Here is a 230,686-nt window from a genome sequence, read left to right as displayed (position 1 = left end):
GAAGTAGGGATTTCCTTTAGTGAATATATTCAGCAACAAAGGATTGAAGAGGCAAAAAAGCTATTAACCTATACAAGCTACCCCATTTTAGACATTGGTTCATTACTTAATTTCACAGATCAAAGCTATTTTATAAAAGTTTTCAAGAAATTTACAGGTATCACCCCTAAGCAATATAGAAATAAGGATGTCCATCAATAATAAAGAAAGTAAAAGAATGTTCGTGACCAGCTTTTACTTTCTTTTTACATAGTAAAAGTCATACTTGCAGTACCACTTGCATATTTTAAAACGTAATCATTACACTTTAAGGAGGTACATGTGGAACGTCTCCATCTTTCAAGGTATGTATTGAATTTTTGGTTCATCTTCATGCTATTAGTAAGCTTGCTACCATTCCTGTTATTCAATATCTCAGCATTAAGTGATTTAAGTTCCTCTTTACTCAGTCTGCATACTATTTTTTTAAGTATTTTAATTGAGGCATTACCGTTTGTGTTAATTGGTATCATCATTGCGGGCTTTATTCAGATTTTTATCACAGAGGAACATATTCAAAGGTGGATTCCTCAAAATGCGGTAATGGCCGTTGTCATGAGCTGTCTTGTAGGCGCATTATTTCCAGCCTGCGAATGTGGAATCGTGCCTATTGTGAGAAGATTGATTGCCAAAGGTGTACCGATACATGCAGCTATAGGCTTTATGTTAACTGGCCCACTCATTAATCCAATCGTTATTCTCTCTACCTATATGGCATTTGGAAATGATTTGAAAATAGCCAGCTTACGAATGCTGCTAGGTTTTGTTATCGCTATTGTCGTAGCATTACTCATTAGCTTGTTTTTTAAAGGTTCACAATTTAAAAGCTCCTTACAACCTCATTCATTGGCAACAGCTAACCAACCAACATCCTTTGTCACAAAACTATTCAATATGTTCAAACATGCCATTGATGAATTTTTTGATATGGGCAAATACTTAATTATTGGGGCATTTTTAGCTGCTTTTGTCCAAACCTATGTATCTACCAAAACACTCGTAGAAATTGGAGATGGCGTATCCTCCTCTATTTTGGTCATGATGGGCTTAGCCTTTATTCTTTCACTTTGCTCGGAGGCAGATGCCTTTATTGGGGCATCCTTTAGTGCTACTTTCTCAACCCCATCCATTCTTGCATTTCTTGTTTTTGGTCCCATGATTGACTTGAAAAATACCATTATGTTAATGAGCGTATTTCGCTTCAAATTTGTCTTCTGGTTAGCCGCCTTAGTGGCTATCATTGTCTATATTAGTATATGGATTCTTTCACCGTATCTCTAAGGGGGAAAACCATGAAATTTCACGTTCAGCAAGCGCTAAGAGCCCTTATTCTACTTGCTTTCTCAGCTATGATTGCGAGCCTGCATTGGACCGGGGAACTAACAAAATTCATTAACCCCAAATATGAAAGCCTTAGCCAAACAGCTGCCATTTTATTTTTTATACTGTTTCTTGTTCAGCTAACAGGAGTCATATCATTTACCCAGACGACCCATCATTGCGACGACAGTGGACATGCTTGCTGTTCACATCATGACCATGGTCATTCAGTCTTTACACGCAAAAAATGGCTAGCCTATCTTATTATTATGACACCGATTTTGACGGGCTTCTTCGTGCCTGCCAAAATTTTAGATGCTGCAATCGCTGATAAAAAGGGTGGGGCCTTCTTTCTCACTCAGCAAAGTCAACCATCCAAAATTGAGGATTACCTCACTTCAAATGAAACGATTGATGAAAATATCTATGACGAGCATGATCCTGACCCTAAACTAATGGAGGAAAAGCAGGAAATGACAAAAAAGCAATATGAACAATTAAAGCAACAGCTATTTCAACAAACTATGCTGAAAATGACAGATGAGGATTATACGATTTATTACGAGGACATGCATCAACATCTAGCAAACTATTTAGGGAAGCAAATCCAGTTAAAAGGCTTTGTTTTGAAAGAAGATAGCTTTACAGAAAAGCAACTAGTGGTTTCCAGATTCCTTATTACCCATTGTGTTGCTGATGCAAGTATCGTAGGCTTTTTGACAGAATTTCCTGAGGTTCCAACTATCAAAGAGGATACATGGATTGAGGTAATCGGTACAATCGGTCAAACAACTTATGAGGGTGCAAGCCTACCCGTTATTCATATTGATGATTGGGTAACAATTGAACAGCCTGAATCACCATATCTTTACCCCATAAATATTCGAATGAGTTTCTAGCAACATGAAAGGGCAAAGTTTATATCTTTGCCCTTTCATAGTGTTGAAAAACAAAACGATCCATAGAATTTTTGTGAAAGGTGAAAAAGGATTTCCGTTGCAGGCTACTTGCTTTCCTGTGGGCGAGCGCCGAGCCGCTCCGTTTAGAGGCTCGCCTGTCTTGCTATCCTACGGGAGTCAAGTAGCCTTCCACTCTATAAAAATATTTCTTGTTAGCAAAGTTTTTCAAATAAAGTGAAGGTATTCACTACTGGTGTTGTCACTCATCACTTCTCCACATCGAAAATAAGAGTCTATCCTTTTACCACATGGTGGATTGGAGCAGCGGCTTATCGGACGCCCCTGGAAAGGACGCTGGCGGAACAGAAATCAACCCCTCGCCTTTCAAAATGACTGTTTCTGCCGTTGACATCACCTTTTTCATCTATTAATTGGGTAATAGTACATCTAGACCTAAATGGGAACGTAATGTGCTCCCTTCATATTCAGCACGGAATAGCCCCCGCTCTACTAGCATAGGGATCACATCACTAAAGAATAAATCTAAAGATTTCGGAGGTCCACCTGGTACAGCAATAAAGCCATCCAATGCACCCTCCTCATAAAAAGTAATGATTTGATTGACAATGTCCTGTGGTGTGCCGATTGCCACAAGGTGAGCTGAGCCAATTACTTCTGGACGTGCAAGCAATACCTCAACAGTTGGTTCATTGTCGATAATATAACGACGCACCAAATCGGCATGTGTTTTACTACGTACTTTTTGATCTTTTGGCGGCAGCATATCAGCCGTTATCTGATCTTGCAGTGCCAAATGACGAATATCCATGCCTATCACTGATTCTAGAGCACTATAGCGACGCTCAAGTGTTAAATGTGCATGTGCTTGACGGTACATTTCGAGTGCTTCCTCATATGTATCGCCTATAAAGAAATAGAGCCCTGGTAATAACCGAATATCATCGGCTGAACGACCAACCTCAACCGCGCGTTTACGCAAGTCATTACGCATTTCAACACCCACCTCCATAGCAGGTGTCGCTGCAAAAATCGCATTGGAAACAGTAGCCGCAAATTGACGACCTACATCCGATGCACCTGCTTGGAAGAATGGTATATCTCCTGCTGGATGCATAGGTAGATTTAAAGGGCCATTAATATGGAAAAACTCACCCTCATGCTCAATCGGCTTGACAAGCTCATTTATTTTCTCTAAATCACCATTTGTTTCCAATACTTCATAGGGATGACTATGCCATAGCTGTTTCACGACCTCTATACATTCTGAGGCTTTAGCATACCTCTCCTCTGATGAAGCCATAGGTTCATTACTGAAATTATTGGCCCCATCAATGGAAGTGACGATATTCCAGCCTACTCGTCCCTCACTAATCCAATTCAACGATTGCAATTGACGTGCAATCAAATATGGTGGTATAAAGGATGTCGAGATGGTAGTCACTAAACCAATCTGCTTAGTTTCTCGTGCCACCGTTGCCATTAAAAAGCTAGGATCTAAGCCAACCGTTCCTTTTGTTTTAGCCATTAATTCTGGATGTGCTACTAAATAATCAGCCTTAAATAAAAAATCTAATTTAGCTTCCTCAGCACGCTGTGCAAATGCAATATGTTCATCAAGTAATGCACCCTTCTTACCATGATTACCATGTACAGCTATATGCATGCCAATAATAAGATGTCTTCTCATTGTTATATTCTCCTCTCTTTAATTGAAAATGATTATCATTTTCATAATAGGCTTACTTTTTAAATATTGCAACCAAATCCTTTACATACAAAAAAAGACAGGTACCTAATGAATAAGGACCTGTTATTTTGATTGCTATTTATTACTTTTCGTTTACTATGCCCCATGGAAAATCATGAGTCTCTCATTTGAGTTGCGACGACTTTTTACATGATAGTTAGATAGGATTTGCGAAAATTTGTTTTTCTGTCGGTTCCCATAGAACAATTCCCACATCCTTCTTCTGATCAATGATCCGAACGGTAATAGGGATATACTCAAATAAAATCGTATTTAATTTTGTACTAATCAGTTGTAACAAGCCTACTAATTCCGTATCATTGATTAGCGGCGCGTGTACTTCCATTTTAATATCTGTTAATTTACCCTCTTCATAGCGAAGTCTCCCTATAATTTTAGGGTTTAAATGCTTAAACCCTGCTTGAATATCTTCTTTAAAAATTAATAATTTATTATACATATTTTGATCTAAGCTATATAATGCCTCTGATGGAAATGAGTAATACTTTTTATCAATCTCAGACCACTTTGTTATAGTATTTTCTCCTTTTGCAATAAAGGTTTCAGCTAAAAATAAGCCAGGAATAATATCATTTATGTTGGATTCCTGATATAAAGTTAAATAAATAGGGACTTCCGGTATCTTTTTATTGTTTCTTATATCCTGAATGATCTTGCCAGCTATTTTTTTGCCGTAATTTTTCACATCATTGCTATCATCATCATTTTGATCTACTTTCACTTGTCCTGTGTAAATTAACCCTTTGTCATCCGATACACGTATATCATAAAATTCATTTAACGATATCGCAATCGACATTCCCTCTAGCTTGTTACTTTCCTTATGAATAAAATTATGTTCTACTACATGAGAGAGAATTAGCGGATACTTTTTCTCATCCTCTAAAACATCACCAGTTCTAGTTTCAATGGCTGGGTTCAAGCCAATACCTTCCTCTGTTTTTCTCCCTAACCATTGCTTAATCATTTGCTCATCCAAATATTGACCTTCCTGCAAATAATACTTTTCAGTTGCAAAATGATTCACAGATAAATCCATGAGTCCCCTCTCTATTTCATTTATATTTAACGCATTATTCATATTGTTAACCATTAAGCCTCGCGCAATATTACTTTTTGCAGGCTGTTGAATTTCATAGGCTTCCTTTTTTTGAATAGATGAAATATACATTTTTTCATTCGTCGTATCAGGCTCAACCTCACCACTACTACAAGATGCTAATAACCCTATGGATGCGATTAAACTAAATAAACACTTTCTCTTTTTCATCACAAATACTCCTTGATCATATGTAGAAATTTAATATTTCCATAATTTAACCATACCAAATTTTACAAAACAAAACATCATATATTTATAAATATCACCATTCTATAGTGAGATCAAAAAAACCTATGTTCAAGAAAAAATGAACATAGGTCTTTACTATTGTAGATGGTTGTGAGAAAAGTTTATTTTTGATCAGGTGCAGTCTTCTAGCTTTGGAGTGGTTTCTTCATGTTTATAAGGAGGTCGCTCTTCCAATGAGCCGAGACCAATCTTTTCTAAGCAACTTCCTCACTTTCCCAGCGCAACCTCCAACTGAAGCGGCTTCCCCATTTTTGAGCATTACCCCTCAACTATGGAGCGAATGCTACTTTGCATTTTTATCAGGTTGGTGAATGCCAAAAATATTGCCTTCTGTATCGATATAATAGCCTTGCCATGCCATCCCAGGTAAAGCATGTTTCGAGATAGCTACTTTGCCACCATTTTCAAGAATTTTGGCTTCTGTTCCATCGTAACTTTCGACACCCATGGTACAAGCAAAGCCATTCAACGCTTGATTGACTTCTGGTGGTGGGCCTTGGCGTTGCATTAACGCACCATTAATACCAAGTTCATCTTCCTCACCTGTCACTGCTCCAAAGTACGGCATGCCTGCATAGTCACTCCAGTCTTGAAATGACCAGCCAAATACTTTCCCGTAAAAATGCTTTGCCCGCTCCATATCATTTACGTGGATTTCAAAATGAACTAATCTTCCCATAGTACCCTCTCCTTCAAGGTGAATATATTCACTATATAGCATTTTCAAAAAGATTGAAAATTAAAACATATAGAAAATAGTCACCAGTTTTACAATTGACTATACACAGAAAATGCATCCGTAATGTTATATTGCTCCGTCCGAGGACCTCCTTCAGCTCCTACTGTCACTAACACATATTCTTGTCCATTAACAGTTGCTAAACTTGCTAAACATAATCCTGCATCCTCTGTATAACCCGTCTTGCCACCTAGGATTTTCCCTCCTGGCAATACACTTGATGTCATATGTTGAAACATTCGATTAGTAAATGTAATACCCTCCGGATGAAGGTTCGTTGACTTAATAGAATATCTTTCTGCTGTATAAACATTTCGAAACTCATCATTTGTTAAGGCATATTGTAAGAGTAGTGACATATCTTTCACAGTTGTATAATGATCTGGATGATGCAGTCCTGTTGTATTCATAAAATGAGTATTTTTCATTCCCAGTTGCTGCGCCTTATCATTCATAAGCTTTACAAATTTCCGTTCTGAACCAGCAGCATATTCAGCTAAACCAATGGATGCCTCTGCACCTGATGGCAGCATGGAACCATACAATAAATCCTCTATCGTCAACCTCTCATTCGGAAGAAAACCTGCCACTGAAGCATTTTCCTCGTATAAATCATTAAAGATGTTTTTAGGTAAAACGATTTCATCTTGTAAGCTTGGAATTTGCTCAATCGCGACTAAAACAGTCATCATTTTCGTCAAAGATGCAGGATAAATGACTTCCTCACTATTTTTATCTAATAGTACTTGATTTTCATCTAAATTCACTAAAATGGCATTAGAACTATATAAATCGATATTGAGCATATCGCTACTCATCGTCGATATTACTTTTGGTGAATCAACCATCTCCTGACGTAATGTTACAGGTGTTTCTTTCAATATCAAATAAACAAATACGATCATGAACAGGAACAATATACTTACAATACCTTTTCTTGTGAACATAAAAACAACTCCTTCTCTTTATGCTTTTATTGAACCATAAAAAAAGGAGCTTATTTTTAATTAACTATTAGTGAATTCTTAAGGTTTCTTAAGAATTGGCTGGAATCATAACTATGAACACGGTTTGATTGTGATGAGAAGTAGCTGTAATCGTCCCTCCATGGGCTTGCACAATTTCATTTGAAATGGCTAAACCAAGTCCAGCACCACCCGTTTGTGTAGACCTTGCACTATCTAAACGGTAAAACTTTTCGAATATCATCTTTAATTTTTCAGGCGGTATGGTCTTCCCTGTATTCTTAAATGAAATAAACGTTTGATTGTTTTCATTTTGTGCACTAATTTCGATTGTACTGTTGGGTTCACTATAGGCAATTGCATTTTTTAAAATATTATTAAATACCCTTGCTAATTTATTTCTGTCTGCATAGATAGTCATCTCTCCATCTATATTGACGATGGCTTTTTGACCCTTTGGTGCTAACAATGGGTAAAACTCATCGGCTACTTGCATTAACATATAGTTAAGAGGAATAAGGTCTTTCTCTAAAACGATGGATTGTAAATTAAATCTTGTGATTTCAAAAAACTCATTGATTAATTGTTCTAGTCTATAGGATTTCTCTAATGTAATCGTTACATATTTTTCTTTTTGCTCAACAGGCATATCCCTTGCCTCATCTAAAAGGCTTAAGTAACCAATGATAGATGTTAAGGGTGTTTTTATATCATGGGCTAAATAAACAACCAGATCATTTTTACGTTGTTCTGCTTCTTGTGCATCCCTCGCACGCTTTTCTAATTTATATTTCACATCATTTAATTTCTTCTCTAAAAAATCGAGCTCTGTCGGAAGATGAATTTCCTTCTCTGACTCATCTGCAAGCGTAATGATACTGTTACTAATTTGATGAAAATAACGAGTAAAACGAGAGAGGGCAATATAAAAAATGATCAACAATAATAGGATAAATCCTATAGTAAGCCAAAGAGGTTTATTTTGTTGAAATAACACATTGTAGGCATTTTGTGCAGCAAAGTAATCGAGCTGCAAGACATTTTCGCAAAAGGCTATAAAAGCATCTGCAAAGGGAGCTTGTAAAACACCATCAATGAATGCAAAGTTGATTATAAAACCTATTATGATTGCTATAATAAGAATAAAAACGATTTGTAAAATCATCTTCCTCTTCAATCCGCCAAACTCATTTTTCAATGGTATACCCCACTCCCCAAACAGTTTTAATAAATTTTGGGTTTTCCGCAGAATCTTTCATTTTTTCCCTTAAATGTCGTATATGAACCATTACGGTATTATTGCTGTTAAAATACTTGTCCCCCCAAATTTCTTGAAATAATTGCTCTGAACTAATGACCTTCCCTCGATTTGTACACAAATACCATAGAATTGCGAATTCCGTAGGGGTTAGGGATACCTGTCTTTCATTTAAAAAGACCTGCCGTGTGTTCTGATTGATCATCAAACCAGCGAAATCAATGATATCTTCTGTTTGCTTCGAACCTTGGTTGTACAATGTAAATCTTCTTATTTGTGCCTTGACACGAGCAACCAATTCCAATGGACGAAATGGCTTTGTTATATAATCATCTGCTCCTAAAGAAAATCCATTTATTTTATCAATCTCTTCTTCCTTTGCCGTAAGCATAATCACTGGAAAATTAAATGTTTCTCGGATTTTTTGTAAAATGGTAAAGCCATCTATCTCTGGCATCATAATATCGAGAACAGCTAAATCCACATTTTCCCGTATAATACACGCCAGAGCCTCTTGAGCTGTATAGTACTTAAATACATGGTAGTTTTCATTTTTTAAATATAACTCAATTAAATCTGCAATTTCTTTTTCATCGTCAACAACTAAAATATTCAAATGAATTGTCCTCTCCTTCTACTTACACAATTTCCAATGATTTTTCACAGGCATTATAGCACTTACGAATAGCTATATCTATTAATAAGAATAGGTTATTTAAAGCGCTATAAAAAAGTAGAGATGGAAAAAACCTCTTTCCAACTCTACTTTCCATATTGAATCCCAAGCCTTATCGTTATTCGATATTTAATTTGTTCAATTGGTCGCCACAGTAGTAGATTTCCGATTCAAATCCTGTGTTACCACTCTGCCTGAATAATAGTGCATTTGTTCATTTAATTTATGCTCTTTTACGGTTAAATTGGTTGGCCTTACTTTCAGAACAAGCGTCTTACTCCCGAGTGATGATTGATACTTTTCGATATGTGTTTTCGACAAAGGGGCGTGATAATAACCTGGGACATATTTATCAAGCATTGCCTGCATTGCCACAGTAGCCTCATCTAAATCTGTGACAATTTCCACCAAACCATTTGCGATGACACTCATATAAGCTGTATCCGTGTTAGCAGGAATGGGATCTACCATTGTTCCATAATTCTCGCATATAGAAATACATGCATTTGGGTTGGCTGTTAGGATGTCTATTTTCCTGCCTTCATTGGCACCGTGGAAATAAAAACTCCCATCTTTGAAGACATAATTTAGTGGCAGAACATATGGTGTATGTTGATCCACTAAACCAAGAAAAGCGGTTTGTGCGTCTTTTAAAAATGGTTGAATTTGTTTTTCATCTGTACAAGCTCTTTGCAACATTCGAATGTCTGTTTTCATCTTTTTATCCCCCTATCCTCTACTAAAGAGGAGTCTACAGCAGGATTGCCCTCTAAAAAAGGGACAGTTTTATGAAAAGGGATGGGTACAACTTTCAAATATTGAAATGAAAGTTAGTTATGCACTTTATTTATTCACCTGCATCTCGATAAAATAATTTAAGCTGTGCAACAATCAGAATGCTAATGACTACAAGTAAAAACCAAGAGCTTATTTTGCCAAAATGCACAATCGACCATGCTACCTCTTGATTAGGATATGACCATGCCCCAAAGAAAGTAGCGATATTTTCAGCAATCCAAATGAAAAAGCCAATCAAAAAGAAAGACGCAACGATGGGCATTTGATAGATTTTATTTCGCACCTTAAATTTGACCATTGTTCGATAAAACACCACAAAAAGTAATGCCATTAACAGCCATCTAAAATCATAAATAAAATGATGGGTGAAGAAATTGAAGTAAATCATGGCTCCTAGTGGAATGGCTACATAACTTTTTGGCCAACTCACGATTTTCAAATCGAATCTACGCCAGGCTTGGCAAATATAACTCGCCACACTAGCATACATAAATCCACTATATAATGGCACACCTCCCACTTTTGACCACGCCTCTTCAGGATAAGACCAAGAATTAAAATTTACTTTATACAGTTCTAGCACAAGTCCAATAATATGAAACAGACAGATGACTTTTATTTCATCCTTTGTTTCTAATCCAAATCTATACATCAAGTATTGCGTCAATAGACAGATGACTAGAATGAAATCGTATCTTGCTACACCTGGTATTGGAACAGCTCTAGAAAATGCAAGTGTAATAAATATTACAACAGGAAAAATACAGGATAACGATTGTTGATACGTAAAGATTCCTAAATCTTTAACAAAATTTTTTAACATGAATCCACCTCAGATTAGCTCAAAACTAAATTTATTCTTGTATGAAGAATAAACGATAAATTATCCTATTTCAATATTTTTTTATCGAAAAACGATAAATTTTTTCGTTTTATTTTGGAACTATTCTTTGGTAGTTTCGTCTTTGTTGTTCTTTATTAATAAAGAAAAGAGTAGCCACATAATACAGCTACTCTTATTACTTAAAGATACATTTTTTGATCTAATTTTAACTGGACTTCTTGTTGGTTTATTACTAAATTTGTAACTTTTTTCACTTTTAAATAATAAACAATATAACAGCCAATGAAGAAAGCTCCACCACAGTAAAGGGCTAATCGTTGAGCGGGATCAAAAGCCAAGCTTGCCATAACGATGCAGTTTGCCAATAATCCTAAAATAGGAATAACCGGATAGAATGGTGCTTTGAATTTTAAATCCTCCACTTTTCCTCCTTGGCGTAAATAGGAGCGTCTAAATGCAATTTGAGAAGCAGTAATTGCAATCCACCCAATTTGTGCACCTAAACCTGCTAGGGATAAAAGCCACACAAATACGGTATTAGCGGCAAATACGCTTGACAATAATGACAAACCAGCAACAGCAAGGGTAATCAATAATGCATTCATTGGAATTCCTCTTCTATTCACCTTCCCTAACAATGGACTTGCCATCTTTTCAACGGAAAGAGAAAACAGCATACGTGTTGCAGCATATAAACCCGAGTTAGCGACCGATAATAAAGCTGTTAGAATAACAAAATTCATAATATCTGCTGCATACGGAATCCCTATACTATCTAATACAACAACAAATGGACTTTCAACAACACCCGCTTTATCCATAGGAATCATAGCTGCCAATACAAAGACAGATAACACAAAGAAGAACAGCGTACGCCACACGGTTTGTTTAATAGATTTAGGGATTGTTTTTTCGGGATTTTCACTCTCTCCAGCAGCAATACCGATTAATTCTGTACCTTGAAATGAAAAATTCACGGTAATCATGGTAATGAGCAGTGCTGTTAAACCATTTGGAAAAAGACCACCCTCATAAAAATGAGTAAGAAATGGGGCATCTGTTCCATTTTTCATATCGATCAGCCCAAACATAGCTGCTCCCCCAACCGCAAGGAACATCAGGATGGCCAAAATTTTAATGCTTGAGAAGACAAATTCTGCTTCGCCAAAGGCTTTTGCAGATAAACCATTCAAGACAAAGAGCAGTGCAGCAAATATTAGGCACCACATCCATACTGGAGAATCAGGAAACCACCTTTGCATAAGTTGTCCAGCACCTAAAAATTCGAGTGCAACAGTTACTGCCCAGCCTAGCCAGTACAGCCAGCCAACAGCAAAACCAGTGGCAGGACCGATAAACTTCGTCGTATATGTTTGGAATGAACCAGATACTGGCATAGCAACAGATAATTCACCCAAGCATAGCATTGTTAAATACATTACTGCTCCGCCTACTAAATAAGCTAGAATGGCACCGGTTGGCCCCGCTTGATTAATGGTGTACCCTGAGCCAAGAAAAAAACCAGTTCCAATACATCCTCCGAGAGAAATCATAAATAAGTGTCTAGCTTTCATACTTCTTTTCAATTCATATTGTTCTGCTGCCATAAAAAACTCCTTACACTAATTATCTTGTAAGCACTTTCTTTTTTTCGTGCACGACAGATAACTATTTGAAATTTAAATAATTGATAGATGTTCAAGTTAATATATTTTATAAACTGTCAATTTTCTGACAAAATAAAGGCTATTGATGTGCTAGAGCATTTGCTTTTTCTATAGTAAACTTTATTTAGGGAGAGCTACTTTCTTATATTTGGTTGTGGCGACCTTATAGTCTAAGAAAAGTTCTTCCTTTACGAGAGAAATGATGTCACTATCCTTTGTTTACAGTAATGTATCACCGAATAGAGAGCTGATTAAAGCTACAGCAGCAATTGCCGTTTTATTATATTGATCTAATACTGGATTTGTCTCAACAAACTCTGCAGAAGTAATGATATTTGCTTCTGATAGCATTTCCATCGCTAAATGGCTCTCACGGTAACTAATACCACCTGCAACTGGGGTTCCTACACCTGGCGCATCGTTTGGATCAAGTCCATCTAAATCCAAAGATAAATGAACACCGTCGGTACGCTCCTTTAAATAATCAATTGTTTGTGACATTACAGTTGTCATCCCTAAACGATCGATTTCATGCATCGTATACACTTTAATACCAATTTCTTTAATAAGCTTTTTTTCACCTGGATCTAAATCACGAGCACCAATAATCACAACATTTTCAGGCTTAACTTTTGGCGCATAGCCTCCGATATTCGTTAGTGCAGGATGGCCAAGACCTAAACTTACAGCTAAAGACATACCGTGAATATTTCCTGAAGGAGATGTCTCACCTGTGTTTAGATCACCGTGTGCATCATACCAAATGACACCTAAATTCTCATAATTCTTTGAGACACCTGCTAATGTGCCAATCGCAATACTATGATCTCCACCTAAAACTAAAGGAAAACGTTTTAAGGAAATTTCATGATCTACTTTCTGACCTAGTTTTTCATTACTTTCTGTGACCGTTTTTAAATTTTTTAAGTTTGTCTTTCCTTCTATTTCTTTATCTTCCTGTTCGATGTCAATGGTTAAATCCCCTTCGTCATGTATGGAATAACCAAGGCCCTCAAGTCGTTCCGTTACCCCTGCATATCTAATAGCACTTGGTCCCATGTCTACCCCTCTTCTAGTTTGGCCTAAATCCATGGGTACCCCAATAATTGTCACTTCTTTATTCATGATCATTTCTCCTCTCCAATAATTACTTTCACAGTATAAAGAAAATGATATACTGACTCAACTCGACATTATTTTAAATTTTTATACAGTTTAAATTATTGAAAACATAGATATTTGCTTGTATAAACGATTGCATAAACGCTATTTCAGTGAATATTAAAACAATTTTTTCCTATTTTAAGCTATCGTTTTACATAAATTACCAAAATGAATATTAAAAATATTCTATTTCCATTGTTTTTTTTGAAAATTAAGATGGTAATTTTAGCAAAAAAGATAATATATTGATAAATAATTTCTAATTTATTCAAATTAACCCCTTTTTTTCTACATAAAAAAAGCCTTACTACAATAGTAATTAGGCTTTATTATCCCTATTTTAATAATTTCACAATACTATTCAAACAGGTTTCTTTATAAAATTTATGTTGTTCTTCTAAATCACAAGTTAACCATTGTATTAACGAACCATCAATCATTGCTCTCATCATTTTTGCAGAGGCTAAGGAATCAATGTTTGGGCTAAACACACCTTCCCTTTTTCCTAATTCAATAATTTCTTGACCAATTCCCCAGCAATTCTCATAAAATTTTAAGTTGATTCTTTTATAATCCTCATTGCCGTTTGCCTTGGCTAAAAAATCTAAATAGACTCTGTAAAACTTTTTATTATCTTGGGGTGACACAAAAACAGCGTTTAAGTAGGCTTGAAGCTTTTCTATAGCTGTTTGATATTTGCCTATTTCTTGTATTTCAACACTATAGATTTTGCTCGTAGTGGATTCCAGTAATGCCAATAATATATTTTGTTTACTTGTAAAGTAGTAGTGAACTACCCCTTTTGAAACATTGGCATGATCGGCTATGTCTTGTAGTGTAACTTTATCATAACCTAACTTTGAAACAGCATTAAAGGCTGCTTTCATAATTTGTTTTTTACGTTCTTCCTCTTTCTTTTTCATAGATGCCTCCGGTGATTTAATCAATTACGCCTCAGTGTAATTGCCGCTGACGCTTCGCTTGTACGCGAAGAAACAATGCATCCAGATTTTTTTGATTTTGCTCGAAAGCTCATTTCAAAAAACTGAGACATCCGCTGGCGGCTTTATGAGGATTCAACGGCTATCTCCCATTATAAATGAGAGGGATTTCTGTACATAACAATACAAAAACATATACTGAATCAAGTTAAAGCTATTATACAGGAAGAATAGGTAAACTCCAATTTTATATTGACCGGTCAGAATAATTTTGTTACTGTTTATTGGAATTAAATGATAAGGGGATGTTTACTATGACAATAGGAAGTTTTAAAGCGTTAGTTGTCAATCAAGAGGAAGAATTTACAGTTAAAGTAAACGAATTGACATTAGCAGACCTACCACAAGGTGAGGTATTAATTAAGATTCATTATTCAAGCATTAATTATAAAGATAGTCTTGCTTCTATTCCTGATGGTAAAATCGTTACTTCCTATCCTTTTGTTCCTGGTATTGATTTAGCTGGAGTCGTTGTTTCCTCTGAAGACCCTCGCTTTAACGAAGGTGATGAGGTCATTGCGACTAGCTATGAAATAGGGGTCTCTCATTTTGGTGGTTTTAGTGAATATGCTCGTATCCCTGCTAAATGGATTGTGCCTCTTCCAAAAGGGCTTTCGCTCAAGGAAGCAATGGTAATTGGTACTGCAGGATTTACGGCTGCATTGTCTATCAAAAAATTAGAGGACAATGGCATTAACCCTGAAAAAGGAAAAATTCTTGTTACTGGCGCAACAGGTGGTGTCGGTAGTTTTGCGGTCTCTATTCTTTCAACACTTGGTTATCAAGTAGAAGCAAGCACAGGAAAAAAAGCTGAACAGGACTTTTTAAATAATCTTGGGGCTACTTCAATCGTTACTCGGGAAGAAGTTTATGATGGGAAGATTAGAGCATTAGGTAAACAAAAATGGGCGGCTGCTGTTGATTCTGTTGGCGGAGAGCCACTCGCCTCTTTATTAAGTCAAATTCAATACGGAGGTGCTGTTGCGATTAGTGGTTTAACTGCAGGCACACAGCTTCCTACAAGTGTCTTCCCCTTCATTTTAAGAGGGGTAAATTTACTTGGAATTGATTCTGTTTATTGTCCAATGGATATTCGCTTAAACATCTGGCAGCGCCTTGCGACAGATTTTAAACCAGTAAACCTTGGCAATTTCATTCAGCAAGAGGTCACACTACAGCAACTTCCAAATGTTTTACCTCTTTTACTGAGAGGCCAAGCAAGAGGAAGAATTCTTGTTACTTTATAAGCTATTCGATTTAAATTTAAAAAGGTTTGATATACTATCTCATTCCCCTTTTTATTTCCCAGAAAATATTGATAGTCATCATCAATGATACAAAGGCTACTACGCATATAAAGCGTGGTAGCTTTTTTTTGGCTGACATCTCCCTGACATAATGGCCATTTATAGTAATTCATGAACGACCCACTTGCTCACTTTAAACAAATTCAGACGATAATGTTTGTCTAATTTAACATTAACAAGCATACCCATAGAGTATGTAGGCAGCATTTTGGGAACTGAAAACTATAATCAACTTTTGGAGATGATCATATGAAGCGAGCACATATCAATGAATTAAATATTACACGTGCATTAGCCATTCTTGCTGTACTCCTCATCCATTCTACTAGTACACCAGTTACAGCATTATCTAATGAATCAAAATTTTATCCACTATATGTATTTCTCAATATTTTTCCCAAATTCGCTGTTCCTGTTTTTATTTTCTTAAGCGGATTCGTTTTATTTTACAACTATATACAAAAAGAACTAACGAAAGAGCTTATCATTCGTTTCTATAAAAAAAGAGTGACACAAATTCTCATCCCTTATCTCTTTTTTTCTATTTTTTATTATACAGCCATGCAATTTTATGTGACACATGATTTAGTATCCACATGGCATGCTTTATTTAGTGTTGAATTTCTCAAAAAACTATTAATAGGAAAAGCGTACACCCATTTATATTATATTTTTATCATTGTACAGTTCTATCTTATATTCCCTTTATTCTTATATGTTTTAAAGAAAAAGCCAGCCCTATCTCCTCATCTAATTTGGATTGGCTTCGTTCTTCAATGGGCCTTTATTCTATTAAATGCAGAGTTTTGGCAGTATCCCTATAGAGGGAGTATTTCTTTCTCTTATATTTGCTATTTTTTAGCTGGTGCATTTTTAGGTATTTATTTTGAAAAATATAAAGGATGGCTTCAATTAAAAAAAGGAAATTTTCCTATCCCCCTCCTTTTTATATGGTGTGTAGGGCTATTATCTACTATCTATAATGTTTATTTATATTACTATGTTTTTTCGTCACAAACCTATTTAGTGAACAGCACCATATTTGAACTAGTTTTTCAGCTCCAATCTTTAACAGCCTGTATCGTCTTATTACAGCTTTCTTATTGGATCTATAATAAATGGAACCATGCATGGGTCAACGGTTTCATAAACTTAGGAGTAGTATCATTTGGCGTCTATCTATTGCATCCATTTTTCCTTTTCCTTTACAGACAAATTAGTACTGGCGGCAATAGTGTCCTCTATCACCTATGGAGTGCTGGCGGCTTTATCTTTGCTCTATTTATTACATGGATGATTGTGCTGTTAATGGGCAGATTTTTCAAATACCATTGGATTGCTTTTGGGCCTATTCCGCAAAAGTTCCCTTATAAATAAAATTCATAGATTATCATAAAACTAAAAACCCTGTAGAGATATCTCTACAGGGCTTCTTATAATTGACAGGTTGAATTATTTTGAAATAGAACCGTCTTTTACTTTATTGTTATTCACATCAGCTAAGTTAGTTGATTTGAATTCTACTACAATGCTATCTGTTAAAGCATATTGATCTTTAGTTGTCACTTTAAGTTTACCGTTTTCTACAACAGCAGCAGTAATTTTCACAGTAGAGCCAGCAATTTTCACTGTTAAACCTGTTGGTGTAGCTTCATTTACAATACTTTCAGAGAAGTCTACGATAAATGTTTTATTATCTACTACTGTTACTTGAGAAGCTACAGGGACAATATTTTCTTTCAGTGTTACTTGAGTTGTAGCTTTCCCATTTTTAAGTGTATTTCCTTTTGTATCAACTACATTTTTAGCTTCAAGTACATAATTACCATTAGCAGTAATAGAACCTTCAGGTAAAGTGAATCGGACTTTTTTAGTACCATCTACAAATTGAAGTTGAGTTCCAGCAGGTAGCTCTTTTCCGCCAAGTGTGTAGTTAGCAGCATTTGTTGCTGTAGCAGTCACATCTGTAGCATATTCAACAGTGAATACATTGTTATTTGTTACAACAACTGGTGTAGCTCCAAATACTAATGAATCTGTAGGCGTTTCAGGTGTAGCTTCGAACGTTCCAGTTGTAACATTAAATGTAATCGTCTCTGCAGTCACGTTTTTAGATAAATCTTTCACTGCTCCAGCAGATAATTCAAATGTGTATGTTGAATTGCTATCTAAATCAATGTCAACTTTAACTGTGTTTTTCTCTGCACCCTCAATTTTGCCATTACCATCTACATCGTAACCAGTACCTTTAACGTCTTTTACCGCTATTTCTTTTCCAGCAGTGTAAGCAATACCGTTCTGAGTTTTAATTGTTAAAATACCATCTACTTTGACAGGCTCACTAAAAGTAAGGTATAAAGCATCTACATCTGTAGTTACCTTCACATCATCAGCTACTAACATTTTTGTAGAAGCAGAGACAAGTGTAGCAGGCGTTGTATCTTTAGTTAGAATAGCATTGAACTCAAATGCGTCTCCAGCATTTCCAGCTACATCTTTTTGTCCTTCTACTTTAATATTTGTATTAATAAATGTTGATGAACCTAACACTGCTTTCGCATCAATCGTGAATACAGTTTTATCAGCTACATCTTTCAAATCAGCATCTTTTAAGTAGAAAACAGTTGATCCTACAGTTACTTTCGCATACCCTTCAACTGAAGCATCAGCATCTACAACAAATTTTTGTTTCATTAATTCTTCTGAGAAATCAAACGTAATTTCTGTACCGTTTACAGCTGTTGAAACAGTTGGTTTTGAATTATCTACATCTGCTTTAGCAACTGTGAAGTTCACAGCGATAGGATTCGCGATATTATTCGCGAAATCAGTGGCACCAACAATATCTACTTTATAAGTTTGCTCAGCTGTCAATCCAGTAATTGTTAATTTTTTACCAGATAAAGTATAGCGATCTTTTGACAGTTCAGTACCATTTAAGCTTACTGTTCCTTCATTTTGTACAAGCTCATCGAAAGTGATCACTGCTGTAGTACCTTTTGCTTCTACAGTATTCACACTAACAGGTGTTGTATCTGCAAAAGTTAATAAATTGTTAAATTCTTCAGTTAAAACTTTAGCATCTGCTTTTGTTTTGACTGGTTTTACAGTCACTTTTCCGTTAGTTAATTTTAACTCCTTATCAGTCGTTAAAGTAACAGACATGCCGTCTTCAGCCACTACTGCACTTGTGATAGCTACGCCTTCAATAGCATACTTCGTTGTGATTGCCGCATCTTTTGCATCAACAGCTGTGTTGAATTTTACTTCAAGCTCTTTTGCATTTAACCCTTTTACAGATGCTACAGCTGGTGTTACCTCTTTCACAGTTGCATCAATTGTACGTTTTACCATAGTAGCGAATTCTTCACGGCTGATTTTATCTTGTGGTGCTAATAATGAACCTTTACCATTGATTACGCCGTTGTCAACAGCCGTTTCTAAGTAAGATACAGCCCATTTAGAAGCTTTCGAAGCATCTGCGAATTGGCTAAGGTCTGCTTTACCTGTTAATTGGTAGCCTTGTACGATAACTTTCGCAGCTTGTTCTCTTGTTAATTGAGCTTTAGGTTCAAATCTGCCATTACCCATACCATCAAATAATTCTGGTGAAGTTGCAAGTACTGCATTATAGAACCAGTCATTTTCATCAACATCTGAAAAATCTTCTGTTCCTGTAGCTTTTAAATCTAAAGCTTTTGATAAAATTTCAGCAGCTTCTGCACGAGTAAGCGTACCAGCTGGGTTGAAGTTCCCTTTTTCATCACCTTGGATGTAGCCTTTGTCAGTTAAAAATTGTACAGCTTCTTTTGCCCAAGATGAAATGCTATCTGCATCATTAAATTCGGCAGCCGATGCTACTGGTACGATTGCTGATGCTACAAGTGCTGCTGTTGCAGTAGTTGCGAAAAATTTACGACCTTTGTTTTGTTTCTTCATAGTATATTCCTCCAGAATTCTAATAAATTATATTATTCTGTGAGAACAATATTATCGCGCTATTCAATTGTTAAAATATGTATAAATTGTTCTCGCAAATAATAATTACAACCAATTATAGGGAAAGCAAACTTCTAAATTTACCAAGATTAAATATCCCAATCAAACTGTAATTTGCTTTACAAGACAATAATATAACTAGATTACCAATAAATAAACGCTAAAAATAAGGTAATTTTACTACTAGATTGGTTATATAGGTAATCTTTTCATAGAAAATTTCTATAATATAGAAAAATAGATAGAATAGGCATAAAGTTCACCTACTTAAAGGGATTATATGTAATCAGTTCTTTTTCATTTACATTTGTTTTATTACTTTCTTAATATAATAGCTGAACAAAATTAAAGCTCTATCAGTGTTAAATTCTAGGTTAATAATTAGTTGATTGCTAAAATTATTTTGTCTAAATCGATTAAATGAATATTAGCCCCAGTCCCCTAAACTTTATTCACAAAAATATTTAAAAGCTATTTTCTATCATCAACTAACTATCTCGCATTTTTTAGCAATATTATTTAAAAACGGAGCAAGGAACAGTAATAGAAGTGTGCTTAAACTGTATCCGCTGCTTTTCTAATTTTAAAACAATAAAGCCATCTGACACCAATTCAATATCGGTATCAGATGGCTATATCTTCTTATTTATAATGACAGGGCGAACGACTATTACACAATGTTCATCCTTTAAAGCAGTTTGACGACCAGCAATTTTGCTCCAGTGAGTAACTTCATCTTCACTAATATTTTGCTGCTTCAGACGGTGGATTTAAAGCGTCTTTTAGTTGTTCGTCAGTTACATCATAGTCATAAAATTTGGCGTTATAATACAAGAAACTCCATTAAACTAAGGTATGTTGTCGCCTTGGCTAAACCACTACATCCGTGGGAGCGCTTCGGTGTTGTAAATAATTGAGCCTTTATTATTGTGCCGCTGGAATAAATGATTCAACAATGGTAGCTAATGCTTGAATGGTATCGTAGCTGTCACCTGGAAATTCCGCTTGGGCAAAATCAACTTGAAGTTCTTCACAAATTTTTTGACATTCACTTCCGATTTCAAAATAGGATTCAATATCCGCAGAAAGTGAAAGGAGTTCACATGTGACAAAACCTTGAGCACCTTCTGCATGTAATGTTTTAATCTTTTCCTTTACATCTGGAGCAAGCCAGTCACCTTTGCCATGACTACTTCGATAGGTAATATGCCAGTTATCAATTTGAGCAGCTTTTGAGATGGCCTCTGCTAATTCGGAGAATTGGCGTACATACAGTTCATTTCGTTCAGGATTAATCGGCTGACTATGCACGGTATATAAAACATGAGTGTGCACTCGTTTTTCAGTGGGAATCCATTCATAGGCACGATGAACACGATCTTTATAAACAGCAAGTAATTCTGTATTTAAATGCCAATTTTGACCACTTATAATAGTAACATCATGAGAAGCTAGCAATGCACTTACTTCATCATGAAACGCAGCAGCACCTGAAGACATAATCGGATTTACAGGTAGCGTAATAAAAGTTGAGATACCATCTTCAAGCATCGTGTTAACAACATCTGGAATGTAAGGTTCTGTATGTTTGTAAGCATTATATACTTTTACAGGCTGGGCTAAGCGTTGCTGTAAAGCATGTTCCAACCCTTTAGCAATACGGCTCGTATTGGCTGCTAACGGATCAACACCACCTAATTTTTTAAATTGCGCTGTAATATTTTCAATCACATGAGGTGGTGGCGTTTTACCATTCATAATATGTGAAAAATAAGGTGTAACATCGTCTAAAGATTTTGGTGCGCCATAAGCGTAATAAATTATACCAATCATTTTTATAAACTCCTTTACTTCAATGGAATAAGTTAATTTTATATGTGCTACAGATGCTTCATAAATTTCAAATTACTATTTCTAACAGAAGCATCTTGTGACCATAGAAAAAATACGTTCATTTACAAGAACTTGAACACAATTTTACTGGGGTAAAGACAGGATTTCCATGCTGCATATAAATTTCAGCATCAATTTCAAAAATGGATTGAAACATTTCTTTACATATTACACAATGGGGTGAATCATCATAATGAATTTTCCCATTTTTTAATACAATTAGACGTTGGCTATTTTGTGCGGCTTGGTTAATATCATGCAACACCATGATAACGGTCATATTGTATTTATGATTTAACTCTTTTACAAGCTCCATCACTTCTAATTGATGAGCAATATCTAGATATGTTGTTGGTTCATCTAATAGCAAAACTTTGGGATGCTGTGCTACAGTCATTGCAATCCAAGCACGTTGGCGTTCTCCTCCAGACATCGAAGGTAGTACCCGATTTTGCATGTGATTCAATCCAGTTACATCAATTGCCCAATCGACAATTTTTATATCCTCTTTTGACAGCGACGTTTTCCCTCCACTATGCGGATGACGCCCAAATTCAACTAACTCACGCACCGTTAAATCTAATTGATGATTATTCATTTGTGGGAGCATCGTTAATGTTTTAGCCACTTCTTTAGACTTCATTTCATGAATATTCCGCTCATCTAAATATACTGCCCCACTATTCGGCTTTAAAAGACGTGAAATTACACGTAATAAAGTTGATTTTCCCGAGCCATTTGGTCCTATTAAACTAACAACTTCTCCTTCATTGATTGTCAAGGAAATATCATCTAACTGGAAGTTGGTGAACTCATGTTGGTAATTGATATGCTCAGTTCGTAGCAATGGAATTCCCCTTTCTATGAATTAAATACAGGAAATATGGCCCTCCGATAAATGCTAGTAAAATGCCAACAGGAAATTCAATAGGATCAAATACAGTTCTCGCAATTGTATCTGCGAAAACAACAAGTAAGCCACCAGCCAATGCTGAAGTAGGTATTAAATACTTATGATCTCCACCGATAATTAATCGTAAAATATGTGGTACTACCAAACCTACAAAACCAATTAAACCAGCAACACTTACTGCAATTCCTGCTAGTAACGTACTTAATACAATTAAAAAGAATCGACTGCGTTCAACATTGTGTCCTAAAAGACTTGCCATTTCATCGCCTAGACGCATTATACGAATATGTTTAATCGCATAAATTGATAATATAATAGCTACAAGGACATAGTAGACAATCATCTCTAATTGCATCCAACCAACACCCGTTAAACCGCCTGACAACCACGGCAATACAGATTGTACACGATCGCTATAAAGAATCATTAATGCATTTGTTCCTGCACCACAAAGTGCATTGATGGCTACCCCAACTAAAATAATTCGCATTGGGGATGTGCCACCTTTTTTCACCGATAATGAATACACAATCATTGCCGCTACAAAAGCACCTAAAAAAGCTGCTATAGGTAAGTAAATAATATAGCCAGGAAATACAACCATAACCGCTACAGCCATCATTCCAGCGCCAGAAGTAATTCCAATAACTCCTGGATCGGCTAATGGATTTTGCATGACTCCTTGTAAAATCGAACCCGCAATAGCCAAGCAAACACCAATAATCATACCCGTTAGTATACGGGGCATTCGGATTTCCCAAACAATTCGTCGTGCCATAGTATCTTCTGAACTAAAAATTCCATTAAACACTTCACTTACTGAAAACGAAACTTGTCCTATCATAAGGCTGCCAATACTCACAATGATTAATAGTATAGGTAACACAATTAGCGCTATTTTTCGTTTTTTAGCAAGTGGGTGTGCATATTTTTCCGCTTCTGCTATCATCGTTATTTCCCCACAATAAAATTATTTAACTGCTTCTTCAGCTGTCTTTAAAAGCCCGCGCATATAGTCAATAGCTTCTACAACTTGTGTACCAGGATTATCAAACAATTCTGCTGGTAAAATAATAATCTGTTTATTCTTTACTGCATCTAAGTTTTTCCACGCTGTATTTTCTTTCAATTGTTTTTCAAAACCTTCTTTTACTGTTGCTGGATTGGCGTGCGTAATTAGCATAATTATTTTTGGGTTACGTTCAACAATTTTCTCAACACTTAATGTTGCGTATGTTGGAAACTTATCTGTCGCTGGTAAATCAGCTGCTATATTTTTACCACCTGCCTTATTTAAAATATCTCCGTATAGTGAATTATCAAGCGCGGCTAAATATGTACCTGGTGCACCGTAAACAATGAGAGCATCTAACGTTGATTTTGTTGAGCCTTTTGCAATTTCCTCATCAATTTGTCCAACTAACTTCTCCGCTTTTGCTGTGTTATTAAATAATGCTCCATATTTTGTAATCGTCTTTTTTATATCATCTACTGAATTCATATTTGAGTACACAATTTTCGTACCTGTAGCTTCTACCGTTTTAGCGAACTGCTGGAAGCTAAGTGGCACAATAAGTATTTCCGCATTCAATGCAGCAATTTGCTCAAATGATGGTTCATGTGGGTTACCTATCTCTTGAATAGCTTTTACTTCTGCCTTCATATCGGATGTAATCGTTGGTCGACCAGTAACGTTTGCACCTAATGCAAGCAAAATATTCATCATTCCTGGATTTAATGTAGCAACTGAACTCGGTATTGCTTCAAATTCATGCTTATTTCCAAGGTCATCTATTAATGTTACCGCCCCCCCTGTTTCAACTTGTTGTTCCATTTCTATTTTATCTGTTGAAGCACCCACATCTGCTGGTTTACTTTCCTCTCCACATGCTGTTAATACTAATGCTAACGCACCTACTAATAGAAATTTAAACTTCTTCATGGTAACTACCAACCCTTTCTTTTTTTAAAAATCAAATTGAAATTGATAATCATTCTCATACAGTTGTTTATGATTCTATTTGAAATAAAAATAATTGTCAACAAACGTTTTTAATGTTATTTTTTAAAATTTTTTATTGCATAGCCAATTAATGTATGTTTTAATTGATAATGAAAATCAATATCAATTAAAAATGTCATAAAGGGGTCAATATAATAGATGATTACAGTAACTAACCGTTTTTTAGTAAAAAAAGGTTTTGCTCATAAAATGGCACCATTATTTATATCTGATAAAAATTTATTGAACTGGGAAGGGTTTAATAAAGTTGAAGTGAACGTTTGCTCTGAACCAGAAGATCACGATGAAATGAACGTTATGATGTTCTGGGATACAGTCGAGCAATTCAAAGCATGGCGCGAATCAGATGACTTTAAAAATTTACACCGTCGTGAAGAGATTGGTAACAAAGAAAACAATGAGTCTTCCCCAATAATGGGTAACCGGGTTGTTATTTCAGAAATTGCTGCAACTTTAGTAAAGTAGCAGCAATTTCTGTACAAGGATTTCTTAAAAGGATAAAGATGTGCCAGCTCCCTCTTCCATCTGTAAGATTAACATTACACATATCAGTAAAAATACAAGAATAATAACTATACGTTCTTAGACGTTTTTCATCGAGTTTACAGCCTGGCATTTCAAACTCGCATCGTTTAAGAACGTTTTTTAAATTATTTTATAAAACCTCCACAATAATTTATTGTGGATCCCTCTTCTAAGACAACAGTTTTTATGAACTATTTTCAAAATAAATCACCGTATTTCTACTTTTGCAGTTAATATTGGCCAAATTTTATGTTTAGAACGCTTCCCTTAACATTCGCATGTCTTCACTATAAGATTAGCCTAGAAAAGTAAACGCTTGTTTTAGGCAAACTAAAAAAATCGGATGTATAAATGTTTAAAAAATGCAATTCAATTTCTACTTGAATTGCATTTTTTTATTGGATGAGGCGACCCCCTTCGGCAATAGCTCAAGCTGAAAACCTCATAGAAGCACATGATATAGTCACCTCATCCAACTGTTAGAGGAGTTTATGGGATAGTAATAGTATCTTGCTTTAATTATTAATCAATTAAATTGACTAAATCTAGTGATCGTTTTAAAACCTTCGCCATTTGAGCACGTGTTAAATTACTTTCTGGATTTAAATAGCCATTAGACCCTGTCATAATGTCTAGTGCCTGTAATTCCGATACGGCTTGCTTTGAGTAGTCAACTACTTGATTAGCATCTTTGTAGGATAAGGCATTTTTATCAACCGTTACTTTATAGCCTTTATATTCAAGCATGCGTAAAATCATTGCCGCTGCTTGCTGACGTGTAATATTTGCTGTTGGGTTAAATGTTGTGGCATTTACACCTGTTACAATACCTACCTCTGCAAGTGCTTGTACTTCATTTTCAAACCACTGACCTTTAACATCTTTAAACGCGGTTGCTTTAGCAGATTGAATATTTAAAGCTCGAGCGACCATTACTGCAAATTGTGCACGAGTTATATTTTTATTTGGACTAAATGTTGTAGCTGTTGTACCTGTTGAAATTCCAGCAGCGTATAAAGCTAAAATTTCATCTTTGCTGAATATATTACCAATATCTGTAAAAGGATTTTTAATATTATCCGTTTTCTCTGTATTATTAGAGTTTGTTGTTTCTTCCTCTAAAGCTGGCACATCAAACGTAAAGAATAATGTGTACGCCCCATAACCTAAACTACCTGAATCTACAAATATTTTCGTTACGCCATTGCGATCTTGAATTAATGGTAAACGTACAACACGTACTTGATCCATTTTTTCGCCTGTAGAACTTATCACTTCGATTTTTTGTTGCTTACCATTTTCATCAATATAAGCAAGTGTTTCAAAACCATAAGCTTTACCAATTAGTGTCATTTCAATATAACGTTTACCGTCAAGTGTTACTAATTCAGCTTTCGTGAAGTATGGTGCTAAATAGTTTGTAATAAAATCAGCCATATTACCGTTTGGATCAGCCACCATTTTATACGTAATGGACTGACGAGTATTCTTTTCATTTGTCTTTGTTGTCGTTGCTGATACATTTGTGGAAATCGTCTTATCCGCCGTTATTGCTTCAAAAACAAGATTATCTAGTGTAGCAATTTCAAATGAAAGTGTTGTTGTTTTTGCAGTTGCAATCGGTACTAATGAAGCTACTTTATTCGACCATTTTGCAATTTCTTTACCGTTTTGTTTGACAATAAAATTTTGTAAGTTATTTTCAATATTTAATGAAAGCATAACTTTATATTTGTTATTTTCAAATACTGTTTTTGCTTTTTGTAGGAAGACAGCTATCTCTTTTGTATTGTTTGCAAATTCAAATTTAACTACTCCCTCTTGACTAAAGTTCCCTGTAGTACTTGTATTTGTTCCGCTATTAGTTGAACTACCATTTGTTGAACCACTATTAGTTGAACCACCTGTACTTGGGAATGTTGTACTATCATTAATCTTTGAAAGTGACGCTTCTTCAAATTTTAATAGAATATTATAGTCATGATGATAGTTAAGATCCGCAATATCGACTTTTACCCACGCATTTTGAAGAGTAGCTAAATTCGATACTGTAAATTGCACTACTCGTACATCATTTGTATCGCTAATTGTACTAGGTGTTGCACCATTCACTGTAAATCCAGTAATCCATGAACTATTTTTTAGTGTTAATTGAACTTGATAGGAAGAGCCATTTTTCACTACATATGCTTGATTATCAACATATGTGTTCATAATAGAGCTACCCGTACCTGATTCATTTAAGAACGTAAAGTTCACTGTATACAGCCCATTAGTTGATTGTTCATTGTTTTCAGTGTTAGAATTGTTATTGCCACCGGTATTTGAATTATTATTGTTCTCCCCAGAACCTGATTCACTGCCGTTGGTATTTCCTTCCGAACTATTCTCCTCTTGCTTAGCAATCTCACCCGTTAATAGTACTTTTTCAACTGTCGTACTCATTGTGGATGCATTCCCATTTCGCTCAGTTGTTGACGTGAATGCTAAATTTTCTAATGAATCTACTGTAAATTTAATGACATTTTTCGTGTCCCCTGCTGTCCATTCTGCAATCATTTTATTTCCTTGTTTTACAGAAAAGCCCTTCGTTGTACCATTTACAACTAAATTAATTGTTACAGCAATTTTATTGTCTGCTGTTTTTGTAGCATATGCTTGTCCTAAAAGGGATGCGATTATTGTATGAGCAGGTGCACCAGAGCTAACAGGTGTCAGTCCAAACTCAATTACTTGATTGTTCGAGTTGAAATGCTCAGGTAAATATACAATTTGTTCTTTTACCGGTGCAAAATCAAACGTAAACGGTGTTGCTGGATACTTGTCACCTGACATAATCACTGTAGCCTTTAAATCAGCATCTAATTTTACCTTTATAACACGTACTAATGAATTGCCTTCTCCTTCAGAGCTTACGATTTTTACGTCTTCTCCGTTTTCACTGCCTACTTTTAGTGTCGTAAATGCATATGTGTGACCTGTTAGTTTAATATAGGCATATTTTTCTTCACCAATTGTCGCTAAATCAGCATAATTAATATAACTTTTAAAATACGTATCATATGTTTTATTATTTGTTAAAAATGTAAAAGGAACGTTTTTTGTAATAATTTCATCTTTGTTATCTTCTGGTTGTTCTGTTGCTTCATCACATACACGATTAACTTCCGTAACATCAGCAATTTTTAAATACACTATATAGTCATGATCATACGATAGCATTGGAATATAAACATCAACCCATGCCTTTATTGTTTGCTCATATTGATCGACTACGAATGTGTAAATATCGTTACCATTAGTGTCTGTTGTTTTTTCAATAGCTTTTTTTAATTCTCCGCCAGATTCTACTTTAAAATCCTGGTACCACGCTGTATATGCTTGTGGCACAGTAATGTCTACTGTAAATTGACCATCTTTTTGTTGAACAGTAGCTTCTTTTTGAACATAGCTATTCATCATTGAATCTGCTGTTTGCTGTTCGTTGAGCATTTTGATATTTGCCGAATAGTCAACTACGCAGCTAGATCCGGTATTCTCTTCCGCCTTTACTTCCATTCCCAAGCCAGGTAATACTGCACCTAACATCAACACTATCATTGCTACATATTGTAAAAATTTCTTCAATACTCTAACCTCCTGAGTTTTTTAATTATTTCAACCTATCCTAAGCGTTATTACCTCCTTTTGTATAAACAATTTAACTAGTACTACCACAAACCCAAATGATTCCCATTCTCAATTAAAATTAAAAGAAAAACATCTATTAATTACATGGATGTTAGTGAGTAAATCTACCTTTTTAATTGATTATGATTCTCATTCTCACCAATTATAACTCACAAACTATTATTGTCAAGAAAGTTAAAATATGTTTTGTTATTTTATTTTGTGTAAATAATGCTAAATAACATACTGTCATTGAAATATTTACTGTAAATTTAAAAGGATTAAAAATTTACCTTCATTAACTCTAAGAAGCTGCTAATCTGTCTCATATAATTTTCCTAAATGCTTAATGGAATCATATATGTACCAACACTTTCATGCGTTTGAATAATCACTTCTACACCATACACTTCTTTCATCCGTTCTGCTGTTACGGTTTCTATAGGTGCACCTTCGCATAATATTTTACCGTCTTTCATCAAAATAATATGATCGCTATATTTTATTGCTTGATTAATATCATGCAACACCATCACAATTGTTAGAGCATGTTCTTTGTTCAATTTCTTCACTAACTCCATTAATTCTATTTGATAAAAAATATCTAAATATGTTGTTGGCTCATCTAAACAAAGAATGGATGATTTTTGAGCAAGTGCCATGGCAATCCAAACACGTTGACGTTCACCACCCGATAATGCATCCAATTTACATGTACGTTTCTGTGTTAAATTTGTTGCTGCCAGTGCCCAATTGACTGCCGCCTCATCTTCTTCAACATTTCTTTTCATTAATTGTTGATGGGGTACCCGTCCATAAGCAACTAGTTTTTCAATCGTGATATCTTGCGGCACTGAATTTTGCTGATAAACAATGGCTAGTTTTTTCGCAAATTCCTTGGCCTTGTATGTCATTATATCCTTCTGTTCTAACGTTACTGATCCTTGTTGCGGCATATTATTACGTGAAATAACACTTAATAATGTTGTTTTTCCACAACCATTCGGGCCAATAATCGTCGTGATTTTTCCCTTTTCAATAGTTGTCGTAACCCCATCTAAATGATTTTGCTTCTGATCATAAGATAGTTTAATTTGAGAAACGTTCAATACACTCACCTCTCTTTACTTATCTTTTCGAATTAAGAAGATTAAAAATGGTCCACCGATTATCGCCATGATTGTGGATGCTGGTATTTCCAGTGGCGCAACTAATATTCTACCTAATGTATCGGCAGTTAAAATTAGCAGGGCACCAGCTAATGCCGAGAATGGTATTAACCATTTATGATCTGATCCTACTAACCTTCTTGAAATATGCGGTACTAATAAACCGACAAATGCAATAACACCAGCTGTAGCAGTTGAAATAGCCGCTAGTAATACCGCTATCGCTGCAATAAATAGTCGTGCACGTGTTACATTAAAGCCTAGACTCTTGGCCGTTTTATCTTGTAAAGCCAATAAATTGCACCAAGAGGCTATTAGAAGAGCAGCTAGTAAACCAATCAAACCGTAAAATGAAATTAAACGTACATCACTCCAAGTTCGCATCGATAAATTAGAGCCACCTACACCGCCAACCATCACATTCATATAGCTACATAGCGTAACAAAGGCTTCTGTTAGACCCGTAAACATCGCATTAATCGCAATACCCACTAAAATTATTTTCAAAGGATTTAATCCTGATTTCCAGGACAACATAAATACTAAAAAGCAAGCAAAGGCTCCTCCAAAAAAAGCTAATAATGGCGTAAAGAAAAACATCATTGGAAATAATGTAATGATTAATAATTGTACAAATGATGCTCCTGCTGAGATGCCAATTACACCTGCATCGGCTAATGGATTACGCATAACTGCCTGCAATAATACGCCGGAAATGGATAAAGATGCTCCTGCAAATAAAGCAACAATAATCCGTGGAAATCGTAAATCTTTAATGACTGTGTAATTTGAGTTTTCTTCCCCAAAAAGAGCCCTAATAAACTCCATCGTATCCATTTTAATAGAGCCAGTAATGGCTGAATATATAATAACGACTAAAAGTAATAGACTTACAACTAAAAAACTACTTATTTTTTTATTCATCTCAGTCCTCTACATTTCTCATTATGGATACATAATGTTAATTAATTCTTCTAGCGCTTGAGGTACTGCAAGCGTTGCTGTTGTACCAAATAACGGTTCATCTAAATCATAAACACGTCCATTTTTTACTGCGTCAAAATGCTTCCAAATATCATTCGTAGTAAATTCCTCATTAAACATTTCCACAACTTGTTCAGGCAGACCATGTGCCAGACGAATAATAATATCTGGATTGCTTTGTTGTAAAAATTCCGTATTAGACGGTAAATATTCCGGTTCTTGCCCGCTCATCACATTTTGACCTCCAGCCAATCTCACTAAGTCTCCAATATATGAATTTTCTGTTGCCACCAAATAGCTACCTGGAATGCCTAATAAAATCAGCACCTTTGGTGATTCATTTAATTCCGCCTTCATTGAAATGGCTGTAATCTTTCCTTCTAGCTCCGTCACTAGCTTCATGGCCTCTTCTGTCCGTTTATATTTTTCTCCAATTTCTAAAATAGCAGCTTTCATACTATCAATACTCTGTAAATTCACATATGAAGCATTAATACCAACTTCATCAAATGTCTTTTTCAAATCTGCCTCCAACGTAGTCACTGAGAAAACCTCTGTTGGATTCAAGGATTTTACAATTTCCATATCAGGTGACATCGGACTACCAACCTCGGGTAAACCCTCATATCGTTTAGGTAAATCATATATCGTCGTAGGAATAGCGACGGCATCTAAATTTAGTGCATCTAGAATATGAGCAACTGCAACTGTCGTTGGAATAATTCGATTTTCATCTTGAACAGTTGTCTTATTTTCATCCTTTTTTTCTTTTACCTTATTTTCATTTTCCTTAATTGAATTAGTACATGCTGAAAGAACGACAAAAATAATACATAGCACCACCATATGTAACTTTCTACTATTTACTTTTGTTTCTTTTATCATGTCCATTCACTCCTTTTAAAAAGCACCCTACTCCTACCTGAGTGAAGTAGATGAGGGTGCTTCCGAAATATTTCAATGGATTTCTTCCTTCATGCGTTTTTTAAAATTAAATAGGATAAATCCACTGACACAGAACAATAAAAGTATACCTATTGGAAAAGCATCACTTGTTTGTGGATTTACTTCTTTTTCTTTAACTGACGAAATATCTGTTTTACCAGTATTATCTGTTTTTTTAGTCATGTTAGTGTTATTTTGTACTGTTGTAGCTGCTACTGCACTACCATCTTCATTTTTCAATGATGCCGCATCCCATACAAAATCTACTGTATATTCATGATGATAATTTAAGTCATCAATGTCCACCTTCATCGTAACAGCAGTTTTTGATGTATAAGCAGGTAATGCAAATTGGACGATACGTGTATCCTCTGCCTTATTTTCGCTGACGACTTTATTACCGCCTGTACTTGATTCAAATTTCGTTATCCACGCACTTTTTTTCATCTTCAGTTGTACAACCGAAGTACCATTCTGAACGATAATTGTTGCAGGCTTCAAAAAGTAATCATTTGCCATCGAAGCAGATGAAGAATCTGGTTTATTCACTTGGTAATTGATTGTATATTTCCCATCTGCAAGCGCAGCAGAAGCATTTAAATTAGGTGTAACGAAAATTGTTAAAAATGCGACTAACATTACTGAAATTAACCTTTTGATAGTAAAACCCCCTTTCAATTGATAATCATTATCAACACTATGCATATAAAAAGGGATATTAGAAAATATCCCTTTTTATTATTCTGCGTGTTCGACATATTAATCATGATAATGATAATCATTATCACTAATTGAATGATATTATGTATACATTAATTTGTCAATACTAATACAAAATAGATTATTTTTCCTAAACAATTTTAAAAGTTAAGTAAGAATCAAAAAGTCTATGAAGCAATGAAAACAGATTGATAAGAAAAAAATCTCTATTTTTATGAAAAAAGTGGTGTCTCAAAATAAAACTTCCATTGACATATTTTAAAATTGATTATCTCTTGTTTTTTCGGGTCATCTCCTGCTGTAGCTCGATTAAGGAATGTGCTTTTAATTCGTGCAGTGTTACTAGAATTAGATGAATCGAATATGGAGTCTTTTATCAGTTATAAAAAATCAATAATAAAGAAACGGATTTGGAAGTTATGCAATTCCAAATCCGTTAAAAAGTTCATTATGTTTTTATTTCATTGTAGCTGCTTGAATTTCAAAAAAGGCCCAATGTTCTTTTGGTATATCCTTGAAGATTGGTTCTGAATCTAAAGTTGGTATTGGACGATTAAAAATTCGATTTAATACCTTTACTGCTTGGGCACGTGTTAGCTTTTCATCTGGGCTAAATTGTCCATTTCCAGAACCTACCATGATCTCCATCTCACTAATAGCCTCTATTGCCTGGGCAGCCCAATGCGTAGAAGCTACATCATGGTATTTCTTATCACCTATCTTTAGATTGCAATAAGGAGTAGCAGTCGTCTCCTCTGAGCATTGCTTATTAAGCCAACGCATAGCAATAACTGCCATTTGAGCTCTTGTTATTTCATCATTGGGGCCAAAAGAATGATCTTGTCGTCCCTCCATGATTCCTTGTGTACGGATATACTCAATATCATGTTTAGCCCATGAATGAGCTGTATCTCTATAAAAAGTTCCAGTTACTTCCGGTACATTATTATTACTCAAACTTCTTGCCAACATTGCGGCCATTTGTGAACGTGTAACACTTTCATTCGGACGGAAAGTACCATCTTCATAGCCTTGGATGTAAGGGACGGATGTTCTCTCTAGCTCTTTTTGTTCTAAATGTACTAAAGAAAAAGTAGAGAAATGCTGTACATCAAAAATGATACCTGTCTGCCCTTTATTGAATTCTACCAATCTTCCAGACAATAATTCCGATGTACCATTACTATGTTCTACATAAACCCTTATATTTCTTTCTTGCACGGATGTCAGGTTCTTTGGCAGTGGTAGTAGCAATGACACTTGACGATTTTGCAAGTTCGTTTCAATTGTTAATGGTTGGCTGATAACTTTCACTTTCGTACCTTTTGTTAATCCCAATGCCCTTTCACGCTCTTCAATATCTTCCTGTGAGATTGTACTCTTAATCGGTACAATTCGGAAATAAATATCCTCGTTGAAATCTGACATTGAATTATATGGAATTTCGATTTTAACATTCCTCATATCTATCCCAAAGCTAGATTTTCCTTCTACTAATAGTTTAGCTGCCTCTTTAGCAAGTATCACCTTTGTTTCACTTGCAGATGGTTCCATATTTGGTATGACAATTCGAGATTGTTTTTCTTCCAGCTTCACTAATTTCCGAAGAAACTCTTGTGCATTGGCAATTGAAAACGCTACCGTATCTTGTATCTCACCGTTGATATATAGACGTGTTAACACTGTTTGAAGAAGAACCTCGTTTGGCTTATTCGGATCTACAACATTCACCTTTACTTGATTACTTGGCAGACCTGGTTCAGGTGCTGGACTTGGAGTGGACGATCCTCCATCTCCCGGTACAATGTTTTTTGTCCATACAGCATACAACATCAAATTCACTTTCCCCATTTGAATGGTTTGCCCCTCTTTGTAAGTAACACCTTTTCCATCAGACCTTGTATTCCATCCTATTAATGTATAGCCGACTTTCATTAAATTACCTGTATTGCCTATAACTTTAATTAATTCGTGAGCAATATACTGCTTCGAATCAATTGGCACTTTACCTCCTTCAGCTCCGTTACCGTCATACGTAACTGTATATGTTGGCAGTGCGCCCGTTGTAAAATTCCAGGTAGTATTATCAGTAATACCTTCATACACATTACCCGCTAAATCAGTAAAGGCACCTGCATCAATTTGAATACTGTAAGCTGTATTTTGGGTTAATTCTAATGTAGGATTAATTGTCACGGATTCATTAATAATAGAGACGTTTGCTTGCGTAACTTCAATTGTTTCAACAACTTGATTGTCTGAACTATTACGAATGACAATATTTCTATTCGTTACAGGTAAAACCTTTTCATTAAATGTTAATACGAGATTTTCTGTAAACTGTACATCCATTGCTTGATGTATTGGGAAATAAGCTGTTACTTCTGGAGATTTTTTATCAAATATCACAATTGATCCTGAAGAAACCTCCGTTACTTGTATGCCTTCATGCCCCATTAAATCCCGATAATCAATTGCAAAGCTAATTGGTCCCTCTGTGTCCCCAGATTTCAGTGTATAGCTTGCTTGCCAAGTTTTAGCATCTCCATCACCTTTATCGGTTATGATGGCTGTTTGTCCGAGAATCGTTACATTGGGTGATTGAATATCCTCACTTGTCACAAAATCTATTGTGATAATATCATCTACCTTCGCGACTAATGGATTGGCATTATTAGATGCCATTGTCACCTGCTGAACAGTTGGCTTCCTACTATCAACTATGACATAGCTTCCATCAGTTACATCAGTGACCTCTGTTGCTGGAGTGCCTAGTAAATCTTTGAAATTTATGGTAAAGGGTGTTGTCCCCTCCATATCTCCATTTGTTACCATATATGTTGCTTGCCAGTTTGTTGCAGCTCCATTGACAGTTGCGGCTTTTCCTGCAATCTTAACTGTAGGTGCTTGAATACTTTTATCTGTCTTAATTGTTAATGTAATAGTATCCCCTATCTTGGCCTTTGTCGGATCATGATTATTCGACTTAATCGTCACCTCTACAGCTTGTGGCATCGTTTTATCAATCACAAATGAAACTGTTGTTGTATTACCTGCGTTATCTGTTGCTACCAAAGTATAATTTCCAGATGTACTTACAATGCTTCCACTTGTAAAGAGAGCACCATTTAATGTCGCTGTTCCTTCACTGAAACTAATTGTTACGTCTGTATTATAAACACCGTTATTTGTCACTCCTGTTATGGTAGGAGGGGTCGTATCTAACACAATTGTATTTGATAATGTATTCGATATATTGCCAGCAGTATCCCTTAGTTGCATATAAACGGTTTTACTACCTTCACCAGGTGACAATGTCCAATTTCTTGGAGATAAACGCGGCTCCCAACCGGACCAAGTAGTACCATCATTTGACAAGCGCATTTCTATCGCTTCTCCTTCTAAATCACTTGCAGTCATTGTTAAAGTAACATTAGTAGTATTTGTATAGCCTGCTCCACCATTAATCATAATAGTGCCTGTTGGGGCATGATTTTTAGTAATGTGAATTGTAAATTCCTTATCAAACGTATTACCAGCAGCATCTGTTACTCTTATCGTAATCTTATAACTATTTTTCGTATCATAGGCAAACGGGGCATTTGTCTTTAATACATTTCCATCAATTGTAAAGAAGCTTATATCCCCAGATTGCAGTGAATACGTAAAAGTTTGTGCACTTCCTGAGTCTGTTGCCGTCATTGTTCCAACAGTTGTACCAATGGGCTTCTTTTCTTCTATAGTAGTATTACTGAGTTCAATATTCGTAGGTGGTGTACTATCATAGATTATTTGATATTCCGCAGATGCTTTATTCAATGCGCCACTGCTATTAGCAACTACATTTTCAGGAATTTTAATTTTCACTGCTCCATCCACATTTGGTGATATTTGGGCAGTATATGTGGCACCACTTCCTGTGATAGATAGAATAGTTCCATTTGTAACAGTTATATCTCCAGCCGCTAAACCAGTCACTGGCTCACTGAAAACAATCGTTATAGAAATTGGATTGCTATTTGTTGGGCTAGATATAGTTGTTGGAATGGTCACGGAAGGACGTGCATTAACGACTAGATTCATTGTATAGACAGTGCTATAGTCAATACCGTCACTTACCTTAAATGTAAAAGATGCAGAAGAGCCATTTTCCGTCATATATTTTAATTTACCCACATCTAAGTCAGCTTTACTTATTGTCTCACCATTTGCAATAGCTTCCCCTGCCTCAAATTGCTGATTATTATTGTTATCGAGAAAGAGTTGTCCGCTATTAGGAATTGTAGAGATTTGAATCTGTTTCAAAGTATCTCCAGCATCTGCATCATTAAAAATGAAGGAAGTACTATCAAATGTATACATTTGCCCCTCGTTTACATTTACGATTCCATTACTAGATGTCGGTGGGTTATTGGGAGGATTATTATTTGGTATATCTATCGTAAATTCCGTAAACGTTAAATCCCACAACCCCGCCTGTACAGTATTGATAAATTGCACACTTGCAGTAATGATAAAAGAGTTAATACCCTCAATATTAATAGGTATATCATAAATAGGGTCATGCCTTGCAATTGTCTTAAAAACAACTGGATTCCCTTTTGGATTTCCTGCTTCATCATACCCTTGAATCGTCAGAGACAAGGCATCATTTTCGGCATGTGAATTGATAGTATTAATCTTTAACGTTTTTAAATCAAAGACACCACCTGAAAAACTTTCACCTGCAGAGATTCTAATCGATTTTGGTGTTGAATATTCATCTGCATTAAAATAATAGCCAGCTGGAAATTGTGCATCATTACTATACGTGAATAAATGAATACCATCATTCCCTGCAATGCCAGACACTTCAAATCCGTTCGTTGTATCACTTAGCCAATTTGCTTGTGTTAAATCTTGAACACAAGTTGGATAATTAGACGTTCCACAATTAGCCGCCTCTGCTTTTAAAGGGGCAACAAACAATATGACTGTCAATTGACTATAAACTACTAACATAAAACACAAGGTTATGGCTATTATCTTTTTCCCCATTCTCTACACTACTCCTTTATAATTGTTTCACATCCTTCATTTCATTCATTCTTAACTCCTTGGAGGCCATTCTCCAGCTAAGCAAATGATAAAGTTCAACCCAAGATATGGTTGCATATTATTATGTGGTTGATTCCCACCCACTACATCTATTGCCAATAAACTCATTTGTGTATTTACTTGTGTCGCATAGACAGGGACAGAGCCTCTTCCCTGTTGCTCTGTCCATATTGCTCCAGTTGGGTCATTATTTGAAGTTTGAACATTGTTACAAGCAGCTATATGATGATGACTAGGCATTTGAGTTGTTAATAGCGTAACAGTAGCTTCACCCCCTGATGCTCCAACACTCCTCGGTGTTAATCCAGCTCCTGTTCCTTGATGAAGCGCTGCCCTACCATTTAGATTCGGTAAAGCAAAGGTGGTCCTTCCATCTCCTCCATAATTTGCACCTAAAATGGCAAATAACGCTGTATTGGAAGTAATTGATAAGAGCTGACCATTACATAAAGCCCAATCTTTTGGTGCGAAATTACCGCCAAATATTCTGATTTCTCCAATATAGGCTTCTGACATTTTCCTGCATCTCCTTTTTTCTTAATTTCTTGATGGATAAATTCCAACTAGAGCCATACAATAATTTGCCACACTGTAAGGCTGCATATTTTGATGGGGCAGTGAACTTCCTGATGTTGACAATGCTTGTGTGTTCATATAAGTATTCAGTTGATTATCAGAATAGATATTATTAGTGGATGCCCCCCATACATTACCCGCAGCCGCTTTCACCGTAGCACTGTCCAAGCTACCGTTGACTGCATGTGTATGAGCTGGCATTTCGTTTATAGTTAATACATGTGTCTCTTCTCCCGCCTTTTGTCCTAGTGAGACACCGTTACCTACATGAACGGGAACTCTCCCCCTTAAATCAGGCAATGCAAATGTCGTTCTGCCATCGCCACCATAAGTTGTTCCCAATATGGAATATAGGGCTTGGTTTGTATTAATTGGCAAAACTCGACCATCGCATAATGCCCATCCTCTTGGGACCCTTCCAAAGCTAAATAATCTGATTTCACCTACATATGGCTCACTCATCTTTTCATTCCTCCTAATCAAAATGATGGGTATATACCGTAAAGAGCGATAATAAAACTAATTGTCAGAAACGGCATTACATTGTCATGAGGAGTATTTCCTCCAACACTTGAAACGACTGTTGCATTCATTGTGCTATTTGCTGGTTGTGTTGAATATTGTATATTTTTTGCCCAAACAGCTTTTTCAGGACTCAGTGTTGTACCTTCAAGTGAGAAAGCATTTACTTGATGCGTATGAGCTGGAAGCTGTGAAGTGTTTAAAGTGACAGTTTCCACCCCTCCTATTTGACCTATCACATAGTTCGTACCAGTTGCTTGATTCTGTCCTTGATGGACAACTACTCTACTTTGAAAATTTGGTAACGCGAATGTCGTTTGTCCATTCCCGCCATAAGTTGTACCAATTAAGGAATAAAGTACTTCATTTTCTGCAATGGATATGAGTTGCCCATTGCACAATGCCCAGCCATCTGGAGCATAATTACCTGCAAACATTCGAATTTCTCCAACATATGGATCCATTTAAAACACCTTCCTTTAATGATGTATCTCTTACACTAAATTAATGTAGAAAGGTTAAAATCAGGTTAAAAAAATGGCATTAAATGAAAATAATATATTTTACCTAGAATGAATTTCAATCTTTTCAATTTTAGCTACTCATTAAAATCAATAGAAAGAAATCAAATAAACAATCTCATTTTACTATTGCATATGCTGTAGCAAAGGTAGGTAATCAGAATCCAGAAGATAGACCACATGTAATGAAGTGAAGTATAAATATAAGAAAAACAAAAGGAGACCGTTTAATTAACACGAACGGTCTCCTTCATTGTATGTTGCCTCTTGTCCTACTTATTTATCTAGAGGTTAATTCTACGATTTGCGATACAGCAATTTAATCCATTTACTGCCCATTCAGTTAGCCGTGAACCATTTTCTCAAATATTGAATTCGGACTAATGACAAACATTAGATCCTCTGTAGCATTTGATGCCGTTTATTTAGACTCAATACCGCCAGTGTTTACAGCAACTTTAGGCTCAACCAACATAATATGGCATTCCTTTTCAGCGAAAGGCTTTTGCTCTGCTCCTCCCGGAACAATAAACATCTCTCCCTTAGAAATTTTTACCTGGCCATCACGAAAAGCAATGAACATTTCTCCTTCTAGCACAATAAATACCTTATCGGCACCTTGATGCTCGTGCCATATAAAATCTCCATCAATCTTAATTAGTTTGAATTGAAAGTCGTTTATTTCACCTACAACTTTCGGAGACCAGAGCTCATTTATTTGAGACAAATTTTCTTTTATATTTATAACTTGGTAGGGCATAACCATCTCTCCTTATCATCTATTGACCTTCTTAACACTGTTTGTTTCTCGAATTAAATTCTTCGTTTTATTGTTTTTGCAGGGCATTTGTTATATTTTGCAAAGCGTATTCAATAGCTAATGGACCACCAGTAATAGCGGAAGTATCCATTAAATGAATATTCCCTTTTTTTACGGCGTTCATATTATTCCATACATTACTTTGTTGTAATTCACTCATTAATGTTTCCTTTTTTGTAATGTCACCTATAAGGAAAATATGGTCTGCTTGAATTGTTGAAATTCCTTCGAATGCAGTAAACTGATTATTTTTTCCTTTAAATGTGATATCTGGTGTAAGCCCCAATCCCTTTTCTTTATCAAACGCAAGAATATATACAGGATTTTCTTCACCTAGAACATTAAAAGTTTTTCCATCCCAAGACAACACAAGTGCTACTGACTCTCCTTGAATCGACTTTAATGCTTCACGACCAATTGTAATTTCTTGCATCATTTTATCAATTACTTTTTCCGCTTCGTCTTCCTTTCCAATAATCTCGGCTACTGTACGAAGGCCATATTGCCAGTCATCATAGATGTCCTTAGATTTCAGCGTAATGACTGGCGCAACTTTTTCTAGTGACTCATATAATTTTTCATGATGTTCCGTTGCTAAAATATAATCAGGCTCAGTCGATAAAATTTTTTCAATACTAGGAGACAATTTATCTCCTAATTCTTCAGTTGAATCTAGCTTTCCATTTAAATAAGATAAAGAAGATAGATACTCTTTGTCAGTAGAAGCTGTAGGCGGCTCACCTAATGCAACTAGTATTTCAGGATAAAAATACCATAGGGAAACTATTTTTTCTGGTTTTTTCTCGATAACAATTTCTTTACCTAAAGCATCCTTAATGGTTCTTGGCCAATGAGTTGCATCTGCATTAACCGCAGAGGTAGAAGTGTCTTCTGTAGCTACGCCTTTCTTTTCAACTGATGTTTCATTGCAACCTGCTAGTATGCCTGCTAATAATAGCGTTGAGAATAATAGTCCTTTGATCTTGTGCATCCGAAATTCCTCCAACAAATTATCTTTGATACGCTATTAGTATAGTAAAGGAATTTTCGGATTTGAATGGATGCTTGTTGAAATTAGCATGGATTATTGATGAACTTCTCTCGATATTCAGTAGGAGAAAGACCAAATTGTTTCTTAAACACTCTACTAAAATAAAAGGGATCAGCAATTCCAACAGTTTGCGCAATATATTGTACAGGCGCATCACTTGTAAAAAGCATTTTTTGCGCCATGTTGATACGATATTTTAATAAATATTCTGCTGGTCCCATACCTGCATGTTTTCTAAATACATAAGAAAGTCGATTTCGATTCACGTTATATTGTTCTGCAAGCAAGGGGATTGTAAGGCTTTGATGATAGTATTCATGAATATAAGAAGATACCCGTTCGAATAAAGTATGTGATTCACAGCTATTTTGCCTATTAGCAACACATAATAAGGCTTCATTCAGTACATCGCGAAACAGCATTTCGGTCTGAAACATTGAAATACCTCCGCGCTGATTATACACATGCCAAAGACGCATAAGTAATTCAATAAGACGAGGAGATTGTCCAGTCGATAATTCAAAATGCTGATGAGAAAAACTGGACTCTTGTAGTTCTGAGTTACATATTCGGTATAAAACAAGAATATATTCCCAGTTCGCATTATCAAAATTTTTTTGATCTAGTTTCATTTTTGCACCACCATGCACAACTTTTCCTGGTGAAAAGATATAAGGCGTGCCATTAAATTGAAATTGTATTTTCCCTGTAAGTGGAAAAATAAATCCAGGAAAGGAATCTGTATAATCAGCGTACGGCACACCTAAATAACTCGTATATCGATATATTCCTTCTACTTGGAAAGGAATATGTGCTAAATGTTCTGCTAACTGATTCACATCGATTTTCAAATTGCATACCTCGTTTCAAAATTGTTTACTAGTAATGGCTTTTGACAACAAATAGCATGGACCCCTCAACAAGCTACTGCTCAAAGTAAGTTTCAGTGGCATCGAGAACTGATTTTAAGGATTCCATAATCAATCGGCGGGTTGAGTCATCTCAGCCAAATTACTGATCATGTTTAGCCCCTGAAATGCGAAAAGGTGGGCATGATGACTTTCGTCTATCCCCACCTTATCGATAATGATTATCATTGTCAATTTGAAATAGAACCACCCATCTACTAATTGGTGGCTTGCACTACGCATGAAAAACTCGGAAACTGAGCCATGTCTAAAGAATTTTGAAAGGTCCGCTAATTGCCCTTAGTTTTCGCACACCGCTATAGTGGCTTTTTTGTTAAACCTTATTGTAAACTTAATAGCTTTTTATCATTTTATATATTCTTCTTCTCCTTCTTTTGTTTTCTTACTCAAAATTAACTCCTTACAAATCATCTCTATTTCTTGTGAAAAAGATTTTATTTGAAAGGCATCAGAAAAGATTTTATGCTTAGATGAAGCCACAACTTGTTGTAGTTTTTCTTCATAGGTTTGTACAAAATAATCAAGCGTCGGGCTTTTCAATTTCAGGGCATGCGCAATCCCTTGAATGATTTTCATACGGAAATAGTCCTCTTTTGGCATTCTAGGAATATCCCATTCTCCATCAAGATTTTTATAAATACCTCTAAAAGGAACGGCAGAAAAATCAAAGTATCTTCCTTCTTTATTTGGTATAGAAAATGGATCAATTAATAAGGATGCATAACGAATATAGAGCAGATATTCTTGATGTATAGATTCGAGTTTATTAAAATTCTCTATTTCTTGTCCGTCTATACTTGCTGGCTGCAATGGATAATTATCGTCTACCATAAATTTTAATAGATTGAGAGGTTGAATATCGAAGTGTTTCACAATTTCCATCATTTCTTTCCAATAATTTAATAGATGCCGAATTATTGTATAAGTAATAGGACCCTCAGGATAAAGCTTATACACATACTTTGTTATACTATCCTCATCAAATATTGCCTTTAATGAAAAATCATTCATAAATAAGGGAGGATGTACGTATAAAGAAATATTTCTTGTTTCTGCCTCAAGGGGAGAAGCTAATTTTTTTAAATGAATCCCTAAATGATGAAATAATTCAGATAATTTATCTAGTCTATGTGATTTTGAGTAAGTTGAACCTACATAAACTGTTTTCTTCACTCCTGTTGTCAATACTTCATTTGATGGTATTCCATCTATCCATCTAGTATCCCCATAATATGTTGAAAAACTAATAATCTCTGCCTGAGGAGTTAGATTCTTTAGGAAATTTGCTATTAAATGACTAGAACCAAATGTAGGTGACATTAATATATAGCAGCTAGCCTGCTTCAACACTTTCGTATCAATTTGTGCTAATACTGAAAGATAAGAGTCTGTAGTAACACAAAGAACTACGGTATCCCAATTTCCAGATATTTTATGATAACCCTTAAAAAACGCATCAATCGTACATTTTCCCGCAACAGCCTGATGTTGTGTATTTTGAATAAATACTTTGAGTGCAAGTTGTTGCTGAACGATCGTGTCAAAGAAAATGTTGGAGCGTAAAGATTCTCGACCTGCAATAGCTACTTTACTATTACAATAATTTTTGAAATTCACAGCTAATTGAATTACTGTAGGCCCTGTTCCTAACAGTAATACTTTATTAAAATAAGACATAGTCTTCTCCTCACCTATTAAAATCATTGTACCTTTTGATATAAAACAACATCAAAGACATGTTGAGGGTGGATAATTTCTTCTATTGTATGCCATTTATTTTTGTTTACCTTCTGCATTGGATAATTAAAAAGAGACTTTAACCCATTTCCATAACGCATAGCAATCAGCACATCTTTATTTGTTACATCATATAATTGGTCTAATATGTCATATTTCCTGCTTACAGTTGAACTAAATATAATATGACTAATCTGTTCCATAACTGCGAGCTCTTCTACTGTCTTCTTGTCAATTTGAATGGATAAATGACTTCCTAATTTATTTACTACATGTTTCCCCAACTGAATCGCCTCATCATCAATATCAATTCCAAAAACGTCTGCTCCTGTTTGTTCCGCAACCATTAATAATGTTATAGGAAAAGACCCAGATCCTATTAAAAGCACCTTAGATTGACTAGTAACTTGAAAACCTCCGAATTCCTTGCCAATACAGTCTCCTATATTACGAAAGTAATCCGTCATCTCCTTTTCTTCATGACTTAATAATAAAGCCCAGTATTTTTCCATGATTTGGACACAAACAGAAGAGTTCTTTCGTAGATTTTGAACTAATGATACTATTTCAATTGACCGCCCTAAATTATTCCATTGTGTTTCATTGTCATGATTTATAATAAAAGAAGAATACTCATCAATTAACGCACACAACTCTAAATAATCAACTAGTAGATGATCCTTGTTTTGATAAATAAATAACTTAAATTTATTATCAAAGTAATGTAATTTCTTTAAAAACAACTCTATATCCTTCACTTGCCCCACTCCTATATTTGAGGATTAAAGTTCAATATATGCATACACTTTTAATACTATTTCAACACTTCCTTGGTTATGTAAATAATTTAACGTCCTCAATAATTAGTAAAAAATTGAGGGATTCATTGTATCCCCCAAATATAGAAAGCCGCGAAGTTGTAAATAGTAATAGCAATGGAAGGTTTACCCCATCTTAAATCCTTGTAGCAACTAATGGATTGATAGTCGATCAAATGCAAAATCATAACCGTATATATTAGAAGACACTTGTGCTAAAGCTGTTATATTTTTTGTAAGAGGTACGCTTGCATCTTCATATGCATATAAAATCTTAAACATATGGATTTATATCATTGATGAGGAATCTGTCTAATTCTTATGATTCCACATAAAAAAGACCAGAAACTCACTTGTTATATGAGTTCCTGGTCGAGCGTTAAATAGTTAAATGTAAATACATTTCGTGTGAAATACTATAGTAACATTTAATACTAATTTATTGGCTTATAGTTCATAATGTCTGTTTATCAAACCATTTTATCTTTGCCTAAGAATTTCAAATAAATCATACACGTCATACTTTGAACATATTTGTTTTATTTTGTAATTCTTCTGCCATTTTAGAAAGTGTAAAAGTAGATGCTGTAATTTCTTCCATTGAGGCTAGCTGTTCCTCTGTAGCTGCAGAAATATTTTGTGTTCCTTCTGCAGAACTTTGGGCGATTCCATTGATTTGCTTCATCGAATCAGTCATATTATTCATTTCTATAGCCATATGTTCTACCGAAGTAGAAATCCCCTGAACTTGAACAGATACTTGTTTGGTAGCATGTTGAATTTTTTTGAAGGCTTCTCCTGCGGTGTTTACACTATTCATACCTATAACCACTTCATTTGTTGTGAACTGCATTGATTCTACTGCTCTATTCGTTTCCGTTTGAATTCCATCAATTAACACAGAAATTCTCTGTGCGGATAAAGAGGATTCTTCAGCTAATTTTCGAACTTCTTCTGAAACAACAGCAAAACCTTTACCATTTTCCCCTGCTCTTGCCGCTTCAATCGCTGCATTTAATGCTAGTAAGTTAGTCTGTTCAGCAATACTTGTAATAACTTCTACGATTTGTCCAATCTCTGAAGAGCGATCACCTAAACCAAAGATCACATTATTTAGATTATCGATAGAAGTTTGGATTTTGTCCATTTGTTGAACAGCGTTTTTAATGATTTCATTCCCATCCACTGATATTTGTTCTGCGTGGATAGCTGCCTCTGATACGCTAGTTGAATTACTTTCAATTGTTTGGACATCTTGTACCATTTGTGTAACAATATCTTCTGTTTCTATTATCGTTCTAACTTGATGCTCTGATCCGCTTGCAATATCTAACGTAACAGTCGCAATATGCTCGCTAGCTGAATTTGTTTGTTCTGTACTTGCTGTGAGTTCAGTAGAAAATGCTACCATATGTTCAGACGATTGCTTTACCTGACCAATTAAATCTCGTAATTGAGCAATCATACGATTAAGTGAGGTAGATAATATCCCAAATTCATCCTTAGAATTATAATCTACACTAAAATTTAATTCTCCCGCTTCTGCTCGTTGAACAGCAGTTTTTATTTTTTCTATTGGAGCAGTTATATATTTTCGAACACCAATAAACCCAATTACAACATACAGTATGCTTAATACCACTGAAACGATCATTGTATTTCTGGTATTTTTATCTACTTGGTCTACACTATCTTTATATAAAGAGCTTGCATAATCTCTATTCAGTTCTGTTAACTTTAAACCTTTTGATAAAATGCTATTATACTCAGGCTCACCTATAGAATAATAGAGGTTTAACGCTTCCTCATTCTTATTAGCAAGACTCAGTTGGAATACTTGCTCCATAGTCTCTTTAAAAATTGGATATTGTTCCACCAGTTCACTTATAATTTCTGCTTCATCTGACTTCAAGTTGGTGTCATTAAGTAATTGAAGATTCATTTCATTATCTTCAAAAGCTTTGTTCACCTCATTATTGATTAATTCAATCGTTTTTTCATCAGTATAAAGGAAGGATCTATACATATCTGTTAAAATAATACGATTATTTAGCCTGTAATCAGTCAATATAATCCCTGGTTCTAAGCGGTCCTTAAATATATCCTCTATATTATTTTTTAAAGATTTCATCGTGTTATACCCAACCACTTGAATAATACCAACTGTAGATATGGATATTAACATTAAGATTAATAATTTTTTCATTGTGGAAAGATTGCGTAACATCATAATTATCCCCTCTGATTTGAAAATGTAGTAAACGAAAATTTGTTTGTTTTACTGGTTATTCATTTAATAACAATAGGTAATAAGTTTGTCTTACTTTATCATTGGTTCGTGTCTCTATTATCCAAACTATTTTATATAGCACGGTAGCATTCTAACCTCTGATGTATAGTCTGCTCTGTCTAACTTTTTATCATCTATGAGTCTAGTATCCTTTCCTTCAGTAATTTTCAAGAAAACATCAAACCCAACAAAAGTATGTATTTTAAAATCAATGATAATAGATTTATATCAATAATATTTTTCATCATGTATAACTTAGTTTTATATTCTCCTTCTATCATTTTTAAATTCAATATTCAAAATAATCCAATAATTTTTATCCCAGTATCCTTTTCTCAAGATCAATTAAATTCCCCCACTCTATACTTGACTTAATAATGTTTTTAAAAGTAGTTGGTCTGGCTGTTGTTCTTTAGTAAAATAAATTTTTTGAAGTCTTTTACCTAGTCTGAAAAAATCCTCCCTTTCAGGTATAGAATTCCACACAAAAATATCTTCTTTATCTTTAGCAATATTTAAGTATAGGCGATCAGTGATTATCAATTCGGCTTCTTCATCTTTTGTGCAATAATCAACATGCGAAAAAACGCGTTTGACCTTATCAAATAAATAAGGAACATCATTTATCACAGAGTATATTTTTACCTTTATTGTGCTTCTTTTAAGTACGTCGATTGATTGTTTTAGTAATCGATGATATCTACCAATTAAAAGCTCCCTACGTTCAAAAATCTTATAAAATGCTTCATTCTCTAAGAGATAATCATAAAATTGATTCATAATTTCAATTTGTATAGTGGCATGACTATCAAATCTCTTTTTATAAAGATCCTCTTTAAATAGAAATGCAGGACCAGAAAAATTCACCGTATAATAATGAAGGTTAAGTAAGTTTACAAACAATACGCCATATTCCTCTATATCTAAAGTAATAGAAAAAAACTCCCTGAATTTCTCCATCCAATACAAAGTAGCTTGCACAAATAATTCTTGATTATGGTATTGAGCAAAATTCATCATTAAACTTATTGTACTTTCATTTTTCTCATAACGATGTTGAGATTCTAGAAATGAAAATGAAAACTTTATCTCTTTTTCTATTGCTTCATCATTAAGGGCTGTGAATTTTTTAAATAAAGAACTAAATGTTTGTGAAAACTTTTCATATTGATAATGATGTTCTGTGTATCTTGTATATGCTGCGTCTTCTTCTATGACAAAACCCATTTTAGCTCGTATTAAGCAAATCGCCAGCAAATATAAAACAGATATTGGAAGTTCTCGATTATACCCCTTAATTACTTCTAATATTTCTTCTCTAGATATTCCTGTGAAAGGCCAAATTTCTCCCCAACATGAATTCCAATAGAATAAATAATAGAAATAGCGAAATTGTTTTTCAGATCCTTCAAGTGTAATAAAATCTTGAGATGTATATTTTAATTGAAATTCTTTTAATAAAGGTTTAATCTTATTTATTTGGCGATATATAGAAGCTTGACTTGTAAAATTCTCTATAATAAACATATTAAAATCGACTAATTTATTGTAGAAAATATCATTAAAGATTTTATATGCTAAAGAATTTTGTAAGTAATATCTTTCTATTGCTTTAATTGAAAAATAATCTTTACAATCTAATTTAAATTGCTTATGTTTAATTTCTTTTAAAAAAGTAGCTTCATCAAATTTTTGTAAATCACCTGAGAGTTCTGTTACTATTTTTAAGATGGTTCTTTCAGATAAATCCATTTTTTTAGCCAACTCCTGACTAGAAAAGAAACGTTTTTCATTATGGATATGATCTAATAATTGCACCTTTTGTAAAGTGAAACGATCTAAAAAATTGTACATACTCTCACCTCTATTTCTTACTAATTTGTCTATCAATACGCCGAAAATACGCATATATAGAACTGGTAACTACATTATGGTTTATTGCACTTTTTTTAAAACCTATCGAGCAAAGAATCCCTATTAAATTCATTTGAAATAATCAAAAATACCTATGTTAGGTACCTCTTTATCTCTAATTAACAAATACCATAACATCTATTCACATGTCTTCAAAATCAACATTTGTTTCAAATGAAGCATAATTTGATAATTAGATATAAGAAAAAAGAAGTATTTGTAATATAAGAAATTTCGTTATGGCAATTAACGATTTTGGTGTCGAAAGCTTTATGTAGATACAAATCAGTTAAAAGAAAATGAGCTAGCTGCTTAAAAGGGAGTATTCCCCAATAAAACAAAATTATCCGAATATAAATAATATTCGGATTTCTTCCATTATAGTAATGTACGTTTTTTATTATAATTTACATATAAATTAGATATAGCTAAATTATAAGGAATCCACCTGTTTTTAACTGCTTTATCTATTGCTTGAATACGAGTCTTCACTGATAATTTATTATAAATTTTATTAATATTTATATTAATCGATTTTTCCGAGATATTGAGTGTTTGACTAATCTCTTGTATATTTTTACCTTCTGCAAGCATGAGCAAAATGACATATTCACGCTTTGTAAAAAGATGGGATATAATTTCCTTCGAATCAAAAAGTTTTAAATAACTTTTTATAAAAATGGTCATTGTCGAACTATTAAAGTAGTATTCACCTTTGGAAATTAAATCTATTGCCTTTCTTAATTCTTTTGATTTTATATTATATAAAACATAACCTGAGACGCCAGCTAACAAAGCCTCATGAATCTCGTCCTCTAAAATAATTGAAGTAAGAATAACAACATATGTATTAGGATATTCGGATCGAATCCGTTTTACATGTTTTAGGTTATTTTTACTTAGATCATTAATGACAATAATATCTGGCTTGTAATGTTTCATTAAATCATAAAGATTTTTTGATAAGTCAATGTCTGAATAAATATTGTAATCACTTTCCAGTATTTTCACTAAACCCATTTTCAAATAAAGATTGTTTTCTAAAATGATCATATTCTTCTTAAGCAAATTGAAAAAGTCCCCTTTTCATTTAAATCATAAAAATATTCATTAAATTTTATAGTCTATGTAATTTTTTTTATAATTTATAAAACCTTTTCTCAGTTTCGCACTGTTAAAAAAGGCTTTAATTTAGTTAAATCTTAGCAGTTATATAAAATAAATCAAAATCTACTTTTGATAGTTTTTTAACTTGCTTTGATAATTAGTAGCATCATTGTTAGATTAATTATTTATGCAATGCCTCATTTTAACTTCCATGAAGAGAGCGAAATTTTGAGTTAGAGCTATAACGGGGTTCATGTGTGTTAATAATAAAAAGAAGTCCATTTAGATTAGATGACAACAAACATGGGGAGTATTGTTAGGAGGGGGTTTAAGATAAAATGAACAAAGTTTTACAACCAATACATGTATATTGTTTGTTATTCTTATCAGTTAGTTTTTTAGCACATTTCGTTTTAATTCCCACAATTTTCACAGTGGTCGAACGTGAAGCATGGATAAGTGCATTAGCTAGTGTAATCCCAATATTCTTTTTTGCCTTGTTTATTTCTAGAATTACAACAAATAATACTTCATTTCTTGAATTAACATCTGTCCAGACTAGCAGATCACTCTATTTATTCATCATTACTTCATATATAGTTTATTTTATTTCATCCACTTTCGTCTCACTCAAATTTACAATTATTTGGGCAGATGAAAGTTTTAACTCTGATTATCCATATTTTATAACAGTTATTTTATTTATATTATTATGCTTTTATGGTTCCTTAAAAGGGATCAAAACCATAGCTATCCAGTCCATAATTATTTGTTCACTCTACATTTTTTTGTTTATACTCCTCAACTTAGGGAACTCAATGAACAATGAATATGAACTATTATTACCAGTATATACAAGTAATACTCCGTCCATTTTATGGGGAATATTATACATATGTATTGGTATTTTAGAAATGGGTTTTATTTTAATTGTTTTAAATGGTTATGTAAAAGAGAGAATGAAAAGAAAAGGAATACTCGTTTTTTCTATTGTATTTGTCATTTTGGTTTTTATTTCCATTGCGACTGCTATATCTGAATTCGGCATTTATATAACCCAGAAAATGCTCTTTCCTCTAAACGAGCAATGGAGGGTTTTATCATTTGGTAAGTACTTTACAAGATTGGATTCTTTATCTGTTCTCCAAATATTATCAGTGGCTTTTATTCGCATATGCTTATTTATGTATATTGTATCTTCCTTTTTTAAAAACCGAAAATTAATATTATTCATTTGTTATCTATGTTTAACAATAGGATTATTAATTCCTTGGTCTGTTTCTGATTTTTTGTCATTTATAAAAAGCACTTATCTCCTTTCTATTTTTGTATTTTTATTCTTATTTATGACTGTTTTCTACGTATTAGAAAAAAAGCAAAAGGGAGTTCATAATCTTGACTGAAAATAGGGATTTTTTTTATAAAGAATTAAGTCACCAATCAGATATAACGGTAAGTAGTAAATTCTATATGTTTAATAACGAAAAACATGAAGTTATATTTATCTATTGCCATAGTTTAATTGATAGTGTACTTTTTTTGAATTCATTATTACCAAATATTAGATTTTTGGCTGAACAAGGCCATTTACACGATGTCGAAATTATAAATCGCTATTTAGAAGTACAGGAGAGAAAAGAGTTCAGAACGAAGACAGATGAAATAAATAGCAAAATTTTCTCAGGTTTTTTATATTTTTTTCATGTTCCATCAAACAGCTTATATTCAACCAATTTAGCTAAACTACCTGAACGATCCATTGAAGAATCAAATATGGAAGTCTCATTAAGAGGACCCAGAGACGGGTTTATTGAAAATATAGATACCAATTTTTCTTTAATAAGAATGAGATTAAAAAGTAAAAATTTATCAAGTGACCAGTTTACAATTGGTGATATAAGTAAAACAAAAGTTTTATTGCTCTACATTGAGAACAATATTGATCAGACCACTTTAAAGAATGTACAAAACAAACTAAATAAAATAAAAGTAGATAATATTGCAAGTAGTTATCATATTGAAGAATTACTTTATGATAAGTTGACCCTCTTCCCTCTCCTTGATTATTCAGGAAGACCCGATTTTGTAGTAAGTTCTCTCAATAAGGGCCGTTTTGTCATATTGGTAGATGGAAGTCCAAGCTGTTTAATTGGACCCGCAAATTTACTACTTATTTTGAAAGCCCCGGAAGATGATCAAACTAATTTTTTATTTGTGAGTTTTTCACGAATTTTAAGGATTACCTCTTTATTAACAAGTATATTTTTACCTGGGTTTTGGATTGCATTAACTGTCCATCAACTTAACCAGTTACCCTTTCCCTTACTAGTTTCAATATCTGCATCTAAAATTGGACTACCCGTCTCTTCTTCGTTCGAAATTCTTATTATGCTCGTTTTTTTTGACCTCTTTCGAGAAGCGGGCATACGTTTACCTAAAGCTGTAGGTCAAACTGTTGCAGTTTTAGGAGGCTTAATAGTTGGTGATGCTGCCATAAGAGCAGGATTTACATCACCATCAACATTAGTAATTGGAGCACTTACTGTTATATCTAGCTATACATTAATTAATCAAAATATACTAGGAAATGTATTTTTAATAAGAGTTGCTACATTAGTAATTGCCTCCTTTTTTGGAATGTATGGCTTTGTTTTAAGCGTCTTATTTTTCTTAACATATATCTCATCATTAGAAAGTTTCGGGCATCCTTACCTTTCTACATTTTACAAAGTAAGTATACCCAATCTTATTAAAGGTTTTTTAAAAATGCCATTTAGAATTAAAATAAAAGACTGACTGCTTTTTCAGCAGAAGGGAGATTATAATTGGCCCATTACTATACTTGCATATTCAAAATAACATTCATTTTTCCTTTATTATTTATGCTAGGCGGTTGTTTAGGCACGAAGGAAATACAAAGTGAAGTTTATATTACCGCTCTTGGTATAGATTATTCTAATGATGTGTATCATTTATATTTTCAAGCTTTCGGATTTACGAATGTTGCGGGCTCAGATCCTGGCATTTCATCTGAGCCTGCTCCAATTGTTGTTGGACATGGAGAAGGTGAAACAATACAGGGAGCAATCGATGATATAGAAAAGAATTCGGTTAACCCTTTGTATTATGGACATATACAAACTTTCTTTATTTCCAAAAATATATTGGATGGACATTTAGATGAATTTTTTGATTTTTTTAGTAGGGATTACTATTTACGTTACAATACTTTAGCCTATGGATTTGAAGATGATGATATTAAAGAGATAATGAATGTACATGGTCTCTTTTATAAACCACCTATCTTAACATTTCCTTATGATCCAAATGAACAATTATTCTTTAATTCGTTCATCTCCACCAGTACTGTACAAGACATGATTAAAAGATATTATGAACCAGTTGGATCAATAATGGTTCCTTCCATACAGATTAGTGAAGATTATTGGATGGAGGATAATACATCTAAAGATATATTAAAAATAAGTGGTGCCTATTTTCTTTCACATCAAAAATTCAATGGCTGGATAAAGGAAGAAGAACTATCAGGGTTAGATTGGTTTAATAAGGATTTTAAAAACATGAAATTATCAATAAAGGATAAGTCTGTTTCGATGTTTATTGATAATATAGATTATCATATAGAAATTGTGGATAATTCGATTCCTAAATATATACTTAATTTAGAAATAAAAGCTTCTATCAGAGAAAATCCAAAAAATATTGGAAAAGAAACAATTGAAAATGATATTAAAAATATTATTTTATCACAGTTTCAAAGTACATTTAATAAAGGGCTGGAAATAAACACTGATGTCTTCAATTTCTCAGAAAAAGCTTATCGTTTCAAGCCCCAATCATGGACTGTAGATGAATTAAACTCCATTACTGAAAATTCAATTAAAAAATTTAATATAAATGTTTTCATAAAGGATGAAGGAGCTAAAAAATAAAAAGATCACCTTCACCCTGTTGAGGACATGATATTATCCCCTTTCATTAGAACGTAAAAAAACTACAATACGTTGAAACTTAAAGGGGATTTTTGTATGTCAAAAAAATCGTATCTATTCGTATGAATTTAAAGGAAGTATGTAGGTGGTGAAAATAAAATATCTGTTTATTCCCCTCACTTTCCCGATGTTATCGAAGCGAATATTCAACTTAGTCACCCGCTATGAACAAAATGTTCAAAATGAACTTTTTACTCCTATTAATTTTATGTCACATAACTTTCTTTATATTGACCCTCCGCATTGAACATTCTATTATAATCCCTGTTAATGATTATCATTTTCATTTATATTACCAGAGAGGAATGATTAGACTAATGCAAGGATTTACTAAGTTAGGGAAATTGAGTGGTATAACGCTATTGCTCCTATTAACAGTCATGATGGTTTTAACTGGATGCAATGCTACTCAAAAAAATACAGAAACAGAGAAAAAGGAACAAACTTCTACTGAAGCAAAAGAATCTAATAGTAGAACAATTAAACACGAGATGGGAGAAACTATTATTACTAACACTCCTCAAAAGATAGTTACTCTAGAGCTATCTTTTGTTGATTCTTTAAATACTTTAGGAATCAAGCCTATAGGAATTGCGGATGATAATAAAAAGGATATGATTGCCAAGCTTGTTGGTCGTGACATAGATTATACATCTGTAGGGACTCGTGAACAGCCTAACTTAGAGGTTATTAGCTCTTTACAGCCAGATTTAATCATTGCAGATGCTGAGCGACACAGTGCTATTTACAAAGACTTGCAGCAAATAGCTCCTACAATTGTCTTAAAAAGTCGTGAATCGACATACCAGGATAATTTGGACTCTTTTAAAACAATTGCAGAAACATTAGATCAAAAGGAAGCTGCTGAAAAGAGATTAAATGAACATAAACAAATTATAAACGAAATTAATTCAAAGCTAAGCCATGATTCGAATCTAACTGTTTTACCTGCGGTTGTACGAGATACATCATTTCAAGCACATACTACTTCTTCTTATGATGGAGAATTGCTTGAACAATTAGGTCTGAAGGTGGCCATTCAGAACGAACAACCTTATGTTGAAATGAGTCTGGAACAACTTGTAGAAATCAATCCAGATGTACTACTTTTAGCTAATAATGAAGGCAAACTGCTTACTGATGAATGGAAGGAAAATCCACTTTGGAAAGACTTAAAAGCAGTAAAAAATGAACAGATTTATAGTGTTGATAGAGATTTATGGACAAGATTCCGAGGCATTATTTCAGCAGAAGCAATTGCTAAAGACACATTAACAAAGCTGAATGAAAAATAAAATAAATAAAAGAGGAGTAAGTAAGCTATTCTACTTACTTCTCTTTCTAGTAAGTCTTATCTTTTGTAAGAAAGTGTGTTGTAGTTAATGGAATCTATAGTTAAAGGTAAAGTAAAAATATATAGTACAGCAATAACTGCAATCGTTTTATTAATTTTAGGAATTATCATTAGTGTCTCTGTAGGGGTAGCAGATGTCGATCTATTAATGGTTTTGAAGTCCTTCTTCGAAACCAATCCATCAAAAGATCAATTAATTATTCAGACCCTTCGATTGCCCCGAGCTATCATCGGAGCATTAGTTGGTGCTAATTTAGCCGTAGCAGGTGCTCTTATGCAGGCGATTACTCGAAATTCATTAGCTTCCCCACAAGTATTTGGTGTGAATGCAGGTGCTTCATTGTTTATTGTCACTGCTTTCGCCCTCTTTCCTTCTCTCTCTTCCCCATCGCTTGTTTTCTCTGCTTTTATCGGGGCAGCAATAGGAGGAATAACAGTCTATTCCTTTGCTTCCGGAGGGGGAATGACTCATGTAAAACTGGCGTTAGCCGGAATGGCCGTACATTTTCTTTTGTCCTCTTTAACTCAAGGAATCATTATTTTTAGTGAGCAGGCAAAGGATGTTCTGTATTGGCTAGTGGGGTCAATTAATGGAAAATCATGGACACATATTATGATCATTCTTCCATGGTCTATTTCTGGGCTATTCATTGCCTTATTACTTTCTCGATCTATTTCTATACTTGTCCTAGGAGAAAGCACTGCCCAAGGTCTCGGACAACAAGTAAATCGCATCCGTATTCTAGCTGGCATACTGGTCATTATTTTGGCTGGCTCTTCTGTAGCTGTCGCAGGTCCAATAGGCTTTGTAGGATTAATTGTTCCTCATATTGTTAGGAGAGTGCTAGGAGGAGATTATCAAAGAATCATTCCATTCTCTGCACTTTTTGGGGCTATACTTTTAGTTTACGCAGATATTCTCGCTCGATTTATCGCTTACCCTTTTGAATCGCCAGTTGGAATAGTTACAGCAATCATTGGGGCACCATTCTTCCTTTATTTAGCAAGGAAAGGAAGGCATATTAAACAATGAATAATAGACAACAGTTTAGGCAAAAACAATATTTTCATCCTAAGCTTATTCTCCCTGTGCTTTTAATCATCATCTTCATTTTATCAATAGTAAGTCTAGGTTTAGGAGCTATTTACATTACACCATCAGAAATCATTCACAATTTAATTGGGGAAGGAACACAAAGTCAAAGATTTATACTAAACAATTATCGTATTCCCCGTATTATAATCGCTATCATCGTAGGAGCTGGACTAGCAACAGCTGGAGCAATTTTGCAAGGAATTCTCCGTAATCCATTAGCCTCTCCAGATGTAATCGGCGTTACGAAAGGGGCTGGTTTAGCAGCCGTTATCATCATTGTTCTATTCCCAACGTCACCTATTATTTTTCTTCCCCTTTCAGCTTTTATTGGAGCAGCTATCATTGCTGCCATTCTAATGCTGTTTGTTTATAAAAAAGGTGCTCAGCCAAATACGTTGGCTTTAGTGGGAATAGCTTTAGGAGCAATATGTCAAGCAGGGATAGAATATTTAATGATTAAGTTTCCAGATGATGTAAGCATGACTCTTTTATGGTTGACTGGAAGTCTTTGGGCAAGAGGATGGGACCAAGTGTATCTTTTGCTGCCATGCCTCATTCTTATCCCAATACTATTTGGATTAACTGCTAAATTAGATATTTTGAGCCTTGGTGATGATATAGCTACAGGTCTTGGAGAACGCTCAAAATTTTTGCGATATATTTTACTAAGCGTTTCCGTTATTTTAATTGGCGTATGTGTTGCCACAGTAGGTTCTATCGGATTTATTGGTTTAATCGCTCCTCATATTGCCAGAAGAATTGTAGGATCTAAATTTAACGTTTTACTTCCTGCTTCTGCGCTCTTCGGTGCTATCCTTCTCTTAGTCGCTGATAGCCTAGGTAGAGGTCTATTTCCTCCAATAGAAATACCTGCTGGTATCATTACAGCAGTGATTGGTGCACCATATTTTTTATATTTATTACGTGCTGAACGAAAAAAAGCATAAGAAAGGTGAACATTTATGACAACATTATCAGCCGAGCATCTTTCACTGTCCTATGGATCAACTCAAATCCTTGATGATATAAATTTAGTCATTCCTGAAGGTAAGATTAGTGTTATTATTGGGTCGAATGGTTGCGGCAAATCAACTATTTTGCGCTCCTTAGCTAGATTATTAACACCTCAAGAAGGAATAGTCTATTTAGATGGAAAAGCCATTCATCAGCAATCTTCTAAAGAAATTGCAAAGAAATTGGCTATTTTACCTCAAGGTCCAGAAGCTCCGGAAGATATAACTGTTAAAGATCTTTGTTATTATGGTAGACATCCACATAAAGGTTTATTGTCTAGACAAACGCTGGAAGATGATGCGATTGTAAACCGTGCGTTAATGGCCACCAAAATGACCGATTTTGTAGATCGTACATTGGATGAGCTATCTGGAGGGCAAAGGCAAAGGGCTTGGATTTCAATGGCTTTAGCACAAGACACAGATCTTTTATTATTAGATGAACCAACAACCTATTTAGATTTGGCTCATCAAATTGAAATACTAGAATTGTTACGCAATTTAAACGTAACTCATGGTCGAACAATTGTTATGGTTTTACATGATTTAAATCAGGCAGCACAATATGCTGACCACCTTATTAGCATTGTTAAAGGAAAAATTTTTCAAGAGGGGCCGCCTGAAAAAGTATTTACCAAAAGCATGATTAGAGAAGCATTTGGACTTGATTGCTGTATTATTGAAAATCCTGTTGATCAAACACCACTGTGTATTCCTATCGGCTTATCATTAAGCTAGTACTAAGTACAAGGGACCGCTACTTTTAAGATGTAGCGGCCCCTTTATTTACGAATCCATATGAATACCCATTAATTGTTCATACATCCTACTTTGATTTTCTAGAAAAATAATCGTTTCTCTTCTATTTTTATAAAAATCATTCCACATATACATTTGAAGCGTTTTCTTCCATTTCTCAGTCTTCACCATTTTTTCGATTGTTGCATCCCAAAATTCAATTTCAGCATTTGACATGTTCGGAGGCCCCATCACTCCACGCCAATGTTCAAAAACTAAATCAATTCCTTGCTCAGCCCATGTCGGAACCTCTGGTAACTCCTTTAATCTTTTTTCAGAAGAAATCACTAGTAATTTTATTTGATTTGATTCAGCATATTTTTTCGCCTCTGATAAAGACATCGTGGCAACATCGATTTGTTTTTTTAATAATGCCTCCACCACTTGTTCACTATTTTCATAAACATAAAAGTCGAGCTGTTCCGTTTTCAGCCCAACCTGTTGACTAGCTAATACAAAGGAAAGTTGATCATCATTTCCAAGCCTTGGGGAAACACCGATTTTATAAGCATGCGGATCTTTCTTGAGATCGTCCATTAACTGTTTAGCACTGGATATTTTCGAACCTTTTGAAACAATGGTAACTTCCCATTCAGTCGCTAAGGTGGCAATTGGTGTAAAGTCTTTATACGTTAATTTACTTTGACCCAATAAATAATTAGTGATAAGTAGACTTGAATTAATGGCTATTACTGAATCTGTTTGATCCTTTGTATATTTCCAGCCTAATTCCCCGCCAACACCGACTTTATTAATAACAGAAATATTCTGATTCATCAAATTTTCACTTATCAATATATCTTGCATAGCCCTAGCTGTTACATCCCATCCCCCACCAATTGAGCTAGGTGCAATAATCGTTACCTCTTTTGTGATTGGTTCCTCGATTTTAAATTCATTTGTAGAGCAAGTAAAGAGAATTATCATGAACAGTAGGAATAACATGAGTTGTTTCTTCTTCATTCGTTAGACCTTTATCATAAATTTACAGTGTTTTGTCATATTAGGTAATACTTCCTTTCAGGTCTTCCGACAATTCCATAATCATGTTTAGCTGTACAGACGTTGATTGAAACCAAATACTCTAGGTATCTTCTTGCCGTTGTTCTAGATGCCCCCATCTTTTCCCCCATTTCCTCAATTGAAACGCCACCTTTAAGCTCAAACATTATTTCTTTGACTTTTTGCAAGGTTAAACGATCCACCCCTGAAGGAAGGTCCTTTTGATTCATCACAGTTTGGACAGAAGTGCCAAAGAAACTATCAATAATTGACTGATCGATTTCATCCCTACTATTAAAGAGCTCTTTTTTCCTTTTATATTCCTCGATGATTTCAATAAACTTTTCCATTGTTACCGGCTTTAAAAGATAGTGGAAAACGCCAAAACGCATAGCCTTTTCTAGCATAGCTTTTTCAGTTGCTGCCGTAACCATAATAATATCTACATTTGGATAGTCTCCCCTTATTTTCTGAAGTAAATCAGTTCCAAGCTCATCGGGCATATAAATATCTAATAGAAGTAAATCAACTTCTTCTTGCTCAAGCAGGTTCAATGTTTCTTTAGCATTTAACGCCTTCCCAACCAAGCTTACATCAGATACTCTCTTCAAAAATCCCTCTTGTATTTGTGCAATTCGAAAGTCATCCTCTGCAATCACAACTTTTATCACTTTACTTCTCTCCTCATATGAAAGCCCTTTTTGGCAGGTATACTGTAAAAATGGCTCCTCCACTCTTATCATTATGCACTTCAATTGTGCCCCTTAATGACTCCACAATTCGTTTAACATTGAATAAGCCATACCCCCTATTCTCCCCTTTAGAAGAATAGCCCAAAGTGAATATGGTATCTATTTGTTCCTCAGACAGCCCTTTTCCGTTGTCTGTTACTTCTATTATGATGTCATTACCAAAGCCAGTAATTGAAAACAATACCTTCTTACTTTGTTGATTAGCGACCGCATCAAAGGCATTATCAATGAGATTTCCGATAATTGTAATAATATCTGTTACCTCAATATTGCTTGGCAAAGGATCGACATGACTATCAGGATCAATTTCTAATGTTATTTTCTTTTCAGAAGCTTTCCCTAGTTTCCCTAACAAAATTGCTTGCACATTAGCATCATGAATTTGATTAAATAATATTTGATTTCTATGTTGATAGGTGATTGACTCCTTTTGAATAAAATCAAAAGCATCCTTATATCGTTCTAATTGGAGCAAACCAGATATTAAATATAATTTATTGGTGTATTCGTGGGTTTGCGCTCGTAAGCCTTCTGAATAAGCCCTAACCTCTGATATAGTATTGATTAAATTCTTTAATTCAGTCTTATCACGGAAACTAGATACAGCCCCCATAATTTGATTGTTTTTTATAATAGGAATAACGTTAAAGATAAAAACGATATCATTCAAGAGAATCTCAACATTGTGCATCATTTTTCCTGTTTGCAAAACCTCTTCAATTTTTGAATTCTTTAGAACGTCATTGATATGCTGACCAATTAATCTTTCTTCATTAAGATTCATCATTTTCTTAGCCGAATGATTGATTAATGTTAACAATCCATTTTGATCAATCGCAAGAATTCCTTCTTTAATAGACAAAAGAATTGCGCTTCTTTCTAGGTATAGCGATGAAATCTCGTGTGGTTCTAAACCTAAGGTATCCTTTCTAATACTTTTTGTTAGAAAAATACCACCTATGATACCGAGCATTAGTATCACAATAGAGGCAATGACAATGGTCTTAATTCTACTAATAATATTTCGATAAATGTCTGTTTCCAAAAACTCTACCGAAACGACTCCAATTATGCGCTGGAAATCACCATAGTCGGCCATTATTGGCACTTTCCCAATAATAACGGAGCCACTGCTTCGCTCAACTTCAAAAATATTTGAGCCTCCAAATAGCAGTGCTAGATCATTGGTATCATCTAAACCACTTTCCTCAATATCATTTTCTACATGAGAATAAATGATCTTATCACGATTTTCAATGATAATATTTGCTGCGTTTACCTGATCTATCACTTGCTCAGCGATAGGACGAAATTGAGTTTCTAAGTCCTCTTGTTCAATTGCATCTCTTAATTCAGGCATAAGTGAAATCGATTTTGCCGCTTGTAATGCTAATTGTTCTACTTGATTTCTAGTATCTACTGCTTGTAAATAAGCAAAGACACTTGCAAGCAGCGTAATAATGAGAAGTATAAGGGAACTAATTAACCCTAGTATTTTCGTTTTTAATGTAATCCTTTTATTTTTAAACATCGTATTTAACCCTTCTAAATTAGAGAGACAGAATTATATTGAATGAAGAAAATAGTAGATAACTCACGTAATGAAATTTAGCTTATGAGTATCCCATCTTATTGTACTTTACAACCACTATTTTATACATCTTTTCAAGCACCCCTTAGGATATGGTGAATGCTCACATTTAAACAAAGATGATACAGTTAGTTCGCTCATTTCTGTCATCCATTCTTTCGAAATCGCTTACTGTATAAGCATTAAATAATCCCCACCGTTCATAATCAAATGGTGATTGAATTCTCTTTAGATTTCTACCAGTAGAAGAAGTTATTCATATAGTAATATGATTTACCCTGTTCATAAAATTAATGTTGTATTCCTTAGTTTCCCTCGTACGAAAGATAAAACAAACAGCATCTTCAACTACCATGCACTGTTCCTTGAGGTGCATTTCTTTACATTCAAAACATCTTCGTTTGCTATCTCCTTAATAGTCACATCATTTTACTTATGTTGGTGTTAAAGGATGTATTTTTTAGTCTGTTCTGCATTTTGAATTTTTTCAATTTTATTATTAAATCTACAGTGGATAAGATGATAAAGTAGATTTAGCAACAACCATATACCGCCAATTATAAACAAATTCGTTTGAAACGGTATATAATCACCCGTTTTTATCGAGAGGCTTTTTTGTATGAACTGACAAACTATAACACTTAATGAAACCATAATGATAAATGCCACATTTAAAAGAGGTTTATAAATACTGATTAACATTTTGTTAATGGACTTTGCAGAATACCCTAACATATTTAAAATAAGAATATTTCTTGTGCAATCTTGAAAATTTAGCAGTATGACAAGATAAAGAAGCAAACAGCCAATCATACATCCTAATAGTTGATTTATCACTGCACTTATTTTATTTGAAACATTATTTTTTTGTAAATAAGCTAAACGTTCCTTTTCTGTTATTATTGATTTATTCTCATACTGTTTAGGAACAGTGTTTGAAAGTATTCCGTTATAGCTTGACTCTTTTATGGATAACATACTTGCTAATTGCGGTTCTGAAAGATAAATAGTCTTATTCTCTGCATTTCCCACAATAGCAGCAACTTTTAGTTTATAGATTTTATGTTTAATATTTACTTCAATATAATCATTTTGTCGTATTCCATAGAGTTCAGATAAAGCTTCATTTATATACACCTCTTTTTCTTTAGGTAAGAAAAGCGCCTTGTGATCTAATGTATAAAATTGAAACAAATTTGGTTTTTTATGAAATCCTATTGCTTGTTGATTAATTTCATTTCCTTTCCATGAAATCTTCACATTACTTCTTAAATAGAAAGTACTATCTTCTTCTAGTGGATGATACGGCTGATAATTTTCAAACTGAATATCATATTTATAGGACCTACCAAGTGTCTGGGTTTCATAAATATATTGACTGCTGAAATGAAGTGACATGCTCATAATCCATAAAACTGTAAAACAGCCTACTGACAGGAATAGTAAAGACACTGCTAATGGCTTACGTAAAGCTATGCGAAATGAGCGCCGATATTTGATTGGAACTGCATTGGATAGTTTATTGCTAATGAAAACTATCCATTTATTTTGGTGTTCTTCAGGGAAATTACATAATAATGAGGAAATATCAAATTTTAAAAACTTATAGTATGGCACTATTGCCATGATTCCCGATAATACAACAATAAATAGGAAACCTATTGCTAAATTTGAAGGGAAAATTCCCTTTTGAAGTGATTCAATATCAAAAGATGAACGATATAATTGTAATAATACATCTGAGCAAATCCATCCCAATATAAAGCCTACTATAAAGGCAATAAAAGAAAGACTACTATTAATGAAAAACATAACTGCGATTATTTGTTTATTTGAACATCCGAAAGCCTTATAGCAACCAATTTCTTTCAGATGATTACGGTAATATTTTAAAAAAAACATATAAAATGCAAAGGCTGCAATTACAGAAAAAATGATTAAAAAAGTAGCTGCTAAAATTTGATTAGAATGCAATGCAATCAATAGCTCTTTTTGCGAGCTATTAATTAATATCCCATTTGCTTTATTGTAAGCCAAATGTTTTAGATTCCCATCTATAGATACTTGAACAAAAAAGTACATAAATGAGCCTAAACAGCTCAGAAAAAATAACACAGACATAGTCGCTTTTTCACATAGTAAACTCTTGAAAATTTGTTTAAACACACTACTCATTATAGAATCTCCGTGGAGAAGTATTTAAATAATCGTCCTCAATAAGACCGTCCTTCATGACAATAATACGGTCTGCAACTGTGGAAATTTTGAGGTTATGTGTAGAAAAAATAATGAGTGTACCATAGGTTTTATTTAATTCCTTTAAATAGTCCACAACTTGTTTGCTGTTATGCTCATCCAATGCTCCTGTTGCTTCATCACAAAACAAAATTTCAGGATTTTTAATCATTGCACGTGCGATAGAAACTCGTTGTTGCTGACCACCAGATAATTCATTGGGAAATCGATCTGCTAATGTTTCGATCCCTAGCCTTGCTATAAGTTCACGGAATTCTAAATCTTGAGCATTCCCTGTTTTCCCTAATTCAATATTCTCCCGTACCGTTAATTCCGACAATAGTAAATAGTCTTGGAAAATATTACTGAAATTATAGCGTCTGAATTGAATCATCTCTTTTTGTTCCGCATGAGAAATATCTAAATCTTTATAATAAACATTTCCTCTTGTTGGCTTCATTAGTCCTGACATGATATTGATGAGTGTTGATTTCCCACAACCACTTTGTCCGAGTATCACATTAAACGTATGGGCAAAAAATGAAAGGTTAATTTCTTGTAAAACTGTATCAAAATCATTAAATTTTTTGCTTATATTTTGTAATTTTAAAACAGCTTCCATTTACCAATCTCCTTTTTAGTTAGTAAAAAAGCCAATATTATCAGTTGTTCCTAAACCTTTATTGATCAATTCTTCATAGGCTGTTATTTTATATGGAATGGTTTCTGGATCCCAATGAAATAAATCTTTATCTAAATAAAAATTTGATAGTGTCAATAACATTTCAGCTATTTCTAAGGGATAATTTGTGTAAAAAATTTTTTCCTCCACTCCCTGTTCAATGATTTCTGCAAAATACGGAGCAAGATATTTAGTTAGACCTATCATCAGTTTTTGATGGAATACAGCATTTTCAGGTTGATTCATCATTCGATCTTGCTCTTTATTTTGATGAAAAAGAGAAATACTATTTTGAACTGCCATTTTAAGTCTTACATCTGCGGATAATGTCTTATTATCCATCGTCTTTATTTCCACTACCGCATTTTCAACAAACAATTTAACAGCTTCATCTACACATTCTTCTTTTGACTGAAAATAATGATAAAAGGCTCCTCTTGATATGCCCAATTCCTTTATGATTATCGGAAGTGTCATTTTTTCATAACCATATTGCAGAAGAACCTCCCAAATTCGAATTAAAATGTCGTTTTTTTTATGTTCATAGTTTTTATTTGTCCTTGCCATCATAAACCTCCTATAAATAAACCGACCAACGGTTTATTTATATATTTCCATATTTTTCTTATGAAGTCAAGGAAATTGGCATAAAAAATTTAGAAATATCAAGGAGACGAAATGAAGAACTTTAAACTTTACCTTTCCTCCATATTCTTTTGTTGAAGTAATTATTTTGTAATCAACACTTCGATGCTTATCGAAATCTTTATATTTTACAATGAGTTATGACAGCGAAAATATTTAGTAGGAGGAACTTAAAATGACAATAATAAAGCAAATACCAAATACAAAAATGATAAATCCTAAAATTTTATATTATGGATTTCCTGTAATTTTACTGAGTACATTAAATGAGGATGGAACAGTGAATATTAGCCCTTTGTCATCTTCTTGGGCATTAGGAGACTGTATTGTCTTAGGTATTGGCCTTGGTGGAAAAGCAATAGAAAATTTAGAACGACATCCTGAATGTGTCATTAATATTCCTGACCCCTCTCTATGGGAAAATGTGGAGCAGTTAGCTCCTTACACAGGAAAAAAAACAGTTCCAGATTTTAAGAAACAAATTGGTTTTACATATAGAAAAGAGAAATTTGATATTTGTGGATTCACACCTATTAATTCTACAACGGTCATTCCTACTCGGATTATGGAGTGTCCCATTCAAATCGAGGCAAAGGTAAAACATATTCGTATCCCAGATTATTCTCCTACTTTTGCAATTGTTGAGACACAAACGATACATGTACATGCTCATGAGGAAATTATTATTGAAGAAAATCATATTGATCCAAATAAATGGAGCCCACTTATTTATAATTTTCGGCATTATTTTGGTCTGGGAAGCAAGCTAGGTAACAACTTCCGTTCAGAGATCTAAACATAATCAAGTTGTACTAGATACAGTATAAAAGTAAACCCATACTCTATTAAGTAAGTAGTTGGTTAGCGCTATTTATGTCATTACAGAGCTGTTCCCCATGATTTTTGCCATGAGCCGCCTGATGATGGTTTCAGCGTTATCGTTACGCCTTTCAGAACCTTTTTGAACACTTCTAATACTGCATAAAAAAGGCCAGGTACTCATATGAGCGCCTGGTTATTCATTTCAAGAACTTTATTTAATTGGCTTCAAAATAGATACTGGCTGTTCATACGCACAAAATAATTAACTACAACAAATATATTACACTTGATCGGAGGCACTTAGTTGGCTCACCCTAATTTCCCCAATCGAGATAGGCGCTTACTGACCATTAATATAAGATAAAATAAAGGATCTTTCTCAGTACCTTCACTGTACTTCCTTCATAAATTCTCTGAAGCCTTCAACGATTTCTTTTGCTTTGGTACGATATAAATAATGATCCCCTTCAAATGTCATCACTTTCCCATTTATAGAATCTTCTATTTGTTTTTTATGCTCTGGTATCCATCTGTCAGTTACTGGATGATTTTCTTGTATAAAGAAAATCACAGGGAGATTTTTTGGGAAGGATCTATTTTCAGCTGCTTTAAAATTTTCATACATCATTTCAGCTTCATTTAACTGGCTTGGGTTATACATGTTTTTGTGTTTAAGAATTCTCAATTGTTCTTTTGTTTTATCATCATATGGTAGTACGGCGTATGGGTCATCCCCTAGCTTTACTTGCAATCTCGCTAAACCCGATTTTTTAAGTAGTTTTATAGTTCTTATTATAGAAGAATCAATCTTTTTCTCGCTTATCGTTGGAACACTGCTATCAAGCCCGACAAATGCACTCACCTCTTCTGGATATTTGTTCACATAATCCAATCCGTAAAGGCCTGAAATGGAGTGTCCCATCAGAATATAACGTTCAATATGAAGACGCTGTAAAGCTTCATGTATTTCACTAACAATATTCTCTGTGCTACGTTCTTTTTCAATTAGATCACTTAACCCATAACCAAAAGGCTCGATGACAACCACTTTGTAAAATGGAGATAATTCATCTACTAGAAATTTAAAATCAAGTGCTGGTGCCGCTGTTCCATAACCAGGTAAAAGCACAACGGTTTCTTCGCCTTCTCCTTGAATGAAGACATTCATCGTTTTCCCGTCCACTGCTACAGACTGCCCATAAGTTTCTATTTTTCCTTGCTCTATTTTAGAGCAGACAATATTCACTAGGAAAACAATCGCTAAAAAAAGTATGATGGCTACAGCAAAAACAGCTATTAATTTACTTAAAATGATGATCATTTTTTTCATTATGTTTGCACGATAGTATAGAACGGTAAGCGATCACCGTTTTCTCCATTGCTCTCGTGCCACACCTCCCTTTCGTTATCTCTATGTGGATTCCGGCTACTTTCATAAACCGTTAAGGATAGCTTATACAACGAAGGTGTACTGCTTATGACAACAATATGAACGGAGTATGAACAAAAAAATTTACAGCGTTGCATAAAAGGTGTAATTGAATCTACTAAGGAGGACGTTAAATTCGTATCAGAAAACCGAATTGTTATCACATTGCTTGATTGTCATGAAAAAAGGATCTTCAAATCGAAGACCCTTTCGCTACTTCTTTGCTGGATTTTTTGTACTTAGTTTTGACGCTACTTAACAATCCATCTTTATCTAGCAATGTTGGTAAGCTTATACCGACAACGATCGTGACGATACCTGCTATTTGCAAAATGGTAACCGTTTCGCTTAATAGGATAACAGATACCATCACGGCGATTGGCAATTCAACAGCACTCAATATAGAGGACATACCTAATCCAACTTTAGGAACTGCAATAGTGAATAAGAAAACGGGGATAATCATGCCAAATAACCCTAATGCCAATCCATAAATCCAAAGTCCCTCATTAAACAAAGTACCATTCCAAATAATTTCTGGAGACTGAAAAGCCGCCGTAATCATAAAAGCAAAGAAAGAAACCAATACTAAACGGTTAGAGGTTGTCATACTTGCAGTTGCCTTACCGTTCACATATAAAAATAAAGAGTAACAAAGAGCAGCTGCTAATCCCCATAACCATCCCTGCAAAGGTATTTGGGATAAATCAACATCAATTATTCCAGCAGCTGGTATGGTTCCAGCTACCAATATAATTAAAGAGATTAATTCAATTCTGCTTGGAAATTGCCGTTTTGTAATACAAGAGATCAACATACCGATCCATGTAAATTGAAACAGTAGTACTACTGCCAAGGAAGCTGGCAAAAAGTTCAAAGAATGACCATATAAAATATTTGTTAACCCAGTTAAGATACCTGCAAATAAAAGGATTTTAACACCTTTAAAGCTAAATTTTGACCTGTTTGTAACTAAGCAGATACATACTGCTATACAGAAGCCAACAAAAAATTGACTTGTCACTGCCTCTGATACCGAAAAGCCACTACGCATTGCCAGTTTTATGATAGTTGAAACGATTCCAAAACTACTAGCTGCAATAATGACTAATAGGGGATAAAGATACATTTTGCTAATTCACTTCCCTCTTAAAACTTGTATATAAATTAAATTTCGATTATGATTTTGAGATTTTGAAAAAAAATCATAATCTCCAATATAAATCACTGATTGTTATTTTACAATCTTTTTTTCGGCAATAATGGTTTACAAACCGAGTTTTTCAGTGAAAAAAGAAAAATTTTGGAAATATTAAAAAAGCCAAACCCAGATGTATCAAGGGTTTGGCTTCTATCCATGATATTTCATTAATACAGAAGGTTAAATTGGTGATGTTTTATTCTGTATTTGCTTAAGTATGTTACTTTACCATCTTTTTCAGTAGTAATCCTAGGCAAAAAAATCACCTTACCTATAAGAGTAAAGTGATTTTAATCAACATTTTCTTCTATCAGTCACATAGAAAAAGTCTATTTCTCTTTAGTAAAAATTGGCAATACATTTAGCGTGACTCTTTTGGCGGTTGGCATACATCACATTTTCGTTGATGTTTATTTTTAAATTTCGTAAATGTTTTTTCAAAGTTACTTCCACATGCACATTTAAATAATAACTTTTGAGAAAAACCATGATATTCAGTCGTTAGCAACTTACTTTCCGAATTATTCTCAACAAACTTTTGAATTTCACTAATCGTCCAACGCTTATTCATTCTCTTACACCTCCATATTTTTCATTTTGCGGAGGCTTTTCTTGGCATCCGTTATAAAAAGGTCTTAATCATCTTAAGCTCTTCATTATAACATGAGCTGGCTAACAATAAAACAGACTTCCATTTACACTTAGCAATAGTTCCTCAAAAAAAAGAGATCATTATTTGTAAAATTTTTGAATCTGCTCTTTAATATTTACGTTACATAATCCTCCATGGTAACAAACTACAGATTCAATGTCTAAGTCTAAATATTTCTTCAAAGATTGACGAGCGACCTTTATATCCAAAGTAGTTGGAACATGAATTCCTCCCAGTGTACCGTTTACACTATACATCGAATCTCCAGCAACAAGTGTTTTATTTTGCTTTAAATATAAGCTGATATGGCCAGGCGTGTGCCCTGGAGTATGGATCACTCGAATTCCGCCACAATACGGTAGTTCTTGACCGTCTTTCAAGGCCACATCCACTTTCCCCTTGGGTGGATTCGCTATGTGCGCGTCTTTCAAAAGTGGTAAATCCCCCTGGATATAAGGCTTATCTAGTTCGTGCGCATAGACTTTTATATTACTTCCACAATTTCGCACTATTTCCGGGAGGCTGCCTATATGATCTATATCCTGATGTGTCAAAATCACAACCTTTAGGTTATCGAACGACACGCCTACCTTATCCATTGCTACGCGCAAATCTTCCATTTGACCTGGGAATCCAGTGTCTATTAAAACAGCCATTTCCTGATCCCATAAAAGTGTTGGATGAATGATGTTCCCATTAAATTCAAGATCCAGAATCTCTACTCCCTTAGAAATTTTCATAGCTTCATTCTCCTTTTAAATTAGATTTAATCAATTTAGAATAATAGAATTTCTTACCTCTCTTATTCAAGCTATATTAATTTTTCACATCCTGAAGCATAGTCCTATTGCGCCAAAGTAACTCCCTCAATGTTTCAAAATTGACTAGAACCGTTCCAGCAATAATCGTCAGAGTACCTATGCCTGTTAGCCAAGAAATATATTCATGATAGAGGGTCACACCTAATGTAACGGCAATGACTGGTGAGATATACAGCCATGTAGAAGGAAAAACAGGATTCGTTCGGGAAACAAGCCAATAATAAATGCTATGGCCGATCATTGAACCAAAAATAATTAAATAAAGAAGAGAGCCAATTGAAGCTGGGCTTAAAAGATAATGAAGCTGAATGTTCTCAGTAAAAAGTGACAAAACGATTAATAAAATCCCACCATGCATCATTTGCGCTGCATTTAAAGCAATTGGAGATGTCGTTTCAAATTTTCGGATGACATGCTTCGTATAAATGGTTCCAGATGCATAAAAAACTTCCCCTAATATTATGGCAAAACAACCAACCATCCAGAAGGGACTAATCTCAATTGAAAAGCTAGGTAAGATCAAGAACGTAACACCAATGACTCCGACAACACAACCAATAAATGATTTTCGATTTCCTTTTTGCTTCAATAGGAATGTCTGTATAATAATGATCATCATTGGACCTGTAGCAGATAAGACAGCTGCAATCCCTGATGTCACATACTGTTCTGCCCAATATAATGTGGCAAACGTCCCAAAGGTTAAGCCCACTCCTGTAAAAAACATCTCTTTACGAAATAACACCCGTATTGTCGTTCTTTCTCTCCAAACCATAAAACTAAATAGCAATAAACCGGCAATAAAAAAACGGAGGCCAGCTGATAAAAACGGAGGCATTCCTGCATCAACACCAATTTTAATCGCTAAAAAGGTCGTTCCAAAAATCAAACACATGAAAAAATAATTAATAAGTACCATATAAACCTCCTCCTCTTTTTCTATCATAAAAGAAAGACAATAGAACAGATTAAAAGGGATAGAACAGATTAGATAGGTTCGTGGTACAATCGTTTTGAAAAGGAGGAATCAATATGGGCAAAGCAAATCAAAATGAAGATTATCTTTTTAACAAAGTTTACGATTATGTACTGCACCGTATAGAACGTAAAGAATGGAAAGAACATGACAAGATTCCCTCCGTCCGACAATTAGCATCTGAAATGAATGTTCATCGATTAACGGTATTAAAAGCTTATCAATTACTAAAACAGCATGACAAAGTTTATGTAAAAGATAAAGCAGGCTATTATGTCCAATCAACTGTAACGAAAAATCTTGAATATCTAGATCAGGACAATCCCATTGTTTCTGCATACGTAAAAAAAAATCATTTATCCGAAATCCATCAACCCTCTGTTTCCTATCATTTTTCTCAGGCGTTGATTGATCCAAATCTTTTGCCTAATCATTATTTTTCAGATTATGTGAAGGAAGTGTTTGATCTTTATCCTAAAGTACTTGCCACCTACTCAACTGTACAAGGTGATCTAGAGCTGCGTGAAACACTCACTCACTATTTTATCAACCAGTATAAAACTCATTTGAGTGCAGATAATCTGTTAATCACTTCTGGCTCACAGCAAGCGATTCACTTAATCGCTCAAGCTTTTATTAAACCAAGAGACGTCGTTTTATTTGAACGTCCAAGCTACAGTGCTGCGATTGATATTTTTAGAGCACAAGGAGCACAGATTGTAACGGTTGATATCCATCCAGAGGGCTACGATTTAGAACAGGTTGAATACTATATTAAACAATACAAGCCGCGCCTATTTTATCTCAACCCCACATTCCATAACCCGACTGGTTATACTGTTTCTGTCGAGCAGCGCAAAAAATTAGTAGAACTAGCTGAACAATATCGATTTCTATTAATTGAAGACGATGCCTATCACGACATCTATTTTGATCAAGCCCCACCACCACCCATTTACACGTACGATAGTGCTGGAACAGTCATTTATATCCGAAGCTTTTGCAAATATATCTCTCCTGGCTTGAGAATTGCGACTGTGATTTGTCAATCATCATTAATGAACTCACTCCTAATAGAAAAATCATTGGCTGATAATGGCTCACCACTTCTCAATCAAAAAATTTTTCTCCATTACTTTTCATCCCTAAGATTGCAACAGCATTTGGAGAAAATTAGGATCGCCCTACAGATTCGAAAGGAAATCATGGAAGAAGAGCTAGCTGTAACAGGTTGGCGATGGACTAGCCCAAAAGGTGGTCTGAATTTATGGGTGCAGCTCCCAGATAATGTTCCAACTGAATTATTACTATCTAAAAGTATTGAACAATCTATATCCTTTGTACCGGGTCAAATTTGTGATCCATTAAAACAACTATCATCCTGGATACGTTTAAGCTATTCTTATGCAAATGAAAAACAGCTAAGGGAAGGAGTAAAAAGGTTGGTTGCAGTGGCGCAATCTCTTTCTACGTGAGGGGTACTTTTTTGAAACCAGCTACTCACTTTCAAATGGGCCTAGGCTTTTAAATTTTCTTTAAAAGCCTTTTATTAGCATTTAAATACAATTGTTGCAACTGACCAATTTAATTTCAACCATAAGTCAGGTTTTACACAGCTTTATTTATGCCTTAGCTATTATCAACCATTTAAATTATTTCGTTCATTGTTCGTCAATAACAGTGGGCAAAGCAACAATAGGCAGCCACATCTACCTAACATATTCAGCTGTCTATTTGAATAAAATGAAAAAAAGTTATACACCTAGTTCTTATCGGTACAACAGATTCCTGCCCCTAAAAAGGAATTGCAACAAAGGACAGAAAAAATTGTCTCGGGGTAAAGCGCAAATTTACCAAGAAACAATAATCGTCCCTTTAAATTTGATGAAGCCACATTGACTATCTATAGTGCAGCAAAATAACGGTCAAGTATAAAGCCGCTTCCTTCAAAGGGGGTTGCTTTATTACTGAAAAGCCAGTTTTAGAGAAATTTCTGTTCTCATCACATCCCTGTAGAATAAGAATGTTTTGATACAGAGATAGAAGGAGGAGAAAGATATTGTCTAATCAAAATGAGACATCATTAGATAAGGGAAAACAGCCTGATCCGAAAATAAAAGTAGAAAGGAAAGAGGGAGAACCGACTGCTGCTTTCAAGGGTGCTTCCTGGGCAGCACTGTTCGTAGGTGTTACTGCTTATCTTATAGGCCTATTTAACGCAACGATGCAACTAAACGAAAAAGGATATTACTTAGCTGTTTTAGTATTCGGGCTCTATTCAGCAGTATCTTTACAAAAATCAGTAAGAGATAAAGATGAGGGAATACCAGTTACTACTATTTATTATGGTATTAGTTGGATTGCACTTATTGTATCTATTTTATTAATGGGTATTGGTTTATATAATGCTGGAAGTATTGTTTTAAGCGAAAAAGGATTCTATGGTATGTCATTTGTCCTTAGTTTATTTGCCTCCATAACAGTTCAAAAAAATATTAGAGACACACAGAGGGCAAGAGAAAGAAATTAAACTATATGACAAAAAGAATCGTGAAATTCATTCTCGATTCTTTTTGTCATTTTTCTTCTCTTATTATATTTCAAAAATATCGAGTATAAACGCTTTCTTAAGCTGCAACGCCCCTCTTCCCCTCAATGAAGTTCAGCAAATCCTTTGAAAAACAGTTTTGAATCATCAAACAGGCTATAAGAAAAGAGCATGACTATAATAAGCCATACTCCCTTTGTTAGGATAGATTTATTTTAATCTATCCATGTTATTAATTTTCTCCACTTATCGCGACTAAAATTTTAGATTGTGATTTGTCGTTTGTTAACGTTTTGAATCCTTTGTCAACAATGTCATCTAATTCAATTTGACTTGTGATGATACCCTGTGGATTTAATTGACCAGAGCTCATTGCATCAATTGTTCTTTGGAAAATTGACGGTGTATAAACAATTGATGACAGTACATTAACACCTGTGTTTGTAAGCTGCATTGGATTCCATTCGATTGGTCTTGCAAAAATCGAAACGATCATCATGTTACCGCGTGGTTTTGTAACATCAATTGCTTGTTTAAAGGTAGGAGCTACTCCCGCAACTTCAAAGGATACATCAACCCCACCTGCTACAATCGATCGAACGGCTTGTACAGGATTTTCTTTACCAGAGTTAATGGCATGGGTTGCACCTAATTCTTTTGCCTTTTCTAATCGATCATCGGATAAATCTAATACGATAACTTTACTTGCACCAGATGCTTTTGCAGCGATTACTGTTAACAATCCAATTGGTCCAGCCCCAAATACGGCTACAGAATCTCCTAATGTAACCCCAGCATCTTTGACAGCTTGTACAGCAACAGCCATTGGTTCTACTAGTGCACCATCTTTTAATGTTAAGTTATCTGCTAAACGGTGTACATTTGTTACAGGGACATTGACATATTCCGCAAATCCACCGTTTCCATGTAGTCCGATGAAGTTAAATCCATCATATCGATCGACATCTTCATGTTTGTTTCTATAAGTTAATGTAGGATTGATGACAACTCGGTCTCCTGCCTTTAAGTCCGTAACCTTAGAGCCAACTTCTTCGATAATCCCAGCAAATTCATGACCCATTGTAAGCGGGGCAACTTCACCTGTTAATTCAGCTTTTACATCAACTGGTACAAAAACTGGACCTTCTTCGTATTCATGCAAATCACTTCCACAAATACCAGCCCATGCTACTTTTACTTTCACTTCTTCTTCTCTTAAAGCTCGTAATTCAACCTCTTCGACTCTAATATCTTTCACATTATGCCAAACTGCAGCTTTCATTTATGTTACCCCCATAAAATTATTTAAATTGGTACCATAAAATAACATCTTTAATAGCCACTCGTGCATGATTAAAATCCGACACTTCTATACACCTGATAAACGTGTTGATGGACAGATGGTAGGATTCAACTAGATCCATTTTCCATTTTGTTTGTGCAGCTACATTTGTAACAAATATGGTTTCTTTAAAGAATCGTAGCATCGCAATATTTCCTGTAACATCAAAAAACAATTGTAACAAGTGCGCAAACGAAACAACATATTCATAAATATTTTCAGCAGACTTTCTTTGTTTCATCGCTTCAAAACGAAGTAATAGTTCATTTTGCAAATCGGCATTCCATTTAGGTTCACACTTTGTAAGTGCAGAATCCAATAGGTAATAAAGCGCTTCCAAATAATCCTTCAATTCCTGATCCGATATAGTCTTAACTCTTACACCTTTATGTTGTACTTTTTCGACTACACCATCTTTTTGTAAAAGATAAAGAGCCTCACGGACAGGTGCATGACTTACTTGTAACTCTTTTGCAATTTCCGCTTCGATTAAGCGCTGACCTTGTTCATAATAACCAGAAAATATGCGAAATAATAATCGTTCAGCTATTTGTTCAGAAATTGTTTTTTTTGAAATTGAACTTTCATCAAACCCCATCAAACCACTCCATTAAATTTATATCCTTTATTTTAACATAGTTTAGTGTATAGGGTGATTCGCTATAGGTGTTATATATTATGGATTATAGATTATCGATAATCTATAAAAGTATTTTAATATAAAAATTCATTTCTTTCAATTATCTTGTTTGAGGTGTAGTTTTCCGCCACTATTGTATAACATCAAGTATCTTTTAAGAGACCCTTTAATTTGCTAAGAAAGTGGTTGTTCAGTTGATTACTTGTTTATAATAAGAGGCGTTTGAGATAGTTTGCAAAGATGTAGATAACCACACTAGAAAATCCTATGGTTAAGATTGCTTAAAGTTCTCCTTACAATTTGAGCACTTCATTAATAACTTAATTTCCCATCATTATTAGTTAATTATTTCTATTATCAATTCACACAGCATTTCACCTAGGTCAAAATTTTTCAAAATCATCACCATCTTTTTTTCTCTTCATATTCTATAGAATCAGAATATTGAGGGGGAAACATATGGGGATTGAATTCACAGCTCTCCATTGGATTTATGTTGTTTTTATTGTACTCATCATCGGATTTATGGTTAAACGTCGCGATACCACCCTCATTTGTGTAGTAGGCATCTTTATGCTAGCGATTGTTGCGACTGGCGATTTCACTTCGTCCATAAGTGGTGTGTTTAACAGCTTTATTTATGCCATTACAGAGCTGCTATCAACGATTCTTATTATTTCGATTATTGTTGCCATGAGTCGAGTGATGATGACTTCTGGTATTAATGAGGTTATGGTTGCACCTTTCACGAAGATCATTAAAACACCAGCACTCGCCTATTGGACGATTGGTCTATTAATGATGTTTATCTCATGGTTTTTCTGGCCATCTCCTGCAGTGGCACTGTTAGGGGCGGTGCTATTACCTGTTGCGATTCGGGCTGGCCTCCCAGCACTTGGCGTTGCCATGGCGATGAACTTATTTGGGCATGGTATTGCGTTATCAAGTGATTTTGTCATACAAGGGGCTCCAAAACTAACAGCTGATGCTGCTGGAATTCCTGTTGGTGATGTCGTTTCAGCTAGTATTCCGCTCGTCATTACAATGGGGATTGTAACGACAATTGTTGCTTATTTTTTCTTACGACGAGATATGAAACGAGGAACCTTACTTTTGAATACTGTCGGTGAAGCTGGTGAAGATAGACATGAAATTGTGGAAAATTTACTGTCTGTCGGGCAAAGACGATTTTTTGCTGTACTCATTCCCATTGCTTTCGTCTTAGATGTCATTGCAATGGCTGTCTTTAAATTGCAAGGCGGCGATGCAACAGCTTTAATCGGAGGAACTTCTGTTTTCATCTTACTTTTGCTTAGTGTTGTTACTCACAAAGCTGAGGGGCTCGAAAAGACGACAAGCTATTTGATTCAAGGATTCCAATTCGGCTTTAAAGTGTTCGGACCTGTCATCCCTATTGCCGCCTTTTTCTATCTTGGAGATGCTGGCTTTACACAAATTCTCGGTGACCATTTACCCGCTACCTCACATGGAATTGTCAATGATCTTGGTGTTGGTCTTGCTGCGGTAGTACCTTTAACAAAGGAAATTGCCGTGGTCACTTTAGCAGTGGTTGGCGCTATTACAGGGTTAGATGGCTCAGGCTTTTCCGGAATTTCCCTAGCTGGCTCTGTCGGAAGTCTGTTCGGCAATGCTATTGGTGAAGGAACCGCAACATTAACTGCTTTAGGACAAATCACAGCTATTTGGGTTGGTGGCGGAACATTGATTCCTTGGGCATTAATTCCAGCCGCTGCCATTTGTAATGTGAGCCCATTTGAGCTAGCAAGACGAAACTTAATCCCTGTGGTCATTGGGCTTGTTGCGACGACGATAGTTGCGGTGTTTTTGATTTAAATAAGGCTCCTTGATGTCCCCAAAAGTTAGAGTCAAAAATCTAACTTTTGGGGTACAGGACTATATCGGTAGTCCTTTTTCCTCGAGTCAATTTATTGCATGTACTATTAAAAATTCAAACATGGCAAGTGTACACAGAAAAAACGAGCTCTATAGATTGCTCGTTTCAAAGTAATTTTATTAACATACAAATTAGCCATCTATCTAAAAAATTCCAGACAGATGGCCTTTAGTGATACGTATAATCTTAAACTTGGAAGTAATAATAATGAGCGTCTTTTGCTGCTCTATTCATTGATATTGCATAATTGTAAGCAGCACCAGTTACTCCAGCTGCAGCTAATCCGACTGCAATCCCTGCACCTCCATTTATAGCACCAACTATTAGCGCAGCTATAGCTAATATGCCAGCTCCAGATGCTGCACCAATATACTTCCATTCATAATCATTTAAATCGTTAACAGCATTTTTAAACTTTTCTAGGTTAGTTGCGTTACCAGTTGTTTTCTTTACATCTTTATACAACCAGTTTATTGGATTATCAGGATTTGGTCTGCGTAATTGCCATGATTCAGGTGAAGTAAATTCAATAGTATATTCATAGTTTGTGAAAGTATCTTGTTTCATCGAAGATGCGAAAGCGCTAATATCTCCAGATATCGATTCTTTCAATGACTCTTCTAAAGCTGCAAGTTCATTCAAATCTATTACTAATTTGGATGAATCATCACCCTTAATTTGAGTTGTTAAAACATTCGAATTTTTATCAAATATTGCGACCATTGGTTTGCCATTTTCAATTGACTCTACTATTCTAAAATTCTCATTATCTTCAATTACATTTATTTGAAGACTATCAAGGTATTCAATTGCTTCCTTATCAACCATACCTAATTCTGAATTAAAGTCCGAATTATCAATTAATTTTTTTGACGAAGATAGGAAGTTATTCTTTTCCATTTCGTTAGCGTTTGCTAGAATTGGAGCGAAATTTGAAAATATAAGAACAGCAGTAATCACAAAAATTAAACTTTTAATAATTTTTTTCATTTTTTATTCTCCATTCAAGTTATTTAGGGAATAGTTAAATTCCTCACATCTCCCTCACTCTCCTATCCTTTATTAATTTCCCCTATATTTCCATATTACTATATAATTGGTTATATATATAGTTTTAGGGAATGTTATTCTAATTATTAATCGAGCAAAAATAATAAATTTAATATTAATAGACATATCCCTACTAATAAAAAAATAAAAGCTAATATATTATTATGCACATTTTTTTCCTTTTTATTTTTAAGTAATAAGTATATACTGCAAGTTATAAATATTATAAAGAGTAAAAAAAATCCGACAATTGCTAACCATGACATTACAATATCACTCCATTCTTTTTATTATTAAAGTCTTGATTATAAAGAGCAAAAAGAGATAATTCTCAGATACTTTATTTTCCTACTCTCCATAACACTAATTTGTTAATTATATCCTTATTTTAAACATTATACCTTAATAATTTAAAAAACTTTCATGGACTTGACCTACTTAATATGTCTAAATTGGAAACAGCTCAGAGTAATAATAATGACGCGGTTTCAATTAGAATGTCCTAATATGTTTTATATCGGTGGCGGAACATTGATTCCTTGGGCATTAATTCCAGCCGCTGCCATTTGTAATGTGAGCCCATTTGAGCTGACAAGACGAAATTTAATATCTGTGGTCATTGGGCTTGTTGCGATAGTTGCTATGTTTTTAATCTACCATCTTAGTAGAGAGTGATACAATGAATTATTTCCTGTTCCTTCTATAAAAGAGGAAAATTCACTTGCCATATGACTGTACATCTTAAAAAAAATATATTATATTTGATAACGTTCTCATTTTGATAATATTACTTTCTTTCCTTAAAGCCATCTCATTTTTAGAAGGAGGAGAATTGATGCACAGCAAAGCAGATGTCTTAATACATCCTGTGAGAATGAAGATTTTACAAGCTCTGTTGCATATGAAAAAGGAAGGCTTAAGTACTTTAGAGATGATTACAATCATTAAGGATGTGCCACAAGCTACTTTATATCGCCACATTCAAATCCTTATGGACGAAAACATCATCAAAATTGTTAGAGAGCGAAAAATCCGTTCAGTTACAGAAAAATTTTATGCCTTAAATGAACATGCGGCAAAATTTAGCGAGGAGGATTGGCGAAAACTAACGAAGAAGCAAAAATTAACGTATATGTCCTATTATCAATTAACATTACTGTCTAAATATCAACATTATTTATCCTCACTTGAAGAAAAAGAAAGTGAAAGCGACTTAGCTACTTTTTCTTTACATGATTTAACCTTAACTACTGATCAATTTGTAAGCTTCGAACATGATCTTAACAATTTACTCACTAAATACTATAATATGGCCGACTCAAATAAAGGTTCTGAGACTAAAACAATTGCGATAAATATTATTCCAAAACCTTAAGTACTATTGACGTAAAGAAATGGAGAAGATTTATGAAAAAAGGAAAGTCACTAGAAAATATACGAAAATTAATTATGATTATTATTGGAGCAGTGATTGCCGCTTATGGACTAGAAGCTGTATTAATTCCAAATGCTGTCATTGACGGCGGTGTAACGGGTCTAAGTATTATGGGGGCTCACCTCTTCGGAATCCCGTTAGGCATACTGCTCTTTGTCTTAAATATTCCGTTCATTTATATCGGTTATAAGCAAGTTGGAAAAACCTTTGCATTAATGAGTAGTGCTGGTATCGCAGCATTATCCATTTCTACGGTGCTTTTACATGATGTTAAAACCATTTTAGGCCCAAATGATCCCTTACTGATTGTCTTATCTGGTGGTATGCTGCTCGGTGTGGGTATCGGGATTGTATTACGTAACGGTGGTGCTTTAGATGGTTCTGAAGTTTTAGCTGTACTATTATCACGTAAAATTCCATTTTCAGTCGGCGATATTATCTTATTTATCAACGCCTTTATTTTCTTAGGGGCAAGCTTTATCTTTGGCTTAGAGAGTGCTTTATACTCAGCTTTAACATATTATATTGCAAAAAATGTTATTGATATTATCCAAGTTGGTTTAGAGAAATCAAAAGAAGTTCGTGTGGTTAGTGCAAAATCTGAGGAAATTGGGGACGCGATCCAAGCTCGTCTAGGACGTGGTGTTACTTATACACATGGACGTGGTGGTTTCTCTAACGAACCAACGGAAATTTTAAACTGTGTCATTAACCGTATGGAAGAAAATAAATTAGTTTCAATTATAAAGGATATCGATGAAGGTGCTTTTGTTGTCATTTCTGATGTTTCAGAAGTTCGTGGTGGGAACTTTAAGAAACGAGATATCCATTAATGTAAAAGTAAGTAAGACACAGATAGGTCTTACTTACTTTTTTTATTCACTTATGGGAGCAGTCGTCCTATCATATTTTACTCCACCAATTAAACATAGAGCCCCAAGCACTACTACGGCTGCAGCGCCTATCAATGCATACTGATAGCTATTCGTCATATTCGCCATTGTCCCTGCTATGGATGGGCCAATCATTTGGCCAAATGCATAACCAGCAGTTAAATAGCCTATAATTTGATGACTGTTTATCGGTACAATATGTCTTGCTAATGTTGTGCCAACTGTTGTAATGCCCATAAAGGTTGCACCAAAAGTAAAGGCACTGGCATAAAGGGTAAGCGTATTCGTTGTAAATGCAGGTAACACGATACCAAATGCTTGCAATAGCATAGAGATCAGTAATGTTCTTACATAGCCATAATGCTGTGCTAGCTTCGACCATACAATACATGAAGGAATCGCCGCAACGCCCACTACAAACCATACAAAAGCTGCATCTCCATGAAAGCTTGTTGACTCCTGTGCAATCGACACAATAAAGGTACCTGTGACAATATAGCCAAGCCCCTCAAGGCTATAAGCTATGATTAACCATTTTAGCCACGTCTTCGGTGGAGCTTTCTGAGGCGCAATGGCTTGACTTACTAAGTGTTGTTCATACGGTGGGATCGGTTTGATGAATCTTATAATCAGCACAAACAATACGACACAAAACAGAGCTAAAGCAATCCAAGTTCCATTCCATTGAAAAATGGCATGTATTGGTGAAACAATGATGGCACTTAAAGCAATACCTGTCCCTACCCCACTATAGAAAAGTCCTGATAGATGCATGTTACGACTGCTAGCTAACTGATCAAGGACAAGGCTCGCAATGACGACAAAAATAAAGGCACTCATTACACCTGAGATAAACCGCAGTATGTACCATATAAGGATTGCATTCGTAATGCCCATGAAGGCAGTAGTTAAAATGCTAATAACGAGTGCTAGCTGTAAAAAAGGAATGCGTTTATTTGCTATAGGTAAACGCCCTGCCACCAATGCTCCTACTAAATAGCCTAAATAATTGCTTGTGGCTAAATATCCTGCTGTTGCACGGCTAAATTCAAATGTTTCTTGCATATACGGTAAAATAACTGTATAGGAGAAACGAGCGATGCCCATGGCGATTACCAATGTAAAAATCCCACCAATTACATATTGAATCGTTTGCTTGTGCATAGAATCACTCCTTCCAATTTACTATAACAAATATCCAGATATCACAAATAGACTCAATTCGTTATAATAGGTATCAAAAAAACTGATAGTTGGAGGATCTATGAATATTAATGATTTAACGATCTTTCGGACAGTCGTCCAAACAGGTAGTTTTTCTAAAGCTGCCACAGCACTTAATTACACGCAATCCAACATCTCTATGAAAATTCAAAGTCTTGAGACGCTGTATAGCACAACATTTTTTTATCGTGGACATCGTGGAATACAGCTTACACCGAAAGGAGAACAATTTTACGAGCTAGTCTTAAAAATGCTTCACCTCTATGAAAAATCCTTTGAGATTGTTCAGGATACAGGAGAACCAAAAGGTGTATTACGAATTGGATCAATGGAAACGACTGCAGCACTACACTTACCAGCGTTATTAACCATATTTCATCAAGCTCATGAACAGGTGGATATTACCATTTTGACAAGCCCTTCACAGGATAATATTGACCGGTTAGAAAATTATGAATTAGATGGTGCATTTGTCACTGGACCTGTTTATAAAGAAAATCTATTGGTAAAGGAGTTTGTCTACGAGGAGCTTGTTATTGTCACATCTAGCAAGCATAAACCAATTAAGCAGCTGCGAGATTTAGCGAGTAGCACTGTAATTACATTCCGTCATGGCTGTTCCTATCGGGCTATTTTAGATCATTGGTTACATGAGGATGGTGTACGCCCACAAAATCGAATGGAGTTTGGAACACTTGATGGAATCTTAGGCTGTGTTGCTGCGGGATTAGGTTTTACCTTACTTCCTCGTGCCATCGCGGAAAAATATAGTGCCACACAAGCATTGGCACTGCATGCGATCACGAACAAGCAAGCACAAATTCCTACGTGGTTTATTTATCGTAAGGATGATGTACAGTCTCCTATAATACAGTATTTTTTAGAATCTCTTGATGCTTACCAACGTTGCGAGAATACTAGCCAAAAGTTTTGAAATGCTTTCTATCACTTTGGTATTGCTATCCATCACTTTGATAACGCTATCCACCACTTTAGTAACGCTATCCTTTACTATCCACCTTCTACTAAAAAGCTGTTCAGCACATAATCCTTGGCTGAGCAGCTTATGTTTTCTTTTGACGACTGAATACATTTCCTTTAGGCTGTAATTACATACTGAAGGGAGCTTTTTATGGATATTTTTATCGCTAGTAATCGACAATTACCTATCCGCTACTATGTGCAGGAAGCGGTCTGGATTCGTCGTGGAGGGAGCACAAAACTGCCAGAGTTAACACTGCCGTTTTTCGTCGAGGTAGAGATTCAAAACCACTATAACTTACAAATCATTACAGACTATATTTTTGACTTTCAAAAACAATACAAGCAAACAGAAATTCAACTCTTCATCAAGGACACAGCTCTCCTAGCAACCATGCAGGAAATGCTAGGTCATCATAAACACAGACAACATGCTATTTACATTCTTCCACTGCAATTGAACTTATGAAGCTGCTAATGGCAATGTAATAATAAAGTACAATGTCTCGTTTTTATATTTAGCGTGAATCGTTCCTCCATGAAGCTCTACGATGCTTTTGGCAATCGCTAATCCAAGTCCCGAACCTTCTGTAACATTTGTTCTCGCTTGATCCTTTTTATAAAATCTCTCGAATAAACTATCAAGCTCCTCCGTTGTAAAGGCATCACTTTGATTTGCCACGCAGATACGCACATGATCGTCTTGCCCTTCAAGAGAAACCATAATTTTTCCATCATCAGCGCTATAATTAATAGCATTAATGAGTAAATTATCAAACACACGAACAATTTTTTCCGAATCAAGCGCCGCAAAAATTTTTTCTTCAGAAAAGTGTTTCATAAAAATACGTTGTTTTTCCTCTGCTAAGGGCACTAATTCCTCCATTAGTTGATCGAGTAGCTCATTCACACAAACCTGTTGTCGTACTATTGTATTTTTATCATTCGTTAGCTTGGTATACTCAAATAAATCATCAATTAAATTTTTCAATTGCTCAGATTTAGAAAAAGCTATTTTCAAATATTCGTCATACTGCTCTTTCGTCTCATACTTCTCTTCGCTTAATAAACGTAAATAACCCATAATAGACGTAAGAGGTGTTCTCAGGTCATGTGAAACATTTGTAATAAGCTCATTTTTTTGTTGCTCGATTTTTCGCTCCATTTCGATGCTTGTCATAATTTCTTCCGCCATTTGGTTAATATTATCGGTTAGTAATGCAATTTCATCTTGTCCTTTTTTCTCAATACGATAAGCTAAATTTCCTTTTGCGATGACCATAACCCCCTCTGCCAATGCCTCAATTTGATTCATTTTACGCTTGGTACTATAGAAAAAAGATACGATAAACAAAATAACCCCAATGAAAAAAGGTATGGGCCCTTCACTTGTACTAGTTATCGCTTCACCTTGTGGAAGCCCACTCACGAAGAAATAATAATTTTTATCTTGCAGGGTTAGCGGCACTAACGTGGTAAATGCCTCTCGTGATGTTTCTATCGCACCTGGATACGTATGGTTAAACGGTTGATTGATTGCAAAATCCATGACATTTCTTATTTCTTCATGCAGAGCAATTTCTTGCTCTTTGACCTGCTTGGTTTTATATAAAATCTTCCCGCCCTCATCTGTCACAATAATTTGTAAAGCATTCTGGTCACTGTCCACCTTGTCATTTTCTTGGTCAATCCATTGCTTTAACACATTAACACTATTTTCTTGGATCGCTAATTCTGCTGTATCTTGTGCCTTATAATACATCATCTGCATACTGGCACTATAATCCACCATCACGGTCTCATTGATATTCTCAAACAATGGGAGGACTGCACGTGACACCAAAAAGCTGCCCAGCGCACATAAGATAAACGTTGTAAATAGTTGAATTCGAATGCTACGCTGAATATTGTTTTTTATCTTCGTACCGATTTGTTTGAAGAGCCCTATGAGCTTACATAAAAACCTAAAGATCTTTTTCAACTTTATATCCTACTCCCCATACTGTTTTGATATATTGAGGATTTCTTGGATTTGTTTCAATTCGCTCTCGAATTTTACGTATATGGACCATCACTGTATTTTCTGATTGAAAAGCCTCCTCTTTCCAAACCCTTTCATAAATTTGCTCTGCACTCATCACGATGCCTGGATTACGGACAAGCAATTCTAAAATCGCAAACTCTCTTGGTGTTAACTTGACTTTTTCATTATTGACAAAAACCTCATGTGTTGCAGTATTAATACGTAAATCACCGATTTCCAGCTCTTCACTATTGCTGCTATTCATGCCATTCATTTTCAGATAGCGACGAAGCTGTGATTTAATGCGGGCAAGTAACTCTAACGGATTAAAGGGCTTTGTCACATAGTCATCAGCGCCTATTGTTAAGCCAACAATCTTGTCCATATCCTGAGATTTTGCTGTCAGCATAATAATAGGCATTTCCGCAATTTCTCTTACCTTCATACACATTTCAGTACCATCCACTTTAGGCATCATTAAATCCAATACAATTAAGTGCACCTGATGCTTCTTTAATAGCTGTAAGCCTTCATCCCCATCACAAGCCTCTAGCACATGATAGCCTTCATTTTTTAAATAAATAGCGATAAGATTTCTTATCTCTTTTTCATCATCTACAATTAAAATGGTTTCTTTACTCATCTAACCCCACCAATAATCAAATATTTGTCCATTATAACGTTTCCTCATTTTAACTATTTTTTTAATTTTCGTATATAAAAATAATAAAAACTGCTGATGATTACGCTGAAAATTCCAAAATAAATACCATATTTAATAGCCAGCATCGAAATAACTTCCATTTGACTGCCAAATAATAAACCAAGTGTAAAATACATCAATGTCCAAACAAAGCCTGTTGTATAGGAAAACAAGGCATACGTTTTAAAGGGCATATTATTCATCCCCACCAAGTACGGTAGGATATGTCGAACAATCGGAATAAAATAGCTCAGAACTAATGCAAAGCGACCATATTTATTTAGTAATTCCTTTGATTTTACAAGGTATTTTGCCTTGTTCTTTTTGATAAGTTTGTCGAGCACTCGATGTCCAAAGATTTTACCAAGGAAATACCCTAGTGAAAGCCCCGAAACAACACCTAAATAGGTCAGTAAAAAGGATTTCCATACAACCATTTTTTCTAACGAAGATAAAAAGCCACCACTCATCACAATCATCTCATCTGGTAGCGGCATCCCTATAATGCCTAACCATAAACTAAAAAACAAAGCAAAATAGCCATATTGTTCAATGAATCCTAAAAGATCCTGTAGCTCCATTAACTAGCCCTCGTATGACCAAGTTTACAGCTTAGTACATATGCTGGCGGCATATTCATCCATACTTTTTCATGAGAAATATCTTCAAAATATGTTTGAAAGAATGCTTTTTTCACAAGTGAATATTGGAATGTTATAAATTTTCCATTGTGTAAACAATCCTTCACATTGCTTAAAATACAACATGATACATCAGACTTTAAAGAGGTAAATGGCAGCCCAGAAATGACATAATCAATTTTTTCTATATGGAGTTCGTCCATAAACTGCCTTAAGTTTTCTGCTGAGCCATTGACTACCACAACATTGGCTTCATGTGCAAATTGATGACGTAGCTTTTCACAAAAAATCGCATTATGTTCAATGAGAATAAGCAATGTAGCTGGCTGCTTTCTTTTCACAAGCTCTGTAGTAAAGGAACCCATCCCTGGTCCAAGCTCGACAATGCATTGAGCCGTTTCAAAGCAAATGGGTTGTACCATTTTATGAGCCAACTTTTTGGAGCTAGGTGATATTGCTCCAATTGTTTTCGGATGTTTGATAAATTCAGTTAGGAAGGTAATGAGTTGCATGTCGTTTTCTCCTCGCTTTGCTTACATTGTTGATGGTTCTAACTATAAAGAGCATTTCTTAAAGATTTGCAAGGAGAATTCTTAACTTTTTCTTAAGTTTTTACAATATTTAGTTGATATCAATTCCATAATGGTTACATCTTTGTATGGAATATTTGTAGGTTAATAAAAAAAATCACTCATTCTTTGAGATGAGTAATTTTTGACAATTAGCTATATGGAGCGACTGCTGACAACACCTTCCATTATTGATATAATTTAATAGAATAACGAATTATGTAAGGAGACAACATTTATGAATAAACCTTTTTATAAAAAATGGTGGTTTATTTTCATCATCACATTTATTGTAATTGGTGCTATTGGAACTACAAGGATTGGTGACGATCAGAAAACTTCTGAAAAGGAATTAAAGGAGAAAAATGATACCATCGTTATTGATATGAAAGCTGCAAATGATACAAGTATCCCCCTAGAGGAACGTATTGCCAAGATAGCTGCTGATTTATTTGGAACTACTACAACTGATGGCCGCGATCGAGATATTAGGGTTGAAAGCATGGGAGATACCTATTATTTAAAGCTGATGATTGATGATTCCATAACAAAAAAGAAAAAGCTAAATGATGCTCAACAAAATACAGTTAAATTACTTAAAATTTTAAAGGATGTAGAGGATATGGGTAATATCCACATCAATTGGCAAGATCACTTCAAAGATGATTATGGTAACCCTACTACTGGGTCTGCAATGACCACGGTCATTAAAAGGACGGATATGGACAAGATTGATTTAGCTAATTTCCAAGCATCTGACTTGAAAAAGATAGCTTCATATTACTATAGTACATAGTGTTTTTAAGTAAAATCGGCTTTTCAAATATGAAGTATACAATGAAAAGTCCTTTTTTAATTTATTTTGGTGACTTACAAATAACTCCTTTAATTTTGAGGGAGATATAAAAAATAGTTTAATTAAAATTATGTACGATACTAGGATACGTATGATAAAAAAACAATTATCTTAGAAGGAAACAACACTCTATGATTACTACAAGAAATTCTACTATGAAATATCTAATAGTAAGAGGGTCGCACAAGTATAGCAGATATAAAAAATAGTTATATGGCCAAGAAAGCAATTAAGCTATCTTGGTCTTTTATACTTTAGTTACTACGTTGTGAAATAATGATTTTTATTCCTGCAAAATCACCGTCAGTCAATGTACCAGCATCAAATTTTTCTAGATGTGACTTTTCAATGAGCTTTTTATCTACTGCTTGTTTAATGTAGTCACGTACTGCGGCTTTAGTTGTCTCGTTTGTAAATCGCATTATATCATCCTCCTTTTGTTTTAGTGTATCCTCTACAATAAGCTGAACCTTTCCAGCGCTACTCGTTGGCACTACTACTTGTCCTTCTAAATTATAGCCATTAGGCATTTGCCATGTTGTAGGAATTTCAAAATGAGGTGCATCGTATTGCCCTGCTGGCCAAGAGCCTCCCCAAGTGATACCTAGCTTTTTAGCTATTGTTCCCACCTTCGATAGAGTAGAAATATCATATAGATTTCGTGGCGGTGCTACAGCGATATCCCATGCTCTACGTGATGTATGATTACTATTACGCGTCCAGGTAACTACTTGCCCTGGTCTTGTTCTTCCTTGTTCATATAGATAATTTTGTCGCGCTTGGCTGCGATATGTTTCTGTGACGAATATAAAATCAATACCTGCTTTACAACACTCCTGAAAGAGTAATCGACAGGCTGTTTGTGCTGCTGCTGTTAATTCCCTTAAATCACGACATGTTGTTACACTTGTACTCATTTTGTCTTCTCCTCCTTCGTATTGAAGATTTCTAAAGCTTTCTTAACTGGTGCAGGCATGTCCACCCCAAGCTTGGCTGAATTTTCTCCTAAGCTAACAAGCTCGTTCAAAATGAACAATAATACAACTGCATCAGGAATAATCTGTCCAATTGAAAACCCTTGATCTTGTAGCACTAAATAAATTAGATTGGCTACCACGATCCAAACCCACATCATGCCTTTTTTGATGATGCCTTGATAACCTCTCTTACTGTTAATCATTCCCCAATTTGCTGCCATGCCTGATAAAAAATCAATTACATTCAATATTAACAATACTGTCATCAATAAACCCCATCCACCTACGAACCACGATACTACTCCACCTACTGTGCTAAGTAAAAATTTAAATGATTGTTCCATTTATCTACGTCCTTTTCCCTTTTTTTAGTGTAAAAAAAGCCATGAGAAGCATCGAGGTTCAGTACAATGTACCGTTTGCCCATCTCGATTGCTCTCATAGCATAAAAAATAACGCTAGCTTATGCTGCGTTTACTTGTTTTCGTTATTGAGTAAGGCTTTTACAGCTTCACGCCACATTAATGGCACTTGGTCAACTGTTCGCAAATTCATTTTAATTAAATCCCAATATAGTTTAGCCATGATTATAAGACCCCCTTAGTTGTTAGTGTCTCTACTAATTCTGCGATAGCTAACTGATTCTGTATTTTATCTTGCTGTTGTGCCTCTGCTGATTCAGCTATTGCTAATTTCAATTCATTATTTTCTGCTTTTACGGCGTTTAGCTCTTTTTGCAAGTCTTTAATTAATTGCTCTGATGACGTAGGCGGTAACACTTCGTCAAAATACTTGTAAAACAGTTCCTGTGTATCTGTGTTATAAAATAACTCGGCACGTTTACCAGGGATAGTTTCAGCTTGCGGCACTTCGTCTACTAGAATACCTAGCTTTAGCTCCTCATCTGTTAGCAACTCTGGAACGTAGACGTATGACGCAATGCGCTTTTTGTTTGGTTCATTCGTGTTTTCTAAAAATAAAAATACATTGCCCATTCTTATAGTCTCCTTTATCTACCTTAAAATTTTTAACGTACGTGTCAATACAGGTGGTTCTAGTTGTGAGTTTCTAGTAGGTACTACAAATGCGTTTTCTGACACTCCCAGACTTTTTATAACATAACTTGTGTTGTAGTCATTTTGGTATGATGCTGCGGCTTCGGACGAAATACTTTTACCATCGGCAGCAAATTTGTATAACGATAGTGTCATAGCACTAACTACCCCTAACCAATCACCTTGTGTAGTTAGCCCTACAGCGTTGCTAGCTATTGATAACTGAGGACCTGCCACTAGCGAAGTTGTGTAGTTATACAAAATGCCGCTGGTGTGTAACATACATAGTCCTCCAGTGTTGTTAGGCGCGATTCCGCCTATAACGTACGATCCTGAAAATGCAGATGTTTTACCTGCATAACCCAAACCGACTGAACCAAACATATAGATGGTGTTATAACTAGCCACAAATGTTCGGGTGTCTACGCCTACTATATAGAACGGGTATTCGTCTAAGCCCACCCCTTTAAGGTCACCGCTAGACGCTAAAAACGTACCATCTAGATTATATCTACACAGGAAATAGTATGTCCCACTGCCCCAGCCGCACAATACTGTAATTTCTTTTGTTGGACCGTTAAACGTAACGGCTATGTTATATACAGCATTTGCAGCACTGACTAAAGGTACTGTTGCTTTTTCCATTTTTAAACGTTGTCCTGTTAATGCAATCATTGTTTCAAGTCCTACGCCGCCACCTGCTACATTATCATAGTCGTAGTAGCCAATGTATAGGCGATCACCAACCACCTGTATAGAAGTAGCCCAATCATAAGCAACCGAACGTCGCCACATTGTAAAACCTGTTCTTGTATTCCAACAGACCATTTGACTATCTCGTGTTGAGTTTCTTCGCGCAAAGGCATATTCTTCTCCGTTAATTGTTGCAACTGCTCCTGCGGCATACGCGTAGTAACCCACGTTTTGTACAGGCACGTTGGTTTGTATATAGGATCGGTTAATAACGTCCATCGCTCGTATAGTTTCTCCTACACCATATCCACCCCCTTCACCCTGTAAGATAAAAGCCCCTGCACGATAACGGGCAGTATATACTCCATTTGTTTTTAAATTGCTTACTGCAGTACCCTTTGAGTTTTTTATTGGTATTGCACCCAATCCATTAATATTTAAGGTTGTGGCTGCGGAACTATTAGCATTAGCTGCAAAAGATACACCTAGGCCATCACTATAACTTGTTATCGCTGCATGTGTAACAGTTAATGCATTCGTTGTCCCTGCAACAGTTCCAAGCCATTTAACTGAATCAGTCGGGGTTGGAATTGTATTCTCTATACGTTTCATTTCCGTATCGATCTTATCAAGATTGGCATTAACCACATTTACATTATAAAAATCATCTTCATTATCCTTTGTAAAACCATAATTAGCTGTGTCAGTAGACATTACGATAACACTTCCTCTCTCATTTGTTTATGTGTATAGGCAGCCAGTTGAGCGTGTGTAAAGCGCGCCAGTGCACTATGTTGGATGTATCTGATTTCCACATAGACCAACATGTTCTGAGGCGTTACTCGCTCAAGTAATACCTCGACAATTTCAAATTCACGAGACACCGTTAACTCTAGCTTTACACGTACCCACTTCTCAGATGTACTGCGAGTAAGCTCGTATTTTCCCTCTCCTAGCAAGCTATCAAGTAGCTGTTTCAGAACTGGAAAACTATAGGGCGCTTGTTCTTGATATCTTGATAAAATACGGAAACGACGTGTTTCGAGTGTTTCGGATTCGCCTGTAACTAAACCGAGCATTCTCTCATAACGATCGGCACCGCGTTCATCTAGGGTTAAGATAAATTGATTACCTAACAATGATTCAGTCAGTTCCCATATACGCTCTAGTGATGGATTTTCAAGTGATGCAATCTTTTGAAGTTCCTTGATTTCATGGAGGATAGGAGGGAGGTAGCTTAAAATATCTACTTTTCTAGCCACTTATAGTCCCCCTTTTCGGTATTGCTTCTCTATCAAGTTCAAGGTTGCTTGCCTTGCCATTTAATAAAGTGTTAGCTATATCAATGACTCCATTAATACCAAGAATACGTGTTTCAATTTGACTTATTCGGATAATCAACCCTGTTTCATCTTCTTGTTTAGTAACTGCCGATGCCCAAAATTCCGCAAGCTCCTCAAAGTATCCATCGATTACTTCTTGGATAGCATTCTCTACATCTTCAAAAGACCATCCCGATTGAAGCGTTAGTGTTGTAACTATATTCACTACCGTTTCATTGACAGCCGAAATAGTAACGATATGATCAATAGGAGCAAGCCCGACTCCATCACCTTGCGCATCTAACGGATCCATCAGCTGTTGTACTAACCCCACTAATTCATTGGATGGCTTCGAAAAAGTAGAATCGATGATTGTAACACCAACAGTGCCGCCTCCATACTTCGCTCGGTAGATGCGTGCACCTCCAACCCCAGGTATGTTTCCAACTCGCTCTTTGTAATCAGCGCGATTCCCACCAAACGAAATACTTTCAAAGCTATTGAAGTAACGTGCCCTAAAAGCCTCTGTATCTTCTTCGTTCTCTCCTGGAATCAACAAGTCCGTTAACTGTGCCGTCTCAAGACCTGCAATGTAATCAATCGGTATAAGCTGCCCTATCTCGAAATTTCCAACTTCACCCTCTGTTTCACACTCCATCTTAAAAACACCTTTTTCAATTTTTTCAAGGGCTACGTAGTTGTATTCTTCCTGTGAAAATCGTGCGCCTAACGGAACATCAATATTGAATACTCCTTTTCGAATAGCTTTCGTTGCAGGGGTTGGACTAAGCCCTCGTTCAGCTGCACGCCTTACTAAATTTTCCCGTGAGGCCGTATCTGCGAACATTTCGTTTTCGTAGTTCAGCAATGTAAAAAGTATTTGAGCTGTCTCAGCTGTATTGGCTGCTGTTGCCTGATAAATTAACGATGTCTCTCGTTTATCCTGTGTTGGTACATTGGATAGTTTCTGAACTAATAAATCCTCATAGGGAGTATTTAAATCAAAGGCTACTGCCATCAATAATCCACCTCTTTCTCTGCTGTGATTTCACCAAATATGGTATGTGCTGTGTATTGAATATGCACTTTATTTTTATTTGTTGTTACTTCAAAAGTATCCACTTCTGTAATGCGATCATCCTGTAGTAAAGCCTCTTGGATGCGTCGTTTTACTTCGCTAACAACATAGACAGTTGGTTGCCCAATTAAATCATTAGTTTCAAAGCCTGTGTTCCAGCTGTAAATTAAATGATTGTATCGTTCGATATTGAGCATTAAAAAAATCGCTTGTTTCAAGGCCTCTAGTTCATCAACGGTGCCATAACAGCGATCTAATTCGTTATTTATTTTAAAAGTATTAGAAGGTTCAATTTCTTCCTCAAAATCGAATGCCAGTCCATCATTTATGACCTGTGGAATCATCAAATCACCTCTTTATCTATAATTAAATATTGTTGACCACCATGCACGCGAATCATCGTCACTTTGTCACCTGTTATTAAGCCGTTAAAGACTTTAGCTTTCTGCTTTGCTCCACCATTCACACTCATCTCTACTTCATAATCCATAACAGCACGGGTGAGCTTCAATTGTTTTTCTTTTAAAGTCAATTTTTGATCGATTTGAACCTCTAAAGGACCTACACTTATTACATTGCCGTAAATAACCGTAGCAAGCTTCTGTGCATTGAGAACGCCCAGAACAAGTTTCTGAATTTCTTTTAAAATATCCTCCATACTACGCAATGAAATCACCGCCAATCAACGTTAAATCCATACGATGATTAGATTCCTTGAAGGTATGCTTAACACTTTCTACCATCATGAAATTGGCTACTGATACGTCACCAACATACAACAGCACTGCTACCTGACTTCCTCCACGCACAATTGGATTACCAAACACCTTATTGATGTGTAATTTTCGTGATTTACGGTTATAGAACTTGAGCATGCTTGCAGCTTTAGCTTTGCCGTTTTCACCTTCCTCGAACTTATCTGTTAACTGAAGTACACCCCACTCAGTTATCCTGCTATCGTCTTGGACAATGTAAGTATCACGTTCACCAGTCTCTTTATTCTCACGTTCTAACTTGATTTTATTGTACGTGTTTTCATCAATGGATGAGGTGTACTCAAATGATTCACCTGATTCTTCATCTATCAGTAAATCTGTTTGAAGTGTCTTAGCTTCACGTAAATTCAAAGCTCCAAAGTCATCATAGAGCACAAATAGCCTTTGAGTATTAAGAGTCGTTTCAGCCAAGGCATTATCCATGACAGTGAACAGTTCTTGATTATCCTCAACCATAGAAGGAATAACGTATTTTGTATTGTCTATAGTGCCTGTCTTTAATTTAAAGTCCTTTGCAATCATTTGAAGTACTTGAGCAGCTGTTTTATTCTCATACCTATACGTATCTTTATTTTTAAAGTAGCGGAGCTGATCGTAACAAGTAACCGTAATGATTCTGTTATTTGAACGTTTTTTGATAAAAACAAAACCATAGAAAACCTTGTGTCCGTCATATTCGAAACGGACTGCATCACCCTCGTGGAAGCTGAGCATATTATCCTTAATTACATTGAATGTCAACTTTCCTGGAGTACCTTTCCGATTTGTTTCCCACACTATACCTTCCTCTGCAACGCATTCGTATAGCTGCCCTTTACTCATGATATATAGTTTTGATTTAGCCAAGCTTTATCACCTGCCCTGCTTTAATCATGTTTGGATTACTAATATTATTGATTTTTGCTAACTCAGTGTATTTAGAGCCATCACCTAAGTACTTCTTAGCAATAGCCCATAATGTTTCACCTGATTTAACGGTATGTGTTTTTGGGGTTTCTTTGCCTGTAGTTGGCCGCTTCTGCTCTACTACAGCTTTCGATTCGGTTTTTGCTGTACTTCCTGCATTATTAGCTTTTGTAGCTGGCTTCAAGTTGATTTTTTTATTGCCGTACTCCCTGTATTGTTTTAACTGGATTCGTACAATAACATCAAAGCCATTATCGGCTGATTCCTTAATCTCATAATCCTCAAGTGATACTGTCATATTTGTGTCAAATAGTAAGTTCCCGTTCGGCATCATACGATTAACGATAAACTGAAAGGGTTTGTCAGAGATTTTTAATTTTTCTAGTTTATCAAGATAAAATGTAGCTGGTTGAAAACCATTCGGATAAACAGCAAACGGATAGTTGACGTTAGGGAGTAATACCTCAATATCTATATCCGTTAGCCCTGTTCTCTTTATTACATTTACTTCTCCTTCATTCATTAACACCATAGTTTCGTTTCTACCATTAATCTTTAGAGCTAGTTCAGAAGGCGCAATAGGAAACTGTAAACCATCTAGAAAAAAATTATACATCTTCGATTGAACCCCCTTCCGCTAGCATTCCTGAAACTTCTTCAACACGTTGACCAAATCTATCAATAATGCCATCAATATCTAATTCACTGTTGATACGGTTTTCATTTTTCATATCTACTTTGATTTCTGCCGTTGTATAACGATTAATCGCTTCACGTTCAGCTATATCACGGAGATACTTTAAATCCTCATTCATTATTTTAATACCCTCAGTTGCTTTTTCGGTATTGTCTGCTGTTTTCTTACCTAGCTCATTACCTTTATCGAGTTTGTCACCTAACGCTAGCGCATTATTAATGTCATTTTTCATCTTATCTTCTTTATTACTGTCGTTTTTTTCTTCACCCGATTTAAATAGATTGGCTCCCCAATTGTAGCCTTTATCCCAAGACTTACCAAGATCCTTAAATTCCATTTTCGGCGCTTCCCAATAATCATCAGGAGCTTCGCCAATCCAGTTATCCAAAACTCCTCTAAGACCTTTTAGATCACTTGTAATGGACTCTCGGTGACTATACTCTGTGCCCACTTTTAAACCTACAGAAGATGAAATATTCTCTGGTAATAGCTTCACAAACCAATTCCAAGCTCGTATCGCAAAGTTAACTGCGTCAACAATAGCATTAACAAAGCTTGTAGCAAATCCATCCCATCCACTAATCATTGAAATAATTAAATCTAACATATTGGTTGCTAGATTATAAAATAATTTCTTGACCGAATACATCGGATTTTTCCATACATTTACAAAGAATTCCACAAAAGAGGCCCACAAATTCCACATATAGGCTACTCTATTATAAATCCATGATCCTAACACCATGAAAGCCCCAGCTATTATTCCTGTAGCACTAACCGAGGTCCCAGCAAAATAATTGAAAGCGGCTACCGCTAAATAGAAAAGACCAATAAGAATTACAATGGCTATTACTAAAATAAATATTGGATTGGCTGCTATCGCTGCATTTAAGCCCCATGCTGCGGCCGTTGCGGCTGATGTTGCAGACACACTCGTCCATGTAGTTGCTGTTAATAGTCCAATTGCAAGCGTTCTTAAACCAGTCCAAATCGTACTCGCTATTTCGGCTGCTTTTACTAGTAGTAAAGCGGACTCGTATACCAACATTGCCGCTGCAACAGTACTTATTATAGGAACTATAAACGACCAACTATCCTTTAAACTTCCATCGGGTATAAAAAAATTCAATGTACTCGAGGCAATTGAAGATAATTTCTCCATAGCAATAGCTGCATTTTGCACGAGCTCCTTAAAAAGATCGCTTTTTACAATCCCATCAAATATTCCCTCAAAAGCCAAACCAAGTACAGCATTCCTTATCTTGGCCATAGAAATTTCACCACTACTTGCTATTTCTCGTAATTTCTCAATGAAAGCATTAAGGTAATTCGTAGTATTTTGGACACCATTTGACGTAGACTGAAATACGTTATTTAAATCCTGGCCTTGAAGGTTTCCACTTCCCATTGCTTGTGTTAAAGGTTGCTCGGTTGTTTGTAAACCATTGTTGATTACATTTAACCCAGATGTGGTGTTATGTTCATTGGACAAGAGTACTCTCCCAACTACTTGAAAATCTAAATATTTCCCTGCTATCTCCTTGATTTTAGTTAATAATCCACCAACTGCTGTAGTACCATCCCTAATGTTGTTGCTAAAACTTTGTTGAGCATGATCAGCATTACGAATTTCCTTTTCAACTCTATTAAATTGCTCAGCAGCTCTAGCTAATTCTTTCTGAGCTAGTTGAACACTAGAGGTATCTATCATTTGCCTAGAAGCAGCATGCATAGCTTCCAACTGATTGACCATCCTGGAAACCATTTTATGCATGACTTTAATTGGTTTACTTAAACGATCTTCAATTTGAATTGCCGTACGGATTGTAGCCATGAACTCTCACCTCTTTATTAAAAAAGCATCCTACTCAAAGGATGCTTTTTATGGCTATTGTTTAATAATTTGTACTTTAACTTTCTCTATTTCTTAGTAAATTTATATATTTTCTGTTGTTTCCAACTACATTATCCTGCATGGTTAAATTCACAAGACTCCAAAGTAACTTTCCACCCTTTTAATTGAAAACAGACAGAATTCAAATAAATAAATGTCCCTTTTTTATATCATATCTTTTAAAGAAACATATAAAACAGCTAGCTTAACGATAGCCATTTAGGTTAACAAGCTACTTCCTAACGCTTTCTACCTTTTCTAGACCCTCGTTTTGCCTCTCGTTCTTGCTTCTTATCTTCTTCGATTTTGATCCTTAGAGACGCTATAATACAAGCTTTATCTGCCAAGGATAGTGACACATATTCAGACGGAAGGCGACGCATTTTGTGCACCCACCAGTGCATTATATTAGCCTCACCATCACCGTCGTCTATTAGTTTTTTATTTCTTCAACCATATCCTCTAGCTCAGCTTGATACCCATTGACTTCCTGTGCTACCGCTGAGGCATCTGCAATCTCACCGATTGTCAGCATCTTTCCAAGTAAAGCATCTGCCCCCATTACACCATAAGAATCCTGTAGCTCTTTATCGTTTAAATTAGGATATACAATTGATTCTACAGTTAATAAACGTTGGTATTTAAAATGATCAAAATCAGTATTATACTGCCCCTTACGCTTTCCTTGCATGATCATAGAACGCTTAGTAGATTCAGATTTTAATTCCTCGTCCCGTTCTGGCGAAATTGGCGCGAACTCCCATTCAATTGGATCGCCATGTTCATCCACGAATTTCTTTGAAATAGCATGCTTAATGTTTTCATTTTGCTTTTTATTGTGTGCAAAAAATGCAGTTAAGTTTGACATAATTAATCACCATATCCTTTTTATTTATATTTAAAAGAGCCCATATATAATGAGCTCTCGTCTTATAGCATTTCTTGTAAAGTTGTAAATTCTTCTGGCATATCCCAATCCTCGAAAGTGAAATCTATAGAGTCTTCTAAGTACTCCGCATCTGCATCTAATGCAGCGATGATCCCTCCATCCATATTACAATCAATTAGAATGGTTGTTTGACGGCCTACCGACGCTGAGCCATCTTCGTTAGTCACTTGGATATCAAAATAAATATCCTCCCCAGTGTCTTTGTAACGCTTTAATAACTTACGGAATATTGAAGTATTAAAGTGGAATGTAGCGCTGCCTGTATACTCCGCGCCAGTAGCTTTGTTACCCTTAGCTACACGCCCCATAATAGGAACTTGCGTTTTAGTTTTATCCATACGGGCTTCTAAATTAATTAATTGAGCAAATAAGTAACGACTGCCTTCAACCGTCACGTATGCTCGGCCTTGAGCGCCATGAATGGCATTGCGAGCATGCATAGTAGCATCCGCAAAATACTGTAGATTCATTGGAATTAATGTTTTGTTTGATTTCATCTGTTTGCCCTCCCCTTATGCTACTGTTGTCGTGATGTAAAGTTGTGACATCGCAACCGTAGGAATCACGACTTCATTTACGACAACAGCTTTCTTTGAATTACCTTGTGCCACGGTTAGTTCATCTTTGTTGTAATTTTGAATAGCTCTAATACGTTGCATTTCCATTCGAAGACTACCAATGTCATTCCATAAAGAAATTCGACCATCTTGATCATTTGGCACCTGACCTAAATAATGAGTGTTAAACAATTGAGCTGTATCAATTGCAAGCTGATCAAGCACACGAATGACTTGATTCAAACTGAAGTCCTCGTTTTTCTCATCTGAAAACGATGTAAAGGTATTCACATCTTCAAGTACACGAATTTCATCCCCAACACGATGTAATAAATATTTGCCAGCCTTTAATAACGTTGTGAGTTGTGACTGTGTCTTTGTTTCAGACATATCAACTGTAAATTCACCTTCGTATTTTTTATTAGTATTTGACTTATTGACAGCTACTCCAGCCTGAGCACCAGATACCCAATATACTGCACCAAACACTTCTTCTTCTGGTCCATTAGTATCGTTTTGTACGTCAATAATCCCTTCATGGTTAGTACTGCCAAGTTTATGACCTACAAGTTGGAATTTACCACCGATTTGGTCACGAATACGCTTTGTATACTCAATATATAACGATTTAATTGAACTTTCTGAAGACAAGCAGCCAAGAGTATTGAAACCATATGCTTCTAAAGCATCTAGTGCCTCTTGATGTGCCCCACCAGTAATAGCTAAGCCATTGGAACCTCCAGCTAATGCGGTACCAGCTGTAACAGCTAAAGTTGCATTCGTTTTAAACACAACAAAATCATTAGCGATTAGTTCTGTAGCAGTAGCTACCGCCATTTGTTCGTCTACTAACACATTAGCTAGCAATGTTTTAACATCGAATTTCGATGGCTCATCGACATTTGCCTGAATGACAATCGTAATATCATTCCCTCGTGCACCTTTGTACTTAGCTGTTGCAAAATCATTTGTAGCCGCTTCTGCATCCACAGCAAGTTTGTAAAAATAAACCGTGATAGCATTTTTAAATACATCACGGATACCTTTCATTTTTGAGTCCATATATTCATAACCAAAAATTTTGCGAGAATTCTTTCGTAAATCCTCTTGTGTTACAGCAAATACTTCGCCATCTACGCCCCAGTCAAGTGCAATTGGCAAACCAACGTAACCGCGATTGCTTAGATTTACAAATGCACGAGTAGCGCTAATAAAATTGTGATATTTCCCTGGTAATACTTTGTTTTGTGATAAAAATACTCCTCCACCTAACGCCATATTAATTACCTCCCTTATCGAATTTCTTCAGTATTTCATCCACTTGAGCGAATGAATAAGTTTTTTCTTTTTCTAACAATGCATTGAGTGCATCACGGCGATCTTTATATTTTTGACTTTTTGAAAGTTGCTCTTTTGTAAATTTCGGTAAATTCGAACTAATTACCTTTTCAACGTTTTTGCTTTCCATCGACTCAACCTTCTTCTGAATTGCTTTCGCCAACTGAAACCACCTCTTCTTTGTTAATATTATGATCTAATGACCCCATAAAAGCTTTCTCTTCAATTTCTTGTAAGAAGAAATTAAAATGAATAAAATTATTACTAATGCCTTCAATAACTTCGCTAGTTGCTCCGGTACCAAGCAGTAGTGAACCATTTAACAATGTTATTTCTTTGATTGCTTGTTGAACCTTTAAAGTCATATTAGACGCCTCAGGTATGCCATTTTTAGGGAAATACTTCACGTTAAAATGTGCTGTTACTTTCCATCGACCACCTATTTGTCGGATATGCTCTAAGCTCAAAAATTGAATTAAAAAAGCAGGCGTATTAAACTCCTGCGGTAATTCATCAATATATTTTTTATATTCCGCTCCGAAAGCTTCGTGGAGCTTACTAGATAAAGCGTTTTGAATATCATAAATTTCCATCAAAAGCCTCCTTCAACAAGTTAGTTAGTAAACATATGAATATAGAATTAAATACATCGAATCACTCACTTTCAAACGTTTTGGTAGTTCATTAAGTAGTTTTTTCAGCTCATCAAATCGTTCTAACATTGAACCGTCAATCCTTTATTCATCTCCAACTAAAAAACGCCCTTCCTTATACCGAATAGGAAAGCGTCGTTTTAACTTTTACTTGAACGTTAGCCATTCCACATAGCCTCCTTTTCAAATGGTTGCTTGGAATACGTTTTGTGCTTCTTGGAGTGATGGGATTGCTATAGCTGCTACTCTTGCCCATTTAGTTCTATCCTACAAATTTTTCAACTGAAAACCACTCCTTTTTATGCCTCAAACAAGTTTATGGGACATTGATTGGTCGACGGTCTGTCGCCTTGGTCATTTATTGTTTTATAAATTCCAAAAGGTGAAATCCTTAACCCGTCGTCCTACTTCCAAGTTTACATTATCTATTACTTAAAATGATATGTTTGGAACGTTTGGAACATCTGTCACACTTGGAACATTTGGCAAGTAAAATGAAATATTATCAATCACTCTTAAATGAATACTAGAATAAAATAGTAGATACTATATTGTCGTCTAAATGAAAAAAGTATATAACAAAATAATAGCTCTTCATTTCTGTTAGCCCAATAAAACCCCTAGTAAAATATTTAAAGGTTCACAAAAAAGAAGTAACCCTTTGGTTACTTCAGCATCATATCTAAAACTCTTTCTCGCACACGTTGTACGCTAGTATGACTCATATTAAGATTTGCACCAATCCAGCGGAATGGCATGCCTTCTAGTAACCAGAAAAGTACTTCCTGTTCAAGGTCGCCAGTTACCTTGTCAGCTAAATTTTGAACTAATAGTAGCTCATCTTTAATCTTGTTCATGCGCTCCTCGCGTAAAGCTCTCATTTGAACATGAGCATGCACTGGGTCGCTTGTTCTTCCAATAGCTTTTGGCATTGCTGCCTCAAAGCCATACTTTGCTGTAGATGTTACAGCTGTTAATGAATCTAGTTCATCCTTCATTCTCATGTACTTGCACATATTGTCATTGTACTTTTTAATTGCCTTATCTAGTTGGTAACGATTTAGTTGTATTTTCTCTTTTATCATAGTTATGCCCTCCTATGTATCTTTTCAATTCTCTCTGCTCTAGCATTCCACCACTGGCCGTTATAACAAATGTTTTTTACATTGTGCTAAATAAATGTCAAACGCACACCCTCAATATACGTTTTGTTTTTTAAATGCTCTTTCATCCTTGAACACCAAAACATACGATCATGCAATCTCATTTTTAGTCATTGCTCATACACTCCTATTTACCAAGCATTTCTAAAACCTTTTGTCTTTCAGCTTCAAAATCTATCGTGTTGTTATTAGACTCAGCAGATGGAATTGATGACTCGTCTTTATCATTACGATTGGCGAACCACTCTGGCACTATCTCTGTACGACTGTTAGACTTTTGATAAGAATATCGGCTAGATTGCTGTCTATTTTTTTTCTCCCTTTCTTCCTTGGCCTTTAATTGCTCAACATTCTTAATAAAAGACTTTCTCCAGTTTGCTAAAATTTGTTCTGTATACTGCATTGGTATGTTTGGTTGATGTAGTGCCGTTATTTTCATGGCTTCATAAACAAGTGCTGGATTATTTTCACTTGCCATGCGTTCTATGCACTCGCAAATATAACTAGATGCTCTTTGAATGTTTTCATCATAGAATTTAGTTAAGAAAATTAATTGTTCCTCAGTGACTGTCGACTGACTGACTATTTCACTATCTGCTGTTTGTTTTTGTTTTTCTTTTTGTTTTTCTTTTTGTTTTTCTTCCCCACACACTTTAGAAGGTGTATCGATAGGGTATTGATACGGTATCGAACCATTGTCATTACTAGGATTAAGTTCTTTCTGCTCATCCTGTACTTCTAATAGTATTGATACGGTATCGAGACTGTATCCTAACTGTTCCAATGAGGTAACATAGCTCTTAACAAATGGGGTATGTTTTACTGCAAACAGCTCTTTTTCGATACATTTTTTAACTTTAGGCGAATTTATAAAGTTGTATTTTGCCCAGTTAATTAGCATGATTTCTTTCGTTAATTCGTTGTAAGTAATTTTTCCGTATTCAAAGAACCTTTGTAATAGTTTCTGTACTGTTTCACGGTTATAACCTGTATGCATTTCTATTACTCTGTAAGGTAATTCGTAAATACCACATTGTGTTGTATTATTGTTTGTCATCAAATACAGATAGAAATATTTCTCCTCTGGTGTAAGATCTAATACAAAGCCGTCATCCCAAAAAGTTGTGTGTACATGTCTGTATTTAGCCATTTTCTCTCCCCCTAATGTGTTCTTTTTACTATGTGGTTGACACTGATGTTGTCTAACTAGTGGATCGTTTAAAAAGTTATTTGAAATCAGGTTCGAAGGGGACAATTGTTTTTAATTGTGCTAAATCAACAAAACGTACTTTGGGATGAAGAGTGACTCTAGTAAAGTTATTTGAGTTGCCTTCTATTCTTTCTTTAGTCATGATGAAAAAATTTCGAATCACCATCGATTCGTTCACTATTGTACTAATCATATTGTCACTACCTTGCCCAAAAACTTATTAATAAAGTAAGCCTGTCCTTTACTAGTGATTTTAGATGTTTTACTAATACTGATTTCCCCACTGTTATGATGAATAGGTGTTTCTTTAATTTCGAACAAACCCAGTTGCATTGATTTTTGTGTTGGTGAATTGTAAGCTGATCCTTTACGCTTGATTAAATAGCCATTTTCTCTTAGCCATTTGAATAGACGCTTTTGTCCAACATCTATACCATTTTGCTTTAAGATTTTGGCGAACTCTCCAATAAGAATGCTTGTTTCACTAGCTTGTATTGCATCTGCAAATAACACTTTTGTTTTTTGTGAATCAATCAACAATCGCTGCTCAACCATATTTTTCTCGTTATTTTTGATTTTTTTACTGGCAATTAATAAAGCTTTAGCCATAATTGATGCATCATCATCGTTTTCGATAGTAGTGATATAGCCACCATCCTTTCTAACTGAGGGTAAAACTTCTGATTTAACCCATTTTTTAAATGCTCTTGCCGTTGGTTTACGACTTGCGAATATTAGTTCATAAAGTCCAGATTCATTGACAATGTTTGTTTCACCCTGACGCCCTAAGTTGAACTTCGACCGTTCATCATTTTCTAAACGGTTAATTGCTACAGTAGGATTAGTTAGTGCTAATACTCTACAAACATCCGCGGCTACAAACCAAGGCTCGTTATTTAATTCAACAATTCGAACGTTTTGATTATGAAAGTTAAAAGTTTGCAATCGATTCATATAAGAACCTCCAGATTAGTTTCTTACCAAACACAACAAAATGTTGTTTTATTTTTCAAAAAAATTTTTGATGGTGCCATTTCAAATAGGTCAGAAATTGCTAATGCTACATCTAAGGACGGTGTGCGTACTCCCTGTTCAATCATTCCATAATAGCTTTCACTAATAGTGATACCGAGTTCAATATCAAGTTTTTCCACTACATCTTTTTGCAACCAATTTTTTTGTTTTCTAGCATCAATAAGTATTAACCGACGATTTGTTGTTTCCAAAACCACACCCCCAACTTTTTATGGTTTTATATTACCCAACAAAAAGTTGTCTGTCAAACCAAAACTAGATTTTTTGTTGTTTTTTATTTTTATTTAACTACAAACCCAACAAATTGTTGTATAATTAGGTTACATATTTAAGTGAGGTGTAATCATGTCTAACGTACCGCAAAGGCTTAAAGAGTTAAGAAAAGAAGCTAAATTAACACAAGCAGATGTTGCCAAATTCTTAAATATTTCTGAAAGTGCATACGGGTATTATGAACAAGGCCGCAATGAAATTTCCATAGGAAGCCTTCAAAAGTTAGCAGAAAAATACGATGTAAGCGTAGCGTATATATTATGTGAAACAGATGAAAAACAACCTTTTGATAAAGATGAGGCTGCTTTCCAAGCATTTGCTAATGATCCAGAATTGCAGGTCTTTTATAAAGAACTTCCTAAGTCAGATGAAGAAACTGTTCGCCGTTTACGAGACATTTGGGAGATTATCAAACATGAAAAGAAATAATATTTTTTAGCCCTTCTTCCTAGAAGTGGGCTTTTATTATAAATCAAATAAGAACATACGTTTCATTACAAGGAATTTGGGGATGGTTTTATGTCATATACTACATACACCGAAGATTTTATAGAAAATCTTTATACTAAATTAGAAATTTTGTTACCACATCAACTAGATGTAAATGAAATAGCCTACAAGTTAGGCATTCTAGTATATTTCTGGGATAATCCCAGTCAAGTCCTATTTTTAGGTGATCAGGCTTATATTTTTTTAGATCAAAATCTGTCCCCTAAACAATTGTGGCAAGATTTTTGTCATGAACTGTGTCATGTTTTATTTCATAGTGGCAGTCAGGAAAAGATGCCCTACTCGTGGATTGAGTATCAAGAGTGGAAAGCTAATAATTTTATGGTACAAGCATGTGTACCAACATTTATGTTGAATAAAATTACCTTACCGGAAAGCGAGGATAAAGCCATTCAACTAATTCAAGAGCTATTCAATGTTGAATGGGATTTCGCTTATAAAAGATTAGAACAATATAAAAACAATAAATTTATGCATGAATTAGATGCAAAAGCAGCGAAAATGTACTAAAAGGAAATGCTGATGAAATTTTCCAATATTAGCAATTTCACTTAGATACCTGTTCATGAGATGCAAATGAACTTAAAGTTACCCATAGTAATAATCGGTGATTGCTTCCTAAATGGTGAAGAGGAATTTTTGTATCCATAATTTGCTTGGTCCTAACCTTAATGGCTTAGTAATTAAAACACTGTATTTTCTTTAGCAACTACATATCGAACATCATCACTTTTACTGAAATGATTTATTGGATTTCAGGGTACAAAACGTGGTACGTATTAAATGAGTATCCCCTCCCCCTCTATTTTAATGTATCTCCATTTATGACTAATATTTTCCTCAAGAGTCATAAAAGATTAAAAGGTACATTGTTCTAATGATTATTTCCTACATAAAATAGGCATACAATTGCTGCCAAACGAATAGAAACCTATATAGAGAACAATTAGTCATGGGGAAAAATAAAGTGGGGTGTGAAAGGATGCTTAAAGTAAATGATGCAAAAGAAATGGTACTTGGAATTGTGCAAGATGACCCATTGTTTGTTGCACTACAACATACGCCTTTAGAGGAGAATCTTTATCAGGATGCTTATTTAACAGATATCGATGAATCCAAACACTATACAATAGCAGAAGTCGCGGGCTGGTTTGATATTACAGACGCTATGCTTCGCTACTATTTAAAACCATTTGAACAATACATTTTTGACAATACATCGCCGAACGTGAATGGTAATATTCGTTTAAACCTACCTGCTATAGTAAGGCTAAGAATGATTTTATTATTGAAGGATGAGTATCGTGTGAGGGGGATAAAATTATTGCTAGGCATTGATGATAATGGTCAGTTGCTGAAACATCAAATTACCGCAACGACTATGGATTCTGATGATTTATCACATAAAATTGATGTGCTTGGAAACGTCCTACAGCAGATGATCCAAACTGGCCTCTTTCAAATTTTGCCAGATGAAGAGCAAGGAACATTACAAGTAAACATCAATCAGGATTTTCTTGCTCAAAATATTCAGCGATTATCCGCAGACTCCGCTCTTCAAGTAGAGGAAATTCAAAAAGAAACAGTAGAATTGAAACAAGAAAATGAACATCTCCAACAGCAAATTTCAGAGCTACAAGAAAACAGTGTGAAGGATATTGTGCAGAAGATTAGAGAGCGTCATATAGAAAATGAGATTGTATCTACTTTGCGAACGGAAGCATTACGGCTTTTTTCAGAGAAGCATAAAGTAAGTTTTTTCACTAAAATGTTCAAGTCAGCTCAAATTGAGATGGATAAGGAGCAATTTGTGCTAAGCTATATTTCTCAGCATTTAGAAGAACGCTTGGAAGTGGCATTGAACGATTATTATGACAAATAAATTTGAACAAAGGGTTATCAGCAGAACATGCGTGAGACTAGCTAAAAGGCTCATCGTCATGTTCTTTTTTATATGCGCATAATGCGCTAGCTATTTATACTCCTTACTATTACTACCTTGGTGACAATCTTCGAAATGTTGTTTTCTTATGAGCTAAACATAACAAGGCTATTGTTGCAAAATTTCGGTCTACTTTTGTTGTAGCAGTAAGGCTTTAAAACTTGCTATGCCTATCGTGCTGGAATTTTTAATATCTTTTATCACATTGAAGCACTTAATAATAGGGGGCAATCTATACATTGTTCGGTTCAAATAAAATTCAACTAGATTGCTCTTACCGGTGGATGCTTGGCAGTCATTTTCTAATTGGTGTACTTTGCGATAGTTTAGCTAGTCATTTTTTCGTTAAACGAGATTGACAATTATCATCCCCAACCGCTACAGTGCCGTTAACTATTGGCTACTACATTTCCTAAAAATCGTAATAATCGAAAATGGAGGGCGACCATTTCTTCTACCGTTAAATTTTCATTGCCTTTGTCAAGCCACTCCTGAATTACACCCAGAATGGCAGATGCGATAAAGGCTTGTAAGTATTGCTGAAATTCCGGATCCTTTACTTCCTCACGAATCACTGATAATCTGTCCAAAATATGATTGCCAAAGATAGTTTTCATCTTTTGTGTAAAAGCAGGACTTCCTTGCTCTCCTAATAACATACGAAAGGCTGTTGCATGCTCTTTTATACATGTTATCACTTTAATAAAGGGTTGATAGAATTGACCCATTTTTAATGTTTGGAATGCTTCCACTGGTTGAACATGTTTGACATAGCGTTCTAATTCCATTAATAGCTCCTGTTGCAAATCCTCCATTACGTCATATTTATCCGTATAATGTAAATAAAACGTTCCACGATTGATTTGGGCCGCTAACGCTAAATTTTTGACGGTCACACGTTCAAAGCCGACCTCCTCTACTTGCTGGATAAAAACCTTTTTAATGGCTTGCTTTGTTTCAAAATTCATCTTTTCATGTACAGACACAAACTTCCCTCCAGTTACTTAACACTTACAGGCAAACTGTTGATTGTATTTGTTCACATGCTACCGTAAAATTTTTATCAAATCAACATAGTGTTCAGTGAAGGAGTGAGATCCATATGGGAAACCATGCAATCTCTATTAAAACCCTTGAAAAAAGATTTCAACATAAGCAAGTTATTGCCCCCCTTACCTTAGATATTCCCAAGGGACAATTGATGGGCTTACTTGGTCCGTCAGGCTGTGGAAAAACAACGCTAATTAAAATGATTATGGGCATGCTAAAGCCTGATAATGGCACTATTGAAGTATTAGATTTAGCTGTTCCACATAAGCAATTATTGAATGATATCGGCTATATGGCACAGTCAGATGCACTTTATACGGATTTAACTGGTGAAGAAAATCTACATTTTTTTGCCAAGCTTTATTCATTATCGAAGGCGGAGCAAATGGAGCGTGTAGCCTATGCCGCAAGCCTTGTTCGTTTGACCGATGACTTACAGCTTAAAGTGATGAATTATTCTGGAGGTATGAAACGTCGGCTGTCCCTTGCCATTGCCCTTATTCAAAATCCTAAGGTATTGATTTTAGATGAGCCAACGGTTGGCATTGATCCTGTTTTAAAAAAGGAAATTTGGCAAGAACTTATTCGTTTAAAAGAACACGAACATAAAACGATTTTAGTGACGACACATGCGATGGATGAAGCGGAAAGATGCGATCAATTAGCTATGCTCAGAAGCGGGCATATTATTGCACAAGGGACACCACAGGCATTAAAAGCCTTTTATCAGGCAAAAGATTTTGATGAAGTGTTTTTAAAGGCTGGAGGTGACGTACAATGAGAATGGGTGCTATCGTCACAAGAATCATACAACAAATGAAACGAGATAAGCGGACACTTGCTTTATTATTTTTAGCCCCACTTCTTGTCTTGTCATTAATGTATTTTATTTTCAATAGTAACGAGGCTTCTGTCACACTTGTCGTCTCTAATGGTCCCACACCATTGATTGACAAATTGAAAGAGACAGATTTTACAATTATTGAAGACGATGATTTTTCGAAAAAACAGCTACAGGACAAAGAGTATGATGGATGGCTAGCAATAGAGCAAAACGAACTAAAGTTAACTTTATTAAATGATGATCCTTCCCAGTCAAAAGCTTTAACAATGCAGCTTGCTCAACTTTTACAGACTTCTCAAGACTCCATAGGTAGTTTAGAAACAGACTATGTTTATGGTGATAAGGATACGGCCATTTTTGATATATTTAGTCCCATGCTCATTGGCTTCTTCGTATTTTTCTTTGTCTTTTTAATTACAGGGATTGCCTTGTTAAAGGAACGAACATCTGGGACATTGGAACGTTTACTTGCAACACCTATCAAACGCTCAGAAATTGTAGCAGGCTATATGGTCGGTTATGGTTTATTTGCCTTCCTACAAACAATTATTATCGTACTGTTTGGCATCTATGTGCTTGATATTGTCCATGTAGGCTCCATTTGGCTTGTCTTACTCATTAATATGATGATTGCCCTTGTATCGTTATCCTTAGGTGCCCTGCTTTCAAGCTTTGCCGCTTCAGAATTCCAAATGATGCAATTTATTCCGCTTGTTATTGTTCCACAAGTATTCTTTTCAGGCATTTTTCCGCTTGATAGTATGGCGGAATGGCTTCAAAATATTGGACGTATCATGCCACTTTACTACGCAGCGGACGCATTAAATGGGGTTATGTATAAAGGTTATTCCTTCAATGATATTATAATTAATCTCAGTATTCTTGCTTGTTTCGCTGTAGTATTTATTACCTTAAATATCATTAGTTTAAAAAAATATCGGTCGCTGTAAAAAATACAGTAAGGTTCTGTTCATCATCAACAGCTCCTTACTGTTTTTCAATAAAAATGGTTTCTTTTGCCATACATACTACAAATCATTTACAATGAAATGAATGAATTTCAGTATAAGTAGGTGCAGATTGATGAACATATTGCTCGACGCACGAAACATCACTAAGCAATACAGAGGTACTTCCATTTTAGAAAATGTCTCCTTTACCATCTACGACAATCAAATAATTGCTATTGTTGGAAAAAACGGATCTGGCAAAAGCACGCTCTTAAAAATGATTGCTGGGCTTATTACGCCAGACAATGGTTCCTTTATGTCTTCTAAACAAGCTTTAAACATTGGCTATGTACCAGAGGTTGCCCCTTCCACTATTCTATTTACCCCCAAGGAATATCTTCAGCATATGGGGCGAATCCGTGGGATGGCTAAACAAAAACTTTTATCGAGAATAAATGATTTATTAATACTATTTCATCTGGAAGATGTACAGGATACTAGAATGACCCATTTTTCTAAAGGTATGAAACAAAAAATAATGATTATGCAGGCTATGCTCAACGAAACGGACTTGTTAATATTAGATGAACCTTTATCAGGGCTGGATTTGCAAACACAGAATGATTTGGAAGAAACACTGAAGACGCTCAAACAACAAGGGATGACGATTATCTTATCCTGTCACGAAACAAAGCTACTGGAGCATGTCGTTGATACGATTCTAATGATTCACCATAAAGAAGTGATGCAAACGGATTTATCTGTTACTCCTACAACCTACAATCAATTAATTTTTGAAATTTCGAATATTACATACATAAAAGATCTATTACATGTAACGGAAATACAGCAGCAATCACCATTAGCGAATGGTTTTTATGAAGTGATTGTCCATATCCAAGCACAGCGTACTGACCATCTTTTACAACAGCTACTTGATAAAAACGCTTCTATTAAACAACTCATACCGATCAATGATAAGGAGAAGTTCATACAACATGATTAGTTTAGGCCGATATCAGTTACAAAATTATTTGAGAACCTATCAGTATATTCCACCTTTTTCTATTTTTATTTTATGTCTTGTTGTTAACTACACATTCGTCCCAAACCCTATATTAGATAGCTTTTCATTTACCTCTATAATCCTCTTTTTCCTGATGGGCTGGTTTACCGTCACACTATTTCATTCAGAGGATGAAGGGCAAAAAATGATAACGATATTACATGCAAATGGTGCGACATCTTATCATTTCAGCCTGTTTATAATTGCCATTTTGATTGCTTTTAGCTTAAGTATGGTTTCTGTTATTTATCCCACAGCTATCCATGCTTTTGCCGAGGAACCAAGCTTTACACACCTATTTCTTGGATTTCTCTCTCATGTTAGCTTAGCGATTTTGGGGATTGCTCTCTCTGCTATCTTTACAAGAGAGCTTGTCAAAAATAAACAAAACACTTGGTGGGGAGTCATTAGCGTCTTATTATTAACCTTGGTAGTCGCAACGTTAAAAGATTCAATCCCGCAAATGAAAGGTCTTATTTTGGTTCTACCACCACTCCATCTTTCTTTAGAAATAATGACTGTTGGCGATCAAATAAAATCCATCCCTAGTAAGTTCTATTGGCAGTTCATCTGGATACTAGTTTATGCTAGCTTCGTTATCTATGTATTTTTCTTTTTATCCAAACTGAAAAGGAGGTAACGAACAAAAGGACTCCCACTTAAAGGAAGTCCTGTCATGCTCGTTATTATTTATTTTTGCCAATATGTTTTCAATAAACAAATGGTTAGCAAGCTACAGAAAAATGAATCAATCATACGGACCACCCATACACCATAATTGCTAACTGATACCCCATCTATAATAGACCAGCAACATACATAGAAGATTGCTAATCCAAGTACCTGTATCCAGAAAAATAATTTTTGTTTAGGATGAATAGTGAGCAATGAATTCGTTGATTGATGGGCTGCTCTAACATAGACATAACCGATAATCAACGTAATGCCTACTAAAGTACTGCCATGCTGTAAGTATTTATAAAGGGGGAATTGAAAACCGAAAATGGGCATTGTTTCTGATAAAATAGATAGATGCGAAACCATAAATCCATTTTTATGTGTAAAGGAATCCCAAATGACATGTGTGAGCATACCCAAAAACGCTGAATAACCAAAGACAATGACATTGAGTCGTTTACTCCTGGAAGTTGTTTGGTTAGCTGTATCCTGTAAACATACTGGTAAATGATGAACTACATGCTGCCGAACATACTTACAATAAATGATGTAAATCACAATAATAAGAGGTAAATTAAAAATGAAAAATCCCGTTAAGCTATGACCTATCTCACCTATTGGTCTACCTCTAAAAAAATACTCAAAATCAGGTGCCATACTTCCTAGTACAAGTGCTGAAAAATGGATGTACTTACTTCGTCTTGAAAAAGGTAAAATTGCGGCTGGATGTGCGAATGTTAATGGCATATAAGCCACCTCCCACCAGTTCAGACGTTTCTAACTGACAAAGGTTACTCTCTCGTTAAAACCGACCTTTCATAAAAATTGCTCTTCTAATAGAACCTCAATCCCATACCTTCGTAGTAATGCTGTAGTTACCCCTTCACCCAATAATTTAGTACCATTGAACGCCCCATTATAAATCATTGCACTACCACAAGATGGACTATACTCCTTTAAAACGACCAGAGAGGCGTCTACTTCAAGTGCTTTTTGTAAAGTCGCATAGGCTCCTTTTAAATACAGCTCTGTGACATCACGCCCAGTCCTTTCAATAACGGTTGCTTTGCCATCAAGTACATCCCCTCCATTGCCTCCCACAATTTCAGCAGGCTCCCGAGGGGTTGAAAAACCGCCCATCAGCTCTGGGCAAACAGTAATCGCTTTATTTTCTAACATAAGCCTTTGTATTTTTTCATCTAAACTGTTGGTGCCATTATAACGAACACTTAACCCTGCTAAACAAGCACTTATTAATATCACAGCGATTCTCACTCCTTCAACTATCTTTATTAACTATAACACGCATACAGGATGCAATTTTGACGTGATAGAATGATTTCTTTGATACAATATTTTTAGTAACGACTAAATAGAAAAGGAGAAACAATTTTGGCTGAATTTACAATTTGTTTTCTAAAGAAGGGTGAACAAATTCTTTTATTGAATAGAAATTACCCAGCATGGATGGGAGCCTGGAATGGTGTAGGTGGTAAAATTGAACAGGACGAAACGCCATTAGCAGGTGCTATACGAGAAATTAAAGAAGAAACAGGTATTACGGTTGAAGAAATTACTTATAAAGGAAAAATCACATGGACAGATGGTGTTGTTAACTATGGCTGTATGTATGCTTTTATAGCAGAACTACCTGAATCTTTTACATATATAACACCTATAAAAGTTGCAGAGGGTATTCTTGATTGGAAGGACCTTACTTGGATTTTCCACCCTGAAAATGTTGGCATTGCAGATTTAAAACATTATTTACCAACAATGCTCAATGAGGCAACTAATTATGATTACATCTTCACTTATCAAGACAAACAATTAGTTCATATTTCTTCCACACCAATCGAACAAACATCTACAGTCTAATAGACAAGGAAGCCTCGTCCATGCAATAAGTGTAGGACGGGGCTTGCTTTCTAAACGTCTCTTCTAGGAAAAATTCGTTACATATACCAATTTAGGGATGTGTAATTAAGGATAATAGTTTAAGAATTCTCAACCAAGAAGTGCGGGGCATTTCCGCTTTTTTCTAGCTCAGTTTTTATACCGAATATCGTATAATTGTGATAAAGCAAAAAAACATCAAAAATGCAAAAATATTTGTTGACTTTTACTGAAATTAGCGTAATATTTTTCTCTGAATGATAAGGATTATCATTATCATTTTTTAAAATAAAGTGAGGTAAAAAAAATGTCAAAAATTAAAAATTCTATGTTCATAGTAATGCTTTTATCATTAATGGTTTTAGCTTTAGCAGCATGTTCTGATTCATCTAATAAAGACACTGCTAAAAAAGAAGAACAAACAAAAGACAATACATCAGAAACTACTGATGAACAGCAATATCCGATTACAATTAAACACGCTTTTGGTGAAACTGTTATTGAGAAAAAGCCTGAGCGTGTAGCAACAATTGCTTGGTCTAACCATGACGTTGCACTATCACTTGGTGTAGTGCCAGTTGGTTTCTCTGCAGCTAACTATGGTGTACAAGATGGTAGTGGTATGCTTCCTTGGACTGCTGAAAAATTAAAAGAGCTTGGTGAAGAAAATCCGAATATTTATCAAGATACTGACGGTTTAGACTTCGAAGCCATTGCTGACTCTAACCCAGATGTCATTCTTGCTGCATACTCTGGTATTACGCAAGAAGAGTATGAGACATTAAGTCAAATCGCACCTGTTGTAGCCTATAAAGAAACTCCTTGGGTAACTTCTTGGCGTGACCAAGTTACATTAAACGCTCAAGGTATGGGTATGGAAGCACAAGGTCAACAATTAATCAAAGACACTGAAAAATTGATCCAAGATAAAGTGAATGAACATGCTGCTATTAAAGGTAAAAAAGCTGCATTCGCTATGTTTACTCCAACAGATTTATCAAAATTCTATGTTTATACACCTGCAGATCCACGCGGTGAATTCTTAATGGAATTAGGTATGGAATATCCTGAAAGCGTTACAAAACAAATTTCGGATGATAGCAGCTTCTATATTGAATTAAGCGCTGAAAATGCAGATGCTTTAGCTGATGTAGAAATCTTTATTGCTTACGGAGATGAAACAACTTTACCAGCTTTACAAGCTGACCCAATTTTAGGGAAAGTACCTGCTATTCAAAATGGGAATGTTGTTGTTATTGGTGATAATACGCCACTTGCAGCTGCTGGTACCCCTAGCCCACTATCAATTGCCTATACAATTGATGACTATTTATCATTAATCTCAGACGTAGCAAAAAATATAAAGTAATATGAATAAGATACAAGCTACCGAACAGAAGCAGTTATTTATCCCTAAAAATTTCGCTAAAGTTTTGCTTTTTCTTATCATTTTTCTTGCTTTATGTGTAATTGCTTCGCTACTATTCGGTTCTCGTACAATTGGCTGGACTGGACTAATGGATGGCTTGTTCCATCCTGATGTTCAGTCACATGAAGCCGTTGTTGTTCGAAAACGAATCGTCCGAACAATTTTTAGTTTACTGTGTGGTGCGGCATTAGGCGTTTCTGGGGCACTAATGCAAGCCGTTACACGTAATCCAATTGCAGATCCAAGTATTTTGGGGGTAAACACAGGGGCATCACTTTTTGTCGTTTGTGGTATCGCCTTTTTAAACATTAGTTCAGCCAATCAATATATATGGTTAGCAATAGCGGGTGCCATTATCACTGCTATTTTTGTATTTGGAATAGGCTCTATGGGTGCAAGTGGTGCTACACCATTAAAGCTTGTACTTGCAGGGGCTGCTACAAGTGCCATTTTATCTTCATTAGTCGTTGCGGTTATGATTCCGCGTACAAATGTAATGGATCAATTTCGATTTTGGCAAGTTGGTAGTGTAGGAGCTGGAAGCTGGGACGCTATTCAGCTATTTATTCCATTTTTAGTTGTAGGCCTATTGATTGCCCTCTTCACTGCTCCAGCACTAAATGCTTTAGCACTCGGGGATGAAGTGGCAACTGGTTTAGGTGTTCGTACTGGTACACTACGTATGTTTGCAGCACTAGGTGGAGTTCTTTTATGTGGGGCTGCTACCGCTCTAGCAGGACCTATTGGTTTTATCGGTTTATTAGCAACTCATGTTGTCCGCCTTATTATAGGACCTGATATACGCTTTATCCTTCCTATGTCTGCCTTAACAGGAGCAATTATTTTAACGTTTTCAGATGTTTGTGGTCGACTTCTCGGCAGTCCTGGTGAGCTAGAGGTGGGTATTTTAACAGCCTTTATTGGTGCCCCTATCTTGATTTTAATTACGATGAAAGCGAAAATGCGTGCGTTATGATGAATGAAACATTGATATCCATAATGAAAGGCAGACAACGAAGAAAAAGACGCTTTGTCATAATAACTTCTGTACTGACTGTTATTTCCATAATACTGTGTTGCACAATGCTAATGCTTGGTAACACGATTTATCCTGTTGAAGATGTTATCCGTGTTCTCCTTGGCCAACATGTACAAGGTGCCTCTTTCGCTGTAGGCACAATTCGATTACCACGCATGTTAGCTGGTACATTTGCTGGCTTTGCATTTGGTGTTGGAGGTTATATTTTCCAAACTATGTTGCGCAATCCTTTAGCAAATCCAAATGTTATTGGTATTACAGCTGGTTCAAGTGCTGCTGCTGTATTTTGTATTATTGTCCTGCAAGCAAGTAATATCGTTGTATCCATCGCTTCAATTATTGGCGGTTTAGCTACTGTCCTAATTATTTATGCTTTATCAAGAGGCTCTTCTTTTTCAATTGGCAAATTAATATTAATCGGGATTGGTATTCAAGCAATGCTAAATGCATTCATCTCTTATTTAATGCTAATTGGCAATACACATGATATTCCAAGTGCCATGAGATGGTTGAGTGGGAGCTTAAATGGTGCGAAAATGGAGTCACTCTATCCATTAATGATAATCGTCATTGTATTTACACCTGTACTGTTATTTTTCGGGAAGCATTTAGAAATGCTTGAGCTTGGTGAACAAACATCCACCTCTCTAGGTGTAGACACAAACAAAACAAGAATCATTTTAATGCTTTGTTCTGTATTAATCATTGCACTTGCTACAGCAACTACAGGACCGATTGCCTTTGTTGCATTCCTTGCTGGACCAATTGCCAAAAAATTAGTTGGTGTCGGGTTTTCAAATATACTTCCAGCTGGTCTAATTGGTGTTATTTTAGTATTGGCTGCTGATTTAATTGGTCAATTCGCATTTACAGCTAGATATCCAGTAGGTGTTATTACAGGAATCATTGGTGCACCTTACTTAATTTACTTGTTAATTCGAATCAATCGAAAGGGAGATATATGATGAAACCAACACATACGCTTCAGGCTGAACATATAACATCTGGTTACGAGCAAAAGACGATTTTAGAAAATGTCAGCATTGCTATTCCAAGTAATAAAATTAGCATTATTATTGGTGCGAATGGTTGCGGAAAATCTACATTATTAAAAACAATGGCACGCCTGATTAAGCCAACTGGTGGTCATGCCATGCTAGATGGCAAATCCATTCATCAAATGCCACCAAAACAATTAGCTCGTGTGTTAGGACTTTTACCTCAGTCCCCTATCGTTCCTGAAGGAATTACTGTTGCTGATTTAGTTGGCCGTGGTCGATTTCCTCATCAAACATTATTTAAAGGTTGGTCCAAACAAGATTATGAGGCAGTTGCAGAAGCTCTTGAAATGATGAACATTACAGAGTTTGCTGACCGCAATATCGATGAACTTTCAGGTGGTCAGCGTCAACGTGTGTGGATTGCTATGGCATTAGCGCAACAAACTGATATTTTATTTTTAGATGAGCCAACAACATTTTTAGATATTACATATCAAGTTGAAATTTTAGATTTACTAACAGATTTAAATAAAAAATATGGTACAACCATTGTCATGGTATTACATGACATTAATCTTTCTGCCCGTTATGCGGACTACTTATTCGCATTAAAAAATGGTCGTTTACTTGCAGAAGGTTCGCCAAAAGATATTGTGACAAGTGAGTTAATTAAAGATACATTTGACTTAGATAGCATGGTTATTGAAGACCCTGTTTCTAAAACACCTTTAATTGTTCCTGTTGGCCGTTATCATGCTGTCTAGTTATAAAGGGAATGTTGTTGAAAAAGGATCATGTTACTAGCAGAAAAAGACCTTTTAGCAAGGCGAGGGGCTAATGTCCATTCCGCCAGCATCCTTTCCAGGGGGCGTCCGTTGAGCCGCTTCACTTACTGCGTTCGCTCTAGTGTCTCGTCTGTGACGTTAAATCCCCTAGGAGTGGTACTGATTCCACTTCAATCAACCATTCTGCAAAAGTATCTTTTCCTTTTTCATTCAGTAGTGAACACCACTATGAACGATATACCTAAACCCTTTAAAACTACCTCATTTTGATCGTACTGGAAGACGAGATTGAAAATTTGTTAGAGTAGTACTTTAAATATCTTTCTCCACATCCTGCATCTAATACATGCTTTCCATCTGGCTCTTCCACCAAAGAATAGATGGTAGGGTTCAATGAATATCACCCTGCTTCTCGTAATTAGCTGTATACCTTTATCTAATTAATAGACAAACAAGCCTCGTCCATGCACTAGCAGCATGACGAGGCTTGTTCTTTAGTGTCTTGGCTGTGCAAAGCGCATCCTGCACATCGACCAATTTAAGCTTGTATACTGGATTTCGTCATGGATATCCCACAAGCGATCCACTATTCGCAATTCAACACTCCGTTCCAATAATGCTTTAGCTATATCGTTAACCTCAGAGACATTAATGGGCATTTGTATTAATTCACTTGTATAATAACCTGCATTATCATCCAGTAATGTGAATCCATTACTATCAAACTCATATAGGTAAAGTCTCGTATTCTTCAATACTTCAAACCATTTGTTTTCAATGACCACTACATGAGAAGCTTGTGCTAAATAATGCCCTCTATCTTGCTCTGTTGTTTGTACCCCTGCATGAAAGCAAACACGAGGACAATCTCTCGGCGTTAAATAATTTGGCAAGCATCTCTCATTGATGGCCCATACAAGCCCTTTGGTTGCATCTAAATCTGCTCGCTCAGGTAGTCGAGGATGAAACATCGTAATAGTAGGGTTCTCACTGACATGAAATAAACGCATGGATTCACTCTCCTTTATTTTCTAAGTTTAAAGACGATAAAATCTGCACAATGCAAATCTTCCTCAAATTGAGGATACTTCTCTAGCATGTCTTGTGATGGCTTTGGCTCTACAATAGCTTCAATGGTAAAGCCACTTTGAATAATGGCTTGCACATAGCTTGTTAATGTACGGTGATACAGCACAATTGAGGGGTCAGCATCTAGTTGTTGGTAAACCCCTTCATAAAAATAACGCTGGATTTTCCAATACTGTTGATCTAGCTGCTCATGTCTTATCCATCCACTATTTGGTGTCACAAAACATGGATGCAGAATTGAAAAAATAAAAATGCTATTAGGTTTCAAAAGACGATACATTTCATGCAATGCAGCCTTGTAGTCCTCTAAATCTTGAAGAACCATATTTGACACAATACCATCAAATTGCTCATCTGCTAGAAACGCTAAATTTTCACAGTTCCCGTGTAAAAATTGAATAGCTTCCTGCTGTTGTGTTCTTTCCATAGCAATATCCAGCATTTTTTGTGAAAAATCAACAGCCGTTACGCTTGCCCCTTTCTTCGCTAGTAACCTACTTAAATATCCTTCTCCACATCCTGCATCTAATACATGCTTTCCATCTAGCCCTTCCAGTAAAGAAAAGATGGTGGGATTTAACAGTACTACACGATGATTGTCACCCTGCTCATCGTAGGTAGCTGTATACCGCTCTGCATATTGATTCCAACGTTGAATAGCTTGTTCTGTGTTCATATAAAGTCCCCATTTCAATGTAGAATCGTAACGTTACGTCCTTTGTGCACTTATCTATTTTTCCATATAAAGAAAAAAATATATAGACTTTTATTATATTTTTTAATATCATGTAGATAGAGGCACGGCTTCTTTAAGTAAATGATAAAGCCAGAAATCCAAATAGGATTTCTGGCTTTTATGCGCTATATAGAAATTGTATGTTCTGCAGCAGCTTCTTTTTTTACAGTTAGCCATCTACCAATTACCATAACGAGCAATGCAAGAAACACGATGACACCAGCAAATACAAGTGCTGCTTTATAGCTACTATAAACTTCAACCAGCTTTCCTGCGACGATCGGTCCGATAATTTGTCCAAAAGCATAAAAGGTTGTTAATAAAGATACAACAAAACCGCTCTGTGTCGGGAAAAGCTGTCGTGCATAGGAAGTAGTTAACGTGACAATTCCTACAAAGGTCAGACCAAATAAAAATGATGCTAACAATACGCTCCATACAGTTTGTGAAAATACGGGTAATAGGATGCCAATCACTTGAAGTATGTATGCCACAAACAAAATTTTTATCGCTGAAAACTTCTCCAATAAGACCGTCCAAACAGGTGCTGATGGAATAGCTGCAAGTCCCACAATAACCCAGCTGTAAGAGGAGTAAGCTTGGAGAGAAGGGATATTATGAATAATATCAACCAAAAAAGTACCTGTAATAATATAGCCTAATCCCTCTAAGCCATAGGATAGAATCAGCCATGGCATAAAGCCTCTTGTCATTTTGGTATCGAGCGTTTTCATCACTTTTATGCTGTCTTGAACCTCTAAATTTCTCCACAGAATAAAGGTAATGAGTAAAAAGATAGCTGATAGCATACCTAAACCTAGCCATGTTCCCTCCCAAGCAAATTTCGCTTCTATTGTAGGAACACATAAGCCAGAAATAGCAATTCCCAAACCAATGCCACTAAATACATAGCCAGACCATCGCGATAATGAATGTCTCGCCAAATAATCCATCATAATGCTAGACGTTAAAACAAAAATAAGCCCACCTGTAATGCCTGCGATTAAACGGAGAACTAGCCATACAGAATACACCTCTAGCAAGCCCATTAATCCCACCGATAGAACATTGAAAACGACACTTGCCAATAAAATATTTTTACGTCGACGATGAATAAATCCTGCCCATAATGCGCCAATGAAATAGCCAATATAATTGCTTGAAGCCAAAAATCCAGCCACCTCTAACGAAAATCCTACATCATGACGCATAAATGGCAAAATCGGTGTAAATGCAAATCGACTAATTCCCATTGCGACAACTAGTAATAAAATTCCTCCAAAGACAACCCCCATATGCTGTCGAGTCATTTTTATCCCCCTCCCCTTTTTCCTACTGTAATTATAAGGATACAGAGCGTAAATTAATAAATCTAATATATAATGTATATAAAATCATAAAAAAAATTAATGAAAGGTGCTTGCATATGAATTTACACGCTTTACGGCTATTTACAAAGGTGGCTGAGCACAATAGTGTTTCCAAAGCGGCACAAACGCTTATGATTAGTCAGCCTGCTGTCACCATTCAAATACGAAATTTAGAAAAAGAGCTAGGTTTGACCCTGATAGAATCCAAAGGGAGAGGCATTGCATTAACACCAAATGGCACGTTTTTATATAAACAGGCACAGCGATTATTTGATTTAGAAATCGATATTGAATATAAAATTGAACAACTGAAATATACAGGCAATGAGGAATTACAAATTGCCTCGACGCATGTGCCTTCCCATTTTTTACTGCCCAAATGGTTGGCTCATTTTAAACAAATTTATCCAGCAACAAATCTCCATTTAAAAACGGCTAATTCACAGCAAGTCATTGAGGAATTATTGCATTATAAAGCTGACTTAGCCTTTATCGTTAAAGAAGATGGCCATCATCCTGATATTAATTATCAATTTCTGATGAATTTAGATTATTGGTTTATCGTGCCATACAGTCATCCATTAGCAGGTCAAACGGTTTCCCTCGCAGAACTTATGGAACAGCCCTTTGTGACAAGGGAAGACGGGAGTTCCACAAAAGAATATTTAAATGCTTTATGTAAAGTGCATAAAATTCCCCCACCGAAAGTAGGACTGCAACTAGATGGAATTAATGAATCGATCCATGCTATTGCAGCAGGTTTCGGAACAATGCTAGCTCCGTCCATAGCAGCTTCTAGCTTTATCCAGCAGCAACAGGTTGCCCGTGTTTTTATTAAGGATATTGATATTCAACGTCCTATCTATCTTTGTACACGAAAAAATGAACAGCACCATTCCCCCTCCTTTCATAACTTTCTTCATATCATCAATGAATCCATTCTATAAAAAGAAGGCACGCTAAAACATGTGCCTTCTTCTCATCCATCAATGCTTGTCAAAGCTGTAAAAATGTAGTTGGACAGCTTCTTTTTTTCTTTCACAAACTCATTAATATTCGTTTTTTATAGACTTCATAGTTTATATAGCCTATAATAATCCGTGTTATTATCAATAAACGAACATTAAGGTGGTTTTTATGACTGAATATACGTATATTTTCAAAGGGACAGCTTTTACTAGTAAATCTGCTACTGAAGTTCAAATTTTAAAAGATTATTTGTTTTTCATAAATGCTGATGGCATGATTGATAAAGCAGTCGGTCCAGAACGTACTGATTACCAACAACTATTAACTACATATCAACATCAACCTAATTTCCATCCATTAGCTGAAGGTCAATATTTCTTACCAGGATTTGTTGACTTGCACGTTCATGCACCACAATGGGCACAATCGGGTACAGCCTTAGACATTCCACTTTATGACTGGCTAAACACTTATACGTTCCCAATCGAATCAAAATTTTCGGATTTAACGTTTGCACAAGAGGTTTACGAGGATTTAGTGAGCACGCTGCTTGCCAATGGCACAACAACATCCTTATATTTTGCGACAGTTCATAAAGAAGCTAGCATACTGTTAGCTAAAATCTGTGCTGAAAAGGGCCAACGTGGCCTTGTCGGAAAAGTGGTCATGGATGATCCTGAGCAAAATCCCGATTTTTATCGAGATGCAAACACACAAACCGCATTAGCTGATACAGAAGAGTTTATTTTAGCGGTAAAAGAATTAGCGAAAACAACTAAACAAGGTGTTTACCCCGTGGTCACACCTCGCTTTATTCCAAGTTGTACAGATGATGCCTTAATAGGCTTAGGTGATTTAGCAGCGAAATACGATACTCATATTCAATCTCACTGTAGCGAAAGTGACTGGGAGCATGGTTATGTCAGAGAGAGATTTAATAAGAATGATGCAGTAGCCTTACATGATTTTGGTTTATTAGGTGATAAATCGGTTATGGCTCATTGTAACTTTTTAAGTGATGATGATGCTCAATTATTTGCTGAAACAGGCACTGCCATTGGTCATTGTCCAATCTCTAATGCCTATTTTGCTAACAGTGTGATTCCAATCGCCCGCTTCCATGCAATGGGCATTGATATTGGATTAGGCTCAGATGTTTCAGGGGGATTTTCTCCAAGTCTTTTTGATAATGCAAGACAAGCTGTTATGTCATCAAGAATGTTAGAGGATGGTGTCGATACAACCCTTGCAGCTGAAAAACGAGGTGTGCCAAATTCACGTATTACCATTAATGAAGCCTTCTATCTAGCCACTGCTGGTGGTGGTAAAAGCTTAAGCCTTCCAATTGGGCGTTTACAAGAAAACTATACATGGGATGTACAAATTATAGATACAAAAATCCCTACTGCTAAGCTTCCAATTTTTGATCAAAAGGAAGATTTACTCGATATATTCCAAAAAATAATGTATCTTGTACGCCCAGAAAATATCCGTGAGGTATGGGTGCAAGGAAGTAAAGTTCATGCGAGAGACTAGTCATTCTCTTATTCATTAAAAATCTATCATTTTGAGGTGTACAACTTCGTGAAAACGCAACATAGTAAACGAACAAACGAAACAAGAAAAACACAATTAACCGTATTACCAGATGAAAAAATCTCGTTCAGCCAATCAGCTCTACTAGGTTTACAGCATGTCATGGCCATGGATGTTTACGTTGTGCCATTTTTAATTGCCATGCTCATTGGTCTACAAACAGGGCAGGCAGGTGCATTAATTCAATCCACCTTTATTGCGGCAGGAATTGCGACTATTGTACAAACCCATTTTTGTATGAAATTACCGATGGCACAAGGCCCTTCCTATGTTCCACTAGGGGCTATTGTTGGAATCTATGCGGCAAGTGGCAGTGGTGATTTAGGCTGGAGCACTGTGCTAGGTGCCAGCTTAATCGGTGCTATTTGCGTCATTATTTTAGGCTATACAGGCATTTTCAATAAAATTGTTCAAACATTTATTCCACCGATTGTTGGCGGTACGATTATCTTTGTTGTCGGTCTTTCCTTAATGCCTGTCGGTTTAAGTGATAATATTTTTAATGGAGCAGGTGCATCCATTAATCAGAACATCTATTTAGCTTTGATTTCAGCCATTGTATTAATCATTTGTGTCATGTTAGGGACAGTCTTCCACCAAAAAGGGCGTCTATTCCGTATTGCATCTGTCATCATTGCCTTAATCGGCGGCAGTATTGCGGCAAATAGGATGGGTGTTTTAGATTTATCTCCTGTATCACAAGCAAAATGGTTTAGTATGCCGCAAATTCCATTTGCAGATTTCGGCTTTAGCTTTAATATTTCAGCCATTATCACAATGGTCATTATTTATATTGTCTTAATGGCGGAAACAACAGGAACATGGTTTGCCATTAGCAATGTCATCGACAAACCATTAACAGATCAACAAATTAATCGAGGCGTTATTGGTGAAGGCATTGGCTGTTTTATTGCTTCATTACTAGGCTCTACACCTGTGACGGGTTACTCTACAAATGCAGGTGTTATCTCAATTACAGGGATTGCGAGCCGTCGAGTATTTATAGCAGCAGGTATTTGGTTTATCATCTTCGGCTTCTCTGGTAAATTAGCGGCACTTATTTCAGCCATTCCTTCAGCAGTCATTGGTGGTGTATTTGTCATCGTCTGTGGCATTATTGCCATCAGCGGATTACAGGTGATGAAAAATGAACATATTGGCGAAAAGGAAATGTATGTCATTGCGATTCCTGTCATTTTAACGTTAGCTCTGACATTATTGCCTGATGATTTCCTTTATTCACTACCTACAACCGTTCAATATTTATTTGGATCGCCTATCGCAACCGCTGCGCTAGTAGCGATTTTCCTTAATAAAATTCTACCAAGCTCAAAATAGCAAGTATCTACAATGCATAGCACCTCTAGTCCATTTGGATTGCAGGTGTTGTGCCTATTTATTTTCTAAAATTTCTGTTTCCTTCCCTGCTAATCTGTTATACTAGAGCAAAAAAGTAGGGATTCAGAATGGTATATGATGTCATAATAGTTGGTGCTGGCTCCATGGGGATGGCGGCTGGTTATTATTTAGCAAAGAAAGGTAACAAAGTTCTTATGCTAGATGCCTTTACTCCCCCGCATGAAGAAGGTAGTCATCATGGAGATACAAGAATCATTCGCTTTGCTTATGGTGAAGGGGCTAGCTATGTACCTTTTGTAAAAAGAGCTGGTGAGCTTTGGCAAGAGCTAGAGTCTTTAGCCAATGAGAACTTATTTTTACAAACTGGCGTAGTCAATATTGGAGAACCAACCTGTGACTTTATTCAGAATGTCAAGGCAAGCTCAGCACTCTATGATTTAGCACTCGAACATTATTCAGCAGCGGAAGCGATGAACAAATGGCCAGGGCTATTCTTGCCAGAAGATTTAGTGGCTTGCTTTGAGCCGACAGCAGGCGTCCTTCGGGTAGAAGCATGTATTCGAGCATATCAAAAATTGGCGTTAGAGGCTGGTGCAAGCTTACAGACGAATGAAAAAGTACTTGCTATTCAAGCTGGAGAAATTGTACAGGTGCAAACTGTACATAACCTTTACAAAGCAAAGCACTTAATAGTGACGGCTGGTGCATGGGCAACCGAGTTACTACAAACGATGGGCGTAACCATCCCAGTTACCCCAACACGTAAAACGTTTGCATGGTTTGAGGCAGATGAGGAGCTTTATCGTGATGAAAATTTCCCAGCCTATTGCTTTGAATTTGCAGATTCAACCTACTACGGCTTTCCTAGTATTGATGGAGCAGGATTAAAACTTGGGCGACATGATGGTGGCGAAGTGATCAATCCAAATACTCCTTTGCGCCCATTTGATGATGCAGATCTTGTTGATTTACAAAATTTCATTCATCAGTTTATGCCCAAGCATGGTGCAATAAAATACGGCAAAACATGCAAGTATTCGATGACTCCTGATGAAGATTTTATAATTGACTTTTTGCCTAAACATCAAAATATTATTATTGCTGCAGGTTTTTCGGGCCATGGCTTTAAATTTAGTAGCGCTGTAGGGGAAGTACTAGCGGAATTAATTGTAGATGGCAAAAGTAAACAGGATTTATCAACCTTTAAGTTGAATCGATTTTAAAAAAATAAAGATTGGTACAACGAACGCATAATCGTTGTACCAATCTTTTATTTTTGTATCAGCACTTGAAACTCTTGCCAATCATATAAACGTGGAAGATTCACATGCTGGTTATAGGATTGATTTTTTAAGATCACCTTTGTTGTCACATCATGAAGTGTTTCCAGCACTGTTGGTTTATCATCTACATAAACATCTAACGCAAGCTCTTTTATAATATTGACTTTTTCTGCATCCTGCATTCCACAGAAAAAATGACCGTCCGTTATTGGAAAACCTTGCGCCTCCATCCATGCTCTTGTTTGTGCACAGTATTGTTTGGGACGAGATGTAATATAGTAAATATCATGCCCTTGCGCCGCTAGAGCTTGGAGCGTTTTTATTGCCCCCTCAAAAGAAGGACAGTCCGTAAAATAAATCTCCTCCATTGTACTATTCCACATTGCATAACCTTCTTCGTCTGTTAAACCAAAAGGCTCATGTATTTCTACACGTTGTAAGGCTTGAAAGGTTTTAAAGGAAACATTTTTACCTAGTTTTTTATTATAGAGTAAAAAAGCGTGTGCTCGTAAATCAATTAAAGTGTCATCTATATCAAAGCCAAATTTCATCTAGTTGTTCGCCCTTTCAAGAAGCCTTATTTATAAAGTTAGAAGCAAATGTTTGCTCTTTTTCAATTTGTTTTGCTAATACTTCCTCAATGGCTTGCTTACGCATTTGTTGAAAATCTTGTACATTAAATTGTGCTAACGTGTCTTTATTTAGCAAAGATGCCAAACAATCGGCATCCTTTAGAGCACTATTTAATCCAAATGCCCCAGTTGGTGTCATCGTATGGACAGCATCACCTAACAATACAATGCCCTGGGTACCCCAACAGTCACAGTGACTACTAAAAACATCTAATAACACAAAATCTTTCCAAGATTGAATATGCTCTTGTACTGTATTAGCTAATAGTGGAAATTGTGTTGTAAGCTGCTGGATAAAAGGAGTAAAAGCTTGTTTGCGCAGCTGAGGGAAACTACCCTGTTCGATATTCCAGCCTATTTGAATATAACCACCAACTTGCGTAAACAATGACAGCTGCTTATCATCGATTAGTGCCATTTTTATCGAAGGTTCCCAATTTTGGGGTGCAGGAATTTTAGCCCATAGTAAATCAAAGCCATGTTTCTGTTTCTGAACATCAATATGTGCTTCCTTACGAATGGTAGAATAGCGACCATCTGCACCAATAATTAATTGGCTATCAATTTTAATAGTGTTTCCATTTTTTATTGCTATAACTCCTCTATAATGACCAGAAGTGTCTACGATGAGCTTTGTTACCTTTGTATGTAGCAAGCATGTAAAGTTGGGAAACGGCCGTGTATTTTGTAAAATTCCCTTTAATAAATGAGCTTGTGGGACATGTATGCCTAAATGACCTACTGCTTCATCAGGAAAAATCGTTTTAAAGGCGTTACCATCTGCGTAATACTCCAGCTTCTCCATTCGTAATATACCGTGTGACTCAACTGCCTCAAAAAGATGATGATTTTTTAAAACAGCCTCGCCCTCTTCATTTAAGTGCTCGCCTCGAAATGACTGACCAAGTGCTGCGTTTTGCTCAAGTAGGATCACTGTTAGCCCTTTTTTGGCTAGTAAGTAGGCTAACAGTGCGCCAGCTGGTCCTGCCCCTACTATACAAACATCTGCTTGATAGTTCACTTTTCTTCACCTTGCTTTGGATAAGCAATAATACGCAAATCCTCGCCTACCTTATCAAATGAAGTCCATTCAACATTCCATGCCTCATTCATTTGAGAAGGACTATAACCAGCAAACGGTGTTAATGATAGATTCCCACCGAGAACTTTAGGCGCTATATACACCACATATTTGTCGATCGCTTCTTGCTGTAAAAAAGAAGCATTTATTTTACTTCCTCCTTCGAGCAAAATATCCGTAATGCCATGTGTATAAAGCTTTTCAAGCATATCATCAAGCTGAAGTCCATATTCATTTTTACGTACTGGTAAAACCGTCACACCTTTGTCTGTAAATCGCTTCATTTTTTCTTGGCTTACGTCCTCACTACATACAAGAATCGTATGTGCTTCCTCCGTATTTAACACATTTGCATAATCGGGTGTGCGTAGAGAACTATCCATAATAATACGTGTTGGATTTTTTCCGTATCCTTCTTTTAATCTTGTTGTTAAAGTAGGATTGTCAGCAATGACTGTACCCACACCGACTAAAATTCCATCTACTTCATGGCGAATATAGTGAACATCCTCACGTGCAGCCTCGCCAGTTACCCATTTAGAATGCCCTGTATGTGTGGCAATTTTCCCATCTAAAGTCATAGCAAATTTGGAAATAACAAATGGGCGTTGTGTCAGCATATTGTGGATGAAACGTTCATTAACACGGCGAGCTTGTTGCTCCAAAACTCCCACCTCAACTACTATTCCCGCATCCCGTAGCAATTGAATGCCTTGCCCTGCTACAGCTGGGTTTGGATCTTGCATGGCTACCACAACTCGACTTACACCAGATTCCTTCACTAGCTTCGCACAAGGTGGTGTCTTCCCATAATGCGAACAAGGCTCTAACGTTACATATAATGTAGCATCTTGTGCATGCTCTCCAGCCATACGAAAAGCATGCACTTCAGCATGTGGTTCACCTGCTTTTCTGTGTAAGCCCGTGCCTACAATTACGCCATTCTTCACGATCACAGCCCCAACAAGTGGATTAGGGTTCGTATTTCCTTTGGCACTCGCTGCTAAATCGAGTGCTAATTGCATATACTTTTCATCAACATTTGCCATCATCACAACCTCCACCTATTGTTTTTCGCGCATATGTCCAGATTTTTCAACTTTTGTTTCTAAATAAAAACGATTTGTCTCTGTCAAACCGCCCCATAATGGAACATGCCCTTCGGCAGCCATACCGCGAGCCTGTAAAGCAGCCAATTTCTTCGGATTATTTGTAATAAGTGTGACAGGTTTTGTGCGTAGAGTAGCTAATACCGCAAGTGCCTCGTCATATGAACGAGTATCATCTGGGAAGCCGAGTGCATGATTTGCTTCTACTGTATCTAGCCCTTCCTCTTGTAATAAATAAGCAAGAGATTTAGAGAATAACCCTATGCCACGACCTTCATGATCGGCTAAATAAAATATAGCGCCACAGCCGTGCTCTGCGATCATTTTCATGGATTCATGCAACTGGTAGCCACAATCACAGCGCTGACTGCCAAAGATGTCACCAGTGTGACAAATACTATGCATTCGGATTAAAGCATCCTCGGAATGGGTAAAATCACCATACACCAGCACAGATGATTGTTGCAAAAATGCTAAATTGGCATTTGCTAAACCATCAATAATTTCCTCTTTCGTTAAATTTGCATCAACTGTTAGCCAGTTATACCATTGAAATGATGCAGAAAAATCGCCTTGTTTTACAGGCAAATTTACTGGGCCAACTAGACAAATATTTTCTGTATTTGTATGCTTCACGATTGTCATTTTATCCTTCACTAAGTCCATAACTTTAGTCGTAATTGTCATATTAATCTCCAACCTTCTATAGAAACAGTTGGCTGAATTCGCCAACTGAGCACATGTATTTTTACATCACTTACATAACGTAACTTAGTTTATAATAATAACTAAAAAGTGTCAAACAACAGCTATTATTCTTTTAATATAAATGATAGATACCAAAATTTTAGCATTACTTTTTCATCATATACCACTAGCTTATGGAGGTGCTATTTTTTCTGTGCAGGCTAGTCTATAATAAGCTGTGGTACTGTAATGACGAAAGGAAGTTTAAAATGAACTTAGAAAAAAATGTTCAAGTAAAGCAGCCAAAATATCAACAAATAGCCATCGACCTTGCCTCTAAGATCGTAGAAAGAAAATACCGCATTGGCGATAAAATATACGCAAGATCCTCTCTTGCAAGTCAATACAATGTTTCAGCAGAGACTGCGAGAAGAGCCATTGCCGTGTTACAAGACTTAGAAATTGTTGAGGCTTCTAAAGGTAGCGGCGTAATTATTAAATCGTATGAAAAAGCAGCACAATTCGTCAGACAGTTTCATGATGTTCAATCCATTCACGAAATACAAAATGAACTATTGACGAGTATTCAAAAGCAGCATCATGAATTAATTAATTTACAAGACAAGGCAAAGCAGCTCATTAGCCGCACTGAGCATTACCGTTCGGTCAATCCATTCATTCCTTATCAATTAGAAATGACAGCTGATAGTCCATGCATTCATCAAACTGTACAAACCTTAAATTTTTGGCAAAATACATCAAGCACCATTGTCGGTATCCGACGTGGCAATGAATTATTACTATCCCCTGGTCCTTATGTCTCATTTGAGGAAGGTGACATTATTTATTTTGTCGGAAATGATGAAAGCTTCGCCAGAGTTCAAAGCTTTTTATATCCAAATTAAAAACCGTTTAAACGCTGATATAACAGCGTTTAAACGGTTTTTTTCTTATTAGTCGATTTGACAAAAGTAACAACTCTTTGTTACAGTAAGGTTGTTACTTGTTTATTTTTGGGTATCATTATCCTCACATAGTAATAATCTACGAAAGGAGTGCTTCTATGGAAAAAATTAAAATAGAACACGTATCAAAAGTGTTTGGTAAACATATTCCCCAAGCACTAGAACTCGTTAAACAGCAAAAAAGTAAAACTGATATCTTAAAAGAAACAGGTGCGACTGTTGGTGTATACGATGCAAGCTTTACGGTCAACGAAGGAGAAATCTTCGTGATCATGGGACTGTCAGGAAGTGGTAAATCAACACTTATACGGCTCTTAAACCGCCTTATTGAACCAACGAGCGGAAATATATATATCGATGGAGAAAATATTTCTACTATGGGAAAAGAAAGTCTACGGACTGTCAGAAGAAATAAAATGAGTATGGTTTTTCAAAACTTCGGTTTATTCCCCCATCGCACATTACTTCAAAATACCGAATATGGCCTTGAAGTTCGAGGTATTTCAAAGCAAGAACGCCAAGCAAAAGCGGAACAGGCTCTCGAAAATGCTGGATTACTCGCATACAAAGATCAATACCCAAGTCAATTATCAGGTGGTATGCAGCAGCGTGTTGGGTTAGCACGTGCCCTTGCCAACGATCCTGAAATACTATTAATGGATGAAGCTTTTTCTGCACTGGATCCATTGATCCGTAAAGAAATGCAAGATGAGCTACTTGATCTACAACAAAAATTGAAGAAAACTATTTTATTCATTACACATGATTTAAATGAAGCATTACGTATTGGGGATCGCATCGCCATTATGAAGGATGGTTCAATCATTCAGATTGGTACAGGAGAAGAAATATTAACCAATCCAGCCAATGACTATGTCAAAACATTCGTGGAAGATGTGGACCGTTCGAAAGTATTAACAGCAGAAAACGTTATGGTGCGTCCTGTTTATGTCAATGTAGACCTTGACGGTCCTAAAGTAGCGCTTAAACGTATGCGTCAAGAGGCTGTCAGTTTATTAATGGCTGTTGATAAAAATAGACATTTAAAAGGATTTATTACAGCTGATGATGCACTGGCTGCAGCTAAAAAACACGAACAAACAGTCCATTCTATTGTGCAATCAGAGGTGTTAACTGTTCCGCCAGATATGCTTTTACAGGATATTTTAGGAATGATCTATAATTCACCTACTCCTATTGCAGTTGTCAAAGATGACCGCTTACTGGGTGTTCTGATTAGAGGCGTTGTCATCCAAGCACTGTCAACGAGCGATGAGGAGGCCGAAGCACATGAATAATTTTTTAGATAATATTCCAACAATTCCACTAGCTACGTGGGTTGAATCAGCTATGGACTGGTTGACGAGTAATTTTTCAGCGTTCTTTAACACGATTCAACAATTTGGAAAACTACTCATGAATCAGGTCACTGATTTACTAATTAGTATCCCAGCCATTATTCTTATATTACTTGTCGTGATATTTGCCTTCTTTGTAGCTGGTAAAAAATTCGGGCTTGCCGCATTTTCATTAATAGGCTTGCTGTTTATCTATAACCAAGGATTATGGACTCACCTTATGGAGACAACCACGCTTGTAATCTTTTCAAGTATTATATCCATCATCATCGGTATTCCACTTGGTATTCTAATGTCCAAATCAACAATAGCTGAAAACATTATTAAACCAATACTCGATTTCATGCAAACAATGCCTGGCTTTGTGTACCTAATCCCAGCAGTTGCCTTCTTCGGTATCGGGATTGTGCCTGGTGTCTTTGCTTCTGTTATTTTTGCTTTACCCCCAACTGTACGTATGACAAACCTAGGTATTCGTCAGGTACCAAAGGAATTAGTAGAAGCCGCAGACTCTTATGGTAGTAAGGCTAGTCAAAAACTATTTAAAGTAGAAATTCCTCTTGCGAAATCAACGATTATGGCAGGAATTAACCAAACCGTTATGCTATCACTTTCTATGGTAGTTATCGCCTCTATGATTGGGGCTCCAGGTCTAGGACGTGAAGTATTAACAGCCTTACAGCGTACACAAGTTGGGAATGGCTTCGTTGCAGGCTTAGGCTTAGTTATTTTTGCGATTATCATTGACCGTTTAACACAAAGCTTCAATAAAAAGAAAGCTTTATAGAATATAGTTAATCTTTCTCGCCTGCAGCCATCAAGCGATGGGTGTCGGCAGTTTGATACAAAACGATGAATAGAAAGGGAGATTCGATGAAACTGAAAACACTATCTAAGTTAGGAATGGCTCTAGGTCTAGGCCTCATGCTTGCTGCATGTAGTGGAGGCGACACAGGGTCAAGCTCTGGTAAAAACAGTGATTCTAAGGAGGTCAACTTAGCCTATGTTGAATGGGATACAGAAATCGCCTCAACGAATGTTGTGGGGCAAGTACTCGAAGATTTAGGCTATGATGTAGCATTAACTCCTTTGGATAATGCGATTATGTGGGAGGCTGTTTCGAAAGGAGAGGCTGATGGAATGGTAGCGGCATGGTTACCACATACACACGCCTCACAATATGAGAAATATAAAGCTAATTTAGATGAGCTTGGCGAAAACCTTGCTGGTGCAAAAATTGGCTTAGTTGTCCCAAGTTATATGAATGTAAATTCTATTGAAGATTTAACAAATGAAGCTGATCATACTATTACAGGTATCGAGCCTGGTGCTGGTATTACTGCTGCTACAGAAAAAGCTTTAGGAGAATATGATAATTTAGCAGATTGGAACTTTATTACATCTTCTTCTGGTGCCATGACAACTTCATTGGCAAAAGCGTTAAAAAATAAAGAAGAAATCATTGTAACTGGTTGGTCACCACACTGGAAATTTGCAAAATATGATCTTAAATACTTAGAAGATCCAAAAGGTGTATATGGTGGCGAAGAAACAATTAATACATTTGCTCGTAAAGGCTTAAAAGAAGATTTACCAGATGTATACTCGGTGCTTGATAACTTCCACTGGACTGCAGAGGATTTAGAAAGTGTCATGCTTGAAGTAATGGATGGCAAAGATCCAAAAGAGGCTGCAAAAGAATGGGTGGAAGCTAATCCAGATAAAGTAGCAGAATGGACAAAAGACGTAAAAAAATAATATAAAAAATGCACTTCCACTTTTACAAGGGGAAGTGCATTTTTTCTTACGACAATAGCTTCAACATAATGGCTGCTCCTAAAACAAGTACAATGCAAACCATTCGTCTCCAGTCCTTTGATTCATTAAAAAATAACATACCCAGTAGTGCTCCCCCAGCTGCTCCAATTCCTGTCCAAATAGCATAGGCAGTACCCATTGGTAATGTTTCCATCGCATAAGCAAGACCCGCAAAACTTAAGGTAAATGCAAAAATCAGCAGCCCTAAATTTTTTATAGTCTTTGTTTTATTATATTTACTAATCATATATACGCCCATCATCTCACATAACCCTGCCATAACTAATGCCATCCATGCCATTATTCATTCACCTCTTGTTCCTTCGGCTCTCCCGTTACAAGCTTTAAGCCCACAACTCCTGCAAGTAAAACAACAATACATATTATTTTGGCTAATTTCCACGGCTCCCCAAACAACAAGCTATCCGCACAAACAGTCCCCGCTGTCCCTAATCCAACAAAGACAGCGTATACCGTACCAACAGGTAAATGCTCCCCCGCTTTTATGAGTAAATAAAAACTAATAAATATAGCAATAACTGTCCCAATCCATTCCAGCACACTCGTTGCATGCTTTAAACCAATGACCCAGCCTACTTCAAAGCAAGCCGCTATAATGACACTGATCCATTGTTTATTCATCCTAAATCCCTCCATTTTATGAGACACGGTCGATTAACTGATTGATAAAGCACCTTCCTCAGCTTTCGCCAAATAACATGATTTTAGCCAAACAAAAAAGCCTGAAGAAACTGTCATTAAACAGTATCTCCCAGGCTTTTATCCTTCCGTGTCACAAAATTAATTTGTGGTTTTCTCTCGGACCAGACTAGCAAAAGCTACGGAACCCTAGAAAACTTTTCATTCGATTGTTGCTCTTAGTATAGCAAACCTTTTAATAATTTTCCACTGGTACATAGCCGACCCTTTCAACTATCGCTTGCCCTTCCTCAGAAAGTATCCATTCAATAAGTTTCTGCGTATTTTGATTTTCTGTTCCGGCTGTGATGGCATAAAATTCAGCAACTAAAGGATATGTATCATTTTGAATCGTTTCTTTTGTTGGGGCTACTCCGTCAATGGATAGTAATTTGATTTTTTGATTACCTACCATCTCTGTAGAATAATATCTAAACGTAAAGCCCATTGCGTTTTTATAATTTCGATATTGCGACACTTCACGAATGATTCCTCCCATTCCCGACACAATATCTTCAGAAGGCGCCGCCATAATTGGCGTATTGCCCATCAATTTTTCTAATGTTGTTTGACTTCCACTATCTGCTGGGCGTTGGAAAGCACGGATTGGCTCATTCTCCCCACCGACCTCGTGCCAATTGGTTATTTCACCAGCGTATATTTTCTTCACCTGCTCAAGCGTTACATTATCCACACTGTTTTTATGATGCACGAAGAAGACAAATGCTTCACGTCCAATTGGTGTCATGTCAAATGTAAGACCTTCCTTTTCTGCTTGCCACTCTTGTGAGGTGGACGGTGCTGCTGCAAAGATAAGATCCACATCTCCTGCTATTAAATTTTGATAGGCTTCAGGTGTTCGGCTTACTTGAACTCTACTAGTATCTGGCTGATAGTCACCTTTGGGATAAGTAGCCTCTACAAAAGCCGCATACAAAGGATACATGGCTGTTGCACCATCTAATCTTGGTAATGACTCGGTCAATTGTAAGGATGCTTTTGTGTCAGGCTTTATCACTTTATTGCCCAGCGTAAATGGCTGATAGGCAGATACATCAATTTCCGCATCAACAGTAGGAATGCTCATTTTATAATAATGTTGGATTGGTTTGATGGAAGCTATTAATAAGGCAATACCCATTACTCCAAATAACCATCCTCTTCGTCTTTTGGTGTTGGTCCATTTAAATACACTACAAATAAACAGGACAAATAAACAAACAGGTACTGTCCAAACTAACTGTATCAAATGAATGCTGCCATTCAGTGTGATAATCAATGCAACCATTAATGTCACTACTGATAAACCAATCAACACAGATACGATTTGTATAAACTTTAACATTGGAACCCCCTTTTAGTGTAATTTTACACTCTCTATAGTTAGCATACTTGAAAGATAGAGCATTCACAACTATATATTCTGAAAATTATGCTAAAATTAAATTTATCTTGATTTAACGACTTCTTTTGTTTTTACAAAAAAAACGGAAAAGTCCCTCTTTAAAGGGAGAGGAGCTTTTGAAGAGCAAGCTCGAATGAATCAGGACACCATTATGACGAGGCGTCAGTGATAAAAGTAGGAGGAATGTACATATGGCGATTGAAAAAGTACGTAGTCATTTAGCAAAATGGCATGTTGAGCACAAAATACAAGAGCTGGAAGAAAGCTCAGCGACTGTTGAATTAGCAGCGCAGGCCCTTGGCTGCGAGCCCGAACGCATCGCAAAATCATTATCTTTTCTTGTGAATGATGGCGCGGTATTAATTGTTGCTGCAGGGGATGCTAAAATCGATAATGCAAAATATAAAGCAATGTTTGGTACAAAGGCAAAGATGTTATCCAAAGACGATGTGGAGACGATGATTGGTCATGATGTCGGAGGTGTTTGCCCTTTTGGTGTGAACGAAGGTGTAGCCATTTATTTAGATGAATCTCTGAAACGTTTTACCACTGTTTTTCCTGCATGTGGTAGCAGCAATTCTGCCATTGAGGTAACGATTTCAGAACTCGAAACGTATGCCCCCTATAAAGAATGGATTGATGTCTGTAAAGGCTGGAATGAATAAGGACTAAACGATTGGCGAGACTATTAACAGTCTCGCCACTTCTACAAAACTAGATTTGTTAGTCCCTATAACCCACAGCTAGCCAATGTGAATCCCATTCTGTTATTTGATTACCGACACGACAGCTTAAACCACATGCTCGATTGTCAGCAACAAATGAACCTATTAGCCATTTTTTAGTCTGATATCCTTCTTTTAATTGAATTGTCATGCTAGGCATCTCCACATACTGTTGGAAAATAAATAAATTATCATCATAATGTGTGGATGTGGAGGCATTTATTTTCTGCCCACTTGCTGCGTAAATTTCTACTGTATTTCCTTCCCGAGAATAAACAGGCTTCTTCACATAAGGAAAATTATTACGAATAAACGGCTCAGCTGAAAGATAGGTTGGTAGCATATATTGCTGAATAGCTACCCGTTCCTCAGCGGTAAAGAGTAAAGGATCGTTTCTCCGCTCCCATATTAACCACAATAAGATTTTCGATTGTAATACATAAGCAGCAGGCGGATTAATGATAGCTAACTGTCGTTTTTTGACAAGTTCTAACAAATGCAGCCCAATGCGATCACCATCTGATGCTACATCATCCATTAAAAACTCTACAGGATGTGCAGGTCGAAATAATATATCGATTTTCTCCATTGCAGGTGTATAAAGACCTTGTACTATATGTGGTGTATCACTAGTAAATATGATGAGATCCTGGATAGGTACATACTCAATATCAAAAGGAATACAGCGCTTAATAAACTGTACCTGGCAATACTCCTCATAATCCTCTTTGGCTGCTTTACCCGTGATGACAACCTTTGGCTTTTTAACATTATGTAAATATTGCATGGCAGCAAAAAGCGCACCTGACAATGTTTTTTGTAAAGCTATTGTATCATTTGGATTGTTATAGCCAAGATGCTGACAAAGTGCCTCATTTATCTCGAAGGTTTCTTGTACAAGGAACGGTGTTTCTCCATTCAACTCTAGACATTTAATGTGGCCCTCCTCTGTACAAACAAAGTCAAATCGCGCCAAAACAGATTGCTGTTGTAAATAGTCTAATTGAATATACGGTATCATTTCAGGGCGAATCCCTAACGCTAAAAGTTGATCAATCGACAAATGCTTAAATTGTTTCCCTACTTTTAAAAAGATGCGCCAAAGTATTTGTGTTGCGTAGTGAAGTTGATCGATCTGCTGCTTTGGCAATTCTAAGACATCATATAACGCATACTCTAAATCCTCAAAGTCAGGAAAAAAGTCTGAGAATTTTGAATAGAACGCTTGCCGTTGTTGTGTATGATTCATCATGTTATTTGCTCCCTTTCCACACTTTATGAGGAGGACGAGCCGCCACGGGATGCTCCACCTGAACCAAAACCAGATTTTCCTTTGCTGGAGGGGGAGCTATTAGAGTAGGAGTTCGTGCTTTTTGATGAACTGTCTGTTGAATAAGAGCGTTGTCCACTCGAATAAGTATTTGAACCATTTGAAGTTGTACCAGCCTTATTTTTTGAACTGTTTGTAATACCATTTGTAGATTTATTATTTGCATTACCACTTTGTGTCGATCGCGGTACTGCAGAACCGCCACCATTTTGCTCATTTCGATCTGTGCCATTTTTTAAATTACGACTTTTATAAATAGCACTTCCAATCATTGCTCCAGCAGTTGCATACATAAGCCCATTAAAGAAATGCTGTGCATAGTAAGGAGAATTTTCATCAAGACATTCATAGGAGCCATCGTCTCCTTCTTGCCATTCATCACAGGCATCTGCCATTTCACTATTATAAACACTTACTATCTCTTCATTTGTGTTTCCTTGACCTTGATCTTCCGTTACTGGGGTAGACGTAGAAGAAGCTACTGTCTGTGTTTCGCTATTGCCACATGCTGCTAATTGGACAGCCATAAAAGATGCCGTTGTCACAGCCATATATTTTTTCATTTGCTTTGCCATATTATAAACGCTCCTTTATTTCTGTTCTCTAGTTTACGATTGTCTATCATGATAGGTTTCACTTTTACAAAAACATACAATTAATTTTAACAAAAAAATCCCAAACCGTATGCATGTTTGGGATTTCCAGAGTTTTATGATTGCTTTGTCACAGTTTTTTTGCCGTAAGTCATAAATCGCCATAGCTTTTCGAATGGTCCAATTGAAAAGAATTTAAACCAAATCACACTAAAAATAATTTGAATGATAAAAGTAATGCTCGCGATGATTACTATTTCTGATGGTGAAACGACTTGTAAGCCCATTAACGAAATGATAGCCGTCCCAATAAAGCTTTGTGCCAAATAGTTTGTAAACGCCATTTGTCCTACACGTCCAATTGGTTGAAGCAGCTTCGCTATTTGTTTATTTTCTAATAGTAAAAATAAACAGCTTAAATAAAAATAGGTTGTTGGCACAACTCCTAAGCCAATAATGGATTGGATTTGTTGGTCATCTGCTTGTGATGCGAACCAAATCCATAGAGAAAATCCAATAAAGAATGGACATGTACTATAAAGCACTCTTTTTATTTTTTGAGCATGCTCACTAATATGGCCAACCCAACCAGCTTTTGCAACTAAAAAACCACTTAAAAACATGATAAAAATCGCTACGGCATCATTTCCTAATAAGCCATAAATAGCTGATAAAACAGCATTATTTGGCATATACATTTGACCTAGGATAACAAGAATATGAAGTGAAATGATGGTAAATAACCATTTACTAATAGTTGAAATCTTGACAGAGTAAAATGGTAGCAATAAAAATCCAATCACCGCATAAATGGCTAAGATGGAACCCCAAAATAGAAAAATATGAATAATGCCAATCAATAATAGGGCCAATAAACGTCTAGCAAAACGCTTTCTTGGTTTATCCCCACGAGCTTCTGCACGTGAAGCAAAAATATAAAAGCCAACGCCAAACAGAAATGAAAAGATAGAGAAGAATTTCTTTTCAATGAAAATATCAATAAGTGAATCAATGATGCCATTGATACCACTCATATCAGGCATAGGACCTCCCTCTATGAGGACCACATAGGCACCTACATTAATAAATAAAATACCGAATAACGCTAATCCTCGAATAATGTCTAAGGAAACGATACGTTCCTTTTGTGTAACAGATGGATTCATGTTGAATTAACTCCTTATCTTTTATGCTATAGCTAGCATAACTCCCCATCCTTACAGCTATTTTTTTTAAAGCTTACAGGAACCTTACAAATCAAAAATAGTCTTATAGTTTTTCATCCGCTTCTTCAAAAAAATGTTTCATATTTTATAGTAAAAACATCGTAAAGAGAGGTTTAACAGATGAATAGAAATCGCAAGCTCGGTTTTTGTTATCCTGGTTATCGATACTGTGGACCTGGTTGCTCAGGACCAGGTGAGCCTACGAATGCTGTGGATAGTTGCTGTAAATTGCATGATGAATGCTATGCACGCCATGGTAGCACAAAGTTCTGTGATGAATTGTTTCAACAATGCCTCCGCCCCCATATGAATGCAAATCATAAAATGGCTAGAGATGCCCGTTTGTTTTATCGCGTTTTCGAATTACGTCATCGATTTTTTTAACAATGACGCTCACGATGTTTTTGCAAACAGCGTGGGCTACTTCTTTGTATAAATAGCATATTTTTGCGGAGTCGTAAAACCAAGCTTTGTGCCTAGATAAATAGATGCAGCTGGTTGGCAAGACAATGATCGATAAAAATGTGGGCAATCCTGCCGGCCAATCCTTGCCCCCTAAAATTCGAATCTGTCATAATATCAATTTCTGCAAAATCATTTGATTTAAAAATAGAGACAGCTTCACTAACGATTTGCTCTTGCTGCACTAAGCAATAGCCAAAACCATTTTCAAGGAAATTAGCTGTTGAATCCCAATATTCATCGTAGTAAGCATAGGTAAACGCCTGTGCATTTTTTATATGATGACGAGTAATAGGCATAACCTCAAAATTGGGTATTTCCCGCTCCTCTCTAGAATCATACAAACTTTCATCGAAAGTAAAGGTATAGCGCTCTAATTTTCGAAGTTGGTCATTTAGCAGTTGTTCAATTTTAATATTCCACTGTTCTGAATAAGAAAATAAGGTAAAACGTTTCTTTTGCTCTATAGACTGTTGAAAACAACAGACAAGCTGATCGTCAAGTACCGTATGAATTGAATCGCCAGCTACAAAATAGATTCCTGATTTTGTTTGAAATAATAATGTTTGTAAATTCTCTGTGTCTGTATAGACCGTACCTTCTATTAATTGATCTAGTATACTATACACAAATGTCGGGGCTCTTTTAATGGTTTGTTTAATGATTGGGTAATGAGCCTCTATAATTTTCATCATGCTACCTCCTCCTGTTATTTCTATTCTCTTATAATAATAGATAAATTTAGTTAAAGGGACTGAATGATGCGCAGATAGCCATATTTTGCATCCAATATCACGAAAATCTTGGAGGCTGGAAAAAATTAAATTTTACTTTGCTGGCTAACTATACGCTTTAGCGAAATCAAATTTAAAAGCTAAGAATGATAGAATTCTATCATTCTTAGCTTCTTCATTTAGTGATACATGCCATGATTAATTTTCCCTGTTAACTTCTCTATTTGTACTTCAAACAACTCGATTTTAGGCAGAATTGGATAGCCTTCTTTTTCAAATGTCCATGCAGGATTGCCATACTTCTCAAGCAGTGCATCAAAAAACCATTCTTTCTTCGACTCCTCCTCAATGCGTACGACCTGTCCAAACAACACCACGCTTTGATACACAAGTGCAGATTGACAGGCATATTTTTTCCCTGGATGTAAATCACCCATCTCACTCACTTCGATACAGATTTTAGGATTTTGTTTAATATTTGACCAAAAATGGCTTTCTCGAATATTACCAATATGCAAATATAGTTTATCTTCTCCCTCATATACATAGACAAACGGAATAACGTATGGAAAACCTTCCTCACCAACCGTTGCAACATGTGCTACTTGCCCTACTTTTAAGAAATGCTGTGCTTCCTCTTGTGAAATTTCTACACGCTTGTTTTGAATCGTACCTCTCATCATACTTTAACCCCCTCATGAAAATATATCACGATTAACTCAATCGTTTATTTTAAACATACATATATTTTACATCTTTAACACACCTAAAAAAAGGATAAATTTTCTTTTGAATAATAAAAGCCAAGAATGCTTAATCCATGCATTCTTGGCTTTCTTGTTATTTAATTGGAATCCAAATTTCAGAATAGGAGTCAGGACTATAGGCATCCTCTTCAGGATAAACCTCAAGTTCCGCTGTTCCTGCTGGTTCGTATGGATTGGACGGGAACCACTCTGAATAAATTTGCTTCCACGTATTTTGCATCGCATCTGGCATAGGGCCATGTACTTCAAAGACAACCCATTTGGAGGCAGGTACTTCCATTGTTAATAGATCTTCTCCTACTTCCCCTACATGATCTGTAGCAATCCAGTAATCAATGAAACCCTTTTGTCCTTGGTTTGTATTTGGTACACAAACACCTAGTACTCCATTGATATTACCATTATTTAATTGGTATAGTTGATGGTCGAAGCCACTTTGATTTACCTCTTGCCAAAATAGAGGAATTTCTCGTGTGTTCTCCCCGTCTTGACAGTTGTACGTTCTTTTCACTCCAACAATTTGAAACTTTTCTTTTTCTACGATTTTATACTTCATTGGTTCTGCTCCCTTCAAGTTTACCTGGATGACCAGGCGATTGTATGATTGTAATGGCCCTTGTTTCTTTCTTGCTTCACTAGGCGTTATATGGTGCTGCTTACGAAACGCTTTTGTAAAAGCTTCAGGAGTTTCATAGCCATATTTGTAGGCGAGATCGATTATTTTTTGTTCCGTGCCTATTAATTCTTGTGCAGCTAATGTCAATCTTCTTCGTCGCAGATAATCAGCAATGGACATATCCGTCAAAATTGCAAACGTGCGTTGAAAATGAAAGACAGATGAATTAACCTCCTGTGCAATCTGTTCAATCGTAATGTCCTCTAATAAATGATCCTCCATAAAATTAATGGCCTTTTGAATCGACTCAATCCAACTCATTGCTTTCACTCCTTGATTCCATCATAAAATAGATATTGCTGTATAACCTGTCTTTTTATGCTAACTTTGGACAGGTTAAAAGGGAAGTATTTTCCCGACGATTCTCCCTACTTATTTTCACCCTCCATCCTACACATATTTACAACTACGTTCTTTAATAGGTAAATTAAGTATAAATAGAAATGAAATGGAGGTTTTTCTCTTGGGAAAATGGCAAGGTGCTGCTGCTATTTGTTTGAACGATAACAATCAATTATTAATGGTTTTACAAGGAACGGTGGAAGAAGAAAAAACGTGGGCTGTTCCATCAGGTGGTAAAGAAGCAGCGGAAGATTTTAAGGCTTGCTGTATTCGAGAGGTTTATGAAGAAACGGGCTATATAGTGGCTATTCTAAAAGAAATTTATTGTAAGCAGAATGAAGCTGTGGAAGTTCATTACTTTGAAACAGTTATGATTGACGGACAAATGATGATTCATGATCCTGACGAATTAATTTATGACATTGCTTGGCAATCAAAAAATGAAGTGGCCCAATTGTCATAAACTTTTCCAGAAGATCGTGCCTTTCTTTTATCTTTATTTCAATAAAAAAGTCACGTCTTAATGACATGACTCATCTCAAGTACATATTGCTAATCGTTTTGTTGATAAATAATTAAAGCAGAATGGATGACTGTCTGTTCGCCAATATAGAGCGTATTGTATTTGATATCAAGTATTAAAAAGCTTCTTAAATCTACTAAAGCCCGGTTAATGTCATGTTCAAATTGCACAATATCATTGTTTTGAATGGTCACAACCTGGGTCGTTTGTGTCATTGCCCACACTCCTTTTCTCTAATAATAGATGAAAAGAAAGGAAATGTAAAAGTGTTGGAGCCAAAACAGCTCCAACGCTTTTTAGTACATCGTTAAATACTCCTCACGTTCCCAGTTGTGGACGCGTGTGCGATATTTATTCCACTCAATTTCTTTGGCGACTGTAAATTTATCATAAATATGATCGCCTAGTGCATTACGAACAATGGTATCCATCTCTAATTCAATCAACGCATATTCTAATGAGGAAGGTAAGCTATCAATTCCGTTCAACTCTCGCTCTCCTGCTGTCATTTTATAAATATTACGATCTACTGCTGCAGGTGGCGTTAAATCTTTCCGTATGCCATCAAGTCCAGATGCTAAAATAACAGCCATTGCTAAGTATGGATTTGCGGCTGGATCAACTGAACGCAATTCAATTCGAGTAGATAGTCCACGAGCTGCTGGAATACGAATTAGTGGTGAACGGTTTTGAGCAGACCACGCTACATAACAAGGAGCCTCATAGCCAGGCACTAGTCGTTTATAGGAATTAACAAGTGGATTCGTAATAGCGGTAAAGCCGTGTACATGCTTTATAATCCCTGCCATAAAACTACGTGCCGTTGCACTTAATTGTAAGTCTGCATGTTCATCATAGAAGGCATTTTTATCACCCTCGAATAATGATAGATTAAAATGCATTCCTGAGCCGTTTACACCGAATAATGGCTTTGGCATAAATGTTGCATGGAGACCATGCTGTGCAGCAATGGTTTTTACGACTAACTTAAACGTTTGTATGTTATCACATGCCTCAATGGCACTAGCATACTTAAAATCAATTTCATGCTGACCAGGTGCGACTTCATGATGGGAGGCTTCAATTTCAAAGCCCATTCCCTCTAACTCTAAAACGATATCACGACGACAATTCTCTCCCAAATCTGTCGGTGCTAAATCGAAGTAGCCTCCACTATCATTTAACTCTAGTGTTGGATGCCCCTTATCATCCAGTTTGAATAAGAAGAACTCTGGCTCTGGCCCTAAATTAAAGGAAGTAAAGCCTAACTCCTCCATTTCCTTTAAAACGCGTTTCAAATTGGAGCGCGGATCTCCTTCAAACGGCGTTCCATCTGGTCTGGCAATATCACAAATAAAACGAGCCACCTTGCCTTTCTCAGCAGTCCAAGGAAAAATCACGAATGTATCAAAGTCAGGCTTTAAATACATATCAGATTCCTCTATACGCACAAAACCTTCAATGGATGAACCATCAAACATGACTTTATTATCTAATGCTTTTTCTAACTGACTGACAGGGACTTCCACATTTTTGATTGTTCCTAATATATCCGTAAATTGTAGGCGAATAAATTTCACATTTTCTTCTTTTACTCGGCGTATAATATCTTCTTTTGTGTAATGTTTCACTCTTCACCACTCCAATGTAAATTTAGTTAACATACGTTTTTATAACTGTTCTTAAAATACATGAAAATTGAAATTCACGCAATAGATATGTTAGGTTTTATAACATAGTTTTTTTAGAATATATTTATCTTGATTTTCGATGCATAAAAAAAGTGTATCCATTTCCACAATGGATACACTTTTTTTATTTTAATATTGTAATAGCATATTAATGAACACAACTAGAATAACGATCGGTACAACGACTAACATTAACATACGATATGTTGCATAATAGCCCTGCCCTAAGTGACTACCCATTAACAGTTCTTTCCTTACAAATTCCTTATCCACTATGTGGGCAATAAAAATAGCAATGAATAAATTTCCTAATGGCAGCATTATATTCGACACTAAAAAATCAGTGGCATCAAAAATACTTTTCTCAAAAATGGTTACATCCGATAAAACACTAGAAGAAAGTGCCGCTGGAATAGCCGCAATCAATACGACTACACCAAGTAAAAGCGTCCACATCGGACGAGATTTCTGACTATGTTCCATAAATGCCGCTACGATAATCTCATATAAACTAAATGATGACGTTAATGTAGCAAATAAAAATAGCAATAAAAACATCGCTAAAAATAATTCTCCAAACGGCATTTGACTAAAAGCTGTCGGCAGCACCATGAACAACAAGCCCGGTCCCGCGGCTGGCTCTAAATCAAAGGCAAACACAACAGGGAAGATTGCTAAACCCGCTAAAAATGATACAAGCACGGTTAAGAGCACAACAGAACCTGCTGAATTTGGAAGGCTGACATCTTTTTTTAGATAGGAACTATATGTAACAAGACAAGAAAATCCTACAGCTAATCCAAAGAATGATTGCCCTAACGCTTCTAATAATGCCCTACCAGTAATATTTGAGAAATCAGGCCATAAGAAGAATTTCACTCCCTCCATTGCGCCATCTAATGTAACAGCACGCACAACCAGAACAATGAACATCACAAAGAGTAACGGCATCATCCATTTATTCGCCTTTTCAATACCATTTTGTACACCTAATGAAATAACGAGTACGTTAGCTAATGTAAACAAAGCTAAACCTACTAGCGTAATCCAAGGTGTACCTATAATTTTTCCAAATAGTGCAGCTGGATCAATCGCAGGATCTATCACAGCACCAGCGACGCCTAGCCCGCTGTAAATAAAAATCCAACCTCCAACAACACTATAAAATGTTAATAATAAAAAACAACCTAGCACACCCATTCGGCCAATCCAAGCCCATCCTGGTTTTGTCGGAGCAACCTTTTTATACGCGGTTACCGCCTCCGATTGTGTACCACGCCCTAAAACATACTCGGACAATAGCATTGGCAACCCTATTAATAACGTAAATAACACAAAGATTAGGAAGAATGCACCTCCACCACTTTGCCCCGTTACATACGGTAGCTTCCAAATTGCTCCTAGTCCAATCGCAGCACCCGCTGATGCTAAAATAAATCCTAATTTACTAGACCACTGTCCCTTTTTTTCACTCATCTCTTCAAACTCCTCAAACTTTCTAAACTCCCCTCTATTCTACATGAAAATGTGTTCTTCGACTAGATTATAATAATAAAGCACTAGAGCACGAGCATTTTCTACTACTTTTTTCTAATTTTATTCGTCCCATCACTTCTTCCCACAAAAAAACCTCGAGCTAACTACTCGAGGTTTATGGTCCATTATTTTGCTATATACATAGAGCGCTGGCGGTCGATCCATTTGCGCATTGTAGTAAATAAAAACGCCATAATAGCTGTTAATAAAATACCTTTTACAATATTAAATGGTAAAATTCCAGCGACGATCATTTTATAAAGGGAGTCACCTACAACAGGTTCCATACCAAGGAAATATGTGTACATCGGTAAAAATACAACATAGTTCAAAACGCTCATTCCTACTGCCATCACGACTGTTCCTGTCGCTAAACCTCCAACAAGACCAGCAGTCGTTTTAAAACGATTAAAAATAAAGCTAACTGGCAAAATAAATAAAATGCCTGTTGTAAAGTTGGCAATATGCCCTACTGGCACACCTGTTGGTGTACCCGAGAAAATCCAATCCAACACATTTTTAAACAATTCTACTAAAATACCAGCTACAGGTCCCATTGTGATGGCCGCTATTAATGCAGGCATATCACTAAAGTCCACTTCCAAAAATGCTGGGAACGGCGGTATTGGGAAATTAAAAAGCATTAATAAAAACGAAATACTGCTCAGCATACCAATCGTAATAAACGATTGAAGTTTAACATTTTTCTTCATAGAAAACTCTCTCCTCTTTGCTGATTCAATCTCGCAAGAAGAAAGGTGACGATCTTTCAATTGTTAGCATGAAAAAACCCTTATGCATTAAAAAGCACAAGGGAGAAAGGCATGACGAATAAGCGTCAATCTAAACTATTTTTTGAGCACTATTTTAAAAGCCATACAAAAAAAGCGCTCAGTCATAGTTCATTTCATAACAATGAATGACGATCGTACCTCCATCTTCTCCCATCCAGACTGTAACTGTCGGCCTTGGAATTTCACCAAGTCAGCCATGCAAATAAATTTGCACAGGTCGCGGGCTAAAGAGTTTTGCCTAAACCATTCGAGTTAATGAATAAACATTAACGGTTTAGCACTCTATTACCGCCGGTCGGGATTTTCACCCTGCCCCGAAGATGAATCACTATTATTTTATACTACAGTTTTACTATAAAGAATTATCAACAAAAAGTAAATAGTTCTGCTCAAAAAACCTATTAGACTTGTATGCATTGTAAAAAAAATGGAGCATCCTCACCGAACAGGAATGCTCCATTTCTTATTGTTATTTTCTTTGACTAAGGCATATATTGCTTATTTGGCCCTACAGGCTTTGGTAAAAACATTTTTAAATCAAAGCCCTCCCAGCTTTCTTGGACAACATTATTTAGGCGTAATTGTTGGTCAAAGCTAGCAGCCGTTAACATCATGGCCTCAATCAGTTGTGTGGCACGAATCGGTTCCATTGATGTTAAATCAAGCGGAAGATCAAATGTAACGACTACGCCCTCTGCTTCCTCTGTCACCGTATATGATACGTTTTCAGGAACAACGGACACATAGACATCATCATTTTTATTTTTCATCAGTGTGAGCGCCTCTGTGACATTTGCAAATGTTTGACGGAAATCTGGTGATAAATATTCTGCACCTGTACCATCTTGATATATATAATAATTATAATGCTTGGCGTTCGTTAATGACATAGGTGGACTTGGCTCACCTTCTTGAGAAAACTCATAAGGTGTTCCATCTTCATTTTGAATCTCAACTTCTGTATATTCAGAATCAGAGAATGTATCCTCCAAAGTTCCTTTGTACTCATTGACAGTAGCAGAAGCAACATCATAGCTATTGTCCTTTGGTAGCACATGGACAAGCTTATCGTCCTTCTCCTTCAGCTCACCTTTGTAAGGATGGTAATCAGTAAATCCTTTAGCTTTCTCATCTATTTGAGGCGCGTATTTTTCATACATCTGTAAAGTAGAAGGTTTTTCTGTTCCAAAATCCGTTGCTACTCGCTCATTTGGTATCACATACGTCATTGGTACACTTTCCGCATCTCGCCCTGCTAAGCCAATACGGAAAACGACAGCATCTTTCACATCTTCCTCATAGACAGATGACCGTAAAGATAACATGCGCTCATGCTCTGCTACGATAGGAGATTGGAGTGCTTCGTCTTGCGTAGCAGCCTCCTTTGGAGAAAGATCTTCCTGTAAAGTAGAATAGGTAGCCGTATCGGCAGTACTAGCTTGATCCTTATGTCCAACATCATTATTCATGACCATTGAGCCTACAAGTATCGTTAACGCAAAAACTGCTGCAACGCTCATAAAAATTGGCATTTTACGAAGCTTAGATCGTGTTGTTCGTTCTTCTTGGATGGAGGAATTGCTTTGCTTTTGTTCATCCTCTTTTGGTTGTTGTATCGCTTCTTGAAGGTAACTGTTATCCTGCAAGCGAGCATCTGCCATTAACCGATTTAATATGTCCTCTTTTGAACGGTGGTCAGAAAGCTTAGGGGCATTGTTCAATACATGTTCAAGCTGCTCATCATCAAATGGCTTATGCGTCATTGCCGTTTCGCCTCCTGTTCTCTAATCGGCTGTAGCTGTTGCCTTAAAAATTTTATGGCTCGATGCTGGGTCGTTTTTACCTTAGCTTCTGTCCAATCTAATATTTGAGCAGTTTCTGCAATCGATAAATCCTGAAAATAGCGCATAATAATGACCATTTTTTGGTCGCCTGTACAGTTTTCCAGTGCTGACGCTACTTGCATAAATTCATCACTGGCCTGTAGCATATCTTCCGGTGATGGTGTGGTTGAATGGAGCTGTTCCGTTTCCCAGTCAAAGAAATCAAGTGAATGCTTCTGGCGTACAGCCTGCTTTCTAAAATGATCAATCGCTACATTTTTGGCAATAGCAAAAAGCCATGTTTTCTCACTACTATTACCTGCAAATTGATCATATGAGCGCAATACTCGTACATAAACTTCATGTGCTAAATCTTCAGCCAATGTACGGTTTTTTACTAAATATATTAAAAACTGGAACACGTCTTGGTGATATGCATCGTATAGTCGATGGAACACGGAGTCATTCAAAGCACTCCACCCCCGTTCTATAATATTTGTCGTCTTACATTCGTGAAAGTTACAGCCAATTAATAGCAATACATGTTATTAATCGAACGGTAAATAAAACGTGAAGGTCGTACCTTCTTTCAGCACACTGTCTACCATAATATTACCTGAGTGTGCCTTCACAATATTTCTCGCAATGGCTAAGCCGAGACCCGTACCACCTTTTGAACGGGTACGTGCCTTATCTGCTTTATAAAAACGTTCAAAGACATAAGGTAAGTCGTCATGAGGAATGCCGTGCCCTGTATCTTGAACAGATATTTTAGCGAATGTTGGTTCCTGCTCAACTTTTACAGTGACTGCTCCTTCATCCGTATGTCTAAGTGCATTATCTACTAGATTTGTGAGCACTTGTTCAATACGATCCTCATCGATATTAATCATGGCATCGTCATTAAATTCACTTTCAAACAATAGACGAACGTGTTTTTCCTTTGCAACCTGTGCAAATTTTTGAGTAATACGTTCGAATGTAGAATTAATCGGTAATTCATCTTTATACAGCGTCATATGTCCCGATTCCATGCGTGCTAAATCTAATAAATCTGTTACAAGACGCCCCATCCGCTTCGATTCATCATAAATGATTTTAGTAATCTCATTACGTTCTTCCTGATCCTGAATAAAATCATCATCCATTAATGCTTCAGAATATCCTTGCAGCATGGCAATTGGTGTCCGTAGCTCATGAGAGACATTGGCGATAAAATCGGATCGTAGTTTTTCTAAGCGATGTTGCTCAGTCATATCACGAATAACAGCCACAGCCCCACGTATCATGTCACCACTATAAAGAGGGCTAATAGTAAATGTATAGTAGTTACCATCCATTTCAATTTCCTCTTCTAGTTTATCCTCAAACATTAGCACATGATCAAGCATATGATACAGCTCTGGAGGAATAGGTTTAGCACTTTGTGAGCCTTTATTGACGAACCATTTTTGCATAAGTCGTTCAGCTGGTGGATTACTTAATAATATTGTAAGGTCACGGTTAAATGTAATAACTGCATCTGTCATAGATGTCAAAATATTTGAAAGTTGTTCATTTTCTTGATTGATGACCTCTAAGTTATGCTTTAATTGACGGCCCATTTGATTGAAGGCAACAGCAAGTTGACCAATTTCATCATTTTGAGTTGTTGGCATTTTCGCTTCAAAATTACCCTTCGCAATTTCAAAAGCCAACTCTCGCATTTTTCTAAGTGGTGACGTAATACGTGAGGAAAGGAAAAACGCGAAGAATGTCGTCAGCACAAATGCAATGAAAGCCGCCAAAAAAACAATTTTCGTTGTTTCCTTAGACGTTTTATGTAGTGCATCTGGGCTTTGATAGATGAAGACAGCTCCGTGTACTGCATTTTCAACATTTAATGGGAAACCTAGCACGACATAAGATTCCATTTTTTCTTGATCTGTCGAAGAAGGCATCATCATTTCTTTCGTAATAGGTTCATCTGATTGAAATACTTCTCGAAACGATTTATTGGCTAAAATGGTCTCTTGTATTTCTTTTTTGTTGACACCCTCCTGCATGGCAAAGGATACTTCAACATGATTGATTGCAATTAATGCATTGGTTCCTGTAGGTAAGATATCTTTTAATAATTCCGAAGTAGATTCCGCTGTTTCATTGTCATCCACTATACTTGCTACTGTTGCAGCTGTTTGCCGTAAAGATATTTCGGCTTGCTGCATATGATAGTTTTGAAGAAATTCAAGCATCAATACCGTGAAAACAAATAATACAAATGAAACGAGAAGCAATATGGTTACCCATAGCTTCCCGACAACACTATTCCATATTCTATTCATTGACAACCTCAAATTTGTATCCAACGCCCCAAACCGTCACAATCATTTTAGCAGCGTTTTCAGAAACTCGGTTGAGCTTTTCACGTAAACGTTTTACGTGTGTGTCAACTGTACGTAAATCACCAAAGAAGTCATAATGCCAAACCTCTTTTAGTAATTGTTCACGGTCAAATACTTTGTCTGGCGATTTTGCTAAGAAGTATAGTAATTCATACTCTTTCGGTGTTAAATTAACCTCAATGCCCTCTGCCGTTACACGGTGTGCATCATGATCGATCATTAAATGCTGGAACACTACTAAATCTTTTGAAGAAGAGGCATTTGTCGTTGGTGAGAAAGCCTGTGAACGACGTAAAATAGCCTTCACACGTAACACAACCTCACGAGGACTAAATGGCTTTACAATATAGTCATCTGCGCCAAGCTCAAAGCCTTGTACACGATTCGCTTCCTCGCCCTTTGCAGTTAATAAAATAATGGGTGTTGCTGCGCGTTCTCGAATTTCCGCACACACTTCTAGCCCGTCTTTTTCAGGCATCATAATATCAAGTAAAATACAGTGATACTCTTTTTCTAAAGATTTTTCGATCGCTTGTTCACCATTTTCTGCCTCGTCAACAAGGTATCCTTCTCGCTCTAGGTACATTTTTAATAATCGGCGAATACGATCCTCATCGTCTACTACTAATACTGAAATATTTTCTGACACTTTCACGATCCCTCTCTTCCAATCTTTCTCTAACTTCTATTGTACATGGTGTGACACATATTGAAAAGAAAAGAAAGCCTCTTCGCCACAGCGAAAAGGCTTGTTATTTTACAAGTTATGCGTAAGAGTGTAAACCTGCAAGAATTAAGTTAACAGCAATTAGGTTAAATAAAATAATTCCGAAACCAATTAATGCCAACCAAGCAGATTTTCGACCTTCCCAGCCTTTTGATAGACGTAAATGTAGGAATGCTGCGTAGAATAACCATGTAATAAGAGCCCATACTTCTTTTGGATCCCAACCCCAGAAACGACTCCAAGCAATTTGTGCCCAAATCATCGCAAAAATTAAAGCACCTAGGGTAAATACAGGGAATCCTATCAGCACCGAACGATAACCAACTTCATCTAATAATTGCAAATTAACGCGTTTAACAAGTGGTTGGAAAATGGCACTAATTCGACGACGAGCAATTAAACGAATTAATAAATACAAGATTGACCCTACCAATAATGACCAAAAAACAGTTGTTAATTTTTTGGCATTAATTAATGCAGGCATTTCTACTAGCGGTGACATGCCATGTTCTTCAACTGCTTCATACTCATTCATACCGAAAATTGGCGGTAAATTGTAAATAATTTTACGAGTAGTTCCTTCTTTATCCACATAATTATAGCTAGACTCATAATCCATAGCACCGAATGTAGATGTCACTGCGACAAAACCAACCACTACTACAAGACAGTACATCACGGCTTCTAACCAAAAACGTTGTTTAGAAGGCTTTGTTAAATCGACTACTTTTAATAAATAAATGAGCCCTGCTACAGCACTAATGGCTAAAATAGATTGTCCTAATGCTGCTGTGATAACGTGTATCGTTAGCCAATGACTTTGTAACGATGGTACTAACGGACTTACTTCTTTCGGGAACATTGCTGCATAGGAGATGATTAATAATGCAACAGGCAATGCAACTAGCCCAAGTGCAGTCAAACGATAAATAAAATAAATTAAAATAAACGCGCCAACAATGAACATACCAAAGGCAGTCGTAAATTCAAACATATTACTTACTGGTGCATGTCCTGTATAGATCCAACGCGTAATAAAATAGCCTAGCTGTGATAAGAAACCAATAATGGTTACCACAATGGCAAGCTTGCCCCATTTGCCAGTATTTTTACCAGTAGCATTTGCTTGCTTAATTGAACCACCAAATAATAATGTTGCAACTAGATAAGCAATAAAAGCTACAAATAATAGGTTTCCACTTATGTCAATCAAACTCATAAGGTGTTGTCACCTTCCTTTTCTTTAATGCCACCATTCGTGGACTCTTCGCCAGCCTCATCTTTCTCTAACTGATCTTGATACGGAGGCAATGCAGCAAATGTTGTAACAGCATCTAAATCCTTTTTCATGCTGAACATATTTTTGTTAACATGGGCAGCCATTAACACACGGCCATCTGGTTCCACTTGAATCCATAAACGTCTGTGATTCCAGTAAGAACCAATAACAACACCAATCATAAAGATGACGCCCCCAACAAATAAGATAGGAATTGTACGATCTTTACGTACTGTAATACCTGACATATCACGCATTTCTGCTGCTGCAAATTTCATTCTGTATTTATTTTCACCAAGTGGCTCTAAAGGAGGTTGCATAATTTCAACAAAGCTCACTTCGCCTTCAGGTGTTTCTGGTGTTGTCATTTTAAATAAGAATGCTGGGTTATTTGGAATGGATGTTTTTGTTTGTGGCTCACCATTTTCAAATCCATCAAAATCTGGTGTATAAACAAGAATTTGAACGGAAGAACCATTACCTAAATCATATTCCTTTTTTGGGTTTGTTAAATCAATTTCCACCTTACCAAGTGATTGTTCAGTCGTTTTATTGATTAATTCGAAATTCATTTGCTTTAATTCATTTAAACGATAATCCATTTGGTAAAGCGCAAAGCCATCTTCCTTTAAAGGATGGTTTACACGAATGGAATAGTCTTTTACTTTTTCTAGATTATCTGTGTCACCTGGCAAAGCATCTTTAGGCTGCTTATATAGTGTAATATCTGTTTGGAAATTTTTCGCAACAACATTTACACCCTGCTTTACTTGCTCACCCTGTGGTTCATTATCATGTGTCTCTAAAACAAAATCATTGTTTTCAATGAAATAACCGTCCATGCCAGTAATCGCACGTGTCTCGCCCTCACGTACCCAGATTGATTCATCAACATAGAAACCTGGCACCAGACGTAGCATGACCCCACCTAAAAAGATAATGAGACCGACATGGTTTATGTACGGACCGTAACGAGAAAAGCGTCCTTTTTCAGCTAAGAGAGCGCTACCATCTCGACGAACAAAATATCTCATCTCAGACATTTTTTGTGCCACTTTATCAAGCGTTTCCTCTGCGCCTGCTGTCACTTGTCCTTCTGCAACAATGCGCTGACGCTTCATAAAGCTTTCATGTCTTTTCACACGTTGATTCTTCAATGATTTATAAAGTGGTATTCCCCGGTCAAGACTTGCCACAATAATGGATACAGCAAGCATACCAACTAAAATTTGGAACCACCACGAGCTATATAAATCTGAAAGGCCTAACGTATAATAAATTTTACCGAATGTACCATAAACGTCTGCGTAATAAGCTCCCTTCTCCAAATCAGAAGCTTTCACGTAAAACTCTTGTGGTAGTAATGTTCCGATTGAAGCAGCAATTAATGTGATAATAATTAAGGATATACCGACTTTAACACTTGAGAAGAAATTCCATATTTTATCAATAAATGACTTGTTATATGTTTTAGAGCGAATGGCCATACCATCGTAGCGCATATCAACTACTTTATTTTGCTGTTCTTCTTCGGTTAAAGGACGACCACATTTCTCACAAAGCTTCGTGCCGTATGGGTTACTATGACCGCAAGCACAAATGATTTTTTCCATCGTCATATACTCCTTATTCCGGCTTCACTAATTCCATGTACGAAGCGATATTTTCCTCCGTCATTTCACCTGTAATAATCTTAGTCACTTTGCCTTCAGGATCAATTAATACTGTAGCAGGTAATTGACCTACATTATAAGCAGTCATAACACTTTTCGTTTTGTCGATCACTACTGGGAATGATAAACCATACCGATCAACAAAATTCTGCACTTCAAAATCAGTTTGAGCGATATTGACCGCTAAAGTTTGTACACCTTGATCTTTAAATTCTTGATACTGATTGTCCATCGCAGGCATTTCCTTCTCACAAGGCTTACACCAAGTTCCCCAGAAGTTTAAAAATACCCCTTGTCCTTTATAATCCGACAATTTATGTTTTTCACCGTTTAAATCTACTAACGTGAAGTCAGGTGCTTCAGAGCCTAGTGCCACTAACTCTACTTTTTCCTTTGTCGCTGTTCCATATACTGTGTACCCGATTGCCAACGCTAGCAGTGCTAAGATGACCGTTCGCAGTACGAGACGCTTTTTCTTTTTCTCCAAGTTAATAAACCCCCTATCAATTACGGCTTAGCGTAAAGTTTGTAAACGCGAAGCTTTTACCTAATGCAGACCCAATGAACTTTTTCATTTTATATACGTCTTTAATTATGTAAAAACTTCTTTCAAATTGACGTCAACAATACCAGATTGTATGTGTAACAGTTCTTTTGAACAAACTGTTACTAGGTGTACTATTCTCACCTATTATAGCAAAATGATACAAAAACACTTAGCTATTAATTATGAATGATTTATGAACGAATTCACCATAAAGAAAGTGTAAACACCCAAATAATACCTATTGTGGTATCTACTTTCTTTTGGCAAATGTTCTTTAATCAAGCTTTCCAGTCTCCGCTAAAACACGTAATTGCTTGACTTCATGCTTTGATAATTCACGGTATTCTCCTGGTGTAAGGCCGAATAAATCTAAGAATGCAAAGCGTTCACGTTTTAATTTGACAACAGGTGTCCCAATGGCTTCAAACATACGACGAACTTGGCGATTGCGTCCTTCATGAATCGTAATTTCACAAATTGCTTTGCCTGCTTTTTCGTCAAAGGATGTCATACTAACCTTAGCTGGAGCTGTTTTCCCATCCTCTAATTTAATCCCTCTTTGAAGTTTTTTAAGCCCTTCAATTGTTGGAATACCTTTGACACGCGCGATATAGGTTTTATCAATTTTAAACTTCGGATGTGTCAACATATAGGAGAATTCCCCATCATTTGTCAATAATAATAATCCAGATGTATCATAATCAAGACGACCAACTGGGAAAATACGTTGCGGAATATGGTGAAATAAATCTGTGACAGTTTTGCGTCCTTTATCATCCGTCACAGCCGAAATTGTTCCACGTGGTTTGTAAAGTAAATAATATACCTTATCTTCCTTTTCCAATTTCACACCTTCTACTTCAATTGTATCAGAATTAGAAACCTTCGTTCCTAACTCACGAACAACTACACCATTAACTTTTACTTTGCCTTCTACTATCAATTGCTCTGCCTTGCGCCTTGAAGCAACTCCTGCATAGGCAATGACCTTTTGTAATCTTTCCATTTTTTCACCTCTAGTTTTCTTTCACATTGACACTTTCGTCATCATTCGATTTCGCTCTTATGAATAGGGTTATCTTTCCCGCTAATCTGTGAAAATTATGTCATACTTTTAAGCATTATTAAAGAAAAACAAATTTCACATTTTTTAATTGAGTATTCCAAATTATTTCTCATTCACAAATTTCTTATCATTTGCACCTACATTTTACGTTCCTCATAACCAGTATACTCATTTGGCAAAAAAGCGAATCGACTTAAAAATCTTTATTTTAACAGACAAGAAAGCTATCATTCAGCAGCTTTTAATCGTCCTTATTGTCAATTGTTAGTCCATATTGAAATGAAAACGTTTTGAGCTTCTACTTGTTAGTGTTTGCTCAATTGTTAAAACATCTTGTAGCACAAAAAAATTTTAGCATGTATTGTTACGTCAGCTTTTTCTATATTGATTTACTCACCTTTCTTCCAAGCAGTTAGTTGTCTAGTAATGCAGATTATAGGAGCACGAAAGAACGGCTCAAAATAAAAGCATATTGCACTGAATCACTTGGCTGTTTATGCTATAGTCATCCGTCATTTAGCAGAGATTCCATACTAAATCAGAACCACCAGTATAACTGGTGGTTTGCTCTGCGCGTGAAACGCTGGGGTACTGGCCCATGTCTAAAGACATTCTGAATGGTCTGCCAACCGCACTCCGTTTTCACACAAACCGCTAAAGCGGCTTACTTATTTTTTCTTTCTCTTGATCTCTTCTCCTGTGAATGGGTCAATGAATTCTTTCATCGTCATTTGATCTTGCAGGATATCTTCTTGTAATTGATTTTTTATATACTCTTGTATCTTTTTCTTATTTCGGCCGACTGTGTCCACATAGTATCCTCGACACCAGAATTGACGATTACCGTATTTATACTTTAAATTCGCATGTCGGTCGAAAATCATTAGACTACTCTTCCCTTTTAAATAACCCATGAACGCAGATACACTCAATTTCGGTGGAATACTTACCAACATATGAATGTGGTCAGGACAGGCTGTTGCCTCTATGATTTCTACATCTTTTCTTTCACATAATTGGCGCAATATTCTTCCAACATCTGCTTTAATTTGACTATAAATAATCTGCCTTCTATACTTTGGCGCAAAGACGATATGATACTTACAATTCCACGTTGTATGTGCTAAACTTTTGTTATCCATTTATGGTGGCTCCTTTCGTACGAAGTCGGTTGACTAGACCTGACTTTATTGTACGTTTGGAGTTTTTTTATTGTCCATAGCTAAAAGCTTTCCGGAACCCCCTGCATAGCAGGGGGTTTTCAAAGCACACAAAAAATCAGCAAATCGTTTTTAACGATCTGCTGATTCAACTTTTACTGGAGTTGCATAAATACGCTCTTCACCAATAAAGATCGACAAGACAGCTTCTTGACGTTTTCTTGATACATGTAAAACTTGCCGCACCTGCTCTTTTTCTTCTTTATTTAATTGTAGGCGAACGGGCTCTTCTAATCGAATAGCTAACTTTTTGTTGACGTTGTATTTGCCCTTCTTCACTACGGTTTCAAGGCTATAGTCTTGCCATACTCTATTCGATAAACCTCGATGTACATTCCAATCATCGGATTCATTTAAAGTGACAACAATGCAGATTTGCCCGTCCTTTTGAAAGGCTGTTGCTAGTGTACGTCCAGCAACCTTTGTAAAGCCGGTTTTTCCAGCGAACGCAGTGCCAGTCGCTGATTTTAAAGAACTAACAGGCTGCTCCGTTTCATCATCTATATGTGCAGCCATCCCTGAACCTTCTCTTAATAATCGGTGTTTATTTTCCCAAAGCATTCCGTTTACCGTATTCGCCCGATAAAGAATCGTTGAAGCAATTTTCTCAAATGTTTTATTTTGCAAAGCAAGTCTTAACATCTCAGCAGTATCTCTTGCTGACGATAAATGCTCATCATGATGAAGACCAGAAGGGTTCATAAAAACGGTGTTAGTCAGACCTGCAATCACAGCTCTTTCATTCATTAATTTGACAAAGCCCTCCACAGAGCCCCCTACGTGTTCTGCTAAAGCGGTCGCAGCATCATTGCCTGAACGCAGCATTAAACCGTACAATAACGTTTCGACTGTTACTGTTTCGCCAGCCTGTAAATAAATAGAACTCCCCTCAGCCATAGCAGCATTCGGTGATATTACAACTTCATCTTGCAGGTCACTATTTTCGATTGCGACAAGTGCTGTCCAAATTTTTGTTAGGCTAGCAATAGGTAAGCGTTCATCGCTATTAGACCCTATTAAAACGCGGCCTGTAGCGCCATCTAAGACAGCATAGCCACTTCCCCCTCTGGCAAAGCTAGTTTGAGGAAGCATTACCATTAATATCATGAGCATGAACAGTGTTAAACGAAATAACCGAAGCAACGAGCCACTCCTTATTTAATGTGATAAGAAAATATAGATTCATATTTATGTTGAAGGCTACGCATTATACCTAATCATTATTTTGACTGCTAAATGTCTCTTGGAACTTTGTCATAAATAAATCTGTTTCTTGTTCTGTTTCAACAAGATCCTCTTCAGGTAGAGGCGGCATTTCTTCAATAGTATTTAAGCCAAAATAATGTAAAAATTCTTTTGTCGTTCCATATAGTATGGCACGTCCAGTTCCTTCTGAACGCCCTACCTCTTTAATTAATCCTCGTGACACTAATGTTTGAATTGGTCGTTCACACTTTACACCGCGCAAATCTTCTATTGCTACACGTGTAATGGGCTGTTTGTAAGCCACTATCGCCAGCACCTCCAAGGAGGCTTGGGATAGGGATTGTGCCGTTGGATTCTCTACTAATCTTTGAATCGTATCAGCAAACTCAGATTTTGTAATGAGCTGATAAACGCCTGCAATTTCCTTCACAGTAATGCCTCTTGCTACATCTTCGTCAAAGGCTTCTCTCAATGCACTCATCGCCTGAACAATCAGCTCTTCCTGTTCTCCTAAAAGTTGCGATAGCTGTTTAATCGTTAAGCCATCATCTCCAACAACGAATAATAAGGCTTCAATTCTACTCTGTAACATCAAAGTTTTCGTCATCTTCCCATTCCTCCTTCTGCAAGGTAACCGTTAATTCTTCAAAGTTACCATCTTGTTCTACGACGACGACCTGACGTTTCATCAGTTCTAGAAGGGAAACAAACGTCAGAATAAGTGTCGGCTTATCTTCATAGGGAAAAAGCTCGAAAAATGATGCACGTCCACCTGTTAAACGTAAAGAATCAACAACAGAACGCATTTGATCTTTTACTGATCTTTCCTGCCTCGCTACTGTCGTTTTTAGTGGTTTCTTTAATTTTTTGCGACGCATCAATTTTTGAAATGCTCCAAGCATGTCATAGATGTTCACATTTAAATCAAACAAAGCCATTTGTTCATCCGAGGCCAACCCTGTTAAATCAGCTGGTGGCCTTGTAAATACTTGTGATCGATCCGTTTCAAGCTCTTGCAAATTACTGGCGGCTTCCTTATATTTTTTATATTCAATTAAGCGTTGCACCAGTTCTTCACGAGGGTCAGGGCCGTCCACTTCTAATTCTGCGTCTTCCATTTCACCTTCATGAATCGGCAATAGCATGCGGCTTTTAATTGCCAGCAATGTTGCTGCCATTACTAAATATTCACTTGCTTCATTTAATTCCAGTACTTGCATTGCATGTATATGGTCGATATATTGTTGTGTAATTTCAGCCATTGGGATATCATAGATATCAATTTCCAATCTGTGAATTAAATGCAATAATAAATCAAGAGGCCCTGAAAAGGCTTCTAATTTTACTTCATAAGACATTATTTTACCACCCTGAGATTCTATGTTCTTTTAGTATAGTTGAAAGGAGTCCAAAATGCATCCACAGCATCATACTTTATTTATAGATTACTGTGCTTATTTTAATGGCAATCAAGATTTTTTTGAATGCCATGAAGTGCTGGAGGAATATTGGAAGGAAATTGCACCTGGTGATAAAATGCATCCGCTTGTTGGCTATGTGCAGCTTGCAACAGGTTTCTATCATTGGCGACGTGGTAACAATACTGGCGCTATACGAATTTTAGAAAAGGCACTTCATAATTTCCAAGAAAATGAAGGCCATATTTTTTTCCAAGAAATTGATTATCAGCAACTCCTAACACAAGTAACAACGACCCTTATTTCGTTGAAAACGGGCAATTCCTTTCAAGCTATCCAGCTCCCTCTCTCTCCCAATTTGCTGGAGTTAACGATTGCACGTATACAGCTCTTGCCTTCTAGTAGTTCAAACTATCTTCTTCATAAACATATGCTACGAGATCGCTCACATATTCTTGCAGAGCGGCAAGAAAGCAAACAAAGAAAAAGCAGACGCTGTTAATCGTCTGCTTTTTCATCTTTACAATGGATACATTTTTGAACCAAGCTCCGTGTTGCATCGGTAGCACGTACACTTTCATATTGGCCAAGTTCTGCCACTTCTTGAAGCATTTCCGTTGCTACGCCTTCACCCCTATAGGAAGGGATCACCGATACATGCTGGATGGTAGCTGTATTATGCTCATCAATGACAAGCCCAACAATGCCAACATATTCATCATTCTTTTTCCATAAATATAAAACCCAATTATCGTCATTTTCATAGGAGTGGATGGTCTCTGTAAGCTTTTTTACGTCTTTTTCATTAGGCATAAATGAAAGTAGCCCCATTGCTATTTTCTCTAAAGCTTTCTTATATCGAATTAACATATTTGTCTATTCCCTCTTTTTCTAGCTGTACATAATCTTTGACTATCCTACACGATTTGTACTTTTACCGCAAGCCAATTTCTGTCTTACGAACCAGGTCCGAGAATACCTTTAGACGCCAACACCCAATAGACAACGCCCCACAACAAAATAAAAGTTGAAATGGACGCTAGTAATACCCACTTATTTTTCCTCAAATTTACTCACCCTTTTTTAAAGTTAGCGGGAGATCGTTTTGCACAATATCTTCATAACTTTCGCGGCGAATAGCTAGTTGATGCTGTCCATTTTCTACAAATACAACAGCAGGTCTTGGCACACGGTTATAGTTACTAGCCATCGAATAACCATACGCACCTGTACAGAATATGGCTAACACATCGCCTGAAGCAGCATCTTGTAGTTTCGCATCAATAATTAATTTATCGCCAGATTCACATAATTTACCAGCCACTGTATAGAGTTCATTTTTCGGCTCATTCGCTTTACTTGCAATGACTGCCTCATACTTAGCATCGTATAATGCTGGGCGGATGTTATCACTCATCCCACCATCAACCGCAATATATTTGCGCACATCTGGCACTGTTTTTTGTGAACCGATTGTATAAAGAGATGTTCCTGCATCACCTACAAGTGATCGACCTGGTTCAATCCAAATTTCTGGCATCTTCAGTCCAAGCACAGTTGCTTTATTTTTCACAACTGTTATCATATCCTCTACATAAACTTGTGGTTCCAGCGGTGCATCTTCTTCAGTATAACGAATACCAAAGCCCCCACCTAAGTTTAACACAGTACACGTAAATTCGTGAGTCTTGTTCCAATCAGAAATTTTGTCAATCAATTTTTCTCCAGCTAAGCCAAAGCCAGCAGTATCAAAAATTTGTGAGCCAATATGACAATGTAAGCCAAGTAGCTCTAGGAATTCATGGTTAAATGTTTGTTGGAATGCTTCATCCGCTTGACCATTGTTTAAGTCAAAGCCGAATTTTGAATCTGCTTGACCTGTCGTGATGAAATCATGCGTATGTGCTTCCACACCTGGTGTAACACGTAATAAAATACGCATTTTTTGCTGACGGCGCTCCGAAATTTCTTTTAAAAGCTGTATTTCATAGAAATTATCTACAACCATACATCCAATCTTGGAGTCAAAAGCTAGCTCTATTTCAGCAATGCTTTTATTATTACCATGGAAATGAATGCGCTCTGCTGGGAAGCCTGCCTTTAAGGCAGTAAATAACTCCCCACCAGATACAACATCCAAGGATAAATTTTCTTCTGCTGCTAATTGATACACCGCTACACATGCAAATGCTTTTGAAGCATAAGCTACTTCTGCTTTTACGCCTAATTTTTTAAACGTATCGATAAAGCCGCGTGCACGCTTACGAATAAGTGCAGTATCATACACGAAAAGTGGTGTACCATACTCTTTTGCTAGCTCTAGTGTGTCTACCTGTCCAATTGTTAAATGACCATCTTCAGAAATCGCTTGTGTTCCATATAAATGCATGTGCATCTCTCCCTTTTCACATCGTTCCATCTTGTTATTTTCACACTTTGTGGGGGCTTTCGTAGCATCCCATCAAGTAATTATTTCCATAAAAATATTAAAAGAAAAATGTATATACCCTACTTTTTCTTGAATGAAAATAATTTTTGCAAAAATCACAAAATACTATATGTGAACTTTATCACATGAAAAAAACGAGTGCAACGGCTCCTATGATCTTTTTCGCTGTTTGGAAGCGACTACATAAGGTCTTAATGCATCCGAAGTCATTGGGAAACGAATGATGACACGAAGCATTGCCGTTGGGAAGAATGGAACAAGCGGCCATAAATAAGGTGCCTGCATAGGTCGTAATGAACATAAATACGTAAACAATAAAAATAAGCCAATAAATAAGCCATTGACACCCCAGAGACCCGTTATAATTAATAACAGCAACCTAAAAATTTTGATCGAGATACTGAGTTCATATGATGGAATGATAAAAATAAGAATAGCTGCTACTGCTGTATAAAGAACTACCTCTGCAGAAAATAATCCTACATCAATAGCAATTTGACCAATGATTACCCCCGCAACCAATCCCATCGCAGTCGATAATGGTGACGGAGTATGAATGGCGGCCATCCTTAAAAATTCAATACCTATATCTGCGATCAATATTTGCAATAATAATGGTACATGTGATTTCTCTTCGGTGCCTAAAAAGGATAAGGCATCCGGCAGTAAGGATTCATTTGTCGCAAATACATACCACAATGGTAATAAAAGTAAACCCATGACAGAACCAAAATACCTCATAAATCGCACAAACGTACCAACTGTTGGTGCCTGTCGATATTCCTCCGCATGCTGTAATAAATGAAATATAGTAACAGGTACTAAAATCACGGATGGAGAGGTATCGACCAATATCGCTATATGCCCTTCAAGCAGATGCGCTGCTGCAATATCAGGTCGTTCCGTATAGCGTACAAATGGCACTGGATGGAATTTTTGCTTAAAAAGCCATTCTTCTAATGATTTATCGGCCATCGTCAAGCCATCGTGATTAATTTGTCCAAGGCGCTGTCGTAAATTTTCGAGCATATCTTCATTGGCAATATCCTTCATAAACGCGATCGCCACGTCGGTTTGGCCGATTTTGGATATTTTATGTAGCTCGAAACGTAAATTACTATTGCGAATTCGCCTACGTATTAAAGCCGTATTTTGAGAAATTCCTTCTGTAAAGCCATCCCGCGAACCACGAATTACCTTTTCATTATCTGGCTCTTCTGGAGAACGTCCTGGATAATTTCTCAGCTCTGCAACGTAGCAATAGCCACTTTTAGTAATAAAGGTGACTTGTCCACTTAACATGGCTAATAAATAGGCTTTACGCTCTGTTTCCTCTGAACGCCCATGGAAATTAAAATAGGACTCAAAATATTCCTTCTCATCCTCCACATCAATGTCAATGTCTTCATTTGGAAGCATGCTAGAGAGTAACTGTGTTAAAGCTTCTCCGTCCACAAGCCCGCTAATATATGCACAAAGGACCGGCAAATCCTTGACAAATAAGTGTTTAATACCAACGTCAAATGATTCGCCGTCACCAAAATGTTCAATAAGAAAATCTTCGGCTTCTTCTAAGCTGTTAAATAATTTATTTGTCATGCTGTCACCATTTTCTTAGATGTCTTTTTTTATAGCTTCCTGCTCCACGGTAGCGCTTGTAGCCATCCAACTTTTCAGCTGGGCAAGGATTTTTTTCTCTAAACGAGACACTTGTACTTGTGATATCCCTAACCTATTCGCAATTTCTGTTTGCGTGCAATCTGAAAAATAGCGTAAATAAATAATAGACTGCTCTCTCGGTTCAAGTCTCGTGAGTACTTCCTTCAATGGGATATAATCAAATGGTTGCTCAGATTTTTCATCTTTCATTTGGTCCATCAATGTAATGGAATCCCCTTCACTTTCATACAATTGCTCATGAAGAGATGCTGGATCTCTCAGCGCATCGGATGCTGTGACAATTTCCTCCGTTGTCACACCAAGTACCTGAGCAAGTTCTTGAATGGTTGGTGGATGTTCATTTTTCTTAATAAATTCATCTGTAGCATGACGAATTTTAAAATTTAGCTCACGAATAGAGCGACTCACCTTCACCATGCCATCATCCCTCAAAAAGCGTTGAATTTCACCAATGATCATAGGGACTGCATAGGTTGAAAACTTCACATCATAGGTTAAATCGAATTTATCTACAGATTTCATCAGCCCTATGCAGCCAATCTGGAATAAATCCTCAAGCTCAACACCTCTCGTTGTAAAACGTTGAACAATGGACCACACAAGTCTCGTATTGCCTTCTACCATTCGTTTACGAGCCTCATGATCGCCCTGCTGTGCGCGTGCAATTAAATCACGCATTTCCTCCTGAGACAATAGCTTATCGGACGACTGTTCTAGCGGCTTCACTGTCTCAACCTCACATTACCGCTGTGCGAACTGTGTAAAATTTCTTCGTAAACGTTACAGTTGTTCCTTCTTGCCATTTAGACATTACTGTTAGCTGATCTGAAAAGCTATCCATAATGGTGAAGCCCATACCCGAACGCTCCATCGCACTTTTCGTTGTAAATAATGGCTCCATTGCTCGACTAACGTCCTCAATTCCTATTCCTTTATCCATGACAGATACCGTTACAATGTCATCCTCACGTTTTGCATGAACTGTAACAACACCCTTACCATTTTCTTCATAGCCATGAATAATGGCATTGGAAACCGCTTCAGAGACAACTGTTTTAAACTCTGATAGCTCATCAATAGTTGGGTCTAATTGTGCAATAAAACCTGTAACAGCCACACGGGCTAAGGCTTCATTTTCACTAAGTGCTAAAAATGTTAATGTCATTTCGTTATCCATTTACAATCCCCCTTACGCGATCAATCGCTTGTTCCTCTGTTGCATCCATCATCCATGGCCCTAATCCTGAAAATTGAAATACTTTTCGCATTGTTGGCGATGGATTCAATAAAATAGTTCGCCCAGCAACTGCTTCTAACTCACGCATTCGACCAAGCACTAAGCCAACGCCTGAACTATCCATAAAGGAAAGCCCTTCTAAGTTCCAAATGATGGTCGTCACAGTGCCTTGAAAAATTGCTGTAGAAATTTTCGCTCGAATTTGTTCTACTGCATGGTGATCGAGCTCCCCAAACAAACGTATAACGACAGTCTCTCTTGTGACCATTTCTAATTGATAATGCATGAACATCGCCTCCTCCTCGTGCAATTCCACATTCAATGCAATGAATCCTTGCGGCTGACAGAACTAGTGCAAAGTCTTCCGAAATAGTGTCTAATCGACATACTTATAGCTTTTTAGGTTAAGTGCAGTATGGGATAAATCTACATTTTCTAAACGCCATTGCTAGCTAAAGTTTAACGATCCTTAGAACGCAAAAAAAGCGAGAGCTCACTTAAAGTGAGAGCCCTCGCTAACGAATCTTTATGCAATTGTATATGCTTGCTGTATTTTATTGATTGTCTCTTCAACAATTGGTTGATTGGCATATAAATAAGCAATCGTGTCGCCATGATTGACATGGTCACCTTTTTTAGCAATCAGCTGGATGCCTGCATCATAATCAAGTACCGATTCCTTCGTTAATCGTCCAGCACCTAGACTGACACTCGCTTCACCTACTAATAAGGCATTAATGGTTTCCACAGTGCCCTCTGCAACAGCTGTCACCGCTACTTTATGAGCGGTTTCATTTTGGACAATATCAGAAACTACACCACCTTGTGCAACAATGAACTCCTCAAATTTTGCAGCAGCAGAACCATCAGCAAGCACGCGCTTAACCGCAGCGGTCGCTTCCGCTTCATTCACGCCAGCGGCAACTTGGTACATTAAGGAAGAAATAACAATACATTCATCCAACAAATCTTCATGCGTTTCTTCCAAGCGTCCACTTAATAAGGCATACGCCTCTACAACTTCAAGTTTATTGCCAATCATTTTTCCTAAAGGATTATCCATATCACTAATATGTGCGACAACTTTACGCCCAAGTTTTTCTCCAATGGCCGTCATTGTATCCGCTAAAATCTGCGCTTCTTCTTGCGTCTTCATAAACGCACCTGAGCCGCATTTTACGTCAAGTACAATACCGTCTGCGCCACTTGCAATTTTTTTACTCATAATCGACGCAGCGATTAATGGAATAGAATCGACAGTACCTGTCACATCACGTAATGCATATAATTTTTTGTCGGCTGGTACAAGATTCCCTGTTTGTCCGGCAACTGCAATTTTATGCTGATTGACATTGTCAATAAACTCCTGTGATGAAAGCTCTGTTTTGAAGCCTTCAATGGATTCAAGTTTATCGATTGTTCCACCTGTAATGCCTAAACCCTTACCGCTAAATTTCGCCACAGGGATTCCTAAAGAAGCGATAATTGGTGTGACAACAAGTGTGACCTTGTCACCAACTCCTCCTGTAGAATGTTTATCGATTTTAAAGCCATCAATAGACGTTAAATCAATAACATCCCCTGATTCGATCATGGCCTTTGTTAAATAAAATGTTTCATCATCAGACATACCTAGTAAGCGTATGGCCATTAAAAGTGAACTTGCTTGATAATCTGGAATGGAACCCGTCGTATAGCCTTCAACAAAATACTGAATTTCAGCTTGAGATAGCTCTATTCCTTGTTTTTTCTTTTCAAACAATTGAACCATATTCATACGAAAAACCCCCTTATTTCAAATCATGTAAGAAACTTTTGCCGAATGGTGGTGCTTCTACATTAAAGTTTTCAGCAACTGTCGCTGCAATATCCGCAAAAGTTTCACGCAAAGCTAGTTCTGCTCCACCATTGAAACGTGGTGAATAGACAATTAACGGTACATATTCACGTGTATGATCTGTCCCATGGAAGGTTGGATCATTTCCGTGATCGGCAGTAATGATTAATAAATCATCCTCTGACATCGCTTCTGTAATTTCTGGTAGGCGTGCATCAAATTCTTGTAGTGCCTGTCCATAGCCTAATGGATCACGACGATGACCAAAGTTGGCGTCAAAGTCCACTAAATTTAAGAAGCTCATCCCACGAAAATCACGGCGGACAACCTCTGCAAATTGATCCATACCATCCATATTATTTTTTGTGCGTACCGAATCAGTGACACCTTCACCATTGAATATATCTGAGATTTTTCCAATGGCAATGACATCTAATCCTGCGTCCTTTAAAACATTCATTGTTGTACGACCAAATGGCTTCAATGCGTAGTCATGTCGATTGGCAGTACGTGTGAAGTTGCCTGGCGTACCAACAAATGGTCTTGCAATGACACGTCCTACTAAATATTCAGGCTGTAATGTTAATTCACGCGCCATTTCGCAAATTTTATATAATTCTTCTAATGGAATGATTTCCTCGTGAGCAGCAATCTGTAAAACAGGATCGGCTGATGTATAAACAATAATCGCACCTGTTTCCATATGTTCCTTACCGAAATCTTCAATCACTTGTGTACCGCTTGCTGGTTGATTGCACAGTACTTTACGACCTGTACGTTGCTCTAACTCAGCAATAAGCTCCGCTGGAAATCCTTCTGGATACACCTTAAATGGTTTATCGATATTTAACCCCATGATTTCCCAATGGCCTGTCATCGTGTCTTTGCCGACAGATGCTTCTTGCATTTTACCGTAGTATGCTTTTGGCTCTGTAGCCGCGTGCATACCTTGCAATGATTCAATATTTGCTAAACCAAAGGACTCCATCACTGGCATTGTAAGCCCATTCATTTTTTCAGCGATATGTCCTAATGTATGTGCACCAACATCACCAAAATTTGCTGCGTCTGGCGCTTCACCTATACCTACTGAGTCCATGACAACAACATGGATTTTGTTAAACGGTTTATTCATAATGGTTGCCTCCTAATCTCATGACTCTATTTTACCAAAAAAATGCGAAAAATAAAGGTCAGACATCCGACTAAAATATAATTTTTACTTATTGAAGAGTTTTAAGCACGTGGATGGAATTGCTTATAGACCTCAGATAATCTTGTTTTACTAATATGTGTATAAATCTGCGTTGTAGAAATATCTGCATGACCAAGCATTTCCTGCACCGCTCGTAAATCAGCGCCATTTTCGACCAAATGAGTAGCAAAGGAATGACGCAATGTATGTGGGGTTAATTCATGTTGGATGCCTGCCTTTAAAGCATGCTCCTTCATTAATTTCCAACAACCCTGCCTTGTTAAACGTTTCCCTCTTTGATTAATAAAAAACGCATCTGTTTTTGGGTGCTTTCCTTGCAACTGACCACGAGCACCGTTTAAATAGGCATTAATCGCCGAAAGGGCATTTTTGCCAAGTGGAATAATTCGTTCCTTCCCACCCTTCCCAAAGACACGGACAAAGCCCATCGTTAAATGAATATCGGCTAAATCCAGTGCAATGAGCTCACTGATGCGCATGCCAGATCCATATAGTAACTCTAGCATGGCAAGATCACGTATACCTTGTGGCTTACTTCGATTCGGAGCTGTTAGTAACGCTTCGATTTCTTCGATAGATAGGATATTCGGTAGCTTTTGCTCAATAGTTGGCATTTCTAAATGAACAGTTGGATCTGTTTCTGCACGCTTTTCTCGCAGTAAAAATTGATGGAAACTCCGGATAGAAGAAATATGACGGGCAACGGTACGGCTTGTCTTCCCCTGTGCTCGCAATTGCTCTAAATGCCGTAAAATAGTTGTTCGTTCCACACGGCTAAAATCAGCCATCCCCTCTGCTTCCTGCAAAAAATGCACATAGCTTTCTAAATCACGGCGATAGGATGCTAATGTATTAACAGATAACTGCCTTTCCACCTGAATAAAATGGATATAGTCCTCTACTGCATATTGAAATTCATTCATCATAACGCCCCCTCACTGTCAATTATTCTCTATTTTATCATGGCCTTAAGAAATGTGCTAAAGCCCCCTCTATTCGACATAATCCAACCATATTATCGTTACATTATAATTAATCCAAGGCCACTCTACTTAAATGTGTCCAAGTTATTAATAACTCTTTCATTAAGCTCGTCCGAGGAGACTTCTGTTCTTACACTTCGCTTTCGGAACAAAAACATTTGCTGCCTCAAAAAAACAAAAAACTGCCCGATTCAATCTATACTTAAGATTAAAACAGACAGCTTTTTGTTATTTTTCTTCATTCGATTCGTCGTTTTTATCATGACAGCGCCAGCATATGCCGTGGAAAGTTAGTCGGTGATCTTTTATAATAAAGTTCCAACGTTTTTCAACAACGGCTTCCACATCTTCAAGTAAATCTTCTTGAATTTCATCAACAGCACCACATTCGATACAAACAAGATGATGGTGGAAATGGGCAGCTCCCTCTTGGCGTAGGTCATAGCGCGATACGCCATCGCCAAAGTTGATTTTGTCGACAATTTTGAGCTCAGTTAATAATTCTAACGTTCTATAAACAGTAGCTAGACCAATCTCTGGTGCTTTTTCTTTTACTAAAAGATAAACATCCTCAGCACTTAGGTGGTCCTCTTCGTGCTCAAGCAAGACAGCAACTGTCGCTTCTCGCTGCGGCGTCAGCTTGTAACTAGCACTATGCAGCTGTTTTTTTATACGATCAATTCGGCTCTCCATGTGACGCCCCCCTAAACTCTTTCCATTATACCAAAGGAGTAAATCCTATTACAAGATAGTGAATAGATTTCTAACATGCTTCTATTTTTTATCTGATCACAATTTCTGTCCATTCAATCCTTCATTTTAACACATAAGCAATAATAATAAACTCAGCAACTATTATGATGAAAAATGCGATAAAATTCAACAAAATTGTTCGACCAGATACTTGTTTCCCGATTTTTCGCTTGGACCAAGCGGGTACAAGTAAATTGCATAGGACTAGCAACAATATACAATAGATGAGCTGAAATGGAAACCACCAAATCGTATAAAGCCAAAAAGCTTCAAGTTTTTGTAATAAAAAAACAGAACTAAAGCCAAAAAAAGTGGCACGTATGGCTACTGTCACACGCACTAAAACTTTTAATACGCTATGTGTTGCTAGTAATAATACAAGACCTATAGAAATAGTGACAGGCAGTACTAAACGAAAAATGGAGTGCCTGTCCCCATCTGCTAAACGAGGCTCTATAAATAATATAAATGGTTCCGCTTTCGGTCCACCAATAATATGAAAGAAAATAACGCCGCAAACAAAACTTACTGCAATGATGGAAGCGTGATAAAAAATAGACACCGTACGAGACATAAACATGCTCCTTTTCTATCAAGGTTTGTACAGCTTATGCTCGTCCGTCTCTATTATGCTAAAAGATTATTTTCTAAATTGGCAGCCAGCCAGAGTACTGCAAATGCCGTTTTAGCATCATATATACGCTGATCTGCCACCATTATTTGTGCTTCTTCCAACGAAACTTCTAATAATTCGACAAATTCATCCTCATCTAAATCTGCTTTATTATCTATTGTATATAATTCCCTCGCTACAAACAAATGAATAACTTCATCCGCAAAGCCTGGTGATGTTGCAAATGTTTGTAAAAAAGTCAGTTTATGCGCTCCATAGCCTGTCTCTTCCTCTAATTCACGACGTGCTGTCACCACTGGCTCCTCACCAGGTTCCAGCTTCCCTGCCGGAATTTCAATGATTGAACGTTCAAGCGCTTTACGATATTGTTCTACCAACACTAGTTTCCCCTCGTCCGTAACGGCAATAACTGCTACGGCACCGGGATGCTTTATGATTTCACGTTTCGCAACCTGTCCATTTGGTAAAGTTACCTCATCAATTTGTAGTTTTATTATTCTTCCATCATAGATTGGTGTTGTTGTCGTTGTTTTTTCCTCAAACTTTTTCACTGACGATAACCTCGCTTGTTCTTCAGATATGTTCATTGTACCATTACAAGTAGAGAAATCGAAGGAGGACGATCATATGAAAAAAAGACAGCTTGGCATAAGTGAATTGTTTATTTCAGAGATTAGTTTAGGAGGCATGTCTCTTTCGACAGATAAAAAGCAAGCAGCTGCCATTGTCGATATGGCATTAGATGCCGGGATTAATTATATCGACACAGCGGATTTATATGATTTTGGTGCAAACGAAGAAATCATTGGTACAACGTTAGGTAAACGTCGTCATGATGTCATCCTAGCAACAAAGGTAGGAAACCGTTGGACAGAAGGCGTCGATGGTTGGCATTGGGACGCATCCCCAGACTATATTCAAGAAGCTGCCCATGCTAGCTTACGACGACTAGGTACAGACTATATTGATGTCTATCAATTACATGGCGGCACAATCGAAGATGATTGGGATGGAATTATTGACACATTTGAAGGACTTAAAAAAGAAGGGCTCATTCGTGAATATGGCATTTCTTCTATTCGTCCAAATGTATTGCAGCGATTTTTACCTGCAAGCTCAGCTAAAAGCGTTATGATGCAATACAGTGCTCTAGATCGTCGCCCTGAAGAATGGTTTGAGTTTATTGCAAATCAAGGTGCATCTGTTGTAACACGTGGCACAGTGGCAAAAGGCTTATTAACAAATAGCTGGCAACAACGTCTACAACAGGTCAATGGTTTTAACGGCTATACGACAGAGGAATTAACAGCATCGTTAACAGACTTAGCTTTACAATATGATGATTTACATGCGCTGGCCATCGCCTTTAATTTGAAAGAGCCTACGATCGCTTCAACGGTAATTGGGGCAAGCTCACAACAACAGCTAGCTCAAACGCTAGCTGCCTATGAAAAAATCAACGTAATCACAGATTTTAATGCAGCCAATAAACTGACTAAAAATGAGCAGTATCAAGAACACCGATGAAAAAATGGCTGGTCTTCATCATCTGTCTTGTCATATTAGTAATCTCCTCTAGTATGACCTATGAGCAACAGAGTATCCTACCAGAATTAGAAGATCTACTTGCCAATAAACCTTTTGAAAAACAACTATCTGTTTTAAAAATTCCCTATTGGGGAACCATCGTTTCCGTTGAAGAACGTGGTTATTTTCCATTTGTAGAGTTTTTAATTCGTAAATTGACACATTTTATTGGGTTTGGATGCATTGCACTTGGTCTGTATTTTGCTTGGGGAAAAAGACGTTTTGCAGCAAGTATTGCCATTGCAGGAACAGCTACAATTGCTATCATTGACGAATTTCGTCAAAGCTTTACACCAGGTCGCACAATGAGCTTCCAAGATGTCTTGGTTGATACAGCTGGAGCCATTGTTTTTGTGAGTATCGTTGTTGCACTGAGAAAAATACTTAAAAATAAAAGACAAAAGGCATTACCGTAGCCTTTTGTCTTCATTGTGTTGAATAACAAAATATCCATAGAATTTAAAGTAAAAAAAGGTTTGCCGCTCTACAAAAGAGTTCTCTTTTTTACAAAGGTTTCACAAATAAAATGAAGGTGTTCACTACTTTATTGATGGTAGTGGTGATTAATCGCGTCTCCACTCTCTAAAAATAGAAATATTTTATTCACTACTGCTACTGACACTTTTACAGAATGGTTAATGTGGAGTGGAGCCAGCGTCACAGAGAAGACCCTGGAGCGAACGTAAGTGAGGGAAGCAGATCATCGGACGCCCCCTGAAAAGGACGCTGGCGGAACGGAACTACTCGCCTTGCTAAAAAATATTCTTTGTGACATTACCATTTTTCACCAAAATAAAGACAAAAGGCTCTATTATAGCCTTTTGTCTCAGTCATTTATTTTAAAGTTGGAATCTCCAAAAATAGAGGGAGTTTGTTTCTTTATACAAGGTAGCTCCTGCTTTTTCTAAAACTCGATGGGATGCCACATTATCTTTTTCGGTATCTGCAATAACGTATTTTACATTTAGCTGATGAAGTAACCAGTTTTGAAGAGCTATGATTGATTCTGTCATATAGCCCTGCCCCTGATAAGGAGGAAAAGTATAATACCCAATCACAACTTCCTCTTGGTCATTTGGCATACCTTTTAGCATTATGCCACCAACAGCACAATTTTTCTCTTTTAACACAAGTAACCAGTTCGTATGCCAAAGATAGTTTTGCTCATCTTCTACGACTTTGGAAAGTCTAAAATACAATGCTTGTTTAAGCTCACAATCTAAACGCCCCTCACCCATACTTAATGACAACTGCTTGGCCATTTGTTTCTCATGCTCTATTAGTAATTTTAGATACTTGGCGTTTAAAGGAATTAATCTTATTCTTTCTGTCTGTAATTCTACCATGTTGTTCTCCTAACATAATTTAATTGATACTAAACTACAATTAGGTATATGTTATTGGCAGCGTCTCCCGTTCCATTAAATTCAAAAATCTCTCTTTGTATATCGACTATAACGACATAATTTAAATGCTATAAAAGACAAAACAGTGAACCCACCTGTGTGAATTCACTGCTTTATTCTTAAAATTTAGAGCCTTTATCGCCGTATTCGTTTAGTAATTCTTCAAACGATTTATTTTTTTCACGTTGTTTGCGTTCAAACGCTAATTTTGCTTGACGTTCTTCCTCTGCCGCCTGCTCTTTGGCTGTTAAATCTTGCTTCGCCGCTTTTAATTTTGCGAGCACATCGCCGCCAAGCTGATCCGCTAATGTGACCGCCTCTTGCTTAGGTAGGCTAGCTGTCATGCTATTGTCAGTACGTTGCTGCTGTTTTCGTTTCTTTCCCATTACATTCACCTTCTTATTGATATCAAGGGCGCTTTACAACAGTCGCTACGCCTTGGCCACCGCCAATACATAATGTGGCTAAGCCCATTTTTGCGTCACGCTTTTCCATTTCATGCAATAGCGTCACTAAAATACGAGCACCACTTGCACCGATTGGATGACCAAGAGCAATAGCACCCCCGTTAACATTTAGTTTATCATGATTAAAGCTTAATTCACGATCTACAGCAATTGATTGTGCTGCAAATGCTTCATTTGCTTCAATTAAATCGATATCGTCTAAAGTTGTCTCTGCTTTTGTTAGTGCTTTTTGGACAGCTTTTACAGGACCTGTCCCCATAATAGCTGGATCGACACCTGCGCTGGCATTCGCTGTAATAATTGCCATTGGTTGAATGCCTAGCTTTTGTGCTTTTTCCTTTGACATCACCACAACTGCTGCTGCACCATCATTAATACCCGATGCGTTCGCTGCGGTAACGGAGCCATCCTTTTTAAATGCTGGTCGTAGCTTAGCTAAGGACTCCGCTGTCACACCTGCTCGTGGAAATTCATCTTTATTGAAAAGAAGTGGCTCTCCCTTACGCTGTGGAATCTCGACAGCCACGATTTCATTTTCAAACTTGCCAACTGCAATCGCTGCCTCTGCACGTTGCTGAGAACGAGCCGCAAAAGCATCCTGTTCTTCTCGAGAAATTTGATACATATCACATAAATTTTCAGCGGTAATCCCCATATGATAATCATTAAAAGCACACCATAGGCCATCTTGAATCATTGTATCTACTACCTTTTGATCGCCCATTCGGAAGCCTTCTCGCGCATTTTTTAAGACGTAAGGTGCTTGGCTCATATTTTCAAAGCCCCCCGCAACAACAATCTCAGCATCTCCCGCTATAATCGCCTGTGTGGCTAAATGAACAGCCTTTAAACCCGATCCACATACTTTATTAATTGTTAATGCTGATACCTCGTGAGGTAACCCCGCTTTAATTGCCGCTTGACGAGCTGGATTTTGTCCAAGCCCTGCCGCTAAAACATTCCCCATAATAACCTCATCGACCTGTTCTCCTGCTACGCCTGCACGTGCTAACGCCTCTTTAATGACAATGCTACCTAACGTTGTTGCTGGTACGTCTTTTAATGTCCCCTGAAATGAGCCTATCGCTGTACGCACAGCACTCACGATTACTACCTCGTTTGTCATAATCATTCTCCCCTTTTCCCCGTTCAAAAATCAACACTGCATGCATATGCTACTAGCAGATATGTATATTTTAACAAATATTTTGACGATTTTCGATAATAGAAATAATCGCAGTTTTGCCAAAGATATTGTAAAATGTTGACGTGTTTTAAACAATCTTAGTTGGGAACATTACAAATAAGAAACAGCATGTGGAGGTGTTTTATGATGAAAAAGAAGATGCTTTTATTCTCTGGTATTACAACAACGCTAGCCGCAGCTGCAACAGGTCTGTTCGGCTTCGCGCTTTCCAATAAATTAATGTATATCCAACAAAAAGACCCGGAGTTTGTTCGAGAACGAGAAACGACTGCCAAGCGCTTTGATGAAGCTTGGTACAATAATAACTTGAAATGTGAACTCAATATTGATTCTCCTAATGGCTACTCAATTCGAGGCATTATGTTTCAGCCTTTGCAAACTAATAACACCATCATCATTTGTCACGGTGTCACTGAAAATAAAATAAATTCCGTAAAATATGCTCGATTATTTGAAAGACTTGGCTATAATTCAGTTATTTTTGACCATCGTCGTCATGGTGAATCTGGGGGCAAAACAACGAGTTATGGCTACTATGAAAAAAATGATCTTGATGCAGTAGTAAAGACAGTGAAAGCCATGATTGGTGAAGACGCTATCCTTGGGATTCACGGTGAATCCATGGGGGCAGCAACTATGCTACTTTATGCTGGAACAGTGGAAGATGGTGCTGATTTCTATATTTCAGACTGTGCGTTCTCCGATTTTTCCATGTTGTTGAAGCAAATCGCCAAAACCGAATTTAAATATGGCTCCATTATTCCCATTCGCTTTGCCGATTTCTTTGTCCGCCTCAGAGATGGCTACTCCTTCAAAAGTGTAACACCTGCTGAAGCCGTGACACATATTGAAAAACCAGTACTCTTTATTCACAGTATTCCTGATACATTTATTCCAGCGTCGATGTCACTAGATCTCTACAATAAAAAAGCAGGTCCCAAAAAATTAAAACTTTTTGACACTGGGGCACATGCACAGTCCTTTAATGAAAATATAGATGAATATGAGGATTTAATTCATGATTTTTTAGAAAGTTTTATTTACCAAAAAATCAATCCCGAGTCTTCCTCCTCCAATGTCATTCCATTCCATTTTTAGCACACATGAAAAAAGATCATGTCAAAGGCAGAAAAAGCAACTTTGCAAGGTGAGAGGTTGATTTCCGTTCCGCCAGCGCCCTTTCCAGGGGGCGTCCGATGAGCCGCTTCACTCACTTACGCTCGCTCCAGGGTCTCATCTGTGACGCTAATCCCCTAGGAGTGACGCTGGCTCCACTCCAATCAACCATTCTGCAAAGTGTCTTTACTTTTTTTCATAGTAATATAGCGATTAAATAGCCCATTATTTTTAGAGGGAATAAGCTCTTATTTTCAATGTGGGGAAGTGATGTGTGACAACACCTCTCCATAAAGAGTAGTGAAGACCTTCGCCTTATTTGAAAACCTTTGCTAAAAAGGTAATACTTTTGTAGGTTGGAGTGGAAGGCTACTTGACTCCCGTGGGATAACGAGACAGGCGAGCCTCTAAACGGAGCGATAGCGGAGGAAGCGGCTCGGGACGCTTGCCCACAGGAAAGCAAGTAGCCTGCAAGGGAAATCCATTTCTACCTTCCAATTGACTGTTTTGTTTTTCAACACTAAGAAAACCTTGCGGAATTATCTCCGCAAGGTTTTATAAATGATTATTCTCCAAAAACGATATGCCATTCATCTCGTTTTGCTAAAAATTCTTCAGCTAATGATTGTGCACCTTCCAAGCTATGGCTAGCAGCCCAGCCACACTGCACCTCATTGCATGCAGGAACAGCTGTTGCTTTTGTCACATCAATAAATGTTTTCTCTAAAATAGTTAATAATTCCTCATAATCATTATGATTAATCAGTGATACATAGAAGCCTGTTTGGCAACCCATTGGACTAAAATCAACAATGTGATCAGAGTAGTTACGAATAATGTCAGCAGATAAATGCTCTAAAGAATGTAAGGCAGGCATATCCATATGCTCTTTATTTGGCTGTTTAAAGCGAATATCATATTTGTACACTTCGTCGCCATTTTGACCCGTTTTAACACCAGCTAAACGAACATAAGGTGCCTTTACTTTTGTATGATCCAGATCAAAGCTTTCTACATTTGTCTTTTCTTTTTGCATAATACATAACCCCTTTCCGTATGGTAATTCTATTATACATAGTTTCCCGATAGAATTATATGATTTTCAAGAATTTTTTAAATACTGTAAAAAATATAAAAAAAAACAACTAGTTAAGTTTGAACTAGTTGCTCTCATCATTCCGATTACTTTTGGAATTTATTCATTTGTGCCATCATTTGACGTACTTGCTTTTCAGACGGCGTACGACCCATTTGTGCCATCATCATACGAATCATTTGCTCATTAATAGGTGGGTTTTCTTTTAAATATTTCATCATAGCTTGACGAGCGAAATAGAAACCAAGTGCCGCTCCCGCTGCTAATGCGATAATTACGATAATAATCCAGCCCCATGTAGGCATACAACCAACCTCCTCCACTACAATATACCGAGAAAAACTCTCCACGCACCATTATACACCAAATGATAGCGTGTTACTATATATTGTAGTGAATTTTCCTAGTGCATTGTATACTTCATCGGCTTTAACCACCCACACTCATTATCCTGTTTATTAAAAGCAATAAACCGTTCACTCATTTTGGCAAGCATTTGAAATAAATCTAAATCTAGCATTCGCGAACCTTCACAATAAACGCAAATTTTACGATCGACCAAATAAATAGCCATTTTGCCTTTTATCGGATGTTCTAAAAACAAAGCATTGCGGGCTCTTTCTAAATGTGCATATTTGGAATCAAGTTGATGTTCCAACATCGCTGCAATTTCTTCAAAACGAACAGATTCACATATATATGCAAGCTCTTTTAAGGATTTCTCGTTGGCGTCTTCACAGCCTTGCATCATCTCTAACAACTTACGCTCTCTGCCAAAAATAAATGTTAAATGCTCTTCTTTTATCTTATATATAGAATAGGTTCTCACCAGAAATCCTCCTTCGCTCAGTTTCTTTTCCATAAGTATAGCTCATCCAACCTTGTTAATTTGTCAAACGAAGGAAGGATCTATCTTCTATTTTTGTCGAAAAAATTCTAGTTTCGCATCTATAAATGACTTTATGACAAATGGTATTTTTTGATAAAACAAAATAGTTATTTTCCAAAAACAAGAAAAAGCAGCTCGTTTTATACGCCAAAAACCCACTTTCGTTACAGCTTAGATGGTTCTCAGCCTCAAGACCTAGATCAAAATCAATTTCGAGTCCGTTTTAGACAATCTTGTATAGAGGTAACATAAAGGTACAAACGAAAGGAGCTAAAACAAATGAAAAAATTTCTTTTATTAACTGGAGGCGTCATCGCAGCATGTGTTGCACTTGCCTTAATAGGACCACTGGCAGGTTTACTATTCTCTGGATTATTTGTAGCACTAGGCATGCATTTCTACATGGCAAGCAAATCAACATTCGGTAAAATTTTCTGGTTTACAGTTGGTCTAATCGGTGTTCTATCAGCAGTGTCTAACATTCCAGCAATGATCGGTCTTGCAGCTATCGCTATTATCTATGTCATCTATAAAAAATGGAATGGCGAAGATGTAAAAATCCCTACAATCGAAGGGAAAAAAGAAGAAGATCCGTTTACAAACTTTGAAAAAGAATGGTCAAACTTAACAAAATAAAAAGGAGCGAAATTAAATGAATTTATTTCAACGTTTTAGATATACAGTAGAGGCAGACTTACATCAAATATTTGATAAAAAGGAACAAAAAAATCCGATTGCAATGTTAAATCAATACATTCGCGAGGCAGAAAAACAAACAGAACAAACAGGTAAATTATTAGAACGACAAGGGCAATTAAAAGAAAAGCTAGAGCAAGAATATAAGCAAAATGCTGAATTACTAGCTAAACGTGAAGCCCAACTAACATTGGCAACAACTAGTGGTGAACAGGATTTAATTGATTTCGCTACAGATGAAGTAACGGCTTACACAGCTCGTAATCATACACTACAAGCGAGCATTGAATCGAGTACACGTGAATACTTCGAGCTAGAGCGTAAATTCGAAACAATGAAGCATAAAATTAAAGATATGAAAGTACGTCAATTACAGCTGATGGGAAAAGAAAATGTAACACGTGCTCACCATCAAATGGACGGCATGATTGCCAAAAACAATAAAACAAATTTTGAAGATTTAGAAGCCTATATCGATAAATTAGCTTACCAAATCGATAAAGATCATGAGGTAACAACTTTCGAGGCAAGACTGGCAGAATTAGAAAAAAAAGCAGCAGAAGATCACTCACCACTGCTAATTGAAAATAAATAACATGTTATAATGAAAGCAATGCGCCAACTTTATAAGGCGCATTCTTTCACGTTTAAAAATAGAGGGTCCCATTCCCTCTCTTATACTATTAGTAGAAGGAAGGGTGACCCTCTTGCAAAATTTCACAACAAATAAGCTCACGTTTTGGGTACTATGCTTCTTTTTACTCGTCTTTGTAGAGCTTACTATTTTTAATAATGGCGGAGCCTTCTGTTTATTGATTGGGGCAGTACTTCTTTATTTAAGTTTTTCCAAAAAAGTTCGTTTTTTTAAATGGACAGGAATTTTCTTCATTGCTATTGCTTTGTTTACCATGTGGAGCCTACGTTTATTCGTCGTCATCATGCTCTTATATATGCTTTATCAATACCTACAACGAGAAAACGAACCAAAGGTAGTCGGTGCAGAGCTTTTTGAAAAGCTTCCTACAACTAAAAATGACTTGATTGGCACAATGCCAGCACCTACAGAAGCGTACAAATGGCAAGATGTACAAATTCAACGCCTTGCAGGAGATATTACGATTGATACAACACAAACAATTTTACCTGCTGGCACTAGTCTCATTACAATTCGCCAAGGGATCGGGAAAGTTCAAATCTATATTCCCTATGAAATCCCTTTCCGTTTACAGTATACGACGTTATTTGGTGAGCTTATCTGCTTACATAAGGGGCCACAACGCATCTTAAATGAAAGTATTACTTTCGCTGACGGCAACCCTGAGGATGCTAAACGCGTTTTAATTATTCATGTCGCAACCTGGCTGGGAGATTTGGAGGTGCTACGAAAATGATTGCCTTTATCTCAAGATTGTTTACGCTATTTTTCATTTTAATGAGTGCTGTTTTCGGTCTGCTTGTGGCGGTATGGGGCAATCCGGATGAAAAAACATGGGAGCCATTGTGGCAGCAGACTTACGATAATATTCCGCTAGGAGGCATCATCGTAGTTAGCCTGTTTGTACTTAGCTTCCTGTTTGCTAGCTGGATCAGCATGACTGCTCGGGCACGAGAAGCTCAAGCAACACGCATTGTGAAGCAATTAATCGAGCCTGATTTTATTTTCCCTAAAAAACAAGCACTTCCGAAATCATTAAAAAAGGCAATAGTTCAAACAAGTGAATTAATCGATACACAGCGAAAAAGCTTACAGCGACTCTCCAATGAACGGGCAGAAGCAAATGATAAAATTATTCAGGAGCGTATTATTGCTGAACGCCAACGACTTGCTAGGGAATTGCATGATTCCGTATCACAGCAATTATTTGCGGCTTCTATGTTACTCTCAGCATTAACTGAAAATGACGAAAATGCTACTAGCTTAAAACAGGTGGAAAAGATTGTTCAGCAGGCACAGCTAGAAATGCGCGCATTGCTGCTCCACTTACGACCTGTAGCTCTACACAATAAAACGCTAGCACAAGGCTTAGAGGAATTGATTATTGAACTTCAACAAAAAGTTTATTTCCATATTGAATATGAGCTAGAGGAAATGGCCTTAACAAAAGCAGAAGAAGACCATTTATTCCGTATTGCACAGGAAGCCCTCTCTAACACGCTCCGTCATGCCAAAGCAAGTGAAGTGGAGTTACTGCTTGTTGCACGAGATGACTTAGCCATTTTACGAATTCAGGATAATGGGTTAGGCTTTGATGTGGAGGCCGATAAATCAACTTCGTACGGCTTACAAAATATAGCTGAACGAGCTGTTGAAATTGGCTGCACATACAAAATTGTGTCCGTGCCTGAAGAAGGAACGATTGTGGAGGTTAAAATTCCGCTACAGAAGGAGGAGGTTCATGTCGATGATACAAGTGCTCATAGTGGATGATCATGAAATGGTACGGATTGGCGTTTCAGCCTATCTTTCAGCACAACCAGATATTACAGTTGTAGGTGAGGCTGAAAACGGCAAAGAGGCTGTGGAGCGTGCCCTTGCCCTAAGACCTGATATTATTTTAATGGATAATGTCATGCCCATCATGACAGGAGCAGAGGCAACAGCGGAAATTTTAACGGCATGGCCAGAGGCAAAAATCATGATGGTGACTAGTTTTTTAGATGACGATAAAGTCTACCCTGCTTTAGAGGCTGGTGCGGTAAGCTATATTTTAAAAACTTCTAATGCTAAACAAATTGCCGATGCTATTCGTAAAACCATAGGTGGCGAAACAGTATTAGAGCCAGAAGTCACATCCAAAATGATGCACCGTATGCGCCACGGTAATAATACGCCCCTTTACGAACAGCTCACTGACCGTGAAATGGAAGTATTATTGCTCATGGCAAAGGGTAAAGCCAATCAGGAAATCGCTGACGAACTATACATTGCCTTAAAGACCGTAAAAACACATGTTAGCAATATTTTAGCAAAGCTCGAAGTGCAAGATCGTACACAGGCCGTTGTCTACGCTTTTCAAAGTGGCCTTGCTAAATAACACCTACATAAAAAACTGCATGTCAGCATGCAGTTTTTTCATGTATTTAGAGATACTTGATTAGATCCACAATATACCTTTTCTAATTCTTGTCATGATCCATAACCATATGTCACGCTGATAGCATCAAAATCATTTTCACGAGCCCCGATCATGATAAATTGTTCCTTTGGATACTTGGCAAAATGATGCAGCACCTCTGCAATAATCTCACTTTTATCATAATGAAAAACGATAAAAAAATACCGCAACACTCAGCGAACTTAAACATCGACTGAGTGTTGCGGTATTTTAATATAAATTATAGTGCTTTTACTTTCGCTACGACATTTTCTACAGTGAATCCGTATTTTTCCATTACTAATTCACCTGGAGCTGATGCACCGAACTTGTCGATTGCAAGAACGTCACCTTCAAAGCCAGTATATTTATGCCAGCCAAATGATGCACCCATTTCAATCGCAAGACGTTTTGTCACAGCTTTTGGTAGGACAGATTCTTTATAAGCTGCGTCTTGTTTTTCAAAGCGATCCATAGACGGCATGGAAACAACTGCCACATCCACACCTTCTGCTTTTAATGCTTTCTGTGCTTCAACAGCAAGTGAAACCTCAGAGCCTGTTGCGATTAAAATAGCATCTGCTACTTCTTTTGTAGCAGGAGATACTGTGTAAGCACCCTTCGTAACACCATCACGAACTGTTTCAATAGAAGCGTCAAGGACAGGTAAGTTTTGACGAGATAATACTAAAACAGTTGGCGTTTTTTCTGATGCTACGGCAAGCTCCCAAGCTACTGCTGATTCATTTGCATCCGCAGGACGAATAACAGAGAGATTTGGCATCGCACGTAGTGATGCAAGGTGTTCGATTGGTTCATGTGTCGGACCATCTTCCCCTACTGCTATAGAGTCATGTGTAAATACATATGTTACAGGAAGCCCCATTAATGCAGAAAGACGAACTGCTGGACGAACATAATCAGAGAATACGAAGAACGTACCGCCAAATACATTTAAACCACCATGAAGAGCCATACCGTTCATTGCAGCACCCATTGCAAATTCACGAACACCAAACCAGATGTTGCGACCAGCATAATCGTCTGCAGAGAAATCGCCTGCACCCTTCATCGTTGTTTTATTGGAGCCAGCAAGGTCAGCGGAACCACCAAAGAATGAAGGAGTTTTCTTCGCAATGGCATTAATCGCGTCACCAGAAGAAGAACGTGTTGCTACAGATTTACCTGCCTCATATACTGGTAGCTCTGACGCAAAGTCCTCTGGTAATTCACCATTCATCGCTTTTTCAAATTGAGCCGCTAACTCTGGGAACTCTTCTTTATATGCAGCAAATTTAGCATTCCAAGCTTCCTCAGATTGTGCACCTTGTATTTCAGCAGCAGCATTAAATGTATCATACACTTCAGCAGGAATTTGGAATGGCTCGTGTGCCCATTCATACGCAGCTTTCGTTAAGACAACTTCATCTGTACCAAGTGGCGCACCATGTGAATCTGCTTTACCAGATTTATTTGGAGAACCAAAACCAATCACTGTTTTTACTTCAATTAATGTTGGTTTGCCAGTTGATTTTTTCGCTTCTTCAATTGTGGCATTAATGGCATCTACATCTGTACCATCAGCCACTTTTAAGTAATTCCAGCCATAAGATTCAAAGCGTTTTTGTACGTTTTCTGAGAATGACTTTTCTAAGTCACCGTCTAAAGAAATATCATTAGAATCGTAAAGTACGATTAATTTTTCAAGTTTTAAGTGACCAGCCAATGAAATAGCTTCAGCTGCTACACCTTCCATTAAGTCACCATCACCACAAAGGGCAAATGTGTAGTGGTCAACGATATCATGACCAGGTTTATTGTAAGTAGCCGCTAAATGACGCTCAGCCATTGCCATACCAACTGTCATAGCAATCCCTTGACCAAGTGGACCAGTTGTTGCCTCTACACCTACTGTATGACCGTATTCAGGATGTCCTGGTGTTAATGAATCCCATTGGCGGAAGTTTTGAATTTCTTCCATTGGTAAACCATAGCCTCCAAGATGAAGTAAGCTGTACAGAAGCATAGAACCATGACCAGCTGATAGTACAAAACGATCACGGTTATACCATTTTGGATTTGCTGGATTATGGCGTAATTGTTTTGTCCATAGCGTATAAGCCATTGGCGCCGCCCCCATTGGTAAACCTGGGTGACCAGAATTTGCTTTTTCGATAGCGTCGATTGACAAAGTTCGAATAGCATTAATTGCTAAAAGATCCGCGTGTTGAGTCATTATATTGTGACATCCTTTCTCGTCCTATATTGTTCTTTTACAGTTTAGTCAACATTGCTTTAGAAAACAATGCTTTTGTTATACTAATTGCGTTTTCATACATACTTTATTGAATTGTGTCACATTAATTTAGAAATTTATTTTTTTTAGCTTGTCTTACTTTCTCTGGTGTCACATCATTACCTTCTGCATCTACCACTTTTACATTTTCAATCGTATCTCGCATAGTCGCTCTAAACGTATCTAAGTACTCCTTGCGAAGCGCTGTTCGCTCCTTAGCCTCTGCTTCTGTTAATTGACCACTTTTGGCCTTAGCAGAAAGTTCATTAATTCGGTTAATTTTTTCCTTTGATAACATTGTTACACACCTTTCAATACCTAGCTTAATGACTTCAGTATGCAAAGTATAGCATGCTTTCCCTTAAAATGCAGTTATACCAACCCTTAATAACACTTCTTAGCCATAATTTACATGACTTCCAGATGTTAGTCGTGTATAACTAATAATAAAAGGAAAAAATTTATATTTATTGGAGGAAATTAAATGAACATCACAACACAGCGATTACTTATCCGAAAATTTGAAGCCCAAGATTGGCAGGCTGTTTATAGCTATATGTCTGATGAAACGGTGATGCATTATATGCCTGAAGGAGTTTTAACTGAAGAACAAGTCCAAAAATTTATAACAGAAAATAGCGCGGATCAAGCTAAGCATTTTGCCATTACTTTACGCGATCAACCAGAAGTTATTGGTCATTTAGTTTTTCATCGATGCTTTGGCGAACATACCTATGAAATTGGATGGGTATTGAATCCTGCTTATCAGCAACATGGCTATGCATCAGAAGCTGCTCAAGCCCTATTAGATTATGGATTTTCCAAATTGAAGCTTCATAGAATAATAGCAACATGCCAACCCGAAAATATAGCTTCTTACCGAGTGATGGAAAAGATCGGTATGCGGCGTGAAGGATTTTTTAAAAAATGTATACCGCATGGTGACAATTGGTGGGATGAATACTATTACGCAATCTTGCAAGAAGAATGGCATAGAACTCTATAAAATGACCGTGTTACATAGTAACAACATTTGGTCATTCAGTAAAAAGAGTATAAAATAAATGGCTAACACTTCAGACAAAACGGAGGGATAAACCTGAGGAGTATGATCAAAATGTTGAGAAACAAATTAGGGATAACCAAAGCTATACTTACGAAAGAATGCGGTGTTGTTAGACAGACAATTAATTGTATTGAAAATGATAAGTACGAGCCATTAGCTTTGAACATGGCTAAAGTCCTCAATAGCCGTATTGATGAGGTGTTTATGTATGACTAAATTTCTTCCTGATTCGATCATTACCATGAAAGATTTTGTGAAAGAAGACTCGGTATTATTACGAAAACAAACCGAAGAAGTGACGACACCCTTAAACCAAGAGGATCGAAATACTTTATTAGCTATGCTGCAATATCTCAAAAACAGCCAAGATCCAACGCTAGCCAAAAAATATAAGCTTCGCCCTGGAACTGGGTTGTCTGCAAATCAAATAGGTGTAGACAAACGAATGTTTGCTGTACTGTTTGATCATAATGAAATGGTGTTTATCAATCCCAAAATCATAAGTCATTCCCTCAATATGATTTATTTACCTGATGGAGAAGGCTGCCTGTCGGTTAATCGACCTGTCCATGGTTTTGTGCCAAGATACGAACGTATTAAGGTCAGAGCATATGACATTGATGGTCAAGAATTCATCTTGCCGTTTCAGGGCTATGGGGCGATCGTTGTCCAACATGAAATCGATCATTTAAATGGCATAATGTTTTATGATCGAATAAATAAAGAGTATCCTTTTCAACTACCTACTAACATCATCATCGACAGTTTGGCTTCCTATCAATAGCATTTTTTACTGTGAATAAAAAAGATTAGCAGGCGATATTATTTGCCTGCTAATCTTTCTTGATGTTCTTGGAAGCGACGATGAACAGTCGCTTTACTTACTTCAAAGCCCAACCCTCGAAGCGTGATCGAAATTTCCTCAAAGGTAAATCCACGTTTGCGTAGCTTGACAATTTCATCTACAGGTAGATCTTTTCGCTCCTGCCCATAGGGATTCCCTCGGTTCGATAAATTATTTTCAGGACGATAGCCATTTTCTACAGCGCGTCGCATGCCTCGACGTATTTTAGCATTATGGATTCTTCGTTGATACTCCTCCACGATTGCTAAAATCTCAAGCAGCATCGTGTCCATTTCATTTAGTTGAACGGGTCCTGCATCGCGCATGGAAAAAACATCTGTTGCTGATTTTTGCAATAAATGCAACACAGCCATCCTTGCGTTCCCACGTCCTAATCGTGTTTCATCTTGTACAAAAAGGGCATTAATTCCCTTTTCTTTAATGAAATCAAGCATTTCAAGCAAGCCATCGCGTTCCACATCATAGCCGCTATGCTTATCCTTAAATACACCCTTTACCTCATAGCCTTGCTCTCTAGCGTAGCGCAGCAACTCTTCCTGTTGGCGCTCTAATGAGGAGCTTTGTGTTTCTTTTTCAGTACTTACACGGCAATAGACAACAGCCGACATTTGTTTATTCATCATTGTTCAGTTCTCGCAATTTCGATAGTATGGATGGGATTGGCTTGATCACCCAATACAGGAATAACTAGAGACTTTCCTGCCACAATTTTAATATCTGCTAATTCATTTTCTGTTTTGACCAGCTTAATCCAATCATCTGTACTCATCTTACCACGGTATTGCTCTGCTAACGACCACAAGCTATCCCCATGTTCAATTTGAATTTCTGCGTAATTAACATCTCCTGGATCAGTGATGTAAAGGTATCCTGCAAATAGTAGACAAGCTCCTAATAAAATGGAGATATGTGTATTTTTCTTTAACCATGTCATAGTTACAACCCCTTTTTTAGAATGTTTGTTCGGAATGTACGTTCTCATAATAAAGCGAACAAACGTTTTTGTCAAACACTTTTCGAACCTATGTTTGCATACATGTTCGCATTCTGTTATACTATCAAATAAGAAGAATGATATTAGAAAAAAGAGGTGAGCACTCATGAAAAAAGTTTCGAAAAGACAAGAGGACATTTTGGCTTTTATTAAAGAAGAGGTACGAGCTAAGGGATATCCACCATCAGTACGTGAAATCGGGGAAGCAGTCGGACTTGCTTCAAGTTCAACTGTTCATGGTCATTTAGCTCGATTAGAACAAAAGGGCTTTATTCGTCGAGATCCAACAAAGCCACGTGCAATTGAAATTTTAGAGCCTGAAGAGTCTATTCAAAAGCAGCAAGTCATTCATGTACCACTTGTGGGGAAGGTAACTGCTGGTTCTCCAATTACTGCTATTGAAAACATTGAAGAATATTTCCCATTACCAGATACGTATGGCACAAGCGAGGATCAGTTATTCATGCTAGAGATTATGGGGGAATCTATGATTGAAGCAGGAATTTTAGACGGCGATTTAGTTATTGTGAAGCAAAAGGCAACAGCTAATAACGGAGATATTGTTGTAGCCATGACAGCAGAGGATGAAGCGACGGTCAAACGTTTCTTCAAGGAAAAAAATCATTTCCGATTACAGCCTGAAAACTCATCTATGGAGCCTATTATCGTCGATCAAGTTTCTATTTTAGGACAAGTTGTAGGACTATATCGTCGTGTACATTAATCATTTAAAGTAGGTTTTGAGGATTATGTGTTCCTTCTAAGAGCATGTATCCTCTTTTTTACGCAAAAAAAGAATCCATATATGGTTGGATTCTTTGTACAGTCCCCTGCTACGCTTCCTTTTTGAATTTTAAGCTAGCTTCAACAAAGGCTGAAAATAATTTTTGTGCAGGCTCATCTCCTGCTATAGCTAGTTCCTCGGGATGCCACTGAACAGCCAAGCAAAATGGCAACTCTTCATGAACAACTGCTTCGATAATGCCATCACTCGATTTTGCTGCTACTTTTAATTTCTCTGCTAATACATTAACTGCCTGATGATGAAATGAATTTACCGCTATTTTCTCTTGTTGTAAAATGGTCGCTAATAAATTCTCCTCCATAATTTGTACATAATGAGTAGCTACAGCTCGAGCAGATTGCTGTACATGCTTGAGCAGCTTAGTACTAAAATGGTCACTATCAATATCCTGAAATAAAGTACCACCTAGTGCTACATTTAGTATTTGAATGCCTCGGCAAATACCCAAAATAGGCATCTTTCGTGTGAATGCCGCTTCAATTAATGCTAACTCTACCGTATCTCTTGCTGGATGAATTTTCCCTAGTTTTGGTGCAGGCTCTGCCCCATACAGAAATGGATGCACGTCATAGCCTCCAGATAACAATAAACCATCTGTAAGGGATAGAATTTGTGTGGCATCCTCCTCTACGCCAAGTGGAATAATAAGCGGAATCCCACCTGCATCAATGATACTTTTACTGTAAGCAGCATTTAATCGAGAGGATAAATCATCTTCCACAAAGGCTGTAATGCCAATAATCGGTTTCACTTGCTTCCCTCCATATGCTTGAAGATTGAACAATTACCAAAAACCTAAATACCAATCGATTAATGAATCCCCATAAAAATAGACAATGATAGCGGCTAATGCAATAGAAGGTCCAAAAGGAATAGGTGTTTTTCTCCCCTGCTTGTTCTTCGTTAACACGACAAGCCCGACAATCATGCCGATAACTGCAGCTATAAATAATGTTAACAGTGTATGCATTGTACCAAGAACAAGTCCAATTAAAAAGAATAATTTAATATCGCCTCCACCCATGCCCCCGTTTGATATCACAGCAATACTATATAATATGCCGAAACCAACGACTGCACCTACAGCACAGTCCCACCAGGGTGTTAATGGCGACAATACTCGTCCAATAATAAGGAAGGGTAAAAAGAATAAAAGCACCTTATTCGGAATCAGCATATAGGCTATATCAGAAACAACAATGATGACTAATAATGAAATAAAAAATAGGGCTACTATAAACTCTATGCTCCAACCAAGCTGCCGATAAGCAAAGGCAAACAATAGTCCTGTTAATAATTCCATTACTGGATAAATCCAAGCTATTTTATTGCCACAGCTCCGACATTTTCCACCCAAAAACACATAAGATAAAACTGGCACTAAATCAAGCGCCGTCAGTTGCCTTTGACATTTAGTACAATGTGAAGGAGGTTGTACAATCGACTCCTTCTGTGGCACACGTAAGCCTACCACATTATAAAAAGAGCCAAAGACAAGCCCAAATAAAAATAGAAAGATTGTATAAGCCATTTCCAATTTTCTGTCCTCCTAAACTAATAGGCGCCCATACAGATGCAGTATGGAACGCCTATCAATGCAATTATTACTCTCCTTCGTAATAGAACGTCGTCACCTGGACGGTAGCTTGTAAAGTAAGATCCGTATCTTTTTCTAATTGATCCTGCTCTCCAGGCAATTTGAATTCGATAGTATCCGTTTTCATCACACGCTGTAATTGTTCAATTTCTTGTAAAAAGCTCTCTAGAGAATTAAAATCAAGCGCCCCAACCTCTAATATAAAAGTAATCAACTTTAAATTCGATGGTAAGGAATCCTTTGAAATAGATGAAATCGGTGAACTCTTAATCTTGTTATCCTGCTCACCATTAACCTCTTCTTCAGCTTGCTCCAACAGATTAAGGTCTTGCGATACATCTGATTGCGAAACAGCCGCATCATCATTTTGAACTGTTAATGACTTTATGCGTGTTCCTGTCACTTCCTCAATCTCAGCTAAATCTAGTATGATCTTTTCAACAGCTCTTGTTGTAGGTAGCTTCTGTCTTAACGCTAAAACATTGATAGTCGACTGACCCTGCTCCTTGTCTAATTGAGCTAATTGTTCTTTTACACTAGAAATCTCTTGCTGGAGTTGTGATACATGACTCTCTTTTGCTTCTACTTCATTTAATCTTGGTAATAATAAATAATAATAAAGCGCAAATAAAATAGAAACGATTAAAGTCAATAACAAGATAATAGATGAATTTTTACTACTCGTTAATTTATTCATGAGCGTCGTCCTCCAGCTAAATATATAAAGTCGATTGTCGCCGTAATGGACACTGAATAACGTGGTACTTCTTTAAATTTTTGTTCAGGCGTTAATTCCTTCTGTTCGCCAAGCTCTATATCGAAGTTTGACACTGTATTAATTTGTGCGTCTGTAAAAAAACTACTCATTAAAAGTCGCTCTACATATTTCGATATATCGGTCATCGTTTCAAAATCCACTTCAATAGTAACTGTATTTTCCCCAAAAACGTAGCTACGCAAGTATGTTTGAGTTGGTAGTAAAGTTTTCGTTTCATCAATTAATGGGGTTACAGGATAAGAAACACCTTGAATATAGGCAACAGATTCCTCCAATGATCCCTGATCAACACTTTGTCTTACATCTAACTCTTGCTGTAATTGTTCAAGCTGTGTCGTTAATGTCTTTTCCTCAGCAGCTAAACGTGACAAATCACTTTTAGCTGTAAAAAATATAAATAGTAAATAAGCTGCTATTAGACCCACAATGACAATTATCAAGCTATAAAAAAGCTTTGGTGAAGTAGACCGTTTTTCAAGCTGTGGTAAGAGGTTTATATCTGGAACCATTAATGAACCTCCTTCAAAGCTAAGCCTAGCAATGTTGAAAATTCTTTTTTAAAATAAGGAAAGAACTTTTCAATTTTTGCTCCATCAACAATCATCAAAGGTGTCTCTAAATTAGAAGATAATAAGGTTCCTATTGATTTGAGTAACGGGTTATCACCAAGCATTATGATTTCATCTACTGTTTTTTCCCCTTTATGTAAAGAAAACTTAAAGAAATTCATCATCCGATCAATTTCTAAAACCTGATCCATGACGACCATCTGGTAATCTTCGGTTTCACCATTGTAGAGAAATTGGTAGCTAAATTCATCGACTTTTTTGCCCTGCCATTGTGCCATATCTGTTTCAATCGATTGATAACGTAAAAACTCAACCTGTCCGTTTGAAAAGATACTAATGGAAAGTTCATTGATAGACCACTCAGCAATTAAATATGTTTTATTAGGCACTAACATTGACATATGTTCTAACAAACGTATATTGCATAAGGCTCGAATATCGGCAGCTTCAGGGTCCAAGGAGACATCTAACAGCATTCCTACTATTTTCGTAATTTCCTCTGAAGGTGCAGCAAATAATATCGCCTTGCCGTCCTCCGCATCGGGATCATAAACATCAATTAACGGGTCCTGAAAAGGTAAATGAATAGAATGGCCCAACTCCATTTCAGCATATCCTCGTAATTCCTGTGGTTTAACATCTTTAGGATGCTCGAAACTTTTTAATAAAACAGTTGTATCAGGCACAAACATACGCACAGCCTGTTTTTTTCCTGTCCACTTCACAACCTGTTCTTTAATAATTTCAAAAAGAGCCACCTCATCTATGATTGCTCCATTTTCAACAATATCAGCTGGTAAAGGATATTCATAGCCATGCCATTGACTAGGCTCAGGTCCTTTCGCCACAATCGCACGTAGCACATAATCCTTCAGTTCAATCGATACATGCGACTTTCTCTTTCTCTTAAACATGTGAAAAGACCTCCTTTTCCTATTCAGTATAAATGATTTTATCAATTAGTCATCCATTCCCCAGCCAGAAACGCAAGAAAATTATCGTTTCTGAATGGGTTGGGAGGACTGATTATTGAGTTTTAGTATTTTCTGTTTTTTTCTTATCTACTCCTGCACTTTTTAATAGTTTATTAAGTTCTTCTTCAAATATTGTTATTGCACCTGCAGTTGAGCTAACTTTGAGACTCTCTGTTTTAATCTCTTCAAATCTACCATATGAAATTGACCATTTTTTTTCACTTTCGTTATACGTTACTTTATCATTGCTTCCTAGCTCAATACCATCTACAAACGCTTCTAATTCATCTTTCACACACTCATTATCTGAGCTGTCTCCTTTACAAGCGCCATCAATATAAGCAATCTTAGCACCAGATAGAATATTTGATGCTTCTGCTAAAATAGCACGGTCCTTTGACTTATTAATAATATTACCAATTGCAGGCACAGCGATTGCTGCGATAATTGCTAAAATAACAATTACAGCTAAAAGTTCAACTAATGTTAAACCCTTCTCATTTTTCAATAGTTTTTTATTTTTCCATTTTTTAAACATAGAGAATTCCTCCTTAGTAGTTTTATATGAAGTGTGAAAACACGGTCTTCTAATTCAATTTCTAAATAAGTTTTATATAATTAAAAATTACATATTTTCATATAGTTGGAACATTGGTAAGAATATAGCCGCAACAATTACTCCTACAACAAGAGCAAGTACTATAATCATTAAAGGTTCGATAAGTGACTTCATTGTATCGACGGCACGGTTTACTTCTTCCTCGTAAAAATCAGCAATTTTTTCAAGCATGTAATCCAAGGAGCCTGTTTTCTCACCAATTGCTGTCATTTGTGTAACAAGAGGTGGAAATAGCCAGCTTTTTTCAAGTGGCTCTGATAATGTGCCACCCTTTTCTAAATTATCGCGGGCCTCCAGCACTACTTTTCCCATAACTGGATTACCTCCGACTTTTTCAACAATCGTTAGGGCTTGTAAAATCGGCACCGAGCTACTAAAAAGAGTAGATAGAGTTCTCGTCATTCTCGCTATAATATCTTTTTGTAAAAGTTGGCCAAAGATAGGCATGCGGAGTAACAAAACATTAACTGTATAATGAAACTCTTTATTATTTTTATAAAAATAACGTGATCCCACTACTAACACTAATAGCCCTAAAATCACGAGATACCAAAACTGAATCAACCAATCACTTATACCAACAACAATAACTGTAATTAGCGGCATTTCTAAGTCCATATCTTTAAATGCATCCATAAAGGTAGGCACAATAAAAACCATTAAAAACATGCCAACCACCAGCGTTAAAAGGGATAATATTGCTGGATAGGTCATTGCCGATTGAATTTTTTTCTTGATGTTATATTGCTTTTCTAGTGTGCTTGCCAGACGATCTAATGTGTCGTCAACGTTACCAGTAGCCTCTCCAGCACGCATCATATTGACAAAAAGCAAGGGAAACACTTTGGGATGTTTACCTGCTGCATCTGAAAATGCCATCCCACTCCGAATATCCTCTTCAACTTGCATCAATGCTCGCTTTAGTGGTTTATTCCGTGTTTGCTCACCCAAAATACGCGTCGCTTCAACGACAGGGACACCAGCACGAATTAATGTCGCATACTGCCGACAATAAATAACAAACTCTTGGTGCTTCACTTTTGTACCAATGGCAATGTCCTTATGTAAAATGCTATTTGATTCTTGAAGCTCCCGCGCATTTATTCCTTGTGCACGAAGCTTCTCCATAGCAATTTTTTTATTTGGGGCTTCAATAATGCCCTTTTTAGGTGCTCCTGTTTTGGTGCGACCACTATAACGAAATACAGTCAACTATAATCACCAGCGTTCATGTATGGCCGTGCATCTTCTAGCGAGATCTTACCTGTGGTAATCAGGTGCTGCATCGAAGATTCTAATGTGTGCATGCCCAATGCTTTACTTGTCTGCATTACGCTTGGAATTTGGTGAATTTTTTCATTGCGAATTAAATTCGAAATGGCAGGAGCTTGTACTAAAATTTCTGTCGCAGCAATGCGCCCTTTTACATCTTTACGAATAAATAAACGCTGTGAAACAATACCTTGCAGTACATTCGCAAGCTGCACTCGAATTTGACTTTGCTGATGCGGTGGAAATACATCAATAATACGGTCGATTGTAGTTGGTGCACTACTTGTATGAAGTGTTGCCATTACTAAATGCCCTGTTTCAGCAGCCGTGATAGCCGTTGAAATCGTTTCATAATCTCGCATCTCCCCAACTAAAATAATATCTGGGTCTTGACGCAATGATGCTCGTAAACCATTCGCAAAGCTCATTGTATCGACACCAACCTCACGCTGATTGATGATAGACTTTTTATGAGTATGCAAGTATTCAATTGGATCCTCTAACGTAATAATATGTTTTGATCTTGTCTCGTTGATATAATCAATCATTGCTGCTAATGTAGTTGATTTACCTGAGCCTGTTGGACCAGTTACTAAAATTAAACCTTGTGGTTTTTCCGCAAGCTTATATAACACTTGTGGCATATTAAGTGCTTCAATAGATGGAATTTTAGCTTCAATTAAACGAGCCGCTATTGTCACTTCATTTCGCTGATGATAGGCATTTACACGGAATCGACATTTCCCAGGCAATGAAAAGTTAAAGTCAGTTTCTCCCTTTCCCTCAAACTCCTGTTGTTTATGTACAGGGAGAATGGCATTTACCATTCCCTTTAATTCTTCAGAATCTAATGGATCTGCACCATAATGTTCCAACTGCCCATGAATACGATATACTGGCGGAATACCTTTTGTTAAATGAAGATCCGATGCTTTTTCTTCAAACGCACGTGTTAATAATTCAACGATTGAATAAGATGTCATTTTTATCACCCCTAATCTACACTTGCAACACGTAAAATTTCTGATGTTGTTGTTTGACCTGCTACAACCTTTAATAGTCCATCTACTAATAGGGTGTGATAGCCTTTGTCATTCATATAATCACGAAGAACCAAATCACCTTCTCGATTTAAAATCATGTCCTTCACTTTTCGATCCACTGGAAGGATTTCATGAATCGCCATACGTCCTCGATAGCCTGTATGATTACATGCAGGACAACCACGCCCCCTTTTACCTTGGGTAACACCTTCCAACCCATTTTCCTCTAGTATTTCTAATTCACGTGAGGTGAATACATATGGTTCAGCACAATCACGACAAACTTTACGTACAAGTCGTTGAGCCATAATGCCTACAAGTGAGGAAGATAGTAGAAATGGTTCAATGCCCATATCATGTAAACGTGAGATGGATTCTACTGCACTATTAGTATGCAGCGTACTTAACACTAAATGTCCTGTAAGTGAAGCACGTATAGCAATTTGCGCTGTTTCAAGATCACGAATTTCCCCTACCATCACAATGTCAGGGTCCTGTCGTAAAATCGAACGTAACCCTACCGCAAACGTTAAGCCAACCTCTTCCTTTACTTGGATCTGATTGATGCCATCTAATTGGTATTCCACAGGATCCTCAACCGTAATAATGTTGACGCCTTCCTCATTTAAATGCGAAAGAGCTGCATATAACGTAGAGGATTTACCAGAACCCGTAGGTCCAGTAATAAGCATCATGCCGTTGGGACGGCTTATCATTTTCCTGAATAGTACTTCATTCGTAGCACTAAAGCCTAATTTCTCAATATCATTGGACGAATTGGTTAAATCTAAAATACGCATAACAACTTTTTCTCCAAAGACAGTCGGTAATGTGGCTAATCGTATATCAACTGGTCTAAAATTGACATTCGTTTTTATACGCCCATCTTGTGGAATACGATTTTCTGTAATATTTAAATTGCCCATTATTTTAATCCGAGCCAATACTACGTTTTGCATATGCTTGGGCAATGACCTCTCTGTACGAAGTACTCCATCTACTCTGTAGCGCACACGTAGCTCTGTTTCTTGTGGATCAAAATGAATATCACTAGCTCTTTGTGCTACACCATTGGCAATAATTTGATTTACTAAACGAACAATGGGTGAATCTTCATTCTCAATCTCGTCTTGCGTTTCAGTACTAGTTGCCGCTAAATCTAACATTGCAGCATCCATCGACTCCTGCAAATCATAATATTTGGTAATTGTACGATATAGATCATCTTTTGCAGCAATGCTTGTTTCGATCTGACAACCTGTCGTCATACGGACTTCTTCGATAGCAAAATAATCCATCGGGTCTTCCATCGCAATAAACAATTTATTTTTCTCTTTGCGGATAGGCATAATATTTGTCCGCTTTGCCAACTCAGCAGGAATTAATTGTAATAATTCAGGGCTGATTGAAAATTGATTTAAGCTAATATGAGGGATACCAAGCTGAAATTCTAAAACTTCAATGAGTTGTTGCTCCGTTAAGACGTTTTCTTTAATGAGAAAATCACCTAGTTTCTCATTTTTCAACTTAGTAGTCAGTGCATACTCTAGCTGTTCTGCTGTAATAACGCCTGATTCAACAAGTAAATCCCCTAAACGTTTACGACCTGGCTTCATCGCCATAAAAATACCTCCAATCATTATGGACTTGTTTGTACAAAATTACCGCCCTTGTCATAATAACCATAGACAATTTCTGGTCCATCTTCTTGCTCAGATTCTTCAGGTGTTGAAGGTTTTATATCAGGTAAGCCGTTGCCATCTAAATCTATCTCTAAATCAGGATCTGCTATACTTTGCCCTGCGTTTTTTGTTGGTGGAGTGACTGTAATAGGCTCCTGCGATGAACGTGTCACAATCCGATTTTGAGGCGCATAGTAATCTCTGCTAATAAACTGTTCTTCCATTGCACCGTTCTCTACAATGGAACGATAAACTTCAACTCTCACCCCTTCTTTCCCTTCTTGTTCCACACGCTCTTGACCAGCCTTTAAATCTTCTGAATAACGGTAAATAGTTCGTGGCTTAACGATTTTATCTTTACTGATACGAACCGTTATATCTTTGTCTTTTACTGCTGTAAATATTTCTATTTTTAATTGATTGCCCTCAATTGTAGCTTGCATTTTGCCAAGCTGATGAGAACGATTAATAAATTGTAAGTCTTTCGCTAATGCAGCATTGACATCCGCTTCAATCCCCAGTTGTAAATAGTTGGGCTTTGTTTGTTGAGAATGTCTTTCTAGAACTTCATACTCTGTCTGAAGAATTACACTATAGAGGATGGAAGCTACAAAATCTAAACCTGTATCATTCGCAGCTCCAGCCTGTTCCCCTAAAAGTGAAAGCAAGGAGAATGACTGGTTCGGTACAAGTGTGACGTCATTTAATAAAGGGATTAGTTTTGCAACCCCTTGACTATCTGTCGGTACATCCGCAATTTGAAAGGCAATCCTTTCTTGCATTTGCAAAGCAGCAGCATTGATTACTGCTTCAACCTCATGTTCTTTCAAATAACTTGCTTGTACTATTATTTTTTGAAGCGTTTTATCAGTATCCAAAATGCCCATTTCATCTAGTTCCTGAATAACAGTGTCGCTGGCAGTTACAGGAATGGGGATATGTACAATTTTTTCATTTTTCCAAAAGGCATACCATGGTTTTTTTGTCAGCCGTTCAAACTGTGATATGGCTGTAGTAGTATCAAAAATTAATTGTTTCGGGTCAATGGTCTTAGAGATATTAGTACTTTTAACATTTATTTCTGTTTGCTGCCAGTCTTTAATTGCTTTTTCCACAGTTGGTAATAAATTTGCACTATTAACACCCCCGACTTTTATACCTCCAATTGTTGAACTTTTTGTCTCATCACTAGCAAAAACTTTCCCATTTATTATAAAATTAGGTAGACAGACTACAGCTAGTATAAATATTCCAATCAATAATACAGTAATGGTTATAATTTTTTTCATCTGTCAATCCCCCTTAAACATCGTAATTTATTGGTTTGCAACTTTATGCTCATCCAGATACTAGAATACTATATTTACTACTACATTACACTACTAAAAACCTAATTTATTTTAAATAACCCCTTCAAAATATATAAAAATTTCACGATTTAGACTAGTTTATCTCTTATATAATGTTATATTATCGTTATGAATACTTTATTACTAGTCGATTAGAATCACGCTTTTTGAACTACTCTTTTCATAATACATAATTCACTAAATAACCATTTGGTTCTTTTGACACAAAAAACTTATAAGGGGCGATATTATTGCAAAAAAATTTTAAAAATGAAGGTGGCTTTTCATTAATTGAAGTCGTTGCTTCTTTAATTCTAATTACAATAATATTGCTTTCATTTTTCGGATTATTTATTCAATCTAACAAAACTTCCAAAACTTCTAGCACAATCGTAGATTCTACCTATCTTGCTCAAAATGAAATGGAAAATATATTTAGAGAAATCAAAGGCAGAACAGAAGAACAACTAGCTAGACAATTACTCTATACAAGTACAGAAAATCCTCAATATATTAGTTGTAGTAAAAATAGTAAATTTTCAACTATTTGGAGCTATGAAAAACAGATGGAAGATAGACGGTTTATTCTAACCATTAAGCGCCATTGTCAATATGAATATCTAGATACTATTGTTATCGAAGTTTATGAGAACGATGTACTCAAAAGCAAGATGGAAAATATATATAGTAGGAAGTGAATACATGTGGTTCATAAAAAATAACAGAGGTTTTACACTCGTGGAAGTACTTGCTGTTATCTTAATTTTAAGCATTGTTTCAACAATTCTTTTTAGTATACTTTCGTCTAGCAAAGAAACTAATAAAAAACAACTTGAAAATAATGAACAGCTTTCCGAGTTGTCTTATGTTTTAAAGCTCATTACGAAAGATATGAGAAAAACCATTACGTATGATCCTAATAATTCAACATTTAAAAACAGAGATGGTTCTATTCAATACACATATATCTTTGATGCTGAAAAAAATACGATTACTCGTAACAACGAGGTTATTGCAACTCATATACACTCATTTTCCTTAACAAGTATTGGCGACTCTATTTCCATAAATATTGAAAGTATTAACGAACACACAATCTCTACACAACTATCTTTTAGGAGTGGTGACGGTGCAAAAGATGAAAAAAAATCTACTAAATGATGAAGGCTTTTCATTTTTATTAGTTTTTTTAACCATTATATTAGTGACGATTTTAGGTCTAGGTTTACTTGCTGTATCTTCAAATTCCTTAAAACTCTCTAAACATGAGCGAGAAGATCAATCCATTTATTACATTGCTGAGGCAGGCGTAAATTATGAAAAAGCAATTTTATTAGAAAAAGCGAATGAAGCTTATCAAAGTGCAAAAGCAGAATACGATCGTTTACCAATTCAACAGAAAAAGTATGAAAAATTTGTAGAATTATATGAAGAGAATATTAAAAGCATAATAGAACCACTATTAAATAACGAAAACATTATAAATAATTTTGAAGAACAACTAGGAATGCAACCTATTGCCAGGATTACCCTAAAACAGGATTTAGATACGAATCTTCGATATTGGATAACTTCTATCGGTACATATGGAGAATCGCCTTCACAAAAAAGAGAACTACAGCAAAGTGTAGACTTTGTTCTTGATGCCGAAACAACTAATAATAATGGTGGGGATGATGAGGAAAATTTAAATACTGCTACCCCTGAATTTGCAGTACAAACTAAAGGCAATATTAAGCTAACAGGTGGGGCATCCATAAAGGGAGATGTAGCTACTGACATCGGTATAATTTCATTGGATGGTGGTTCATCTATTTCTGGTACTGTAGGTGCTTCAAGTGATCATTTCCAATATCCATCTTGGATGGGGGATTTATCAAGCAAACTTACGCAAAGTAGGAAATATCCTGGTTCAAGTATCCTGCCTTTATTTCCATTAGAGAAAATGCAACAATTATCAAAATTACCTGTTCCTCCAAATCAAGAAGTCATCAAAGATCCACACAACAAAACCTTCATTATTAATAATGGACATTTTTTAGCTGATAATTGGATGACTAATAACTATACTTTACAGTTAAATGGTGATACACATTTCAAACAGTTCAAAGTGGATCAAAATAATACGTTGACTATAAATGTAGGAGATACAGATAAAAATTTATATATCGAAGATTTTAATATACTACAGGGGCATATTAAAATTGTAGGAACAGGAAAGTTAAATGTATATATTAATAATACTTTTAATCTAAAAGGATCTTTAAACAGGAACGGTAATGCTAATCAAATAAATTTATATTATAACGGAGCATCAGCTATCACAATTGCAGGAGAAACACAAAGCGCTGCCTCTCTTTATTCTAAGCAAGCCAATTTAACATTCACAGGGGGGATAGGATTAACAGGGAATATATATGCAGGAGCAACTAAGGTTACTTTTAATGGTGGTTCAAACTCAAATGGTCAACATATTATTGCACCAAATGCTTCTGTCATTTTAGAAGGCGGCGCTCACATTAAAGGAGCTATTATTTCTGATAATTTACTAGCTAATGGAGGTACTTCCGTTACATTTACAGAAGGCACAATCCAACCACCTTCTTCAGGACATACAGAAATTGGCGATCCTATTACTTTAATAAAAGAAAATGAATTAGTAGAACAATAGAAAAAGAGATTCCAAAATGCATTGGAATCTCTTCTTCTTTATTTCTTCAACAACCTACCCGATAGCAGCATGCCAATACCACCAATCGTTATAAATAGAATAGCTCTAATTAATAAATCAAGGGCAGATAAGTCAAAGAAAATTAGCTTAATAAACGCCATGACTAACAGAATAAAACCTGTTGAGCGCAGTGTTTTTAATTGATGTGTGGAGCTTATCCATAGGGAAACGCTTGCCGTCAAAAATAATGTAATGGTTGTCAGTGCGATGCTTAGCTTCCAATCAAGGACGTTGTTAAACGTAAATTGATGGATCAGCCCCCATATTGAAATCATCGTGAGCACGATACCAGTGCTTACAATAGCATCTACATATTTCCCCAGACGCACCTCATACAATCGATAAATAAACCCTTTTACTAGAATATCTACGATGATGGCGACAATGACTGCCATATATACCAATCTAGTTATAATATTTAAGCTTTCCATCATGGTCGGCTTGGTGCTGATCATCAAGAAGAATAATAGGAAAAATGAGCCGAGAACTGGTGTTAAAGCACGACCTTTATAGGTTTCCTCTACAAATAGAGAGCCAGTAAATAAGGCAGCTAATACGATACACATCATATATGGAATGCCATTTGTTGCTGCAAAATAAACGGTATCTAGTTTGCCAATATAGGCTAAGAAATAGCCAGTTGTGGCCACTGCTAAAATATCAATCACATACAGATCCTTCATGACCTTTTCAAATGTCGTAAGTGTCTCTTTTGGACGTCTTGCATATAAGTAAATAATAACGAAATAAATAATTGGCATGAACAAGCTTAAATGATCTATGCTGAAAAATGGTTTTGGTTCATGAAAGATGAAATTTAAAATGAATGTGATGATAAGAACTAATGAAGAAACGACCTTCATCATACTTGCCCGTAGTCGCAAACTCATCATCACGCCAGCAAAAGCAATCATCGGATAAAGTAAATCATCCACTTTATTTGGTATATTCATTAAAAGTATCGTATTACATAGGGTGATAAATGCGAGTGTAACAGCGCTATCCAATACTTCCTGCCATTTTTGGCGATAGCTATATAACGCCACCGCTCCAAATAAAGCCATTAGGACAAGGAGCAGCATTTCTCCATGCGGAAGTGAACGAATAATAAGATTCATCAGCAATAAACTAAATGAGCCTAAGGAAAATTGAAGCCCTATATGAAGAGGCTTCCATTTGGATTGTGCGTTATACATTAAACACCAAATTACGTAAAATATTGATAGAATCACCAATAAACCAAATGCGAAGATAACTTGCTTATCAATATTCATAAACGCTACTACGCTCACCGCTAGCACCGAGAAGAATGTAGCAATATAGAGAGCTAGCTTTTGCTTGTGCTGATAAATGACCCATTGCAATGAAGCAAATAATATCACGACAAAAAGCAAGATAATGACCGCATTAAAATCCATATATTCTAATAAATAAGGTAGCAATAACGATGTAAAGGCTACAAAAACGGTAAGTACTTCATTTTTCTTCCAATAACTAATGGCAATACCATAGCCAATATAAAGAAGTGTAATGCCTAGTGCTGGAGTAAGACCAATGATTTCATATAAAATGGCACTCGCGGCAGTTGTTAAAATACCGACAATAAATGCCCCGCCATATAAGGAAATCGTTATAGCAGATGAGCCTACTTTTCTACGTTCTAGTACATAGGCTATAACCGCCAAACCTACCGATAATGCATAGGCGAGGATGATTTTCACGCCATTCGATAAATAACCATAATCACTAACAAGTTTTAGGCCCCAAAGTACGCCCATTACTAAAATAACCATGAATACTTTTGGCAGTGCCCACATAACACGCTCCTCCATCGATGGCTGCGGTTGCACTTCTTTTTCCGTTACTTTAGTCGGGACAGGCTTCGACTCCAGTGCTGGTTTTGGTTTTATTGGTTCTGATTGCTTGATCATCGACTGTCTGGCATCAAGAGTATTTATTTTTTCGGTACTTTGTGTACCTTTTAACGAAGACAACTCCTGACGTAAATCTGCCATTTCCTCTTCGAGCTTAGCAATTCTTCGCTCCAATTCAAGAGACATTCAATCATCCTCCCCACTTTATCAATTTTCTAACAGTATAACATATTTATCCTTATTGTAAAATTACACTTTTTGTTTAATTTATCTCGGTCTCCTATACATTAAGGCACGCTCACTATCACTGGTGCCTCGTGTCGTTGGATCCACAATAACACCCATTAATACAAGAATGGATAAAACTGTATTTAAAATAGATGACATTTGCTCACTCATTACCCCTGTGAAATCATAGCCAAAAATCGCTGCAACTTGTTGTGCGAGTAAGAGTAACAATGAAAATAGCCCTAGTAGAAATGGAATATGTTGAAGACGAACCTTCCAATTAATTCTCATAAAAGCTCACCTCCCCCCCTCTTGCCACAGTATATGCATAGTGGTTATGTGACACATATGCAAAAATGGAGCTCTCGCCATGTTACTAGGATTTTTTAATAATATTTTGCGGCATAAACTATTTTCAGCCATAGCAAGTAAGGCAGGTTTTATCACGCTAGACATGTTCATATATATAGTTAGGTTGCATTCGGCAACGAAATGCCTAACAATTTACTGAAAATGAGGGTGATGAATATGGTATATGAGTGGAACGTCTTAAGGGTAGTAGCTTGCCTGAGTATTGTGTTATTACATGCAACGACCAATATTGAAAGTATTAATGGCTATATGGATCAACCCTACTATCAGTTTTTTCGATTATTATTATGTTTCGCTACACCCACTTTTATCTTATTATCCATTTTAATTTTAGCTAAACGCTACCAACATCAGCTACCTCCCCATTTTATAGGACGTCGTTTTCAGTTTATTGTTATTCCGTTTATAGCTGCAGGCATGTTATATGCAGCCAACGCGGCTCTTCATTATGATGAAAGCTTTTGGGAGGCATTATATCGCCATATTATTTTAGGAGATTTTTCGGGATGGTTTGTCATGACTATTTTTCAACTCTATATTCTCTTCTATATTGTCAAGAAATATCAGGTATCCAGCATCTGGTTTACGCCCATTATGTTCTTACTTGGCATTTTCTATATGACACTAGCAAATGCCAATATAGATTATTTCATACAAAATGAACATTTTATGCGCCTGCTCTTTGTCGGCTGGCTCCCATATTTTGCACTAGCCTATATTATCGGCAGTCATTATGAAAAAATCGCGCACTACCTCATCCAATATAAATATTTCACAATTATAGCTGTCATACTTGCAATGGCTATTTTATATACAAATTATTATTTAGGTGCCCAACAGATTACATCAAGAAGAATTGATATTATGCTATTCGTGTTGGCGATGACGTTTTGCATACTGGCGTTTGCACAGGTTTTGCCTAAGCTCCCTTTTATCCTTATTTTAAGTCGCTATTCCTTTGGGATCTTTTTAATTCACTGGCTAATTCAAGAATATTTAGCTCCCTATAGCGCATTACTACCCACTACTGCTCTTCAAGTCATTTCTCTTTTTCTATCCAGTTTACTTGTCTGTATGCTGCTCATCAAAATCATTTCATTTATCCCTTTTAGTGCTTATCTGATTGGAAAGTCTCATCAAAAATAGCCCTCTCATAATTGAGAAGGCTTTTTGGAAACCTTATTTTGTATAGGACAAGGATGTTTCTGTTGTTTATTCGATTCTTTTTATGGGTGGTTGTCCCCTTTTTCTTTGATTGAAGTGCATCTATTCCTTGTGTTTTAAATTACTTTTTCCAAATTTGTATCTCATTATATCTATTTATGTATACGTAAAAAAGGCAGTTATCATTATCTCATGAAAAATGCCAAGTCGATCTAGACTTGGCTTTTTCATTAAAAGAGTATGTGACCAACCAATGCAGCGATTGGTAGGGAAATAAGTGTACGTAATATAAATAAAACGACTAAATCGAAAAATTTCAATGGAATTTTTGTTCCTAAAATAAGTCCACCAACTTCAGACATATAAATTAGCTGTGATACAGAAACAACAGCAATGACAAATCTAGTAACATCTGATTCGATCCCTGCACCTAAAATAGAAGGCAGGAACATATCGGCAAAGCCTACGACCATTGTTTGAGCCGCTTCTGCCGCTTCAGGTAAGCCTAGTACAGTTAGGATCGGCTCAAATGGTTTTCCTAAAATCACAAAGATACTGGTAAATTCAGCAAGCATTAAGGCAATTGTACCAAAAGCCATAACAATAGGAGCAACGCCAACCCATAAATCAATAACATTTCTAGAACCATCTTTTAAAAATTGGCGCGGATCCCGATTTGCATGAGCAATAGCAAGTGCATTTTCTAAGCCATGCGACACAGAATTATAGCCCTCTGGCAATTCCTCACGCGAATAGTCTACTGGAGTACCATCGATATACGTATCTTCCTTTTGTGCAAGAGGATAAATTCGAGGCATAATAATCGCTAGCACAACACCGCAAAGTACTACTGTTAAATAATAAGGAATAAAATAGCGTGCCAAGTGGACGGTATCCAATACTACGATACAGAAGGTGATGGAGACAACAGAGAAGCTAGTAGCAATAATCGCTGCTTCTTTTTTGGTATAGTTCCCCATCTCGTATTGCTTACTCGTCATTAACACTCCAATCGTTCCATCACCGACCCATGACGTAAGAGCATCAATCGAAGAACGCCCTGGGCTTTTAAAAAGAGGTCTCATGATTCTCACCATCATTGTACCGAAAAACTCAAGTAAACCGAAGTTTGTTAAAAATGGTAAAAGGAAACCTGCGAATAAAAAAATGGTAAATAAAAACGTCACAAGTCCACCGTTTGGATCCATCAGTAGCCCACCTGTATTTTCATTGTTGATGGCAGAAGGTCCAAATTGAAAGACAACCATCGAAGCAAAGGCTAAACCTAAAAAGCGAGTAATCGTCCAAAACCAATTGACATAAAACAATGTATCTAAAATACTAGGTTCTTTCATATTTTTTCGAGGAATCCATTTAGCTATAAGTGCGCCAAACGCGGAAATTGCAAACATAATAATCGTAAAATAACTAATGACTGGAGCCACTACACCAGCTAAAATATTTGCTAAAATGGCAATCGGTACTTTCCAGCCCTCATCCGTTAATACAGGAGTCATAAATAGAAAAATACCAATTAAAGAAGGAATGATGAAATAAATATATGTACTAACAGAATACTTTTTCATTTTTGACTGAAACCTCATTTCTTAGTATTGCTTAAACTTGTAACTATGTATGATGCATTCCCCTATTTTATCTTTCACTATACTTCGTTTGCTGTAATACTTTATAAGCTAAACATGTAGCGTTCATTCAATACCTCCCTCCTCTTTCTGTTATAGTACTATTACAAAAACAATGAAGTTTTGAGCTTTAAATAGAAAAACAATGACTCTATTCATGTTTTTATAACATAATCGTGTTATAAAACTATTGTAAACGCAACAACACATATGGTTCAACTCTACAATTTTCTGAATTTTTATACATCATTAGTATAGTTTTTTTCTTTAAAACTAGTATATCAATATTATATTATGATAAACAGAAATTTTAATAGGAAGGAAACGAGGCTGGGAAGAAACTTGATTATTTCGAAAATAGCAAAAATAGATAATAACTTTTCCGCCTCTTTGCATAGTGTTAAAAAACAAAACCATCCATAGCATTTTTGTGACAGGTGAAAATGGATTTTCGTTGCAGGCTACTTGCTTTCCACTCCAATCCATAAAAATGGTACCTTTTTAGCAAAGGTCTTCAAATAAAGTGAAGGGTATTCACTACTCTTTATGAAGAGGTGTTGTCATTCATCACTTCTCTACAATGAAAATAAGAACCTCTATTCTTTAATTATACAAATAATGGGCTATTTTGATCGCTTCGACTAGTATGAAAGATAGAGGAAAAGACACTTTTGCATATGGTTGATTGGAGGGGAGCCAGCGTCACAGATAAGACCCTAGAGCGAAACGCAGTGAGTGAAGCGGCTCATCGGACGCCCCCTGGAAAGGACGCTGGCGGAACGGAAATCACTCGCTCGCCTTGCTAAAGGTTCTTTTTCTGCTATTGACATCATCTTTTTTCACCAACATGAAAGTGAATAAACCCCACGACTGTTTATTCACTTTGTGGAATTGTCAATGCTTCATGAGGTTAGCCAAGTCTTTTGATTTTGGGACAAGAGATACAAAAGTCATTTGCTTCATCAGAGGTGTGATAATAGAAACAACATGTTTTTCTCAAGCGTATTGGTTGCTCTGATTCCTTGATTGTCACTTTGGGACCACAATAATTTGTCAAAGGATTTTTCCTTTCGCCAAAAAGAGAACCTGGCGCTTGATTGACAATATAGTGATAGTCTTCTTGTATACGAGCCTTTTCTTGCTCACTGGCCCTTTCGCTTATTTTTGTTTCATATAGCCAATTGACATAAATAGCTGTATTTTCCCATAAGATTGCTTTTGGGATTTTACTTATTTTTGTTAATGACTGCCACACTTTCGCTAGATTACCTGCAAAGATTCCTTGGAGAACCTCATCACGCCATGCTTCACGATCTTGTGTTGGCACTGACACTGAGTCATCGATTAAGCGAATGTTTGGAAGCCATGGTTTCGCATGATCTTCTGCTTCCACCCAAATATTCTCGATACCAACATATAGCCCCTTATCATATCTTGACATAGCATAGAATGCTGAAGCCATTGTTAAGACGCTATAGCGCTTTGCAAATAACGATGCTGTAACTAATGTAGATGTGGAATGAAAGAAAGGCGCTATTTTTTGTAAATAGGCTAAAGCTTGTTCAGTGTCTAATAAATTTTGGGCTAGTAGAGCGTAAGCAGCATCTACCGCTGGCTCAATTGTCAATCGATAATCACGTAATAGTACTGCTTTTTCTTCAGCTGACAGTTGTAAGCTCAACTGACCCTACCTCCTCTAATTTCTCCACCTGAACTGTTCGTCCCTTGCCATGCGGAACACATAAAGGCGTACCAAATAGAGGGTCTCTCATAATCGTACAGTCCATACGAAAGACAGCTTGTACAAGCTCAGGTGTTACCACTTCCTCTGGCTTACCTTGCGCATACACCTGTTTATTTCGCACAGCTACAATGTGATGGGCATAGCGGCAGGCTAAGTTTAAATCGTGTAAGACCATCACGACTGTACGCCCTTCATTTTCATTTAAATCAAATAGTAAATCTAAAATTTCTACTTGATGGGCCATATCTAAATAAGTCGTAGGTTCATCTAGTAAGATAAGATCTGTTTTTTGAGCCAATGTCATGGCTATCCATACACGTTGACGCTGACCACCTGATAATGCATCTACTGGTCGATCTGCAAATTCTGTCATCTGTGTTACCTCAAGCGCATTGTTCACAATTTTTTCATCTTCAGTAGACCATTGCTTTAACCAGCTCTGATGTGGATAACGACCTTGTTTTACCAATTGTTGAACGGTTAGTCCTTCTGGCGCAACAGGTCCCTGTGGGAGAATGGCTAACCGTTTAGCCACCTCTTTCGTTGAAATCGTATCTAGTGAATCATCTTCTAAGAAAATTTCACCCGACTTTGGTTTTTGTAATCGTGCAAACGTTCGTAGTAGCGTTGATTTTCCACAACCATTAGCACCTACTAGTACTGTTATTTTCCCTTTTGGTATTTGAAGATTCAAATCCTCCAAAATAAGATTTTCACCATAACTTACATGTAAATCTTGTGCTTCTAAAACATTTTTCAAAATCCCGTCACCTTCTTCTCACGCTTTTAACTGTTATTTCCTGTAGCTTTATTGATTGCGCGTTCTAAATAGTAAATAAATAAAGAATGGTGCCCCAATTGCAGCCGTAAAGACACCTGTTGGTAAATCCTTTGGTAAAAAAGCAGTGCGTGCTACGATGTCGGCTACGATAACAATCATCCCACCGATTATAGCAGTCACAGGTATCAATCCAGCAAAGGAACGCCCTACAAGCATTCTACTCATATGAGGGGCTACTAATCCAACAAAGGCAATTCCACCAGCAAATGCAACCGCAGAGCCAGCTAGCATCACACTAATGAGTAAAAAAAGTAAACGGTACACTTGAACCTTTACCCCTAGCCCTATCGCAATTTCATCTCCTAATTCCTTCACATTTACTGTTCTTGCCAAAATAAACGTTAGTGGCAATAACAGAGCAACCCATGGTAAAAGCAAATAGACATCCTGCATATTAGCCCCATACAAACTACCTGTCAGCCATAAATAGGCCTTCGTTGTTGCAGCTACATTACTGATCACAAGCAGCATCGTCACAACGGCCTTTGCTAAGGCTGAAATCCCAATACCAATAAGCACCATACGAATAGGTGTGACGCCTTTTCTCCATGACAGTAGGTAAATGATAAAGGAAACAATGCCAGCACCTAAAATAGCAGCTAACGGTAAAAATTGAATGCTGACTGACCCCATAAAGTACACGATAAAAATAATCGCCCCCATGGATGCACCACTCGTTACACCGATAATATCTGGAGCAGCAAGTGGATTACGGATAATCCCTTGTAAAATTAAACCAGCAACTCCTAGCGCTGCACCAACTAATAATGCCATCAATACACGTGGGAGCCTTAATGTATGTAAGACAAAATCGTACTCTCCATTACCATAGCCCAATAATTCCCTCACCACTGTGATAGGATGGATAAATTCACTACCTGCAGATAAACCAAGGACTGTTATGATGACTAATAATAAGCTTAATAACAGTAAAATCCAACTAGTTCTTTTGGCTATTTGAAAAGATATACGTTCAGATTTCGTTCGAACTGTCCTATAATTAGACATTTTTCGCTAACCCCTTTCGTGCAATATAAATAAAGAAAGGAGCTCCGATAAAGGCAGTCATTACACCAATTGGCATTTCTAATGGCATGATCACATATCTCGCAGCCATATCAGCTAACAGCAGCAATATTGCTCCTAATACTGCACTGTACGGAATAATCCAACGATAATCCGTACCAACAAGCTGAATCACAATATGAGGGACAATCAAACCAATAAAGCCAATTGAACCTGCTACAGCAACTGAACTACCTGCAAGAATGATAATAATGAGACCGAGTGTGATTTTCGTAATCATAGTTCGTTGTCCTAAGCCTTTTGCAATATCATCACCTGATTGTAAAATATTTATAGAACGACCCATACCTATTGCCACAACTGTGACCACTAAAATAAACGGTAAAACTGGTATAAGCATGTCAATGCTACGACCTGATACAGATCCCGCTAACCAAAAAAGAACACTTTGTAAGCCTTGTTCATCAATCACTAAAAGCCCTTGCGTAAACGAGACAAATAGAGCTGTAATCGCTGCACCAGCTAATACTATTTTAATCGGTGTTAAACCATCTCTTCCTAATGACCCTAGGAAAAATACCATAGCTCCCGCAGCACCTGCACCTAAAAAGGCAATCCACATATAGCTCATTAAAGAATTGATGGAAAAAAGAGTAATGGCACTAACAATAAAAAATATCGCCCCTGCATTAATCCCTAAAATATCAGGAGCTGCTAAAGGATTTCTTGTTAATGCCCGCATTAATGCTCCCGCGATGGCAAGACTTGCGCCAACTACTGTAGCGATCACAGCTCTTGTAAATCTCGATGTCCGAATAATAACATGCTCCTTATTAGCAGCATCAAAATGAAAAATGGCATCATAGATTGACGAGAAGGGTATGGACGTTTGACCAATAGCTATGCTGATTAAAAATGCCAGCAAAAGGATCAAACAACTGATGAATAAGCCTACTTGTTTCATCGAGGTACTGGAAAGAATAATTCTCATTTTACGCCAACTTTCTTGATCCACAATTTATCTTATGAAAGGGATTGTAGGTTTCTAATATGTCCAATCCCTATAATGAGAGGGCTGTCATTCAAGTATTCTATAACACTTTCAACAGCCCTAGTCTCTTTTACTATTTTTCTAATTCAAACTTGTCATAAATATCGTCTAGCATTAAATTAGCACTAATAAGTCCACCAGCTAGATTCCAATTAATTTCATCTACTTGATAAACTTGATTTGCCTTCACAGCATCAAGCTCTTTCCATAGCGGATGTTTTGTCCACTCTTCATAATTTTTCTTGACTGCGTCATCATTTTCCATAAACATATAAATAACATCGGCATTCATTTGTGTAATACTTTCTTTATCCGTTAGCTTCACGATTTCCAATGAGTCATCTGTTAAATTTTTAGGACCTTGGAAGCCAAGCTCTGACAATATAGAACCTGCATATCCTGTTACATAAATACGTGCATGGTCTGCTCTGAAGTTAACAACTGAAACATGGAATGGCCATTTATCGCCAAGCTTCTCTTGAATTTTTGTTTGGAAATCAGCAACTCGCGTATCCCAATCTCCTAGTAACTCTTTCACCTTTTCTTCCTGATCCATTGCTTGACCCATCATTTCAGCTGTTCCCTTGAAATCAAAAACCGTTTCATGAGCAACAGTCGGTGCAATTTGTGATAACTGATCATAAATTTCCTCATGACGCACTTTCGATGCAATGATTAAATCTGGTTTAAGTTTTGCAATTTCTTCAAGATTAGGTTGCGTTTCTTGTCCAACAATCGCAACGCCATCTAAATCTTTTTTCAAATAATTATAAAAAGGTGCTTCAGCCCAAGATTCTACTGCCCCCACTGGCTTAATGCCCATCGCTACTGCTACATCTGTAGCCCCTTGGTATAGCGTAACGATTTTTGTAGGTGTACCTTCAATTGTGGTAGTGCCCATAGCATGTGTAATCTCACGGCTAGAAGATTCTTCTGTGTTACTTTCTTCTGCTTTGTCATTTTCTTGTGAACTACTACCGTTCGATGCTTTATCTCCACATCCCACCAATAAAAGTGAGAATGTTAAGAATAGCGCAAAAAGAATAGAAACATTTTTATTGCGTAGTGATAATTTCGACATACATTTCCTCCTAAAATATAATCAATAATGATATTCATTATCAATTAAAGAGTATACTGTACGACCGTTTTATTGACAATATCTTTTTTTTCAAAAAACATACTTTTTTAATAATTTTTTATCTTGATTAGCCTACAGCTCCCTCCCATATAGTTTAGAAGGTGTAGGATTTTTGTATTTATTATGAAAATTTCGTCGCAATGATGCTGAGGTGTAATAGATAATTGACTAAAATTCATGGCATTTATTTAAAACAATAGCTCTAAGCAATGTCATTTTGATGTTGGGAGAGGCTTTCAGTAGCTGCTTCTTTCACCCAATATGTATCTAACCAGCTATAGATTTTCTACCATTTCAGCGACTTGTTAGATTTACCTATTCAATAATAGGCAAATAAATAGACCCTATCGACGTATATCTCATATCTTAATAATGAACTACAACTTATCAAAACAGGAGGTAATAACATGTTTCAACGAAGACGCCATCCGGCAAAAGGTCCACACTGCTGTCCGCCACAAACAATGCCAACGCAATTTGATCCACCACAATTTTTACCACCAGAGCAATATGTTCGCACAAATTATATCCATACGGTTGTTCCACATGTACAACCAGCACATGTCACAACAGTAAATAAACATATGATTGATCATCAATACTATTTCCCATGCACAGAGTCTGTTGTTAATGAATGCTGTGAAACACATACAATGTGCGGTATGCCACCTAACCCTTGTCATATGCCACACCATCGTAAACATATGGGCCGTTAACAATAACGATGGGGTGCCATGCTGCCCTATCATGCTCTGGAACTATAGACAAAAAAACGAGTACCTTCCAAGTGAAGAGGCACTCGTTTTTTTATATTTTTATTAATTCTTAGTACATTTTTAAATATTGATCGCGTTCCCATTGATGAACGGTTGTACGGTACATATCGAACTCGATTTCTTTTGCTTCTTTAAAGTTTGCGTAAATATGCTCACCTAAAGCTGCTTGCGCTACTTTATCTTTAGCAAGTAATGTTAAAGCATCATCAAGTGCTGCTGGTAAGTTTTCAATACCATTAGCTTGACGCTCTTCTTCCGACATCACATAGATATTGCGATTAATAGCTGCTGGTGGCGTTAAGTTTTGACGAATACCTTCAAGACCTGCCTCTAAAATAACAGCCATTGCTAAATATGGGTTTGCTGAAGGGTCCACAGAACGTACTTCTACACGAGTTGAAAGTCCACGTGCTGATGGGATACGAATTAGTGGTGAACGGTTTTGCGCAGACCATGCTACATAACATGGTGCTTCATAACCAGGTACTAGACGTTTATAAGAGTTTACTGTTGGATTTGTTACAGCTGTGAAACCTTGTACATGTGCAAGAACACCCGCCATGAATTGCATAGCTGTTTCAGAAAGACCTAATTCTGTAGCTTCATCATAGAATGCATTTTCCTTACCTTTAAATAGTGACACGTTAAAGTGCATACCAGAGCCTGCTTCACCAAATAATGGTTTTGGCATAAATGTAGCGTGCAAGCCATGTTTACGTGCAATTGTTTTAACAACTAATTTGAAAGTTTGAATGTTATCACAAGCTGTAACAGCATCGGCATATTTAAAGTCAATTTCGTGTTGTCCTGGAGCTACTTCATGGTGAGATGCTTCAATTTCAAAGCCCATTTCTTCTAGCTCTAATACGATATCACGGCGGCAGTTTTCACCAAGATCTGTTGGAGCTAAGTCGAAGTAACCACCATGGTCATTTACTTCTAACGTTGGTTCGCCTTTTGCATCTAATTTGAATAAGAAGAATTCTGGCTCAGGCCCTAAATTGAAGCTTGAGAAGCCCATATCTTCCATTTTTTTAAGAATACGTTTTAGGTTATTACGTGGGTCACCAGCAAATGGTTCGCCTTTCGCAGTGTATACGTCACAAATGAGACGTGCCACTTTCCCTTTTTCAGAAGTCCAAGGGAATACTACGAAAGTATCAAGATCAGGATATAAATACATATCAGATTCTTCGATTCGAACGAAACCTTCAATAGATGAGCCATCAAACATCATTTTGTTTTCTAATGCTTTGTCTAATTGACTTACAGGAATCTCAACATTTTTGATTGTGCCAAGAATATCTGTAAATTGTAAACGAATAAAGCTTACGTTTTTTTCTTCGATGAGACGTTTAATGTCCTCTTTTGTGTATTTACCCACAGTTTTCCACACTCCTATAATTTGTCTAGCTTTTATGTTTACCCTACCCTATTTATTAATAGAATCGAGATAAATCCCCTCGTCGGATGGATGATTTTTGCATGCGCTGAGCTTGACGCATTTCTTCGCGCATGATTTGGCGTAATTCTGAATCACTTAAATCTTGTTCATCTGTAGCAACAGGATCTTTCTTTTTAGCAAATAATTTTTTAATCTTCGCCATATTCATACCCTGCTCTAAGTAGTCTTTAATTTCAAGCAATGTGTCGACGTCATTTAATGAAAACATTCGACGATTGCCTTCTGTTCGGTGCGGCTCAATTAAATGGTGTTCTTCATAATAACGAATTTGTCGTGCCGAGAGTTCAGTTAATTGCATCACAATACTCATTGATAATAACGGCATAGTTCGTCTAATTTCACGACTCATTTAAGTCCTCCTCCAATACCCGCTTATCATATAACGAAATTTTTTCACTGTCAACCAACCATGTGAGGTTTCCTAACATGTAAGGCGTTATTTTTTTCAATCCGATAGAAAATTGTAAAAAACTATTCAAATTTAAGGTTTATTTATTTTCATATTACTTTTTTTGAATGGCTTGAACAGCACTACAAATAGCAAATTTAACATGTTCATATGTTAGTCCACCCTGGATAAAGGCTGTATATGGTGGACGGATTGGACCATCTGCTGTCAGCTCAATGCTGGAGCCTTGAATAAATGTTCCCGCAGCCATAATGACATCATCTTCATAACCAGGCATATAAGCTGGTTCTGGAGCATAATGGGCATTTATTGGAGAATTGGCTTGTATTTCACGACAGAAGGCAATCATCTGCTGTGCAGTTTGGAAGGAAACGGATTGGATTAAATCCGTACGATTTGCATCATAGCTTGGAGAAGTGCTCATTCCGATTTCCTCCAGCATAGCTGCTGTAAAGATCGCACCTTTTAAGGCTTGTGATACGACATGTGGGGCTAGGAAAAATCCTTGATAAAAATCTCCTAATGTATTTAATGTTGCCCCTGCCTCTGCCCCAATACCTGGAGATGTCATACGATACGCACATTTCTCTACTAAATCTGCACGGCCAGCAATATAGCCACCAATTTTCGCCAATCCTCCACCAGGGTTTTTAATGAGTGAGCCTGCCATTAAATCAGCACCAACCTCTGTTGGTTCCTTCGCCTCTACGAACTCACCATAGCAGTTATCTACAAAAATAACGGCATGTGGGGCTAATTTGCGCACCTTTGCGCACATATCAGCAATTTCTGCAATCGTAAAGGATGGACGTGTCGCATAGCCTTTCGAACGTTGAATGGCAATCATTTTTGTTTGCGTAGTAATGGCTGCTTCTACACCTACCCAATCAATTGCTTTATTTTCCACTAAATCCACATGTCGATAGCCTATTTTATAATCTTTCAGTGAACCGGTATCTTTGTTACCACCATCGACAATGGATTGCAATGTGTCATATGGCTGACCAGAAATATAAAGCAGCTCATCACCAGGACGAAGGACACCGAATAGACTAAGCGTGATTGCATGTGTTCCTGAAATAATTTGTGGTCGTACAATGGCAGCCTCCGCCCCAAAAACTTCCGCATAAACACGCTCTAAATTATCGCGTCCCTCATCGTCATAGCCATAGCCATTGGATGGATGTAAATGATAGTCACTTACTTGATGCTTGCGAAATGCTGCTAGCACCTTCTGTTGATTATAAAACGCCATTTCTTCTACCTTTGCATGATAGGGTCGAACTTGCTCCTCTATTTTTGACGCTAAGGATAGCGTTTGTGCTGATAAATTAGATGTAAACGTCATTCTTTTCTTCTCCATTTCACAATTGTCCCGCATTTCAATCAGTAAGATCTATCGACTCTCTAAATTGACTTCACTCATTCTAGAATTCCCTAAATAACTACTGGTATATCAACGCTTTTGACGAATGTTTTTCTTTATTTCAATAACATCTTATCAATTTGTATGAACCCCTGCAAAACTTGCCTATTGTTTCTAAGCGAATTTTACGCTAAGCTAATGTGCGGACTTACTTCAAGAAGCGTATGTAATGACTGATTTTGGCTATTAAATTCATAGATTCTGTTACGTCAAAAAAAGTCTTTTAACTTTTAAAAAAGAAGTTCATTTATTGATAGAAGGGGTGAAAGGGATGGCTTGGGAGGTTTTTAGTATTATTGGAACAATTGCCTTTGCTATTTCTGGGGCAATCATTGCCATGGAAGAAGAATACGATTTATTCGGTGTATATATACTCGGTATTGTCACTGCTTTTGGTGGAGGAGCTATTCGAAATTTACTCATCGGACTGCCTGTCACAACCTTATGGGGACAGGATATGATGTTTCAAATTGCACTAGCTGCGATTACGATATTTTTTATCTTCCCGCATCATCTGATTCAGCATTGGCATCGTTGGGGCAACTTCACAGATGCCATTGGCTTATCCGCATTCGCTATTCAAGGTGCACTCTATGCAGTGAAGCTAGATATGCCAATTAGCGCAGTCGTTGTAGCTGCTGTTTTAACAGGTTCAGGTGGTGGTATTGTGCGAGATTTATTAGCTAGACGGAAGCCGCTAGTTCTCCGTGATGAAGTCTATGGTGTTTGGGCTGCTCTCGCAGGGCTTGTTATCGGATTTGAAGTTTTGACTGGAGACATTTTCCTTTATGTATTATTTGCAGTGATTACAGCATTACGCATTCTTTCCTATATGATGAAGTGGCGTTTGCCTTTGCGAAGGTTGAATCGGGCATAGATACTGTAATTGATAAAAAAATGAATAAGCGCAAATAGTTAATGAACTCTTTGCGCTTATTTGTTATTCAGTAACTATTTAGCCAAAAGATTCATGGCTTCTTCTAATGTCACCATATTTTTCATCATAGAACAAGCAGCATCTAAAAGAGGAAAAGCTAGAGCAGCACCAGAGCCTTCGCCTAATCGCATGTTCATATGCAGCATTGGCTCTACACCAAGTAATGATGCGGCAATTTTAGCCCCTGGTTCCTCTGAAGCATGGGAAGGTATGATAAAGTCTTTTACTTTCGGTTCAATTTGATAAGCAATAAGCGCAGCAATAGTCGAAATAAAACCATCAATAATAACAGGTTTTCGGTGACTTGCGGCAGCCAGCATGATACCAGCCATAGCCCCTATCTCTAGCCCTCCAACTTTAGCTAGAACATCAATGATATCGTTAGGATTAGGGTTGTTGAGAGTAATTGCTTTTTCAATTACTGCTGCTTTATGAGCAATCCCTCCTTGACCAACTCCTGCGCCAAACCCTGTTATTTCAATAGGGTCATAGCCAGTCAAAGCAGCTAATATGGCAGTGCTCGGCGTTGTATTACCAATGCCCATTTCACCTGTTCCAAGTAGGTTGGCTCCTTTTGTGATTTCATCTGTTGCCACATGAATCCCCACTTCAATGGATTGAATAGCCTCTTCTCTTGACATAGCAGGGCCCTGTGCCATGTTATCTGTGCCATGTTTAATTTTATGAATGATAACACCTGCATCAAGCGGAATATCTTCTTTTACCCCAACATCTACTGTTACTACCTTTGCATTGGTAATGCCCGCAATCGCACAAACGCCTGTACCTCCCTTAGGAAAATTTAATGTTTGAAAGACCGTAACATCTTGTGGATTCGTTGTTATGCCTTCCTCACAAACGCCATGATCTGCTGCACAGACAATCATCACTTTTTTATCGACCATTGGATATAATTGTCCTGTTATGCCTGAAAGCTGTACGGCAAGTGATTCTAGTTTACCCAAGCTACCTGGGGGCTTACAAAGCGCATCAATTCGCTTTCTAGCTTGGTCCATACTATTCATATCAGCCCCTTGGATATTTTGAATTGTGTCTTGTAATAATTGCATTATTGTTTCTCCTCTCGTTCTACATGAAGACAAAATAAAAAGTCTGTAGTTTATTGTCATGACAAATAAACTACAGACTTTTCCATCATCTATATACTTCCGAAGCAAGTAGGCAGGTCTCCTGGCTCAAGCTCAACATATCATCGTGCCTTCCCAGCGATTCGCTAGTGGCATTTACGATGACACTCCCTTATACAGTGGCGGGTCCGCTAAAGTTTTTCACTTTATTCCCTATTCTCCCTATTGGGCACCTAATGCTTTTATTAAACTATTTATAATCTACGACAGCGTATTTTTTCTGTCAATATTAGAATACTCGCCTTGTACCATTTCTTCGGTTACCTATTCTTTTTCTATTTCGCTTAGCAATGTTGAGCCTAATAATAGGACCGCTCCTATTATTTGTAGAAGCGCCATTTTTTCTCCTATAATCATCGTGGAAATTACTAATGATGTCAGTGGATCAATATAGCTAAGAATGGCTATACTTTGTCCTTTTAACTGTGACATGCCTAAAAAGAACAATAAAAATCCAACCCCTGCATGGACAAGGCCTAATGTAATTAAGAATAGGACTGATTCAAAACTGATTTTCATGACCTGAAATCCTGTAGTTCCAAGTAGATAGAAGCTAAGGAAAAATGCTGCTAAAGAAAGTTGAATCATTGTATTTTCTGGTTCCTTTAAGCCACATATAAATTTATTTGTCAATGTTAGCGCTGTGTAAAAGCATGCCGCGATAAGACCGTAGACAATGCCTATAAAATGCTCACTGTCCCCAGTGCCTTGACTTTGGACAATCAAATATAGTCCGATAAGGGCCACACAGACATACATTATTTTTCTGCCAACTAGCTTCTCTTTTAAAATAATTGGAGATAAACAGATAACGAGTACTGGTGCAAAATAATAACTCAATGCAGCATTGGCAATCGTTGTTGCTTTATAAGCCTGAAATAAAAAAATCCAGTTCCCACACAAGGCGATACTAGAAAGTATTAATTTCCACTTATTTTTTATAATCTCTAATTTCGAAAAACTTTTCTTTTTATAAATAAAAATCACTACTAAAAAACAAGCACCTATTAAACTCATCCAAAAAGCGATTTCACTTGAAGATAACGGAATATACTTGGCAAAAACACCAACTGCTCCAAAAATAATCATGGATAATACAAATGCTAATTTTCCGCTCATTACAAATACCTACTTTCTACGTATAAAGTATTAACCTATACAGTAGAATCTATTGAAAATGAGCAAACTGTTATTGTATGCCTAAACAGTAGATTCTACTGTAAAGACATTGTTGGGGGTGCTATTGAACAAAACATACAAAATCCCTCCTTCACCTACATAATTGTAACATATTTCTGAAAATTAAAGAGTAAGTTTTATAAAGAAAGGGGTCACTAATCCCTTCATACTATTATGAGTATGTACAATATAAGGTAAGTCATAAATTTTCTTTGAGGAGGAGTTAGGATGAATGCAAGAGAATTGAGAAATGCTATTGCGGAGACTTGTGAAAATTATGATAGTCACTACGCTCAGTTAGTGAAACCAATCAATCAGTTATTAATGAATGTCGATGCTAGTATAAGTAACGAAACAGCGAATATAATCATCGAAAATTTGAAGTTATATTATAGCGGGGATAAATACATGACGGAATGTCACTTCGATGAGAGTGAAAATTTCTTAAAAGATGGTCTTGAACTTCTTCAAAAGGGGGATCTTGCGAATGGTACTTTACAAATATATGGTGCTGGTTTAAATTTTTCCAGTTATGCTTTAAAGGTTCGTGGGCAAAAAAATGTGAATCCGTATATTAACTTTGAAAAAAATTTCAGCCTCATCATGAACACACTCCGAAAATAAGTATATAAAAAAGGTGATGTCAATGATAGAAACAGCCACTTTGAAAAGCGAGAGGTTGATTTCCGTTCCACCAGCGTCCTTTCAGGGGGCGTCCGATGATGAGCCGCTTCACTCACTGCGTTCGCTCCAAGGTCCCCTCTGTGACGCTAAATCCCCTAGGAGTGACACTGGCTCCACTCCAATCAACCATATGTAAAAGTGGCTTTTCCTTCTCTTTCATACGAACCGTAGTGAACAAAATAGCCCATTATTTGTCTGATGAGAGAAAGGATAGCCCTTTATTTTCAATGTGAAGAAGTGGTAAGTAACAACACCCCTCCATAAAGAGTAGTGAACACCTTTGCTAAAAAGGTACCATTTTTATGCATTGGAATGGAAGGCTACTTGACTCCCGTGGGATAGTGAGACAGGCGAGCCTCTAAACGGAGCGGTAGCAGAGGAAGCGGCTCGGCGCTCGCTACCAGGAAAGCAAGTAGCCTGCAACGGAAATCCATTTTCACCCTTCACAAAAATGCTATGGATGGTTTTATTTTTCATTATGTCATTTATTTAAATTCTAATTCTCCATCGTAAGCTAGCATGCCGCCTTCAAGATTTGTTACATCAAATCCTTGCGCTTCTAAATAAGCACATGCATTAGCAGAACGAGCACCAGCCTTACAAACAACAATATATGGCTTTTCTACGTCTAATTCCTCTAAACGTTCCGGGATTGTCCCAAGGGCAATGTGCTTGGCACCAGGAATCATGCCGTGTGCTACTTCATCCTCTTCACGTACATCAATAATATATAGGTCCTCATTTGCATCTAATCGTTCTAGTAATTGTGTTGTTTCCATTGATTTCATGAACTTTTTTCCTCCAAAATTTCAAATTCCACTTACATTATAGCTTGTAACAAAAAAAACAGCCAGTGTGGTGAACACAAGCTGTTTAACAATTTTTTATCCTTCTGTCTCTAAAAACTCTATTTGTTTTGCTGGAACGAATGTAGAAATGGCGTGCTTGTAGATTAGGTGCTGCTTATTTTCAGCATCCATTAATAAAACTGTAAAATTGTCATATGATTTCACAGTCCCTTTTAACTGAAATCCATTTAACAGAAATACAGTTACAAAAACACTGTTTTTACGTAGTTGGTTCAAGAACGTATCTTGCAAGTTGATTGATTTCATCAAATAGCCTCCCCACTAACTTTCTACCTCTTCACTCCTATAGTAGCATGTTCTACCAATTTATCAATTAGTAATTTTTAGAAATTTTTCTTAATTATTATAATTGTTCATCCGTCGTAATAAAATGGACATCCATTTTATTGCGAAAATAGGTAAGTTGTCTTTTTGCATAGCGGCGTGAATTTTGTTTTAAGCTATCAATAGCTTCTTCGAGGGTACATTTGCCATCCAAATAATCATACAATTCCTTATAGCCAATTGCTTGTATGGACTGCACATTTCGAATATTTTGCTGCCATAAACCTTTGACTTCTTCTAAAAGGCCATTGTCCATCATTAAATCAACACGACGGTTAATGCGGTCATAAAGCACTTCACGGGTCATATTTTGACCTAACCCCAAAATGACATGCTTATAAAGAGGTACTTCCCCTCGGTTTTGTGCTTCAGCTGCTTTGGATACACCGCTTAATTCCAGCATTTCTAATGCACGAATGACACGACGCGTATTGTTTGGATGAATCGTCTCCGCTGTTTGAGGGTCTAGTTGTTTTAATTTATCATGCATTGCCTCAGGGCCAAGCTTTGCTAATTCATCATAGTAGGCTTTTCGTGCTTCCTCATCAACTTTCTCATCAGTAAATTGGAAATCATAGAGGACCGCTTGTACATATAAGCCTGAGCCACCTACTATAATGGGTAATTTTTGTCGAGATTGGATTTCTGCAATTTTTGCTCGGACTAATTTTTGATAATCCGCTACTGAAAAAGATTCTGTCGGCTCTAAAAAACTGAGTAGATGGTGTGGTACGCCCTCCATCTCTTCTTCCTTAATTTTAGCAGTCCCAATATCGAGTCCTTTATAAATTTGCATGGAGTCGCCATTAATGACTTCACCGTTATATTTTTTCGCCAGTTCAATGCTTAAAGCTGTTTTACCAGAGGCAGTTGGTCCTACAATCGCTACGACCTCTGCCTGCTGTAATTTAGTTTCTATCATATTTTTCTAACCACCGTAATAATACTTGAAAGACCGCTTCTTGGTTGTCTTCATTTAAAATTTCATGCCGTTTGTCCTCAAATAAATAAACCGTTACATCTTTTACTCCTACTGTTGCCAATTGTTCAGCAACTGTGTAAACGCCCAGCCCCTGTTCGCCAACCGGGTCTTTACTTCCGCTTATCAAGAGAATAGGAAGATTTTTTCTTATTTTTGCTAATTCTTTTTTACGATTAAGTGTTGCAAAGCCCGTTGTTAAATCGACAAAAAATTGATTGGTTGGAATAAAGCCACAATATGGGTCATCTATATACTTCTGCACCTCTTGTTGGACAGAACATAGCCAGTCATAGGCCGTCTTTGGATTTGGAAACTGTTTATTAAAGCTACCAAAACTCAATTGATTTAGCAGCTTACTTTCAGTTTCTTTCCCTAGCCCCTTAGCTAATACCTTGGCTACGATATTTCCAACAGTATGCAGGGCTGTCACATTTCCCGTACCACAGAGAATAACATTGTCTACTTGTTCACCATACAGTTGAATATATCGTCTAGTAATGAATGACCCCATACTATGACCAAAAATAATGAATGGTACATTTGCATAAGGTGCATGTAATTGCGTGACCACTTCATGGGCATCTTCTACCACACGCTCAAAGCCGTTCTTTTCAGCAAAAAAACCTAACGTGCCATTATAGGCCGCCGTTTCACCATGACCACGATGATCGTGCATCGTCACAGCATAGCCTGCCGCATTGAGTGTTTTAGCAAATGTTAAATAGCGACCACTGTGCTCTGCCATACCATGCAAAATGTGAATATGACCAATACATGGCGTTGTGGGCTCCAATGTTCGAGTAAAGACAAAATGTCCATCCGACATTTGAATATAACGCTCCATCCCTTACTCCCCTTTTTTCACAAAATTTGTTGCATCCTTAATGGCTTGCTCTAATTCAGCCATATACTTGTGTTTTTGTTCCTCCGTATAATTCAAGTGTTGTTGCATCACTTGAATTACTTGCTGCTTATAAAGCTTGACAGCCTCAATATCGAAGTAAAGCAAGCCTGTACGACGAATAAAGAAGTCGCTCGGTGTATAGACCATTTCCTCTTCCATGCCATACAGTAGCATAGCGTGTAAAGCTAGAGGCATTGTACTGCCATGTTCATGTAAAAATTTAACACGATTAAATAATCCATCTACATTTGTGCCATACTTTTGTACAAGCTGTTTGGCTTCATCATAATTTAAGCCGTATTGTACACCTTCTCGTGCTTTATAAGCCATATAGTCAGGGAAATTAATCGCGTTGATTCCTTTTGCACCAGACAGTGAGAGCTCACGTGTTAAACAAGCACTTGCATGCTTATAGCGACGAGCTTTTACAATTTTATCGACAATTGTTTCAGCCATTTGACGATAGCCTGTGAGCTTACCGCCAGCGATTGTCATTAAACCACTTGGCGCTGTCCATATTTCATCTTTCCTTGAAATTTCAGAAGGGTCCTTTCCTTTTTCATAAATGAGCGGGCGTACTCCTGCCCAGGATGATTCAATCGTTTCTCTTGTAATAGTAGCAGTTGGAAAGACTTTTTTAGCAGCCTCAATTAAATAATCTACATCTTGCTGTGTAGCAACAGGGTGTACAAGATTTCCCTCAAAGACTGTATCCGTTGTCCCTATATAGGTTTTGTCATCTCGCGGAATTGCAAAAGCCATACGCCCATCAGGAATATCAAAATAAACAGCTTGCTTCAGTGGAAAATCCTTTTGGTTGAGGACAATATGAACGCCTTTTGTCAGACGTAATTGCTTGTTATCTGTTACTTTATCCTTGTGTCGTACGTCATCTACCCAAGGGCCTGTAGCATTGACAATTTGTGCTGCATGTACATCGAGTATTGTTCCCGTAACATGATCCTTCACTTTAATGCCAACAAGCTTTTTCTTTTTGTAGATAAATTCCGTCATCTCTGCATAATTGAGACACAATGCTCCATATTCTGCAGCCTTTTTCAATACTTCAATCGTCAGACGTGCATCATCCGTACGATATTCAACATAATACCCTCCACCCACAAGTCCATCTTCATTAAGTAAAGGTTCTAATGCTAGGGTTTCTTGGACGTTTAACATTGTTCTACGTTCATGTTTTTTGACACCCGCCAAGCGGTCATAAACCTTTAATGCTATAGATGTTGTAAACGGACTAAGTGAGCCCTTCTTATATAAAGGTAATAGCATTTTTTCAGGCGTTGTGACATGAACCGCATTATCATAAACGATTTCACGTTCACGCCCCACTTCCGCTACGACACCCACATCAAATTGCTTTAAATAACGTAGGCCACCATGAATCAGCTTGGTTGAACGGCTCGACGTACCAGCTGAAAAATCCTGCATGTCAATTAATGCGACAGAAAGGCCTCTTGATGCGGCATCTAATGCAATTCCTGCACCTGTAATACCACCACCAATGACTAATACGTCAAAGCTATAGTGCTCTAGATAATATAAAATTTTTGGACGATGCTCAAATGAAAACATACCTTTCTCCCCCAATAGCTATGATTTAAAAATTCGTGTGGCCTCTACAGCCTTTTGCCAGCCAGTATAAAGAGCTGTGGCTTGCTCGTCCTCCATTTGTGGTTGGTAGGTTTGGCCACTCATCCATAATGCAGATAAGGTCTCTTGGTTTGGCCAAAAGTTTGTGGCAAGACCTGCTAAATAGGCTGCACCTAGTGCTGTTGATTCATTAAGCTGTGCTAGCTCAACTTGTAGCTGTAAAACATCACTTTGGAACTGCATTAAAAACTGATTTTTAACAGCCCCACCATCGACACGGAGTACTTCAATCGGGGTACCCGCTGCTTCTTCCATTGCATCCAGTACATCCTTTGTTTGATAGGCTAATGATTCAAGTGTTGCCCGGATGAAATGCTCTTTTGATGTTCCTCGTGTTAAGCCAAAAATGGCACCCCGAGCATCTGTATCCCAATAAGGCGTTCCTAGACCAACAAAGGCAGGGACAATGTAGACACCATCCGTGTTCTTCACCTTTTTAGCATAGGTTTCGGAATCCTCAGCAGTACGAATCATACGTAGCCCATCTCGTAGCCATTGGATTGCTGACCCTGCTACAAAAACACTACCTTCTAATGCATAGGTCACTTTTCCATCTATCCCCCAAGCAATAGTCGTCAGTAAACCATTTTCAGAGGTCACTGCTTGCTGGCCTGTATTTAATAGCATAAAACAGCCAGTACCGTAAGTGTTTTTAGCCATTCCTTTTGTAAAGCAAGTTTGACCAAAAAGAGCGGCTTGTTGATCACCTGCAATCCCTGCAATCGGAATTTTTTCACCAAAGAAAATACTTGGTGCTGTTTCCGTGTATATTTCAGATGAATTTTTCACTTCAGGTAACATTGACATTGGAATAGCTAAAAGCTGACAAAGCTCATCATCCCATTGCAATTCATGAATATTGTAAAGCAATGTTCGAGCTGCATTTGAATAGTCGGTTACATGAGCCTTTCCTTTTGATAATCGCCAAACAATCCAAGAATCAATCGTCCCAAATAGCAAATCTCCATTGTTTGCCATTGCGCGTGCGCCATCCACATTGTCTAAAATCCATTTAATTTTTGTTGCAGAAAAATAAGCATCTAGGCGTAGCCCTGTTTTTTGCTGAAAAAGCTCTTCATGGCCTTGATCTTTTAAGGTATTCACAATGTCCTGTGTTTGGCGCGATTGCCAGACAATCGCATTGTAAATGGGCTGACCTGTCTTTTTATCCCATACAACTGTCGTTTCGCGTTGATTGGTAATACCAATGGCATGTACCTCACTTGCTTCGTGCCCACTTTCGGTTAAGACCGCCGCAATAACGGCTAGAATAGAACCCCAAATTTCATTTGCATTATGCTCTACCCAGCCAGCCTTCGGAAAAATTTGCTGAAATTCTTTTTGTGCGACATGAACAATTTCACCTTTTTTATTAAATAAAATAGCCCTTGAACTTGTCGTTCCTTGATCAATCGCTAAAATAAATTCGCCCATCCCAACTTCCCCCTTGTCTCTACATAACCCGTTTGAACATTTTTTCCACTTCATACGATGTAAAATGAATAAGCACTGGACGTCCATGAGGGCATGTAAATGGATTATCTGCATTACGTAAATCTCGTAGTAATGTTTCCATTTGTTCTTTTGTTAAATAATGATTGGCTTTGATCGATTTTTTACAGCTCATCATAATCGCCGCTGCTTCACGTAATTTTTTGACATCGGCCTTTTTCGTTGTTAGCACCTGTTCAATTAAATCCTCAATGATTTCCTGCTCTTCCCCTTGTGGGAACCAACTTGGGTGCTCACGTACAACAAAAGATGACTGACCAAATTCCTCTAAAAATACACCTACAGCTTCTAGCTCATGCTTGTATTCTCGTAAAATAAGTGCTTCATCGGCCGCATAGTGGAAAGTTAGTGGAAGCAATAATGCTTGACGTTCATGCGGATTGACTTGACCGACCTTTTCACGGAAAAATTCATATTTAATGCGTTCTTGTGCAGCATGTTGATCAATTAAATAAAAACCATCTTCCATTTGTGCAACAATGTATGTGCCATGGATTTGCCCAACTACTTCTAGTTCAGGAAATGGCTCTTTCGTAGACTCATTCTCAATTACTTCTTGTTGTTCTACACTGCTTACTTGTTCAACTGTCTCAGTCTCCAATCGCAGATCGGGCTGCCAGCTATCCTCTATCATAGTAGGTACAGGCTCTGGCACGACCAACTGTTCACGATTGCTCTCTTGAATGGTTTGGACATCATATAGTTTCTCAACAATTGCATGCATCTTTTCTACATCTATTTTGGGAGCAGGCTTCCAAATATTAAGTTGCTCATTAGTAGGTTTGACACTTTTTTCTTTCTTCTCCATCTGAGGTACGCGAATAACGCTGCGTATTTTTTCACGGATGGTTTCCTCGATTAATTTCAAAAGCTCTGGCTCTTTACTTAAACGAATTTGATGTTTCGCAGGATGCACATTGACATCTGTTAAATAAGGATCTCCCTCTATATAAAGGACAACTATCGGATAGCGTTCGATGGGTAAATACGTATGGTAGGCATCCACAACCACTTTTTGCACTAAATAATGCTTGACCCAGCGACCATTAACAAACAGAGACATATAATTTTTGGAAGCACGTGTCACCTCAGGCAAGGACACAAAGCCAGAAATTCGATAATCATATGATTCGCCTTGGAACGGCACCATCTTCTTGGCATTATGTACACCGTAAATAGCGGCCAGTACTTGTTGCACATCTCCTCGCCCATTGGTTTGCAATAATTGTTGACCATTATGCAGTAATCTGAATGCAATTTGTGGATTGCTAAGTGCTAGGCGATTCATTAGGTCTATCGTATGCCCAAGTTCAGTTTGAATAGTTTTCATATATTTTAAGCGTGCGGGCGTGTTAAAAAATAGCTGAGATACCGTTAAATCCGTACCTTTACGCAAAGGGCCAGGCTTATGTGTTAGGATATGTCCACCTTCAAGCTCTAAATGCGTTCCAGATTCACCATTTGATGTTATCAGCGTCATTTTAGAAACAGAAGCAATGGATGCCAATGCTTCCCCACGGAAACCAAGTGTACGAATGCGGAATAAATCATGTTCCTGATGAATTTTACTAGTAGCATGGCGAGAGAATGACATCAATGCATCCTCTTCATCCATACCATTACCATTATCTATTACTTGAATGGAAGTGAGACCCGCTTCTAGTAAAAAAACATCAATGGACGTACTCCCCGCATCAATGGCATTTTCCACTAGCTCTTTGACAACAGAAGCTGGTCTTTCTACTACCTCTCCTGCTGCGATTTTATTGGATAGCCACTCGTCCATAATTTGTATGTTTCCCACTAACGTATCACTCCTTTATCTATTTTTTTACGTTGATTAGCTCTTGCTGTAGCTCATATAAAATATTCATTGCCTGCATAGGTGAAGTGCCTAAAATATTGACTTTTTCTAATTTTTTTAGCACCTCTGCCTCGGCTGGTGAAATCGGCTCTTCCTCTGCAAACAAAGACATTTGCACGGGTTGTTCAGCCATTACTTGTGTTTCAGCAACTACTTCTTTCCCAGCCTCAAAATTCTCCAGTAAAACACGCGCTCTCGCTAAAATTTCTTCTGGCAATTGTGCGAGCTGTGCTACATGAATACCATAGGATTTATCAGCGGCTCCTTTTTTCACCTTATGCAAGAACACAACCGTTCCATTTTTTTCCGTAGCCGATACATGGACATTTTGTAAGCGAGGTAAATCCTTTTCCAGTGCCGTTAATTCATGATAATGCGTAGAAAACAACGTATTTGCACCGATTTTATCATGAATATATTCCATCATCGATTGTGCCAAACTCATGCCGTCATAAGTCGATGTGCCACGTCCGATTTCATCAAATAGCATCAAGCTATTTTTTGTTGCATGCATAATAGCATGTTGTGATTCAAGCATTTCTACCATAAATGTGGATTGTCCTGCTGCTAAATCATCAGCCGCTCCAATGCGCGTAAAAATTTGATCGGTAATAGGCAGTCTCGCCTTTTCAGCAGGTACATAACAGCCCATTTGCGCCATAACAACAATTAAGGCTACTTGGCGCATATAAGTACTTTTACCAGACATATTCGGCCCTGTAATAAGCATCATATTATGCTGCTCTTCTAGCACACAATCATTTGGTACATACATTTGCTTATTTAACATTTTTTCAACAACTGGATGTCGTCCCTCTATAATTTCGAGCGCACGTCCACCATGAAATTCTGGTTTTGTAAAACGATATTTTTCTGAAACACTTGCAAAGCTTAGTAAAACATCTAGCTCACTAATACTTGCTGCAAGTGCTTGTACACGTGGGATATATGCCTTTAATGCCTCCCGAATTTCCACAAACAGATTGTACTCTAATGTTAAGCTTTCTTCCTCTGCATTTAAAATTAATGCTTCTTTTTCTTTTAGTTCGTGTGTAATATAGCGCTCTGCATTCGCCAACGTTTGTTTGCGCTCATAGCGTGTTAAGTCAGCTAAATGAATATTCGATTTTGTAATTTCAATATAGTAACCAAAAATTCGATTATAGCCTATTTTTAAATTTTTAATGCCTGTTTTCATTCGCTCTTCTTGTTCAAGTTGGGCAATCCAATCTTTACCGTTGCGAGCAGCATAGCGTAGTTCGTCTAAGCGCTCATTGTAGCCATCACGGATGACATCCCCTTCTTTAATGGTAATAGGCGGATTATCAGTGATCGCCATTGCTAATAAAGCCTCGACATCTGTGCATGTATCAAGTGCTACACCTAATTGCTGTAACGTCTCTTTATTTGCCCCCATCAGCTGCTGCTGAATAGCTGGCACTTGACGCAATGAATCACGTAATTGGGCTAAATCACGTCCGCCTACATTGCCAAACGCAACACGACCAGCCAAACGCTCTAAATCATATACTTGTTTTAAGGAAGCTTGTAGCTCAGTGCGCACAAAATATTCTTCCAATAAATCCGTGACAATCGCCAGCCTGTCCTCAATCGCTGTACGAGTAGCCAGCGGCTGATGTAGCCATTGTTTTAATTTTCGCCCACCCATTGCTGTCACAGTATCATCTAATAGCCATAAAAGTGTTCCTTTTTGGTCTCCACCACGAATCGATTGAATCAACTCTAAGTTTCGTTTGGAGCTAGAATCAATGCGTAAATAATTTTTAATTTCATTAAACGTGAAAGCTTGAATATGCGATAAAGAGCGCATTTGTGTTTGATCGATATACGCTAACAAACGA

General features: G+C 36.8%; 227 protein-coding genes and 3 riboswitches (2 of these 230 cut by a window edge). Of the genes, 65 read left to right on the top strand and 162 right to left on the bottom strand.

Annotation, left to right across the window (positions count from 1 at the left end; translation table 11 throughout):
- The 3 genes from NV349_RS06800 to NV349_RS06790 all read left to right on the top strand — a co-directional run.
- Positions 1-201, top strand: the 3' portion of a protein-coding gene (locus tag NV349_RS06800; protein WP_036127045.1) for a helix-turn-helix domain-containing protein. Its footprint begins 999 nt before the window's first position; 201 of the gene's 1,200 nt are visible here — the last part of the coding sequence; its start codon lies beyond the left edge, outside the window; it ends in the stop codon at positions 199-201.
- 120 nt (positions 202-321) lie between these two features.
- Positions 322-1,320 (top strand): permease, encoded by a 999-nt coding sequence (locus NV349_RS06795; protein WP_082673685.1) that lies wholly within the window; start codon positions 322-324, stop codon positions 1,318-1,320.
- Positions 1,321-1,331: 11 nt separating this feature from the next.
- Positions 1,332-2,258, top strand: a complete 927-nt coding sequence (locus NV349_RS06790; protein ID WP_271912695.1) for a TIGR03943 family putative permease subunit — start codon at positions 1,332-1,334, stop codon at positions 2,256-2,258.
- Between the two features lie 427 nt (positions 2,259-2,685).
- Here NV349_RS06790 and NV349_RS06785 read toward each other — a convergent pair whose 3' ends face one another.
- The 11 genes from NV349_RS06785 to NV349_RS06735 all read right to left on the bottom strand — a co-directional run bounded on the left by NV349_RS06785 (position 2,686) and on the right by NV349_RS06735 (position 14,432).
- Complete coding sequence (locus NV349_RS06785; RefSeq protein WP_369802718.1) at positions 2,686-3,972, bottom strand: NtaA/DmoA family FMN-dependent monooxygenase; 1,287 nt, start codon at positions 3,970-3,972, stop codon at positions 2,686-2,688.
- Positions 3,973-4,183: 211 nt separating this feature from the next.
- Entirely contained in the window at positions 4,184-5,317 is a 1,134-nt protein-coding gene (locus NV349_RS06780; protein ID WP_271912694.1) for a CamS family sex pheromone protein, read from the bottom strand.
- 364 nt (positions 5,318-5,681) lie between these two features.
- Entirely contained in the window at positions 5,682-6,077 is a 396-nt protein-coding gene (locus tag NV349_RS06775; RefSeq protein ID WP_036127069.1) for a VOC family protein, read from the bottom strand.
- Positions 6,078-6,166: 89 nt separating this feature from the next.
- Positions 6,167-7,084 (bottom strand): D-alanyl-D-alanine carboxypeptidase family protein, encoded by a 918-nt coding sequence (locus NV349_RS06770; protein WP_058843359.1) that lies wholly within the window; start codon positions 7,082-7,084, stop codon positions 6,167-6,169.
- An 88-nt stretch (positions 7,085-7,172) separates the two neighbouring features.
- A complete protein-coding gene (locus tag NV349_RS06765) occupies positions 7,173-8,267 on the bottom strand; it encodes a sensor histidine kinase (RefSeq protein ID WP_271913555.1) in 1,095 nt (364 codons plus the stop codon).
- A 22-nt stretch (positions 8,268-8,289) separates the two neighbouring features.
- Positions 8,290-8,982: a VanR-ABDEGLN family response regulator transcription factor gene (vanR, locus tag NV349_RS06760; RefSeq protein WP_271913553.1), complete on the bottom strand. Its 693-nt coding sequence runs from the start codon at positions 8,980-8,982 to the stop codon at positions 8,290-8,292.
- Between the two features lie 192 nt (positions 8,983-9,174).
- Complete coding sequence (locus NV349_RS06755) at positions 9,175-9,753, bottom strand: pyridoxamine 5'-phosphate oxidase family protein (protein ID WP_058843356.1); 579 nt, start codon at positions 9,751-9,753, stop codon at positions 9,175-9,177.
- A 130-nt stretch (positions 9,754-9,883) separates the two neighbouring features.
- Entirely contained in the window at positions 9,884-10,657 is a 774-nt protein-coding gene (locus NV349_RS06750) for a DUF817 domain-containing protein (protein ID WP_058843355.1), read from the bottom strand.
- Positions 10,658-10,857: 200 nt separating this feature from the next.
- Positions 10,858-12,285, bottom strand: a complete 1,428-nt coding sequence (locus NV349_RS06745) for an amino acid permease (protein ID WP_271912692.1) — start codon at positions 12,283-12,285, stop codon at positions 10,858-10,860.
- A gap of 279 nt (positions 12,286-12,564) precedes the next feature.
- Positions 12,565-13,470: an arginase gene (rocF, locus tag NV349_RS06740; RefSeq protein ID WP_271912690.1), complete on the bottom strand. Its 906-nt coding sequence runs from the start codon at positions 13,468-13,470 to the stop codon at positions 12,565-12,567.
- Positions 13,471-13,844: 374 nt separating this feature from the next.
- Positions 13,845-14,432: a TetR/AcrR family transcriptional regulator gene (locus NV349_RS06735; RefSeq protein WP_036127086.1), complete on the bottom strand. Its 588-nt coding sequence runs from the start codon at positions 14,430-14,432 to the stop codon at positions 13,845-13,847.
- A gap of 332 nt (positions 14,433-14,764) precedes the next feature.
- On the opposite strand from NV349_RS06735, the gene NV349_RS06730 reads away from it, so the two are divergent.
- Together NV349_RS06730 and NV349_RS06725 are read left to right on the top strand one after the other, a co-directional pair.
- The gene (locus tag NV349_RS06730) at positions 14,765-15,757 is read left to right on the top strand and encodes an NADPH:quinone oxidoreductase family protein (protein WP_271912688.1); all 993 of its coding nucleotides are present in this window, start codon (positions 14,765-14,767) and stop codon (positions 15,755-15,757) included.
- A 309-nt stretch (positions 15,758-16,066) separates the two neighbouring features.
- Positions 16,067-17,194, top strand: coding sequence for an acyltransferase (locus NV349_RS06725; RefSeq protein WP_271912686.1), 1,128 nt, complete (start codon positions 16,067-16,069; stop codon positions 17,192-17,194).
- A gap of 75 nt (positions 17,195-17,269) precedes the next feature.
- On the opposite strand, the gene NV349_RS06720 is transcribed toward NV349_RS06725, so the two are convergent.
- The 5 genes from NV349_RS06720 to NV349_RS06700 form a co-directional block, all read right to left on the bottom strand.
- Positions 17,270-19,756, bottom strand: a complete 2,487-nt coding sequence (locus NV349_RS06720) for an S-layer homology domain-containing protein (protein ID WP_036127095.1) — start codon at positions 19,754-19,756, stop codon at positions 17,270-17,272.
- 984 nt (positions 19,757-20,740) lie between these two features.
- Positions 20,741-21,649: a ferrochelatase gene (locus NV349_RS06715; RefSeq protein WP_271912685.1), complete on the bottom strand. Its 909-nt coding sequence runs from the start codon at positions 21,647-21,649 to the stop codon at positions 20,741-20,743.
- A gap of 118 nt (positions 21,650-21,767) precedes the next feature.
- The gene (locus tag NV349_RS06710; RefSeq protein WP_442916420.1) at positions 21,768-22,556 is read right to left on the bottom strand and encodes an ABC transporter ATP-binding protein; all 789 of its coding nucleotides are present in this window, start codon (positions 22,554-22,556) and stop codon (positions 21,768-21,770) included.
- Positions 22,543-23,571, bottom strand: coding sequence for a FecCD family ABC transporter permease (locus NV349_RS06705; RefSeq protein WP_036127100.1), 1,029 nt, complete (start codon positions 23,569-23,571; stop codon positions 22,543-22,545). The genes NV349_RS06710 and NV349_RS06705 overlap by 14 nt, the downstream gene beginning before the upstream one ends.
- 21 nt (positions 23,572-23,592) lie before the next feature.
- Positions 23,593-24,564, bottom strand: a complete 972-nt coding sequence (locus NV349_RS06700; protein ID WP_271912683.1) for an ABC transporter substrate-binding protein — start codon at positions 24,562-24,564, stop codon at positions 23,593-23,595.
- Positions 24,565-24,783: 219 nt separating this feature from the next.
- Between NV349_RS06700 and NV349_RS06695 the strand changes: the two genes are divergently transcribed.
- Positions 24,784-25,110 carry an antibiotic biosynthesis monooxygenase gene (locus NV349_RS06695; protein WP_036127104.1) on the top strand — a complete coding sequence of 109 codons (327 nt, stop codon included), beginning with the start codon at positions 24,784-24,786 and terminating at the stop codon, positions 25,108-25,110.
- Between the two features lie 582 nt (positions 25,111-25,692).
- Here NV349_RS06695 and NV349_RS06690 read toward each other — a convergent pair.
- From NV349_RS06690 to NV349_RS06610, 17 genes are all read right to left on the bottom strand, one after another.
- On the bottom strand, positions 25,693-28,797 hold the full coding sequence (locus tag NV349_RS06690; protein ID WP_271912682.1) for an NEAT domain-containing protein: 3,105 nt from the start codon (positions 28,795-28,797) through the stop codon (positions 25,693-25,695).
- A 380-nt stretch (positions 28,798-29,177) separates the two neighbouring features.
- Positions 29,178-29,948, bottom strand: a complete 771-nt coding sequence (locus tag NV349_RS06685) for an ABC transporter ATP-binding protein (protein WP_271912681.1) — start codon at positions 29,946-29,948, stop codon at positions 29,178-29,180.
- Positions 29,949-29,963: 15 nt separating this feature from the next.
- Positions 29,964-30,932 (bottom strand): FecCD family ABC transporter permease, encoded by a 969-nt coding sequence (locus tag NV349_RS06680; RefSeq protein WP_036127110.1) that lies wholly within the window; start codon positions 30,930-30,932, stop codon positions 29,964-29,966.
- 21 nt (positions 30,933-30,953) lie between these two features.
- Positions 30,954-31,877, bottom strand: coding sequence for a heme ABC transporter substrate-binding protein IsdE (gene isdE / locus NV349_RS06675; RefSeq protein WP_101966351.1), 924 nt, complete (start codon positions 31,875-31,877; stop codon positions 30,954-30,956).
- Between the two features lie 72 nt (positions 31,878-31,949).
- Entirely contained in the window at positions 31,950-32,642 is a 693-nt protein-coding gene (gene isdC / locus NV349_RS06670) for a heme uptake protein IsdC (protein ID WP_271912680.1), read from the bottom strand.
- Between the two features lie 471 nt (positions 32,643-33,113).
- Positions 33,114-37,694, bottom strand: coding sequence for an S-layer homology domain-containing protein (locus tag NV349_RS06665; protein ID WP_271912678.1), 4,581 nt, complete (start codon positions 37,692-37,694; stop codon positions 33,114-33,116).
- 51 nt (positions 37,695-37,745) lie between these two features.
- Positions 37,746-38,270, bottom strand: coding sequence for a phage tail protein (locus tag NV349_RS06660; protein WP_036127114.1), 525 nt, complete (start codon positions 38,268-38,270; stop codon positions 37,746-37,748).
- Positions 38,271-38,291: 21 nt separating this feature from the next.
- Positions 38,292-38,792, bottom strand: a complete 501-nt coding sequence (locus NV349_RS06655; protein ID WP_271912676.1) for a phage tail protein — start codon at positions 38,790-38,792, stop codon at positions 38,292-38,294.
- Positions 38,793-38,809: 17 nt separating this feature from the next.
- Positions 38,810-39,316, bottom strand: coding sequence for a phage tail protein (locus tag NV349_RS06650; protein ID WP_036127178.1), 507 nt, complete (start codon positions 39,314-39,316; stop codon positions 38,810-38,812).
- Positions 39,317-39,794: 478 nt separating this feature from the next.
- On the bottom strand, positions 39,795-40,133 hold the full coding sequence (locus tag NV349_RS06645; protein ID WP_036127180.1) for a cupin domain-containing protein: 339 nt from the start codon (positions 40,131-40,133) through the stop codon (positions 39,795-39,797).
- Between the two features lie 67 nt (positions 40,134-40,200).
- Positions 40,201-41,184, bottom strand: coding sequence for an iron-siderophore ABC transporter substrate-binding protein (locus tag NV349_RS06640; protein WP_036127182.1), 984 nt, complete (start codon positions 41,182-41,184; stop codon positions 40,201-40,203).
- An 83-nt stretch (positions 41,185-41,267) separates the two neighbouring features.
- The gene (locus tag NV349_RS06635) at positions 41,268-42,095 is read right to left on the bottom strand and encodes a helix-turn-helix transcriptional regulator (protein WP_271912674.1); all 828 of its coding nucleotides are present in this window, start codon (positions 42,093-42,095) and stop codon (positions 41,268-41,270) included.
- A gap of 423 nt (positions 42,096-42,518) precedes the next feature.
- A complete protein-coding gene (locus tag NV349_RS06630) occupies positions 42,519-43,850 on the bottom strand; it encodes an opine metallophore biosynthesis dehydrogenase (protein WP_036127187.1) in 1,332 nt (443 codons plus the stop codon).
- Between the two features lie 23 nt (positions 43,851-43,873).
- Positions 43,874-44,668 carry a nicotianamine synthase family protein gene (locus NV349_RS06625; RefSeq protein ID WP_271912672.1) on the bottom strand — a complete coding sequence of 265 codons (795 nt, stop codon included), beginning with the start codon at positions 44,666-44,668 and terminating at the stop codon, positions 43,874-43,876.
- Between the two features lie 577 nt (positions 44,669-45,245).
- Positions 45,246-46,958, bottom strand: a complete 1,713-nt coding sequence (locus tag NV349_RS06620) for a methyl-accepting chemotaxis protein (RefSeq protein WP_271912670.1) — start codon at positions 46,956-46,958, stop codon at positions 45,246-45,248.
- A gap of 420 nt (positions 46,959-47,378) precedes the next feature.
- A complete protein-coding gene (locus NV349_RS06615; protein ID WP_036127189.1) occupies positions 47,379-48,872 on the bottom strand; it encodes a helix-turn-helix domain-containing protein in 1,494 nt (497 codons plus the stop codon).
- Between the two features lie 438 nt (positions 48,873-49,310).
- Positions 49,311-50,000: a response regulator transcription factor gene (locus NV349_RS06610; RefSeq protein WP_271912668.1), complete on the bottom strand. Its 690-nt coding sequence runs from the start codon at positions 49,998-50,000 to the stop codon at positions 49,311-49,313.
- Between the two features lie 377 nt (positions 50,001-50,377).
- Between NV349_RS06610 and NV349_RS06605 the strand changes: the two genes are divergently transcribed.
- The 7 genes from NV349_RS06605 to NV349_RS06575 all read left to right on the top strand — a co-directional run bounded on the left by NV349_RS06605 (position 50,378) and on the right by NV349_RS06575 (position 58,253).
- Positions 50,378-51,442, top strand: coding sequence for a GerAB/ArcD/ProY family transporter (locus NV349_RS06605; protein ID WP_089932136.1), 1,065 nt, complete (start codon positions 50,378-50,380; stop codon positions 51,440-51,442).
- Positions 51,435-52,835 carry a spore germination protein gene (locus tag NV349_RS06600; RefSeq protein ID WP_089932134.1) on the top strand — a complete coding sequence of 467 codons (1,401 nt, stop codon included), beginning with the start codon at positions 51,435-51,437 and terminating at the stop codon, positions 52,833-52,835. The genes NV349_RS06605 and NV349_RS06600 overlap by 8 nt, the downstream gene beginning before the upstream one ends.
- Before the next feature lie 29 nt (positions 52,836-52,864).
- Complete coding sequence (locus NV349_RS06595; protein WP_089932132.1) at positions 52,865-53,992, top strand: Ger(x)C family spore germination protein; 1,128 nt, start codon at positions 52,865-52,867, stop codon at positions 53,990-53,992.
- A gap of 365 nt (positions 53,993-54,357) precedes the next feature.
- Complete coding sequence (locus NV349_RS06590) at positions 54,358-55,347, top strand: ABC transporter substrate-binding protein (RefSeq protein ID WP_369802717.1); 990 nt, start codon at positions 54,358-54,360, stop codon at positions 55,345-55,347.
- A gap of 87 nt (positions 55,348-55,434) precedes the next feature.
- Positions 55,435-56,439 carry a FecCD family ABC transporter permease gene (locus NV349_RS06585; protein ID WP_058843330.1) on the top strand — a complete coding sequence of 335 codons (1,005 nt, stop codon included), beginning with the start codon at positions 55,435-55,437 and terminating at the stop codon, positions 56,437-56,439.
- Complete coding sequence (locus NV349_RS06580) at positions 56,436-57,449, top strand: FecCD family ABC transporter permease (protein WP_058843329.1); 1,014 nt, start codon at positions 56,436-56,438, stop codon at positions 57,447-57,449. The genes NV349_RS06585 and NV349_RS06580 overlap by 4 nt, the downstream gene beginning before the upstream one ends.
- A 15-nt stretch (positions 57,450-57,464) precedes the next feature.
- Positions 57,465-58,253 carry an ABC transporter ATP-binding protein gene (locus NV349_RS06575; RefSeq protein WP_036124909.1) on the top strand — a complete coding sequence of 263 codons (789 nt, stop codon included), beginning with the start codon at positions 57,465-57,467 and terminating at the stop codon, positions 58,251-58,253.
- Between the two features lie 48 nt (positions 58,254-58,301).
- Here NV349_RS06575 and NV349_RS06570 read toward each other — a convergent pair whose 3' ends face one another.
- The 6 genes from NV349_RS06570 to NV349_RS06545 all read right to left on the bottom strand — a co-directional run bounded on the left by NV349_RS06570 (position 58,302) and on the right by NV349_RS06545 (position 65,145).
- Positions 58,302-59,276, bottom strand: a complete 975-nt coding sequence (locus tag NV349_RS06570) for a tripartite tricarboxylate transporter substrate binding protein (protein WP_036124911.1) — start codon at positions 59,274-59,276, stop codon at positions 58,302-58,304.
- A 35-nt stretch (positions 59,277-59,311) separates the two neighbouring features.
- Positions 59,312-59,986: a response regulator gene (locus NV349_RS06565; RefSeq protein WP_058843327.1), complete on the bottom strand. Its 675-nt coding sequence runs from the start codon at positions 59,984-59,986 to the stop codon at positions 59,312-59,314.
- Between the two features lie 13 nt (positions 59,987-59,999).
- Positions 60,000-61,598, bottom strand: a complete 1,599-nt coding sequence (locus NV349_RS06560) for an ATP-binding protein (protein ID WP_036124914.1) — start codon at positions 61,596-61,598, stop codon at positions 60,000-60,002.
- 504 nt (positions 61,599-62,102) lie between these two features.
- Positions 62,103-63,833: an FtsX-like permease family protein gene (locus tag NV349_RS06555; protein ID WP_271912660.1), complete on the bottom strand. Its 1,731-nt coding sequence runs from the start codon at positions 63,831-63,833 to the stop codon at positions 62,103-62,105.
- The gene (locus tag NV349_RS06550; RefSeq protein ID WP_058843325.1) at positions 63,826-64,515 is read right to left on the bottom strand and encodes an ABC transporter ATP-binding protein; all 690 of its coding nucleotides are present in this window, start codon (positions 64,513-64,515) and stop codon (positions 63,826-63,828) included. Before NV349_RS06550 ends, NV349_RS06555 begins: the two co-directional genes overlap by 8 nt.
- 15 nt (positions 64,516-64,530) lie before the next feature.
- Complete coding sequence (locus tag NV349_RS06545; protein ID WP_257982862.1) at positions 64,531-65,145, bottom strand: TetR/AcrR family transcriptional regulator; 615 nt, start codon at positions 65,143-65,145, stop codon at positions 64,531-64,533.
- 250 nt (positions 65,146-65,395) lie between these two features.
- Between NV349_RS06545 and NV349_RS06540 the strand changes: the two genes are divergently transcribed.
- The gene (locus tag NV349_RS06540; RefSeq protein ID WP_089932129.1) at positions 65,396-66,016 is read left to right on the top strand and encodes a flavin reductase family protein; all 621 of its coding nucleotides are present in this window, start codon (positions 65,396-65,398) and stop codon (positions 66,014-66,016) included.
- Between the two features lie 414 nt (positions 66,017-66,430).
- Here NV349_RS06540 and NV349_RS06535 read toward each other — a convergent pair whose 3' ends face one another.
- The 5 genes from NV349_RS06535 to NV349_RS06515 form a co-directional block, all read right to left on the bottom strand.
- A complete protein-coding gene (locus NV349_RS06535; protein WP_197412987.1) occupies positions 66,431-67,372 on the bottom strand; it encodes an alpha/beta fold hydrolase in 942 nt (313 codons plus the stop codon).
- Between the two features lie 292 nt (positions 67,373-67,664).
- Positions 67,665-68,600, bottom strand: coding sequence for an EamA family transporter (locus NV349_RS06530; protein ID WP_271912657.1), 936 nt, complete (start codon positions 68,598-68,600; stop codon positions 67,665-67,667).
- A 433-nt stretch (positions 68,601-69,033) separates the two neighbouring features.
- Positions 69,034-69,243 carry a hypothetical protein gene (locus tag NV349_RS06525; protein WP_058843320.1) on the bottom strand — a complete coding sequence of 70 codons (210 nt, stop codon included), beginning with the start codon at positions 69,241-69,243 and terminating at the stop codon, positions 69,034-69,036.
- A gap of 161 nt (positions 69,244-69,404) precedes the next feature.
- Positions 69,405-70,064 (bottom strand): MBL fold metallo-hydrolase, encoded by a 660-nt coding sequence (locus NV349_RS06520; RefSeq protein WP_271912655.1) that lies wholly within the window; start codon positions 70,062-70,064, stop codon positions 69,405-69,407.
- 76 nt (positions 70,065-70,140) lie between these two features.
- Positions 70,141-71,064, bottom strand: coding sequence for a DMT family transporter (locus NV349_RS06515; RefSeq protein WP_271912654.1), 924 nt, complete (start codon positions 71,062-71,064; stop codon positions 70,141-70,143).
- A 113-nt stretch (positions 71,065-71,177) separates the two neighbouring features.
- Between NV349_RS06515 and NV349_RS06510 the strand changes: the two genes are divergently transcribed.
- Entirely contained in the window at positions 71,178-72,596 is a 1,419-nt protein-coding gene (locus tag NV349_RS06510) for an aminotransferase-like domain-containing protein (protein WP_271912652.1), read from the top strand.
- Between the two features lie 584 nt (positions 72,597-73,180).
- Positions 73,181-73,651, top strand: coding sequence for an inner membrane protein YiaA (yiaA, locus tag NV349_RS06505; protein ID WP_036127227.1), 471 nt, complete (start codon positions 73,181-73,183; stop codon positions 73,649-73,651).
- Between the two features lie 250 nt (positions 73,652-73,901).
- Here yiaA and NV349_RS06500 read toward each other — a convergent pair whose 3' ends face one another.
- Both NV349_RS06500 and NV349_RS06495 read right to left on the bottom strand, forming a co-directional pair.
- Complete coding sequence (locus NV349_RS06500; protein WP_036127229.1) at positions 73,902-74,951, bottom strand: 2,3-butanediol dehydrogenase; 1,050 nt, start codon at positions 74,949-74,951, stop codon at positions 73,902-73,904.
- A 19-nt stretch (positions 74,952-74,970) separates the two neighbouring features.
- Positions 74,971-75,609 carry a GntR family transcriptional regulator gene (locus NV349_RS06495; protein ID WP_036127231.1) on the bottom strand — a complete coding sequence of 213 codons (639 nt, stop codon included), beginning with the start codon at positions 75,607-75,609 and terminating at the stop codon, positions 74,971-74,973.
- Between the two features lie 501 nt (positions 75,610-76,110).
- On the opposite strand from NV349_RS06495, the gene NV349_RS06490 reads away from it, so the two are divergent.
- Positions 76,111-77,505, top strand: coding sequence for a hypothetical protein (locus NV349_RS06490; protein ID WP_089932118.1), 1,395 nt, complete (start codon positions 76,111-76,113; stop codon positions 77,503-77,505).
- A 247-nt stretch (positions 77,506-77,752) separates the two neighbouring features.
- Here the strand turns inward: NV349_RS06490 and NV349_RS06485 are convergent, their stop codons facing one another.
- The gene (locus NV349_RS06485) at positions 77,753-78,556 is read right to left on the bottom strand and encodes a geobacillin-26 family protein (protein WP_089932117.1); all 804 of its coding nucleotides are present in this window, start codon (positions 78,554-78,556) and stop codon (positions 77,753-77,755) included.
- 537 nt (positions 78,557-79,093) lie between these two features.
- On the opposite strand from NV349_RS06485, the gene NV349_RS06480 reads away from it, so the two are divergent.
- The 3 genes from NV349_RS06480 to NV349_RS06470 all read left to right on the top strand — a co-directional run bounded on the left by NV349_RS06480 (position 79,094) and on the right by NV349_RS06470 (position 80,884).
- A complete protein-coding gene (locus tag NV349_RS06480; protein ID WP_139149502.1) occupies positions 79,094-79,291 on the top strand; it encodes a hypothetical protein in 198 nt (65 codons plus the stop codon).
- A gap of 160 nt (positions 79,292-79,451) precedes the next feature.
- Entirely contained in the window at positions 79,452-79,991 is a 540-nt protein-coding gene (locus tag NV349_RS06475) for a helix-turn-helix domain-containing protein (RefSeq protein ID WP_036127271.1), read from the top strand.
- A gap of 32 nt (positions 79,992-80,023) precedes the next feature.
- Positions 80,024-80,884, top strand: a complete 861-nt coding sequence (locus NV349_RS06470) for a YitT family protein (protein ID WP_036127272.1) — start codon at positions 80,024-80,026, stop codon at positions 80,882-80,884.
- Positions 80,885-80,926: 42 nt separating this feature from the next.
- Here NV349_RS06470 and NV349_RS06465 read toward each other — a convergent pair whose 3' ends face one another.
- On the bottom strand, positions 80,927-82,108 hold the full coding sequence (locus NV349_RS06465; protein WP_271912647.1) for a YbfB/YjiJ family MFS transporter: 1,182 nt from the start codon (positions 82,106-82,108) through the stop codon (positions 80,927-80,929).
- A gap of 100 nt (positions 82,109-82,208) precedes the next feature.
- Here NV349_RS06465 and NV349_RS06460 point away from each other — a divergent pair, with 100 nt between their 5' ends.
- Both NV349_RS06460 and NV349_RS06455 read left to right on the top strand, forming a co-directional pair.
- Positions 82,209-83,102 (top strand): LysR family transcriptional regulator, encoded by an 894-nt coding sequence (locus NV349_RS06460; RefSeq protein WP_271912645.1) that lies wholly within the window; start codon positions 82,209-82,211, stop codon positions 83,100-83,102.
- Between the two features lie 198 nt (positions 83,103-83,300).
- Positions 83,301-83,618, top strand: coding sequence for a hypothetical protein (locus NV349_RS06455; protein WP_036127276.1), 318 nt, complete (start codon positions 83,301-83,303; stop codon positions 83,616-83,618).
- On the opposite strand, the gene NV349_RS06450 is transcribed toward NV349_RS06455, so the two are convergent.
- From NV349_RS06450 to NV349_RS06435, 4 genes are read right to left on the bottom strand one after another with little or no spacing between them, the layout of a single operon-like run.
- Positions 83,613-85,130 carry a sensor histidine kinase gene (locus NV349_RS06450; RefSeq protein ID WP_442916417.1) on the bottom strand — a complete coding sequence of 506 codons (1,518 nt, stop codon included), beginning with the start codon at positions 85,128-85,130 and terminating at the stop codon, positions 83,613-83,615. The genes NV349_RS06455 and NV349_RS06450 overlap by 6 nt on opposite strands.
- Positions 85,114-85,815 carry a response regulator transcription factor gene (locus NV349_RS06445; protein WP_271912643.1) on the bottom strand — a complete coding sequence of 234 codons (702 nt, stop codon included), beginning with the start codon at positions 85,813-85,815 and terminating at the stop codon, positions 85,114-85,116. Before NV349_RS06445 ends, NV349_RS06450 begins: the two co-directional genes overlap by 17 nt.
- Before the next feature lie 53 nt (positions 85,816-85,868).
- The gene (locus NV349_RS06440; protein ID WP_271912642.1) at positions 85,869-86,456 is read right to left on the bottom strand and encodes a DedA family protein; all 588 of its coding nucleotides are present in this window, start codon (positions 86,454-86,456) and stop codon (positions 85,869-85,871) included.
- On the bottom strand, positions 86,456-87,028 hold the full coding sequence (locus NV349_RS06435) for a class I SAM-dependent methyltransferase (RefSeq protein ID WP_089932113.1): 573 nt from the start codon (positions 87,026-87,028) through the stop codon (positions 86,456-86,458). The genes NV349_RS06440 and NV349_RS06435 overlap by 1 nt, the downstream gene beginning before the upstream one ends.
- A gap of 295 nt (positions 87,029-87,323) precedes the next feature.
- Here NV349_RS06435 and NV349_RS06430 point away from each other — a divergent pair, with 295 nt between their 5' ends.
- Positions 87,324-87,881, top strand: a complete 558-nt coding sequence (locus NV349_RS06430; protein WP_271912641.1) for a hypothetical protein — start codon at positions 87,324-87,326, stop codon at positions 87,879-87,881.
- 314 nt (positions 87,882-88,195) lie between these two features.
- Here the strand turns inward: NV349_RS06430 and NV349_RS06425 are convergent, their stop codons facing one another.
- The 21 genes from NV349_RS06425 to NV349_RS06325 all read right to left on the bottom strand — a co-directional run bounded on the left by NV349_RS06425 (position 88,196) and on the right by NV349_RS06325 (position 104,435).
- Entirely contained in the window at positions 88,196-88,858 is a 663-nt protein-coding gene (locus NV349_RS06425; RefSeq protein ID WP_058843310.1) for a M15 family metallopeptidase, read from the bottom strand.
- On the bottom strand, positions 88,855-89,262 hold the full coding sequence (locus tag NV349_RS06420) for a phage holin family protein (RefSeq protein ID WP_271912639.1): 408 nt from the start codon (positions 89,260-89,262) through the stop codon (positions 88,855-88,857). The genes NV349_RS06425 and NV349_RS06420 overlap by 4 nt, the downstream gene beginning before the upstream one ends.
- A 130-nt stretch (positions 89,263-89,392) precedes the next feature.
- The gene (locus tag NV349_RS06415; RefSeq protein ID WP_271912638.1) at positions 89,393-89,503 is read right to left on the bottom strand and encodes a CD1375 family protein; all 111 of its coding nucleotides are present in this window, start codon (positions 89,501-89,503) and stop codon (positions 89,393-89,395) included.
- A gap of 2 nt (positions 89,504-89,505) precedes the next feature.
- On the bottom strand, positions 89,506-89,913 hold the full coding sequence (locus NV349_RS06410; protein WP_271912636.1) for a hypothetical protein: 408 nt from the start codon (positions 89,911-89,913) through the stop codon (positions 89,506-89,508).
- Positions 89,914-89,931: 18 nt separating this feature from the next.
- A complete protein-coding gene (locus NV349_RS06405) occupies positions 89,932-91,380 on the bottom strand; it encodes a hypothetical protein (RefSeq protein WP_271912635.1) in 1,449 nt (482 codons plus the stop codon).
- A complete protein-coding gene (locus tag NV349_RS06400) occupies positions 91,380-91,928 on the bottom strand; it encodes a putative phage tail protein (protein ID WP_271912633.1) in 549 nt (182 codons plus the stop codon). Before NV349_RS06400 ends, NV349_RS06405 begins: the two co-directional genes overlap by 1 nt.
- The gene (locus NV349_RS06395; protein WP_271912632.1) at positions 91,921-93,006 is read right to left on the bottom strand and encodes a baseplate J/gp47 family protein; all 1,086 of its coding nucleotides are present in this window, start codon (positions 93,004-93,006) and stop codon (positions 91,921-91,923) included. Before NV349_RS06395 ends, NV349_RS06400 begins: the two co-directional genes overlap by 8 nt.
- Entirely contained in the window at positions 93,006-93,410 is a 405-nt protein-coding gene (locus NV349_RS06390) for a DUF2634 domain-containing protein (RefSeq protein WP_271912631.1), read from the bottom strand. Before NV349_RS06390 ends, NV349_RS06395 begins: the two co-directional genes overlap by 1 nt.
- Positions 93,410-93,724, bottom strand: a complete 315-nt coding sequence (locus tag NV349_RS06385) for a DUF2577 domain-containing protein (RefSeq protein WP_036127387.1) — start codon at positions 93,722-93,724, stop codon at positions 93,410-93,412. The genes NV349_RS06390 and NV349_RS06385 overlap by 1 nt, the downstream gene beginning before the upstream one ends.
- A 1-nt stretch (position 93,725) precedes the next feature.
- Positions 93,726-94,688 carry an XkdQ/YqbQ family protein gene (locus NV349_RS06380; protein WP_244504803.1) on the bottom strand — a complete coding sequence of 321 codons (963 nt, stop codon included), beginning with the start codon at positions 94,686-94,688 and terminating at the stop codon, positions 93,726-93,728.
- On the bottom strand, positions 94,681-95,364 hold the full coding sequence (locus NV349_RS06375) for a LysM peptidoglycan-binding domain-containing protein (protein ID WP_089932105.1): 684 nt from the start codon (positions 95,362-95,364) through the stop codon (positions 94,681-94,683). Before NV349_RS06375 ends, NV349_RS06380 begins: the two co-directional genes overlap by 8 nt.
- Complete coding sequence (locus NV349_RS06370) at positions 95,357-97,279, bottom strand: hypothetical protein (protein ID WP_036127644.1); 1,923 nt, start codon at positions 97,277-97,279, stop codon at positions 95,357-95,359. The genes NV349_RS06375 and NV349_RS06370 overlap by 8 nt, the downstream gene beginning before the upstream one ends.
- A 493-nt stretch (positions 97,280-97,772) precedes the next feature.
- Entirely contained in the window at positions 97,773-98,207 is a 435-nt protein-coding gene (locus NV349_RS06365; RefSeq protein ID WP_036127646.1) for a phage tail assembly chaperone, read from the bottom strand.
- Between the two features lie 62 nt (positions 98,208-98,269).
- On the bottom strand, positions 98,270-98,785 hold the full coding sequence (locus NV349_RS06360; protein WP_080717163.1) for a phage tail tube protein: 516 nt from the start codon (positions 98,783-98,785) through the stop codon (positions 98,270-98,272).
- 15 nt (positions 98,786-98,800) lie between these two features.
- Positions 98,801-100,123, bottom strand: a complete 1,323-nt coding sequence (locus NV349_RS06355; protein ID WP_036127649.1) for a phage tail sheath family protein — start codon at positions 100,121-100,123, stop codon at positions 98,801-98,803.
- A gap of 1 nt (position 100,124) precedes the next feature.
- Positions 100,125-100,346, bottom strand: coding sequence for a hypothetical protein (locus tag NV349_RS06350; RefSeq protein WP_080717164.1), 222 nt, complete (start codon positions 100,344-100,346; stop codon positions 100,125-100,127).
- The gene (locus NV349_RS06345) at positions 100,318-100,776 is read right to left on the bottom strand and encodes a phage tail terminator family protein (RefSeq protein WP_036127654.1); all 459 of its coding nucleotides are present in this window, start codon (positions 100,774-100,776) and stop codon (positions 100,318-100,320) included. Before NV349_RS06345 ends, NV349_RS06350 begins: the two co-directional genes overlap by 29 nt.
- 725 nt (positions 100,777-101,501) lie before the next feature.
- Positions 101,502-101,921: a hypothetical protein gene (locus NV349_RS06340; protein ID WP_230593959.1), complete on the bottom strand. Its 420-nt coding sequence runs from the start codon at positions 101,919-101,921 to the stop codon at positions 101,502-101,504.
- 205 nt (positions 101,922-102,126) lie between these two features.
- Positions 102,127-103,149 (bottom strand): DnaD domain protein, encoded by a 1,023-nt coding sequence (locus NV349_RS06335; RefSeq protein ID WP_051891756.1) that lies wholly within the window; start codon positions 103,147-103,149, stop codon positions 102,127-102,129.
- Between the two features lie 249 nt (positions 103,150-103,398).
- Complete coding sequence (locus NV349_RS06330; protein WP_036127657.1) at positions 103,399-104,163, bottom strand: phage antirepressor; 765 nt, start codon at positions 104,161-104,163, stop codon at positions 103,399-103,401.
- Between the two features lie 23 nt (positions 104,164-104,186).
- Complete coding sequence (locus NV349_RS06325; protein WP_101966368.1) at positions 104,187-104,435, bottom strand: helix-turn-helix transcriptional regulator; 249 nt, start codon at positions 104,433-104,435, stop codon at positions 104,187-104,189.
- A gap of 154 nt (positions 104,436-104,589) precedes the next feature.
- Here NV349_RS06325 and NV349_RS06320 point away from each other — a divergent pair, with 154 nt between their 5' ends.
- The 3 genes from NV349_RS06320 (at position 104,590) to NV349_RS06310 (ending at position 106,909) form a co-directional block, all read left to right on the top strand.
- Complete coding sequence (locus NV349_RS06320; RefSeq protein WP_036127660.1) at positions 104,590-104,946, top strand: helix-turn-helix domain-containing protein; 357 nt, start codon at positions 104,590-104,592, stop codon at positions 104,944-104,946.
- Positions 104,947-105,036: 90 nt separating this feature from the next.
- Complete coding sequence (locus NV349_RS06315) at positions 105,037-105,537, top strand: ImmA/IrrE family metallo-endopeptidase (RefSeq protein ID WP_036127663.1); 501 nt, start codon at positions 105,037-105,039, stop codon at positions 105,535-105,537.
- A 472-nt stretch (positions 105,538-106,009) separates the two neighbouring features.
- Positions 106,010-106,909: a hypothetical protein gene (locus NV349_RS06310; RefSeq protein ID WP_036127666.1), complete on the top strand. Its 900-nt coding sequence runs from the start codon at positions 106,010-106,012 to the stop codon at positions 106,907-106,909.
- Positions 106,910-107,358: 449 nt separating this feature from the next.
- On the opposite strand, the gene NV349_RS06305 is transcribed toward NV349_RS06310, so the two are convergent.
- The gene (locus tag NV349_RS06305; RefSeq protein ID WP_036127669.1) at positions 107,359-107,955 is read right to left on the bottom strand and encodes a TetR/AcrR family transcriptional regulator; all 597 of its coding nucleotides are present in this window, start codon (positions 107,953-107,955) and stop codon (positions 107,359-107,361) included.
- A 116-nt stretch (positions 107,956-108,071) separates the two neighbouring features.
- On the opposite strand from NV349_RS06305, the gene NV349_RS06300 reads away from it, so the two are divergent.
- The 4 genes from NV349_RS06300 (at position 108,072) to NV349_RS06285 (ending at position 111,519) form a co-directional block, all read left to right on the top strand.
- A complete protein-coding gene (locus tag NV349_RS06300; protein ID WP_036127672.1) occupies positions 108,072-108,800 on the top strand; it encodes an ABC transporter ATP-binding protein in 729 nt (242 codons plus the stop codon).
- Positions 108,797-109,813, top strand: a complete 1,017-nt coding sequence (locus tag NV349_RS06295) for an ABC transporter permease (RefSeq protein WP_036127675.1) — start codon at positions 108,797-108,799, stop codon at positions 109,811-109,813. Before NV349_RS06300 ends, NV349_RS06295 begins: the two co-directional genes overlap by 4 nt.
- 133 nt (positions 109,814-109,946) lie before the next feature.
- On the top strand, positions 109,947-110,819 hold the full coding sequence (locus tag NV349_RS06290; protein ID WP_036127678.1) for an ABC transporter ATP-binding protein: 873 nt from the start codon (positions 109,947-109,949) through the stop codon (positions 110,817-110,819).
- Positions 110,812-111,519 (top strand): hypothetical protein, encoded by a 708-nt coding sequence (locus NV349_RS06285; RefSeq protein ID WP_036127682.1) that lies wholly within the window; start codon positions 110,812-110,814, stop codon positions 111,517-111,519. The genes NV349_RS06290 and NV349_RS06285 overlap by 8 nt, the downstream gene beginning before the upstream one ends.
- 50 nt (positions 111,520-111,569) lie before the next feature.
- Here NV349_RS06285 and NV349_RS06280 read toward each other — a convergent pair whose 3' ends face one another.
- Together NV349_RS06280 and NV349_RS06275 are read right to left on the bottom strand one after the other, a co-directional pair.
- Positions 111,570-112,304: a DUF4184 family protein gene (locus tag NV349_RS06280; RefSeq protein ID WP_036127684.1), complete on the bottom strand. Its 735-nt coding sequence runs from the start codon at positions 112,302-112,304 to the stop codon at positions 111,570-111,572.
- A gap of 69 nt (positions 112,305-112,373) precedes the next feature.
- Positions 112,374-112,820: a 2-thiouracil desulfurase family protein gene (locus tag NV349_RS06275; protein WP_036127686.1), complete on the bottom strand. Its 447-nt coding sequence runs from the start codon at positions 112,818-112,820 to the stop codon at positions 112,374-112,376.
- Between the two features lie 129 nt (positions 112,821-112,949).
- Between NV349_RS06275 and NV349_RS06270 the strand changes: the two genes are divergently transcribed.
- From NV349_RS06270 to NV349_RS06250, 5 genes are all read left to right on the top strand, one after another.
- On the top strand, positions 112,950-113,435 hold the full coding sequence (locus tag NV349_RS06270; protein WP_036127689.1) for an NUDIX hydrolase: 486 nt from the start codon (positions 112,950-112,952) through the stop codon (positions 113,433-113,435).
- 325 nt (positions 113,436-113,760) lie between these two features.
- Positions 113,761-114,822 carry an iron-siderophore ABC transporter substrate-binding protein gene (locus NV349_RS06265; protein WP_036127692.1) on the top strand — a complete coding sequence of 354 codons (1,062 nt, stop codon included), beginning with the start codon at positions 113,761-113,763 and terminating at the stop codon, positions 114,820-114,822.
- A gap of 1 nt (position 114,823) precedes the next feature.
- Positions 114,824-115,858: a FecCD family ABC transporter permease gene (locus NV349_RS06260; protein WP_170829786.1), complete on the top strand. Its 1,035-nt coding sequence runs from the start codon at positions 114,824-114,826 to the stop codon at positions 115,856-115,858.
- Positions 115,855-116,886 (top strand): FecCD family ABC transporter permease, encoded by a 1,032-nt coding sequence (locus NV349_RS06255; protein ID WP_036127696.1) that lies wholly within the window; start codon positions 115,855-115,857, stop codon positions 116,884-116,886. The genes NV349_RS06260 and NV349_RS06255 overlap by 4 nt, the downstream gene beginning before the upstream one ends.
- A complete protein-coding gene (locus NV349_RS06250; RefSeq protein ID WP_036127699.1) occupies positions 116,886-117,686 on the top strand; it encodes an ABC transporter ATP-binding protein in 801 nt (266 codons plus the stop codon). Before NV349_RS06255 ends, NV349_RS06250 begins: the two co-directional genes overlap by 1 nt.
- Before the next feature lie 515 nt (positions 117,687-118,201).
- Here NV349_RS06250 and NV349_RS06245 read toward each other — a convergent pair.
- The 3 genes from NV349_RS06245 to NV349_RS06235 all read right to left on the bottom strand — a co-directional run bounded on the left by NV349_RS06245 (position 118,202) and on the right by NV349_RS06235 (position 120,842).
- Entirely contained in the window at positions 118,202-118,717 is a 516-nt protein-coding gene (locus NV349_RS06245) for a DUF6886 family protein (RefSeq protein ID WP_036127702.1), read from the bottom strand.
- 14 nt (positions 118,718-118,731) lie between these two features.
- Positions 118,732-119,472, bottom strand: a complete 741-nt coding sequence (locus NV349_RS06240; RefSeq protein WP_036127705.1) for a class I SAM-dependent methyltransferase — start codon at positions 119,470-119,472, stop codon at positions 118,732-118,734.
- Between the two features lie 185 nt (positions 119,473-119,657).
- Entirely contained in the window at positions 119,658-120,842 is a 1,185-nt protein-coding gene (locus NV349_RS06235) for a YbfB/YjiJ family MFS transporter (RefSeq protein WP_036127709.1), read from the bottom strand.
- 116 nt (positions 120,843-120,958) lie between these two features.
- Between NV349_RS06235 and NV349_RS06230 the strand changes: the two genes are divergently transcribed.
- The 4 genes from NV349_RS06230 to solA all read left to right on the top strand — a co-directional run bounded on the left by NV349_RS06230 (position 120,959) and on the right by solA (position 126,049).
- Complete coding sequence (locus tag NV349_RS06230) at positions 120,959-121,849, top strand: LysR family transcriptional regulator (protein ID WP_271912623.1); 891 nt, start codon at positions 120,959-120,961, stop codon at positions 121,847-121,849.
- A gap of 190 nt (positions 121,850-122,039) precedes the next feature.
- Positions 122,040-123,407 carry a guanine deaminase gene (gene guaD / locus NV349_RS06225; RefSeq protein WP_271912622.1) on the top strand — a complete coding sequence of 456 codons (1,368 nt, stop codon included), beginning with the start codon at positions 122,040-122,042 and terminating at the stop codon, positions 123,405-123,407.
- Positions 123,408-123,455: 48 nt separating this feature from the next.
- A complete protein-coding gene (locus NV349_RS06220; protein WP_036127721.1) occupies positions 123,456-124,805 on the top strand; it encodes a uracil-xanthine permease family protein in 1,350 nt (449 codons plus the stop codon).
- Positions 124,806-124,933: 128 nt separating this feature from the next.
- Entirely contained in the window at positions 124,934-126,049 is a 1,116-nt protein-coding gene (gene solA, locus NV349_RS06215) for an N-methyl-L-tryptophan oxidase (RefSeq protein WP_036127723.1), read from the top strand.
- Positions 126,050-126,096: 47 nt separating this feature from the next.
- Here solA and NV349_RS06210 read toward each other — a convergent pair whose 3' ends face one another.
- The 4 genes from NV349_RS06210 to NV349_RS06195 are packed head-to-tail and all read right to left on the bottom strand — an operon-like array spanning position 126,097 to position 129,618.
- On the bottom strand, positions 126,097-126,660 hold the full coding sequence (locus NV349_RS06210; protein ID WP_271912620.1) for a 5' nucleotidase, NT5C type: 564 nt from the start codon (positions 126,658-126,660) through the stop codon (positions 126,097-126,099).
- 16 nt (positions 126,661-126,676) lie between these two features.
- The gene (locus NV349_RS06205) at positions 126,677-127,762 is read right to left on the bottom strand and encodes an FAD-dependent oxidoreductase (RefSeq protein WP_271912618.1); all 1,086 of its coding nucleotides are present in this window, start codon (positions 127,760-127,762) and stop codon (positions 126,677-126,679) included.
- Positions 127,759-128,871, bottom strand: coding sequence for a bifunctional diaminohydroxyphosphoribosylaminopyrimidine deaminase/5-amino-6-(5-phosphoribosylamino)uracil reductase RibD (gene ribD / locus NV349_RS06200; protein ID WP_271913547.1), 1,113 nt, complete (start codon positions 128,869-128,871; stop codon positions 127,759-127,761). Before ribD ends, NV349_RS06205 begins: the two co-directional genes overlap by 4 nt.
- A gap of 15 nt (positions 128,872-128,886) precedes the next feature.
- On the bottom strand, positions 128,887-129,618 hold the full coding sequence (locus NV349_RS06195; RefSeq protein ID WP_089932088.1) for a GTP cyclohydrolase II: 732 nt from the start codon (positions 129,616-129,618) through the stop codon (positions 128,887-128,889).
- Between the two features lie 269 nt (positions 129,619-129,887).
- Between NV349_RS06195 and NV349_RS06190 the strand changes: the two genes are divergently transcribed.
- The 4 genes from NV349_RS06190 to NV349_RS06175 all read left to right on the top strand — a co-directional run bounded on the left by NV349_RS06190 (position 129,888) and on the right by NV349_RS06175 (position 133,699).
- A complete protein-coding gene (locus NV349_RS06190; RefSeq protein ID WP_036127739.1) occupies positions 129,888-130,523 on the top strand; it encodes a GntR family transcriptional regulator in 636 nt (211 codons plus the stop codon).
- A 158-nt stretch (positions 130,524-130,681) separates the two neighbouring features.
- Positions 130,682-131,881, top strand: a complete 1,200-nt coding sequence (locus NV349_RS06185; protein ID WP_036127743.1) for a quaternary amine ABC transporter ATP-binding protein — start codon at positions 130,682-130,684, stop codon at positions 131,879-131,881.
- A complete protein-coding gene (locus NV349_RS06180) occupies positions 131,874-132,728 on the top strand; it encodes an ABC transporter permease (protein ID WP_036127746.1) in 855 nt (284 codons plus the stop codon). Before NV349_RS06185 ends, NV349_RS06180 begins: the two co-directional genes overlap by 8 nt.
- Positions 132,729-132,814: 86 nt before the next feature.
- Entirely contained in the window at positions 132,815-133,699 is an 885-nt protein-coding gene (locus NV349_RS06175) for a glycine betaine ABC transporter substrate-binding protein (RefSeq protein ID WP_036127748.1), read from the top strand.
- A gap of 46 nt (positions 133,700-133,745) precedes the next feature.
- Here NV349_RS06175 and NV349_RS06170 read toward each other — a convergent pair whose 3' ends face one another.
- The 3 genes from NV349_RS06170 to NV349_RS06160 form a co-directional block, all read right to left on the bottom strand.
- Complete coding sequence (locus NV349_RS06170) at positions 133,746-134,060, bottom strand: DMT family transporter (protein ID WP_036127751.1); 315 nt, start codon at positions 134,058-134,060, stop codon at positions 133,746-133,748.
- A complete protein-coding gene (locus tag NV349_RS06165; RefSeq protein WP_036127755.1) occupies positions 134,060-134,401 on the bottom strand; it encodes a DMT family transporter in 342 nt (113 codons plus the stop codon). The genes NV349_RS06170 and NV349_RS06165 overlap by 1 nt, the downstream gene beginning before the upstream one ends.
- A gap of 125 nt (positions 134,402-134,526) precedes the next feature.
- Positions 134,527-134,623, bottom strand: a riboswitch (guanidine-I (ykkC/yxkD leader).
- 31 nt (positions 134,624-134,654) lie between these two features.
- Positions 134,655-135,803 (bottom strand): PstS family phosphate ABC transporter substrate-binding protein, encoded by a 1,149-nt coding sequence (locus NV349_RS06160; protein WP_271912614.1) that lies wholly within the window; start codon positions 135,801-135,803, stop codon positions 134,655-134,657.
- A gap of 251 nt (positions 135,804-136,054) precedes the next feature.
- Between NV349_RS06160 and NV349_RS06155 the strand changes: the two genes are divergently transcribed.
- A complete protein-coding gene (locus NV349_RS06155) occupies positions 136,055-136,528 on the top strand; it encodes a YbaK/EbsC family protein (RefSeq protein WP_058843284.1) in 474 nt (157 codons plus the stop codon).
- A 58-nt stretch (positions 136,529-136,586) separates the two neighbouring features.
- On the opposite strand, the gene NV349_RS06150 is transcribed toward NV349_RS06155, so the two are convergent.
- From NV349_RS06150 to NV349_RS06140, 3 genes are all read right to left on the bottom strand, one after another.
- Positions 136,587-137,840, bottom strand: a complete 1,254-nt coding sequence (locus tag NV349_RS06150) for a glutathionylspermidine synthase family protein (protein ID WP_271912612.1) — start codon at positions 137,838-137,840, stop codon at positions 136,587-136,589.
- Positions 137,841-137,863: 23 nt separating this feature from the next.
- Positions 137,864-138,493: a substrate-binding domain-containing protein gene (locus NV349_RS06145; RefSeq protein ID WP_036127814.1), complete on the bottom strand. Its 630-nt coding sequence runs from the start codon at positions 138,491-138,493 to the stop codon at positions 137,864-137,866.
- A 134-nt stretch (positions 138,494-138,627) separates the two neighbouring features.
- Positions 138,628-139,677: a DUF418 domain-containing protein gene (locus NV349_RS06140; RefSeq protein WP_058843281.1), complete on the bottom strand. Its 1,050-nt coding sequence runs from the start codon at positions 139,675-139,677 to the stop codon at positions 138,628-138,630.
- Positions 139,678-139,857: 180 nt separating this feature from the next.
- Between NV349_RS06140 and NV349_RS06135 the strand changes: the two genes are divergently transcribed.
- Positions 139,858-140,121, top strand: coding sequence for a Parvovirus coat protein VP1-like protein (locus NV349_RS06135; RefSeq protein ID WP_082673680.1), 264 nt, complete (start codon positions 139,858-139,860; stop codon positions 140,119-140,121).
- 92 nt (positions 140,122-140,213) lie between these two features.
- On the opposite strand, the gene NV349_RS06130 is transcribed toward NV349_RS06135, so the two are convergent.
- The 3 genes from NV349_RS06130 to NV349_RS06120 all read right to left on the bottom strand — a co-directional run bounded on the left by NV349_RS06130 (position 140,214) and on the right by NV349_RS06120 (position 142,637).
- Positions 140,214-140,894: a GNAT family N-acetyltransferase gene (locus NV349_RS06130; protein WP_271912611.1), complete on the bottom strand. Its 681-nt coding sequence runs from the start codon at positions 140,892-140,894 to the stop codon at positions 140,214-140,216.
- A gap of 218 nt (positions 140,895-141,112) precedes the next feature.
- Complete coding sequence (locus NV349_RS06125; protein WP_271912610.1) at positions 141,113-141,616, bottom strand: pyridoxamine 5'-phosphate oxidase family protein; 504 nt, start codon at positions 141,614-141,616, stop codon at positions 141,113-141,115.
- A gap of 157 nt (positions 141,617-141,773) precedes the next feature.
- On the bottom strand, positions 141,774-142,637 hold the full coding sequence (locus NV349_RS06120) for an AraC family transcriptional regulator (RefSeq protein ID WP_058843279.1): 864 nt from the start codon (positions 142,635-142,637) through the stop codon (positions 141,774-141,776).
- A 187-nt stretch (positions 142,638-142,824) separates the two neighbouring features.
- On the opposite strand from NV349_RS06120, the gene NV349_RS06115 reads away from it, so the two are divergent.
- Positions 142,825-143,181 carry an NUDIX hydrolase gene (locus NV349_RS06115; RefSeq protein ID WP_442916416.1) on the top strand — a complete coding sequence of 119 codons (357 nt, stop codon included), beginning with the start codon at positions 142,825-142,827 and terminating at the stop codon, positions 143,179-143,181.
- Positions 143,182-143,270: 89 nt separating this feature from the next.
- Here NV349_RS06115 and NV349_RS06110 read toward each other — a convergent pair whose 3' ends face one another.
- From NV349_RS06110 to NV349_RS06035, 16 genes are all read right to left on the bottom strand, one after another.
- The gene (locus NV349_RS06110) at positions 143,271-143,456 is read right to left on the bottom strand and encodes a sporulation protein Cse60 (RefSeq protein ID WP_036127831.1); all 186 of its coding nucleotides are present in this window, start codon (positions 143,454-143,456) and stop codon (positions 143,271-143,273) included.
- An 81-nt stretch (positions 143,457-143,537) separates the two neighbouring features.
- The gene (gene glnA / locus NV349_RS06105; protein WP_036127833.1) at positions 143,538-144,872 is read right to left on the bottom strand and encodes a type I glutamate--ammonia ligase; all 1,335 of its coding nucleotides are present in this window, start codon (positions 144,870-144,872) and stop codon (positions 143,538-143,540) included.
- Positions 144,873-145,061: 189 nt separating this feature from the next.
- Positions 145,062-146,408, bottom strand: a complete 1,347-nt coding sequence (locus NV349_RS06100) for a sodium-dependent transporter (RefSeq protein ID WP_036127836.1) — start codon at positions 146,406-146,408, stop codon at positions 145,062-145,064.
- A gap of 185 nt (positions 146,409-146,593) precedes the next feature.
- Positions 146,594-147,181, bottom strand: coding sequence for an ECF transporter S component (locus NV349_RS06095; RefSeq protein WP_058843277.1), 588 nt, complete (start codon positions 147,179-147,181; stop codon positions 146,594-146,596).
- 219 nt (positions 147,182-147,400) lie between these two features.
- Positions 147,401-147,588, bottom strand: a riboswitch (FMN riboswitch).
- A gap of 156 nt (positions 147,589-147,744) precedes the next feature.
- On the bottom strand, positions 147,745-149,025 hold the full coding sequence (locus NV349_RS06090; RefSeq protein ID WP_271912606.1) for an RNA polymerase subunit sigma: 1,281 nt from the start codon (positions 149,023-149,025) through the stop codon (positions 147,745-147,747).
- Positions 149,022-149,555: an RNA polymerase sigma factor SigX gene (sigX, locus tag NV349_RS06085; protein ID WP_036127894.1), complete on the bottom strand. Its 534-nt coding sequence runs from the start codon at positions 149,553-149,555 to the stop codon at positions 149,022-149,024. The genes NV349_RS06090 and sigX overlap by 4 nt, the downstream gene beginning before the upstream one ends.
- Before the next feature lie 78 nt (positions 149,556-149,633).
- Entirely contained in the window at positions 149,634-151,409 is a 1,776-nt protein-coding gene (locus tag NV349_RS06080) for an ATP-binding protein (protein WP_058843275.1), read from the bottom strand.
- The gene (locus NV349_RS06075; RefSeq protein ID WP_004232215.1) at positions 151,402-152,118 is read right to left on the bottom strand and encodes a response regulator transcription factor; all 717 of its coding nucleotides are present in this window, start codon (positions 152,116-152,118) and stop codon (positions 151,402-151,404) included. Before NV349_RS06075 ends, NV349_RS06080 begins: the two co-directional genes overlap by 8 nt.
- Positions 152,119-152,233: 115 nt before the next feature.
- Positions 152,234-153,415, bottom strand: a complete 1,182-nt coding sequence (ccsB, locus tag NV349_RS06070; protein ID WP_036127900.1) for a c-type cytochrome biogenesis protein CcsB — start codon at positions 153,413-153,415, stop codon at positions 152,234-152,236.
- Positions 153,412-155,088, bottom strand: coding sequence for a cytochrome c biogenesis protein ResB (gene resB, locus NV349_RS06065; protein ID WP_271912598.1), 1,677 nt, complete (start codon positions 155,086-155,088; stop codon positions 153,412-153,414). Before resB ends, ccsB begins: the two co-directional genes overlap by 4 nt.
- Before the next feature lie 13 nt (positions 155,089-155,101).
- A complete protein-coding gene (resA, locus tag NV349_RS06060) occupies positions 155,102-155,635 on the bottom strand; it encodes a thiol-disulfide oxidoreductase ResA (RefSeq protein WP_271912596.1) in 534 nt (177 codons plus the stop codon).
- A gap of 334 nt (positions 155,636-155,969) precedes the next feature.
- Positions 155,970-156,701, bottom strand: a complete 732-nt coding sequence (locus tag NV349_RS06055) for a pseudouridine synthase (RefSeq protein ID WP_036127908.1) — start codon at positions 156,699-156,701, stop codon at positions 155,970-155,972.
- Positions 156,702-157,429: 728 nt separating this feature from the next.
- A complete protein-coding gene (gene tnpA, locus NV349_RS06050; protein WP_271912593.1) occupies positions 157,430-157,903 on the bottom strand; it encodes an IS200/IS605 family transposase in 474 nt (157 codons plus the stop codon).
- 150 nt (positions 157,904-158,053) lie between these two features.
- Positions 158,054-159,124: a D-alanyl-D-alanine carboxypeptidase family protein gene (locus NV349_RS06045; RefSeq protein WP_058843274.1), complete on the bottom strand. Its 1,071-nt coding sequence runs from the start codon at positions 159,122-159,124 to the stop codon at positions 158,054-158,056.
- A 70-nt stretch (positions 159,125-159,194) separates the two neighbouring features.
- Entirely contained in the window at positions 159,195-159,794 is a 600-nt protein-coding gene (gene scpB, locus NV349_RS06040) for an SMC-Scp complex subunit ScpB (protein ID WP_101966370.1), read from the bottom strand.
- On the bottom strand, positions 159,766-160,545 hold the full coding sequence (locus tag NV349_RS06035; RefSeq protein WP_058843273.1) for a segregation/condensation protein A: 780 nt from the start codon (positions 160,543-160,545) through the stop codon (positions 159,766-159,768). The genes scpB and NV349_RS06035 overlap by 29 nt, the downstream gene beginning before the upstream one ends.
- 55 nt (positions 160,546-160,600) lie before the next feature.
- On the opposite strand from NV349_RS06035, the gene NV349_RS06030 reads away from it, so the two are divergent.
- The gene (locus NV349_RS06030; RefSeq protein WP_036127917.1) at positions 160,601-161,107 is read left to right on the top strand and encodes a DUF309 domain-containing protein; all 507 of its coding nucleotides are present in this window, start codon (positions 160,601-160,603) and stop codon (positions 161,105-161,107) included.
- On the opposite strand, the gene NV349_RS06025 is transcribed toward NV349_RS06030, so the two are convergent.
- The 12 genes from NV349_RS06025 to NV349_RS05970 form a co-directional block, all read right to left on the bottom strand.
- Positions 161,104-161,475 carry a GNAT family N-acetyltransferase gene (locus NV349_RS06025; protein ID WP_036127920.1) on the bottom strand — a complete coding sequence of 124 codons (372 nt, stop codon included), beginning with the start codon at positions 161,473-161,475 and terminating at the stop codon, positions 161,104-161,106. The genes NV349_RS06030 and NV349_RS06025 overlap by 4 nt on opposite strands.
- Positions 161,476-161,674: 199 nt before the next feature.
- Complete coding sequence (gene lysA / locus NV349_RS06020; RefSeq protein WP_036127923.1) at positions 161,675-162,994, bottom strand: diaminopimelate decarboxylase; 1,320 nt, start codon at positions 162,992-162,994, stop codon at positions 161,675-161,677.
- Between the two features lie 210 nt (positions 162,995-163,204).
- Positions 163,205-164,653, bottom strand: coding sequence for a spore germination protein (locus tag NV349_RS06015; protein WP_036127928.1), 1,449 nt, complete (start codon positions 164,651-164,653; stop codon positions 163,205-163,207).
- Positions 164,654-164,668: 15 nt separating this feature from the next.
- Positions 164,669-165,412 (bottom strand): RNA polymerase sporulation sigma factor SigF, encoded by a 744-nt coding sequence (sigF, locus tag NV349_RS06010; protein WP_283778184.1) that lies wholly within the window; start codon positions 165,410-165,412, stop codon positions 164,669-164,671.
- Positions 165,413-165,470: 58 nt separating this feature from the next.
- A complete protein-coding gene (gene spoIIAB, locus NV349_RS06005) occupies positions 165,471-165,911 on the bottom strand; it encodes an anti-sigma F factor (RefSeq protein ID WP_036127935.1) in 441 nt (146 codons plus the stop codon).
- Positions 165,904-166,257 carry an anti-sigma F factor antagonist gene (spoIIAA, locus tag NV349_RS06000; protein ID WP_036127938.1) on the bottom strand — a complete coding sequence of 118 codons (354 nt, stop codon included), beginning with the start codon at positions 166,255-166,257 and terminating at the stop codon, positions 165,904-165,906. Before spoIIAA ends, spoIIAB begins: the two co-directional genes overlap by 8 nt.
- A gap of 240 nt (positions 166,258-166,497) precedes the next feature.
- Positions 166,498-167,748, bottom strand: coding sequence for a thymidine phosphorylase (locus NV349_RS05995; RefSeq protein WP_036127942.1), 1,251 nt, complete (start codon positions 167,746-167,748; stop codon positions 166,498-166,500).
- 13 nt (positions 167,749-167,761) lie between these two features.
- Entirely contained in the window at positions 167,762-168,943 is a 1,182-nt protein-coding gene (gene deoB / locus NV349_RS05990; protein WP_271912586.1) for a phosphopentomutase, read from the bottom strand.
- A 101-nt stretch (positions 168,944-169,044) separates the two neighbouring features.
- A complete protein-coding gene (gene xerD / locus NV349_RS05985; protein WP_036127949.1) occupies positions 169,045-169,947 on the bottom strand; it encodes a site-specific tyrosine recombinase XerD in 903 nt (300 codons plus the stop codon).
- A 288-nt stretch (positions 169,948-170,235) separates the two neighbouring features.
- Complete coding sequence (fur, locus tag NV349_RS05980) at positions 170,236-170,700, bottom strand: ferric iron uptake transcriptional regulator (RefSeq protein ID WP_004232171.1); 465 nt, start codon at positions 170,698-170,700, stop codon at positions 170,236-170,238.
- A 121-nt stretch (positions 170,701-170,821) separates the two neighbouring features.
- Positions 170,822-171,334, bottom strand: coding sequence for a hypothetical protein (locus tag NV349_RS05975; RefSeq protein WP_271912584.1), 513 nt, complete (start codon positions 171,332-171,334; stop codon positions 170,822-170,824).
- Between the two features lie 53 nt (positions 171,335-171,387).
- On the bottom strand, positions 171,388-171,945 hold the full coding sequence (locus NV349_RS05970) for an NUDIX domain-containing protein (RefSeq protein ID WP_089932069.1): 558 nt from the start codon (positions 171,943-171,945) through the stop codon (positions 171,388-171,390).
- A gap of 76 nt (positions 171,946-172,021) precedes the next feature.
- Between NV349_RS05970 and NV349_RS05965 the strand changes: the two genes are divergently transcribed.
- A complete protein-coding gene (locus NV349_RS05965) occupies positions 172,022-172,921 on the top strand; it encodes an aldo/keto reductase (protein ID WP_271912582.1) in 900 nt (299 codons plus the stop codon).
- Positions 172,918-173,397 (top strand): VanZ family protein, encoded by a 480-nt coding sequence (locus NV349_RS05960; RefSeq protein ID WP_058843267.1) that lies wholly within the window; start codon positions 172,918-172,920, stop codon positions 173,395-173,397. Before NV349_RS05965 ends, NV349_RS05960 begins: the two co-directional genes overlap by 4 nt.
- 423 nt (positions 173,398-173,820) lie before the next feature.
- Here the strand turns inward: NV349_RS05960 and NV349_RS05955 are convergent, their stop codons facing one another.
- From NV349_RS05955 to NV349_RS05945, 3 genes are all read right to left on the bottom strand, one after another.
- The gene (locus NV349_RS05955) at positions 173,821-174,327 is read right to left on the bottom strand and encodes a GNAT family N-acetyltransferase (RefSeq protein WP_271912580.1); all 507 of its coding nucleotides are present in this window, start codon (positions 174,325-174,327) and stop codon (positions 173,821-173,823) included.
- Between the two features lie 179 nt (positions 174,328-174,506).
- Positions 174,507-174,773: a YqkE family protein gene (locus NV349_RS05950; protein WP_036127968.1), complete on the bottom strand. Its 267-nt coding sequence runs from the start codon at positions 174,771-174,773 to the stop codon at positions 174,507-174,509.
- A 22-nt stretch (positions 174,774-174,795) separates the two neighbouring features.
- Positions 174,796-175,980, bottom strand: a complete 1,185-nt coding sequence (locus NV349_RS05945; protein ID WP_271912579.1) for an acetyl-CoA C-acetyltransferase — start codon at positions 175,978-175,980, stop codon at positions 174,796-174,798.
- Between the two features lie 207 nt (positions 175,981-176,187).
- On the opposite strand from NV349_RS05945, the gene NV349_RS05940 reads away from it, so the two are divergent.
- The gene (locus NV349_RS05940; RefSeq protein ID WP_271913546.1) at positions 176,188-177,159 is read left to right on the top strand and encodes an alpha/beta hydrolase; all 972 of its coding nucleotides are present in this window, start codon (positions 176,188-176,190) and stop codon (positions 177,157-177,159) included.
- A 583-nt stretch (positions 177,160-177,742) separates the two neighbouring features.
- Here NV349_RS05940 and NV349_RS05935 read toward each other — a convergent pair.
- The 3 genes from NV349_RS05935 to sirA all read right to left on the bottom strand — a co-directional run bounded on the left by NV349_RS05935 (position 177,743) and on the right by sirA (position 179,135).
- Positions 177,743-178,213: an S-ribosylhomocysteine lyase gene (locus NV349_RS05935; RefSeq protein ID WP_058843967.1), complete on the bottom strand. Its 471-nt coding sequence runs from the start codon at positions 178,211-178,213 to the stop codon at positions 177,743-177,745.
- Between the two features lie 146 nt (positions 178,214-178,359).
- A complete protein-coding gene (locus tag NV349_RS05930) occupies positions 178,360-178,578 on the bottom strand; it encodes a YneF family protein (protein WP_004232154.1) in 219 nt (72 codons plus the stop codon).
- 98 nt (positions 178,579-178,676) lie between these two features.
- Complete coding sequence (sirA, locus tag NV349_RS05925) at positions 178,677-179,135, bottom strand: sporulation inhibitor of replication protein SirA (RefSeq protein WP_170829784.1); 459 nt, start codon at positions 179,133-179,135, stop codon at positions 178,677-178,679.
- 306 nt (positions 179,136-179,441) lie between these two features.
- Between sirA and NV349_RS05920 the strand changes: the two genes are divergently transcribed.
- The 5 genes from NV349_RS05920 to NV349_RS05900 all read left to right on the top strand — a co-directional run bounded on the left by NV349_RS05920 (position 179,442) and on the right by NV349_RS05900 (position 182,893).
- Positions 179,442-179,798 (top strand): lmo0954 family membrane protein, encoded by a 357-nt coding sequence (locus NV349_RS05920; RefSeq protein ID WP_036128044.1) that lies wholly within the window; start codon positions 179,442-179,444, stop codon positions 179,796-179,798.
- A gap of 16 nt (positions 179,799-179,814) precedes the next feature.
- Positions 179,815-180,453, top strand: coding sequence for a PspA/IM30 family protein (locus NV349_RS05915; RefSeq protein WP_036128047.1), 639 nt, complete (start codon positions 179,815-179,817; stop codon positions 180,451-180,453).
- A gap of 112 nt (positions 180,454-180,565) precedes the next feature.
- Entirely contained in the window at positions 180,566-181,249 is a 684-nt protein-coding gene (gene liaF / locus NV349_RS05910; RefSeq protein ID WP_036128050.1) for a cell wall-active antibiotics response protein LiaF, read from the top strand.
- Positions 181,246-182,286 (top strand): sensor histidine kinase, encoded by a 1,041-nt coding sequence (locus NV349_RS05905; protein WP_036128054.1) that lies wholly within the window; start codon positions 181,246-181,248, stop codon positions 182,284-182,286. Before liaF ends, NV349_RS05905 begins: the two co-directional genes overlap by 4 nt.
- The gene (locus tag NV349_RS05900) at positions 182,261-182,893 is read left to right on the top strand and encodes a response regulator transcription factor (RefSeq protein WP_271913544.1); all 633 of its coding nucleotides are present in this window, start codon (positions 182,261-182,263) and stop codon (positions 182,891-182,893) included. Before NV349_RS05905 ends, NV349_RS05900 begins: the two co-directional genes overlap by 26 nt.
- A gap of 92 nt (positions 182,894-182,985) precedes the next feature.
- Here NV349_RS05900 and NV349_RS05895 read toward each other — a convergent pair whose 3' ends face one another.
- From NV349_RS05895 to NV349_RS05885, 3 genes are all read right to left on the bottom strand, one after another.
- A complete protein-coding gene (locus NV349_RS05895; RefSeq protein ID WP_271912569.1) occupies positions 182,986-183,147 on the bottom strand; it encodes a hypothetical protein in 162 nt (53 codons plus the stop codon).
- 47 nt (positions 183,148-183,194) lie between these two features.
- On the bottom strand, positions 183,195-185,189 hold the full coding sequence (gene tkt / locus NV349_RS05890; RefSeq protein ID WP_058843965.1) for a transketolase: 1,995 nt from the start codon (positions 185,187-185,189) through the stop codon (positions 183,195-183,197).
- A 124-nt stretch (positions 185,190-185,313) separates the two neighbouring features.
- The gene (locus NV349_RS05885) at positions 185,314-185,547 is read right to left on the bottom strand and encodes a DUF896 domain-containing protein (protein WP_036128062.1); all 234 of its coding nucleotides are present in this window, start codon (positions 185,545-185,547) and stop codon (positions 185,314-185,316) included.
- 186 nt (positions 185,548-185,733) lie between these two features.
- On the opposite strand from NV349_RS05885, the gene NV349_RS05880 reads away from it, so the two are divergent.
- Both NV349_RS05880 and def read left to right on the top strand, forming a co-directional pair.
- A complete protein-coding gene (locus tag NV349_RS05880; RefSeq protein ID WP_058843964.1) occupies positions 185,734-186,255 on the top strand; it encodes a GNAT family N-acetyltransferase in 522 nt (173 codons plus the stop codon).
- A 268-nt stretch (positions 186,256-186,523) separates the two neighbouring features.
- Complete coding sequence (def, locus tag NV349_RS05870) at positions 186,524-187,099, top strand: peptide deformylase (protein WP_271912563.1); 576 nt, start codon at positions 186,524-186,526, stop codon at positions 187,097-187,099.
- Positions 187,100-187,137: 38 nt separating this feature from the next.
- Here def and NV349_RS05865 read toward each other — a convergent pair whose 3' ends face one another.
- Both NV349_RS05865 and yneA read right to left on the bottom strand, forming a co-directional pair.
- Complete coding sequence (locus tag NV349_RS05865; RefSeq protein WP_036128073.1) at positions 187,138-187,803, bottom strand: YneB family resolvase-like protein; 666 nt, start codon at positions 187,801-187,803, stop codon at positions 187,138-187,140.
- A complete protein-coding gene (gene yneA / locus NV349_RS05860; RefSeq protein ID WP_036128077.1) occupies positions 187,800-188,114 on the bottom strand; it encodes a cell division suppressor protein YneA in 315 nt (104 codons plus the stop codon). Before yneA ends, NV349_RS05865 begins: the two co-directional genes overlap by 4 nt.
- Positions 188,115-188,280: 166 nt before the next feature.
- Here yneA and lexA point away from each other — a divergent pair, with 166 nt between their 5' ends.
- Positions 188,281-188,898 (top strand): transcriptional repressor LexA, encoded by a 618-nt coding sequence (gene lexA / locus NV349_RS05855; RefSeq protein WP_004232118.1) that lies wholly within the window; start codon positions 188,281-188,283, stop codon positions 188,896-188,898.
- Positions 188,899-189,007: 109 nt separating this feature from the next.
- Here lexA and NV349_RS05850 read toward each other — a convergent pair whose 3' ends face one another.
- From NV349_RS05850 to NV349_RS05805, 10 genes are all read right to left on the bottom strand, one after another.
- Positions 189,008-189,730, bottom strand: a complete 723-nt coding sequence (locus NV349_RS05850) for a gamma-glutamyl-gamma-aminobutyrate hydrolase family protein (RefSeq protein WP_036128080.1) — start codon at positions 189,728-189,730, stop codon at positions 189,008-189,010.
- Between the two features lie 33 nt (positions 189,731-189,763).
- Positions 189,764-190,516, bottom strand: a complete 753-nt coding sequence (locus NV349_RS05845) for a prepilin peptidase (protein WP_089932056.1) — start codon at positions 190,514-190,516, stop codon at positions 189,764-189,766.
- Between the two features lie 67 nt (positions 190,517-190,583).
- Positions 190,584-191,273, bottom strand: coding sequence for a hypothetical protein (locus NV349_RS05840; protein ID WP_058843958.1), 690 nt, complete (start codon positions 191,271-191,273; stop codon positions 190,584-190,586).
- A complete protein-coding gene (locus NV349_RS05835; RefSeq protein WP_058843957.1) occupies positions 191,270-191,863 on the bottom strand; it encodes a PilN domain-containing protein in 594 nt (197 codons plus the stop codon). Before NV349_RS05835 ends, NV349_RS05840 begins: the two co-directional genes overlap by 4 nt.
- Entirely contained in the window at positions 191,863-192,837 is a 975-nt protein-coding gene (gene pilM, locus NV349_RS05830) for a type IV pilus biogenesis protein PilM (RefSeq protein WP_271912558.1), read from the bottom strand. Before pilM ends, NV349_RS05835 begins: the two co-directional genes overlap by 1 nt.
- A gap of 112 nt (positions 192,838-192,949) precedes the next feature.
- On the bottom strand, positions 192,950-193,435 hold the full coding sequence (locus NV349_RS05825) for a prepilin-type N-terminal cleavage/methylation domain-containing protein (RefSeq protein ID WP_036128097.1): 486 nt from the start codon (positions 193,433-193,435) through the stop codon (positions 192,950-192,952).
- Positions 193,436-193,522: 87 nt separating this feature from the next.
- Positions 193,523-194,728: a type II secretion system F family protein gene (locus NV349_RS05820; protein WP_058843955.1), complete on the bottom strand. Its 1,206-nt coding sequence runs from the start codon at positions 194,726-194,728 to the stop codon at positions 193,523-193,525.
- Positions 194,725-195,771, bottom strand: coding sequence for a type IV pilus twitching motility protein PilT (locus tag NV349_RS05815; protein WP_036128104.1), 1,047 nt, complete (start codon positions 195,769-195,771; stop codon positions 194,725-194,727). The genes NV349_RS05820 and NV349_RS05815 overlap by 4 nt, the downstream gene beginning before the upstream one ends.
- 11 nt (positions 195,772-195,782) lie before the next feature.
- Positions 195,783-197,453, bottom strand: a complete 1,671-nt coding sequence (locus NV349_RS05810; protein WP_231745020.1) for a GspE/PulE family protein — start codon at positions 197,451-197,453, stop codon at positions 195,783-195,785.
- A 17-nt stretch (positions 197,454-197,470) separates the two neighbouring features.
- A complete protein-coding gene (locus tag NV349_RS05805; protein WP_271912557.1) occupies positions 197,471-198,802 on the bottom strand; it encodes a G5 domain-containing protein in 1,332 nt (443 codons plus the stop codon).
- 311 nt (positions 198,803-199,113) lie between these two features.
- Here NV349_RS05805 and NV349_RS05800 point away from each other — a divergent pair, with 311 nt between their 5' ends.
- The 3 genes from NV349_RS05800 to NV349_RS05790 are packed head-to-tail and all read left to right on the top strand — an operon-like array spanning position 199,114 to position 201,533.
- Positions 199,114-199,560 carry a prepilin-type N-terminal cleavage/methylation domain-containing protein gene (locus NV349_RS05800; protein ID WP_058843953.1) on the top strand — a complete coding sequence of 149 codons (447 nt, stop codon included), beginning with the start codon at positions 199,114-199,116 and terminating at the stop codon, positions 199,558-199,560.
- Positions 199,561-199,564: 4 nt separating this feature from the next.
- Positions 199,565-200,023 carry a type II secretion system protein gene (locus tag NV349_RS05795; RefSeq protein WP_180957770.1) on the top strand — a complete coding sequence of 153 codons (459 nt, stop codon included), beginning with the start codon at positions 199,565-199,567 and terminating at the stop codon, positions 200,021-200,023.
- Positions 200,001-201,533, top strand: a complete 1,533-nt coding sequence (locus NV349_RS05790; RefSeq protein WP_442916446.1) for a DUF7305 domain-containing protein — start codon at positions 200,001-200,003, stop codon at positions 201,531-201,533. Before NV349_RS05795 ends, NV349_RS05790 begins: the two co-directional genes overlap by 23 nt.
- A gap of 38 nt (positions 201,534-201,571) precedes the next feature.
- On the opposite strand, the gene NV349_RS05785 is transcribed toward NV349_RS05790, so the two are convergent.
- Together NV349_RS05785 and NV349_RS05780 are read right to left on the bottom strand one after the other, a co-directional pair.
- On the bottom strand, positions 201,572-203,653 hold the full coding sequence (locus tag NV349_RS05785) for a DUF2339 domain-containing protein (protein WP_271912554.1): 2,082 nt from the start codon (positions 203,651-203,653) through the stop codon (positions 201,572-201,574).
- An 81-nt stretch (positions 203,654-203,734) separates the two neighbouring features.
- A complete protein-coding gene (locus NV349_RS05780) occupies positions 203,735-203,986 on the bottom strand; it encodes a phage holin (protein WP_016991985.1) in 252 nt (83 codons plus the stop codon).
- Positions 203,987-204,223: 237 nt separating this feature from the next.
- Between NV349_RS05780 and NV349_RS05775 the strand changes: the two genes are divergently transcribed.
- Complete coding sequence (locus tag NV349_RS05775; RefSeq protein WP_244504800.1) at positions 204,224-205,213, top strand: acyltransferase family protein; 990 nt, start codon at positions 204,224-204,226, stop codon at positions 205,211-205,213.
- A gap of 248 nt (positions 205,214-205,461) precedes the next feature.
- Here the strand turns inward: NV349_RS05775 and NV349_RS05770 are convergent, their stop codons facing one another.
- From NV349_RS05770 to NV349_RS05745, 6 genes are all read right to left on the bottom strand, one after another.
- Positions 205,462-206,817 carry a YjiH family protein gene (locus NV349_RS05770; protein ID WP_058843948.1) on the bottom strand — a complete coding sequence of 452 codons (1,356 nt, stop codon included), beginning with the start codon at positions 206,815-206,817 and terminating at the stop codon, positions 205,462-205,464.
- A gap of 967 nt (positions 206,818-207,784) precedes the next feature.
- A complete protein-coding gene (locus NV349_RS05765) occupies positions 207,785-208,555 on the bottom strand; it encodes an IucA/IucC family C-terminal-domain containing protein (RefSeq protein WP_271912552.1) in 771 nt (256 codons plus the stop codon).
- Entirely contained in the window at positions 208,533-209,378 is an 846-nt protein-coding gene (locus NV349_RS05760) for an ABC transporter ATP-binding protein (protein WP_058843946.1), read from the bottom strand. The genes NV349_RS05765 and NV349_RS05760 overlap by 23 nt, the downstream gene beginning before the upstream one ends.
- 48 nt (positions 209,379-209,426) lie before the next feature.
- Positions 209,427-210,467 (bottom strand): FecCD family ABC transporter permease, encoded by a 1,041-nt coding sequence (locus tag NV349_RS05755; protein ID WP_271912550.1) that lies wholly within the window; start codon positions 210,465-210,467, stop codon positions 209,427-209,429.
- On the bottom strand, positions 210,460-211,476 hold the full coding sequence (locus NV349_RS05750) for a FecCD family ABC transporter permease (protein ID WP_271912549.1): 1,017 nt from the start codon (positions 211,474-211,476) through the stop codon (positions 210,460-210,462). The genes NV349_RS05755 and NV349_RS05750 overlap by 8 nt, the downstream gene beginning before the upstream one ends.
- A 133-nt stretch (positions 211,477-211,609) precedes the next feature.
- Positions 211,610-212,617 carry an ABC transporter substrate-binding protein gene (locus NV349_RS05745; protein WP_036128169.1) on the bottom strand — a complete coding sequence of 336 codons (1,008 nt, stop codon included), beginning with the start codon at positions 212,615-212,617 and terminating at the stop codon, positions 211,610-211,612.
- A gap of 467 nt (positions 212,618-213,084) precedes the next feature.
- On the opposite strand from NV349_RS05745, the gene NV349_RS05740 reads away from it, so the two are divergent.
- A complete protein-coding gene (locus tag NV349_RS05740) occupies positions 213,085-213,393 on the top strand; it encodes a CotD family spore coat protein (protein ID WP_036128170.1) in 309 nt (102 codons plus the stop codon).
- 109 nt (positions 213,394-213,502) lie between these two features.
- Here NV349_RS05740 and glnA (NV349_RS05735) read toward each other — a convergent pair whose 3' ends face one another.
- The 3 genes from glnA (NV349_RS05735) to NV349_RS05725 all read right to left on the bottom strand — a co-directional run bounded on the left by glnA (NV349_RS05735) (position 213,503) and on the right by NV349_RS05725 (position 216,675).
- Positions 213,503-214,837 carry a type I glutamate--ammonia ligase gene (glnA, locus tag NV349_RS05735; protein WP_036128172.1) on the bottom strand — a complete coding sequence of 445 codons (1,335 nt, stop codon included), beginning with the start codon at positions 214,835-214,837 and terminating at the stop codon, positions 213,503-213,505.
- 55 nt (positions 214,838-214,892) lie between these two features.
- Positions 214,893-215,267, bottom strand: a complete 375-nt coding sequence (locus NV349_RS05730; RefSeq protein WP_036128174.1) for a MerR family transcriptional regulator — start codon at positions 215,265-215,267, stop codon at positions 214,893-214,895.
- Positions 215,268-215,421: 154 nt separating this feature from the next.
- A complete protein-coding gene (locus tag NV349_RS05725; protein WP_036128177.1) occupies positions 215,422-216,675 on the bottom strand; it encodes a methionine gamma-lyase family protein in 1,254 nt (417 codons plus the stop codon).
- A gap of 349 nt (positions 216,676-217,024) precedes the next feature.
- Between NV349_RS05725 and NV349_RS05720 the strand changes: the two genes are divergently transcribed.
- Entirely contained in the window at positions 217,025-217,630 is a 606-nt protein-coding gene (locus NV349_RS05720; RefSeq protein WP_036128179.1) for a trimeric intracellular cation channel family protein, read from the top strand.
- A 74-nt stretch (positions 217,631-217,704) separates the two neighbouring features.
- On the opposite strand, the gene cobT is transcribed toward NV349_RS05720, so the two are convergent.
- Both cobT and NV349_RS05710 read right to left on the bottom strand, forming a co-directional pair.
- Positions 217,705-218,760: a nicotinate-nucleotide--dimethylbenzimidazole phosphoribosyltransferase gene (cobT, locus tag NV349_RS05715; RefSeq protein WP_058843943.1), complete on the bottom strand. Its 1,056-nt coding sequence runs from the start codon at positions 218,758-218,760 to the stop codon at positions 217,705-217,707.
- A gap of 94 nt (positions 218,761-218,854) precedes the next feature.
- Positions 218,855-219,030, bottom strand: a riboswitch (cobalamin riboswitch).
- Between the two features lie 72 nt (positions 219,031-219,102).
- A complete protein-coding gene (locus tag NV349_RS05710; RefSeq protein ID WP_036128184.1) occupies positions 219,103-219,957 on the bottom strand; it encodes a DMT family transporter in 855 nt (284 codons plus the stop codon).
- A 288-nt stretch (positions 219,958-220,245) separates the two neighbouring features.
- Here NV349_RS05710 and NV349_RS05705 point away from each other — a divergent pair, with 288 nt between their 5' ends.
- Positions 220,246-220,641 carry a hypothetical protein gene (locus tag NV349_RS05705; protein WP_089932040.1) on the top strand — a complete coding sequence of 132 codons (396 nt, stop codon included), beginning with the start codon at positions 220,246-220,248 and terminating at the stop codon, positions 220,639-220,641.
- A gap of 545 nt (positions 220,642-221,186) precedes the next feature.
- On the opposite strand, the gene NV349_RS05700 is transcribed toward NV349_RS05705, so the two are convergent.
- The 8 genes from NV349_RS05700 to mutS all read right to left on the bottom strand — a co-directional run.
- Positions 221,187-221,489 carry a rhodanese-like domain-containing protein gene (locus tag NV349_RS05700; protein WP_036124673.1) on the bottom strand — a complete coding sequence of 101 codons (303 nt, stop codon included), beginning with the start codon at positions 221,487-221,489 and terminating at the stop codon, positions 221,187-221,189.
- Positions 221,490-221,585: 96 nt separating this feature from the next.
- Complete coding sequence (hfq, locus tag NV349_RS05695) at positions 221,586-221,816, bottom strand: RNA chaperone Hfq (RefSeq protein WP_036124674.1); 231 nt, start codon at positions 221,814-221,816, stop codon at positions 221,586-221,588.
- A gap of 97 nt (positions 221,817-221,913) precedes the next feature.
- Positions 221,914-222,816, bottom strand: coding sequence for a tRNA (adenosine(37)-N6)-dimethylallyltransferase MiaA (gene miaA / locus NV349_RS05690; protein WP_089932038.1), 903 nt, complete (start codon positions 222,814-222,816; stop codon positions 221,914-221,916).
- On the bottom strand, positions 222,803-223,720 hold the full coding sequence (locus tag NV349_RS05685; RefSeq protein ID WP_271912547.1) for an alpha/beta fold hydrolase: 918 nt from the start codon (positions 223,718-223,720) through the stop codon (positions 222,803-222,805). The genes miaA and NV349_RS05685 overlap by 14 nt, the downstream gene beginning before the upstream one ends.
- 3 nt (positions 223,721-223,723) lie before the next feature.
- A complete protein-coding gene (locus NV349_RS05680) occupies positions 223,724-225,370 on the bottom strand; it encodes a glycerol-3-phosphate dehydrogenase/oxidase (RefSeq protein WP_036124680.1) in 1,647 nt (548 codons plus the stop codon).
- A gap of 18 nt (positions 225,371-225,388) precedes the next feature.
- The gene (gene glpK, locus NV349_RS05675) at positions 225,389-226,882 is read right to left on the bottom strand and encodes a glycerol kinase GlpK (RefSeq protein ID WP_271912546.1); all 1,494 of its coding nucleotides are present in this window, start codon (positions 226,880-226,882) and stop codon (positions 225,389-225,391) included.
- Between the two features lie 19 nt (positions 226,883-226,901).
- On the bottom strand, positions 226,902-228,764 hold the full coding sequence (gene mutL, locus NV349_RS05670) for a DNA mismatch repair endonuclease MutL (RefSeq protein WP_101966384.1): 1,863 nt from the start codon (positions 228,762-228,764) through the stop codon (positions 226,902-226,904).
- 19 nt (positions 228,765-228,783) lie between these two features.
- Positions 228,784-230,686: the 3' portion of a DNA mismatch repair protein MutS gene (gene mutS / locus NV349_RS05665; RefSeq protein ID WP_271912545.1), read on the bottom strand. Its footprint extends 668 nt past the window's final position; 1,903 of the gene's 2,571 nt are visible here — the last part of the coding sequence; the start codon falls outside the window, past its right edge; it ends in the stop codon at positions 228,784-228,786.

Source organism: Lysinibacillus sp. OF-1, from assembly GCF_028356935.1.
In the GTDB taxonomy this organism is placed as follows: Bacteria; Bacillota; Bacilli; order Bacillales_A; family Planococcaceae; genus Lysinibacillus; species Lysinibacillus fusiformis_D.
This window is presented reverse-complemented; position numbering and strand designations above follow the sequence as displayed.

Bases quoted from the DNA above. Each gene is read 5' to 3' on its own strand.
- NV349_RS06280 (WP_036127684.1), bottom strand. From the start codon at position 112,304: ATGCCATTAACATTCGCACATCCAGCCGCAATTTTACCTTTTTCAAGA.
- NV349_RS06515 (WP_271912654.1), bottom strand. From the start codon at position 71,064: ATGGTACTTATTAATTATTTTTTCATGTGTTTGATTTTTGGAACGACC.
- NV349_RS05720 (WP_036128179.1), top strand. From the start codon at position 217,025: ATGGCTTGGGAGGTTTTTAGTATTATTGGAACAATTGCCTTTGCTATT.
- NV349_RS05680 (WP_036124680.1), bottom strand. From the start codon at position 225,370: ATGTTTTCATTTGAGCATCGTCCAAAAATTTTATATTATCTAGAGCAC.
- NV349_RS06735 (WP_036127086.1), bottom strand. From the start codon at position 14,432: ATGAAAAAGAAAGAGGAAGAACGTAAAAAACAAATTATGAAAGCAGCC.
- NV349_RS06520 (WP_271912655.1), bottom strand. From the start codon at position 70,064: ATGAAAATTTCTAAGGGAGTAGAGATTCTGGATCTTGAATTTAATGGG.
- NV349_RS05810 (WP_231745020.1), bottom strand. From the start codon at position 197,453: ATGGCGATGAAGCCAGGTCGTAAACGTTTAGGGGATTTACTTGTTGAA.
- tnpA (WP_271912593.1), bottom strand. From the start codon at position 157,903: ATGGATAACAAAAGTTTAGCACATACAACGTGGAATTGTAAGTATCAT.
- NV349_RS06365 (WP_036127646.1), bottom strand. From the start codon at position 98,207: ATGTCAAACTTAACTGCATTTTTTGCACACAATAAAAAGCAAAATGAA.
- NV349_RS06755 (WP_058843356.1), bottom strand. From the start codon at position 9,753: ATGAAAACAGACATTCGAATGTTGCAAAGAGCTTGTACAGATGAAAAA.
- NV349_RS06585 (WP_058843330.1), top strand. From the start codon at position 55,435: ATGGAATCTATAGTTAAAGGTAAAGTAAAAATATATAGTACAGCAATA.
- NV349_RS05725 (WP_036128177.1), bottom strand. From the start codon at position 216,675: ATGACGTTTACATCTAATTTATCAGCACAAACGCTATCCTTAGCGTCA.
- NV349_RS06555 (WP_271912660.1), bottom strand. From the start codon at position 63,833: ATGAGTAGTGTGTTTAAACAAATTTTCAAGAGTTTACTATGTGAAAAA.
- NV349_RS06165 (WP_036127755.1), bottom strand. From the start codon at position 134,401: ATGAATAAACAATGGATCAGTGTCATTATAGCGGCTTGCTTTGAAGTA.
- NV349_RS06315 (WP_036127663.1), top strand. From the start codon at position 105,037: ATGTCATATACTACATACACCGAAGATTTTATAGAAAATCTTTATACT.
- NV349_RS06405 (WP_271912635.1), bottom strand. From the start codon at position 91,380: ATGTCTACTGACACAGCTAATTATGGTTTTACAAAGGATAATGAAGAT.
- NV349_RS06030 (WP_036127917.1), top strand. From the start codon at position 160,601: ATGCATCCACAGCATCATACTTTATTTATAGATTACTGTGCTTATTTT.
- NV349_RS06390 (WP_271912631.1), bottom strand. From the start codon at position 93,410: ATGATTCCACAGGTCATAAATGATGGACTGGCATTCGATTTTGAGGAA.
- NV349_RS06695 (WP_036127104.1), top strand. From the start codon at position 24,784: ATGATTACAGTAACTAACCGTTTTTTAGTAAAAAAAGGTTTTGCTCAT.
- NV349_RS05915 (WP_036128047.1), top strand. From the start codon at position 179,815: ATGAATTTATTTCAACGTTTTAGATATACAGTAGAGGCAGACTTACAT.
- NV349_RS06645 (WP_036127180.1), bottom strand. From the start codon at position 40,133: ATGCCCTACCAAGTTATAAATATAAAAGAAAATTTGTCTCAAATAAAT.
- NV349_RS06430 (WP_271912641.1), top strand. From the start codon at position 87,324: ATGAATAAACCTTTTTATAAAAAATGGTGGTTTATTTTCATCATCACA.
- NV349_RS05835 (WP_058843957.1), bottom strand. From the start codon at position 191,863: ATGGTTCCAGATATAAACCTCTTACCACAGCTTGAAAAACGGTCTACT.
- NV349_RS06640 (WP_036127182.1), bottom strand. From the start codon at position 41,184: ATGCACAAGATCAAAGGACTATTATTCTCAACGCTATTATTAGCAGGC.
- NV349_RS05940 (WP_271913546.1), top strand. From the start codon at position 176,188: ATGAAAAAGAAGATGCTTTTATTCTCTGGTATTACAACAACGCTAGCC.
- NV349_RS05995 (WP_036127942.1), bottom strand. From the start codon at position 167,748: ATGAATATGGTTCAATTGTTTGAAAAGAAAAAACAAGGAATAGAGCTA.
- NV349_RS06615 (WP_036127189.1), bottom strand. From the start codon at position 48,872: ATGTACAATTTTTTAGATCGTTTCACTTTACAAAAGGTGCAATTATTA.
- NV349_RS06345 (WP_036127654.1), bottom strand. From the start codon at position 100,776: ATGGAAATTTATGATATTCAAAACGCTTTATCTAGTAAGCTCCACGAA.
- NV349_RS06730 (WP_271912688.1), top strand. From the start codon at position 14,765: ATGACAATAGGAAGTTTTAAAGCGTTAGTTGTCAATCAAGAGGAAGAA.
- NV349_RS06605 (WP_089932136.1), top strand. From the start codon at position 50,378: ATGAACAAAGTTTTACAACCAATACATGTATATTGTTTGTTATTCTTA.
- NV349_RS06780 (WP_271912694.1), bottom strand. From the start codon at position 5,317: ATGAAAAAGAGAAAGTGTTTATTTAGTTTAATCGCATCCATAGGGTTA.
- NV349_RS06775 (WP_036127069.1), bottom strand. From the start codon at position 6,077: ATGGGAAGATTAGTTCATTTTGAAATCCACGTAAATGATATGGAGCGG.
- NV349_RS06055 (WP_036127908.1), bottom strand. From the start codon at position 156,701: ATGGAAAGATTACAAAAGGTCATTGCCTATGCAGGAGTTGCTTCAAGG.
- glpK (WP_271912546.1), bottom strand. From the start codon at position 226,882: ATGGGCGAATTTATTTTAGCGATTGATCAAGGAACGACAAGTTCAAGG.
- NV349_RS06475 (WP_036127271.1), top strand. From the start codon at position 79,452: ATGCACAGCAAAGCAGATGTCTTAATACATCCTGTGAGAATGAAGATT.
- NV349_RS06285 (WP_036127682.1), top strand. From the start codon at position 110,812: ATGATTAGTTTAGGCCGATATCAGTTACAAAATTATTTGAGAACCTAT.
- yneA (WP_036128077.1), bottom strand. From the start codon at position 188,114: ATGACATGGTTAAAGAAAAATACACATATCTCCATTTTATTAGGAGCT.
- NV349_RS06190 (WP_036127739.1), top strand. From the start codon at position 129,888: ATGAACTTAGAAAAAAATGTTCAAGTAAAGCAGCCAAAATATCAACAA.
- NV349_RS05815 (WP_036128104.1), bottom strand. From the start codon at position 195,771: ATGACATCTTATTCAATCGTTGAATTATTAACACGTGCGTTTGAAGAA.
- NV349_RS05955 (WP_271912580.1), bottom strand. From the start codon at position 174,327: ATGGTAGAATTACAGACAGAAAGAATAAGATTAATTCCTTTAAACGCC.
- def (WP_271912563.1), top strand. From the start codon at position 186,524: ATGACTAAATTTCTTCCTGATTCGATCATTACCATGAAAGATTTTGTG.
- NV349_RS06455 (WP_036127276.1), top strand. From the start codon at position 83,301: ATGGATATTTTTATCGCTAGTAATCGACAATTACCTATCCGCTACTAT.
- NV349_RS06790 (WP_271912695.1), top strand. From the start codon at position 1,332: ATGAAATTTCACGTTCAGCAAGCGCTAAGAGCCCTTATTCTACTTGCT.
- NV349_RS06260 (WP_170829786.1), top strand. From the start codon at position 114,824: ATGAATAAGATACAAGCTACCGAACAGAAGCAGTTATTTATCCCTAAA.
- NV349_RS06255 (WP_036127696.1), top strand. From the start codon at position 115,855: ATGATGAATGAAACATTGATATCCATAATGAAAGGCAGACAACGAAGA.
- NV349_RS06145 (WP_036127814.1), bottom strand. From the start codon at position 138,493: ATGGCAAAGCAAATGAAAAAATATATGGCTGTGACAACGGCATCTTTT.
- miaA (WP_089932038.1), bottom strand. From the start codon at position 222,816: ATGATAGAAACTAAATTACAGCAGGCAGAGGTCGTAGCGATTGTAGGA.
- NV349_RS05700 (WP_036124673.1), bottom strand. From the start codon at position 221,489: ATGAAATCAATGGAAACAACACAATTACTAGAACGATTAGATGCAAAT.
- guaD (WP_271912622.1), top strand. From the start codon at position 122,040: ATGACTGAATATACGTATATTTTCAAAGGGACAGCTTTTACTAGTAAA.
- NV349_RS05965 (WP_271912582.1), top strand. From the start codon at position 172,022: ATGAAAAAAAGACAGCTTGGCATAAGTGAATTGTTTATTTCAGAGATT.
- cobT (WP_058843943.1), bottom strand. From the start codon at position 218,760: ATGCAATTATTACAAGACACAATTCAAAATATCCAAGGGGCTGATATG.
- NV349_RS06095 (WP_058843277.1), bottom strand. From the start codon at position 147,181: ATGAAGAAAAATGTTAAACTTCAATCGTTTATTACGATTGGTATGCTG.
- NV349_RS05840 (WP_058843958.1), bottom strand. From the start codon at position 191,273: ATGAATAAATTAACGAGTAGTAAAAATTCATCTATTATCTTGTTATTG.
- NV349_RS05770 (WP_058843948.1), bottom strand. From the start codon at position 206,817: ATGAAAAAGTATTCTGTTAGTACATATATTTATTTCATCATTCCTTCT.
- tkt (WP_058843965.1), bottom strand. From the start codon at position 185,189: ATGACTCAACACGCGGATCTTTTAGCAATTAATGCTATTCGAACTTTG.
- NV349_RS05750 (WP_271912549.1), bottom strand. From the start codon at position 211,476: ATGAGAATTATTCTTTCCAGTACCTCGATGAAACAAGTAGGCTTATTC.
- NV349_RS06290 (WP_036127678.1), top strand. From the start codon at position 109,947: ATGAACATATTGCTCGACGCACGAAACATCACTAAGCAATACAGAGGT.
- spoIIAA (WP_036127938.1), bottom strand. From the start codon at position 166,257: ATGCATTATCAATTAGAAATGGTCACAAGAGAGACTGTCGTTATACGT.
- NV349_RS06250 (WP_036127699.1), top strand. From the start codon at position 116,886: ATGAAACCAACACATACGCTTCAGGCTGAACATATAACATCTGGTTAC.
- deoB (WP_271912586.1), bottom strand. From the start codon at position 168,943: ATGAATAAACCGTTTAACAAAATCCATGTTGTTGTCATGGACTCAGTA.
- NV349_RS06160 (WP_271912614.1), bottom strand. From the start codon at position 135,803: ATGTTAAAGTTTATACAAATCGTATCTGTGTTGATTGGTTTATCAGTA.
- NV349_RS05930 (WP_004232154.1), bottom strand. From the start codon at position 178,578: ATGCCTACATGGGGCTGGATTATTATCGTAATTATCGCATTAGCAGCG.
- NV349_RS06460 (WP_271912645.1), top strand. From the start codon at position 82,209: ATGAATATTAATGATTTAACGATCTTTCGGACAGTCGTCCAAACAGGT.
- NV349_RS06310 (WP_036127666.1), top strand. From the start codon at position 106,010: ATGCTTAAAGTAAATGATGCAAAAGAAATGGTACTTGGAATTGTGCAA.
- NV349_RS05790 (WP_442916446.1), top strand. From the start codon at position 200,001: ATGAAAAAAAATCTACTAAATGATGAAGGCTTTTCATTTTTATTAGTT.
- NV349_RS06150 (WP_271912612.1), bottom strand. From the start codon at position 137,840: ATGATGAATCATACACAACAACGGCAAGCGTTCTATTCAAAATTCTCA.
- NV349_RS05685 (WP_271912547.1), bottom strand. From the start codon at position 223,720: ATGGAGCGTTATATTCAAATGTCGGATGGACATTTTGTCTTTACTCGA.
- NV349_RS06395 (WP_271912632.1), bottom strand. From the start codon at position 93,006: ATGGCAGTAGCCTTTGATTTAAATACTCCCTATGAGGATTTATTAGTT.
- resB (WP_271912598.1), bottom strand. From the start codon at position 155,088: ATGGAAAAAATCATTTGTGCTTGCGGTCATAGTAACCCATACGGCACG.
- NV349_RS06385 (WP_036127387.1), bottom strand. From the start codon at position 93,724: ATGGAGGATATTTTAAAAGAAATTCAGAAACTTGTTCTGGGCGTTCTC.
- NV349_RS06590 (WP_369802717.1), top strand. From the start codon at position 54,358: ATGATTAGACTAATGCAAGGATTTACTAAGTTAGGGAAATTGAGTGGT.
- NV349_RS06500 (WP_036127229.1), bottom strand. From the start codon at position 74,951: ATGAAAGCTGCAGTTTGGCATAATGTGAAAGATATTAGAGTCGAAGAG.
- NV349_RS06375 (WP_089932105.1), bottom strand. From the start codon at position 95,364: ATGTATAATTTTTTTCTAGATGGTTTACAGTTTCCTATTGCGCCTTCT.
- NV349_RS06300 (WP_036127672.1), top strand. From the start codon at position 108,072: ATGGGAAACCATGCAATCTCTATTAAAACCCTTGAAAAAAGATTTCAA.
- NV349_RS06115 (WP_442916416.1), top strand. From the start codon at position 142,825: ATGGAGGTTTTTCTCTTGGGAAAATGGCAAGGTGCTGCTGCTATTTGT.
- NV349_RS06130 (WP_271912611.1), bottom strand. From the start codon at position 140,894: ATGATGAAAATTATAGAGGCTCATTACCCAATCATTAAACAAACCATT.
- spoIIAB (WP_036127935.1), bottom strand. From the start codon at position 165,911: ATGGATAACGAAATGACATTAACATTTTTAGCACTTAGTGAAAATGAA.
- NV349_RS06445 (WP_271912643.1), bottom strand. From the start codon at position 85,815: ATGAGTAAAGAAACCATTTTAATTGTAGATGATGAAAAAGAGATAAGA.
- NV349_RS05740 (WP_036128170.1), top strand. From the start codon at position 213,085: ATGTTTCAACGAAGACGCCATCCGGCAAAAGGTCCACACTGCTGTCCG.
- NV349_RS06495 (WP_036127231.1), bottom strand. From the start codon at position 75,609: ATGGGGTTTGATGAAAGTTCAATTTCAAAAAAAACAATTTCTGAACAA.
- fur (WP_004232171.1), bottom strand. From the start codon at position 170,700: ATGGAGAGCCGAATTGATCGTATAAAAAAACAGCTGCATAGTGCTAGT.
- NV349_RS06295 (WP_036127675.1), top strand. From the start codon at position 108,797: ATGAGAATGGGTGCTATCGTCACAAGAATCATACAACAAATGAAACGA.
- lysA (WP_036127923.1), bottom strand. From the start codon at position 162,994: ATGCATTTATATGGAACACAAGCGATTTCTGAAGATGGTCATTTAACA.
- NV349_RS06655 (WP_271912676.1), bottom strand. From the start codon at position 38,792: ATGAGTGAGCCATATGTAGGTGAAATCAGATTATTTAGCTTTGGAAGG.
- NV349_RS05865 (WP_036128073.1), bottom strand. From the start codon at position 187,803: ATGATGAATAAACAAATGTCGGCTGTTGTCTATTGCCGTGTAAGTACT.
- NV349_RS06530 (WP_271912657.1), bottom strand. From the start codon at position 68,600: ATGTATCTTTATCCCCTATTAGTCATTATTGCAGCTAGTAGTTTTGGA.
- NV349_RS06550 (WP_058843325.1), bottom strand. From the start codon at position 64,515: ATGGAAGCTGTTTTAAAATTACAAAATATAAGCAAAAAATTTAATGAT.
- scpB (WP_101966370.1), bottom strand. From the start codon at position 159,794: ATGACGAAAACTTTGATGTTACAGAGTAGAATTGAAGCCTTATTATTC.
- NV349_RS05780 (WP_016991985.1), bottom strand. From the start codon at position 203,986: ATGAGAATTAATTGGAAGGTTCGTCTTCAACATATTCCATTTCTACTA.
- NV349_RS06535 (WP_197412987.1), bottom strand. From the start codon at position 67,372: ATGAAAAAAATGATCATCATTTTAAGTAAATTAATAGCTGTTTTTGCT.
- NV349_RS05935 (WP_058843967.1), bottom strand. From the start codon at position 178,213: ATGCAAAAAGAAAAGACAAATGTAGAAAGCTTTGATCTGGATCATACA.
- NV349_RS06575 (WP_036124909.1), top strand. From the start codon at position 57,465: ATGACAACATTATCAGCCGAGCATCTTTCACTGTCCTATGGATCAACT.
- NV349_RS05785 (WP_271912554.1), bottom strand. From the start codon at position 203,653: ATGTCTCTTGAATTGGAGCGAAGAATTGCTAAGCTCGAAGAGGAAATG.
- NV349_RS06425 (WP_058843310.1), bottom strand. From the start codon at position 88,858: ATGAGTACAAGTGTAACAACATGTCGTGATTTAAGGGAATTAACAGCA.
- NV349_RS06665 (WP_271912678.1), bottom strand. From the start codon at position 37,694: ATGGGGAAAAAGATAATAGCCATAACCTTGTGTTTTATGTTAGTAGTT.
- NV349_RS06720 (WP_036127095.1), bottom strand. From the start codon at position 19,756: ATGAAGAAACAAAACAAAGGTCGTAAATTTTTCGCAACTACTGCAACA.
- NV349_RS06435 (WP_089932113.1), bottom strand. From the start codon at position 87,028: ATGCAACTCATTACCTTCCTAACTGAATTTATCAAACATCCGAAAACA.
- NV349_RS05755 (WP_271912550.1), bottom strand. From the start codon at position 210,467: ATGTCTAATTATAGGACAGTTCGAACGAAATCTGAACGTATATCTTTT.
- NV349_RS06570 (WP_036124911.1), bottom strand. From the start codon at position 59,276: ATGAAGAAGAAACAACTCATGTTATTCCTACTGTTCATGATAATTCTC.
- NV349_RS05960 (WP_058843267.1), top strand. From the start codon at position 172,918: ATGAAAAAATGGCTGGTCTTCATCATCTGTCTTGTCATATTAGTAATC.
- sirA (WP_170829784.1), bottom strand. From the start codon at position 179,135: ATGGAAAAGAAACTGAGCGAAGGAGGATTTCTGGTGAGAACCTATTCT.
- NV349_RS06360 (WP_080717163.1), bottom strand. From the start codon at position 98,785: ATGAAATCAAACAAAACATTAATTCCAATGAATCTACAGTATTTTGCG.
- NV349_RS06370 (WP_036127644.1), bottom strand. From the start codon at position 97,279: ATGGCTACAATCCGTACGGCAATTCAAATTGAAGATCGTTTAAGTAAA.
- sigF (WP_283778184.1), bottom strand. From the start codon at position 165,412: ATGCGTGATTTAATTGCACGCGCACAGCAGGGCGATCATGAGGCTCGT.
- xerD (WP_036127949.1), bottom strand. From the start codon at position 169,947: ATGAATGAATTTCAATATGCAGTAGAGGACTATATCCATTTTATTCAG.
- NV349_RS05710 (WP_036128184.1), bottom strand. From the start codon at position 219,957: ATGAGCGGAAAATTAGCATTTGTATTATCCATGATTATTTTTGGAGCA.
- NV349_RS06700 (WP_271912683.1), bottom strand. From the start codon at position 24,564: ATGAAGAAGTTTAAATTTCTATTAGTAGGTGCGTTAGCATTAGTATTA.
- NV349_RS06330 (WP_036127657.1), bottom strand. From the start codon at position 104,163: ATGAATCGATTGCAAACTTTTAACTTTCATAATCAAAACGTTCGAATT.
- NV349_RS05825 (WP_036128097.1), bottom strand. From the start codon at position 193,435: ATGTTTAAAAAATGGAAAAATAAAAAACTATTGAAAAATGAGAAGGGT.
- NV349_RS06230 (WP_271912623.1), top strand. From the start codon at position 120,959: ATGAATTTACACGCTTTACGGCTATTTACAAAGGTGGCTGAGCACAAT.
- NV349_RS05900 (WP_271913544.1), top strand. From the start codon at position 182,261: ATGATACAAGTGCTCATAGTGGATGATCATGAAATGGTACGGATTGGC.
- NV349_RS06135 (WP_082673680.1), top strand. From the start codon at position 139,858: ATGAATAGAAATCGCAAGCTCGGTTTTTGTTATCCTGGTTATCGATAC.
- NV349_RS06335 (WP_051891756.1), bottom strand. From the start codon at position 103,149: ATGGCTAAATACAGACATGTACACACAACTTTTTGGGATGACGGCTTT.
- NV349_RS05805 (WP_271912557.1), bottom strand. From the start codon at position 198,802: ATGAAAAAAATTATAACCATTACTGTATTATTGATTGGAATATTTATA.
- NV349_RS06245 (WP_036127702.1), bottom strand. From the start codon at position 118,717: ATGCGTTTATTTCATGTCAGTGAGAACCCTACTATTACGATGTTTCAT.
- NV349_RS06140 (WP_058843281.1), bottom strand. From the start codon at position 139,677: ATGAATCCATCTGTTACACAAAAGGAACGTATCGTTTCCTTAGACATT.
- NV349_RS06660 (WP_036127114.1), bottom strand. From the start codon at position 38,270: ATGTCAGAAGCCTATATTGGAGAAATCAGAATATTTGGCGGTAATTTC.
- NV349_RS06580 (WP_058843329.1), top strand. From the start codon at position 56,436: ATGAATAATAGACAACAGTTTAGGCAAAAACAATATTTTCATCCTAAG.
- NV349_RS06170 (WP_036127751.1), bottom strand. From the start codon at position 134,060: ATGGCATGGATGGCATTAGTTATGGCAGGGTTATGTGAGATGATGGGC.
- NV349_RS06240 (WP_036127705.1), bottom strand. From the start codon at position 119,472: ATGAACACAGAACAAGCTATTCAACGTTGGAATCAATATGCAGAGCGG.
- NV349_RS06620 (WP_271912670.1), bottom strand. From the start codon at position 46,958: ATGATGTTACGCAATCTTTCCACAATGAAAAAATTATTAATCTTAATG.
- NV349_RS06540 (WP_089932129.1), top strand. From the start codon at position 65,396: ATGACAATAATAAAGCAAATACCAAATACAAAAATGATAAATCCTAAA.
- NV349_RS06490 (WP_089932118.1), top strand. From the start codon at position 76,111: ATGGGGATTGAATTCACAGCTCTCCATTGGATTTATGTTGTTTTTATT.
- NV349_RS06355 (WP_036127649.1), bottom strand. From the start codon at position 100,123: ATGGCGTTAGGTGGAGGAGTATTTTTATCACAAAACAAAGTATTACCA.
- NV349_RS06410 (WP_271912636.1), bottom strand. From the start codon at position 89,913: ATGGGCAATGTATTTTTATTTTTAGAAAACACGAATGAACCAAACAAA.
- NV349_RS06770 (WP_058843359.1), bottom strand. From the start codon at position 7,084: ATGTTCACAAGAAAAGGTATTGTAAGTATATTGTTCCTGTTCATGATC.
- NV349_RS06630 (WP_036127187.1), bottom strand. From the start codon at position 43,850: ATGTCTTATTTTAATAAAGTATTACTGTTAGGAACAGGGCCTACAGTA.
- NV349_RS05975 (WP_271912584.1), bottom strand. From the start codon at position 171,334: ATGTCTCGTACGGTGTCTATTTTTTATCACGCTTCCATCATTGCAGTA.
- NV349_RS06100 (WP_036127836.1), bottom strand. From the start codon at position 146,408: ATGAGTGAAAAAAAGGGACAGTGGTCTAGTAAATTAGGATTTATTTTA.
- NV349_RS06210 (WP_271912620.1), bottom strand. From the start codon at position 126,660: ATGAAATTTGGCTTTGATATAGATGACACTTTAATTGATTTACGAGCA.
- NV349_RS06485 (WP_089932117.1), bottom strand. From the start codon at position 78,556: ATGAAAAAAATTATTAAAAGTTTAATTTTTGTGATTACTGCTGTTCTT.
- NV349_RS06035 (WP_058843273.1), bottom strand. From the start codon at position 160,545: ATGTCTTATGAAGTAAAATTAGAAGCCTTTTCAGGGCCTCTTGATTTA.
- NV349_RS06110 (WP_036127831.1), bottom strand. From the start codon at position 143,456: ATGACACAAACGACCCAGGTTGTGACCATTCAAAACAATGATATTGTG.
- NV349_RS05730 (WP_036128174.1), bottom strand. From the start codon at position 215,267: ATGAGTCGTGAAATTAGACGAACTATGCCGTTATTATCAATGAGTATT.
- NV349_RS05795 (WP_180957770.1), top strand. From the start codon at position 199,565: ATGTGGTTCATAAAAAATAACAGAGGTTTTACACTCGTGGAAGTACTT.
- NV349_RS06415 (WP_271912638.1), bottom strand. From the start codon at position 89,503: ATGGCTAAACTATATTGGGATTTAATTAAAATGAATTTGCGAACAGTT.
- NV349_RS06765 (WP_271913555.1), bottom strand. From the start codon at position 8,267: ATGATTTTACAAATCGTTTTTATTCTTATTATAGCAATCATAATAGGT.
- lexA (WP_004232118.1), top strand. From the start codon at position 188,281: ATGAAAAAAGTTTCGAAAAGACAAGAGGACATTTTGGCTTTTATTAAA.
- NV349_RS06725 (WP_271912686.1), top strand. From the start codon at position 16,067: ATGAAGCGAGCACATATCAATGAATTAAATATTACACGTGCATTAGCC.
- NV349_RS05745 (WP_036128169.1), bottom strand. From the start codon at position 212,617: ATGTCGAAATTATCACTACGCAATAAAAATGTTTCTATTCTTTTTGCG.
- NV349_RS06480 (WP_139149502.1), top strand. From the start codon at position 79,094: ATGACGCGGTTTCAATTAGAATGTCCTAATATGTTTTATATCGGTGGC.
- NV349_RS05775 (WP_244504800.1), top strand. From the start codon at position 204,224: ATGGTATATGAGTGGAACGTCTTAAGGGTAGTAGCTTGCCTGAGTATT.
- NV349_RS06180 (WP_036127746.1), top strand. From the start codon at position 131,874: ATGAATAATTTTTTAGATAATATTCCAACAATTCCACTAGCTACGTGG.
- pilM (WP_271912558.1), bottom strand. From the start codon at position 192,837: ATGTTTAAGAGAAAGAGAAAGTCGCATGTATCGATTGAACTGAAGGAT.
- NV349_RS06320 (WP_036127660.1), top strand. From the start codon at position 104,590: ATGTCTAACGTACCGCAAAGGCTTAAAGAGTTAAGAAAAGAAGCTAAA.
- ccsB (WP_036127900.1), bottom strand. From the start codon at position 153,415: ATGAGTTTGATTGACATAAGTGGAAACCTATTATTTGTAGCTTTTATT.
- NV349_RS05885 (WP_036128062.1), bottom strand. From the start codon at position 185,547: ATGTTATCAAAGGAAAAAATTAACCGAATTAATGAACTTTCTGCTAAG.
- NV349_RS06125 (WP_271912610.1), bottom strand. From the start codon at position 141,616: ATGATGAGAGGTACGATTCAAAACAAGCGTGTAGAAATTTCACAAGAG.
- NV349_RS06680 (WP_036127110.1), bottom strand. From the start codon at position 30,932: ATGAATAAAAAAATAAGTAGTTTTTTAGTTGTAAGTCTATTACTTTTA.
- NV349_RS06265 (WP_036127692.1), top strand. From the start codon at position 113,761: ATGTCAAAAATTAAAAATTCTATGTTCATAGTAATGCTTTTATCATTA.
- NV349_RS06340 (WP_230593959.1), bottom strand. From the start codon at position 101,921: ATGATAAAAGAGAAAATACAACTAAATCGTTACCAACTAGATAAGGCA.
- NV349_RS06155 (WP_058843284.1), top strand. From the start codon at position 136,055: ATGGCGATTGAAAAAGTACGTAGTCATTTAGCAAAATGGCATGTTGAG.
- NV349_RS06510 (WP_271912652.1), top strand. From the start codon at position 71,178: ATGGGCAAAGCAAATCAAAATGAAGATTATCTTTTTAACAAAGTTTAC.
- rocF (WP_271912690.1), bottom strand. From the start codon at position 13,470: ATGAATAAAGAAGTGACAATTATTGGGGTACCCATGGATTTAGGCCAA.
- NV349_RS06750 (WP_058843355.1), bottom strand. From the start codon at position 10,657: ATGTTAAAAAATTTTGTTAAAGATTTAGGAATCTTTACGTATCAACAA.
- NV349_RS06560 (WP_036124914.1), bottom strand. From the start codon at position 61,598: ATGTTTAAAAATAAAAGGATTACATTAAAAACGAAAATACTAGGGTTA.
- ribD (WP_271913547.1), bottom strand. From the start codon at position 128,871: ATGGCAAATGTTGATGAAAAGTATATGCAATTAGCACTCGATTTAGCA.
- NV349_RS06080 (WP_058843275.1), bottom strand. From the start codon at position 151,409: ATGAATAGAATATGGAATAGTGTTGTCGGGAAGCTATGGGTAACCATA.
- isdE (WP_101966351.1), bottom strand. From the start codon at position 31,877: ATGATAAAAGAAACAAAAGTAAATAGTAGAAAGTTACATATGGTGGTG.
- NV349_RS06185 (WP_036127743.1), top strand. From the start codon at position 130,682: ATGGAAAAAATTAAAATAGAACACGTATCAAAAGTGTTTGGTAAACAT.
- NV349_RS05705 (WP_089932040.1), top strand. From the start codon at position 220,246: ATGAATGCAAGAGAATTGAGAAATGCTATTGCGGAGACTTGTGAAAAT.
- NV349_RS05905 (WP_036128054.1), top strand. From the start codon at position 181,246: ATGATTGCCTTTATCTCAAGATTGTTTACGCTATTTTTCATTTTAATG.
- NV349_RS06525 (WP_058843320.1), bottom strand. From the start codon at position 69,243: ATGAATAAGCGTTGGACGATTAGTGAAATTCAAAAGTTTGTTGAGAAT.
- NV349_RS06025 (WP_036127920.1), bottom strand. From the start codon at position 161,475: ATGTTAATTCGATATAAGAAAGCTTTAGAGAAAATAGCAATGGGGCTA.
- NV349_RS06175 (WP_036127748.1), top strand. From the start codon at position 132,815: ATGAAACTGAAAACACTATCTAAGTTAGGAATGGCTCTAGGTCTAGGC.
- NV349_RS06440 (WP_271912642.1), bottom strand. From the start codon at position 86,456: ATGGAGCTACAGGATCTTTTAGGATTCATTGAACAATATGGCTATTTT.
- solA (WP_036127723.1), top strand. From the start codon at position 124,934: ATGGTATATGATGTCATAATAGTTGGTGCTGGCTCCATGGGGATGGCG.
- isdC (WP_271912680.1), bottom strand. From the start codon at position 32,642: ATGCATAGTGTTGATAATGATTATCAATTGAAAGGGGGTTTTACTATC.
- NV349_RS06705 (WP_036127100.1), bottom strand. From the start codon at position 23,571: ATGATAGCAGAAGCGGAAAAATATGCACACCCACTTGCTAAAAAACGA.
- NV349_RS06715 (WP_271912685.1), bottom strand. From the start codon at position 21,649: ATGATTGGTATAATTTATTACGCTTATGGCGCACCAAAATCTTTAGAC.
- NV349_RS06195 (WP_089932088.1), bottom strand. From the start codon at position 129,618: ATGACAATTACGACTAAAGTTATGGACTTAGTGAAGGATAAAATGACA.
- NV349_RS05945 (WP_271912579.1), bottom strand. From the start codon at position 175,980: ATGACAAACGAGGTAGTAATCGTGAGTGCTGTGCGTACAGCGATAGGC.
- NV349_RS05920 (WP_036128044.1), top strand. From the start codon at position 179,442: ATGAAAAAATTTCTTTTATTAACTGGAGGCGTCATCGCAGCATGTGTT.
- NV349_RS06235 (WP_036127709.1), bottom strand. From the start codon at position 120,842: ATGACTCGACAGCATATGGGGGTTGTCTTTGGAGGAATTTTATTACTA.
- NV349_RS05950 (WP_036127968.1), bottom strand. From the start codon at position 174,773: ATGGGAAAGAAACGAAAACAGCAGCAACGTACTGACAATAGCATGACA.
- hfq (WP_036124674.1), bottom strand. From the start codon at position 221,816: ATGAAATCAATCAACTTGCAAGATACGTTCTTGAACCAACTACGTAAA.
- NV349_RS05880 (WP_058843964.1), top strand. From the start codon at position 185,734: ATGAACATCACAACACAGCGATTACTTATCCGAAAATTTGAAGCCCAA.
- NV349_RS06420 (WP_271912639.1), bottom strand. From the start codon at position 89,262: ATGGAACAATCATTTAAATTTTTACTTAGCACAGTAGGTGGAGTAGTA.
- NV349_RS06015 (WP_036127928.1), bottom strand. From the start codon at position 164,653: ATGACAAATAAATTATTTAACAGCTTAGAAGAAGCCGAAGATTTTCTT.
- NV349_RS06745 (WP_271912692.1), bottom strand. From the start codon at position 12,285: ATGGCAGCAGAACAATATGAATTGAAAAGAAGTATGAAAGCTAGACAC.
- NV349_RS06545 (WP_257982862.1), bottom strand. From the start codon at position 65,145: ATGATGGCAAGGACAAATAAAAACTATGAACATAAAAAAAACGACATT.
- NV349_RS06650 (WP_036127178.1), bottom strand. From the start codon at position 39,316: ATGGATCCATATGTTGGAGAAATTCGAATGTTTGCAGGTAATTATGCT.
- NV349_RS06090 (WP_271912606.1), bottom strand. From the start codon at position 149,025: ATGACGCATAAGCCATTTGATGATGAGCAGCTTGAACATGTATTGAAC.
- NV349_RS06120 (WP_058843279.1), bottom strand. From the start codon at position 142,637: ATGAGTTGGATTGAGTCGATTCAAAAGGCCATTAATTTTATGGAGGAT.
- NV349_RS06470 (WP_036127272.1), top strand. From the start codon at position 80,024: ATGAAAAAAGGAAAGTCACTAGAAAATATACGAAAATTAATTATGATT.
- NV349_RS06465 (WP_271912647.1), bottom strand. From the start codon at position 82,108: ATGCACAAGCAAACGATTCAATATGTAATTGGTGGGATTTTTACATTG.